This is a genomic window from Fusibacter fontis (genome assembly GCF_055378735.1).
The window spans coordinates 2998920-3229605 of the sequence record NZ_AP042445.1 but is presented as its reverse complement, the minus strand read 5'-3'; the positions used below and the strand labels follow the sequence as shown (position 1 = coordinate 3229605).

The window sequence follows — 230686 nt, the reverse complement described above, 5'->3', positions numbered from 1 at the left end:
AATCATGGTAAGACACATTAGAGGAGGTAAGACCATGACAGAGTTAATGAGAATTTACGAAGCTGCTCAAGTTCAAGAAATTAAAAACGAGCAACACACTCACAATACAATCGAAAAAATTACAGCTTAAGATCGAGTGACCCCCTTCACTTCAATCAAGTGTAATTAAAAAAAATCACAGTGTATCATCTGTGATTTCTAAACCAGTTTATTGACTTAAAATATATTCTTCACTAAACATTCCTCAGCATAGACCAGCTAGCAAATCATTTGTATCCCCCTACAAGTGATTTCCCAGCTGGTCTATTCATTTTAACAGCTTTAATATAAAAGATTTCAAGAACCATTTTTTCGGTCCTTAAAAATAATCTTTAATCAACGCATCGCAATACTGAATGCAGTTGTCCATGGACAGCGAACTCATTATTTCACCTGCAAAATAAACACCCCGTACCCCTTGCATTGCTCTTAGTTTCTGATAAAATCCGCTTTTAAGCACTTCAGAAGTCACATATGGGCACTGTTTCCAGCGTTTATAATAATGCAGTCTCGGATTTTTCATCCCAAGTTTTTCTAAATCTTCTCGTAAAATGGCTTGAGATTCTCTTCCAGTAAGCGAAGGATGATCATAAGCATATACGGTGACGAGGTCTTCATTTTCTGAAAGTTCCCATCTAGTATGCCAAATAACAAGGTGCCCCTTGTTTTCTGCTTTTAAATTTTCAAGTACGCAACCGCATACGCGCTTAACGTTTTCAAGAAGATACGCATACACACTATAGCTTTGATACTGAATTTGATTTAGGTAAGTTTGTACTTCTCGATCAAAATCATAAAACTTTGAAAACGGATTCAGAGGTGCAGCTAAAATCACTTTGTCGTAATGTTGTCGATCATTTACAGTTTCGATCCATACGCCAACACCATCCCAAGTCATTTGGGTCACTTTTTGATTTAATCGTATGTCTCGAATGTTTTTTTCCAAACACCGTATAATCTCTTCAACCCCATTTTTCCAAGTAGAAAATTCAGGAATTTCCATAAAGGACATTAAGTTTTCATATGTTATAATTTTCAGTACATAAATCGCAGGAACAGAGTCCACATCTCCCAAGCCATAGCTTGTAAAATAATGCGCATAAATGTTCTTAATATATTTAAAATCATGCCCCTGGCACCACTCATCAAAAGATACCGTCAAACTTTCCTCTACCTCTCCAATATAAGGAAGTTCCAATGAATGGTATTGTGCGAGCACATTGGGCAATCGATCTAATTCATCTAAAAACACGGGCAAAACCTCTTTTGGAAGTTCCATAATCCGATTGCCATATGCATCAAAATGCACGCGCGACATTTTAGGACCATCCGCTTTCAAACCGGCTTGTTTCATAAATTTCTTCAAATATTGCTGAGAGGGTAGGGAAAATAGAGCGCCCATTTCATAAGATTTCCCATGATAGAATATCGAATGCAACTTACCGCCCAAACGCGCTTCTTGTTCATAGATTGTCACATGTTTATAACCCTCTTTTATCAATTGATTCGCTAGATAAAGTCCGGATACACCACCGCCAATAATTGCAATTTTTTCATCTGTCTTGTCGTTTATCATTACGTTCACCTTCATCTTTAATAGGATGTATTAACGCTTGCATCCAAAGAGGCAACATGTCTAGATCCACTTTGTTTTTACGCGCTTCGTCAAGAACAATATATGCGGGTATTTTTCCAATCTGAGGTCCAGTTTCAATAGGTCTTACAAAATTGTAGTCGCGAACAAATTTTTGAAGCATGCGATCCATTTTAGCAAACGAATCCATATGTTCCAATGTTTCCAGTTTGCTATAAAACTCTTTTATACAATACACGACAAAATCATCTAACTCATCAAGCAAATACCTTTGATCATTCTGAATATACTTATGAGTAAAATGAAATTGTTGAATAATTTCCTTGTAGCGTTCCCCACCCATAAAATAAGGAATGAATTCTTTATTCTTAAAGGTCAATAAATGTTCAATATTGATATTAAATGTCTTCATCAAATATACGAGTTTTACCTCGAAGAAGTCCCAAACGTCAATTTCTCGCTTTTGATTAAAAACTTTTACCGCTGCCCATTTTGAATAGACATCAATGGCTGTATATTGATAAACTTTACCAATTCCATCATATCGACCGATATAATCTAATCGCTGCAAAACCAATTGTCCAGGTGATTGGACACGGTCAATTTGTAGTGAAATATTCGTCTCGATTTTGTTCATGTATTTTTTCAACCCTTGATTGCGTTTCGAATATTCGAGTCTTTTTGCTTGCGTCGTCAATTGATTTCGCTTTAATACATTATAAATTCCCGTCTCCCCCAAATAATAACCATCAGCTTTCAACTCATAGTAAATGCGTTTTGGTCCATCTTTGGGATATTTAACGACATAATCCAAAATCATATTTTCGAGAGTTTTACCGACTTTATTTGGCATATTGGGTTTTTTAGGCTCTTTCACTGCCAAACCATTCATCCCATTTTCTTCATACGCACGGAGCCATTTATAGTAAGTTGTACGTGAAATGCCAAACAATTCACACGTTTGTTTTATATTGTTGTGTTTAGCCGCATGTTTAATGACTCGATATTTGTTATGCGCATTAAATGCATCGTTTTTCATATTCACTCCACTCGTTGTTCGCTAAAATCAATTCTTACACTTATTATACCACGTTTCACCCATGAACTTTTTGACAAATAAAAAAGCGAATTTCCAATTGGAAATTCGCTTTAATCATACTACAAATAATTATCTAACGATTGTAATATTTTCAGCTTGAGGACCTTTAGGACCTTGAGCGATTTCAAAGCTTACTTGTTGTCCTTCTTCTAAAGTTTTGAAACCATCAACGTTGATTTGTGAGAAATGAGCAAATACATCTTTGCCATCTTCCCCTGTAATAAAACCAAATCCTTTTTCTGAGTTAAACCATTTTACTGTACCATTCATCTAATGTGTACCTCCTAAATAAATTTATCATTAAACATTATGAAACATAAAACTTTTGTTTAACCGTTAGGTCGATACCATTAAAAGGTTCAAACTAAAAATCAATTTCTGTTTCGTACTAAATTTAACAACAATATAAAGATATCATAAGTTGAGCAACAGTTCAAGTGCTATTTAAGATATTTAATATTAAGTTCACATTTCAATGCAAATTTAATGCATTTTTATTCATCGAAACACGCTTGCTCGGATGTTCCACGTTTGATGCACCTTGCAATCTCAAAAAAACCTTTAACAACAGGAGCGTCCATCTGTGTTTTAAGCGCCGTTAAGCACACATTTCGGTATAATTTCGGCTCAAACGAATATTTGTCGAGTTTAAAATCGGTTTTTAAAAGCGCTGATTCAGGAATCACGGATATTCCAAGCCCAACTTCAACCATCGCAAAAACAGTGGTTAGTAACTGAAATTTGTACTTGACCGATGGATATGCGCCATGCGCTTTCAACAGTTGTTTTAGGTAAAAGTCTTGATCATTGTCCGGCATGATAAATGGATATCGGCTTACTTCAGCTACAGGTATTGCGGCTGGCCGCTGATCAAAATAATCAAGGGGCGCAATCATCATCATTTCGTCAGATAGATACGAAAGTGTGTAATGATTCTCTTCTATATATGTCTCTTCCAAAACGGCGATGTCTATATGTCCATCGTTTAATTTTTGTTTGATTACATCATAGTCTGAATCGATTAATTCAACGGATATGTTGGGATAACGTCGATCAAATGCTTTGATGATTTCTGGCAAAATTCGCGTTGACGCACTCGCAAAACTTCCAACGCGTAGCGTCCCCTTTTCGATGGCATTTATTGCATGTATTTGATTATAAAGACGATTTTCATCCATCACCAGCCGTTCAAAATACGGCATTAATATTTTTCCTTCTTCCGTTAAAGTCAAGCCCGATTTCAATCTGTGAAATACAGGGAAGCCCATTTCTTTCTCAAATGTATTGACTGAATGACTCACTGCCGATTGTGTCAAATTGAGCTTTTCAGCTGCTTTCGTAAAACTTTTTTCTTCCCAACTGGTATATAAAATCCGGTATTTCATATGACACCCCTACCTATTTCGACTCAATTTCAACGTATTTCGACTCAATTTCAACGTATTTCGACTCACTCTCAACGTATATCTCGATCTCAAAGCCATGTAAACTGGCAATTCGATTTACCATGAAAATATTTCATACTTCATATGACAAATATTCGTTTTACTCCTGTTTATAGGTATATTATAATCACACTTGTATCAAATATCAAGCGACATGGAAGGTAAATATGAAAAACAAATACGAATGGATGACATCTATCCCTAAAGTAATCTGGGGGCTCTTTTTGGCTTCAGTAGGAACCGTCATGATGATTCACGCACAAATTGGTCTGTTTCCTTGGGGAACATTGCACGCAGGGCTAGCTAAAACAACTGGGATTTCATTTGGTGTATGGAGCCAAATCGTGGGCGTGGGGATTCTGGTTATGATGAGTTTCTTTAAATATTATCCAGGCATAGGTACTTTACTCGACGTCTTTTTCGTCGGTTATTTTATTGATTTACTAGAAAAAACATCACTTATTCCTGAACCAAACACAATCCTATTTCAAATTCTATTGAGTTTATTCGGACTAGTTGTATTATCACTTGGCATGTCTATCTATATGAAATGTGGATTAGGCGCTGGTCCACGAGATGGATTGATGCTCATGTTGCTACAGATCACAGGAAAATCGGTTACAGTCGTAAAAACAAGTATTGAAGTGATCGTCACAGTTTTAGGACTCCTACTCGGTGGACCATTTGGTTTTGGCACCATCTTATTGGCATTAATCGGAGGCCGTGTCTTACAATGGGTCTTCAATTGGACACATTATAACGCAGCTGAAGTAAAACAACGCAGTATCATCGATTTATTTAGGGAAAATAGCAGCATTCAGTCATGTGATTTATAGTGAGTTTGAATTTTACACTCTCACTCACAAACGTTACTTTCCGTTAACTTTTAAGATTTTCATGAAAATCATCTATCTTTTTCATCTAAAACAGATATAATTAACGATGTATTCTAAGCAAAATAATAGGTGGTTTCATGGATCATAGAAAATTTCTCTTACGAAAACTGATACGAATTGTTCTGGTTATTTCTTATATAGCGCTTATAGCCGTGCTGGTTTATTTTTTTACGCATCATTCACCAGAACAAGTCATCAATAAATTAAAACATTCGCCTCACATCGGCTTAGTTGTTCTCGCATTGGCCTATTGCCTCAAGTCGATTACATTTGTCATCCCAGTACTCTTATTATTCGTCATTGCAGGCGCTCTGTTACCCACTCCTATTGCAATTATTTTTACTTATGTTCTCATTGCACTTGAGTTCGCTTTAACCTTTCAGGTTGGAAAGCGTTTGGGAAGTGATAAAATTCGAGATCACCTCAAAAAAAGCAAGGCCATGCGCAAATTATTAGAAATGGATTCTAGTAAAGCTTTCATGCTTTCAATTTTATTGCGTTTTGTTCCGTTCTTATCTCTTGACTTGGTGAGTTTGCTATTGAGTACCACTCAACTTGGCTTAAAATCATTTTTGATTGGCTCTCTTATAGGCGTAACACCGAATATCATGACATTTATCTTTATGGGTGAGGCAATCTCAGATCCAACCTCCATTGAATTTTTAATTCCAGTTGCGATTAAAGTCATTTTCACTTGCATTATGTTTCTATATTATAAAAAAAGCAAACGATTTAATCAGCCTCAGCACTAGAAGAATCGCGTTAAGCATCAAAAACAAAAATCCCAGAGACATTGATCCAATGTTTCTGGGATTTTATGTTGTTTCAAGATTTCATTTACTGGGAGTATAAAGGAAATTTGTATCTCAAACGTTAATCACGTCTGTAGAAAATTAAACCAAATAACAGTACTGAAACCGAAATAATTAAGTTCAACCCGATGCTTGGATTTGAAATTCCACCATATACGATCACAAGCGAGCCAAACATGGCACACACAGGAACGACATATCTTTTTATAAAGCCTAAATCTTTGAAGTTTTTCATATACCAAACATAAAGGAAAATATACAAACCATAAATCATAACGATTGGAATTTCATCTAAACCAATATATTTTCCAAACACTTCATTTAAACTACAGTACCAAAGTATGATGTACACAACTGTCAAAACCAAAGAAAACAGAGTTGAATACACCGGCATACTTGTTCTCTTGCTCACAAGTTTGATTTGATTTGGGAAAGGACCTTGATTTCGAATGGCAAGCGAAAATGGAATTCGAATACTTGAAAGCACAAGTCCATTTAATGTTCCCAAACATGATATAATGACAAATACAGTCAATACAGTCGAAGCAAACGATCCAAAAAGTGTATTTGTAACAGTTGCAATTGCATTGTCACCTTGCGCAATAATGTCTTCAGTTGGCAATACACTGGCAACGCCTAAGAAATAAAGCACATAGACAGCGAATACAATCATAGCGCCTATGATCAGAGCACGTGGTAAATTCTTTTTAGAGTCTTTAATTTCGCTATTGATCGTCGTCGCACAAATCCAACCTTCATAGGCAAATGCCGTAGCAACAACCGCCGACGCAAGTGTGCCACCGGAACTTCCAACAGTCGACATTGCCGCTTTAAAATTCTCAACAGTAATGCCGTTTACAAGTCCACTAATGGTACCAACAATCGCTACAAGCGACAGCGGAATTAACTTAATCCCGGTTGAACTCACTTGAAATTTACCTGCAAGTACTGGAGATAAATAGTTCATAATATACGTTAACGCCATATAAACAAAAGCAATCAGCCATGTTAAACCTGAGTTGCCTGGATTATCAGAACCAAAGAGTATCAATGTGTATTTAGCTGCGATCCATGATAAAATTGCCGCAAGCGGAGAGTAATACAATACCGCTTTAAACCATCCTACTAGATAGCCAAATCTTTTTCCGTAAGCAACTTCAGAATAATCCACCAATCCATTTGATTTTTCAATTCTCTGTGCGAACTCTGCAAAAACCAATGATCCAAAAATCATCGAGAACGCACCAATGCCCCATGCAATAAGTGCAATGATCAAATTACCATTTGTCTTACTTAATACGTCATCTGCTTTAAAAAATACCCCCGAACCGATTACAACGCCAACAACCATGGCAATAGCTGTAACCAAGCCATACTTTTTATCAAGTTCCCTCTCATCCACCTTATTCGAATGACCATGTTCCAATTTCTTCTCCATAAACCTTCCCTCTTTCTCTATTTTTCATATTAACTAGCATCATCCTTTTAGTGCGACTTCAAAATTTTGTTTAACATTTACAATTATTCCATATTTTCTCAATTCAATGTAAATAAAAAGAGCCCTTTTGTGGACCCTTTAGTAAAATCAAATTCTGCGAACTTGGTACAACATAAGGATATTACAATACGTTAATTATTAAGGTGTAGTTTACGACAATTTAAAATGCTTGTCAACCCAAATTTGTCAGAATTTTATGTTTTTTTATTTGTACACTGAACACGTTAGCATTTCTAACGTACAGACTTTTTTATACGTTGAGATAATTATTATTTAGCTTTTCGAAACATTTCGGTCCATTTCAAATAATGATTGAACACTTCTATTCTATTCATTCATCCAACAATAACAATATTGACATAGATATCATTCAGTTAAACACAAAGCTCCTTCTAATAGGGCGACAATTTTTTCTGTCATTTCTTCCTGTTCCTTATGATTTTTAAACATCAAAAGTCCCACCGTCATAAAGGTAGGATCTACTTTGGACCAATCAAGTGGCACTTTAAGGACATTTTCGCAGATTTCACCCACATGAAAACCAAGTGCTTCTAAGGAAAATTTCATTTTTTTTGGATTCAAACAAGGTTGATTGTTTATTCGATTACAGGATGTGCAATAATGGCAATTTCCAGCAATGAGTACTTCACAGGAGTTTGTTTCAGCGAACTCTATCAGAGTTTTGCCAAAAGAACGCCTTGTCGCATCAAAAGTTTTGGTTTGAACCCCCATCACGACAAAGCACTCATAAGGCGTTAAGTAGTCTTTCGGATTAAATATCAAAGGAGGACAAGACCAGATTTTGTGATAATTCGGACATTTTTGACAGTATCCGTGAATCTCTGTGGGCATATAATAAGCAAACAACGCTTCTTTACTTAATGTTTGATAGATGAGTTTATTTTTCACTTCTTGAAACGGCATATTTACACTCCTATTCTTTGTGGAAATTGCATAATTACCTTTTTAGTACAATAATCATGTATGATTAAACTTAAAATGGCTCAATCACGCCATTTCAAAGATTGAGATTCTCATAAATTAGAATTATGCAATTTTCTAATTTAATTACAGGTACCTTAATCATCATAAACAATCATGTTTTTATTGACAAGCGAAATCGTTTTGACTATAATCATATTTCAGAGGGAGTAACTGCCTGCAAAGGAATCTAAATCGTCACTTCGGAGCAATCCCGGTTTAGGTGAAGTCAATTCGTGTGAGACTCTACAATTTTTGTGTGAATTGTAGAGTTTTTTGTTTTTTGTAGGGTATGAATTTCTCAATTCACAGAATCATCGCTGGACAGTGTTCATCTTACAGGGACGATTGTGGCCATTTTAACTGAGCATTGTAACACTATTAATTAAAGGAGCTTGTATGGATCAATTTATTGTAAACCTCATCACACCTTTCCCAACCATAGCGCTACTTGCAATCATTGCAGTATCACTATTTACGCTTGGAAAAGGCGCTGACATTCTCATTGAAGAAGCTGTTAGCATCTCAGCAAAACTCAAAATTCCTAAAGCCATTATCGGCGCAACTGTTGTTTCACTCGGTACAACTTTACCAGAAGTCTCAGTTTCTGTTATGGCTGCTATTAAAGGGAATGCCGATTTAGCCCTTGGTAACGCAGTCGGTTCAATTATTGTCGATACCGGACTCATTATGGGTATTGCAGCCTTAATTTCTCCAATTGTTGTGGACTACAAGTCCATCAAATTCCAAAGCTGGATACAGTTACTTTCAGCAGTACTTTTAACAGTTTTGGCATTGCCTATTTTAGGCGGTCGGATTGCACAATGGATGGGCTTCTTGTTGGTAACGTTATTAGCACTCTATCTCTTCTGGTCATTTAAAAATGGGAAAAACACTCTCACAAGCGCAGTAGATGAACAAGCGCAAGAACACGTTAACGATTCCGTAGTAAAACAATTCATCTTTATGTTTATTGGGGTAGCCATTGTTATTTTATCATCAAAGATTCTTATTCCATCGGTTGAATTGACAGCCGTACGAGTGGGTATTCCTCAAAGTATCATCGCTGCAACGCTCGTTGCTTTCGGCACAAGTTTACCAGAATTAACAACAAGTGTTAAATCCGTTCTCAAAGGACACGGTGATCTCGCAGTTGGTAACATCATTGGCGCTGATATCCTCAATGTATTGTTTGTAACAGGAATATCCGCGGCTGTTACACCAGCTGGTCTTCACGTACCAACAAACTTCTACTCGCTTCATTTTCCAGCGATGCTCATCATATTAACGGCCTTTAGATTCTTCACCATTAGTAAAGACCATAAAATCAGTCGATTAGAAGGTGGATTTCTTCTCACTGGCTATCTCATCTTCCTTGGATTTAACTATTTATAAAAGGCCTTCATTTTATAAGAGGCATTCTTTTTATAAGAGGCATTCTTTTTATAAGAGGCATTCTTTTTATAGAAGGCATTCATTGTAAAATCAAACTTCTTATTTAAAGTGGTAATGAACAGTTGGTCAAATTAATCGACCAACTGTTTTTTTGCAAATTCGTAACATTTTCATCTAGATTTCTTGTGTTTTACACAAAGTGGTGTATACTATTAAGTGATGTATACTGATAAATGAATAACTATTTTTTTGATTTTTATACATGCCTAGCATGATAAATACGCATTATATAAATATTTAAGGAGGTTCACATGCAATACGATCAACAACGTGCCATTCGTGCGAATGTATTACTGATTTGGATATTCACCATCATCCTTCCAATTACATCATACATCAACTCTGGCGCAGATTATGCGATTAAATCGCTCATCGCAACAGGTGCAACAGGCGCCCTTGCAACAATCCTATACTTCATTCCATTTCACAGGGGAATTAAATCTCAAATCATCGTGATGATTCCATTGTTCGCAGCCATTGGTTTGTCTGTGGTAAACGGAGGGATTTCTCGTATGTTTAATTTATACCTCGTGAGTTTTGCCATGGAAGCACTTTACTTTGATTCCAAGAAAATGGGGATTTTCGGAACATTGGCAATGTCATTTTTAACCATTCTCTACATCGTAAAACCAACGACTATTCTCGATCCGGGAATGGGACTTGGCGAATTCATCCCAAGAATGGGTGCTATGTTTAGCGTGTGGCTCGTTCTCGTCTTGTTGACAAAATGGGGTGGTGAAACCGTTAAAAATGTTGAAAATGAAAGCAAGAAAAACGAAGAAGCTCTGGCTCAATTAAACATTGTATTTGAAGAAATTAAGGCTTCTACAGATGAACTCAGCACAGCAACGGATAGTTGTTCAATAAAAATGACTGAAAACGCGAGAAGCAACAATATGATTTCTGGCGCGATTTCCGAACTTGCTCTCAGTGTAGAACAAGCAGCTGGAACTATTACAACGGTTAATGAAAGTACGCAAACTTCTGCACAGAAAGTCGATAGTACCTATCAAACCATGCACAATCTAACGGATGTCTTTAATGTGTTAAAAGATGACTTTAACCAAAGTGGTCAAGCTGTTAAAAACATGAACACATCCATCTCGACGATGAACGAAACAGTGGATGAAAGTTACTCTATTATGGCAGCACTTTCTAAACAAATGAATGACATTAAAAATTCAATTGATGGCATTAAAAACATCGCTGAACAAACAAATTTATTGGCACTTAACGCATCGATAGAAGCGGCTCGAGCAGGAGAACACGGTCGAGGATTTGCAGTAGTTGCAGACGAAATCAGAAAGCTTTCTGTCGAAAGCAATAAATTTGCCGAAGACATCAATCACGTTATTTCTACGTTTATTACATCTTCTGAAAAAGCCATTGTCGCATCAGAAGCGGGTAAACACGCTGCAGATGAAAGTTCTCAAGCTATGAAAATTCTCGATGAACGCTTTAGCTCAGTTGAAACCATTCTCAATGCTGTGAGCAAAGATTTAATCACTGAAAAAGATGCGCTCAAGCTTTTAAATGCGGAGTTTAGAGTAGTCGAAAGCGCTATTACGGATATCGCGGCAATCCTTCAAGAAAATTCTGCACAGTTTGAAGAAATTTCATCCAGAGTTCAAGTTCAAAATGAGATTACGGAACAAGTTACCAATGAAATGAATCACATTGACCGAATTGGAAAGAAACTGGTGGATGTACTCATCACAAAATAAGTTCAATAAAAGCCTGCACATCTGATATAGAGTGTGCAGGCTTTTGTAATTCGTTGGACAATCATTTCTAGAAATTGCATCATTACCTTTGTAGCGCGAAAATCGTGATGGACCTAAGTCAAGCTGTACACACATTTTCCATCGACGTACGTCGAAAGTACTTTTGTCTTTAAAAGCGTCTTTGAATCGACTTCTAACAAATCCTGATCTAAAATGATAAAATCAGCGCACTTACCGATTTCAAGTGTTCCTTTCTCCATTTCTTCAAAAGATGCATACGCACCGGTGTAGGTATACGCTCTCAAAACTTCATATCGCGAAAGCGATTCGTGTGGAAGATACCCTTCTTTAGGATAACCGTTCAAATCTTTACGTTCAACGGCACAATATATATTTTCAAAAGGGTTAAAATGAACAACTGGCGCATCTGTTCCCATGGTAACAGAAATGCTTTCATTCAACATACTTTTAAATGCATAGGCGACATCCGCCCTTGCACCCGTGCGTTTGTGCACAATGTGAATATCATAATCTAGAAAAATCGGCTGCACATAAGCCATCATATGCAGGTTTTTCATTCGCTGTATCAATGACGGATTGGTAATTTGAGCATGTACAATGCCATTGCGCAAATTTTTCACCTTGTCTGGATACTGTGATTTTTCAACTTCTGTTAAAAAAACATCCATTGCGCCATCACCGATTGCATGCGCTGCAACTTGAACATTATTGGCCATGGCAAATTCAAAAATATCCGCGATCTCTGCTTGTGAAAAACTTAAAACGCCATGAGTTTCAGGTGCATCGGAATATGGCTGACTGAGCAATGCAGTGCGAGCGCCTAGTGAACCATCTAATAACAGCTTCAATGGACCCATTCGGAAATTCTTGCATCCTTTCACGTCCTTCTTAATCAACTGTTCAAAGGATTTTCCATCGAAAAATAGACACTGTTCATAAACTTTTATTTTGAGCTGATCGCTCTCAGCTAATTCCATATAGGCATTTAAAACTTTTTGTTCGTCTTGATCTGGAAGTGCTCTTAAATCATCCGATTGAACGGAAGTTATGCCATACTGTAGCATCTCGTCAATGGTCGATAAAATCATCTCTTTGACACTTTCAGAATCCGGGGATGGAATCGCAGAAAAAAGAACATTAAGGGCTTCTTCATAAAAGAGTCCTTGCTCAATATCGATATTGGGATCATGTTGATTCTCTTGTAAATGTGCAATTTGATTAAGAGCAGCCGTATTGCATGCACTCATGTGTCCACAGACTCTCGTAAAAACAATGGGGATTTCCATTGAAATTCGATCTAAATCCGCTCGCGTCACAACGCGCTTTTCTTCTAACCGATCCTGATTCCAACCTCTTCCAAGAAACCATTGATCTTTTCGAGGATGCGATTCGCTGATTCGTAACTGTGAAGCCAGAATCATTGCTTCTATACTGTCATAGTGTGTCAAATCCATTTTGCGCTGTGAATATCCATAGTTTAACAAATGCAAATGACTATCATTGAATCCAGGCATGACGAACTGCCCTTTCAAATCGATCATTTCATCGTAGTGTTCTGTTATGGCATCCACTTGGCTCATATCTCCTAAAAAATCAATCTGATGCCCATTTATACCCATAACCTCATAAAGTGTATTGCTCGCGTCTAGCGATGCAATTTTCCCATTAAAAAACAGTAATTTTGCCATAATTCGCCTCCTCAATCAACATAACACTGTTGGGTCAATTTATCAACCCATCTAGTGATCACAGTCATTGAACGATTGATTTAATGCACGATCGATTCAGCAATTTGGCATTTGAGGTGCGATTATATGGGTATAAATTCACCGAGTCTACCAATGGTTTCATTTAATAAATAAACAAGGAGGATCTTATGAATATTCACACTCAATTACCCCATATCGATCTGTCTGACAATGAAACAGGTTGCTGTCCAAAATTTCACCCTGAAGATTGGGATGAAAAAGCGTTTAATTTTGAACAGTTAAAGTTCATCAAGACATTTACAAAGAGTTTTATGTTTATGCCTCTCAACATGGGCAAAGTCATGACCAAAACCATGGAAGATATCGTTGAGGCAAAAGCGGATATAAAAGATCAATATTTCATTCTTTCAAAAGACCTCACAAAATGGCAAGCGGAGCATTTGTTTATGGTAAAATCCGACGTTCCGGCGTATGAAAGCGTACAGTTACAAGGTACGTATTACTCAAAAGTATTTGATGGGCCATTTAAAGATATGCCGAAATGGATCAAAGAGATGGACGCATACATGCTTCGAATAGGTGGTCCGATGAATGATTGCTATGCCTTCTACACCACTTGTCCAAAATGTGCCAAACATTATGGTCATAACTATGTCGTATTATTTGCCAGCGGTATGTTTAGCAACTGATGACCCAATAGGTGATTTCATGGTATACTATTGTTTGAAATCCAATATCCGCAAGGAGCGACACCATGAACATCCCAAAGCGCATTCAGATTGTCTTACTATTAGCGATTCTTTCACTTGGCATCTCTTTTTTTGTTCGACACGTTGTTTTTTATTACCAAGTACCTATAGCAAAAATTACCTCCATCACTGAAGATCCCACGCACCCACTCTCTCCATATTCCGATCACCCTCAAGAGATTGAGGCGCGCATTCTTAATACGGAATTAAAAGGAACGCTCGTATATTTGCATAACACGTTTTCCGTTTCACAAGCATTTTCAGAGCGCTACATAGTTGGTCAAGAAGTTATTTTAAGAAAGATGAGTCATTCAAAGGATTCAGATTCTACACGCATAGAGAATGCCTTTAAGATCGCCACACTTAGGCGCGACTATCATATATTGGATATTCTATTGATTTTCGCCTGTTTGACGATTTTGATCGGCGGAAAAAAGGGCTTCTTTTCCATGGCAAGCGTCCTGATCAATCTCATCGTGGTGTTTATCATGATGCATCTTTATTTAAATGATGTCAGCATTTATTTGTTGACACCTATAGCCACGGCTATTTTTATTTTCACCTCACTTGTCCTCGTCACAGGACTCAATAAAAAAACACTTGCTGCCGCAATTGGAACAGTTCTAGGAACATTAACTGCAATTGTTATCGCATACATCGTGTTTTCAATCACGCGTTTTCGAGGTGTGAGTTTTGCCGAGATGGATATCGCCATAAAATCACCTGTGGAACTTTTCTTTATCCAACTGGTTATTGGTACACTAGGCGCAATCATGGACATCGCCGTGTCCATCGCCTCATCCATCGAAGAAATCCTCGTAACTTCTCCACAAATAACGGTGAAAGACCTCTTAAAATCCGGAAAAACCATTGGGAATGATACCATGGGAACCATGACGAACACCATCATGCTGACTTATTTGAGCGGGAGTGCGCCCCTCATCATCCTCATGCTAAAAAGTGGCGTTACTTTAGGATATATGCTCAACGTGTCCCTCTCTTTGGAAATTTTAAGAGCGGTGATCGGCAGTATCGGCATCGTCATTACAATCCCGATTACACTGATTGTCTCCATTTTCTTATTACATCCCAAAGCGGATGATTCATCTCAGTCTACAGCAACTCTTGAACGTACATTCAGCACAGACGATACCCCATCAGAGGAGGTACACTCATGAATACATCCATCCTCATATTAAGCGGCATTTTATTTTTACTCATGTGGGGAATCGGTGGAAAAAGAGGTGTTCGTTCATTTTTTTCCATGATTTACACCATAGTTCTATTTATCACGCTTTTAATTTTCATCTCATGGGGGTTTAATGCCCTCATCACAACACTCGTCGTCAGCGGCGTTATTAGCAGCATTTTATTATTTAATATCAATGGCATTAACAACAAGACCATCGTCTCAAATATCGCCGTTATACTCACCATCATCATGACACTTTTCATCACATATCCAGTGGTGTCTGCAGCTAAAATTCAAGGATTTAGTTTTGAACAATTTGAGCAAATGTCCTTTACGACACCTTATATCGACCTCGATTTGACGGTCATCGTCTTTCTTGAACTTTTGATAGGGCTTTTAGGCGCCGTCATTGATGTAGCCATCTCAATTTCAACTGCTCTTCACGAAATCAAAACACATGATCCGGATATCTCATTTAAGCAACTGTTTCAGTCGGGGATGAAAATCGGAGGCGACATCTTGGGAACTATGACGCATACCCTATTGTTTGCCTATATTGGTGGATTTTTCTCCATCCTGATCTGGTTCTCTTCACTCAATTACTCACTGGTGGAAATCTTGAATTCAAAACTTTTTTCAAGTGAGATATTCCATATCGTCTCTGGAGGGATCGGCATCATTATCGTGATTCCAATTGTGACCATTATTAAAGCAAAAAGTCGTTTTAGAGTATAAAACGACTTTTTTGATTGCACATTATTTTTTGCAATAACTTGCGATTGCATCCGACATAAATTGAGCAGTGCCTTCGCCGTACTGATCGATGTTTTCTTTAAAACGTTCATCATATACGTACATTAAACCAAGTCCCGCTAAAATATCATCTGTACACTGGTAAAAGTACTGTGTGATATAATCTTGCCACTTTTTAACCAGCTGATGTGCTGTTTCGCTCGTTGGGTCTGTTGTTTTCAGTTCATTAAATGCCTTAAAGATTTCACCGCTTTTTTCGTTAATTTCTTTCCAGTCTGCTTCTTGATAGTGCTTAGTTTTTTGAGCGCTTTCACGATAGGCATCCGTTTGTCCCCATCGCTCTTTGACTTCTTCAGAATAGGCTTCTTTTGCTTTTTCAATTTCGCTCATATCAAATGGTTTAAAATTCATCTTTTCTTCTCCTTCTAACGTGTCGTTGACAAGCTGAATCAGCCCATCCAGTCGCTTTTGCTTGATCAATAACAACTCTTTATGCTTTAACAATGCTTCTTTGCGATTGTACGAAGAGGAGGTTAAAAGTGCTTTGATCTCATTTAATGAGAATTCTAATTCTCGAAAAAACAAAATCTCCTGTAGCCGCTGAATTGCCTCATCATCATAAATCCGGTAACCCGTATCCGTTACTTCACTTGGTTTTAACAAATCAATTTCATCATAGTAATGTAACGTTCTCACTGTTATGCCTGTCAATTTCGACACTTCATTAATTTTTAGTTTCATGTTTCCGCCTTTCAATAGGATCCTATACTCTTACTATGCACTATAACGTAACGTGAGTGTCAAGCTTTTTTCTAAAAAAAAGCATTTACATCTCAAATAATCTCTCTAAGCATCACCGAGATAGATTTTTGATCATATAAATGCTTTTTATATTACACAATAAACATTAAACGAAGCTCTTTAAACCATACATGCGTTTACGACTTATACATTTATACGCTTGCCCCAATATACCCTACAAGGGACTCTAAATACTCACTCGAACTCACTTTAGACAGTTGTTCTTTCGCATATGCCAATCGCTCGTCATATTTGAAGTTTTTCACGATTGGCGCGTTCATGCTGTTGGCCATAAAGCGTTCAAGCATGTGGATTTTATTTTGAACCAACTCAATATCAATTGCTTGTTTGCGTTTCAACCGATTCGCATACCAGTCACTCGCTAAAATGGTTTCTTTTTCAAATTGCTGGCGAATCCATGGATCGTTGATGTCTTTACCTTCAAAATGTCCGTGTACCATGATGTGCAAAAGCGCTTTAAGTGGCGGAATGGCCACGTCGATGCTTCCATCTTCAAAATAATCAAGCGCTGCTTTTTTATGACCATTGGCAATATTCATGATGCCATCGACAAAGTCATCCATGCTTTGGCTTTCAGGTCTTAGTATGGCTTCGTCAAATACCATTTGTGGTTCATCAAAGATTTTTCCCAAATAGCGATAGCAAAAGACCGAGGTCATTCGATAACCCAATCGACTCGCCGGAACGCGTATGCCATGATACTCAAAATCTTCGATTTTCTCAAATGCGCCTTCTTTAATGAGGCGTTTTGGATCGCGTTCGGTTTCGTCAAGACGCGACCAAAGCTCCGGTATCAATATGGAGATATCATGATCCACTCTGACTTGTCTACCTATATGACCAGCAGGCGTGGTAAATACGTGATAATCGCCAAGTACATAGGATAAAAGTGCATTGTTTAGGTCATAAATTGGCAACATCATATTAAACGGCGCCTTTGTCAGTGCCCCTTCTGAGCCAGCACCAGTGGTAGAGGGCGATTTACCCGTTAAACTACTAATAAAGTCCATAAAGAGTTCTGGGAACTCTTGATAATGGAGGGGATTATAAACCGCAAGTGGCGGTACTTTTTTGCCATTTTCAAGGCCAGCAGGATTATTGCGTCTTCCTGCTAATATCGAATTGACTGGCGATAATACAGGCGTCGTCAATGGAATTTTTCGTGCAAATCGAACGCCAATATCGGCAATATAAGATTTTGAAGGATCGATAAAATCCGATCGATGCTCAAGGTATCTTGGATTTTTACTTGGTGCATCTCCTACGATTCTAGGTTCAGAAGAAACAACGCAGTAGCTGTCATCCCCTTTTAAGAAGTCTTCGATGTGTGCTTTTACAGGATCTGTATACTTAACGTACTCTAAAACATCTTCCTGTAGAGCCTGAACATCCGGTTTTGTTAGAGGTTGAAAGTTTGTCACAAATAAGTTTCCACTGGATAAATCCAGTTCAGCTTGACGATCATACCCTTTATGGATGGCATCGTCTGGTCTTTGAAAGAAACGATATTCACAGTTTGTCACAAATTTATAACTGGAATTGTGATACTCTGGACTGAGATAACTGAGTTGTCTCGCCGGAACAAGCAGCGACGCCGTCACGTCATCTTCCATCTGAATTTTTTCACTCGGCATGAAGTCCATGCGGAGTTTAAAGATTCTCCACGCCTTATCTTGACCAAATCCAACTCTTAAATAGCTCGGACGAATCTTTCTTCCGTCATAATTAATTTCATTTCCCGGTTTTCCATCGATGATGTCCACGGTGAAATGTTTTCTCCAATCGTCACCCCATGATGTCTGATAGAATCGTTTTACCATAAATACCAGCGCTTTGACGTGATTTGGAATGGCGTTGAGATACGTGTTAAACACCTCAGAATAGTCAGGTGATGGCGAAAGCAATTTGATCACAGAACCCAAACTTCTTTCGGGTGATAAAATAGGTCTGGATGCTCTGGTGCGGTCTGGATAGTCTTTCCAACGATAGCGATAGTCGTATTTCAAAATGGTTTCTACATAGTCCAAATCCGACTGGAGGTCGTTGACATAGTAGGTTCCATAGATGATGGAGTTGTTGATGGATTTCGAAATTTCCGATTTTCCGCCGCCTGATACGGTACATGGCTTATGGCAAAATGTCCCTTCAGCGTCAGTGCTGATGACTTTCCAAGTCGGTGCTTCAGGATGTTTTTCCATGTGAATTTTTTCGCCATTTGGAAGAATATACGTGTAGGACGGTTTCAATTTAATCGCGTGTGTTTTTTCGTGATACGTCCATCGTATCTGTGTTTGTTTAAGATCCACTTCTACGTTTTCAGGAAGGTACACAATCTGATGATTGTATTTGTCTACACCGTAGTTTTCTGGGTAAAGTGTCATGATATCGCTATAATTTTGTTTAATTTCATCAAATGTGTAACCGATTAAGCGCTTGTCTTCTAGGGCGTTGTAGAGTTCCCCAACATTTCTTTGAGGAAATGCAATGGTACCACCAGCATGTTCTTCTTCGACATTGCCAAATAAGTTAGCAGCATAGCTAATTTGCGTTTTGATTTCTTTTTTTGAATAGCCAAAATAGTTATCGGCGATCAGCGTTACGGTGACTCCGTTCGATCCTCGGCACGTCACTTTAAAGGCTTCACCATCATTATAGAGTTCTTCTTCATGCATATAGCACATGCCGTCACGACGTTGCCTTTCAGTTGCAACTTCATAACTCGGAAGACCTAAGTCGATTTTTTTAAGTTTGCTCAGATGTGGGGCTAATAATAAATACCCTGTATGGCCCGACCAACCGTCTACATCGAGTCCGGAATCATTGCCGTGATAACTTGGATCGCCGGCATTTCCAAAGACAGATTCAAGAAAATCCAGGTTGGAAACGAGGCTTCCCGGTGCAACACAGAGGATTTCCATTGTTTTTTGATTATGAACACCAGGGACTTCTGGAGAGACGATTGGCTTTACATGTAGCGCCACAAATGTCTTTGCTTTCGAAGTCTGCTTCGAAGTAAATGGAAGCTCCATCAGAGACTCAGGTGGATTAAATGCCGCTGCATAAAGCTTCATAAACGTTTCCATAGGGACTGCTTTTTTATCATATGGAATCGGCATACCACCTTCAACGATATGAAATGAGCCTTTTGTGGTTCGTCGATCATTTTTAGGATTGTTGAGAATGCCCTGCTTGATTCGATAGCTATTGATGTATTCGTTGGTAAATGTCGTTCCATCAGGCGGTAGTGAAAGTTCTCTCGCTAGGCCATAGTAATCGAGTGTAAAATACGTGTCGACAACTTTGGGTATTTGTGCGTACCCTTTGAAATAACCTTCAAAAAACTGATTAATTCTCTTGTGAATGCCGATTTCATTGACATCCACCATTCTGGATTTTTCTTTATAGTCTTTAATAATGTCATCAAATAAGTTAATGAAGTATTCGCCCGCTTCATTTTGTCGATTAACTGGATGATAGATGGGGAGTTCTAAAGATGCCAATTTGAAATTGATGTACTTAATTCTATCTTCACTCGTTGTGATAGGATTGATGTCGCCGTATTCAATTCCGAGTTTTTTTCGATTGCTCATAACGCCTCCTCGTTTCACTGTAATGACTGACATTTACCCAAGTTCAGTCGTTCTATTCACTGGACTGAGAAAATGCATATCACACTTAAAAATTTTATTTCATTATAGACAGTTTAACATAGGATGAATGTTTCGTTTATCTTTTTCGTATAGTTTTCTAAAATTTCTGATAATTTTGCGTGGCATAGAATCTGACAAAACAAAAGACTGATCTCGCACGTGTTTTAAAGGACCACACGTAGAAATCAGTCTTTATGACTTTTAAATTTTTATTTAGTTTGCCTTACTTTTAGACGGTTCAATGTTTACCAGAAAAATATACTTAATGTGTTTTTATACTTACTTTAATGGTCGCAATCTCGCTAAAAAGTGTCTTAACACTGCTGGTTCATAATCGAAGTCAAGTCCGGTTAATTGATCTTTGATCGCCATCACTTTAGCAAATCCGTCAACGATTTCATCCATATGACTTTGAGTATACACTCTTCTTGGAATCGTCAAACGCACGAGTTCAAGTGCTGACTCTTCTTGGATGCCCGTTTCAGGATTTCTGCCCAATAAGAATGAGCCAATCTCAACTGCGCGAACGCCTGATTCGAGATAAAGCGCATTACAAAGTGCTTGTGCTGGGAATTGTGCGCCTGGTATATGCGGTAAAATTTTACGTGCATCGACAAATACAGCGTGACCACCCGTTGGATATTGAATTGGAACGCCAATTTCCATTAATTTGTCTCCAAGGTATTTCACTTGGCCAAGGCGGTATTCGAGATAGTTTTCGTCAATCCCTTCATATAAGCCTCTTGCAAGTGCTTCCATGTCTCTTCCAGAAAGTCCACCATACGTTGCAAATCCTTCCATTGGAACACATCTACCTTGTGCCGCTTTAAAGATGTCCTCATTTGACTTAATTGCAATCATACCACCCATGTTGACGATGGCATCTTTTTTCGCGCTCATCGTCAGCATATCTGCATAAGAATACATTTCTCTCGTAATATCGATGATTGAAGCATTTTCATAGCCAGCTTCTCTTTGTTTAATGAACATCGCATTTTCTGCAAAACGCGCTGAGTCCATGACGATGATTTTGTTATACTTATCTGCAAGTGCCTTAAGTGCTTTCATGTTTGCCATTGACACTGGTTGGCCACCCACTGAATTATTCGTCACAGTCATGATGAAAAACGCAACATTGTCCGCGCCCACTTCTTGAATAAAAGCTTCTGCAGCTTCAATATTGAAGTTTCCTTTAAAGTCATAGTAAGTCGTCGTATCCGTTGCTTGTGGCAATAAGAAGTTTCTCGCTTTACCACCAGCAAGCTCCACGTGTCCTTTTGTCGTGTCAAAGTGGTGATTGCTTAATACGTATTGACCTGGTTTTAATAAAATTGGGAATAAGACTTGTTCTGCACCACGGCCTTGATGCGTTGGTACGACATAGTCATATTTGAAAATGTCCTTAACGGCATTGACGATATTGTAGTAGTTACGACTACCTGCATATGACTCGTCTCCGAGCATGATTCCCGCCCATTGATTGTCGCTCATAGCGCCTGTACCACTGTCAGTGAGCAAATCGATATACACGTCATCTGATTTTAATAAAAATGGATTAAAGCCCGCTTCTTCAAGTGCTTTCAATCGTCTTTCTTTTGTGGTTTTCTTTAAAGGTTCCACCATTTTAATTTTAAATGGTTCTGCCGGATGTTTAATTTGAGACATATGACCCTCCGTAATAATTTTTTATTATAGTGAGAATTTTTTATTATATTTTCACTATACACGATTGATTCTCGATTTACAACCGTTTATTACATGGTACAATAGAATAGAAAATGACTGACCCGAGGTGTTTGAATGATAGACTTTGATTTTACAGCATATCAGCATATGGTACAATTTTTAGGTGGTTGCTTAGATACTAGCAGTGAGGTGATTCTGTTTAGTTTGGACGATATCGATCACTCGGTTATCGCCATCCACAATGGAGGCATCAGTGGTCGAAAAATAGGCGATCCACTCTCAAACTTCATTATTTCAAAATTAAAAGACAAAGGCACCGACTTACCACCCTATTATCTCAATCACACGAGTTATGCGAAAGATGGCACAAAACTGCGTTCGAATAGCTATATTATCCTAGATAAAATGGGAAATCCAAGAGGCGTTCTCATGGTAAGCACAGATGTCACCCGTTATCAAAAAGCACTAGAAGTCCTTCAACAACTTGCTTTTATGCCAGATCAAACACCATCAGAATCCGAAACGCTGGACCTCGACATCTTGCAAGCAACGCCAAAAGAGATGATTCTCTCCATCATTACCAAGGTGACTGGGCAAACTTCTATCGAAACCACTCGTCTTACCACAGATGAAAAAATCAGCGTCGTTCGTCAACTCAATCAAGAGAATTTCTTTTTGATGAAAGGTGCGGTAAGTCAAGTTGCCGCTGTTTTAGATACATCCGAAGCGACTATTTATCGTTACCTCAGTAAGATCAATCGCGTGTAAAACACACTTTAGGAGTACATCATGATCATTCAAACCCATACGCCAAATGCAGCATTGCCTGACATCTCGATGACCTGTTATTTGCACGAATATCCTCAAGACGTTATGCGTCCTGCTGCGATTATTGTTCCAAGTCAATATTACCTTCATCACGATGCCGAAAAGGCAGATGACATCGCGATTCAACTACTCGCAAAAGGTTTTCAGGTTTTTATCCTGTTCCACGGCATTGGCACGCCGTTCGCAAGATTTCCCTTTCCGCAAAATCAGTTAACAGATGCCATCAAGTGGGTTCGCGATCAGTCTCAAGGACTTTCTGTCAATCCCTCTAAAATCGTTGTTTTGGGTACTGGCGTCGCAGCTCACTTAGTGCTTTCTCAAACACTTATGGCGCTTGAAAATGGTCAAACCACAGCCAACTACCTCGTTCTGGGCGATCCTATTTTGGATTTATCACCTCCAAAAGAAGTACATTTAGAATCGACGTACGAATGGATGTATGCGTCTATTTTTGGTACGTATGCTCCTACCATTGAACAAATCGACACTTGGTCTCCGGCAAATCACCTTTCAAAACTATCGGAACCGGCTTTATTTCCGTTTGTCTTTGCTTATGAAACGAAAAAATCCACTTTGAGCGCTGACTCTGACTGGAATCCATTTCGTACTTATTTGAAAGCGAACACTCTTCCATACTCTGAATATAGTTATATCGAGCAGCTTGGCACTGATCATCACTATAGTGAGCGCGAAAAAAAATATGCATCGCTTCGAGCGCATGCATATTTCTTAGATGACTTTATTCGATTTTTTGATACAACAAGTTGACTTCCTCTTCTGATAGTGGCTTAGACATCAAATACCCTTGATAAATATCACACCCCATCTGTTTCAGCAGTTCATATTGTTTCAGTGTCTCAACACCTTCTGCAATAATTTTCATATCCATCCGATGAGCCACATCGATAATCAATTTGGTTAGTGTCCTCATCTTCAAATCAGGTTCTAGTGCCCAAACAAAACTCTTGTCGATTTTCAACACTTGAATTGGCATTCTCCCCAGTTGATAAAGCGATGAATACCCAGTGCCAAAGTCATCCATGTGTATTTGAAAACCGAGTTCAATGAGTTTATTGAGATTTTCTAAAACGATATCGATATATTCAGAAATCGTCGTTTCTGTAATTTCAATATGCACTTGACTCACATCTACATGATGTTTCACAAGCTTTTCTGCTAAATACTGCACATAATCATTTTGCAACAGTTCTTTGTAAGATGAATTAATGGCAACCTTTACGTGACGACCATTCTTTTTTTGATTCTCGATAAATGCCACAGTATGATCGATGACATATCGCCCAATGACGTTGATATAATCCAGTGATTCGGCAAGTGGAATAAATTCATTCGGTGATACATACCCGAGCTCGTTGCTCTTCCACCTCAATAGTGCCTCAAATCCAAATATGGATCCTTGATCGATACTTTCAAATTGTGGCTGAAACACAATAGAAAATTCCCCACGCTCAATTGCTTTGAAAAGATGTTGTTCAATGCTGAGGACCCGATCTTTGTTGACTTTTAACGAGTCATCATACCACTGAATCTCCGTAAAATCACCTTTGCTAACAGCGACTTCAAATGCCGTTTCAGCTTCTGATATTGCTGAAGTGCCATCTTTAGAGCCTGTTTTCACCATGGTAGCGCCATATGCCAAATTAACAGGCATTTCAAAGTTCGAAAAAATCCCCACTTGATTTTTTAGTGCAACTTCCATTCGTTTGAGTTTCTCATCTTTACTTTCATAAAAACGTTCAGATGCCATCCAGATGGCAAATCGACCACTATGAAGCACTGAAATATATTTTGCATCATGAAAAATCGCGCTAATTTCTGCACTTAACTGAAACGTCGTTATGTCTGTTAAGTTTTTTCCATAGGCGTTGAGGATTCTATCGTATCCCACAATACCAATGACTAAAAGAACAAAATAATCATCGCTGTTTTCCACTTCTGCAAGTACCGAATTATGCACCATATCATTCAGAAAATCCATGTTATAAAGTCCCAATACAGGATCATGAAAAGCGTAAAATTCAATCCGTTCTTTATTGACCACTTCTTGATGGATATCTGATAGAGAGCCAAATAATGCATGTTCCTCTCGAATACCTAATAATTCAAACCAATTATAAATGCCTTCATTGAGATAAATCATCATGCGGAATTTCAAGTGAAAAATTGACTGTTCTGCTTCCAAAGTGCGATGATTATCAAAATACACTAAGATTGCATCCACATCATCTGGATGAACCCTCGTTAAGAATAAATCCATTGAATAAATCTCTGTTTGGAGACTTTTCAAAAAGTTCGTCACCGAAATTTCTTTTTTATCAAAATCATACTGCCAATACGTTTCATTGCTGGCGATCAGTATTTTTCGGTAATTATTTTTTTCCTCTTCAAGGGCCAAACGATACCGTTCAAGTTCATCATAGTTGTATCTAAGCATTTCTTCAGAAGCGAGCATTTCTTCATAAAGCGCTTGAATTTCTCGATTAGCCTCTTCAAGTTCAGAATTATGCTCAATTAGGGTTTCTTGCGTACCTTTCGTCGATAGCGCCATACGATTATAACCCGTAATCAACTCACCTAACTCGTCTGATCTTCCTTCTGAATCAATGGTTGCATAGATGCCATTTTCTGCAAACTGCATGCCTTCAAGTAGTTTATGAATCGGATACATCAAGTGATCCATAAATATCCGAATCACGATAAATGCCAAAACAATGATGATGACAAATCCTTTGATCATTTCAAACACGACGCTCATTGCATTATTTTGAGTAAAATCAATAAAAGCAGTCGAAGCAATGACCCAATCCCAAGGTTCAAAATACACTGAGTACATCACTTTATTTCCGATTTCATCACGATCAGGATACTGCCATTGATACTGGGTTAAACCACCCCCAACTTTTGCCTTTTCAATTGCTTCACGAATAAATGCCTTTTGCTCTTTACTCTCATCCGTTAATGAATAGGCATCTGTGCCCGAAAGCGTCGGATGCGAAATCATTTGACCTTTCGAATCCATAATCAAATAATAACCTAATTCACCTAAATGATCAGGTTCACTACTATTAACCAACTTGAGTACATTAAGTTTAGCACCTTCTAAAGAAGTCACGCCTTCAATAAAATTTTGATTTTCAACTTCTGCCATTTGATAGATGATATGAACTGAATTTGATAGCAAATCCACTTCTTTTTCTTGGAGGATTTCAGTGGTACGTGCGTAAGTGACAAATCCAAAAATAATCATAGAAAAAACAACTAAGCCCATTGCCCATAGCCACAGTTTGGTAGATAATTTTAAGTTTTTAGGTAATGACATTTGAGTGTTCTTAGGGCGTGTCATGATGTCCTCCTTCAAAAATTTACTTCAGATTAAGAAGGGTTTGCTCGTTCTTTTAGTCACTCTTTTTTTCAATTTTACCATCACTATATTTCGCAAATCTACCTGCATCTTGTTCATTCACTGGATCTGATCGTTTCCAAGGCCAACCACCAAAGTGCGTATGTTTATAATCGCTAAACGCATTGGCGATTTCTTGTTCTGTATTCATAACAAAAGGACCGTGACTTACAACAGTTTCTTGAATCGGCTCTCCTTCTAGAAGCAGTAAATAACTTCTTGATGGTCCATTTTGTATTTCAATCGATTCATTGCCATCGAGTTTAATACGATGCGATTTTGCAATTTTTTCAGATGCAATACCAATTTCTTCGCCTTCATAAAAATATAAATTGCGATTCAATGTAGCGGATACTTTAGGCAATGTCATGGACATATAAGGTGCCATTTCAATTAAAAATATATTGACATGATGCTCTGGATTAAGTGCATATGAATTTGCATTGGGTTCTAGTGCACTTATTCCACCAAATTGACCTGCAATGATGGTAACAGTTCCAACATTGCCCTTTACATCCTCAAAATGGACTTTGGGAATATCTTCACGCCACAACATTCTGTACTCAGGTTTACACATTTTTTTAATCGCTTTTAGATTCAACCAAATTTGAAAAATCTCAAGTGGATTTTCTGATTCCATTGAGACAAGAGGAAACATTTCTGAATGTTGACATCCTGAACCCGTGGTGAGCCACTGAACATCGCCGCTCATATATCGCCCATATGCACCACTCGAATCAAAATGATCGACAACACCTTTGGTTACAATCGTCACTGTTTCAAATCCCCTATGAGGATGCATCGGAAAACCCGGTATTTTTGTACCGTGATACATTCTAAAACCGTCTTTCACAGCAAAATCTTCACCAAGCTCTCGATCTGTTAAAGGAATAACAGGTTCTTGTCTATCATTTCCACGTGGATAGTGATCTTTATGGTGTGCACAAAATAGAAACGGATTTTCCATCTCCCAGTGTAAATCGATTTTTTGTATTCTCAAAATTCGATGTGACATAATATCCTCCTTCAAACAGGTGATTTTAACGTTACCTACTATATACCCAACTCATTATTCTTAAATCAAAGCTCACTTTGATTTTGCATACTAACAATGATATAATCTATTTGTGAATTCAATCACATTATTTGGAGGACACTATGACATCATCTGAACTGAAATTCAAGCAAATCTGTACAGACAAAAAACTCCTCAGCATAAAAGAAATTGAGGCTGTTCTATCAAAACCTCATCGCTATATTAATTTCATTCAGCGTGTCAACAACACGAGATTAGTAGCTGATATCTATCGTACAGACAAAATTTTCTCCTTAAAATCAACGGATATTATCATCCCTTACTTAGAAGATTCCACTTTGACTGCCTCGGATTTAGAACAGTTTTTATCATTAGAGGGCCTTGATGATCACAGGCATCCTGATGAACTTATATTTGGTGGCATTCCTCAAGATCAAGCGCTTTCCATCCTCAATCTACCTGCATATGAACTGGTTTGGCAAGAACCTTGTCATTTATATATATATGATGGCCCGCCTTATGCGGTGGACGCCAATGAGCCTTTTCAATCATTAACCATTGACACTTTAAAACTTTCAGATGTTGACACGGTATTTCATTATTATACGTTTCCTGATGATGGACCCAATTATATTCGCGATATCATCGAAAACGAATTGACTTTTTGCTTACGAGATAGTGATGTTCCTGTTTCTTGGGTCGTTCAAAGAGAAGATGGCTCCATGGGCATTATGTACACACTTGAAGCTTATAGGAGACGTGGACTAGGGCATCATCTGACAAAATTTCTCGTCAATGCAATTTTAGCAAAAGGTGAAACGCCATATTTACACATTCACCTCCATAATCAAGCGTCGGTGAAATTGGCTGAATCATTGGGCTTTAAAAAAGTAGATGTCATCAACTGGTTTGGTATAAAGAAAAAATAATCGCAAAAAAATAAAAGCAGGAGAAGTACTTGAAGTACTTTCTCTTGCTTTTTTATTGAAACATCATTTTCCAGCTGTAATAACCTGTTTCGGCATTTTTTTCATACTTTAAAGTCGCTGAAAACTTGACGCCTTTCTTATTGACGAATTGATTACTTGAAACTGCGCCGTTTTTTAATAACCTTTGCACCGTTCCTCGGCTAGGTTTTACTTGTAAACTCGCCAAAAATTTGTCGTTTTTCCACACGACAAATTTACAACCACCTTTCCAGTTGGTGCAGCCAAATCCCTTTTCGGTTTCGACGACATCGGAACCACAATCTGGACACTTTCCAAGTGAACCTTCGTGCACTGGTGTGTGAACTTCAGAACCAATGACGTGAAATGCATCTTTCTTGATTTTATCCACTGCATCACAAGTAAATTGTGTAATCGTTTCCATAAAACTCTGTTTTGCAACTTCGCCTTTGCTGATATCCGACAATGTTTTTTCAAGTCGACCCGTATACTCTAAGTCAAAAAGCGTCTTAACTGGAAAATTCTCAACGAGACTACGTCCCATCTCCGTGCAATACAGCGATTTCCCTTTTACGGCGATATATCCCACGCGTTTAAGTTTCGTTATCGTCTCAGCTCGAGTTGCCGGTGTTCCAATGCTAAAACCACTGAGAATCGCCTGTACCAAAGCCTCTTCTTCCTCAGACACAACTGCATCGACATCAATACCTAGGGTATCAACCGACTCCTCTTGCTCACTATCCGACTCTTCATCATCTTCTTCTGATGCATCCGTTTCAACTAAAGGACCTGTAGCCTCTTTTTTAGGGGATTTCAGTTTTTTCCCGCAAGTTTCCATGACGCGCAACAACGTTTTTTCAGTATGATGCTTAGGAGGTTGCGTCCCCTTTGTATCGATTTTATATTTTAACAGTCGAACGTCCTCCAAGATTTCAAGCATCGGCAACGTCTTTTCTTTAGACTGTATTTTTTCAACTTTTCTCCATCCTTCGACGAGCTGTGTCCGTCCTTTTGAGATAAATGCCCCTTGAAATTCACATTTAGGCATCGTCGTCACCGTTACTTCTTCATGTTCAGCAATCGGCATAAACTGCATCACAAAACGATTTTTCACTGCATCATAAACGGCTTTCTCATCTGCAGATAATCCTTTCGCCACCATATAGGTTGGAATAATCGCACTATGACTTTCAACTTTCGCATTATCAAATACACGCTTTTGCGTATGAAACTGAATTTCTGGTTCGTATGGCAATCCTTTTTTATGGACCATCAAAACCTTCTGAGCCTTGTCAATCAACGTTTCTTCAAGTGCCAAACTCGCCGTTCTCGGATACGTGATGAGTTTCTTTTCATAGAGTTCTTGAGCAACTTTTAGAACCTTATCTGACGTCCACCCCTTGTACTTACTCGTAATATAGCCTTGTAATCCCGATAAGTTGAATAAACTTGGTGGGTACTCCTTCTTGAGTTCAACCACTTTATCTGATATATGAAAAGACTGACCATTTAAAGCGTGTTTAATGGCCTCTAATGTTTCCTTTGATTCAAACCGATCCTTGCCTTCTTCAAAATAAGTCGCTTCATAAGACTCACCCCGAGATGTTTCAAATGTCGCCATCAGTTTATGAAACTCTTCTTTTATAAAATGCTCTATCTCCATATCGCGATCATAGATGATTTTAAGCGTAGGCAACAGTACACGACCTATATTCAGTGGTTTTGTAGATCCTCTTTGATATTTCAGTGAAGCAACCGATGTTAAGTTGATACCGATGATCCAGTCTGCCCATTGACGACTGATTCCGGCATCCTTTAAAGGCATCATTTCCTGATTATCCACGAGCTTCTTTAGACCATTTTTTACTTCATCAGAAGTCCATTCGTTCAAAAGCAATCGATAGATCGGCTTGTTCACTTCGAGATAATCCAATATGATATCGCCGATAATTTGACCTTCTCGGTCATAATCGCATGCGTGTATGACGCCATCTACCTCTTGTCGATTGATTAATGCACGAATTGTCTCGATTTGTTTTAAAGCCCCTTCATCGACAACTTTTCGATTACTGGAATCCAGCTTGACTTTATATTTAAATTGTTCAGGAATAAAAGGAAAATTTTCCAAACGCCAACTGGACATTTTATCATCGTAATCTTTCGAGTCAAATAACTCCAACAGATGACCAAATGCCCAAGTGACAATATAGTGTTCTCCCTCTAAATATCCATCTCGTCTTTGTTTTGCTTCAATTGCTTCTGCGATATTTCTTGCAACAGAAGGTTTTTCTGCAATGATTACTTTTGCCATATGGTTATTCACTCTTTCTGATTTTTATGCGTCCTGTCTATAAAGTCTTCAGGACGTTCATAAGGCTGTCTTTCAATGGTCATTTCAATGATGTCTTCAAGTTCTTTCACAAAAACTTCATCTTTTGACGTCATGAGTGAAATTGCCATCCCTTCTTTTCCCATTCTGCCCGTGCGACCAATTCTGTGAACATAGCCTTCAATCGTTTCAGGTAAATCAAAATTGTAAATATGACTAACACCTGAAATATCGAGTCCCCTTGCTGCGACGTCCGTCGTCACAAGATATTGAAATTTGCCCTCTCGAAATGCTTTCATCACGCGTTGTCTCACATTTTGAGAAAGCTCGCCGTGTAATTTTTCACAGCTATAGCCTCTCGAACCCAGTTCAAGTTCAAGTTTATCCACTCGGCGAATCGTTCTACAAAAAATAACCCCTAAAAACGGATTCGTATGCTCAAGGGTATGAATAAGCGCTTCAGTTTTCCAGCGATCCGTGGTCACAATCAATCGCTGCCGAATATGTTCTAGAATCACTGTTTCTGCATCCGCTTCACAGACTTCAGGCGCATTCATATAACGATAAGCGAGTTTTTTTACCGTTTTTTCCATAGTAGCCGAGAAGCAAAGGAGTTGTTGATCTTTACAAGAATTTTGTAAAATAAACTCCACTTCATTTCTAAAGCCAAGGTGCAACATTTGATCCGCTTCATCGAGGACCAACACTTTTAGCTTATTTAAACCAATTACCCCTTGCTTCATCAAATCAATTAATCGACCAGGAGTTGCAATGACGATATCGATTCCCTTTTGGATTTTCTTGATTTGTTGGTGGGTATCAACACCGCCATAAATAGCTAAAATTCCGAATTCTGGCGCATCTATTGTGAGTAGTTTTTTAAGTTCATCATGAATCTGAAGCGCGAGTTCACGCGTTGGAGATAAAATCAACATCTGAACAGCATCTCCTTTTTGAGGCGTTCTTTCTTCAAGTCGACTCAAACTCGGTAGTAAATACGCCAATGTCTTTCCAGTGCCCGTAGGTGCTTTAGCGATAATGTCTTTTCCCGTCATAATCAAGGGGATGACGGATCTTTGGATATCGGTTGGTTCTTTGATATGTTGCCTTTGAATTCCGTTTAGAACCCATTCTTTTAACGCCATTTCACTAAATAATCTCATATTTTCCTCATTGTTTTTCTTCTTTTAAATAGATCCATCCATACATCACTGAAATAAAACCTGCGCCACCCACTAAATTTCCAAGGGCAACTGGAATTGCATTTTTAAAAATAACCAATGACCAATCCAAACTTGCACCCGCTGCTGCACCCATTGGAATAAAAAACATATTGGCTACGACGTGCTCATACCCCGAAAGGACAAACAACATCACTGGGAACCAAAGTGCAAAGATCTTCCCGATGACATCATCACTGGCTACTTGAATATACACTGCAATTGCCACGAGAATATTACAAAGGATTCCTCTCATAAAGGCCTCGACAAATGTTAGTTGCGTTTTAGCCTGTGCGACTTCCATCGCTTTTTCTGCAAGTGTTCCAGTATAGACATCTGCATAATGTAAAATAAACACCAATACCAACGCACCCACTAAATTTCCCATAAAAACAATCATCAAATTTTTTACAAACTGTAAAATAGATGCACGTCGATTAAAACACGCTCCTGCAATCAAAGTATTTCCGGTATATAAATCCCCTCCTGCAAACACAACCAACATAATCCCAACTGGGAATACTGCTGCGCCGAGAAGTTTAGCTAATCCAACATCAATATGACCAATGGTCTGTGTCACCACTAGATAACCGTGCCCTCCTAAACCAATAAAAAGGCCTCCCATTGCGGCCAATAAAAATACTTTTAACCAAGATGTTTTAACTTTTTTAACCCCAATTTCAACCCATGACTGTGCAACTTCTTTTGGTGACAAAACGCTCATATCATACACCTCTAAATTCTAATCATTATAAGGCTCATTATAATTCATTTAGAGTCTTTTTTCAATCAATCGAGGACGAATCCAACCTTCTCTCCTAATTGAACTCAATTTCATCGTATCTTTTATACAAATTAAAATGGAGCAGTTATAAATACCGCTCCGGAATAAGACTTAAAATGGTTTTTATTTGCTCCATATAGTCAGCCGTCACATCGTCGATGAATGTAACCGATTTCATATGAGCATCAAAATCAATAAACACCTCATAAAGTTCTGTCATTTGATAGCTTCCCGTCAAGCCCTTGGCACTATGCACCATGAGTTTTAACGTGTCATAATCGCCAGTATCATATGCCGCTTCCATGGCATTGATACGCTCGAGTATGGATTTGAGCACGAGTAACAACAAATCGCTCATTTCAATATCTCGCATCTGCCATTTTCTCACCATATCCTGTTCAAGTAATTGATCTTCCGCGTGATATTCAAGCGGAAAAAGAGTATCACCATAGGTCGTATTGCTCTCAGTATTGATGATATTCACAAGCAAGTTAGGTGCCACATATGTAACAGTGACCTGAACAGTTCCATTGATGGATTCTTCAAAGGCTTGATGAATCCTTCGAATTAATATCGGCTTTAAATCACTTTCACTTGCTCTCACAATGTTGACTTCAGGCGTTAAATACTGAGTGACATACCTGAGTTTTTTTTGATCTGCAATTCCTTGAAAATACTCATTTAAATCTAGCAATAGTTGATGGATTGAAAACATACATTACTCCTCTTTCAAAAGTTCAATGAGCAAAGGAATCAGTTCTGATTTTACGTCTATAGGTTTTTTTAGCACCCCATCTAACTCTAGTTCAGTCTTCATCAAACTCATATCTTCATGTGTGTGGGCAGATACAACGACTCGTTTGATACGTGGATATATGACCTTTAGCCATCTTAATAAATCGTATCCATTTTCACCAATCATGTGCAAATCCGTTACGACAATTCTCGTATCCGGGTGACTTTCAATAAAAGCTCGCGCTTCTGGAACACTTGAACACGTGGCAAAATCAAGTCCACTTCCCGTTAATTTACGTACGACAAGGTCCAACGCAAATATTTCATCATCAACAATTAGTATCATACACTGCTCCTTCAATTTCATGTTTAGTCAATCAATCAACGTCTATGTATCGAAAACACGTCTTATGTTTCAATATTACCCGATTCAAAATATGATAATCACATAATTCTTTTGAATATTTCATGGTATAATAAAATCGACTAAAAATGGGAGGTATTTCAAATGAAAACCAATATCGATAAACTCGTCAAACAATCTGTCCAAGGGGCTATTCGACACCCTCAATTCACTGGCTTTCGCGTAGATAACGAAGGAAATTCATATGTGATTCCAGCAACAGGTGGTATTACTTATAATGTAAAAATAGGTGACCCTGCATTTGGATGGGCGGGTGATCATGTTGAGCCTGGTGTTTCTCTATTTCACACAGATGCAGGTTCGTCAAATGCTCTGAATATTTTTAGCTGCATTGGCAATACAGCAAAAGTTACGACAGGTGAAGCAAAGGGAAAAACAGGTTATGTAACTGGGACTCATGGCGGCGTAGAGCACGTTCTTGTCTATTTTGATCAAGAAACACTCGAACAATTGTCACTCGATGATAAAATAATGATTCACTGTCATGGACAAGGGCTTGAATTACTCGATTATCCAGAAATTAAAGTGATGAGCATTGACCCACATATGTTTTCAAACATGGGCATCGTTGAAAAAAATGGGAAGCTTCAAGTTCCTGTTGTAAAACGCATTCCTCAGAGATTTATGGGATCTGGTGTAGGTGCCCCTTATAGTCAAAAAGGCGATTATGATATTATCACCTCCGATACTCAAGCCATACAAGAGCTTGGATTAGACACTCTGAAGTTTGGCGATCTCGTATTACTTGAAGACAGTGACTGCACGTTTGGCCTTGGAGCCATGAAAAAAGACGCGGTATCCATCGGCGTCATCATCCACTCTGATTGTATCAAATCTGGGCATGGACCTGGTGTGACCATTATTATGACGTGTAAAAAGCCTCTTATCGAAGGGGTCATCGATCCTCATGCGAATATCCAAAATTATCGCTAATTCGGATGATTGTTAATTATTTAACTTATAATTTCATTTCAACAAGCTGTTAAATATTTAAACAACGTAATAATTATTACGAATGTGTTATAATTTATTAGCTGTACTTATTTCAGAACATGCGGTTTTTTCAAATCAAGTTCACATTGTAACATTACCTTAATATTTGGCACTCTTTGAGACTTTTTTATCTTATTTTTTCAAAGGGTGCCAAATTGTTTTTTGCCATAGTTTGTGATAATATTAACACATAGAGTTTAGGAGGTTCACTTATGGAAATTAAAGTATGCATCGGCAGCGCTTGTCATTTAAAAGGATCGTATGAGGTGATTAAAAAGTGTCAGTCGTATATTGATCATCATGAGTTGTCGCAACTTATTGAGTTAAAATCAGCATTTTGTTTGGGAAAATGCTCTGAAGCGGTCTCTGTTCAAGTCGATAATCTAGAGATTTATTCACTGTCTCCTGATACAGTCGATGATTTTATGGAAAAAATGCATAAGAAGGTCAGCCTATGAAATTTATCGATTTTGACCAAAACAAGTGCGACGAGTGCTTCAAATGTCTACGCATTTGCCCAACTAAAGCCATCGCTTTCACAAATCATAGCCGTCATATTATCGACGAACTCTGTATTAAATGTGGTTTATGCCAAATGCATTGCCCACCTGGCGCACTGAAAATCCATTTAGACCTAAATACTGTTCAGCGCGCACTAGCAGATAAAAAAATCGTTGCAGCATCTATTGCACCATCATTTGCAGGTGCATTTAAACTTAAATCCTCTGGTCAAATGGTCACTGCCTTGAAAAAACTCGGTTTTTCCATTGTTGAAGAAACGGCTAGAGGCGCTGAAATTGTTTCTTTAGAATACGAAAAACTCATCGCAAGTACAACGCGTGAAAATATCATTACAAGCTGTTGTCCGTCGAGCAATTATCTCATCGAACACAACTACAAAGGCGCGCTTGATTGCGTCATTCCCGTTGTCTCCCCCATGTTAGCACATGGTTATGATTTAAAAGAGCGCTATGGCTCAGATGTCGTCACAGTTTTTATTGGACCTTGTCTTGCAAAAAAAGCGGAAGCATTAGAGATGAAAAATAGTATCGATGCCGTCATTACATTTAATGAACTTTCCAAGTGGTTCAATGAGTCGAAAATCGATCCCTCAACACTGATAGAGGATCATTTCGATACGCCCGTCACAAAACGTGGACGTGCTTACCCACTAGGTGGCAGTCTATGGCGTAGCGACCTAAAGACGCGAATCAATCCAAACTATCGTTATGTTCACATAGATGGTATCGATGCCTGTACCACTTTTTTACAAGCAGTGGAAGCAGGTGAAATCAAAGGATATTGTGCAGAACTCAACATATGTTCAGGTAGTTGCTTAAATGGTCCAGACATGCCCTGCAATGCACCCAATTTATATAAACGCATGTCGATGGTAACAGAACATATGGAAAAAGGTGTTTCTTATTCAGATGAAGCCGATTTAGTCCCATGTACGGTTCCAGAAGTGACGTTGCTGAGAACATTTATCCCAAAAGCCTCCAGTTTTCCAGTAATCAATGATGATCAAATCTCAGAAATACTCATACAAATGGAAAAATATTCTGAGAGTGATCAATTGAATTGCGGTGCATGCGGTTATAGCACCTGTTATGATAAAGCAGTTGCCATTTCTCGTGGCCTTTCAGATATTAATATGTGCATGGATACTTTGCGGAAAAAAGCTGAAAGTTTACAAAGCATCATCTTTGAGCATAGTCCAAATGCGATTTGTATCTTAGACAATGAATTTCGAATTAGAGAAGTTAATCCGTCATTCAATAGAATTCTCAACGCCTCAAAAATTAAACTGACCTACTGGCCAATTGCCGCTTTAATAGAAGATACGATCTTTGATGAAATTAAGAGTTCAGAGCAAGAACATTTAAGTAAAAAACTCTATTTAACGTCACTTGAAAAGACGTTTTACGCGAATTTAGTCAAAATCAATAACGGAAAAATCTATGTGGGCATTTTTACCGATATTACAGATTATGAAAATAGCCGAGAGGAATTTGAACGCGTGAAGGCAGAAACTTTAGTGACTTGTCAACACGTCATCGACAAACAAATGCGGATTGCGCAAGAAATTGCCAGTTTATTGGGAGAAACCACTGCTGAAACAAAAGTAGGTCTCAACAAACTGAAAAAACTCGTGCTCACAAATGGAGGCGATTAAAGTGAATACAACTCATTATATGGATGTATCAACTTATTCGCTCAACAAATTTGGAGAAGAACTCTGTGGCGATAAAGTTGAAATTTTTAAAACAGATAAAAGGACCATCGTGGTGCTTGCGGATGGTTTAGGCAGTGGCGTAAAAGCTAATATTTTGGCCACTCTCACCACGAAAATCATGATAACCATGCTTGAAAACGGCTCTGATATCATCGAAACCATTGATACCATCACCAACACGCTTCCTATTTGCAACGTCCGAAAGATCGGTTATTCCACCTTTTCAATTATTGACATCGATGAACACCTCAACGCACGTATTATTGAATATGACAATCCCCCAGCTTTTATCATTCGCCATAATCAATTGATTTACCCGGAGAAAAAGCAGCTCTATTCGTCAGATAAGACGGTGTGGATTACTGAGATGAAACTTCATCTCGACGATCAAATCATCTTGTGCTCAGATGGCGTCATCCATGCAGGTGTTGGCGTTATGCTCAATCACGGTTGGGAATGGCAACATGTTGGCGCATTCTTAGAAGAACAGACCATTGTATCTGCCGACAAGCTCAATCGAAGACTCATTGAAACTTGTAACAAACTTTACGACGGTCGTCCCGGAGACGACGCGACCGTTGTCGCTTTGAAAATTAGAACACCTGAGATGACGCAAGTATTCACTGGGCCTCCCGATCAACCAACAAAAGACGCAAAAGTCATCAAATCTTTTATGGCTCAAAAAGGTTCAAAAGTCGTTTGTGGCGGAACTGCTGCCAATATTATCGCACGTGAACTCCACGAAGAAGTTGTGACAGATCTTGAGTATATTGATCCTTTTATTCCACCCACTGCAAAAATCAAGGGCATAGATCTCGTAACTGAAGGGGTCTTAACTCTAAAGATGGCGCTCAATCACTTACAAAAATTGAATGCGTGTTGTGAGGAACCCGTCTTCAACAAAAAAGATGGTGTCACAAAGCTCTTAAAAGCATTTTTAGACGAAGCCACTCATATTAATTTTTGGGTGGGTAGAGCCGTCAATCCCGCTCACCAAAATCCTGATTTTCCAATGGATTTGAGTATCAAAATCAACATTATTAGAGACATTCAAAAAGAACTCACTAAGCTCGGAAAATACGTGCAGATTATCTACACAGACTAATGGTGGTGACAAATATGCGAAAATATGAAAATCTCGTTCAATACATCAAGAGTAATGTTTTAACTGAAGTGGCTCGGTTTGCCTTTGAAGGGACATTGACAGAAAACTGTGCACGAATTCCTCAAATCGTCAACCCAGGTCCTGACGAAAAATACCGATGCTGTATTTACCATGAACGCGCAATAAGTGCTGATCGCGTGAAAATCGCAATGGGTGGTCAGAAGAACATCCCCGGAATCATCGAAGTACTAGAGTCTGCATGTGACCAGTGCCCTGTAGATCGATATGTCGTAACAGAAACATGTCGCGGGTGTCTTGCGCATCGTTGTCAAAATATTTGTCCTGTAGATGCCATTCAGATTACAGCTGGTAAAGCACATATTGATCACAACAAATGCATTGAATGTGGTAAATGCAAGGAAAGCTGTCCTTATAATGCCATTGCGGATGTTATGAGGCCTTGTAAACGCGAATGTCCAACTCAAGCGATTCAGATTGATTTTAGAAAAAAAGCTGTGATTGATTACGACAAGTGCATTTCATGTGGTGCATGTGTTTATCACTGTCCTTTTGGCGCTATTCAAGATAAATCCGAAATTTTACCGGTCATTGAAGCACTTAAATCAAAAAAACAACCTGTTTATGCTGTTTTAGCACCTGCTTTTGCCACTCAGTTTGACTATGTTGATCTAGGACAAGTCATCTCAGGTCTAAAAATACTGGGTTTTAGAGATATCATAGAAGCAGCACTCGGAGCAGACTTGGTCACTCAACATGAATCTGAAGAATTGCTTCACTGCGTAGGCGAGGGAAAGACGCTTACGAGCTCCTGCTGCCCAAGTTTTGTTCAATACGTTCACAAAACGTATCCAGAACTCACGAATCATATTTCAAAAACCGTTTCGCCTATGACCGCGACTTCGCGTCTCATTAAATCTATTGACCCACAGGCCATTGTGGTTTTTATTGGTCCTTGTATCGCTAAAAAGGTGGAAAAATCTTATACATTTGATACGGATTATGTTCTCACATTTGAAGAGCTATTTGCTCTCATTGAGGCAAAGGGAATCGATCTAACCACTTTAGAATCGCTCCCTTTAAATAACGCGTCTTATTATGGTCGAAAATTTGCAAGCACAGGTGGCCTCAGTCTTTCCGTACAACATTATTTGAGTCATAAGGGGATTGACACTGGAGAAAGCCAGACGATAACGGTTGAAATCTGCGATGGCATTACAGAATGTGACAAAGCACTCAAACTTTTAAAATATCATCGTTTAAAGGCGAATTTCATCGAAGGAATGGCTTGTAAAGGCGGTTGCATCAAAGGTCCCGTTACCATGCATCACGGTCCAAAAGATGCTAAGGCCATTGAAGCCTACGCAAAAATTGCCATTGAGGACACACCAGAAAATGCACTTAGAATATTTTCACCTCATCAAATTTGCCTAGAATAACTAATCATTTCAATATTTATTGTTATTTTGAATTAAAAATGGGTATGAACCAACCAAATCTATTTTGGGAGGTTTACAATGGAAAACAATCAACAAAACAATCAACAAAACAACCAACAAGACAATCGTCAAAAGGATATTGAAGACAATAAAATGATCGCTGCGCTTGCTTATCTCGTATTTTTCATCCCTCTATTAGCCGCGCCAAATTCAGCATATGGTAAATTTCATGCAAATCAAGGACTCATTTTACTGCTTCTATGGATTGCAGTCAGTATTGTCGGTACGATTATTCCTTTTATTGGTTGGTTTATTATCGCGCCATTGGGATGGGTAGGATGCCTTGTATTTTTAGTACTAGGAGTGATCAATGCCCTTAATGGTGAAGAAAAAGAATTGCCTTTCATCGGAACATTTAAATTGATTAAATAGTTGTGGAAATTGCATAATTACCTTTTAAGTGCCAAAATCATGTATTATTAAATTTTCTAAGTTCAATTTACCCTTTCTAATAAAAATATCGCTCATAGAAACGATAAAAAAAGTCTACGCTCGTGCGCAGACTTCATCTTTAACTATAAGACACTTTTTCAATATAAGTGTCTTTTCATTTTATATCCCTATTTAAATTACTATTTAGATTACTATTTATATCGCTCTTTAAATTACTATTTATATCACTATTTAATTTCCGATTTTGATTCACGATCTTTGAAAGTACCTCAGGAAGATGCTCTAAATCTGCATGAATATAATTAAGCGCTTCTTGTATTGCGGTCAAGTACTGTTCATTCGTCCAGTGACTCGAATCCTTCGCACCATACAAAAACATGGATAAACACCCCTCTGGAGTAGGTAACCAATAATCAAGTCCTAAGTCTGTTGCCCCTAGGCGCTCGTAATATCGAATGCGTCTCAATTGATTGTCATCTCTGCCTGTAGGTATTTCTATTTCAATAAAAATTTGTTCTATGGTAGGTTCATGCTCTAAAAGGGCCCGATAAAACTGAGAACCATACCCCTTACTTTGAAAAGACTTCTCAATCGCGATATAATCGAGCCAATAAAAAGTCTTATCTTTAGATTCATATAGAAAAGAAAATCCAATCGGTCCTATTCCATCTACTTCTGCCATCATGAATTTATAACGCCCCAAATCCAATAAATGGCGTAAATGATCCAGTGTTTTTCTCTCTTCTGGTGGGAATTCCTCACAAAATAGAGGATACATACTCTCCATTTCTTCTCTTGAACCCCTTCTAACAATTATCATGTTCCTCACCTTCATTTCTTTTTTTAATGATAAACCCAACCATGACATTCATGAGCAAGAAAGCAAACAATACCCAAAATAGCCAGCGTATGCCCCAAACGACCGAGACATATCCTCCAATTACAGGCGAAACCATCCATCCCAGGCTTCCTACAAGTCCTTGAATCCCAAATAGGGTACCGCGTTTTTCAGGTCGTGTCATCTCCGCAGTCGTCGAGGTAATCAAAGGTTCAACGCCACCAATAATCAAGAATAACAGCGTATAGAATACGACAAATCCCCACATACCCGATGTTAAATTTAACATAAGCACATCCAAAACACTGAGGATGAGCATCACCCGAATAAGCCACATTTTATCATAACGGTCACCCAATCGACTGATCATTATAGCGGATGCTGCCGTTACAAATCCAATGAGTCCATTGATCATCCCCGTAGTGGATGCGGCACCTTCAACGTGATGTGTTAACTCTTGCACATACAGTGGAATAAATGGCGTAAACAACGTTCGAATGATCCTTTGTAAAAACAACATTACAAGCAGTATCAAGATGCTTCCAGTTAAAAAATTCAACCCTTTTTCAGATGTCACTTTTGCCGCATTCACCTGTATAGTTGGTTTTTTCTCTCCTTTAAGGAAGAACGTCACAATGAAGAATCCAAGGAGCATCAACGCGCCTCCGACAAAAAAGCTCGCGCGATATCCAAAATTTTCAGCAACTAAACCGCCCAATAGAGGCCCTAACGAATAGCCAACAAAGGTAGAAGAAGATAAAATTCCAAGCGAGTATGACAACTTATCATTTGGCGTATTCACTGCCACAAATGCAGATGAAGCCGTAATGGTTCCTGTAAAAAAGCCTTGTAAAAATCTTAAAATAACGAGAAATAAAACTGTTTTCGCAAAACCCATTGCACCTATGATAAACACCGCAGCTAACATCGCTCGCTGGATCATGAGTTTTTGCCCAAATCGGTCTGACAATATCCCCCATACAGGAGACATCAACGCCATGGTAATAGCTGGAGCACCGCTTAATAGACTCGTGTAAATTTTTAGCTGTTCAGGATCTGTTACCCCTAACTCCTGTATAAAAAATGGAATAAACGGAATTCCAAATCCAAAGCTGGTCAATGAGATCACTTGTGAAATCCATAAAGTGGTTAAATTTTTTTTCCATTGTTCCATACGATTATGCCTTCTTTCGCAATGCTGTCAAATACTGCCTTTCAAAATCATGTTTAGAAAGCGGCTTGCTGAAATAATACCCCTGTATTGCATCGCAGCCAAGTGTTTGAAGAATTTCTTGCTGCTCTCTTGTCTCCACACCTTCTGCGATGGTTTTAAGCCCCATTCCGGACGCCATAAGGATAATGGCTTTAATAATGACTCGTTCTTCATGATTCTCTACAATGTGATCAATCAATTCTTTTGCAATTTTAAGTCGATCGAGATCAAAACGTTTAATATAACTAAGAGAAGAATATCCCGTGCCAAAGTCATCAATAGAAATACTCACACCTAGACTACTCAGCGCAGAGAATACGTCTTCCATAGCAGCGCCAGAATTCATCGCACTATTTTCCGTAATTTCAAAATCGATCCAGCTGGATTCAACTTGATATTCTTGTAATAATCTTTCAATTTCAAAGTAAAAATCCACGCTATCAAACTGAAGTGGCGATAGGTTAATCCCCATTACTAAAGGTGATTCTAACTGTTGATTCCAATCTGAGACTTGCTTAAATGCGGTTCTCATCACCCATCGTCCAATGGCAAGTATTGCACCAGTTTCTTCTGCTACCTGTATAAACTCTAGCGGCGAAACAAATCCCAACTCTACACTATTCCATCGAATCAATGCTTCAACACCTATCAAAACAGAGCCATCTACGGAAAACTGAGGTTGATACACTAGAGAAAATTCTTGATCATAATCGATGGTTTTGAGTAAAACGTCCATTTTATTTTTTCGGTTGATATAGTCACCTATGTCTCGAGAATAAAGCATACAGCGATTTTTAGAATGATTTTTCTTAGCTTGATACATCGCGAGATTCGCATACTTCACGATTTCTTCTCGAGTCGTTGCGTGAACCGGATAGATTGAGATCCCCATACTCACAGTCACATCAAAGGCATATTCATCCAAAACCATCTTTGGTTCAAAAATCAACTTAATTTGATGACACAAATCATAGATTTCAGACTCTTCAATTGGATTGTCTTTACAAAAAACAACTGCAAATTCATCCCCACTCAATCGTCCAACCAGGATATTCGTATTTTTTAACGATTCTAAGCGATGGGCCGTGCGAATGAGAATCTTATCGCCCATTTCATGACCGTGAATTTCGTTAGCAACTTTGAAATCATCGATGTCTAAATAAAACAAAGCAAAGTTTTTTTCGCCCTCTGCGATCATTTGATCAATCTTTTCCATAATATGTTTTCGATTGCTCAACTGGGTCAAACCATCCGTCACGAGTAATTTTGCTTGAACATCATACATTTTTTTCACTTCTGACGTCCTAACAGCGACTATCTCTTCTAATCGTTCATTGAGTATTTTTTCACTTTCTAGCAAGCCTTCATTTTTAATGGCGACTTGGATATAAGAACTCATAAAATAGTAAAAAAAAGTGAAAATAGCAACAACAATAAATCCCTCAAGGACAAGCGATCCTTGAATAAACATCACTAGCGGAATGCAAATAAAATACAATAATTTACGATTATCACCACGATTTTGAAATCCGATATAGTAATCTGGATTTTTTACAAGACTCGGATCAATCCATTCCGTATATGAAGCCATCGCCCAAACAGTAAAGGCTACGAGATACATACTATCAATCAAAGTATTTGGATAAAAGTCCGATACATAAACAGCATATAAATAACTGAAATCTGTCAACAGATAAGCTAGATAGCCAACAATAATAAACTTCATCGTTCGGCTTATGGAAGCTTGTCGTGCAGACGAAACTAACATGATCACAATCCCCAATGAAATAATATCCGTTATCATCGTCACAATATTGACAATATTCTCGTGAATTGTCAATTGGCTTAAATCCATGTGATTATAAATGCTATACCTCAGTGTCACCATAATCAATAAAAAAATAACAATACCATCCAATATCAATTGAAATGAATGCCATTTTTTCAAGTTGCTCATGAGGTAGTTAACCGCTGCTGCTAAAATAAAAAAGTTCGGAATTACATATACATAGGTGATTAAAACGGATTCTTCTGGATTTAACCCCATAAAATTATATTGTACTAACCAAATGGTATCTGCTATCCCCCATGAAATAATAGCTCCAGCGATTAAAATCCAACTCAACTTAAAAAAATTCTTATATTTAATTGTCATAACAATCAGGATTGTAGAAAAAAAACTAACAAAAGGCGCAATGAGATTACTTATTTCATGTGGCAAAAAATAAGTTGAATACATATAGGATGCAGTTAATATCATCACCAGCACCAATGATGCTTGAACGAGTACACGATTCGTACGATTCACGCGCTACCTCCAAAACTCTGTTAATCATTTATGAAAAAAAAGAACCATACCAACCAGACATAATCTGTGTATAGTTCTAATATACCACATTTAGATTCTATTCAAAACAACTGTAATCCTTATCTAATAAATATAATTCTTTATGTTCAAATATAAGTCTTATTGAATTTCTTTTTATGTGACTTGATTGTTTTGAACATATTGTTCTCTCGTCATACCATATAAAACACGGTCTTTCCACTGTCCATTTACCAGTTGATGCGCATTTAAAGTGCCCTCGTGATAAAATCCAGCTTTTCTCATTACTGCCTCAGATGCACCATTATCCTTCACACAACCCAGAGTGATTTTATGAATACCAAGTTCCTTAAACGCGTATGTGATGAGACATTTGACAGCTTCAGTGACATACCCTATATTCCAAAACTCTGGTTTAATAAAATACCCAAGTTCGACTAGCGAATTCCTTGCGTACGCATTGGCATTTTCAGAATTGGCTTTTTCAGCATTTTCAGCCTGACCGACAAACGCAGATGACACCACTGTAAATCCAATTTCACCTACATACTGTCCGGATATATTTTCAATAATAGCAAAGAAATATTTATCGCGATTGATCATTTTTTGAGCCTGCATCGCCACCGATAAATTTTCCAAAGCAGCGTTATGATCACATGCATAAAGATCCATAATATAGGACATCGTTTCACGGTTACCAATTAATGAGTATAAATCCTCTAAGTCTTCCTGAACATGATCGCGAATTTCAAGTCGATCAGTTTTTAATGAAATCATGCCTTACCTCTTGTAACTTTTTTGTATGCACTATTGGAAAGCAAACTAATGATGGTTAAAAAACCCATAAATAAAAACGATGTGACGATCAAAATCGTACCAATAAAACCTAAAACTGCTTTCACTTTATCTAATCCATATTTTGTTGCTTTCATTAGCGCCTCCTTAACTTTCAATTTTATCAAATCGCATAAACTGCCAAGAAACGGGTATCAATGTATTGATAAAATATTGATAAAATATTGCAAAATAGCTGAATTCATTATATCATGAAATGCATTACCATCCAGTCATAAACACATAAATTAATAGAATTCTAATGAAGTTTTAAGGAGTCTGTCATGTTTTATAAAAGCAAGGTCATCGTCGACATGGATGCCTTTAAAGAATACATTTCAATCATAGAAGATTTAATTCACCACGATGCCGTAAAGTCTATGAATGCGTATATTCAGCATGGAGATACCACATGCCTAGAGCATAGCCTCCATGTCTCCTACACGAGTTATAAACTGTGTAAATACTTTAAACGAGATTACCACTCTGCAGCAAGAGGTGCTCTTTTGCACGATTTTTTTCTTTACGACTGGCATATTAGTGGTCATTCAGAAGGCCTTCATGGATTTTCACATCCAAGAGTTGCCCTTCGAAATGCCAAATATCACTTTGAAATCAATACACTTGAGGAAGAAATCATCATTAAACATATGTGGCCGCTGACGCTTAAGCCGCCTTTAAAATCAGAAGCTTTTCTCGTTTCAATGGCAGATAAATACTGTACGATACGAGAAGTGTTTTCGAAAAAACATCATCGTTTTTTCGACATGATTACAGCTCAAATTTCATTTAAGGTGTAGCATCACATCTGCTTAAAATTAAGTTTCGTCTAATCAAAAATCGTCAAATGCTCAATACCTAGTTTGTTAAACGGAATCATGACAGACCAATAGTCATTCACCTCATTAATCGGTATATAGAAGACGATTCCCGTCGTGTAAAGCTCAAATTCCACAGTTCTAAGACACTGTCTTATGCTTTCTTTGGTCATTTTTGAAGCGATATCTCGTAGATGTGACGGATCATTTTCCGAATGGATGTCTTGATAAATCGCTTCAGTCATTAGAGTTTCATAAGCACTATTCGCTTTAAACAAATCCGCTAAAGTCAACTTGACTTCAGTGGATTTTTCATTTTTATAGAGTGCTATCTCTCGAATTACCCGTGAAGAGGTTCCCTCACTTTGATAAATTTCACTACAATAATTCGTATAATTGCCAATTTTTCTGGTACTTACCATACCATACATATCGTAGTCGCGGGTTTTTTCCGTAATCAATGACCGAAGAGTGTTTTTCGTCTGCTCGACAAACGCAGAGTAGACTTCACTTGGAGTTTCCGGTTTAAACACTTCAACAAAAGAGTACTTGACATTTTGATCGGTGAACTCCTGATAGTCTTCTGAGTAATTAGCAGTCTGATGATACGTTACAAACTCACGATTTGCATCTGTATTTTCAAAGAGTGAGGTTGTGTCTCGCATAAATCGTGAATCAAATGCCAAATGGTCTTCAAATACCGACCAAGGAATTTGGATCTGAATCGTACTAAAATCGGAAATAAATCGATCATCAGTTTCAGTAAAATAAAGATTTAAACCATTGATATCCATTGAAAATAGCTGATTTTCACGAATACCATCAAATGGTTTTACTAGATAATAAGCGCCCCAAAATCGCCCACTAGTTTCATCTTCCGCACCGTTTTCACTGAGCATATTTTGTATGTATTGATCGATCACTTTGGCATAATCATAGTCATCTGTAAAAATGGACGACAAAGGGATTTGTTGACCTGTATTGAGATCGAAGTTCAGAATACGTACGGTCGAGACATAAGCATCCGTCATTTCCTTCATGACCGCATCATAGGTTGCAGACGCATAAATGGCTACACTTAAGATATGATTGTGATTAAAACCTTCACTGACATAGATGTATCGACTGAGCATTGTGGTTTCTGGTTGTATGATCTTGCGAATTCCTCTGTAATTGAGGAGCGTCTTAGGATCCAAATCTGATTTGACCTCATCAATGGATGCATAAATGCTCTGATTGATCCCCTCTTCTACCGCCTTGTTAATTAATCCGCTATAAACAGGATAACTCAGATGATCATTTGCCGATGAATCCTCGTTCGATTTAGAAGGCGCATCATTCTCAGTTGTATCTAGCGTTCTTATTTCTTCGATATTTTTTTTATCCAGTGGATTGCAAATTAGCCACTCAATGTCTCGTGGATTGGGTTCAAGATTCATCTCAGATGGATTCACATAAATATACGAATCTGGTTCAGAGGTTGAAAATAGAACATCCGCTGTCTGTTCATCAGGCTTTTGAACCCTTTCACACCCAGCACCTATAAGAAGCATCAAGAAAATCAGTGATAGATGAATCCATGCCACTTGTATTCTGCGACCTCTTCTCAACTTATTGCGCCACCTTAACATAGCCATTTTCCTCCATCAGAGTTTGACCTGCCTTTGACAAAATAAAATCGACGACTTTTCTCACATTGCTATCTTGAGGCGAGTCCTTTCTAAATACAGCATAATAGGCCGTTGTAAATGGATACGTTCCTTCGCTGATGGATTCTTGATTCGGGTACACATCATCAATCTCTATTAACTTGACATTGTCATTGACCCACATATCAGTTACATAGTAATAATAAGAATATCCAATTGCAGCTGTACTTTGATCGAAATTGGCGACCGCATCTACAAGTGTTCCCATCTCAGCAATTACTTTTTCAGTTGGTGCTTCCATAGGGGTTTTCCCTTTCATCACAAGGTCTAGAAAACCCGTTTGGCTACCTGAATTCACAGGTCTTTGAAAGGCTACTATCGGCAAATCTTCTCCACCCACTTCTTTCCAGTTGGTGATTTTTCCCATATAAATATCTTGAACTTCACTCACGCTTAGACTTTCCACAGGATTATCTTTATGGGTTAGAAACACAAAACCTTCACTTACAATGGGAACTCTTTCTAATTCAACGTTTGCCTCTTTAGCGAGTTCAAGCTCCTCTTGAGAAGGACCTGTCACAAAGATTAAATCCGCTGTTTTTTCGATTAAATTGACATATGCCTGGTGGGTCTTATTGTGAAGAATATAAGGACGAATTGCTTCAACAGTCTGATTTGTTATAGATGCAGCGACCGCTTCAGATAGTGGAATCGTCACTGTAGATCCATCCACTTTAGGGTATTCATCCATCGTCATAGAAACTTTTGTCTGTTTTGATTGGCATCCCATTAGAAGTAGCCCCAACATAAAGATTCCCACTACCAGTTTGAGCCTTTTATTTATCATTCGAATCATCTCCCCCTTCTACCATCACGTTACTACTTTTTAGCGTTTAGCGCCAACTGAGTAAAATGTGCCTCGCTTACCATGGACATGTCTATCTGAGGCTGTGCCATTTTGCGGGTTGGTATAAACGCTCCATGATAATCCGATCCACTTGTTATCCATAGTCCCCTTTGAACACAATAATTTTGGTAGTACTGTGAATCCTCGCTCTGTTTGTAATACGGACTATAACATTCAATGCCACATATGCCAAGTGATACAAGCTCATCCAAAAATGTCTCAGACAGCAGACTCCCCTGTTGGTAGGCAGGTGGATGTGCTAGAACTAAGGTATAACCTAGTTTTGAAAGTTTGGGAATCACTTCATCATAGGCTATAAAAGTCAAAGGCTCTCCAAACTCCTGAATAAATCGAAAAAATGACGGTAAATCCGAAATCACTTGATGATCCATTAAAAAATTAACCGCTTTCCATCCACCTCTTGTGACATCTTCTTGGTATTGATCATACAGTTCAAGGGTCACCTGTGGATACTGCTCGCACGCATACTGAATAATCGCTTGATTGTGACGATCCCGTATCGCAATATTCTCTTTTAATATGTCTTTTAGCACCTCATTGCCTGTATCAATCCCATACGTCAATATATGCAGCTCAGTCCCTCTACAGTTCACAGATATTTCAACGCCTGGTACAAATAACAAATCTGTTTCCCGCGTAAGTGTCATCATTTCATCAATTATATCAACAGAATCATGATCCGTTACTGCAAATAGCTTCACAGATTTGCTTTTTACTTCCTCCACTATTTCAGATGCAAACATCGTCCCATCCGACGCAACTGTATGCATGTGTAAATCAACTAATTTCAATGAAATCTCCTCTCTCTTATGCTACACTTTATCCGCAAGCATCGATAAGTGCTCGCCTTCAACTCGATAGACCGTCCAATCACTCATAGGCTTCGCACCCATAGATTTATAAAACTCAATTGAACTCACATTCCAGTCCAGACACCACCAGTCCAATCGCCCACAATTTCTCTCTACAGCAATTTTCCCAAGAAATGCCAATAAAATTCTACCAAATCCATGACCTCTCATCTCAGGCTTAACAAACAAATCTTCTAAATACAAGTTTGCCTTCCCTAAGAAGGTCGAAAAGTTGTGAAAAAAGAGTGCAAATCCCACCGGCTCACCATGAAACTCACCTATGATGACCTCTGCTTGATGCTTTTCAAACAACGATTCCATTAAAATAGCTTCTGTTGCCACAACTTCATTTAGCATTTCTTCATATTCTGCTAAATCCTTGATAAATTGTAAAATAAGTGGTACATCCGACACTTCTGCAAATCGTATTGTAAAATGTTCAACAGATGTTTCATAGCGTTTCATAATAAGCCTCCTTTAAATTTATAATGAACTTAGTGTTTATCCACATTTCAATGAGGTATAACTTCTATATACGTGCAGTGCAGTTCTACAGGGAACATTTAAGCTATTCTAGCTTCTCTTACATTATGACATGTTCCAATCATTTTGTCTGTAGAATTGACCATAAAAGGAGGGGGCTATATGCGTAAAATGAGTCTCAAAATGCGAATGTTAACGACCATTATCGGGGTATTAATTCTCGTGCTGATTGTCCTAATCACAACAATTAGCATCATCTCTTACAATTCCATTCAGAACGTTTCTGAAACCAGTATTGAGGAGCAACTACAAAAGGAAGTCAGTTTAGTTAAAAACTATTTTGAAAAACATTTATACGTCGCTCAAACCATGGCATCCTCTATGGAAGTTGCGATTAAAGAAAAAACCTTGAACCGAGAAGATGTCAATAGCATGTTAAAAGACATCTTGTCAGATCAGCCAGAAGCCTATGATGTTTGGTTTGTATTTGAACCCAATGCTTTTGACGGCAAGGATAGTGAATTTAAAGGAAATTATGATTCAGATGAAGCAGGTCGATTTGTCCCTTTAGCCTATCGTGATGGCGATCAGTATGCGATTGATCGATGCTATGCGTATGATACAGATCCGTATTATTTAGATCCAATGTCCACACTCAAAACGGCTATTTCTGAACCGATTGTTTACGATATTGGAGGCGTTCCTATCAACATGGTGGACATTTCAGTTCCAATTATCGTCGATGGAAAATTCTATGGATGTGCAGGTATTGATATTGAAGTCGATAATATTTTATCCAACATAAACAATGTGAAGTTACTCGAAACGGGTTATGTTAACTTGATTAGTGGTACAGGGAACGTTATTTCTCATAAAAATCCAGAGTTAATCGGCAAACCGTTTTCACTTCTCGATAATAGCAAAGGTAAAGATATCTTAGACCAAGTCCTCAGTGGTAAAATGTACTCTACGGACGAATTGTCCGACAATGACGATTATACAGCATTTGTACCGCTCCTGTTAACAAAAGATGGCCCAACTTGGCTGATGTCCGCAACGATTGCACTATCTGAAATCAATAAAAGTGCTAACTTTCAGAGAAATATTGCCATATCAACCTCTGCAATAGCAATTGCCATTATGGCAACGATTACTTTTTTATACATTTCTCATATTACCAAAGCAATCGCCTCAATCTCTGGGGTTGCAAGTCACCTTTCTTCTGGTGATTTGAACATCCAAATAGATGAAGTCCTTTTAAATCGCCACGACGAACTCGGTGAATTGGCGAAATCATTTGACCATATGAAAACGGAACTTCACAAAGTTGCAGGAGAACTGCTTCATTCATCTCAGCAGATGACACTCGTTGCAGGCAATCTATCTGAAGGCGCTGAACAATCTGCTTTGACTTCAGAAGACATCGCTCGTACAATCGCAGAAATTGCCCGAGGTGCTGCTGAACAAGCCAATGAAACAGAAAAAGGCTCATTAAATGTGGCTGACCTTGGAAAATCCATTGAACTCAATCAGCTTTCATTAAGTGATCTCGAAAAAGAAACTGAAAAAGTGATGGACGTCGTTGTCGATGGCGCAAATTCTATAGAACGCCTCAATACTCAGGCTCATAAAACAGAACTAGAAGTAAGTGAAATTTCGCATAGTGTTGATTCAACGTACGAAAACGTCAACAAAATCAAAGAAGTTAGCCGTTTCATCGCTTCGATCTCCGACCAAACCAACTTGCTTGCTTTAAATGCTTCCATAGAAGCTGCTCGTGCGGGTGAATACGGTCGTGGATTTGCAGTAGTTGCCGATGAGATCAGAAAGCTTGCAGAAGAATCGAGAAAATCCACTGGTGAAATTGATTTAGCCATTGAGACCCTCTATAGCGATGCAGAGCAGCTCGTTCGTATCGCCGAAGATTTGAAGCAGGCGACACAAGAACAATTAATTGAAATGAATCAAACTCAAAATGGTTTTATTGCAATAAGAAGAGCCATTGAAACCATTGCACAACACGTTGAACAAATGAACCAATCCGGTCAAATCATGATGGATAAACGCAATTATATCATGGAAGTGATGACCAATTTATCTGCTATTGCCGAAGAAAATGCCGCTTCAACTGAAGAAACGTCTGCTTCAACTGAAGAACAATCTGCGGCAATTCAAGACATTTCTCGTCTAAGTGATCAACTTTTGGATTATGCACATGTTCTAAAAGAAACGGCGGATCATTTTAAGTTATAACATAAGGGATAGGTACCCGCTAAGGAAATTGAAATTGTTTAACAAAAGATAGAAAAAGATAGAATCTTCGGATTCTATCTTTTTTAACGTGCTCTTTACAGAGACCTTACGTTTGAATGTTATGATAAAAATACAAACAAATGATCGAAAGGAAACTGTATGGACGAATTGAGTTGCTTTGAAAAAATATTAGCAGAAGAGTTGATTACTACTGTATTTCAGCCGATTGTCTCTCTGGAAAACGGAAGTATCCTCGGATATGAAGCTCTAAGTCGTATCACCACGGCTGAGTGTCACTTAAACATTGAATCCTTATTCGATTTAGCGCATCGAACGCATCGAACATGGGAACTAGAAAAATTATGTCGTCAAATGGCACTGCAAAATGCAGCTGCAAAACCGGCGAATGCTTATATTTTTATCAATGTCGATGCCAATGTCCTGCACGATCCAGAATTTCAGTCGGGATTTACCAATGAAAAACTGCACGAATATGGCATTCCAGAAAACAATATTATCTTTGAAATCACAGAAAAAACAGCCATTGATAATCTAGATGTCTTTATGACTTCCGTCCAACACTATCAACAACAGCACTTCAAAATAGCAGTAGATGATTTTGGATCTGGATATTCAGGACTTAATCGAGTTTGCATCATTGCACCTGATTTTATCAAAATTGATATCGAACTGGTTCGAAACATCGATACCGATTCTGTAAAAAAATCTGCGGTAACGGCCATGGTTGACTTTTGCAAGAAAGCCAATATTCAATTGATTGCAGAAGGTATTGAAACAGAAGCAGAACTTAAAACACTTATTCGCCTTGGTGTTTCTTATGGTCAAGGTTATTACCTGTCGCGTCCACAATCTGAATTCGTGAAAATTTCAAGTGATACAAAACTGCTCATTAAAACCCTCTATAATAAGACAAAACTCGCTTATATGCCGATGTTTTTCTGTAAAATTGCCGACTTAGGAAAGCCATGTCAAACGGTTCACATCCACGATTCCTCTGTGGATATCTTTGTAAAAATGAAAAACAATCCAACTATTACTGAGTTTTTTGTCGTAGACGACCAAGAAGCCGTATGCGGCATCTTAACAAGGCGTCTTATCTTAGAGAAATTCGGTGGCCAGTATGGCTATCATTTATCAAGAAAAACAAAAGTTAGTCAAATTATCGAAAGAGAATGCCTTGTTGTAGATGAAAACTTATCTGTCGACAGAGTAGCTGAGATGGCTATGCTGAGAAAAATCGACTATGTATACGACTCCATCGCCATTACACGTGATGAAAAATATTTATGTACCGTCTCTGTAAAGGATCTCCTGCTTTCTTCTATACAAGTTCAAATCAAACGTGCCACGGATGCCAATCCTTTAACAGGGTTACCTGGCAACCATCAAATTCAGCAAGTGATTCACACAACACATTTAAAATCAACACCATGGAGCATTATTTACTTAGACCTAGATCATTTTAAAGCATACAATGATGCCTATGGCTTTAGCAACGGAGATTTGATGATCAAGGCTGTCTCTCAAGTGATTGACGCTTGCTGTAATGAAGGGGAATTTTTCGGACACATCGGAGGCGACGATTTTGTTATTGTAACTGATTATCACGAAGTGAGAGATCTTTGCTTCCAAATCACTCAAACCTTTCAAAAAGAAATTGAACCCCTCTATTCTCATTCTGATTGGACGAGAGGGTATATCGTTTCAAAGAACCGAAATGGTTTTACCGAAAACTTTCCTATTGCAACGCTTTCAATCTCTGTCGTAACCAATCAGTGGATACAACCAAAAAACATGGAAGAACTTTCAAAGTACATTGCAACAACTAAAAAAATGGCAAAACAGCAAGAGGGAAACGCTGTTGTCATTCAATAAACATAAAAATTTCAGTTAACGAAAGACTCTTGCAAACAAAAGACCTCAGTCTAAATGCCAACACGCGATTGGCACTCATAACTGAGGTCTTTTTTGAAACTTTGAAGCATTATGGGATTATTGAATGAATCAATTGTTATCCTTTTACACCACCGAGAGCTACCCCTTCGATAATATATTTTGATAGCAATAAATACGCGATAAAAATAGGTAGTACTGTTAAGGTTAGACCGAGATACACTGCGCCATATTCGGTTTTGTAAATATCTCCCCTGAGTAAACTTACCATGATTGGCATTGTATACTTTTCATTGTCCGTAAGCAGTACAAGCGGTAAGAATAAACTATTCCAGCTCGATACAAAGGAGAAGATCGCTTGAGTTGCCATGGCTGGTTTCATAATTGGGAGCACGATTTTATTAAATGTATAAAACTCACTTGCTCCGTCAATTCTAGATGCTTCGACTAACTCAAGTGGGAGTGAAGACAACATGAACTGCCGCATAAAGAACACCGCGGTAGGTGTGGCGATTGTCGGTAAAATCAGCGCCATGAAGTTATTCGTCATACCTATTTTATACATAAATTGATAGAATCCTATGACGGATACTTGTGCAGGAATCATCATAACTGCCATGATAAATGTGAAAAATGGACTTCTCATTTTCCAGTTATATGCCACTAACGCATATGCAGTAAGTGCTGAAAAGTACACCGTACAAAGTGTTGAAGCAACCGAAACGATCATCGAGTTGGTTAAACCTCTCATAGGATTAAAAGTCTTACCAAGCAATATTTTGATATTATCAAAAAAGTGTGATGATGGAATCAACGATAATGCTTCTTGTTGAATTTGATAGGTGTCGCGAGTCGCATTGACAAACATAATCCAAAATGGCAACACGCTGAGTATGGCTAACAATAGACAAACAGAATAGACAACTATTTTGAACATAGGACTTCTTTTTTGCTTCACTGTCTTCATGCATTTGCCTCCTGTTCTTTTAATAATCTAAGTCTTTCTTTTTTTGCTCGTTTTGCCTCTTTCTTAATGGCAATTTCATCTTTATCACGCATGATAAAGAACAATAGTGCTGAGAACACAGCAATAATAACAAACATGATCATACTTGCAGCAGCGGCTCTATTATAGAGATAACTACCGCTAAAGGCCTGATTGTATATGAAAACACTCGTAGTCAATGTAGAATTATCCGGTCCGCCTTGCATAAAGAGTTTCGGAATATCAAACATATTCAATCCACCAATCATACTTGTAATCAATACATAAAGTAAGATGGTTTTGATGTTTGGTAACGTTATATAGAAAAATGTCTGAATGCCATTTGTTCCATCGATCTCAGCTGCTTCGTAAATTTCCGGATTGATACCAAGTACACCTGATGTCAGAATCAACATGGTATATCCGTACCACATCCAAAATTGAATAAAGGCTACAATTCCGCGTGCGCTTGCTTTACTAATTAGAAAATAAATTGGTTCATCGATAATACCCCATTTTAACAAAACACTGTTCACAGGCCCTACGGGGTATCCAAAGAGTGAATAGAATAAAATGGCAATACTCGCTGCTGTAATAATATTCGGTAAATAAAATAATACTTTGAAAAAGCCTTTGCCCCTCATTTTATTACGTTTTGAAGTAAACCAAGCGGTAAGTAATAACGCCATCAATATCTGAGGAATAAAGTTTAAAGTCCAAATAATAAATGTGTTTTTAAGAGCTTGTATAAAGGAACCATTATTTAATACCATGATAAAATTTTGGAACGGGTTTTCTAAAAAATGCCATGAACTTACGCCAAGTCCTTTGTAATCCGTAAAACCAATAACACCTGTGTAAATAATTGGATACAGAGAAAAGATGGCGAATACGATTATAAAAGGTAAGCTGAAAATGTAACCGTACTTGGCATAGCTAACGTTTTTTCTTTGTTTCAAATTTCACTCACCTCCATATATACTTTGCAAAATGTTTGTTTTCAGGCGACTCATGCGCCATTCAGTAAGAAAGGGATAGAACAAGAAATGAAACGCTCAAGTTCTATCCCTCAACTCTTATCAATCTTATTCTACTGTTATATCGAGGTTATCTGCAACCATTTGTTTAAATGCTTTTATTGCATCTTCACGGCTTTTTTCACCAGCTGTGTAAGCTCTAACTTGATCTCTCCAATAGATGTTAATTGTTTCATCGTATTGAGTTAAGTTTTTACCATTTGCAAATTGGTTAGCTGGAATAAATACATCGAACATATTTTGTCCTGCTAAGAATTCTAATTCGCCATTAGATTTAGCCATTACAGTACCAGAAGCAACTGCATCTTTTGTACCGCCATCGCCATTTAAAGTACCGTTTGCCCACATATATTGTAAGCCTTGTTCTGAAGTATCAAGTGTAATCCACTCAAGAATTTCGCCAACAGCTTCTTTTTTCTCAGATGAAGCTGAACCAAGAACCCAAGTACCGCCCCAGAAGAAGCCTACTGGCGGTTCACATACTGCCCAGTCACCAAATGTGTCTTCACAGTTTTGTGCGATTACGTAGTTGATCATCCAAGCTGGACCAAAGAAACCAAAGATTTTTTTAGCGCCTGCATCTTTCATATCTGCAAACCAAGCATCTTGCCAGTCTTGAGTGTCGTTGTGATAGTTGTTGTCTTTTAATTGTTTTGAAAGATCTAAGAACGCTTCACGTTTTGGATCCACTACTAATTTACCATCTACTACCCATGGGCTATCTGAGCTGTTTTCAACTGCATGCCAGATGTCGCCATCGCCAGATACGATACCGTATCCTTTAGATTTTAAAGTTTCAGCTGCTGCATAGAATTTGTCCCAACCTGGTCCAATCACTTTTGCGATTTCAGCTGGATCATCTGTTCCAAATGCATCTTTAGCAATTGAACGTCTGTAGATAAACGCACCACCTGTTGCTTGGTAACCTAAACCAACAACATTACCATCTTTGTTTGTACCGATATCAACAGTATATTGAGCGATATCTGCTTCTTTAATTTTAGCATCTACATCAATGCCTAAATCTTTGTATGAAGCTGCATATTGTGATGCATCACCTTGCGTATATTTTAATACGAAAGCTGCTTCAGCTGTAAAGATATCTGGAGCATCTGCACCGCCTGATGCAAGTGCTTGGTCAAGTGCTGGTTGATAAGCACCATCAGTTGTTGCAATAACAGTTGTTTTAATTTCGTATTTAGCAGCAAAATCTGGATGTGTGTCTAAATACTTTTGAACCATTGAAGGAACTTCTTCAGTAAATGACCAAACATTTAATACTGTTTTGCCTTCTTCTGTTTTAGTGCTTGTTGAACCATTGTCTGCTGCTTTTTCTGTGGTATCTTTTTCAGCGCTACATGCCACTAAACTGAACACCAATAATACAGCCAATAATAAACTTAAAAGTTTTTTCATCGTGTGCCCCCTACTAATTTTTTAAACTTATTTATGTTAACCATTGAATACAAAAGACCTTTGCTTCACCATCTTCTCTGCAAACGTATTCGGGTACTGTTCACATATTCGACATTTTCACAAAATTTCCTTTATAGACAACAGTTTCCAACACCTTACTTCAATAAACAATCGTTTCCAACACCTTACTTCAATCAAGCTTTATTTTTTACACCAGTCATATTCAACGCACGGTTGATGCGTAAGTCTGCGGCTTAGTGCATCCGGTTGACTCGTTCCAACAAATAATTTAAAGTGCTTGCTATCAACGAATCTTTCACCTAAATCATTTACCACTTCAAGTGATTTTTCACTGAGCTGAATCGTAACACGTCGCTTTTCACCACTTGGAATAAACACGCGTTTAAATCCACAGAGTGAATAATTGCTCACTGCCCACTTAGAATCACAGTCCTTAATATAGATTTGAACCACTTCATCTGTATCTACTGTGCCAATATTTTCGATTTCAACAACAGCGCTCATCTGCTCTTCATTAAAATCCACGAGCTGACAAACCGTCTTGGTATAAGTCAATCCATAGCCAAATGGATAGAGAATGTTACCTGTTGCATATCGATACGTTCTATTGTTCATGCTATAGTCTTCAAAATCTGGTAACAACTCAGTTGATTCGTAAAACGTCACTGGTAATTTTCCAGATGGAGAAACTTTTCCAAAGAGGATATTTGCAAGAGCTCTTCCGCCCATTTGCCCCGGATACCATGCGTGTAAAATAGCGTCCGCTCGATCACCCTGTGGATGAATTGCACTTCCTGCTGCAACGACAATGATCGTTGGTTTATTCATTTCAAGTACTTTGTCCACTAAAATTCTCTGTGACATTGGTAAGTATAGATCCGTTTTATCTCCAGCTGCAAAGGCATTTCCAGTATCTCCTTCTTCACCTTCAATCGTTGCATCGAGTCCCACACATAAAACCACTACATCTGAATGTTCTGCAACCGTTAATGCTTCAGCAATTCCATCATTTGGTTCACCAAGAGGTTGAAGAGATGTTTTAAATAAATGCGCCCCTTCGGAATAATACACTCGACCATCAAACGCCTCTCTAATTCCTTGAAGGAAAGTAACCGATTCATCGCTACTGCCGTAATAATTGCCTCTCAAAGCATCAACGCTAGAAGCATTTGGGCCAATCACACCAATGGTCTTAATTTTTTTTGCATCCAGTGGTAAAAGTCCATTATTTTTTAAGAGTACAATGGATTTTTCTGCACATGTTTGAGATACCGCTTTATGCGCTTCACAACTTACGACATCATATGAAATTTCATCATATGGCGTTGAAGCATCGAACATACCAAGTTTCATACGGGTTGTCATCAGGCGCGTTACAGATTCAGTCACAGGCTCTTCAGTTACAAGCTCTTCATCAAGTGCATCCAACAAACAATAATACCCATCACCACAGTTACAGTCAACACCTGATTTAAGTGCAAGCGCTGCTGATTCTTCAGGAGAATTCGTCAATTGATGTTTCGTATGAAAATCACCAATTGCCCAACAGTCTGAAACAAAATGACCTTGAAAACCCCAGTTTTTAAGTTTACTTGCTAAAAATGTACTCGCACAAGCCGCTTCACCGTTTAATCGATTGTAAGCTCCCATAACACTCTCAACTTTAGCTTCTTTCACAAGCGTTTCAAATGCTGGAAGATAGGTTTCTTCTAAATCTTTCATTGAGACTTCTGCGTTGAACTCATGTCGAATGCCTTCTGGTCCACTATGTGCTGCAAAGTGTTTCGCACATGCAGCTGTTTTTAGTATGGATTCAGTTCCTTGAAGTCCCTCTACAAATGCAACGCCTAATCTTGCCGTTAGGAATGGACACTCACCATAGGTTTCTTGTCCACGTCCCCATCTTGGATCTCTAAAAATATTGATATTTGGCGACCACATGGTTAATCCTTTATAGATGCCCGTATCGCCATATTTGATGCTTGCATTATATTTTGCTCGCGCTTCAGTTGAACAAATGGATGCCACTTGATGCATTATTTCATCATCAAACATCGCTGCAAGGCCAATTGCTTGAGGAAACATCGTTGCCGTGCCTGCTCTTGCAACACCGTGTAAAGATTCGTTCCACCAATTATATGAAGGGATGCCCAATCGTTCAATTGCAGCTGCATTGTAACTGAGTTGGCTTACCTTTTCTTCTAAAGTCATTTTCGAAACTAAGTCTTTTGCTCTTTGCTTCGCTTCAGTATTTAACACTGTCGTATTTAACACTGACGTATTTAACACTAACGTATTTAACTGTTCATTTTGATATTTATCCACGAATTTATCCTTTCAAAGCTTTCGCACATTTATCGAAACCGGTTACGTATCGTTTCAAAAAAAAACAAAACCATACGCACATACGCGTTGTTGCTTCGTTATTTCGAATACCGAAATCGCTTTCGATAAATTGATTATACTTCCATTTTTTTAATAGGTCAACAGAAAAATTTGTCGTTTTGTTCAGATTTTTATGATGATGCGATTTTTTTTATAAACACTCCAAGAAATTCACTTGACAGAACATTTAATTCAAATTATGATTGCCTTATTATTTCAGCTTTTGGAGGTACATATGGAAAATATTGTGCAGATTAACCTTATAAGCGCGACAGGATTCAAAGTAACAGTGCTTAATTTAGGTGGAATCATCACACATATCATGTCTAAAAATCGCGAGGGACTTCGCGAAAATGTCGTACTCAATTACGATGATCTCAATGATTATCTCGCAAATCCACTCTATCTCGGATGTATTGTCGGCCCAATTGCAGGTAGAACCCGAAATGGATTGTTTCACGTTGAAAACACCCCTATGCAGTTAGATACAAGTTCAAATATCAGTGGACTTCACTCTGGTAACAAGGGACTCAATCAAGTTTTTTGGAAGATTCATCAGCAAAGTGCGGATTCTGTAGTCTTAACCTATCAAGATACACTCACGAAAGATTCTAAAGACTTCATCCAGTATCAACTCACTTATCGCGTGAACAATGAATCTCTCATTGTCGATCTTAAAGCGACATCTGAAAAAGCGAGCTATTTATCTTTGACCAACCACAGTTACTTTAATTTAAGTGCAGATAGCCATCAGACGATCCTAGGACATGAACTGTCTCTGAACTGTTCTCATTTTGCTGAACTCGATTCAGAGAGCTTACCGATTCGCCTTTGTGACTGCAAGGGAAGTATTTATGATTTTACTCAGCCTAAAGCACTTAGAGACGTGGTCCTCGCCGATCATCCGACTGTTAAAAGCGTTCAAGGCATTGATCATCCGTTTAAATGTGCATCAAAAGAATGGGTTGCTCAACTGCACGATACAACCTCTGGTCGTATTATGACCGTTCAGACGACACAACCGTATGTCGTTATTTATACGGGAAATTTCCTGCATACGGGAACTGTTCCTTCAGGCACAACATTTAACCCACACACTGGGATTTGCTTTGAAACACAAGACTTACCTGACGTCGTGAACCATCACTTAGATCAGGTTCAATTTGTGACACCAAAGGCGCCTTATACCCATCAAACTGTTTACTCATTTTCTATTGATTTATAATCCATGATTCATAATCCATAATACATCAATCATGAATCACGATCCATGATCCATGACCAGATGTTTGAGTAGATCATGTCGCTGAACACACATAAAAAAGCGAGTACGCACCTTCCAAGGGGGAGCGTACTCGCTTTTTTTAACACATTCTATCTCACAATTTATCAACAAACGACACATCTCAATTCATCGACAATCGTTCTCTCTTCATCCTATAATCGCTACTTAATCACAACAGGTTCATACGTTCTCGGTTTCTGACACGTACCACCTTCAACGAGCTCTACCCCTACAGTGGTAATCGTATGATTGTGCTCCTTTGCCTCAATCATCTGAATGCACCTCAAAGAAGCTTCTTTGCCTAAACTCGACGTATTTTGACGAATTGTCGTAAGTCGTGGATAGACCATTTCACCGATTTCGACACCATCAAATCCACCGATTGAAACCTCTTCAGGCACTTTAATACCATGAGCACGAAAAGCTTTCATCCCCCATATTGCCGAATAATCGTCGGGGAACAATACTGCTGTTGGTAGTTTGTCACGCTTGAGAATCTGTTCAACCGCTTCTTCATTCACCAGTCTTTCACTGTATTTTGAAGGGATGAGCATCTCCTCTCTAAAGGGAATTCCCGCCTCACTTAGAGCCATTTGGAACCCTCTTATACGTTCGCGAGTTACATGTACTTCGTGTCCATATACATAGACAAAATCGCGATGTCCTAAATCAATAAAGTGTTTCGTCAACTCATAAACACCCATGACATTGTCTGATAAAATGGACCCAATATGGTTGGATATATAATCAATTGCCACAACAGGGATATCACTTTCCATGAGCTCCGCCACTTGTGGATCTTCAAAATCAATACAGGCAATCACGACACCATCAATTTTTCTGCGAATACAATGTTCTAGATATGACGTCTCAACGCCTCCAAGATTTTTTGAAATAAAGGTGATATCATACCCCTTTTCTTCTGCTTGCTCTTTAACGCCTTGAAGCACTTGAGAGAAGAAGTAGTGAGTCAGTCCGCTTAAACTCTTATCTTCAAATAAAACGCCAATATTCCACGATCTGTTGGTACTGAGTGCACGCGCCTGCAAATTAGGCACAAAACCGAGTTCCTTTGCCTTTTTTAAAATGCGATCTTTTGTTTTGGCACTCACATCCGGATAATTGTTTAGTGCTTTTGAAACCGTTGCACTAGAACATCCACATGCATTTGCTATATCATAAATAGTGACCATACACACCAACCCTTTCAGTTATGAAATCTCACGTCAACGTTAACGAAACCGTTTTCGACATTCCTATCATAACACCCAGAAATATCATCGTCAATTGCTTTTATCACCTTTTTGTCGAATCAAATGATACACTGCGCCAATGAGATTGGCATCTGCACCACATGCGCAAATCGCAATATCTGGCTGTGACATGAGACCATCCATTTGGCTATAAAGTTTTGTCATTTTTTCATGTAACTGGTGTAAAAAATCCACTCGCGCACTCACCGCACCACCAATTAAAATAAGTTCCGGATCGTATACGTGCTGAATGTTGTGAATGCCTATGGCAAAGCGTTTAAAATACTGGTCAACGCACTGTTTCGCCAGTAAATCTCCTGCATCTGCACGGTCAAAGACGATTTTGCCATTGAGTGAGGATTCTTCGACATCCATTAAAGCTGCATATTGTTTAACCAATGCTTGTGTGGAGCCACATTCACTCCAAGTCATCGGACGTCCTTCTGCGCTATGTTCTGTTATAATCATGCCAAACTCACCTGAAAAAAGCTTGTGACCACTGATAATCTCTCGATTGATGACAACTGCACCTCCAATGCCTGTTCCACTGACGATTAGGGCGATATGATTGAGATCTTTTGCTCCGCCAATCCAAAGTTCAGCCAGTGCTGCACAATTTCCATCATTTTCTGCTGCAGTCGGAATCCCGTATCGATTCTCTAGATCTTTAGCGGGGTTTTGATTCTTAATATAGATCAATGCACCTTCGCTGATGGCTTCACCACTTTGAGCATCCGTTACACAAGGTTGACTCAACGCAATGCCCGCTAGTGTTGAAACACCAAGTCCCCACTGAACACATTCATCTAAGCACGTCATTAAATCCTCATAACTCGTTCTTGGAGTTGGGCAACGCATGCGATTTTGGACGATTCCTTCTGCATTTATGATAGCGACTTTTACATCCGTTCCGCCAATATCAATTGCTAAATAATTCATCTGTCACCTACAATTCTTCTCCATTGGTCTTAATGACATTTTTATACCAATAAAAAGATTCTTTTTTATATCGTTTTAACTGAGTATCTTCAAAGTCAATGTACACAAACCCGTATCTCTTTTTATAGCCATTTAACCAGCTTAGAAGATCTGTAAACGACCAAGTGCAGTAAGCTAAGAGAGACACACCGTTTTCTACGGCTTGTTTACACGCAGCAATATGTTGACTTAAAAAGTTGATTCTATAGGGATCGTTGATTTGACCTGAAGCTTCGAGTACATCGTAAGCTCCTAAGCCATTCTCACTGATGATCACAGGCAAATGATATCGATTGTGAAGCTCTTCTAAAGCATATCTCAACCCATCCGGATCAATCACCCAATCCCAATCTGTATACGTTAATTTTTCATTTCTCACTTGTTTGTATAACCCTGGCACGCCGCTTTCACCTTGCGTTCCTTTTTTTCCAGAAGTATTCATCCCTGAAAATCCAACGCCATCCACTGGATTATGCGCGATCGTCGCGGTTTGATAATAATTAATTCCAATAAAATCAACAAGTGCTGCAGCTTCTGCCATCATCGTTTTATCTGAGTCCAAAACTGCTGGCATGACACCAATCTCAGAATAATAAGTCACACCCAAACGCGGATAGGCACCTTTATAATAACTGTCCAAATACCATAACGGTACGGTTGCATCATACATTTGTTTTGCTTTGAGGTCTTCGGGACTATTTGACGCCGCATACGAAGGCGTATAGGCAATACTTGAACCGATCATGCCTTTATAACCTGCTTTTTTATACGCAATCACCGTCTTGGCATGAGCAAGCGCCGTATGATGAAACGCCTTAAGATAGGTTGCTTCATCCGATATTCCAGGTGGATGTGCACGATATACATATCCTAATGTCGTAAAAATATTGGGTTCATTCATGACAATCCAATATTTTACACGGTCTGCAAAATACTCAAAACAGATATTGGCATAGTTGACGAAATCATCGACAATTCGTCTTGATTCCCAACCTCTATAAGCATCTTGAAGCGTTTGAGGTAAATCCCAGTGGTAAAGAGTGATCATTGGTTCAATGTCATTTTCAATGAGGACGTCAATTAAAGATTGATAAAAATCAATGCCCTTTTGATTGACTTTCCCCGTCCCCTCTGGTAATATTCTCGTCCACGCAATGGAAAAACGATACGTTTTCAGACCCATCTCGCGCATGAGTGCGACATCTTCTCTAAATCTATGATAATGGTCACACGCTACATCGCCATTTGTGCCTTCATACGTTTTTCCAGGGATATGCGCCCATGTATCCCATATAGAGACACCTTTTCCATCCGCATTAAACGCACCTTCTATCTGATAGGCAGCTGATGCTGAGCCCCATAAAAAATTCGAATCAAAAGACATTTTTTGCCTCCTTTTGAAAATATTTCCAATCAAAGGATGAACTCATCCCTGAGTTCATCCTCGCTTAAGCTCTATTTAATTTTATCACCAAGATAACTCAGATAATAATGCATGGCATCATTAAACTTACGGATATCATACCCTGTCATATGTTCCAATTTATTGATTCGATAGATCAGCGTATTTCGGTGAATGAACAATTCATTGGCAGTATCTGTAATATTGAGATTGTTCTCTAAAAACACAAGCGCTGTATGTTCAAGTTCTTGATCGTCAACAGATTTAATCTGTTCACTCAAAAGGGACTGTAACAAACGCGTTTCATCGCTCATGTGTTTCCCTTCTGAATCTAGCCGCGTTAAGGTTTTCAGCCGCTTCATCAACATCGGAAAAAACATCGCATCATACTGAACGACAGAAGTGTTCATCTGAATGCTCATGGCGAGTTCAGAAAGCTCTTTCAAAAGTTGATAAGCTTCCGGAATCTGCATCACGTGATTTAATGTTTGACTGACTGTCAGTTTCACTTGAGTCAGCGCTTCGGTTTCAAGAAGTCCTACTAATTCAACTGGTGTAATGACAGCATCCGTCATATAGACAACAATTTCAACAGGACTGACTCTTGCGATACAATCTCCTGTAAAGGTGGATTTGATAATCTCATAGACGACATCTGCATTGTGTTTAAATTGAATTCGCCACAATTGCAGTGGGCATTTAAGCGTTTCCTGCATAAGGGGAATCGATCCCTTACCAAGTAACCAGTTCACTTCGTCCACGCCTTCCTCTTGAGATGATTGAGTCAGCCATTTTTCTACAAATTTTGTCTCAATTTCTGTCAAAACGCGTTCAATCAATAGCCATGAACCATTCTTAAGTTGCATTTGCGTTTGAACACCTTTTTTCTTGGTTGGCGACATCTTGACACGACAATCGAGTATTTCACTTAATTCTTTTATTATTGCCTGCATGTGAGTGCTCCTCAACTATGTCTTCTTTTAACTCATCTTATCATATTTTTAAAAAAATGTGATGTAAATGACTTTAACAAGCAATTATAACAAAAGGGATTTTTCTGTTTCTTTGTCAAATAAATGAATTTTTTGAGGATCAAAATTCACCGTAATTGATTGGTTAAATTCAATTTCATTGTTCGCGTCTGCTTTTAAAATGTATTGTTTGTCTGCAAATGTAAAGTATACATTTAAGTCACTTCCCAAAAGTTCAGTAACAACGACTTTTGATTGGATGCCTTCATGGTTTGAAGCAATTCTAATATCTTCAGGACGAACGCCTACGACGATATTTTTTCCAATCGCTGCAGAACCTTTGAGTTTCGCACGATATTCGTTATTCAGTGGAATTTCAAATCCTTGAACTACAACACATAATTGTTGATCCGATTCGACTAGTTTTCCTTCAAAGAAGTTCATTTGTGGTGCGCCGATAAAACTTGCAACGAACATATTGGCAGGATGGTTGTAAATAACTTTTGGTTCCGCAACTTGTTGAATCACGCCATCATTCATAACACAAATACGACTTCCCATTGTCATCGCTTCTGTTTGATCATGTGTTACATAGACAAATGTCGTTTGAAGCTCTTTATGAAGTTTGATAAGCTCCGCTCTCATCTGAATTCTTAATTTTGCATCTAAATTTGATAAAGGTTCATCCATTAAAAATACTTCAGGTTTTCTTACGATTGCACGTCCAAGAGCAACCCTTTGACGTTGACCCCCTGAAAGTTGTTTTGGTTTTCTTTTAAGAAGTTGCTCGATATCTAAAATTTTAGCCGTTTTTTCGATACGACTATTGATTTCGTCTTTTGGTGTTTTTTGCAATTTCAATCCAAACGCCATGTTTTCATACACCGTCATATGCGGGTAAAGCGCGTAGTTTTGAAATACCATTGCGATGTTTCGATCTTTTGGTGCTACGTGATTGACAAGTTGTTCCCCAATCTTCATTTCACCTTTGCTAATTTCTTCAAGTCCTGCAATCATACGAAGTGTCGTCGTTTTACCACAACCTGAAGGTCCAACTAAAATCATAAATTCTTTATCTGCAATCTCTAAGTCTATGCTCTTAACTGCTTGAAAACCATTGTCATATATTTTTGAAATGCTTTTTAACGATACGCCTGCCATAGTGCCTCCACTCAATTCATTATAATTTTAATCCGTTTAACATCTTAACTTTTCAGTCAGTGTCATTATAGCAAACTCCTCACAGTTTTGACTATTGGATGAATCGCCAATTATTTTTAGCTATTTTGCACATAAAAAAAGCAAGTGGATCAAATGATGGTTTCATTTAACCGACTTGCTTATGCAATCTATGCAGGTGTTTTCAATACGTACACCTTTATTAAACACATACCTTTATTGAACTCAACCGTTCAACATTTCTAGTTTCTCAACTTTTTCACGAGGCGTTCTGTCTTTTTATAACTCGCAAACACCACTGAAATGCCCATAATCACCAATGCTACGATGATGGTATAAAAAATGGACATGTACTCAAAATTAAATCCGCCTTTACTGATATGTTGAACAAGAATACCTAAATATGCCCAAATTACAACGCTTCCAAAGAAAATATCCTTTAATTTTACGACGACAAGGCTGGCTATAATCGTGGTCATCACAATGAATAATCCCGTTTTAAACACATCATCCAGTCCGCTACCACCCCAACTATACTTAACCAGTAGCGTCACAAGATTGGCAACAGTTGCCACTGAAATCCAACCAAAATAGATGCTAATTGGGATTTGAGTCCATTTGCGTTCTTTCATCGTCAGCTTCGCCGAATGTATATGCATGGTACAGGCGATAAGCGAAATGAGAATTCCCAGTATGAAGACAAATGAAAGTGCGATTAAATCATAATGCCATGCAATGACCCATAGCGCATTGGCAACACAAGATACTGCGAACCACGCACGAAGTTTCATCACCATTGCGCCTGTCTCTGGCGAATAAAAAACACTTCTAAACTGATAGATGGAAAATCCACCTAATAAAATGTAAATCACCGTCCAAATCATAAATGTATATCCAGCTGGCGCAAATAAATTGAGATATCGATAGGATATTTCTCCAGTGGTTACACCATTGAGTGGCAACACGTTTGCCAATACATTTATCAAAATCATCAACACATATGCTAATAAAATACCAATCTTAAGATTTAAATTTTTTGCCAATGCCCGTTTAGACATCACTACCTCCAAAATAACCTTTATACAAAATACCGTCATTATTATATCAGTTTTAAAGAAAAATTAAATGACTTCCTTTCATTTAATTATATATCTTTTTTGCAACATCCGTAAAAGGTTATTCTTGATTGGCGTGACCAAAATTTGCTTTGTATAACTCTTCGTATTGATTTTTTTCTTCTTGCATCAGTTTGCATTTACACCTTTTAAAATCAGAGAGTTTTCGATTGATTTTCGACATTTTTCGACTCATCAAAAAAACTTTGACTTTTTTTAACCCAGTTTCAATCATAAAATCCCCCCATCTGATTTTCTGATACGCATCCTTATCCATAAAAAGAATTTTTTATGGTGTTTGTATGTCCTATAATAACTTTTTTTTGCAAAAAAATAAACTGCTTTAATGGTTTTTTAAGGAGACTTTAAGTTTTGAAATGGTTACAAATAAGGGTACAAATAAAGATGGAGATACCCTCCATCTTTATTCGCCCATCCAAATTTTGAGTTGTTGTTCCATTTCCTCATTTAACTGATGTCTTCTATTGTATAGTTCATTGATATTCTCGTAATCTGCGACATTTTCACTCATGAGGTTTTCAATAGCTTCGAGTTCTGCCTCAATCTCCATCACGCGTTGTTCTGCGCGTTCTACTTGAAACTTCGATGGTCGTTTCGGTTCATTGTTTATAGAGTCAGTCTCTTTAGACTCATTATGATTTTTTATATTCTTTTTACCGCAACTAGATTTTTCCTCTTTGATGGAATTTTGAATCGCCATTTTTTCCGCTTCGATTTCCTTGATGCGCTTATACGCGTCATAATCTCCGTCATAGCTGATCAGCTGCTTTTCTTCTATCGCTACCACTCGCGTGGCAATCTTGTTGATAAAATACCGGTCATGGGAAATAAACAAGATCGTTCCCTTGAAATCTTCAAGGGCTTCTTCAAACGTCTCAATCGAATCGATATCTAGGTGATTGGTTGGCTCATCTAAGACTAAAAAGTTGATAGGGGCATTTAAAAGAATCGCAAGTTTCAAGCGAATTTTCTCTCCACCTGATAAATGACGTACCTTTTTATAAGGCGTGCTCCCATAAAACAAAAATTTGGAGAGATACTCCCGTGCTTTTCCTTCGGGAATGTCCAAGCCATCTCTAAAACACTCAATCACCGTCATTTCTTCATCTTCAAAGGTAATCTTCTGCGGTAAATAAGCCAACTGTACACTTGCACCTAATTTAAGCGTGCCTGAGTCAACAGCCTCTTGCTGCAAGAGCATTCTAAGAAAAGTCGTCTTTCCGCTCCCATTTTCTCCAATCAGTGCAAGTCGTTCTTGATATTGAAGGAGCATGTGAGCGTTTTCAAAAAGAACTTTATCGTCGTAGCTTTTTTGTAAATGAACACAGTTAACCACTTCATTTCCTGAGCGTTTGTGGCCACTTAAATCGAGTTTCATGTTGGGTCGTTCTGTAATCGGACGATTAATTTTGTCCATGCGTTCAAGTCGATTTTTAATGCTCGCAGCACGCTTAAAAAATTTATTATTGTCCGCTCGAATGGCCCAATCTCTTAGTTCCTTTATCTGTTTTTCCATGGACTGAATTTTCTTTTGTTGTTGTTTATACTGTTCTTCTTGTTGTCTGAGTTGCTCTTCTTTTTGGCAAACATAGGCAGAATAATTGCCTTTAAACGTCTGACACGTCTGATCCTCAATTTCGACGATTTTATCCACCACATTATCTAAAAAATACCGGTCATGTGAAACAATAATAACCATTCCAACATAAGCTTTAAGATAAGATTCAAGCCATTCTACTGCTTTCATATCCAAATGGTTTGTCGGTTCATCTAACAACAGGATATCAGGATTATCTAAAAGGATTTTCCCTAGAACAACTTTTGTTTTTTCTCCGCCACTGAGTAAATAAAAGGGTCTTAGAAGAAACGCAGCATCGAATCCCAATCCATTGATGATTCGGCTATATTGTTCTTGAACAGAATATCCCCCTTTTACCTCATAAAGATTGACGCAATCACTATATTTCTTGAGCATTCTCTCAAGTTCAACGCCCTGTAGCGTCTTCAGGTCTTCTTCCATCATACGCATCTTCTGTTCGAGCTCTCGAACCTCTTCGAAGGCGATGTTGAGAACATCTTCCACGGTATAAGACTCTGGATACTCCGGTATTTGATCGAGATATGAAACCGTGGCATCCTTTGGAATAGAAAGTGTACCTTCGTCATAGCCGAGACTTCTAGAACCCGGATAACAATTCAGCGTATAAATTCCCGCTATCAGTTTTAAAATGGTCGTTTTACCGCTACCATTTGCGCCAACAATGCCGACTTTCTCTCCTGAGTACACTTGAAAACTGATGGATTGCAACACAAGTGTTGCATCCATGTATTTTTTTATATGATTTAATGATAATTCAAACATAAATTCCCTCCTTATAATGAACAGGAGAATGTCTTTAAAATTAAGAAAGACCGCAAAAGTATGCGGTCTCGTTCGTACACTTATAACGATCGCCTACTCTTAACTCTCTTGATTTGTATTCTCCTGAGTTTTTTCATCAAGTTCTGGCGTGATATAAGTTATTGGAATTTTTACAGTGTCTGTATTCACTGGTGTGATTTGAATTTCATTATCTGAATGATGGTCCTGAACCGGTGCTTGATAAACAGGTGCAAACTCATCAATTACGAGCTCTTCTATGTAACTTCTTTTAAAAGCAGTCGTAATGGCTAACACATAAAAAACCAAATCGTACACTTGAAAAGTCTCAATAAGAATCTCTTTGGTAAGCTCAAAATCTAAAGCTGTGATTACCTCCGTAATTGTCATTCCATATTCAGACGATAAAACCAGTACAATCGTCAACACTTTTCCCACTAACATACTCACAATTGCAACTGCAGCAGCAACTACCCCCCAAATCATTTGGTGACCTCTTCCTGCAATTACAAACCCTTGTGAAACTAAAAAACCTACTAAAATCGCGATATAACCCACGTTATATCCCGTTGTTTTTGCGACTAAAGCCCAAATTCCAGCCCCGATTAAACCAAAGATGATTGCTAGAAGTAATCCCATCACAGGATTCGTCTTAACAACTTCTTTTGCTTTTAATGCTGAAAGATCGTATAACGGCTCTTTTTGATTTTGTGTTTCCATTTTTAACCCCTCCTTTCGTATATTTCTGTATCGCATATATCAATCGAAACCGATTTTATTCATCAGAATTTTCATTCAATACTTGACACAACCTTTTTACTTATAACATAGCCAAAAGATTTTGACAAGTAATTAACAAGAATTGTCATCATATTGATATAATTGAACTCATTTATATTGTCAATGACATTTTATAGTCCAAGTTTCGCCATTTTTTTATACAGTGCCGTCCTGTGAATTCCCAGTAAATTCGCCGCTTTTGTACGGCTTCCTTCGCAATTTTCAATTGCTTTAAGGATCAGCTCACGTTCAACGGCATCCATGATTTCATACAGATTGCCATCTAATGAATCCATCTGAATACTCTGTGGATTTTGCACAATAGACGCTTCTTGTTCGGGCACGAGATGCGCAATATACTCAGGTAAATCACTGACAATAATGCTCTTTGTCCCAGACAAACTACATGCACTTTCAATAACATTGCGTAGCTCTCTCACATTTCCCGGCCATGAATAATGTTCGAGGCAATGTTTGACTTCGTTGGAAAAACCCCGCGTATGCTCTTTGGAAAATTCTCCTACAAAATGCTTCGCGAGGAGCATAATATCGCGTTTTCGATCCTTTAGCGGCGGTAATTTAAGATGAACGACATTGAGTCGATAATACAAATCGCTCCTAAACTTACCTGCCTTCACAAGATCCATCAGATTTTCATTGCTTGCAGAAATAAAGCGCACGTCTATATGAATCCGCTGATTGCCTCCAACCCGTTCCATTTCACGCTCTTCTATGACCCTAAGAAGTTTTGCTTGCATCTCAAAAGGCATAGAACTTAACTCATCTAGGAAAATCGTGCCCCCATTAGCAATCTCAAATTTTCCGATTCTGCCGTGAGTAGACGCGCCTGTAAAAGCTCCCGGTTCATATCCAAATAGTTCCGACTCAAACAAATCCCTCGGAATACTTGCGCAATTGATTCTCACAAAAGGCCCGTATCGTCTCAAACTACCCTCGTGAATGGCATGAGCAAAATACTCTTTTCCCGTACCACTACTGCCTTCTATATAAACACTGGAATTGCTCTCAGCTGCTTTTTTAGCACTTTCAATAATCGCCATCATGCGTGGATCTGCTGTGAGAATTTGTTCAAATGAGTATTTGGCTAGATTAAGTCGCTTGAGTTCTTGTTTGTACTTTTTCACATGCTGCTTCATCTGTTCAAGGTGGTCAGCTAAATGTCGAACCTCTAAAATATCTTTAAACAAAATGGTTCCAACGACGCCTACAACAACGCCATTGCGAATAATCGGAATACGCGATGTAACGACGTCGTGCCCGTTAATTGTCTGCACATCCCCAATTTCAGGCGTTCCTGTTTTAAGGACAATGTGTAACCGAGTGTTTTCCATCACTTCTGTGACGTGTTTTCCGATGACGTCTTCTTCTTTAACATCGAGAAATTTCTCGTATTTAAACTTGATGATTTTGCCCTCTCGATCGATGATGACAAGTCCCTCATACGCCTTTTCAATAAACTCATCGATGATTTCCATCTCCCATTTTAATTGTTCATAAGATTTTTCCATACGACTACTCACACTTTAAAATAGAGAGAAGATCCATTGGATGCTGAATCACAAAATCTGGCTTAAGCGCGAGCAACGGTTCTTTTTTAATCCACGTCCAATCCACTAAGACAGATTTACAACCTGCATTTTTAGCCGTCTCTATGTCGTGTCCACTATCTCCAATAAAGATGGTTTCACTCATATGCGGCATGGCGATTTTTTCGTTCTCCGATAAATCTTCCTCTAAAGCACATTTGCCATCCTTGCCTCTGATGAGCGCTGCAATCGCCGAATAGATCCCTTCTGCATGAGGTTTCGGTTGAATCATGTCATCCAGTGAAACGGATACATCGATGAACTCAGCTAAATTGAACATCTCAATGCCGTGGTCAATGCCATTTCTTCCTTTATTGGAGACGATCCCAACTGGATACTGCTTCTCTTTCAGCGCAACTAATAAATCATGAACCCCCTCAAAGATCTTTGTCATGTCATCTTGTAGCGCGCGATATGTCACGCGATACTGCTCGACAAGTCTCTCGCAATCTTCAACGGACAACAAGGACATTTGCTCATCTATGGGCTTTCCCCAAATTTCATTCAGTTCTTCACTGGTAAATGGCGCATTGCGATATCCCATAGCCACGTCGTTTAATGCCACAAGTATCGCCTCATTGGAATCAATGAGCGTTCCATCAAAATCAAATAAAACATATTGAATCATATAACACCTCATATTATTCGTCATTAGAATTGCATCATTACCTTTTTACTATATCATATGCCTTGAAAAGGACATAGAATTTTGTATCAATTTTGCTACACATGAAAAAAGCTCCTAGTTTTTCAACTAGGAACTTAATCATCAAATGTCATTATCTAACGTCACTATCTAACATCATCGTTTAATTTGTTATTCATACATCCATTGTACGGTGTAGCCTTTGCTTCTTAAAATATCCACAACACTGCCTTTGTTGATGTAGTGACCTGATCCTACTACAACAAAATATGTGTGCTTACCTTCAGCTTTTAGCATTGCATCAATTTTATCTGCCATGCCGATGTCTCTTTTACCAAATAACATCTTAGAAAATTCATCATCACCTGATCCAGACTGACTTGAGAAACTTTCTTGGAAATCTTTTAAATTTCCTGTTCTCCAGTATTCAAGCCAAGTATTCAATATGTTGGCACTTGAAGTTGCATCTGTTTGAGTATCTTGTGTTGCTGTTGAAGTTGAAGCATCTCCTGAAGCTGCTTTGATAATAGAATCACAGAGCGCTTCTAAACTCGTTACTTGATACTCTGAAGATAAGTTGTCAAACATATCTGCTTGAAACTGTACGCCTTCCATTTCATCAACAGGTTTTGCTGTTAACATCGACTTTTCGATGAAATAGTTGTCAATACCAAGTCCAGCTTGATTGGTTGCAGCAGAGTCATCATTAGAAAGCGTCATTAAATATGCACTCACTTGATTCGAAATAAACCATGGCTTATAAATTTCTAATTGTGTGGCATCTAATTCGAGCAACTTACACATACTCACGAATTTTTCGTAAAGAGCAGGTGTCACGTGATTTTTCAAAGTCGTACCATCTGAATAAGTGGCTTTGTTCATAAAATACTGAATATCTTCTTCACTAGCAGAGATATTCGCCTCTACATAAAGAACATCCGACGCGTAAAAAGCATCCATCACTTCATCAGAAAGTGGATAAATAGTTGAATTTGCCATGTGAACAGAACCTAATAGATAAACAGTATTTCCATTACTTTCAACTTTCCAAAATACGCCTTTTCCGCCTGCATTGAGTTCATCATAAGCATGTTGAATCGTTTGAGTTGCAAAGATGACCGCTTGTTCGCTATTGCATGCTTTTTCAAGTTCTAATCCTTTATCCGTCCCCTTAACAATTCCAACAGATTTCATAAACTCAACCGCATCACCTTGAGTGGTTAAGTTGTATGATCCCAATACATTATAAAGTCTTGTTAATACATCTCTTCTATCGAGTTTTCCCATTTCTTTAACGGGTTTAAAAGTCGCTACTTTATCGGCAACAAAATCAATTTTATCATCCACTTTGTCAACCAAAGCGTCTAATTTTACTTCTGTAATTTGTTGATCAAATTGATTGTAGTACCATTCCATTGGATAAATCTCGTATTTTTCGCCCTCTGCCAATACCGGAATCGCCCATTTGCTTACTTTAGCAGCTGTTTCGTCTGCCCAAACTGGTATCATAGTGGATAGCACCAACATGAATACAAGCATAAGCGACACTAAACTTTTCGATTTGTTTTTTAAATGTCTCATTTTTTGCTCCTTTTTATTATGATCAAGAATCAACTCATTTTAACAAACATTCGACCTAGATACGATTAAAAAGTTCTTAGAAATGTATTAAAAAAACAGATGCTTTGAAAAAATCAAAACATCTGCTTCATTATTTATTCATCACTTGCCCTCTGAAACAAGTGTCGAACACTACATCATGGATTTCAATTGATCTGAAATGATAAGAGTTGCCTCTGTCACTTCTTGAATTTGTTCGATGGTATATTCTGGATTGTACTCCGTTAAAAGAAGTCCTTTATCCGTTACTTCGATCACTGCCATCTCAGTGATGATTTTGCTGACTTTTTTTGCACCGGTTAAAGGCAAATTACATCTTTTAAGAATTTTAATATCGCCTTTTGCCGTATGTGTCATGGCAACGATTACTTTCTTTGCGCCACCCACCAAATCCATTGCGCCGCCCATTCCCGGAACAAGCTTACCTGGAATCATCCAGTTTGCTAAATTGCCTTCTTCGTCGACTTGTAACGCGCCAAGAACGGTCGCATCCAAGTGCCCTCCACGAATAATCGCAAATGACATGGCACTGTCAAAGAAGCACGCGCCTGGAATCGTCGTCACCGGAAGACCACCCGCATTGACTAAATCCATATCCACTTGGCCTTCTTCTGGTGCTGGACCAATGCCAGTAAAACCATTTTCTGAGTGTAAAATAATCTCTACACCTTCTTCAATATAATTCGGTACCAATGTCGGTAGACCAATCCCTAAGTTTACCACATCGCCATCTTTAAATTCTTTTGCTACGCGTTTTGCAATAATATCCTTAGCTTCCATGTCAACCTCCTATGGCTTAACAATATATTTGACAAATAAACCGGGAGTCATTACCATATGCGGGTCAAGTTCGCCAGCTTTGACGATTTCCTGCGCCTCAACGATAACACAATCAGCTGCCATTGCCATAAGTGGGTTAAAGTTTCTTGTCGATTCATGGTAGTACACATTGCCTTTTTCATCGACAATCGAGCCAGCAATTAGTGCAACATCTGCTTTAATCGCTTTTTCTAGTAAAAATGTTTTGCCATCGATGATTAAATGGTCTTTTCCCTCAGCAACAGGCGTTCCCACGCCAATCGGAGTAAGTACCCCACCAAGTCCAGCACCACCTGCACGCACTTGTTCAGCTAGCGTACCTTGTGGAACCAATACCACATCGAGTTTACCTTCATTCATCAATCTGCCTGTTTCCTTATTCGTGCCAATGTGGGAAACGATGACTTTTTTCGCTTGTCCACTGACTACCAGTCTGCCGATCCCTCTATCGACAAAACCCGTATCATTGCCAATAATCGTTAAATCTTTGACGCCTTTTTCAATGATTGCGTCGATGATCTTGTGTGGACTGCCACATGCAAGAAATCCACCAATCATAATTGTCATACCATCTTGGATATGATCAATTGCTTCGTCCATTGTAATGAGCTTTTTCATTTCAGCCTCCAATGCTTGATCACTGCGTGATTCATTTGTCTAGATACTTTTGTTGTACAGCCTTCTGAAATTAAATGAATGCCTTTAAATGAATACATAAATTTTATGACTTAAATTTTATGACTTAAACTTTAAATCCCTATGTTTTATTATACGCAAATGTCGTGCCAACTTTTGATACTTCAATTAAAAAAACTGTACCCGTTGAAATTTAATGTGTTCAGTGCTTTGATATTTTCTTCTAAGCTACCATGTATGCAGATTTGTACATCATATCCATTTTGTGTATCCATTCCGCTACATTTGTTGTTTGTTTTCGAGTCGATTCATCTCATAAAATAAAAAAATGTAGCTATTTTGATACAACACATTAGAAGTATTGTATCCACATCGCTACATTTTATCATAAAACAGTTGGAAATCTGCCTTCAATCACATCCTCAAGTGTCATACTCTGAAAATATTGACGAATGACCTGATTGAAATGCGTCCACATCGGCAACGTCACACAGCCAGAAGAACGTTTACACGGTGTGTTATCACATTGAAGACAAGCCACCGGTGCAAGCGTTGACTCTGTCAGTTCTAAAATTTCTAATATCGTATACGCACTGGCTGTTTTCACCAGCTGATAACCGCCACCTTTTCCGTGAACCGCCTTGACGATCCCTGCCTTGGTAAAGATTGGCAGGATTGATTCCAAATACTTGATAGAAATTTCTTGCCTTTGTGCAATCTCTTTCAGCGGCATCCAACGATCCTCACTTACGCTCGCCAAATCTGCCAATGCCCTGAGTGCATAGCGTCCCTTTGTAGATATCATAATGCTTCAACCTCTTCAATGATACCACCGCCTAGAACCACTTCTCCGTCATACAAAACGACAGATTGGCCCTTTGTAATAGCCCTCTGAGGTGTGTCAAATGTAATACGAACGCGACGATCTGCGGTAACACTCACGGTACACGCTTGTTCATCGTGATGATAACGAATTTTCCCTTTTGCCCTAAAATCAGACGTTGGAATATCTCCAGAGATCCAATTAAATGAATTGGCAATTAATACACGTTTATATAAATCTGGATGTTCGCCTAAAACGACTTCATTGGTTTCACTATTAATGGAAATAACAAATAAAGGCGTTTTAGCCGAGATGCCTAACCCCTTTCGCTGCCCAATGGTATAGTGAATAATGCCTTTATGCCTCCCGAGTTTTCGTCCATCAACCGAGACAAAATCACCACTCTCACACGGCATTCCAGTGAAATCCTCAATGACTTTTGCATAATTTCCATCGGGAACAAAGCAGATGTCTTGACTATCTTTCTTTTGTGCGTTGACGAAGTCCATTTTTTCAGCAATTTCACGTGTTTCGTGTTTATGCATCGCCCCTAGCGGAAACAGAGTATGTTGAAGTTGCTCTTGAGTCATCATATAGAGAACGTAACTTTGATCCTTTGTTTGATCCACTGCTTTTTTTAGGACATATCGGTCTCCAATTTTTTCAACTCTCGCATAATGACCTGTAACGACCACATCGCAATCCAGCATTTTCGCCCTAATTGCAAGTTTTTCAAACTTCATTTTACGATTGCATTCAATACACGGGTTTGGTGTAAACCCCTTTTGATAGCTCTCAACAAATGGCGCAATGACCTTTTGCTCAAACTCATCTGTAAAATTAAACACATAATAGGGCATATCCAGACTAAATGCCACATGTCTTGCATCATCGACGTCTTCCAACGAGCAACACGTTTTACCAACGTTTGACTCTCCGTCATTGCCACTATATAGTTTCATGGTTACACCCATACACTCATACCCTAATTCTTTTGTCAGATAAGCTGCGACACTTGAATCTACGCCCCCGCTCATCGCAATCATTGCTTTTTTCATGGCCACTCCTTTTGTATCATTTTACCGGTTAACATAATCAATATACCGGCAATTACCTACCAAGTCAATAGGTAATTGCCACCTTCCGTATCCACTTGTAGTTATATAATTTTTTTAATATATTGACGCATTCTTGATAATTTGTTACAATTTGTTCAAATTTGCAAATCTCGTACTCAAACTACAGCACTAATAGCTTAAACTTTGCCCAAAGAGGCACTATGAATGGAGGAAAAATGAATTATTTAAAACTATCTGAAACACTGGATGGCTTCTTCTGGGGGCAAATCATGATTTATCTGTGCTTATTTGCAGGGGCATTCTTCTCACTAATCATGTTCTTTCCACAAATCCGACATTTTAAAGAGATGATCAAGCTTCTATTTTCAGGAAAAAGTTCCGAAAATGGCGTTTCATCCTTTCAAGGGTTTGCCATGGCATTAGGTGGTCGTGTTGGGACAGGAAACATCACTGGCGTCGCTACAGCAATCTTTTTTGGTGGTCCAGGAGCAGTTTTTTGGATGTGGGCTATCGCCTTTCTAGGAGCAGGATCAGCGTATATCGAGTCAGCGCTTGCACAAGTTTGGAAAGAAGAAATCAACGGCGAATATAGAGGTGGACCTGCTTACTACATGGAAAAAGGTCTCAAATTAAAACCTCTTGGCATTTTCTTCGCACTATTAACACTTGTATCTTGTGGCATCTTACTTCCAGGAATTCAGTCAAACTCATTTTCAGTGGCAGCGCAAGCCGTGTTTGGCGTCCCTTCATATGTTTGGGGGCTTCTCTATACTGCTGTTACCGCTTTTGTCATCTTCGGTGGTGGAAAAAGAATTGCAAAATCTGCTGAAATGATCGTTCCTTTTATGGCAATTGGTTATATCTTACTTGCCATCGTGATTCTATTCGTTAATTTTGCTAAAATACCAGAAGTATTTAGCATGATTTTCTCCTCTGCTTTTGGCAAACATGCTATCTACGGCGCAATCGTTGGAACAGCTATCCAATGGGGCGTTAAGAGAGGAATTTTCTCAAATGAAGCCGGACAAGGTACTGGCGCTCAAGCAGCAGGCGCAGCTGAAGTGTCTCATCCAGCAAAACAAGGTTTGGTTCAAGCATTTTCAGTATACGTCGATACATTGTTTGTATGTACAGCAACGGCGATTATGATTTTATCGACAGGTGCCTACAATGTTGTCAATGCTTCTGGTGGGTTCATCACAGAACTTCTTCCAGGCGTTGAAAAAGGTAACTTTACACAAGCAGCCGTGAACGATTTCATCCCGGGATTTGGCGGTGGATTCGTGGCAATTGCACTCCTTTTCTTTACATTTACAACGGTACTGGCTTATGCCTTTTATACCGATTCAAGTGTGGCATACCTCTTTAAAGGAAAATCAAAATCAAACGGCTACAAGGCGAGCATTTTCTCTACGCGAGTTGCACTCATCGTCATGACTGGTCTTGGAACCATGATGTCTGCCGATCTCGTGTGGAACTTTGGTTCTGCTGGCGTAGGTGCAATGGCATGGATCAATGTCATCGCAATTTTACTCCTCACAAGACCCGGTATCCGAACACTCAAAGACTACGAACGACAAAAGAAAATGGGCCTCGACCCGGTTTTCGTCCCATCTCGCGTCGGCATCAAAGGCGCAGAACTCTGGGATACCATCGCTCAGCGTAACTACAAACCACAATACGATGCGTTGATGGAAACTGAAAAACGCGCACAGTAGTGAAAGTAATAAAACCCGATAAAATCTAGTGAATTTCAAAGAAAAGCAGTCAAATATAAAGAAAAGCAGTAAAATACAAAGAAAAGCACCACGCCAAAAGTTGATGGCGTGGTGCTTTGTTATTGCATAGATAATACAATTGAGTTATGAGTGTTCTATGTTTGTAGATGTGTCGAGAGTAACTTTTATAGTAATTGGGGGATCAGTTTCATTAGACACCAGAACTCCCAACTTACACTAGCAACTTGCTAACAAATCTTCATATGTCGGAATTCTTTTAGACAAATTATTTTCCCACCATTCTCTTTGCTCTGACCCGCCTATACCAATTCCATAATAAAATGTTGGATCTAAAAATATTTTTTGTCCAGAAAATAGATTTATCTGAACTGCATCACATGTTAATGAAAGCTCTGAAGCACTGGATATATTGTACAACAGCATTTCCTTAACCCTATTATCTGCTAATGTATCCATAAGTAACGTTTCATCAACAGATGCTTTTGCAGGTATCATATCTTCATCAATTTCAAATCTATGCATTACTTCATCAGTAATCATAATTTTCAGTTTTGATGATTGCTCAACTGATTCAAATTCAATGAATTTTTTGCCAAACATAAAATAGATGTAGTGCATTTCTGGATAAAATTCTGCAATTCCATTTTCTATGTCAACAAATCCTGATAAAAAAATATCATCTAGTGGATTCAATAGAACAAGTTTTCTAATCATAGTTTTCATACTACAACAACCTCCTACTTTATTTGATTAGCTGAATACCTAAATCCATACCTTCACCTGATTTAATTAATGTAGCAAACTCGCCATTTATCTTTGTGACCACAGTCATTCCGTTACCCCTATATATATTCATTACTTCTTGGCCTTTTTTAAGGGGTGCTTAAGTATTGTTAACTATTATTTCTACAAAACTATGTTTGAATTGCTCTTGTGATCGTAAATTAACAAAAACAACTACACATATCACTTAGAACAAGCAGTGTTCAAAAAATAACGGTAGTGAAAAAACAAGCTCTTTCACTACCTCTGATGAAAGTCTCTATTTTAATTTCAACGCCACATATAAGCCAACGTCAATTTTGTATAGTCATCAAGACTTACATTGCCGTCTTCATCAGCCATAATTTCAATAATAAGACCGTCTTCCATTTCAATTATGTAAGCACTCTTATCTTCTAAATTATCTCCCACTTTTAACACTACGTTTCTTTCTAAACTATCCAAATGATTATCATTGCCATAGTAATTATTCCTCCATACATAAGGAACATCCATAAGCTTACTAAATTCTATATTCGTAAGTTCTTTTTTATTTGATTTGATTAACTTCTGAGTTGGAAAACATATCACTCTGCAAAGATGATCTTCCCAAATACTTAAATAGACGCCACTCGCTTGATGTTTATAATATCCGTAATTTAAATGGTCTTTATAAGTTCCTATATGCCACTCATCAAAATTGCCTTTGATGATCTCTGCTGCCGGGCGTGCTAAATAACCAAGTTCCGTACGTATTCCATTCCATTTACTTTGATTAATGATAGAACTCTCATTTGTAAGATAAGTAGTTTGTTTGCTCTCAATTTCTAATATTTCCTTGATATCTATCATCTGTTCATTGGTTGAAATGATAAATCTATACGAATCATCAATTATACGCTTATCATTTCCAAGGTTAATGGAAACATTAAAATTTTCAAATGAATAATTAATTGAAAATTGACCATACACAGGATTTTCATCTATCCAATATTTTTCTCCATACATATTTTCAACATCCTGAATAGAAAGATCATTTAAAGTATTCAAATCATTGAGATTCGGATTAAAAACTGTAGGTCGATAGAGTATTGTCGTACAAACCAATTGGTTATTCGCTTCTCCTAGTATAGCCGTAATGTAATGATTATCTACGGTGAAATTCATCCATTGAACGCTATTATTCACTCTGTAATAACTTACATCAATCCCAAACATCGCTATTTCAAAAGGGGTTTTACCTAGATACTGAGCCGTTTTGTTTACATTTTCCCAATTTTGATTTATCCTTTCTTCAGCAGTGATAAATTCACTAACTTGTTCTGACGAAGATTCTACTATTTGTTCGGATTTAGTTTCATTTGCGACACCGACGTCTACTGTCCTTTTCATAATAATGTTTTTCATAAACGTTATACCAAGAACAAATAAACACGCAAACATAATGATTAATGTAAGTTTAAGCCAAATAGTCCTATTTTTATTTAAGTATTTCATTGTCCACATCCTTTTGTTTAAGCATAGATGAATTGAGTCTAAACATAATTTCAAACAGCAATTTCATCTATTGCTCAAACTTCTTATTATTCAGAATTCAGTATTCTGGATTTATTTTCAGTACCCACCTCTTAACCATAAACCGTGTTCAGATCGTATGACATTCTCAGAATACCTATAGTAATTTCCTTTTGAATCTGGCAATAACCCGATATTATAGAATTCTTCATAAGCATATTCTTGCCTTTCATATACATATAATTTGTTGAACCATAAAAAGTCAATTTCACGTTCTCCAATTTTAAAGTGATGCTTAGTTTTTTTATAATCTAATGTTTCATTTATAGCACGATACGCATGTGCAAGTTCATGTGCAAAACATAAATAGGCAGGTGCGACTGTTTTTTCATTTATTCCATTTTGAGGATTAGTCGTCCATAATTTTGGTAATTTTTCTAATGTAGGATTAACTTGTACTGTCAAAGTACCATTTGTTGTCGTAAAGCCAAAATCTTGTAAATAATTAACTTTAATCTTGATAGTTGTATCACTATCGATTAATTCTTTAATTAATCCATTACTTGCTTCTGTTAATGTTTCATTCCCATTTAAAAGAGGTGTCCCATCTGTATTTTTTTTATATTCGATATAATTTCCTTCATAATAGAAACTCATGTTTGTCAATTCATTAAGCCAACCAACAATTGTTTCTTTTTCAATTTTATCAATAACAAACATTTTATGTCCACTAGGATCCACAAACTTTATCGGATTTCCACCACAGTATGCATAAAGATTCAACGTCATGGGTTCTTTCAAACTCCCCGCAAACGTATCTTGCGTGATAAACCTAGCAATCTCCGGACTATAATACCTCGCTCTCAAATAATAAAGCCCTGATTCTTCATCATAGTACTCGCCTGAGTAGCGGTATGGATTGTAGAGGGTGTTTGTTTGTGCGCCGGTTTTGATTTCATTGCCGTAGGCGTCATACTGATAGTTTGAGACCTCGGTGCCTGTTTCGTCAAGGATTTTATTGACGTCGCCGTGTCCATCTCGGATAAATGTATAGTAATGCCCGCCTGAGCTGCGTCCGATCAGTCCGAATCCGCGGACATTGCTTGCGTATAGTTGACCGCCAACCGCTTCGTCTATGATGTCTGCGCCTGCGTAGTAAAACTGTGTGGTTGCGCCATTTACGGTTTTTTGAGATCTGAGGCCGTCTGGGTAGTAGGCGTAGGTTGAGACTTTGCCTGCTGGGTCTTTGAATGCAGTCATGCGGTTTTTGTGGTCGTATTGGTAGGTTTTTGTCGTTTGCTGAGTGCCTACCGTGCGTGATTCGGTGGTGAGGTTGCCATTGTCGTCGTAGGTGAAGGTGGTGATTTCAGGTTGTGGATTAGTTACTTGATTTATAATTGGTTCAAATATGACAAAACCCGTAGGCATTCCAACTAATGATATTACCGGTAATGCCAATGCTGTTTTATGCTGATTCACCGATAACATATAACTTGGTGTAAATAGCATAATAACTACAGGTGGCTTTGGTAATCCCGGTAACGGAATGGTTCCACGTGGTGGTCGAGGTGTAGTTTGATTACCAATTGAGATTGATTTATAAACTGTCATACTTTCCCATTTAAACGCGAGTTGAATATTTGAAACCGGACTATTGTTTTTATGTTTCAGAAAGACTTTTCCATTAGTATACAACTGACTAATATCAATTGTGACATAACTTGAAGCCTCGGCAGGTGTAAGCTCGATAACCATAGTCGAAAACGCAGATGGAGCAATTAGTTCTCCATTTTGTTTCACCAATACGGACATCGAAATAGTGGTAATTCCATTTAATTTTGTTTCTCCATCGAAATTTACTTCCATAGATAAAACTTTTGATAATTTAACAGTCTTATTAACTGAAGCGCCGTTCCACGAAAAATTTACATTTAAGTTACCTTCACTCGGAATGTTAAGTCTTTTATTTACAGCGATAGCTTGAGCGAATTTCATGGTCACAGTCCCATCAACAAGCAACCTAGTTGTATCAAAAATGACATTTGAGGATGTTACATCGTTATAACTACTCGCTGTAATTTTTAGATTTTGTAATGAACTTGCTGGTACATTCGTTCCATTGACTTTTCCAATTACTTTAAAGGTTACACTTTCACCAACTTTAAGAGAGTAATTCGCAATATTTACATTTTCAGTCACTTCTAATGTTTTAGTTGTCAGCTTATACTTTTCAGAGTGATACAATTGGGAATGTGTTTTAATCAGCTTATTCGCCCCATCATAACTATACGTCGTCTGTTTTGATGTAAAGGGTTGATCAGATGGCACTTCTTCATATTTCGTGAGGATATTGCCATTTTTATCGAACGTATAAGTCGTCGTATTGCCATTATCATAATCGACTTTTGTGAGTCGGTTCAGTGTGTCATACGTGTAGGTCTTGGTGCCATTGGACCCGATCTCGTAGATGCGGTTGCCATTGACGTCGTAGTTATAGGTGTAACTGCTAACTTTTGCACCACCTGTTTTTGTCGTCTCTTTTGTGGCGAGTAAGCCATCTGTGGTATAGGTATTGGTTTCGATGATGCCACTTGGATAGCTGGTTTGTCTAAGTAGACCATCCGCATAATAGCTGTACTGCGTCACTTTGTCATCTCTCGTGACTGAGATCATGTGGTTGCGACTGTCATAGCCATAGCTGGTAAGTTTCCCAAAGTAATCCGTCATGCTCACCATTCGACTGTTTTGATCGTAGGTGTAGGTGATGGTTTTGCCATCAGGCATGGTTTTAGTGAGTAACAGTCCATCTGGCGAATAACTTTGTCTGATGGTGCCATTTTCATCTTTGATGGCTGTGATCATACCTTCTATGTCGTAGGTAGTTTCTGTGATTTTGCCGCCGTCGATTTCTTTGACTTTGCGTCCAAGGCGGTCGTACTGATACTGTACGATTTTTCCAGAATAGTCTTTGCTGTAGAGGACATTTCCCATTTTGTCGTAAACAAATTGTTCTGTTTTACCTACAGGGTTGGTGGTTTTGAGTAAGCGTCCTTGACTGTCATAGTCATATGTGGTGATACTGCCACCTGCTGTTACAACTTTTCTTGGCGAGCCAAATAAACTTGGCGTGATCGTCGTCACTTCACCAAGTGCATTGGTTACTTTTAAAAGATTTCCAAGCGAATCATAGGCATAGTTCGTTTGATTGCCTTTATAATCCGTTTCGGAGATGACGTTGCCATTTCCATCATATGCCATCGTGCGGTAGATCATAGAACCGTTTGATAGTTTTCCTACGCGGATGGTTTGACCGAGTCGATCGGTTTGTTCATACGTTTGAGCACCCGTTTCATCTGTGATGATCTTTGCAAATGAGTCATCGAGATATTTAACAGACTGGTTACTTCCATCTGGTGCTTCTGTTTTGATGACTCTTCCAAGGACATCGTAACTCATCTTTGTTTCAAATCCCATAGGATCAACAACTTTGATGACTTGACCTTGTTCATTATAGATGTTTTTTGTCGATTTTCCTGTATCGAGATTTGTCGTCGATAAAAGGCGTCCAAGTGCACTGTACTGATACTGTGTGCGAACGCCAGATGCAGACGTCACGGTGGTGCTGTTGTTCGCATCATCATAAGTCGCTTGTGACATAATAGTGCCATCAACGTTCGTTTGTATTACTCTTCCGAGGATGTCATAAGATACTTTTGTACTCACGCCTAATGGACTTATAATTTCAGTTAATCGACCGTTATTAAAGTCGTACTTATAGGACGTTTCCGATGTAACAAGTTGCTCGCTGATACCTTGAGTAAAAGCGTTGGTTTTAGTGGTTTGAGTCATTTTTGTGAGGTATGCGCCTTGATATTCTGAGCCATACTCATAAAATGTTTCTGTGGACTCGTCGAGTTTTTGTGTTTTTGCATGGGTGACGTTACCGTAGGTGTCGTAGTCAAAATATGTCATGACAGATTGGTCGACGCCATCGACGGTGTTGATTTGTCTGATAGATGTATAAGTTTTATCATTATTACCTAGTACAAAATAAGTTGAAGCGTAATTAGAATTCTTTAAATTCTTGACACTTGAAACTAGTAAATGATAATTACCATACTCATTTCGAGTTTCAACGCCTTCTGCATCACGATAATAAATTAAGTCGCCAACATTGTTGTACGTATAAATTTCATTTACTTCATTGAAATTATCGTTCTCTAAGTTATAGATATAACTCTTGATTCCCTTAATTTGCTTTCTTTCATCTCGATGATAAAATTTATTGAATAACAATTTACCACTTAAGGTCGTTGTAATTTCATTGTAGACCGCCCCGTAAGTTTCGTGAATATAGGTTTTTATGAAATTATTTGAAGTGACTCTCGTCGAATGACTGCTACCATTAATCGTCCACGGTTCATCATACTCATATTTTGTTTCTTGACTCATTTGATGACTGTCGATAATTCCATGTGTGATCACTCTCATCATGTCTTGTGTTCCAGATGAGCCTAAGTAGGTTTTTAGTTTTTTGTACCCAAACACCTGTTTTCCACCGGTTGGGTATTCAATTTGATTTAAATAAAAATAATCATTTTTAAGTTCTTCTTTATACGGATCAACAAATGAAAAAGCATTTTTATTTTGTAGGTAATCGTATTTTGTACTCTTCCCTGCCGGATCGATATATTCACTTAATAAGTACTCTGTCGTATAACCTGGTGCGAATAAGTGTTTAAATGTCATCACACGTTGGTCGGGAAAAGTGACAGTTACGTTTTTTCCAGTCTCTGTCATCGTTTCATTGAAAATGATTTCTCTTCCTACTGTATCTACGATTTTTTTTAAGATGCGTTGTTCACCTGATGTTTCATAAATCCACTCTACCTTGTTTCCAAATCGATCAATCATTGCCATCAAAGTACCATCTTCAGCAAAGTATTGAGTAGTTCCTATTCTCATATACAATGCGTATTCTGATGTTTTTCCAGTTTGGGATTGAACATAGGTTGAATCTTTCCATATTGAAATATCTTCTAATTCATAATTTTCTAATTTATATCGATTGTCTTCATAATTGATGATTTTGTAGACTTGTCCATTGCCAAGGTGCAAATAATTCGCTGTTTGTTTGACCCCCCTGAACTCTTTTTCAGTCTTTTCTATACTTGGGAATCCCCATGACCATCCCATTCCAACATTTTCTGATTTATCTTGATAACTCAAGTAATTCATTTTATCTACGATCTTTTCAGTATGACTATATCCATCCTCTTCATTCACAGTGGCTTCATATAATTCATATAAGTCATTTCCCAAATAATCTTTACCCACACTTATATATACTGGAAACTGCTCTGTCAACTCCTTCATTTGAAGGTAACTCTGATTTGTACGCGTTTCAATGCTTTTGTGATATAGATTTCCATAAGGCTCATAGTGTCCATTTCTGTAAATATATACACCTGATTTTGAAATATGAACATCATAATCAACACCTGTATAACTCTGTTCATCAACCTGTCCATAGTCTTCATCAGCTACTTTTGACTCTCTCGAGTTATATGAAAGACCAATTGAAACATCAAATCCATTTCTACCAGGTAGTGTCTCTGATGGAGTTTGAGTATATAAAGTACCATCAAAAGTGCTGATGCTCGTACCACTTTGACTCCAAGAAAACGGTGCGGTATATTCTTTATTATACGTAGGAATTTGAACATTCCCCGCATCTGAAGTTGCAAAATTCACGCCATTACTTTCAATATTTAATGAGCGCATCATTTTTAATTCACTTTTTGGCGTATAGCTGATAATGATTGATAAAATATCCATAATCGAATTTTGACTAAATTGATCGATTTGATGTATTTTCTCATAATCAATATGATATTGATCTAAGATGTATTTTTCATTACCTTCAAGTTGAATATTATCTTTCGGCATCTTTGAGATGTCATATGTATGCTCATTTTTTATAATTAACATGACATCTATATCTAAAACTTTCGCAGCATATACTGCTTTCGAGGCTGCAATTACATCATACCCTTGTAAAGTAAGCTGAATGACACGATCAATAGCAGATTCATCGTGCTGATAAACTTTTATTTGTTGATCTAAAATTCGAATCGTATCCATCAATGTTTTTGAGTCTGAATAATAATTGACTAGCGCGATTGATTGTTGAAGTGTAAACGTCATATTAAGGGTAAGGCTTGCAGCTTGAACAGCTTTTCTTAAATGAACACCTTGAAGTAGAGGGTCATTCATAATTTCATCGGTTAATAGTTCCGACTCACATAATATTTGCTTTTGTTCCGCTGACAACTCACTGTAAAAATTGTAGTTGTTTAACATGTCATCCACCAACGGCAATATCTGTATATTCGCCGGTGTCGTACTATTCGGACTGTTCGCATCCGCACCTAATAACTCTTCCATGCTTACTATAGGCTCTGTACTGCCTCCATCTGTCACTGTTTCGTCGGCGAAGTTTATTAACTGCATCCCTGAAAATGAGGGGATGATTAAACTTACAACTAGTAGCCACGAAACGACTTTTTTGCCTAGTTTCATTAAATCCTCCTAAAATGTTTATATTTGTTAACAACAATATGTCAACTATTTCATTATACAGACAATTTAGAATTTTACAATTATCAAACTGTTGTTTCTATAACATTATTTCCATACAGTTATTTTGTAAACTCCTACTTTTCTATCTCCTTCGTCTCGTCAGTCTCCACATTCCCCACAAGAATACTGCAAGGCCATAGATTTCAAAGTGAAAATTGTGACATAAAAATAATTATATCCATGCTAAATTATTATTGAAAGATTACTTAAAATTTGTTATAACAATCTCAGTGACTAAAATTAGCACATAATTTACAAAAAGGGAGAGCGATTATAGAATCGCAAACACAACTATGAAAAGACAGCTCTGTTTATTACTTTCATTGTTACTTGTATTATCATTAGCAATGCCAATGTCGAGTTATGCCGATATTATCAAACCAAAAGAACAAGTACCACAACCTTGGGCACAAAGCTCAATCGACGCACTTTACAATTACAAAGTTATCGGCGATTATTTTTTTAGTGATTTCCAAGAAAATATCAACCGTGAAGATTTTAGCTATCTTGCGGTTATTGCATATGAGTCTATTACCGGTAAAGAAATCAAAGTTAACGACTCTATTAAATTCTTAGATACTGATGATGACTATGTAAAAAAAGCTGCAACAATCGGGATTAGCTCTGGAATATCAAAAGGTCTATATGGACCAAACGTATTGGTTAATAGAGAACAAATTGCAACCATGATGGTAAAAACATTAGAATTAGCAGGCGTGAAATTAACTCCAGCCACTACTAAATTTAGTGATGATGCGTCCATCTCAAGTTATGCAAAGACAGCTATTTACAAAGCTTTTGGAGCAAAAATATTAAATGGTAGCAATAACAAAGTGAATCCAAAAGGAAATGCTACATACCAAGATGCTCTCTTAATTTTCAAAAATATTTATGACAACTATGTTTTAAAAGACAAACTAAATGCTCGTAAAGCTTTGCAAATGCCTGTATTTTCAACAATCGACCAGTTTAATGGAACTTCGTATGTATTACACTGGGATCAAACATATGCAGATTATTATGTTGTTTCCGGTACCTATGAAGACGGAACTCAACAGTTATATACTGATGTCTCTGGTGACATCAATAAAGTCTACTGGAGCGAAGGCGGAACTGAAGTCTTTGGATTTGTTCCGGGTGAAAAAGTTACCTTTGAAATAACAGCTGTTTACGGTAACAAAACATCTGCTACTTATAAAACCGATGCGCTTGTAACATATGAAGCGAAAATATCTGAAGATAATTTGGAAAAAGCTTTAGATGATCGTTTTAAAACCATCACCGTTGGTAATAGCAAAATCGATATTGATTGTTTTTCAGTTTGGGATTATGAGGATTCTGTCGCAAAAGTTTCGTGTCTCATTCCCTTAAAATCACTAGATACGTATTTAGAAATTGAACGTTTACATCCAGAAGAACTCTATCAGGCAATCATTGCAATGTCTCAAGAAATTGAAAAAATCACAGGTTGTAAGAACAGATTAAGAGTTGCCTGTATGGAAGAAGCTTCATCTTCTAATGTCATCGAAATGCCGTACAATAATATTGATGATGAAATTTACTTTGAATCTGAGGGCACAACATACTTCTACTATGCACTCATTGATGTTTATAGCAAAACGAAAATCTGTGTCACATGGAATGACGTTGTGTATATAGAAAGCAAGTAAATTATAAAGCGCCATTTCAATAATTGAAATTCTTATGTATTAGAATTATGCCGCTTTCTAAACAAATATAAAACCCTCAGATTTTTCAATTTGGCATGAACAACATACCAAAATGAAAAATCTGAGGGTTTATTTTTACTTATTTTGATTCTTTTTACTTATTTTGATTCTTTTTTACTCATTTTACTCTTTCTTCCACTTCGCTCCATCGGGTGTGTCGATGATGGTGATGCCTTTTGCTTTGAAGGCATCTCGGATGGCGTCGGCTTTCGCCCAGTCTTTAGATTTTTTCGCTTCTGCTCTTTCGATCAGTTGTGCTTCGATCCAAGCGACTTCATCCTCTGTAACATCTCCTGCGACCTCTTCTATTGGCATCAATAAATCTAGAGAAAGAACTTCGTCCATTTTCAAAACAAGTGCCGCTTTCAGTTCATCTGTCAAATCTGCTTTTAACACGTCATATAAAACGGTCACTGCATTGGCTGTATTGAGATCATCTGCTAAGCAATCATCAAACTGCTGCATCCACTCTGTGTAGGCTGTTTGGCCTTGAAGCGTCATAAATGCATCTGCGCTTGGACGCGCTAAACTAGATGTTTTTCGTCTAAGTTTGAGATACGCATTTTCTGCCATTTCCAAGTTTTCAAAGCTAAATTGAAGCTGCTTACGGTAATGTGAATTGAGGACGTAATAACGATAGCTCAGTGGATTTAACTGTTTCTTCTCAAGCAAAGACACCGTTAGAAACTCTCCAGATGATTTACTCATTTTACCGTTACTTTCAATTAAAAATTCTGCATGCCACCAATATTTTGTCCACGGTTTCCCCGTATAACTCTCCGTTTGTGCAATTTCATTGGTATGGTGTACCGGAATATGGTCCACGCCGCCACAGTGAATATCCAATTGTTCTCCTAAATTTGAAAGAGAGATGACCGAACATTCAATATGCCATCCTGGATAGCCCACGCCCCATGGAGATTCCCACTTCATGGCTTGATTTTCAAACTTGGATTTCGTGAACCAAAGAACAAAATCCTGTGGATTTTTCTTGTGTACATCTTCCTCGACATCTTCTCGATGCGCGGTTTTCAGTTCATCTAAGTTCATGCGAGATAGCTTCGTATATTCTGGAAATTTAGATATATCAAAATACACATTTCCATTTGCAAAATACGTATAGCCTTTTTCTTCAAGCGTCTTGATAAACTCGATATATCGATCGATATAGTCGGTTGCCTTTGCGACGATTTGAGGTTTTTTAATATTCAACTTTTGGCAATCGGTAAAAAATGCCTCCGTATAGTATTCAGCTACTTGCCACACCGTTTTATTTTCTCGAAGTGCGCCTTTCAGCATCTTATCTTCGCCGTCATCTGCATCCGATTCCAAATGTCCAACATCGGTAATGTTCATAACGCGCGTCACATCATACCCAAGGTGTGTCAGTGTTTTTTCCAAAAGATCCTCGTGAATATACGTTCTTAAATTTCCAATATGTGCATAGTTATACACAGTAGGTCCACACGTATAGAGTTTAACTTGCTTTTCTACATATGGAATAAATGGTTCAATGCTTCTTGAAAGTGAATTATACAGTTTCATCCCAAACCTCCCAAATTTGATCTCTATCAAAAAATAAAAACCTCGCCCTTTATACAAAGGCGAGGAAAATCGCGGTTCCACTTTGCTTACTGCTTTAAAATAGATAACGGTATCACCCGGCATGTCCTACACAGCGGTTGCTCATCAAAAGAAACGTTCACCGATTGTCTCAGCATGCACTCATGAGGGCATTCATCTCATTTATCTTAGACCTTTTCACCAAACAGGTCCTCTCTACAAAGAATCAATCAGACTACTCGTCTCAATCATTGCGTTATATTATTCATAACATACGACCGGGATTCTGTCAAGATTTAGAACCTAACTCTCGAGATTCAGCGCCTAAATCGTCGCCATGATCCAATCTGCGATCTCGTCAAATTGTGGTCTCAAGGCTGCATCCACTAAAGCTTCTTTCAGTGCCGTTGAGAGTTCATTTTTTTCAAGTCGTTTGCCATCAAAAATACCTTGCAGTGCCTCTACAAGTTCAGTATTCATGGCATCTGAGTAAATACCACACTCTTCTATCGTAGCGCCTTTAAGCCTAAAGCTAAGTACCAACTCACCCCATGTAAATTTCTCTTCAATGGTGACATCGAAGTTGGGCGTTTTGCCATAGAGCCAGTCCCAAGACGCATAATGTCTAAAGCGATCCAGTGCCTTTTCAGGTGCATTGGTCTCTGAAATATAATAGGTTTCTCCTGCTTTTCCATACTCGGATTCAAAGGATTCTCCAAGGGCGAAAACCATCTGCTGTATGGTCAACTCAGGATTGATTTCTCTGAGGTTGATGACGCGAGACTTCACGGATTCAACACCTTTTGCCTGAAGTTTTTTCATCGATACGTTGAGATATCTCCCAAGTTTTGTCATATCAACGTCTACGAGAACTGTTCCGTGGTGATAATAGTTCTCTTTTCCGTAATAAAAGGCATTGCCAGAAAACTTTCTATCTTCCGCTAAAATGTCATTACGTCCAGAAAATGTCGCTTCAATTCCCAACGACTGTACTGCATCGACGATGACTTTTAGTTGACGGTGTAAATCTTCGTGTTTTTTATTCATGACGAACGTAAAATTGAGATTTCCTAAGTCGTGAAACACGGCGCCACCGCCGGATAGACGTCTCGCGAGTTTTCCGCCATCTTTTTCTAGCTCATTGACCAAAACTTCACGCCATGGGTTTTGATGTTTCCCGATGACCACGGTGTTTTGATTTTGCCACAAATAAAAATAGATTTCGTCTTCGGCTACCTCATTCACTAAATGTTCTTCAAATGATAGGTTAAACCAAGGATTGGTTGATTCAGAAATAAACAAAGTTGTTTTCATGCATTAATCCTCCAGCTCACTTTTACAATTTCTAGTAAAATAAATGGTTTGATTGTATTGCGTTAAATCAGCAAACACTTCTATAATGCGATCTGCGTAGTCTCCAAGTGATTGACGCATTTTGTGCTCATGCATTAGGACGATCTCTAGCGGTTCTTTATTGCTAGATAGTTCTCCCCATAAAGCTTCTAAATTTTCATCGTATTCATCGGAAAGATTGAATATCTCTTTCAAATACTGATGACTTTCATGGATACTCTTAAATTGAATCCCATCCAACACAAGCTTTTTCATAAAATGCCCCCTACTACCATTATTTTGGACTTATGGAATTGGCAATGTCGCTAAATAAGTCTGATTCTAAAGTAATATAATATCCCGCTAAAATCGCTAAAATCATAAGACCAAAAATCAGCCAAGATTTGTAATTTTTTCTCATCATTCACCTCATAGTTGCTGACTTTTAGACGTTATAGTTTTATTATAGCATACTCGATTCTGAAAAAATATGGAATTCATTTATTCTGAAACCATTGAAAATACAGGTAATATATATCAAATCGTTTTTTTGTGAAGTTTTATTAATGTTGTTGACAGACTTTTTTTTGTTGTGTATAATCCAATTCATAGCAAGGCACACCGAACACGTATTTCGGTGTTACAGTTGAATATTAGAAAACTCATATCCAGAGTGGTGGAGGGAACGGCCCTATGAAACCCAGCAACCAGCTAGCAATAGCATTGGTGCTAAATCCGGCAGTATAACTGGAAGATGTGAGAGGGTTCATTGACTTTGTCTCCTTTTGCATGCTTCTGCGCACTGTAAAGGGAGTTTTTTATTGTTCAAATTTAGGAATAAGGAGTTTTCAAATGATTCAAGTTAAAGCACTCAGTAAAATTTATCTAAAAGGCGATCAAACGATCAAAGCCATTGACGGAATCGACCTTACAATTGAAAAAGGAGATATTTACGGCATCATCGGTCTCAGTGGTGCTGGCAAATCCTCTCTCGTTCGATGCATCAACCGCATCGAAGACCCTTCGTCTGGTGAAATCAGCATCGACGGGCTCGACATTTTATCCCTTCACGGCAAGTCATTGAGACAGGCGCGCCAAAAGATGGGAATGATTTTTCAAAATTTCAATTTGCTGAGCAGTCAAACAGTCTATGAAAACATCGCATTTCCGCTTAAACTCATGAACCTCAGTAAAAAAGAAATTCATACGCGCGTCATGGAACTCCTTGAAAAAGTGGAGTTAACGGATAAGGCACAGGCCTACCCCATCAATTTAAGTGGCGGTCAAAAACAACGAGTAGGAATTGCGCGTACACTGGCCAATGCACCGGAAATCCTTCTTTGCGACGAAGCGACGTCCGCACTCGATCCCAAAACAACCAAGCAGATCCTCGATTTGCTAAAAAAAATCAATATGGAAATGGGCGTAACTTTGGTGGTCATCACACATGAGATGGATGTCATCAAAGCCATTTGCAACAAAGTCGCTATTTTAGAATCTGGAAAAGTCGTGGCAGAAGGGGATACCATTGAGGTCTTTACCCGCGTCGTAGACGAAGAGACACGACATTTTATTGGCGAACTGGAAATTCCTGAAAATGTTCCTGTGAAAGGCAAACGTGTACAGTTGATCTTTTCAGATGGCAGTGCACAGTCTCCAATTTTATCCAAACTCGTCCGAACTTATAATGTTGATATCAACATTTTGTCTGGAACGATTGAAAATATTCAAAATCAATCTATTGGGCGTTTGCTCATAGAAATTATACCAGATGAAAACGAGTCGGTAGAACACTTTGAAGACAAGTTTCATCAAATGATTCAAGCGCTTCATGAGCATCATGTATTAACGGAGGTGGTAGCATGTTAGATCTTTTTCATCTACTTGATCTATTAAAAATTGCGACAATTGAAACACTCACAATGGTTCTATGGTCAACCGCATTTACCGTTATACTGGGTCTACCGCTTGGCATCGTATTGGTGGTGACGTCGAAAGGACATATTTTACAGCAAAGCATTTTGCATTCGGCCCTTTCCTACTTAGTGAATCTCACGCGCTCACTTCCATTTATCATCTTGATGATCTTCATCATTCCATTTACACGACTGATCGTCGGTACTTCCATCGGAACAAGTGCGGCGATCGTACCGCTAGTCGTCGCTGCGATTCCATTTTTCGCAAGAATCGTGGAAAGTGCTTTGCAAGAAGTCGACGGCGGCGTTATTGAAGCGGCTATTTCCATGGGGGCAAGTCCCTTACAAATTATCGTGAAAGTGCTTATCCCCGAAGCGCTCCCTTCACTCGTGCTTGGGACGACAATTACCGTCATCAACTTACTGGGATACTCTGCAATGGCAGGAGCTGTTGGCGGTGGTGGTATTGGCGATTTAGCGATTCGATATGGCTATCATCGCTTTCAAACCGACGTGATGTTTGCAACGATTATCGTTTTAGTTTTATTGGTTCAAGGCATTCAAACAAGCGGCAATTTAATTGCTGGTCAAATACTCAAATCTAGAAGAAGATAGGCAATCACACTCTATAAAAACATCTAGAGCATAGGTACTCAAAATCTAGATGCTCAAAGTCTAGATACTCAAAGTCTAGATACTCAAAGTCTGGATACCGATTGCTTGATCACTTCAATTAATCTTAGGAGGATTCAAATGAAAAAATTCCATCAAAACTCAATTTTTAAACTCATCACAGTTCTTGTGATTTTAACACTTGCACTCACTGGCTGCGGTTCAAAGTCAGATTCAAACGCAACAGCAACAACTGAAAAAAGCGATGCGACTGAAAAAGTGACGCTCAAAATCGGCGCAACACCTGTTCCTCATACTGAAATCTTAGAATTTATCAAACCTGAGCTTGAAGCACAGGGCATCGAACTTGAAATTGTTGAATTTACGGATTATGTCACACCGAATCTCGCATTAAACGACGGCGAACTCGATGCGAACTTCTTCCAACATGTGCCTTACATGGACTCGTTTGCAGCGGAACACAAAATCGAACTTGCAAGTGCCGGAACGGTACACGTTGAGCCACTTGGTCTTTATTCACACAGCGTGACGAGTATCGATGATCTTAAAAAAGGCGCAACCATCGCTATTCCAAATGATCCGACAAACGAAGGTCGCGCACTGCTTTTACTTCAGGCAAATGGCCTCATCAAACTAAAAGATGCTGCAAATCTCGAAGCGACTGAAGCAGACATCGTTGAAAACAAACTTGAACTCGTATTTAAGCCAATCGACGCTGCACAACTTCCTAGAACGCTTGACGATGTAGATGCTGCTGTAATCAACACGAACTATGCACTTGAAGCTGAACTCAATCCATCTGAAGATGCTCTTATCATCGAAGGTGCAGAATCTCCTTATGCAAACATCATCACTGTAAGACCTGCTGATCTTGAGAACAAATCGATTCAAGCACTTGTGAAAGCCCTTCAATCTGAAAGCGTTAAAAACTTTATCAATGAAAAATACAAAGGTGCAGTTGTACCTGCATTCTAAATCTACCACATAGAAAGAGGTTTCCCACCCAAAAATATACGCCCAATGCATTTGTAGATGCATTGGGCGTTTTTATTATGGATTAAGAAGATCTAACGAATTTTTTAGATGGAATAGATTTATCAGATGGAATAGATTTATCAGATGGAATGGATTTATCACCGGATTTCATCTTAACATACTCCGATAAAAACTCAGATAAAGTCCGATACTGCACGGCTTCAACATGATGTTGCTTAAAAAGCATTTGCAGCTTTGAATCATCTATATAATAGTAAAAATCATGCTGTTTTCGATCCTCAACAAACTGTATAGGTACCGAAGACTTTCCGTCCCGATCTATAACGTGACCACTCACCTCTGCTCTGATGAGATTCACCAGTTCAAGGTTGGTATAGGTCTGCTTTCCAGCGATATTATAAATCTCACAGAATGATTGACGTGGATCTTGGTCGTAAATGTGCACGAGGCGAACGAGGATCTCTGCGTAGGTTTTCACATTTAACCAACACCGCATCTGACTTCCCGTTCCGTAAACGGGTATCGGGATATTTTCTTCGATATGTGCTAACACTTTTGGAATTAATTTTTCTCGATGCTGCCCAATACCAAAATTGTTGCTACTTCGCAAAATTAAACATCTCAGCCTCTCTGAGTGGTTTTCAAGAACCCTTTTCTCTCCTTCTGCTTTGCTTTCTGCATAAGGATTTCCCGGATGAAATGGCCACGATTCCTCTGCAGGTTGTTCATCAGGACCGATTGAGCCGTACACTTCATCCGTAGAAATATGTACGAAAAGTCCAGCATCAATTTGCATGTCTTGAACATAACGGCGATACGCATTCAGAACTGCTTGTGTTCCCAAAATATTGGTGCGTTTAAATGGCGCTTCATCCGATAGACTTCGATCGACATGAGATTCCGCTGCACAGTGAATGACGTGGGTAATCTGGTAAGTCTTTAAAACATCATAAAAATGCGCCTCATCACAGACGTCCCCCACTTCAAGTGTGTAATTCACACCCTCTAAACGGTTCAAATCACTTGCATACGTCAGCAAATCATACACGACGATTGAATGATCTTGTTGCTTGGCTGAATCCATAACCGAATCCAACTCTGAATCAAGTGCACTAGCAAAATAACTGCCTATAAACCCAGCGCCACCTGTAATGCATATCCTTCTTTGCATTCTATCCATTTCTCCACCACCATAAGCTTCAACCTTCTGACCGATAAAAGTCCCTTAAACACTCTACCACATATTCTTGCTCATCCTCTGTAAGTTCGAAAAACATCGGCAATCTTAAAAGACCTTCTGAGACTTTTCTCGTTCCAGTCATTGCGCCTTTAAACGTGCCGTATCGTTTGCCCGCACCAGAAAGATGCAACGGTTCATAATGCGTATAGGCAGCCACTCCCCGATTCATCAAATACGTCTGAAGTTTTTCACGTTCTTGGGCGGTTTCAAGCCTCAAATAAAAGATATGACCATTTTCATCGGCGTCGTTTATTTTAAATGGAAGATGTATTCGGCCACTTGAAACTTCAACCGATAGGTGTGTTTTTATTAGAGCGTCGTATCGCTCTGCCAAAGCCTTTCTCTTCTGAGTAATCGTCGCAACGTGTGGCAGCGCCAAACTAAACATGGCACGATTATAAGGCTGCATAGCATATTCTCCACCAAGGCGATTCCAACGGTAATGGTCGACTTTGCCTTGATGAAAGGCCCACTGATCCGTCCCTTGGTATAATATTTCGTGCACGACATTTAGATGTGTTTCTGCCGCTTCACGGATATAAAGACAACCGCCAAACCCACCTGATGTGAGATTTTTTGTATGATGAAAACTTAGACATCCCATCGTTCCCAGAGTTCCAAGGGGCATGCCTGCGTAGCTTGCCCCGACGCCATGAGCGGCATCTTCGAGTAGGTGTATGCCAGTTCCTTTTATCAGTGCTTCAAACCCCTTCATATCCGCAGCATAGCCCCCGTAATGGATGGGGACAATGGCTTTAGTCTTCGGCGAAATTAAATCTGCCACTATTTCCGGGTGGATATTCACCGTGTCTGGGTGAACATCTGCAAAAACCAACTGAGCACCACATCTAGCAAAGGCATTTGCAGTGGCTGCATATGTATATGAAGGGAGGATCACTTCATCTCCCGGGCCAAGTCCAAGCGCCAATGCCATGATTTCCAGTGCATGTGTTGCAGACTGCGTCAACACCATACGTTGGTTGCTCGACAATTGGAGGTGTTCTATCATCAAATGACGCAGTTCAAGTTCGAATTGAGCGTTTTCATGATGATGTTGTTCTAATTTTTCCAGTGCAAATTGCTGCCAATGATCACCATAAAACGGTCGATTAAAACGAATTGTTCGCATGCTCATACCCTTTCTTTCATTCTCACTTAAAAAATAAGATGCCTTATCGTTAGTATAAGACATCTTATTAGTGAAGGAAATCATTTCTAATTAATTCTAATTAATTCTGATTAGTTCTAGTCACTCCGAAATCTAGTGATTATTCTGTGACAACTGGAAATCCATTATTTAACCAACCTTGTGGTGCATTGGCAGCTGTTCCCATACCACCGTTTAATGAAACTGCATCAAATCCCATTAATCTTAACGCAGCGGTTGCTTGACCTGCTGTTTGACCTGTATAGCAATATACCACGATTTTTTTGTCTGTTGGTAATGTGCCAAATGAATCTGCCATATCTTTACCAAATGGGATATTTAAAGCGCCTTGAATATGTCCTTTTGCATAATCTTCAGCTTTTCTTACAGATAAGATCACGATAGACTCGTCTTTTGCATCGACCATTGTTTTAAGATCCGCTTCAGAAATTTTGTAGTTTTTATATTGTGTATCTGCAACTGCTGCTAAACCTGTATAGTATGCAGTCATTGCCTCTTGAATTTGTGGATCTATTTCAGTTACGCCTGCTGTTAAAGTTGCTGCATCTGTTACTGTTACATCTGCAACGCCTTCTACTTTTGAAATCCCGAAATTCCAACCTAAATTGACACTTCTTGCATCAAAACCAGCAATATTCAACGTTGTAACTGCTTGACCAGCAGTTTGACCTGTGTAGCAGTAAATAAACACGGGCTTGTCTGCAGGAATACTTGATAAACCTTCGCTAATTGCAGGTCCCCAAGGCATGTTTACAGCGCCTTTGATATGACCTTTACCATAATCTTCAGCTGAACGAATATCCAAAATGGTCATATCCGTTGTGCCTGCTTTTACCATGTCTACAAAATCTTTTTCTGGAATTTTATAGATGTGCTCTGGCATGTTTTTAAAATAATCCGATACGAGCGCTGCCATATCAAGGGCTGCTTCTGTTGGTGCTTCAGTTGTTGCTTCTGTTACGGCTGCAGTAGTCGCTTCAGTTGTAGCAACATCCATCGTCGTACTTTCTTCTTTTTTACTACATGCTGATATTGAAAAAACTAATACGAGTGCTAGTACTAAACTTAACCACTTTTTATTCGTTTTCATATAATCCTCCATTGGAATTGAAATAGATCTTCATCACGATCCGTCTGATTCTCCTACTGGTGCTTCTTCAGTTGGTGCCGTTACACCTACTTTACTTGACCATTCAAGCCAAGCACCATCGTAAACTTTGAGATTGGTGTAGCCTGCTTCTTCTAAAAGTGCCACTGTTTGCGTTGCTCTAAATGAAGATTTACAATAGACGATGATTAAATCATCCTTTTGTATATCTGCATCTTTGTAAAACAATCCAAGATCTCGACTGGACATAAACGTGCCATCTTTGTATAAATTCTGAGTATGTGGATACAAAACAGCTCCTGGTATAAACCCTTCCGCATATTCTGCAGCAGAACGAACATCTAAAAGTACGGTTCCTTCTTTAGGTTCATTGGCAAGCGTTTGAACGTCTTCAAACGTCGCGACCATCTGTGTATTGAGAGCTTTAGCCACATATTGAGAAGGCGTCACTTGAGTTGCCTCAGCTGTTAACGGTGCTTTGGCTTTGACAAGTGCTGCTTCACCACCATTGATGACCATCACTTTTTCATGACCAAATACACGCATTGTCCACCAAATCCTCGATGCACTCACACCGCCGTTGTTATCATAAATAACCACTTTGCTATCCGGTGTAATGCCATTTTCCGACATGACTTTCTCAAACTGCGCTTGACTTGGCAACGTCATCGGTACTGGACTTTCAACGACAAGTGCTTCGGGGGAAATGCAAATTGCACCTTGTAGATGCCCTTTGTCATAGGCCTCTTTGCCCCTTGCGTCAATGACCACCCATTGATCGAGTGCGTCGACGATTGCCTCTGCTTCTACGACATTTTTCGTACCGGGGTATGTTGTATCAATGGCACATGACGTCAAAATTAACATCATGGTCAACATCAGAACAACAACCATGCTTTTCAAATGTCTGTTCGTCATTTTGACCTCCTAAACGAATTTGTGAGATTGCTCTGGAGTATCGTTAAAAATTAAACAAATTATAGCATAGCCTATAAATGTGTCCATCTACAGCTCCATTATAATTGAACCTTTCATGATTTTGCTATCGTATTTACTTATGTACTATTTCGTATTAGAATGACAGAATTTTAACACACTCTTTCTGCAGCGCTATACAAATTTCTTAATTTGATTTATGATGATAAAAAGTCGTGAGGTGTTTCAATCATGAAAACCGTCAAATTTCTCAATAAAATCAAAGACCATAACAAAAACCATGCAATAGATATCATGATAAATTGGCTATCATTTTCTCTTATACCCATTTATTTTGTCATTAACGGACTTTTCTTAATGGGATTTCCCGTAGTTCATTCAGACGAAATCTGGTTAAAAGGCATTGCTTGCGAAATGATTGGTCAAAAGAGCTTCGCCATCACAGAACCGTTTTTCGACCTTTATCCGAGAGTGATTCACCCGTTCAGATGGCTTTACAACCTCATCATCGGTTCTGGTCTCGTGATCTATGACCATGTTTTTATCGTGAGACTGGTGTCTCTTATCGCATCTGTTTTTGCACTCATCTTCTTTAAAAAAATTCTTGAAAAGTTGTTCAAATCTCCTTGGATGGTCCTAACCGGACTGCTTCTCATGGTGCTTGATATTCAGTTCATCTACGCCTCGCATCTAGGCAGACAAGAAATGCTCATTCTTCTCCTCATGCTGATCGGCAGTTACTATTTGATTTCACATGCCACTTCAGACGTGCGTTATCTGGCGCTCATCATCCTACTCTCCATGGGCATCCACCCCAATAGTTTTCTGATTGGACTGGGGTTTTCTGGTATTTTGTTTGGAAAATGGCTGTACGATCAAGAGTCTCTTGTACCACTGTTTAAACTGATTTTCTATACAAGTATTGGCGTTTTAGGATATTTACTCATCGGTTATCTCATGTCACCACATTTTCTGTCGGGCTACTTTCAATACGGTTCAGCTCTTGGTGTGGATGCACCGCTTGACGGACGGGTGACAGGATTCTTATGGTACTGGATCAAACTCTACCGTCAAATCGGTGGAACATATGATTTATTTGATATTCGTCACCAATTGATTTTACTCTTAGGATTGACAATTTACTGGTTTGTATTATACATCGTCTCCGTTTTCAACAAGATAAAAACGCGCGATTTTCGTGCATTTATACCGATGATTTGGGTCATATCCATTGCACTTGGTCTCTTTATCATCGGAAGATACAATCAAACCGCTGTGATTTTCATGATACCTTGGCTCATTTTAATGGCGCTGTTATGCCTTGAGATGATATTGGAACATCAAAAAAAGCCCTCTCGAATTACGAGGAGGACTTCAAAAATTATCTCAGTCAGCATAGGTGTCATGCTTGTAATCACGTGGGGCATCAACTCATATGGGAACTTTAAGTCGTACGAGCGACAACATTTTTATCAGAACACATACGCAGAGATGATCCATACGATTAACGAGTTCGTTCCAAATGACGCGGTGGTACTTGCCAATCTCAATACATTAGAGGCCTTTAACGCCCATCGTTTTTACGACTATCGCAATCTTGGGTATCTCGACTCACATGATGACTCATTTGAATCGTATATTGAAGACCGACACATTGAGTATATTTTGGTATCCGACGAAATGCACTACATCCATCGAACCTCACCAAAATGGGATTTTCTCTATGTGAACAATCGCTACTATGATGACATGATGGCATTTATTGAGCAACGGACCATCAAAGTTGCCGAGTTTGACAATCCAATTTACGCCATGAGAATCGCGCGATTTTCAGGCACCTACCCATGGAAGACGACCATCTATAAAGTACAATACTAACATTAAAAACCATAACGCATGACGCACTACATCACATCATAAGCTATCACACATCTAAAACGATATCTGATTACAAGCTATAGCGCATTACTAAATTCTCACCTGTTTCGCTTTTAAATACGAGCAGGTCATAGACCTTTTGAATATTTGCCTCTACTTCAGCAACGGTATCGCCAACGACGATAAAATACCCTGCGCGTTGTGAGGCATTTTCAATGGGTTCGATTGTATCGCCAATGTGGTAGTTATAACCTGCATCCAGCACAAATGGCAATGATTTCAACTTTTGTAGCGGTGTCATATTCACGATATTTCCAGAGCGGCAAAAGAATAACTGTGTATTAAAGGGTTTCAGAGAAGTCTGTGTTATTTTAGGGAATTTTACTTGTCGCTCATAACTCCCTAAGATATTTAACCTCAATACATCTACACCCGTAGCATATGGAATCGTCACATCTTCGTAAGCACCACCTAAACGACAGGCAATTTCATTGACCATAATGCCTTGATCGCCGATGAGAAATTGGAAATAAATCGGTCCATTTTCAATGCCAAAATGCACGCACAGCCGCTTAGTTAAATCCTCGATTTTTTCTCCATGTGTCGATTGATGCACAGAAGGATAGCGATGCGCTATACAAACACCTATTTTTTCATCGCTTGGAAATGTCACGCGATCTGTGACAGTTAAGACGTTCACGTGTCCACTTTCAACCCAACCACTCACCGTTATTTCGGTACTATCATAAAAATGTTCGACTAAGATTTCATCTGCACGCGAATGGCGAATGACGTCTCTAAACTTACTGCGAATCTCGTCTATAGTATCCACTTTAAAGATGCCCCTTTGACCTTGCGAATCAATGGGCTTAATCACATAAGGTGGCTTAATATGCATCAGCAAAGCGGAGTTAAACGTCTCCGATACAAATGCAAACGGCACGGTTGGTAGTTTAAATCGCGCCATTCTTTGTTTCATCTCTTTTTTATTGGTCACCCATAGAGCCGTTTCAGAATCTATAAATTTAGGCAAATTCAATTTTTCTGCAACTTGAGCAACAGTATACACAGGTTGATCCGTTCCAACTGTCATGATGCCGTCAATTTGAAGGTGTTTTGCTTGTTGATATACCTCCTCAGCACTAAAAGCATCTGCTAAAATACTTGCATCTGCCAATGATTTTCCCTCTGTCCATTCATTGTAATCAACGGCGATGACATAATGCCCTGCTTCTTTCATTTTCTTAATTGCATGTATTTGGCAACTTCCGGCCCCCACCATCATGATTCTTTTCATAAAAAGCCTCTCTTTTCGTACTCAGAACTGAATTAAGTCAAACTTCTATTTTTTTGTACATTATAGTTGTGCAAATTATAGTTTTATACATTATAGTTGTGCAAATTATAATTTAATACGTTATGGTTTTGTACTTGTATGTTTACTATCTTTTAGTCTATCTATTAGTCTTGCTTTTTGCGATTTAAAATTCCGTAATACCAAGTTAACTGAAGTCCAATCTTGACGCATTTTCTAAGCGTATAGCCTGACTTTCCATAAACACGCGCACGCCTTGTCACGGTAATATTCTCAATTTTTTGCGCAAACGGAATGAGTTCAGCACTTAAATAGACAAATTTCGGCATTTTCTTTGGAAGTCTTTCGTAAACCGACCTGTGGATAAAACGCATACTGCTCACCCGTTTTCCACCTAACTGTTGATAACGCCACTTGAAAAAAGCGCCTATAATCTTGGATCCCCACTCACGACTTGGACCATCACCATACGCTTCATAGATGCCAAAAGAGAGGTCAGCGCCTTCTTTTGCTTTTTGATAAAACGCCTCAATGGCTGAAAAATCATGCTGAAGATCATCGTCAATCGTCAGTGCATACTCTCCAGAACATTGGAGCAATCCCTGATATAGAGCCGCTTGTTGTCCAATATTTTCATTCATGGTAAACACTTTTACAAGCCTTGGAAATTCTAAAGCTAATTGATTTAAAGCTTCTTTTGTTCTGGGTGAAGGACTGCCGTCATCGACGAAAATCACTTCATAATCTTCATTTTCACTTAACTTATGCGTGACATGCTCGATTTCTTGAAGGATTAGCCTTAAAGAATCAGAACTATTGTAGACGGGAATGACGATGGATAATTTCATTTTATACCTCAATTTATGCCATTTCTAAATGATTGTGCTATACTTTAACTATCTAAGATTATCCTATTGAGATTTATATGATTCAAACTAATTAAGCTTATGCGATTACTTTAAGGAGGTTTACATGCGCCCATCCCAACCGTCTGACGATCACACCATCGATTGTTTTGGAGATATTTGTCCGATTCCCTTGATTAAACTCAAATCCGCTTTAGAGCATCTCGCTCCTGGAGAGTCTTTAAAAATGGTGGTCGATCATAGTTGTGTGATTGAATCCATCCACGAATACCTCGATCACACTTCTGTCAAATACGAAATCGAAGAAGTGATGAATGGCGTATGGGAAATTGTCGTTACGATTTAACAAAAATCCTTTTCACCATTTTCAACAAAATAGCGATAAACATCATCAACCGCTTTACTGCGGTTGTTTTTCTTTTGTGCAACGGTATAAATGGCATAGTCTAAACTAAAATTATTCACTTCAATGATTTTATATTTTTTCTCGTAAAGTTCTTTTTTTACTGCCATGTAAGGTAAAAAGCACACGCCCAAGCGGTTGTTAACGGATGATTTTGCTGCAGGTATCGAGTCGACTTTAAACATGATTTGCATCTGTTCTAAGGTCATCCCCACATGCTTAAGTTTGTGTTTAATAAAAGCTGAAATCGTCATGGATTCGTCATCCAGTAAGATCATCTCATAATTTTTAAGCTGCTGAACATCGATTACATTTGGGATATGAGATTCTCTATTGGCAACGAGTACGACGCGTTCTTTCCCGATATAAGAAAATTCCAATCGATCATCTGTTGGTTCTTCTGTGATAAAACAAAGATCCGTCAATCCGTTAATTAAATCGTTAATGGAATCGTTGGTCGATCGCGCATGCATCTCAAAATTATAATTGGGATGCTTTTTTTTGACCTTATAAAGAACACAAGGGAGCGAGTAATCCACAAGTGACAAATTTCCGTTAATCCGAACATTTTCAACGCTGTACTTGAGTGCCTCAAGCTCCTCTTTCATCTTGTCGTAGATGCGCGTCATCGTACCTGAGTACTTAAAAAGGATGCGTCCTGCTTCAGTAGGTTCGACGCCTTTATTGCTCCGATCGAGTAAAATAAACCCAAGTTCATCCTCTAACTTTTGAATATTTTGACTTAAAGCAGATTGGGAAATATGGCGATTATTGGCTACTTTTGAGATACTTTTCGTCTCGACAACTTCTCTAAAATACTCTAATGCAAGTAAATTCATAGTCCACCCCTATTGAAAATTTCTCTCATTCTTTTATTACTACTTTATCATGAAAATCAAATTTATTAAGTCTTTTTTTTCGTCATCGGTTTTTCTTATACTGCTTTTGAAACTGTTGTGAATAAGTTCACGAAAATAATGGTATCATTATGGTGTGAGATTGTTAAGAGTATAGCAAACTTTTAATTTAGGAGTGTGAAAAAATGGCTGAACAAAATACAACAGCAGCATCAAGACGCTCTTCAGTAAATCGAAAGCCTAAAAAAAATCAAATTCCGTTTGGATTTTTAACAGTTGCTTTTATCATTGTAGTTGCCATATTTCTCAATGTAAAAGCTTCTTCAACGGTATCTTTTTTCTGGATAACAGGTTCGATTTTCGGATTTATCCTACAAAAAGGCAGATTTTGCTTTACGGCTTCCATGCGAGATCCGTATTTAACCGGTAGTACGTCCATTACTCGGGCTGTCATCGTGGCATTTGCTGTGACAACGATTGGCTTTACTGCGATTAAGTATGGCTATGCAGTCGCTGATTTACCAGTTCCAGGCATGAGTTATGTAGTACCGATTAGCCCAGCTACTTTTATCGGGGCATTTATCTTCGGAATCGGGATGGTCATCGCTGGCGGTTGTGCCTCTGGAACATTGATGCGTGTTGGTGAAGGTTTTATCATGAATATGATTGCTTTCCTATTCTTTATCGTCGGCTCTTTATGGGGCGCACACGATTTTGGATGGTGGAAAGAAGTATTCATCTCAAAAGGACCAAGTGTATTTCTTCCAGATATTTTTGGATGGTTAGGTGCAGTTGTTCTTCAATTATTGGTTTTGTTAGCGCTCTATGTACTAGCTGAAAAATATGAAAAAAAACGTAGTGGTTCCCATTAATTAGTGGTTCACATTAAATGGATTGATGTGTATTTTAAAACTTTAAAAATTACTATTAAATAGACAATCAAAAGGTGAAAATCAAAAGAAACTGAAATGATCAAATAATTTAGGAGGATTTTATTATGAAAGAAGTTATGTTAGATTGCTATGGCGAAGCTTGTCCTGTTCCATTAGTAAAAACACAAAATAAAATGGCTGAACTTGAAGTAGGCGATGTATTAATCGTTCAAATCGATCACAGTTGTGCGATGAAAAATGTGCCTGAGTGGGCAAGAAAAGAAGGCTATAATGTTGAAGTAGAAGAAGTAGATGACGGAGAATGGGAAGTTATCATCGAAAAAAACAAATAGTCCTTTGAGTACAAACTTCACACCATAATTTGGAGGTGTAACACTTGGAAAAGAAAAAAGAAAAATTCTTTGACAAAATGAAGTCAAATGAATACTACATTAGATGGTTAAAAAATCCCTTTACCTACGTTACAGCCGCTGTTCTGTTAGCACTTTTTCAGATTGTCACGCTTGCAGTAACCAAAAATCCTTGGGGTGTTTCTGGCCCATTTGCAGTATGGGGTGCTTGGTTATTTGAAGCGGTTGGCGGTAGTGTTGATAAATGGTACTATTTTGCAAGCCCTGGTGCTCAAGCAACTTTAGATGGCGGATTGCTCAATCATCCAGACTCATGGAGAAACTTTGGTATCATCTTTGGCGCACTTGCAGCGACTCTACTGGCATCCGGTTTCAAACTCAAAAAAATCAAGTCTTATAAACAAGTGCTCGCAGCAGTCATTGGCGGCACTATGATGGGTTATGGCGCAAGACTTGCATTTGGTTGTAATATCGGCGCTTTATTCGGCGGAATTGCATCTTTATCACTTTCCGGTTGGGTTTTTGCAATTGGAATGTTTGCAGGTGCAGTTGTAGGGAGTAAGTTGTTAGTGAAATTCTTTATGTAAATGTGATGAGTTGATCATTTTAATAACAGATGATCAACTCTCCTCTTATTAAGGACATATTGAGAGAAATCAATCGATTCAACTGCTCATTTGATATGATTCAAATCGAGTTGATTCGCAGTTCCAATTTTATATTCTGATGGATGATAAGGAGTTTGTCATGTCGAGAGAAAAAATCATCGAAAACTACGATGTCGTGATTATTGGAGGAGGTCCAGCTGGTTTAAGTGCCGCTATTTACGCTGGTAGAGCGAGACTCAAAACACTCCTTTTAGAAAAGGCATTGGTGGGTGGTCTTGCCACATATACCAATGAAATAGCAAATTATCCAGGTTTCCCTGATGCACCAAAGGGTGAAGCCATTACGAATTTAATGAAAGAGCAAGCGAAAAACATGGGCGTTCAATTTAAACTTACAGCAGTTTCAAGTGTAACGCTTGAAGGCGAAGAAAAAGTTGTTGAAACCTTCAGAAATAAGTATCTTGCAAAAGTCGTGATCATTGCAACCGGTGGTCGACCAAGAACAACTGGCGCGGAACGCGAAGAGGAATTCTTATTTGATAAAGGCATTAGCTTCTGTGCAACTTGTGATGCTGCTTCAAATACAGATAAACACGTTGTTGTCATCGGTTCTGGCGATGCTGCCATTGAAGAAGGCATGTTCTTAACGAAATTTGCCCGACAAGTAACGGTATCGGTTATGCACGATGAAGGCATCATGGACTGTAACGAAATCGCAAAAGAAGCAGCGCTTGCAAATCCAAAGATGAAATTTATTTGGAACAGTGTCGTGAAGCGCTTTGAAGGCTCTGAACACCTTGAACGCGTGGTTCTACGAAACGTGAAAACTGATGAAGAAATCCCGGTAGACTGTGATAATTGTTTTGAGTTTATCGGCTATTTACCTAACACTGAACTCTTTGAAGAACAATTACCACTGACGCGTCACAAGTATATCACAGTCAACGAAAAGAAAGAGACATCCATTGAGGGCGTCTATGCAATTGGTGATGTAACCGATAAATGGCTCAAACAAATCGCAACAGCTGTTGGCGATGGCGCAATTGCCGGTACAGCTGCAGAAAGATTCATCGCTGAAAAGGAAATCTTTGACCATAAAATCATGCAAAGCGAAAAACCAGGTCTGATCTATGTTTACAATGCAATCGATGCTGCTTCAAGAGAATTTCTATCGACGATTGAATCGATTGAAACGGAAAAAGCAGGCACTATCGCAGTCAATCGCATTGATATCTATAAATCCAATGGACTTGCCGTTAAATTAGATGTCGCTCAAACACCTGCTATCGTCATCACACATGGTGGGAAAATTACAGATAAACTCTATGATTTAGATGCAGCGCTGATAAAAAGCAAGTTGTAAAAAACAAATGATAAAAAGTATGCTATAAAATCGAAAAGGTGTTATGCCCTATTTATCAAATACGGGGCATAACACCTTTTTATTTGTGGAATTTGCATCATGACTACTTTACGTGTGTAAGCTGAATTCAGTTTAGTTCACCTTTTCCTTGAACCAACCTTTTGTCGAATTTGCGATTTTTACTAGGATAAGTATCACTGGAACTTCCACTAATACACCCACAATAGTGGCAAGTGCAACAGGACTATTCGATCCAAAGAGTGAAATCGCAACAGCCACTGCTAATTCAAAGAAATTTGAAGCGCCAATCATTCCAGCGGGCGCGGCAATATCATGGGGCAGTTTCAGCAATCGACTTGCAATATAGGCAATGAAAAAAATCAAGAACGTCTGAAGTGTCAGTGGGATCGCAATCAGTAAGATATGAAGTGGATTCTCGATAATGACATTGCCTTGGAATGAAAATATAATGATCAACGTCAGTAATAATCCTGCGATCGTAATATGTTTAAATTTTGGTATAAACGTATTTTGAAAATAATCCAGTCCTCTATTTTTCGTGATGACATTTCGAGTGACGACACCTGCACTGAGTGGTACCACCACAAAGAGTACAACTGATAGTATCAGCGTATCCCAAGGAATAGATACCCCACCGACACCTAACAGGAATGCTACAATCGGTGTAAATGCCACTAAAATAATGAGATCATTGGTTGCTACTTGAACCACTGTATAGGCAGGATTGCCTTTTGTAAGATGACTCCAAACAAAAACCATCGCCGTACAAGGTGCAGCACCAAGCAATATAGCGCCTGCTAAATAATCTTTCGCCAAGTCAGCAGGAATCCACGCTTTAAATACCATATAAAAGAAGAAATAAGCAATTCCAAACATTGTAAACGGCTTAATGAGCCAGTTGGTGATCCACGTTACGTAGAGTCCTTTTGGATTCTTCCCTACGTTTTTGACACTATGAAAATCCACTTTAAGCATCATCGGATAGATCATCAGCCATATGAGAATCGCGATGGGAATTGACACTTTTGCATACTCAAATTTTCCTAAAAATTCTGGAACTTCTGGCAAATACTTGCCTATAAAAATTCCAATCGCCATACAAAGTACAACCCATACCGTCAGATATTTTTCGAAAAAACTAATGCCTTGCATTTTTTCTTTTGTCATCACTGTCCTCCACTTATTGAGATGCATCAGCAGCATCCTGAATTTAGACATGCACACTTAGCTGCTTTTTTCTTCTTACTAGAATAAAACATTTCTAGATTTTCAGGTAATACATATTGCTCATGAGTTTTACAAAGTTGTACAACTTCACGATTAAATATCACACTGAAGATTCCTTCCAGAATCATTGATATAGGGGGTTCTGTGAAAAATTTTCCATCATATTTAAAAACTCGGCAAGACGTTTCTTGACCGCTTATTGAACTGCAATCTGTACACAGATTCTCTTGTATTGCACCTAAAATGTCCATCCCGTTTACTCGAATTGTCGGTGAACTTTCAAATCGATAAAATTCCGCTAATTCTTTTGTGTCAACATTCACTTTATTAACGATAACTTTGTAATTCAAGCATTTAGAAACTGGTTCAAAAATATGGATGGCTTGATCTAAATGCGTCTCAGTTTCTTGACATCGATCACATGTATTTAAATCGAGATACAAGAAATCAATCGTAACAATTTTTTCCAGATTTGGTTCAATGGTTGCTATCATCACAGTCCTCCAATTTTCTTATTCACTTTTTTTGAGTTCTTCCTTTTTGGTTGCATCTATTGCATTTTCTTTGTTGTCTATCTTTGTACTTTTATAAAACTGATGTCCACCTGATAAGTTGTACACGGTTTTAAAGCCATGATGGATCAAAATATTTTGAGCTGCATTGCCCGTAACACCTTTATTACAATATGTCACAGTGGCTTTTTCAGGATCCAGATTTTTAAGTGCTTCTCTGATCTTTGCATGGGGAATATTCACAGCCCCTTCCACATGCCCTTTCTTGTCGTAATCCTCCTGGCTTCTAGCGTCAATGATTTGTAGTTCCTTCTCACTGTGTCTCACTTCGTTTGAAGTGATGATGGGACGACCATGGTTTAAAGCGTTATCTAAAATCATCCCAGTATAATGTACGGGATCTTTCGTTGTAGAAAATGGAGGTGCATACGCTAGATCCAAATGAAAGAGTTCATCCACCTTTGCTTTATACGTTATAAGCGTTGCAAATACGTCTATTCGCTTATCTACACCCGTTGTTCCTATAATTTGTACTCCTAATAACCTCTGTGTTTTGCGATCTGCAATGGCTTTAATCACCATCTCTTCGCCTTGAAAGTAACTTGGTTTATCTGGTTTAATATTGTGGGAAATTTCAATGTTAAAGCCTTCATCTAAAGCCTCTTTTTCTGACAGACCTGTTGAAGCTATTGTCAAATCAAACAGCTTAAAAATCCCCGTACTTAGATTTCCTTGATAGCGTAAAGGACCGCCAGTCAATGCATCACCTGCAATTCTACCTGTTTTATTCGCAGTTGAACCCAGCGGTCGATAGACTGGTTTACCTGTAATAGCTGAAAACGTCTCAATACAATCTCCACATGCGTAAACACCTTCAACACTGGTTTGCATCTGTGCATCCACTTTGATGGCGCCAGTTTTTCCAAGTTCAACTCCAATGCTACTTGCAAGTGTCGTATTGGGCCTCACACCAGTGGCTAAGATCACCATATCCGCCTTTAATCTGTCACCACTTGCAAGAATTACTTCATTTTCAGCAATTTGACTGATTCCTGTGTTTTTAATGAGATTAATACCTTTTTTGAGTAAGATATTTTCAAGTAAATCTGCCATGTCCTGATCTAAATTAGGGGTAATTTTGTTTGCCACCTCAACGATGGTTGTCTTAATGTTTTGATGCATCAAGTTTTCTAAAACTTCAAATCCAATAAACCCAGTTCCAGCGATGACAGCATGTTGGGGGTGTTTTTTATCGATGAAGGTCTTAATTGCAACGGCATTTTGAACATTTCTAAGGAAAAATACATGTTCTAAGTCAATACCTTCTATTTTAGGAATAAATGGCGTTGCACCTGTTGCAATGACCAATTTATCATAAGAATCTCGAATCATTTCGCCTGTAACGAGATTTTTAATCTCTAAAGTTTTAGAATCTGGCTGGATGTTGACAACTTCATGTTCAGTTTTTACGTCAATATCGTACTTTGATTTGAAAAATTTGGCATCTCGTGGTGTCAATTCTTCTAGATTTGGGATTTTGCCCCCTATATAGTACGGAAGCCCACAGCCTGAATAGGAAATGTCTCGATCTCTTTCATAGATGACGATCTCAGCATGATCATCATTTCTTCTTGCTTTTGCTGCTGCTGAAGTGCCTGCAGCCACCGCGCCAATCACAACAATTCTCATAAAACCTCCCGTTCACAAGCACATTGTACTTGATGTGTATATTTTTTTGTAAGAATCTCATTTAATATTTCTAGTGCGTCTTTTGAACCCGTTTCTGATAGTGAATAATAGGACCACTTCTTGTCTTTTCTCACCTGCACAACGCCACTTTCGATAAGTAATTTCATATGATGCGAAAGTGTTGACTGTCCAATGGGCAATTCATCCTGTAATGTACATGCACATTTTTCGCCACTTTGAAGCAATTCGAGGATTCTTAGCCTGTTTTCGTCACAAAAAGCTTTAAAGATTTTTGCGTTCTTTTCATATGTCGTTGACATCATTGTTCTCCTCACATCGACGTTTATCGATTTAAGTTTGTTGATTTAAGCTTATCAGTCATATCGATAAATGTCAATATGTGATTTTTATAGTTACAATCTGCAAAGTTTATACTACAAATCTGCAAATTTCATAATTGACATTATTCACTTACAAGCGTAAACTAATCATATTCCCATATGCGAATATGTGTATTTGATAATTTGTACGAGGAGACTCCATATGAATCAATTAACCAGTATAAATCAACTAACCAATATCTTTAAACTGCTATCTGATGAATCAAGACTTAGAATGATGGTTCTGCTATACCAACAAGATTTGTGCGTTTGCGAAATATGTGGCGTTTTAAATATGCCTCAATCTAGAGTATCGAAGAATCTTTCAAAATTAAGAGATTTAAATTTAGTCACGGATGAGCGAAGAGAAAAATTTGTCTTTTATTCCCTAAAAAAAGAACATGTTCTGTTGATTCAAGCGCTTCAGCCTATTATAGAACATCTTGACATATATCCTCAGCTTAAAATGGACTCAGAACGGCTTGTTCATAAAGACACCTATTCGAGTCTGTGCAATATTACTTTTGAAACTCAATAAAGGAGATGTAAATTATGTTTATTTTCACATGGCTCAATACGCAGTTACTTAAAATGCAGTGGTTATCTGACCTCGTAAATTATCTTGTTGAAGATATTTTAGGCCTTGATACAGGTGAACGACTTGGCGGTAGCATCCACTTTTTTATTTATGATGTCATCAAGATATTCATTTTACTTTCTGTACTTATTTTTACCATTTCCTACGTTCAAAGTTTTTTCCCACCTGAGCGAACAAGAAAAATTCTAGGAAGATTTAACGGCATCAGTGCCAATATTCTCGGGGCACTACTTGGTACCATTACCCCATTTTGCTCCTGTTCATCCATCCCACTTTTTATTGGATTTACAAGCGCGGGGCTGCCTATTGGTGTCACATTTTCATTTTTAATTTCTTCACCACTGGTTGATTTGGCCTCAGTGTTACTGTTAGCTAGTATTTTCAACTGGAAAATTGCTTTTGCATATGTTGTTGTGGGCCTCATCCTAGCTGTTATTGGGGGGTCGCTGATCAGCAAATTAAAACTTGAAAAATATGTTGAACCTTTTGTCTTTGGCAACAAACTCATGGAAATCGAACAAGATCAATTAACGGTCAAAGATCGCATGCAGTATTCTAAGGAACAAGTGCTTGAGATTATCAGAAAGGTTTGGCTCTATATTTTAATCGGTGTGGGGATTGGCGCAGCAATTCATAACTGGATCCCGGAGTCTGTGATATCGGCAGTCCTCGGACAAGATAAATGGTACTCTGTGCTTTTAGCGACACTTGTTGGCGTTCCCATGTATGCTGACATCTTTGGAACACTTCCAATTGCTGAAGCACTTGTACTAAAAGGCGTCGGAATCGGGACAGCACTCTCATTTATGATGGCTGTTACGGCACTCTCTCTTCCATCGATGATATTACTCAAAAAAGTCGTAAAAACTAGACTACTTGTGATATTCGCTGGGATTGTAACCATAGGAATTCTCATTATAGGTTATACGTTCAATGCGTTTGGATATTTGCTTTTGTAAGGTAGACATGTATTTCATATCTATATATAGACAAACATGTAAATCTATTTAATAAAGAAGGTGAAAACATGAACATTGGCTTATATGCTGTAACTCTTTTGCTACTTTTGATATCCTACTACAAAGATCAAAAGAAAACAAAAATGGCGTTAAAGAAAGCTTTTAAAGCATTTGAAAATATTCTCCCAGAATTTTTGGTGGTGATCCTATTCGTGGGAATATTAATCGCTGTCATCAATCCAGAGGTTATTTCTACAATCATTGGTTCAGATTCAGGTTGGTTCGGCGTTATTTTGGCATCTATCGTTGGCTCTATTACGCTTATTCCTGGATTTGTTGCCTTTCCTACAGCAGCGATGCTCCTTGATAGTGGTGCTGGCTATATGCAAATTGGCGCATTTATTTCAACACTTATGATGGTAGGGATTATTACCCTTCCAGTTGAGATTAAATATTTTGGCAAAAAAATTTCATACCTTCGAAATACTTTAGCTTTTATGTTTTCTTTCTTAGTTGCAGGGATTATTGGATGGGTGGTAACAGCGCTATGAAAAATACGATAAAAAAATACAAAACTTTTCTGATTGTACTTTGTGGGCTTTTTATCCTGACTTTGTTCAACTCTAAACTTGGATTGAAAGCAATGAACGTTACACTCTATTCGTTTAAAGAAATGATGATGGTCATTCCACCGATCTTCCTTTTACTGGGTTTACTGGATGTGTGGGTTCCAAAAGAAACCATGGTAAAATATATGGGAGAAAAATCGGGATTTAAAGGCATTTTGCTTTCAATCTTTATAGGATCTGCTGCAGCAGGTCCCTTGTACGGGGCATTTCCTGTGGCCGCTGTATTTATGAAAAAAGGAGTTTCATTTAAAAACATCCTGATTTTTATTGGTGCATGGTCGACGACCAAAATACCTATGTTTTTATTTGAACTGACTTCTTTAGGTGCTCCATTTGCCGTCACAAGACTGCTCATCGATATACCAGGAATTATCATCATTGCTTATGTGCTGTCAATGATCATCCCTTCAAGCGAAGTTAAGAAGATCTATGAAAAAGCTGAGGCAATTGAATAAATTAAAGAATGATTTTTTTTAGGAGGTTTTAACCATGATTATCAAAGTATTAGGCACTGGTTGTGCAAACTGTAAAAAACTTGAGGCGCATACACGTGAAGCGGTAAAAGAACTTGGTATTGATGCCACAGTTGAGAAAGTCGAAGATGTTCAAGGCATTATCGCATATGGCGTCATGAAGACGCCTGCGCTCGTTGTGGATGAAAAAGTGAAATCAATGGGCCGCGTGTTATCTGTAGAAGACGTGAAACAACTTCTTAAGTAAAAATGAAATGAAAAAAAGTGAGGCGCATCCCTTTGATTAAAAGGTTGTACCTCACTTTTTTATTGTCATGATTGTCACGATTTTCATGATTTATGTACAACTCAATGTAGATGGTCCATTATATCCGAATGATGCGATCTCCAACTTTTTGTGCTTCTTCTTCATCATGCGTTACGAATAAGATACTCAGTTGATGTTCTCGTTGTATTGTTTTTATGAGCAATTGGAGCTTTGTTCTTAAAGTACCGTCGAGACTGCCAAAAGGTTCGTCCATCAAGAGTATTTTCGAGCGACAAAGCAATGCCCTTGCAATTCCTACGCGCTGCTTCATGCCGCCTGAAAGTTCATGTGGATATTTGTCTTTGTGCTCAAAGAGCTCCACTTCCTTTAAAATGGCATGTACCTTTTGAAGGTCATGTTTTCGCTGAACCACCTTTAAATTGCCTTCAACTGTTTTCCAAGGCAAGAGACTCTCAAACTCTTGAAATACAAATGGAAATGGGATGTCAATTGCGTCAAAGACCTCATTTGAGTAAAGAATTTTACCCTTATAGTCATCATCAAGCTGTGCAATCAGATTGAGAAGCGTACTCTTTCCAGCGCCAGATCCCCCCATAATCACCACAATCTCATTTTCAAACACCTCAAGATTGAGCTGGTCAAAGATTCGCTTATCTCCAAATTGTTTGGAGACATTTTCAAGTTTAATTAGACTTTTCAAGTTTTGCCTCCCGCTTTAGTCTCTTAAATAACACCTCTTCTACCGCAATTCCACAGATTGCAATCGCAAACAGACCCGCAAACATTCCAGCAGTATCCATATACATCCTGCGTTCATAAATTAACCAGCCAAGTCCTGAATGTGTACCAATCATCCCAAAGATCATCTCAACACTTAAAAGTGCTCTCCATCCACGACTCCAAGCCACTTCAAGACCTGCGAGAATGTCTGGGCGCATTCCCTGTAAATAGATAGAGCCTATTTGCCGATACCACGGGATTTTAAAGCTTCGAATCATTCGATGATATCGACTGTGGATGCGTTCTTCAGATATAATGCAATGCGTCCAAAGTGGCCAAAGCATTGCATGAATCATAATAAAAAGCATGGCTTTGAAACTCAGTCCCAGCCAAAGAATCACCACTGGCAATAAGGCAATACCCGGAATCGGACTGAGTACAGTTGATAAAAATCGAATATTTATTTTTAGATAATTCGACCATTTGCCCATTAAAACAAACATCAATGCAACGACTAAACTCATCAGCATAGAGACGAACACAATCCCCATACTATAGAGTGCTTTTTCAATTAATTGTTCTTGTATCATCAATACATACAATTTCTGTACAATGGTCAACAAGCTCGGGAACAGTGCTTTTGGATAAAGTTCTAACCAATAGATACTTTGCCAAATACCTGCACATATCCCGATAAAACTCGTGATGATCCAAATACGAGATGCCTTACTTTTTCCAGAAAAGATCTTTTTCATCATAATTGGTTTTTAGGTCTCCAGTTTTTAGCATAAAATCGATAAAGGTTTGAACGCCATGTACTTCTGTAGAAAAGGCCATTTGACCTGATTCTAGATAACGTTCTAAGTCGTCTGATGGATATTCATATGCTTTAGCCAAAATCGCAAGCGTCTCATCGGGATGATCTTCCATAAACTGAACGGATAACTCCAGTGCCCGAACAACCGATTGATACACGAGGTCATTTTGTGTGAATCGCTCTGGGCAAATTGCGACAATAAATGTAAAGTCATCGCCAAAGGCTTCTTGACCGGTTAAAACTTCTCTTGCGCCATCGATCACGAGTTCACTTTGTATAAACGGCGGTGTGGTGAAATGCAAAATAGATTCATCGCCAGATACAAAAGATGTCACGCCATCAGGATGTGACAATGCCAGTAGTTGATTGTCAAAAGCCTTTGCATTGCCTAATTGTTTTTCTGCTGCCATCTGCAGCAATATATGCTGAATACTTCCCGGTTGTGGAAGGATGATGCGGTGTGATTGTGTAAGATCTGCAAGCGACTGTACTTTTGGGTCTTTTGTGATGAGTGACACACGACTCTCAGAGATGCCACACATAATTTTCCAGTCCATACCGTTTTCTGCTCCCAAAAGAAATGGGGGAATGCCAACAAATCCAATATCCAAATCACCTGACAGCATAGATTCTCTGATAGCAGCTGTGTTTCCAAGCTGTTTCCACTCAATTGAAACCTCTTTTAATCCACTGTCTTGAAGGGCACTTTCTAAAAAAGCTTTTTCCTTCATAATTTGAAGAGGTGCATATGCCAGTCCAAATTGTTCTGCTAAAATTATTTTTTCAGGCTGCTGGGTATCTTTTTGAACGTTCGAAACACTTTGTGATTGACAGCCATTCAAACTGACCATCAGTCCACAAAGTAACATGATCAAAATACGCTTCTTCATTTAACGGACTCCTATTCGTTATTTTCTTATTATATTATATCGCATATCCTTTTATTTGTCCTAGGTCGTCGCCGTTTAACTTGAATTGTCTTGATTGATCAGCATATATCCTTGTTGTTCGTCTTTCATCCTTGTTGATTGTCTTTCATCCTTGTTGATTGTCATTTGCTTTAGAATAAACGAAAAAAGTGTATCTTCGCCCCCTAATGAGCAAAAATACACTTTTTGATTTACATGATTTTCAGTTTAAAAAAGCCAAAGACAAAGGCCACATACACATATCCATACTATTGAAAAACCAACAATTGGAAGGATGATTCGCTTTACCGACTTCCAGATGAGTTGATGTTGATCGTCGAACAAATTGCCGTTATAGCGCTGTACAAAGATCGAGATAAATATCAATGTTGATATGACAATAATAGCTATCGCCAACTGATTGATCTGTATGCCACCATAGGCAAGACCTCCACATAAAAGAAGTAATCCGGCATTAAAATAGTAGCCTAACGCGGTAAATTTCGCCATGCTATGAACATCGACATAGCCTTTCATTTCAATCGTTAAAACGTGATAACCTGGTAATAAAAAATACCATTTGAATACCTGAACAGCTAAGCCCATGAATAGCATAAGACCACTTAACATTAACAATATGCTCATTTTGACCTCCCTGTGCTGTTTGAATTCTTTTGTGTCATAACCACGTTATACGCCTCAAGTATTAAAAAAGTATTAATTGTCGCTTAAAATTTTAAGAGTTCGACCTTCTGCCAATTGCGTTGCTTAATTATATCGACTCATTCATATCAGCTCTTTTATATCTACTCATTTTAGTCTTCTAATTTTTCTGAACACATTCTCAACTGAATGTTCAAATTACCATTGCGACATCTCAAGTCGTCAATAAATGCCTTGGTGCTTTTACTTGGCAATAGTTCCACTTCATAATAGAGCTGAAACAGACTTCCCAGCGAGGCTGTTTTAATGCGTTTAAGCTCATGTCGACTTGTATATTGCTCAAAGATATCTTCAAGTGCATGTTCATAATCTACATCCTCAGGAATGGTAATGGATAAAATTTTACAGTCGGTTTCTTTTGTACGAAATCTCGTTTGATAAAGGATGAACATCACAAGGCATAATATCAGTGTGAACACCACTGCATACGCATAGGCATTGGCACCTGCTGCAAGGCCTGCTGCCATTGCAAATAAAACATAAGCAATATCTTTTGGTTCGCCAGGTGCGCTTCTAAATCGAATGATGGAAAATGCGCCTGCTAAACTAAATGCCCTAGCAACATCGCTTCCAATCAACAAAATAATAATGGCAACAACTGCTGGAAGCATGATCATGGTTAGTCCAAAATTTTGAGAATAAGCGCCTTTTTCTGACGTTTTTCGATACGTAAAGCTGATAACACCTCCGCAAAGAAAGGCCATGGCCATTGTCATAATGACCTGAATTAAAGTAAGCGAACTACTCGTTGTGGTTGCAAATAATGATTCAAACATATACTTTTATCTCCTTTTTTATACAAGTTTCAAATTCTTTTCCATATTTCGAAAAACTTGTGGCATATATTTTTTGTTCAGAAAAGGCCTTTACTAGCCAAAGTGGAAAGGACTCCTGTGCTTTCACTTCCATGAGCCAACTGTCTTCTGGTAATAAAAGTTCTCCATTTTGTCCAAGCTCCAAATCAACGCCTATACGACGCGTGCGAATATTGTGATCAAATGTGATTCTCAACTGATCCGCGGATAGAGCCACTCGGTCATATGCGATGAATACCGCTGGTCGTAAATCATATTGTGTGAGAAAGTACTGAAGTTCTTTAAGCACTTGGAAATTATGATAAGGTTTAGGCGGTGGCATTTGCTTTGTTTCAATAAAGCGATACGCTTCTTCCAAAGTCAGAGCACATCTACGTTTGTTCCCTTGTCCCTTATACTTCTTTTTAATCTCCAAATACACTTTTGACTGAAGTGTCGGCTGCCCATATGCACGTAACCTTAATTTTTCTTTATAGACAGGTTTCTCAATGGATTTTGAAATCAATTGATGATCCACTGTATCATAGTAGATGTTGGAAATGGTATAGCATGCATTTTCCTGACTGTTCTGATCGGACGTCATATGCTGTTTGAGAACGGTCATGATGGCTTCATATTGTCTCTGTGTGAGCAGGTATTTTTTTTCAATACGATTAAATACTTCATTGCTTGTCTGTTTGATTGTATTCATGATTGTCACCTCCAAAATGTTTTGCGTCCTGTGTTAGTTTTAGTATAGAATTCATCCCTTTAACGAACCTTAAAAAGAAAAAAAACTTTTTTAAGGTTCATTAAAGCGTTCTTTGGTATACTTAGGATAACTATATAAGCGTTCATTTGATTATGAGGATTCAGGAGGTATTCATGCGCATCCTTTTAGTGGAAGACGAAATGCATTTGGCCGAAGCCATTGCTCAGATATTAAAGAAACAAAATTATACGGTAGACATGGTTCACGATGGAGAAAGTGGATTCGATTATGGATTAAGCGATATCTACGATCTCATTTTACTCGATATCATGCTTCCCAAAATGAATGGACTTGAAGTCCTTAAACAATGGCGAAATGAAGGACTTTCGACGCCTGTCCTTCTCTTAACTGCGAAAAGTGAAATCAGCGATCGCGTCAAAGGTCTCGACACAGGTGCAGATGATTATCTGCCGAAGCCCTTTGCAACAGAAGAGTTGCTGGCGCGTATTCGAGCACTGTCTCGTAGAAAGGGTGAAGTGATTTCCTCCGATGCGCTGATCTATGGAGATATTTCACTCTCCACTCCGACGCTTTTATTAAGTAAGGAAGACCGAGAGATTAAGCTCACTTTAAAAGAATGTGAACTCATCGAATTCTTAATTTTAAGAAAAGGCATGATTGCTTCAAAAGAGTTGATCATTGAAAAACTCTGGGGTTACGATTCAGAAGCTGAAGACAACAATGTCGAAGTCTATATCAGTTTTTTAAGGAAGAAACTCAATTATTTGAAATCAAATGTCAGTATCGCAACGACGCGAGGTGTCGGGTATGCATTGGAGGTCAATCATGTTTCGCAAACTTAGAAATCATTTTTTAATCCTCAATCTAAGCATTATTACCGTGCTCATGCTGATTGCTTTTGTCACGATCTATATTGTCACAGCAAATGACGTTCATCAGTCCATTACGCGGGAACTCTATCGTATAGCAGATTTCAGTAAACACGATAAGCCCATTTCACCACAGAATACTTCACTTTTAATTCCATCTGTGTCAGTTCCAAATGAATCTCAGCAAAATAAATACGGTGACAACGATGAGAATCACGAAGAGAATCAAGAGATTTTTGGTGAACGAATGTCTGCATTTCTCATAAGAACCGATCAAGACCTCACTCTCATTAACTGGGTGACCTTTTTTAAAACAGATGATGATTTTTTAGAAAAAGCACTTCAAACAGCCATTTCTCAAGATGATGAACGAGGAGCATTTTCGCTCGACGATAGCGAATGGGCTTTTATCAAACAGGCGGACTCTTTTGGTTATACCTTTGCATTTGTGGACATGACCACTCAAAAAGAAGTGCTCGATAGACTCATCCTGACTTTTATTGTGGTCTCCATCGTCATGATGGCCGTTATATTCTTTATCAGCCGATTCTTAACGGAAAAAGCCATTCAGCCGATTCAGGAAGCGTTTGAAAAACAAAAACAATTCATCTCAGATGCCTCTCATGAACTTAAGACACCACTTGCAGTTATTGGAACCAATGTAGATGTTCTGTTGGCTTCAGAAGATAATCATGAGAACAAGTGGCTGAAATACATCCAAACAGAAGTGGTTCGAATGGGGCAACTTACCAATGATCTGCTCTATCTGACGCAGCTCGAAAACGCCGAAGATCATCAACTGTTAAAATCAGAGTTTGATTTGAGTCAAATTGTTGAACAAATCCTGTTAGGCATCGAAGTCGTTGCCTTTGAAAAACATATTGAGCTGACCTACGATGTACTTCCAGAGGCGCGTGTTTATGGAAATCCAGAACAACTATCGCAAGTGATCATCATTTTACTCGATAACGCGCTGAAGTATACCCCTGAAAAAGGTCAAATTCAATTGCATCTCAGTCAGACTCAACACCATTATGCACTCTCGATTCGAAATACAGGGCCTGGCATTCAACCAGATGAAATTGACAAAATTTTTGATCGCTTCTATCGCGTCGATAAAGTGCGGTCTCGCGACCACGGCAGCTATGGATTGGGATTATCCATTGCAAAATCCATCATCGAAAAACACGGAGGTAAAATCTCCTGTACAAGTCAAGTCAATGAATGGACGACTTTTACATTTAAGCTTAAATCCCTGAACAAACAGTAAATACCCTCACACTCATTCACACAAAATAAAAGGAGTGACCTTCACATCGAAAAGTACAGCTCGTACTTTCTAAATGGGAAGTCACTCCTTATTTATTTTACTAATTTTACTTATTTACATAATTATTTGATGAATCTGCTGTTTTAGTTATTACTTACTATCTTTTTCGATACGACTAAAGGGCTTCAAATATTTCAGCAGCTACTGACATAGAGACATCTTCTGTTAATTCTATCGCACCTCTATCGCACGCTGCAGCATGCTTTGGATTAATCGGTAATTTTGCCAATACTTTGATGTTGTGTTCATTGGCAATCTCTTCTATATTACTCTTTCCAAAAATCGTATGTTCTTGATCGCAATCAGGGCATTTGAAATACGACATATTTTCGACCATTCCTAAAACAGGAACGTTGAGCATTCTCGCCATTTTTACCGCTTTTGCCACAATCATAGAAACCAAATCTTGAGGCGTTGTCACGATTACCAAACCATCAATCGGTAGGTTTTGACATACTGTCAACGCAACATCACCTGTTCCAGGCGGCATGTCCACAAACATATAATCCACATCGCCCCAAATAACATCTGTCCAGAACTGTTTAACCGCGCCACCGATCATCGGTCCACGCCAAACTACTGGATCAGTCTCATTGGCAAGCAATAAGTTAATCGACATCATTTTAATGCCCGTTTTAGTCGTTACTGGGAAAATTCCAAGTTCATTTGAAGTGGCTTTTTCTGTAAGTCCAAATGCTTTTGGCATCGATGGACCCGTGATATCTGCATCTAAAATCGCCGTTTCATGTCCTCTTCTATTCATTTCTACAGCAAGTAGTGACGTCACAAGCGATTTACCTACGCCGCCTTTGCCACTCACAACGCCGATGACTTTCTTAACACGGCTTAATTCATGTGGTTTTTCAGTCATTACTTGACTGCTTTTTCTGTCTCCACATGATGATGATCCACAAGAACTACAATTTGAATTACAAGACTCACTCATTGATATCCTCCTCAATTTCAATCAATCCTTTTTTTCTTTTGCATTTTGGACAAGCGCCAGCTTCAGAAAATGCACTACATAATCTAAAGTCTCCGCCTTCTATTTTAATATTTCTACCTAATACTAATGCCTGTGCTAACTTTTTACGTGCATCTCCATAAATTCTTTGAACCGTCGTACGAGCAATTCCCATCTGTTCTGCGCACGTTTCTTGCATCAGACCTTCAAAGTCAATCAAACGAATCGTTTCGTATTCCTCAACGGACATGATGATTTCTTCTCCTGTTTCTTCAGTCTGAGCGTCTCCTAGTGGCCCAAAACTACAGACATTGGGCATTTCACATACTCTTCTCCACTTTCTCGGTCGTGGCATAGTTTACCTCACTTCATTATAGGTTACAACACTACACCCATAAGTATAACGCATTTAGAACATATGTCAATTAACAAAAAGTTCATGAACCGTGTTCATTTTAATGAAAAAAACTGTTTATCCTCATTCTTTCGGTGTATAAATCATTATATAAATAAAAATAAATATTAAAGGAGTCTCGGCATCATGTCTATAGAAACGATTCATCAAAATTTTAAGAATGCTCTGATGCAACACGACCGAGGACTTGCAGTCCAAATTGCAATAGAAGCACTCCGCTCAGGTGCTCTGGACATACGCTCTCTTTATGAAGAGGTGCTAGCACCCAGCCTGAATCAAATTGCGAGTAATAACCACGAGCAAGAAGTTCCCATCTGGGAAGAACACGTACAAAGCAACATCGTTAGAACTGTTTTAGAAAATGCATTTCCTTATGTGCTAAAAGAAAGTGCCTCCACGTCTTCAATGAAAGCACTTATTTTTTGTGTAGAAGAAGAATATCACGAAATAGGCGCTCGTATGACCACTGATTTTCTCACCATTCTCGGATTCGATGCGACATTTATTGGTGCAAATACGCCAACGCAAGAAATTGTGCGCGCAATAAAATTTTATCAACCTGTACTCATCGGATGTAGCCTTACGAATTATTATCATTTAACCAAACTTCACAAGCTCATAGATCGCCTTAAAACGGAATTACCTGACCAACACTTTAAAGTCTTAGTGGGGGGCTATGCGGTATTCCACACTTCAAATGTCAAAGATTTGATTCAGGCAGACTACTATGCCCACACATTTGAAGATTTATTGCCTATAAAGGATGCACTATTGCCTATCAAGGATGATTTATCGCCTATAAAGGACGATTTAGCACCTATAAAGGATGCACTATCGCCTATCAAGGAGGATTTACTATGAGATTATCATTTAAAATCGCCTTGAGATTTCTCTCATCCAGTAAAGGTCAGACATTGCTTATTGCACTGGGGATCGCCATCGGGGTCTCAGTTCAGATCTTCATTGGGTCCTTAATTGAAGGACTACAAATTAGTTTGTTGGATACAACCATTGGAAATGCTTCTCATATCACAGTAAATGCCGCTGAGAAAAACACACCTGTTGATGATTATCAAACGATTGCCTCTAAAGTAGAAGCCTCGTATCCTGAAGTTACCTACCTCTCGCCAACAATCACACAAGGGGCTTTTATTCAAATAGACGACAAGACCAATTCCATCGTCTTTAGAGGATTTAACCTTTCACAGGCAGAAAACATCTACGAATTTTCTGAGGCTTTATTAGAAGGTGGGCGATTGCCAAATGTAACTCCAGAAGGCGAGATCAGTGAGGTTGCCATCGGATATAAAATTGCTGAAGATTTTGGACTCAGCATTGGCGATACCTTACAGATGATTACACCAAAAGGGCAAATTTCAGAAGCGGTCATTACCGGTTTATTAGATCTAAAAGTCGCTGCAATCAATCAATCTTGGGTTATCGGAACCTTAGAAAGTGCAGCAGCGCTCTTTGAGCTTCAAGATACACAAGTAACCAGTATCGAGATGCAAATCGAAGAGCCATTTGATGCGGACTTACTATCTGAAAAAATGAAGGCTGACATTTCAAACGATGCCATTGTTTTTGATAACTGGAAAGCACAAAACGAGCAACTTCTCAGTGGATTAAGTGGTCAAAGTACATCGAGTTTAATGATTCAAATATTTGTCATCATCTCAGTTGTGCTTGGAATCGCAAGCGTCCTTGCCATCACAGTGCTCCAAAAATCCCGTCAACTTGGTATTTTGAAGGCCATGGGGATTACCGATCGCCTTTCCAGTCAAATTTTCTTATTTGAAGGATTTTTACTGGGAATATTTGGCGCCATCTTAGGCATCGCCTTAGGATATGGCTTACTCTTTAGTTTCTCAAAATTTGCTTTAAAACCAGATGGTACCCCAGTGGTGCCAATTTACATCAATTATCAATTTATGTTACTCAGTGGTGCAATTGCCATTACAGCCTCTACTCTTGCAGCTATTATACCTGCTTTTAAATCGAAAAAACTCTCTCCAATTGAGGTGATCAAAAATGGATAAATCAATGATCAGACTTGAAAAAGTCAATAAAATATATGGCTCTCAAATCCAAACTCAAGTGCTATTTGATGTGGATTTGGATATTAAAGAAAAATCCTTTAACGGCATCATCGGAGCTTCAGGAAGTGGGAAAAGTACGCTATTAAACATCGTCGGTACGCTCGATAAACCCACAAACGGAAACGTGCTCATCAACGGAATTCGGACGGATCAAATGAAAAAGAACGAACTGGCTAAGCTTAGAAATGAAACCATCGGCTTTATTTTTCAGTTTCACTATCTGCTTCCAGAGTTTACAGCTCTTGAAAACGTACTCATGCCTTATTATATAAAAGGAAGAAAAATGGATAAACGTCTGGTGAGTCGTGCCAGCGAACTGCTTCAGCTCGTAGGACTTGAAAAGGTTCAAAATAATCTTGCAGGCAATATGTCCGGTGGACAACAACAGCGTACTGCCATTGCACGCGCCTTAATCAACTCACCAAAGATCATACTAGCTGATGAGCCTACGGGCAATCTCGATTCTGAAACAACTGAAGTGGTTTACGAGCTTCTCAGGGATATCAATAAGCAGTTCGATACCACCTTTGTCATCATCACGCACGACAGACGCATCGCTGAAAAGACGGATCGGATCATCGAAATTAAAGATGGGCGAATCTACAGCGACTTTGAAAAAACAAAGTGAATGATTGAATACAAGTATAAATGAATTAATTTATTCATTTAGGGATTGAAAATGGAATCCTTAATATGTTAAACTATAAACAAAGTGACAATCCCAAATGACTCACTTCCCATAAGTTAAAGTTATGAAACCAGACAACCCACTCCCAGGGGTTGTCTGGTTTTTTGTTTAAGGTACGAGTCTCTGTCCATCTCTTGGAAAAAGTGACGTTCGACGAACATTTGAAAATCCTAAAAGTTGAGCGGTTATGCGTTCAAGGCCAATTGCAAGTCCCCCATGTGGTGGTGCGCCATACTTAAAGGCTTCTAGATAAGAAGTATACAGTTCTGGTGTCAGCCCTTTTTTCTTCATGCTTTTAATCAGTTCATCATAACGGTGAATTCGTCGACCACCGGTTGTGATCTCAAGCCCTCTAAATAATAAGTCAAAACTGTGTGTTTCTGTTTCTCCACATGGTAGGGTGTACATTGGGCGTTTTTTCTGCGGGTAATGGGTCAAAAAGACAAACTCAGACCCCGTTGTTTCAAAGACATGCTTGTAAATCAATTTTTCCCCTTCAGGATCTAAATCGCCATCAAGCTCTGTTTTTCCATATTGTGTTTTCAATATGTCAATCGCCTCTGACAATTTCATCGTAGGAATAACATCCGGAACCGTTGGCAATACAGTTTCTAAGATTGCTAGTTCTTTGGCATTACGCTCTTGAAGCGCACGGATCATAAACTGAATGAGTCTGGTTTCAAGAGTCATGAGTTCGTACTCATCTTCAATAAATCCCATCTCAAAGTCTAAGCTGACATACTCGTTAAGGTGTCTGCTCGTGCTATGTGTTTCAGCTCGAAATACACTGCCTATTTCAAAGACTCTTTCAAATCCTGCAATGACCATCATTTGCTTATAAAACTGTGGGCTCTGTGCTAAAAATGCCGTTTCGCCAAAATAGTCGAGTTTAAAGACATTAGCGCCCCCTTCAGCACCTTCTTTTACAAGTTTCGGCGTGTGCATCTCCACAAATCCTTCACTTCTTAAAAATTCGGCAAAATACTGCCCAATTGCCGCTTGAACCTTAAAAATGGCATTCTCTTTTAAATGTCTAAGCCCCAATACGCGGTGCTCTAAAAGCGTATCCAGCTGCACTTCAATTTCAGGGCCATTGACTTGAATTGGCAAGTTAGGCTCTGCTCGGTTGAGTTCAGTGATGGACTCGATGAGAAGTTCGTGTTCTCCATAACTATTTTTCCCCGGTTGCATCGTCCCAACGATCTCCAATACAGATTCGTGATTCAATGACACTTTGCCTTCAAGCTCCGCTTCAAGTTCTGGCGTCAAAATACATTGTATAAGTCCCGTCCGATCTCTCATGATGAGAAATGAAATGCTTTTGAGCTTTCTATAGCGATATACCCAGCCTTTAATGAGTATTTTTTCAGACAGATAGTTCCCAGCCGATTCAATGAGGATCCTTTTGAGTTTATTTTCTGTGCTGAATTCTTTTTCTGTGCTGATTTCTTTTGTAATTCCGGTTTCTTCTCTCATACTTATTCTCCTCTCATTTTATTCAAGGCGCTAAAAAGCCCCCTGAATGAACTATTCAAGGGGCGTAAATTACGCGGTGCCACCCTATTTATGACAAATCATCTACGTCGATGGGTATAACCTCCACTAAATAAAAAAACCTTCACTCCATATGTAGGAGCGAAGGTTGTTCGCGGTACCATCCTAGTTTGACAAATTGTCCTCACTTTCCCTTTAACGGTGGATTCCGATGCGGTTTAGGCATATCTCACGAGTGTCTTTCCAGGTACTCATCGTATGAGGCTTTCACCAATCCCTCACTCGCTTTACGGTTTATATCTGTACTCTTTCGATCATCGACTATTTATGAAATCTTAGCATATTGTTTTTTTCCTGTCAACTTAAAAATGATCCTACTGTGACTTAAAAATAAATATGCCCGTCTCAAGAACGTTCTAGATGAAGTTGCATGGATTCAGCATGCCATAAATGAACCATTTCATCCAACGAAAGTGTTTTTTGAAGCCAAAGTGCATGTGCCTCAGGCGATAGAACAAGAGGCATTCTCGAATGAATCGGCGAAATGACTTCATTGGCTTCCTTTGTCAGCACTGAAAAACACCACTCTGTTTCACCCGAGGACTTTTGCGTTTTCTGATAAATTCCCGCTAAGCCAAACATCGCCTGATCGGAAGTGATGGTATGCTGAACCTTTTGCTCAGACCATTCAAAAAAACCACTCACAGGAATAATACATCGCCTTTTTTCAATGGCTTCTCGATAAAACGGTTTTTCTAGAACGCTTTCAATCCGACTATTTATGAGCGGAGATGATTTGCCATTTAAAGGCAGTCCCCACTTCATCATCCCCATGCGATAGTCTTCACCATGAAAGATGATGACTGGCGCTTGATCCGTTGGAAAAAACACTTTCTTTTCCAAATAAATTTGAGACTTAACCTTTGGATGGATATGAAAATAGTTCAGCAAAAAATCCGTATCTGCATCAATGAAAAATCTTCCGCACATAGTGGCTCCTTTCAGCGATTGTCGACATCACACTGCTTTCGTTAATCTATTGAACATTCGTTAATTTATTGATCGCTCGTAATTTCATTATACCCTAAAAAACGCCTTCCATGTCGGCAACTTGCGCCACATCCTTATCTCCACGTCCAGATAAATTGACGATGATACACGCCTCAGGTGACAATGTTTTAGCAAGTTTTAGTGCATAGGCAACGGCATGTGCACTTTCTAAAGCGGGGATAATCCCCTCTGTTCTACTGAGAAGTTTAAATGCATCGAGCGCTTCTTGGTCCGTTGCCGATACATACTCTCCACGTCCTAAATCTTTATAATGACAATGCTCTGGCCCGACCCCCGGATAGTCGAGGCCCGCTGCAATACTGTGTACTGGAAGTGGTTCCCCAAACTCATCTTGAAGTGTATAACAATCAAATCCATGAATCCGACCATAAGTTCCCTTTGTTAACGAAGCTGCATGCTCGTCTGTTTCAAGTCCCTTTCCAGCAGGTTCAACGCCAATAAGTCGAACTGACGCGTCTTCATAAAAAGCATGAAATATACCAATTGCATTACTTCCACCGCCCACGCATGCTACAATTGCTGCAGGTAATTGATTTTCTTTTTCGATTATCTGTCTTCGAGCCTCTTCACCTATAATGCTTTGGAACGTCCTTACCATAAGCGGATAAGGATGCGGCCCAACTGCTGACCCAAGCAGATAGAAAGTATCATCAGCATGCATCACATAGTCACTCAGCGCTTCATCTACGGCATCTTTAAGTGTCTGTCTGCCTCCAGTTGCAGCGATGACTTCTGCTCCAAGGAGCTGCATTCTAAAGACATTTAGTTTCTGACGCTCCATATCCATACGTCCCATGTAAATGACGCACTTCATATTGAACAGTGCGCAAACAGTAGCTGTCGCAACGCCGTGTTGACCCGCACCTGTCTCTGCTACAATTCTCGTCTTTCCCATCCTCTTGGCTAACAAGACCTGGCCGATACAATTGTTGATTTTATGTGCACCTGTGTGATTGAGATCTTCTCTCTTCAGATAAATTTTTGCCCCTCCATTGAGGTCACTTAAGTTCTTCGCAAAAGTCAACGGATTTTCTCGTCCAATATAATCCTTCTGAAGTGCCTTAAGTTCACTTAAAAATAGTGGATCGTCTTTATACTCATAAAATGCTTGTTCCAGAGCTTGCAAAGAGTCATTGAGCCTTTCCGGTACATGTCTCCCGCCGTGTTTTCCAAAATACCCAAGTGGATTTATCACTGATTGAATTTCTACTGATTGTCTTTCTACTGATTGTCTTTCTACTGATTTTAATGTTGTGTTCATGTCACAACCTCCTTTTCGTATTTGATGATTCTATGTGCATAGCGTGCGTCTGCATAGCATCTGTTTGTTTCATTTGACTAACCGTTCATTTGCGCCACATAAAATCACCTCCTACGAAATTTTGGCATATAAAAAGCCCCCTACACAAAATGTGTAGAGGGCGAATGCTCGCGGTGCCACCTCTTTCGCTGAAAAATCAGCCTCATCCAATACGGGAATCCCTTCCGATATCGTATCTCTGTAACGGGAGAAACCCGTGTCCCCTACAAAAGTCAGCGACTTTTTTCAGTTCCCGCTCAGGAGCCCATTCACTGTTTATCCAACTATTTGGCTTCCACCTTTGCCAAACTCTCTATAAGCTTTCTAAATAGCTACTCTTCTCCATCCATGCTTTGCTCATCGATTTTTAACATCATAGCACAGCAATTTTTTATATGCAAGCGTATTTTTTATGCAAGATTATTTTTTTATGTTAAACTACACATGATACGACATGCATGAAAGGAGTCTCACATGAAGACCATTTTACATAACGATTGGCAAAATTTTCTGAGCGAAGAATTTGAAAAGCCCTATTATCAATCGCTTCGGAATTTCTTACTTTCAGAATATCAAACACATCAAATTTTTCCTGACAAGAATGACATCTTTAACGCACTTCACTATACTGCACTAGCAGATGTCAAAGTGGTCCTGATTGGCCAAGACCCCTATCACGATGACAACCAAGCGCACGGTCTCGCTTTTTCAGTGAAACCCACTCAAAAAATACCGCCATCGCTTGTAAATATCTACAAAGAACTTCACGACGATATCGGTTGTCCGGTTCCCTCGCATGGATATTTAAAAAAATGGGCAGATCAAGGTGTTTTACTCTTAAACACGGTCCTAACAGTTCGTGCACATGAAGCCAACTCCCATCAGGGAAAAGGGTGGGAACAGTTTACAGATGCCATCATTCGCATTTTAAACGCGCAAGACAGACCCATAGTTTACTTTCTCTGGGGAAAACCTGCACAAAAGAAAAAGAGTATGTTGACTCATCCAAAACATCTCATCTTGGAGGCACCACACCCTAGTCCACTTTCTTGTTATCGCGGTTTTTACGGCAGTAAACCCTTTAGCCGTGCCAATGTATTTTTAACTTCCCATGGCATCCCTGAAATTGACTGGTCCATTGACCCTATCGAATCTCTCTAAACTTATCCCCAAAGGATAATTTAACAAAATCCACGACGCCTTTCTCGATTGCTTCTTTGTAAATGCAACCGATATAGGCGTTTTTTGACGTCATAATCTCAATTTCATCATTCATTAAAGGATTGAATGTAATCTTTTGTATGTCCGAAAAATGAATCAAATCAAAGCTTGCTGAAGTCTGGCTTTTTCGCCCAAAATTCTTTTCGATCCGTATGTATTTGTTGTGACTATCAATCGCCACTTCCGACATTTCAGTCTCAAAAAAACCGGTTTTCAGCTCCAGATTAAAAGAAATTGTCATCAAATTCACCTCACTAGAGCATGTATAACCAATTTTTTTCATTTCTAACACCTTTTTTTTAAGTGTCATTGACTCTTAGTGTGCTATAATCAATGTAACAAAAGTCAAATGACTGAAACGGGGGTAGGTCAGATGAAATTTTATGAAAAACTCAATTTATTGTTAAGTATACAAAAAATACCGAATAACAAACTCGCACGTGTGCTTTCAGTGGACCCATCTCTTGTCAGTAGATGGCGCAATGGAACACGTGAAATCGCACACAATAGCGACTATTTACAACGCATTGCAGAATATCTCGCATCACATGTCCACGATCCTGAACTTCTGTATGAAATTTTGGATTTGTCAACCACCTCAAAAATTCAGCCCAGTCTTTTATCTGATCGCATATTACTGTGGTTTCAAGATGGATTTTCAACAGACTTATCTCTTGTGAATGCCATTATTTCAAAACTCAACACACAACCCAAAAAAATGCCCACAATGCCAATGATTGAAAATTTTGAACTGCAGCTTGAGAAACCTGACTTTCCACAATTACCCGTTGATGTGTATCTGGGAACTGAAGGTAAAAAGCAGTCTGTTCTTCGTTTTCTAAACAGTGTCCTTCAAAGCCCGTCTCCATTGACTTTGCTCTTATATAGCGATGAGCCTATGGAATGGCTTGCTGGAAGCAACGAATTTTCTGAAGTTTGGGCAAAACTCTTGTTATCACTTTTTCAAAAAGGACATAAAATAAAGATCATTCATACCATTAACCGTTCTCTTGAAGAACTTTTATTTGCTATAGATCGTTGGCTGCCTGTCTATATGAGTGGTGCAGTTGAACCTTATTACTTACCAACTGCACAAGAGAGTTGTTTTAAACGTACGCTCTTTGTCGCACCCGGTCTTTGTGCAGTTAGTTCAAGCGCCATAGTAGGGGCTTCAACATACGAACAACTCTATTATGACGCGCCACAAATGGTGGATATTTTAGAAAATGAATTTATGATTTTCCTAAAAAGTTGTCGTCCACTGATGAAATTGTTTTCAAAAAATCAATTGACGGATTTTACCAAACTTCTCTATGAACTTGAAAATGAAACAGGGGATTTATCCATCATCTCTCAATCGCCTTCATTTGCAACCTTACCGGTTGAAATTCTTTACAAAATTAGAAATTCAGAAGATGTCATTCGGCATCATCAACAACGCTATGAGCATCTATTAAAAACGTTGGAGAATCATCATTTTTTCGAATGGTTATGTTTACCTTCATTGGATGAGTCATTTTCACCCCAGTCATTTGAGTATAAACGATGCGACTGTTTTCTTGACGTCGACTTCTGTCCCACTTTCAAAGACTACGTGGCGCATATTGAACAAGTCCTTCACTTACTGAAGACACAACACCACTATCAGGTGATTCTCATTCAGAAGAGCATTATTCCTGAGAACATCTTGATTATCGTCAAAAAATCTAAAGGCGTCATCGTTTGTAAAATGAACGCGCCTGAAGTTTATATTGCCTTTAATCATCCGATTATGGTCAGTGCTTTTCAAAAGTTTATCGAGGAGTCATCGAGTGGCTATCTCAAAGACAACCACTCAAGAGCACTCACTCAAAAAACATTAGAAACTTGGGTTGATCAAGCTAAAAATCATCCCCTCTACGAAATTTAGCATTGACATTTTCACGCTTATTTGCATTTTTAGAGGATTGTTGAATAAATTGTTTTTCAATGATCCTCTCTTTTCTGCGTATTTTCGCATCTACCATTCTTATTTCTTTCTGCAATTTTTGCCAACTTTCCCATCGTTCTGTGGTCAAACTGCCTCTATAGATGGCTTGTTTTACTGCGCATCCCGGTTCGTTTTGATGCTTACAGTCTTTAAATCGACACTGTTTAACCAATGATTCAATATCCCCATAGACATGCTGCATCCCTTCTTCGGCTTCCCATAAACAAAGTGTTCTCATTCCAGGCGTGTCGATGATCATGCCACCATTTTCAAGAAGGACGAGTTCTCGATGGGTTGTCGTATGACGCCCTTTTGAATCCTTTTCACGAATTTCACTGGTTTTTGCAACATATTCTCCCATGATGGAGTTGGTTAATGCGGATTTCCCTACACCTGAAGATCCGAGTAACGCCACAGTCTTTCCGGGTTTAAAATAACTCTTAATGTCATCAATGCCTTCTCCTGTGACATTGCTTACTGCAAAAACATCTACACCGGGCGCAAAATCACGCGTTTTTTCGATATAAGATTCCGCATCAGCGCATAAATCTTTTTTAGTCAAGATGACCACTGGAATCGCGCCACTTTCCCATGCGGTAATAAGGTATCGCTCCAAACGCTTTAGGTTAAAATTGTGATTGAGTGACTGAACCAAGAACACCACATCGATATTGGATGCCACGATTTGTTCTTTCATCTCAATACCTGCAGCAGCTCTTGAAAACTTGCTTTTTCTCGTTAAGACCGAATGGATAGTGGTTTCAAGTTGTTGATTTGGCGTATGAATCGTGATCCAATCTCCTACTGCAAAAGCTTGCTCCAGTTTCTGGTCTTGTCTAGGTCTAAGAGCATAACACTCTCCTAGCTCTGTGATGACTTTAAGCTTTTGTCCAAAGTCCGCAATGATTCTGGCTGGTAATAAGTCTTGTTCTTTGCTCTCATTTTGTTGCGTTTCCCACTGTATTTTAAAATACGGATCAAATCCGTAAGCTTCTAATTGTGTAAAATTCATTTGATCAGCCCCCTTTGTTGAAACTGTTTCTATCTTTTCCATTTGAATGTGTTGGTTAACTGGTTGATTATTGAAATTGATCACCTCATTTACAAGTATGTGTGTTGGATTCAATTGATTTTGTGTATCTGGCATAGGTCTCCTTTTTCGCGACGCATCGCGCAATGTTAGTTAAAGTATTTTTTAGTTTGTTTTCTATTTCGATAAAATTTCCATTTTTTTCCTTCTCAGCACATAAAAAATCCGCAGAATCGACCATCTGCGGATTTTGACAACAAAAAACACGCCATCAGGCGTGTTAAATTTAACCACTATTTGATTGCTCGAAGGATTGCACAAGCTTGCCTTGTGCTGCTATTCAGTTAGTTGTTGAACACCTCATTTAATTTTCCTAACATGATAACATCTCTCCTTTCTTGCATTTATGTCATTAACATCTTGATTATAGATGAGTCTGAAATCATCTGTCAACCTTTTTTTTAAAACTCATTTTCTTCATCTCGAAAAAAGGAAAATTGAAAATCCTCTCCAAATTCACTGTCTTCAAGGGCTCGAATGGTTTTTTTAAGTCGATACATGCGCTCATCTAAACTTGAAATTAAGTCCGCACACCCCTTTAATTCTGTTTTAACTTCTTTAGGTGCACGTTCACGGTATTTGTAGTAAATCTTATGCTCAATACTCGCCCAAAAATCCATGGCAATGGTTCTAAACTGAATCTCCACTCGTGTAGGTACAATGCCTGTACTGAGTAATACTGGATATTCAATGTGAACATGTAGACTCTTATAGCCATTTTCTTTGGGTTGTTTGATATAATCCTTAATCTGCACGACTTTAAAATCACTATGACGCGTTAAAAGTTCTAGCACTTTGTAAATATCTGCTGAAAACGCGCATATTATGCGGATGCCAGCAATATCATAAATATGATTTCGCGCATTTTCAATCGTCGGTTCAAAACCCTGTCGAATCAATTTTTCCTTGATGCTATTGGTTTTTTTCACGCGATAGCGAATATGCTCAATCGGGTTATAATCGTAATTATTCTTAAATTCTTCGTCTAAAATCGTCAATTTTGTCCGAATTTCCTCTAAGGCAAATTGATGCACCATGAGCAAATCTCGCCATGGTTTTACTTCTTCTGTTAATAATGCCTCGTACACGATATTTCCCCGCTTTCGTCATCAATCTAATTCGTAATGTTCGTTGAATCGGTCTATTCATACCCGAATTTCTCAGGATTATGCGTTTGTCTTTTTTTCCTTTTCAACTAAATCCATTAAATACGCTAAAAACGGTTCTCTTAAATCAGGACGTCTCAATGCCGTTTCCACAGTCGCCTCTAAAAATCCCTGTTTATTTCCCACATCATATCGTTTTCCATCAAAATGATATGCCATCATTTTTTCATCTTTAGCAAGGACTTTCAACGCATCTGTCAGTTGGATTTCGCCATTTTTACCAGGTTCTGTCTTCTCTAGAATATCAAAAACCGCTGGTGAAATAATATATCGTCCAAGTATGGCGACTCTTGAAGGCGCTTCGTCAACTTGTGGCTTTTCAATTAAGTCATTGACCGAATATACGCGCTCTTTTAGCGCTTGTCCATCGACGATTCCATACTTGTTCACATCTTCAAGGGGGACTTCTTGAACCCCCAGTATAGATGCCTGATACTCATCATATGCGCGCATCATTTGTGCTAAGCATGGATCTTCATCGTTGTAAACAACGTCATCCCCTAGCAGTACAGCGAATGGTTCATTACCAACAAATGTTCTTGCACAATAAATAGCATGCCCCAAACCCTTCGGATCTTTTTGTCTAATATAGTGAATATCCACCATCTCAGATACATGCTTTACGAGTTCTAAAAGTTCTGTATTTTGTTTTTTCTCAAGTTCTTGTTCCAGTTCACATGAACGGTCAAAATGGTCTTCAATGGCGCGTTTGCTCTTACCTGTAATAATGAGAATTTCCTCTATTCCAGAAGCAATCGCTTCTTCGATAATATATTGAATGGTGGGTTTATCCACGATTGGTAACATTTCTTTCGGCATAGCTTTAGTCGCTGGTAAAAACCTCGTTCCTAATCCTGCTGCTGGTATAACTGCCTTACGAACTTTCATAAGAATCCTCCCCTAATATGTATTGCAGTTATTATTATACCTTATCTTCTCTTTGAAATGAATTAAATTCCGATTAAAATCTGACCTAAAAACTGGTATACTACAGTTATTCAACTGTGGAAATTGCATAATTACCTTTTCAGTGCGAAAATCATGTGTTGATAAATTTAAAATAGCTCAATCACGGCATTTTAAAAATTGAGATTCTCACAAATAAGAATTATGCAATTTTCTAAACTATCATTTATCATAAAAAAAGGAGATCCATCTTATGAAATCGCAAAAAATGATGTCAAAACATCAAATTCAATGGCTCTGTCTACTTTGTACCGTTATACTTTTATTGTCTGGTTGTCAATCCAAAATCACGACACAGACAACTGAAGTAACGGACGTAACTGTTACGACAGAAGCTTCTGAGAGCACATCTGAAAGCACCACTGAACCTGTCACTTATGATGATCCTGCAATGAATTATCTTATTCAGCTCGATCGCATGGGTGCGCGTATTGCCGGAACTGTGAAAGAAAGAAAAGCAGCAGATTACATAACCACAGAACTTGAAAACATGGGCTATACCGTGAAACGTGATGATTTCACTTACCAAGGTGGCGTTCATTCTGAGAACATTATCGCCGAGAAAAAAGGAACCGGAGAAGGCACCGTTCTTCTAGGCGCGCACTACGATTCCGTGGATGCTTCAAATGGTACAGATGACAATGCTTCTGGCGTTTCTGTTGTTCTACGAGTAGCTCAAACACTTGCCGAAAAAGACACAATTCACACAGTGAAATTCGTTCTATTTGGAGCAGAAGAAGTAGGTCTTGAAGGCTCATATCACTATACAAGTCAAATGTCCGAAGAGGATGTGAACAATCTGATTCTCATGGTCAACTTAGATAGCCTCATTGCAGGCGATATTGCGTATGTTTACGGCAATCCCAATGAGCAAGGCAAATACCGTGATTATATCCTAGAACTGGCAGAGTCAAATCAAATGACTTTGACCACTCAACCGGGTAAAAATCCAGATTTCCCAGCAGGTACAACAGGACCATTTAGCGATCATGCACCATTTGAAGAACTTGGCGTTTCCTTTATATACTTCGAATCGACTAACTGGGATATGGGCGAAAAAGATGGCTACATTCAGTCCTCACCCGAAAATGGCTTAGAGGGCGATTTTTGGCATACTCAGTATGACAATTTCGAAGATATCAATGGCACATTTCCAGGCAGACCAGCTGAAAGACTTAACCTCGTCGCAACACTTCTTGAACAACTACTTGTGATGGATTTGTCTACAATCAAGTAAAAATTAACCTTCACTATAATCCAATAGTTAATCCAGCGTTTTAACTGCAACATCGACTATTTTTTCGCTAAACTGCGAACTGGAATGTTTTCTTAATTCCTCAAAAGCCTGTTCTTTGCTGAGGGGAATTTTTCTATAAGATCGTGCCGATGTCATGGCGTCATACGCATCTGCAACGCTGAGTATCAGCGCAGACATCGGTATATCTTCTAGAGACTTTCCATAAGGATACCCTGAACCATCTGGACATTCATGATGGCATAGAATGATTTTGGATACAGGTTCAAGGAATTTTACCCCTTCAATAATATTATGTCCTACCTCTGGATGTCGCCAAATAACCTCTCGTTCTTCCGGTGTCAACATCCCCTCTTTATTTAAGATATGATATGGAATCGCAACCTTTCCGATGTCATGAAGAAGTGCAGCGAACTCAATTTGTTCAAGGGATGCATGATCCATTTCCATGGCTTTTGCAATTGCAAGCGCATATTCTTTTACGCGATCACAATGGCCTTTGGTATACTCATCATTGGCTTCTATTGCATTTGAAAGCGCGCGAATGGTTTGTTTCCAACTATCATGTAAGCTGTCTACCATCTCGCCGAGCGAGTCATTCATAGCCGTTGTTTCTTCATAAAGTGCTTCTATTTCCATATACTGATGTGCTATTTCTGCTTTTCTTATTGCCAAATCATTATGCTGTTCGTAGAGTCTTTGACTCATCTCATTAAATACCACTCTCAATTTTTCAACTTCTGAACTCTCGCCTCTTTCACCAGCAATATCCCTTGGTTCAGAATCCAGGTGTTCAAAATTGAAAACTTCCATACTTTTCACTACGCGATCTAGCGGAGAAAACAACTTGTGATCCAATCGCTTGACATAAAAAGATCCCAACGTTTCAAAGATAACAATAAGTAGCATTGAAAGACCGATAATTGTCCACTGAGTTTCACGTAACATTTGATTAGACGCATAAAGAACAACCCACCAACCCGTTGCTTCATCTTGATTTGCGTACACTTCAATATTTCTCACAAAATACGGCTTAAATAGCTCCTTCTCAAGCAAAATTTGCTTTTTATGCTTATTGAGTTCTGAAAGAATTTCTGTCTCATCCTCAAGCTTACGGTTGCCATTTGAAGCTAAGAGATTGCCCTTTGAATCGACTAATAATACCGCAGTGTTTTCATTTAACTTTAAATGATTACCGAGTTCTAAAATTTCATTCATATCCACATCTAGCCCAGCTACACCAATAAAGACGCCAGACATATTTATGACTTTTTGTGATAAAGTAATGCTCTTACGCTGAGGGTCGAGGGCATCTACATATGGATCAGAAATATCAAACACTTGACTCGATTGAGAAATACTTTCGTACCACGGTCTGACTCTGGGATCGTATCCAACAGGTAGATCAGCGGCATTTTTGCTAAACATCATGCCATTTTCAAGTCCAAGCGCCATACTGCCTAGTACGCTATATCGTTCATCGTATCGACTGATAACAGCATCGATCGATGCTTTGACTTCATCCTGATTTTCTGGCATATTCGTTAGAGTATCCAGTGAATTTTTAATAATCGGATCATCTGAAAATAGCATCAACATATTTTGATGATACTCGATAAACGAACTGACATGGCTCATGATAATCCCCATGGTATTTTCCAAATAGTGTTCTTTTTCTCGTTGATAAGTAATTGTCTGCGTCAGATAAAAGAAACTTGCCAATACCACAATGGGAATCGTAATGGTTATGTAAAAATGTTTTCGAATCATATAGTGTAGTGAACTATTTTTATTCGTTCGTCTCATAAGCGATATCCTCTCATACATATTCATATACAACTATTACCCCTATTTAGCATCGCTTAACGAAAATAACCTAAGGAGATAAAATTATCTGCTTAGGTTATTGAATATATGACTAAAGGTCGCGTTTTGATGTTTATGGTTTGATCGTTTCTACATGCTGATTAATCATGCTTCCCAATCTAACTCTAAAGATGCACGATGCATCAACTCCACCATGAGTATATAGGAAACAAGCGACAATAGGGCAACGAGGATAAATATAAGTGGAATGGGAAATAGAATGACAACATACATGAGGATCGTTGCAATCAAATATAACTGCCATCTCTTACTCGTAACAATTGCAAGCTCTGAGAGCCCAGATTTGTCAAATTCTTCAGACAAACCCGAACAAATACAGTAAACCATCGATAACATCGCCACAGTAGATGCTAAACCAAATAGCAACACGCCCCAAGTCCAAGTTGAGTTAAATGTTGTAATTTCAACGCTAAACAAGTCAAAAAATGATACAAAAATCATCACAAAGGCAATTTTTTTAGCTTTTGGATAGAATTCGTTTCGATCTTCCACTAGCGCTAATCCACTGAAAATCGAAAGAAATCCAATAAAATCAGGCAGAATATCAAACCCGCCTATGCGAATGTCAATAAAGAACAAGAATCCCCATAATAATTTTTTATAAGCCAAGATCGCCTCCTACTTCTTTTTCTTCCAAACAGTCGATACCGCATAAGGCCTCATGCCAATACTATAATAAAATTGTTGTGAGGAACCTACATAGACGTATTTAGCGCCAAGCTCTTTAACGCGCTTGATGCCTTCTAGTACCACTGCTTTTCCAAGTCCCATTTTTCGATAGTCCGGATCTGTCGCAACAGGTTCAATGACTGCAAATCCTGCAGATGAATCATACCACATACCGCAATAGCTTGCAAAATGTCCATCTGGTGCTACTACTGCCACTTTTAAGTTTAAATCGACATTGGGACGAATCATCTCCGCATCTACTGCGTGTTTTTTTTCCTCTGTGTAAACAAACGGTCCTTCTCCATTTAATTCATGATTAAACCCTTTCCAAAGGACTCTTAAGTACTCATCTTGACGATAAGCCTCTTTAAGAGATGCTATTTTAAACCCTTCTGGCAAAGAATAGACGGTCGATGTTTGAGCTGTATAAAAGATTGCATCCGCTTCTCCATCTTTGCTTGGTACAAATCCCATTTGTTCTGCAATATCTTGAAACACTCGATCATTTGCTGCAATAATCACTTCATATGTATCGCCGTCACATAAATTCTCCATAGCATATGTTAACATATCTTTTTTAATATGCGCATACTCAGGATATGTTAAACAGTACATACATCCTAATCTCGTATCAAACGTTGCAACGCCTACAAGACGATCGTTATCTTCCCAAAGACCAATTTTACCGATTGCCTCACAATCGAGATAGCTGTGAGTCGTCATCCAATCCCACCTTGCATACGTAAACTCACAATAGCCGAGTTCAATAAAAAATTGTCTCACTTTGTGATAATCTTCCGTAATTCCTGGTTGATTCGTATAATGTCTAAATTGTATCATGCGAGTTATCTCCTTTAATTGATTTTACAAAACACACAATTCGATTGGCTTCTTTAAATCCAGCCCCTGTGTGAAATGCAATACTGTCTTCATTGATGAGTTCACAATCTGATGCAAGTTCGCTATATCCTTTTGCTTCCGCCCATCTTTCAACAGCTTCTATTAGCGCAAGGGAATAGCCCTTTCTTCTGCACCATTGCTGTACATAAATGCCTTCAATATAAGCAACTGGTGAACTCTTTGTTCCTTCAACATAGTCATTTCGCGTAGATGCCTGTACAAAACCTACGGGCATTCCAGTATCGTAGCAAATAAAACATTGCTGCGTCTTGTCATGATGGATCTCCATAAACTCTTGAAGTCTCCGATTAAAATTACCATGAGGCCAAAGTTTATTTGCTAAAAAAGCCGCTTGAAAAACCGATTTTTCAGACATGGGTACAATGATCATTTGATCCTGATAATGATCTAAATCATACTCGAGTTGAAGATCATAAGGTTCTTTTTCCGCCATTTTTGCATGAATTTCAAGAGCTGGAACGCACCCCATTGAGCGATAAAAGTTCTGGGTATTCTCGCTAGATGAGGCCGATATATAGAGCTTTGATGCTTTTTTTTGATTTGACGCCTGTTTTTGCTTTGCTTCTATTATCACAGCCTTAAAAAGATCGCGCCCAAGGCCGTGTTTTCGGTACTCTGAAGAAATATGAAACTGTGATAAAATCCTATACTCAGATTGAGCACCAAATGTTTCTCCTTCTAGCGCTGCAAATCCCACAATTCGATCATCCATCAACACGGTAATCACAGTCCCACCAGAATGCATCACTTGATTGAGTTCACACTCTGTTAATTCAAGTTCTTCTTCATCCCATGCTTCCCGATAAGACACATCACTCAGTTCGTAGTTATCACCTTTTCTTCGCCAAGCTTTTGTAACCATTTCATCTCGACTGAAGGATTTTAGGCTATGTTTTTCCAATGGTGCACTCATAATTTGAATCATTTAATCCCCCCCTTGTCAAAGTATCACAACATCATTATTCTAGCACACTTTTATATTTGATATCATTTCTTCAGCATTAAAATCACATTAAGATTTCAAGTCAAAAAAACACAGCTAGCGCCTAAACTAACTGTGTTTAACAAGTACTTTTTTTAAAAAATACGTTTCGAAAATTTCGACTACCTGCGGATCAAACTGTGATGCGGAACACCGTTTGAGTTCAAGGAGTGCTTTTTCAGGAGATAATGCTTTCCTATAAGGTCGATTTGCAGTCATCGCTTCATATGCGTCAGCAACTGCGAGAATTCTTGATGTAATAGGTATTTCGGCTCCTGAAATTCCCCTTGGGTAGCCAAGACCATCCCACCGTTCATGATGTGACAACACACCATCTGCAATTTTAGAATACGTATCTGCAGCCTTCAAAATATGATAACTAATTTCTGGGTGTTTCTTAATTTCTTCATACTCAAACTGTGTCAACTGCCCAGGTTTATTTAAGATGTCGCTATTAATGGCGATTTTACCTATGTCGTGCATCAGTCCTAAAACTTCCAGTTCTTTAATCTGATCTTCCGGGAACCCCATGAGTCTACCGATTTCAACGGCGATTTCGCTCACTCTTTCTGAGTGAATTTTTTCTGTTTCATTGGTTCCGTAAAGTGTTTCAATCAGCATGCGAATCGTTCGATTTTTCATACTTTGACTTTCGGTGAGTTTATGCCGATACATATTGTCTTCAGCCGCCGAAAATACTTCTTCAATACTTTGATCCAGTGTGGTTCTCGTCTCAAGACCAATCGACACAGAGATCACCACTGTTTCAAATGTTTCTTGATCGACTGCTTTTATTATGCGCTCAGAGATTAATCGAGCTTCAACTTCTGAAGTTTTAGGGAGTAGGATTACAAATTCATCGCCGCCGATTCGCGCAATGACTTCCCCACTTCGACATTCACGTTTTAATAATTCAGCAACTTTTTTAAGCAGAAGATCTCCCATTTCATGGTCAAATGCATCATTGGTTAATTTAAGGCCATTGACATCTAGCATCGCCAGTGACAAAGGCAAGTTGCGTTCCGTATTGAGGCGTTTGAGCTCTTCTTCAAAAAAGTGTCGATTGTATAGGCCGGTTAACCGATCGTGATAGCTTAAGTACTTGATTTTTTCTTGCTTTTCTTTTTTTTCGGTACAATCGCTAAATACAATCACCATTCCATTCACGTGATTGATTTCATCTTTAATGGGCGACATGCTCATTTCAATTGGTATCACATCACCTGTCTTGCGTGTTAACTGCACTTGATCGTCCATCATCACATGTAAATCGTGATCTCTAACCTCATTAATAATCGTCTTAACCGACATATGAGAAAACTCATCTACCACTTGAAATACACTCTCAAGCGGCTTCCCATGTGATTCTTGATTGGTCCATCCCGTCAAATACTCTGCGACATGATTCATAATGACAATATTACCAAATTTGTCAGTGGATATCACGCCATCACCGATAGAGTGAAGTGTCGTTTTAAAAAGGGTACGCTCGCTATTTACCATGCGTTCGAGTTGCTTTCTTTGTGTTATGTCAATATGACAACCTACCATTCTGACGGCTTGATCTCCCTCCCATTCGACGACACGTCCAGAACAAATCACCCAGAGAGTAGCGCCGTTTCGATGATGGTATCTTAACTCACTATAAAACGGAATTTTTCCATGGCTATCAATATGAGATTGATACAGTGTGTTCAACTTAGTTTGATCTTCTTTATATAATAAATGCTGCCAGACTTGTTCTAAACTTAGAGATTCATCTACGTTATACCCAAACATCGATTTAAAAGAAGGGCTGAAGTAGAAGATTTTATTTTTAAAATCAAAATCCCAATACCCAGATAGTGTATCTTCCAAAATCATCTCTAAGAGTTGTCTCTCGTGTTCAATCTTCTCTTGCGCTTCTACTGAAAAAGTGATGTCTGTAAATAAAGTAACAAACTGCCCGGGAAACGGACAATAAACGTTGACGCTAAAATGTTTTTCCAGTTCACTCGAATAATTTGAAAGGGTCACTGGCTTTCCTGTTAGAGCAACTGCACCATAAGCCTGTATCCAGTAATCTTCTAATCCCGGAAGCATGGTTTTAGCCGTTTGATTTTTAATTTGACTCAGTTTTAGCCCTGTAATATCTTCAAATGCCTTATTCACCTCTAAAAAACGATAATCCACTGGATTGCCAGCATCATCTAATATGATTTCATGAAAAGCAAATCCCTCATTCATATTGTCAAAGAGCGCCTTAAATTTTTCTTTTTCATTGCGTTCATTGACTTTTGTTTTATTGACAAAATAACTGACACTTAACAGAACCAATATGAGTAAAGTCAACGTTCCAATAATAAAAAGACGATTCGTTTCCACTGCTTTCTCAGCCAATTTTTTCTCAGTAATATCGTGAATGACAGAAAACAATAGCTTGTTATTACTTTCTCCATCTACAGGTGAAGAGTACACTTCAACATCTCTAACGGTACCATCTTTCAGTCGATGTTTAAACTCAAAGTAGTTACGTTTCTCCGTTAGAGCATCTTGCATTTCAGCTTTTATTTCAGTAGAATTTAGAGTATTAATTTCATTGATATTCATTTGTATTAATTCAGCTCTTGAATAACCATAAAAATCTTCTGCCGCAGCGTTTGCATCGATTATTTGTCCCGTTTCTGAATCGATGACCATCATTATCGATTGATGATTTTCAAAAATCATTTCATGACTCAACTCGTGATCATCTGCATAAGACATCAAGGGCATTTGAATTATCATCATCATACTAAATAAAATCATCCAAATATATCGGCTCGTGGTCTGTTTCATTCAAATGCTCCTTTCTATAATTGATATAAATTCTCATTCAGTTTCACAAATATGCTATACCCATTTTCATAAGTATGTATCATAAAAACAGTCAAAAAAAATCTACTCACTTGGACCGGCTCCCTTAATCATAAGGCTCTCTTCCAAACGAATAGATTAGAAAATTGCATAATTCTTATTTGTGAGAATCTCAATTTTAAAATGGCGTGATTGAGCCATTTTAATTTTATCAACACATGATTTTCACACAGAAAAGGTAATTATGCAATTTCCACAGATATTAATTTTCTAATATTTCAATGTTTATTTTTCTTCAAATGAATATGCTCTTGCACTTCACTTTCTATATAACTAAAAATTTGATGAATCATGGATTCGTACGAATGCTCTGCAATGAAATATGGCATATTTTCTTGTTCACATGCATATTTCAGTTCGTGATGCGCACAGATAAAATACTCGAGTGGCCTGTCTTCCTCGTAGAGTCGACTCTCAATGATATTGCGGCATTTCAGTATTTTATCCGTAAAATTTTGTTGTAAATAGGACTCGGTAAAACACATGAAGATCGGTACAATTTCATTTCGATAAATCGGTTCAAATTCTTTTAAAAAACTCGGTTTCACATACACACCTTCAATAATTAAGTGTTGCTGATTTTCAATTGCCGTCATGACGATGCCTTTGATAACTGGCCATATTTTTATCGTCATCTCTTCATCCGTAATATCTAATCGAAACTCTTCGGTATCCAACCCCCTGATGAGTCCCATTTTGATATGATCCATCGAGTAATACGTCATGTGATATTTTTTCATGAGTTGTTGCGCCAACAACGTTTTCCCTGAACAACTTGGGGCGCTTATTAGAATCACCATTATCATTACTCCTATAGATATAATTTGTTTAGTTTGTTTACTTCCGTTAATTTGAATCCTTTTTTTCTGCTCTGACAAATTCTCCGATTTTTTTATCTTCCACCAAAATATGATGGATCAACCAATCTTTAATGAGAAAATTGATCTCTAGAAGCTCTTTATTGCTAATCTGATTGCGCTTATTTTTAGCTTCTAGTGCATTTATTTTCTTGCGAAATGCATCATGTAGCGCAACTTGATCCTTTAAATAAGGGTACTGGATATCTCTCATATAGATTTCTTCGTTATTAAAATGTTTTATCACATATTCTTTCAGAAAATTTAACAAAGACTCATAAAGCTCATGTCCCTTTCCTAATTGCATAATTTGATAAAGATGTTCAAATTCCTCAATTATTTGCTTATGTTCTCGATCAATACTCTCAATTCCAGTCTGATAATCTTCAATCCATTTTAACACCGAAGCCACCTCCATACCGCCGCTGTTCAACCAATGTTTTGTCATTATTTTAAATGTCTTTCATATCTCAGCAATGAATAAACCTTGTGAAATTCCAATATAAATAATGCAATTAAAATCGTTAAATATCGCTTTGTTATCACCATAAGTCCAATACATAAAATTAAAATCAATACGGACAAAATCTTATTATTGGGATGATTGATTACATACCTTCCACCGATAGTTTGTCTTGGTTTTTTCGCCACCTGTATATAACACTTCTCATGATATGCCCTCGGAATGACACCAGCTCCAACGACAACAAGATCTTTCTGAGTCTTAATCTCACCGCTACATTTTTCGCAATAAACCGCTTTATGTTTCATTCGGTTCCCTCCATCTAAATAAATACCTAAATTACTCAATTGAAAACAAATTCATAACTCATCCTATTCCAAATGGTATTTCAGATTTCATATTATACATCAGATTCCATATTATACATCAATTTGATTATCTTCTATCTGTTTTTAAAATAGAATACCAAGCGGCATCGCATATGCCTTGATTGTTCTTATCGGAAGACCGCATGGTTCCTTCATATTGGAGTCCGCATTTTTCCATAACTTTACCCGACCCAATATTTCTTGGATCAAAACGCGCATCAATTCGATTGAGTTCAACTTCATCGAACAAAAATCGAATCACTTCTTGAAACGCTTCTGACATGATTCCTTGATGCCACCATTTTTTCCCGAGGCAATAACCGATGTGCGCACTTTCAACCTCTGGTGTCAACTTAACGACCCCGATGGTTCCAATCAATTTCCCAATAGATTTAAGTTCGATTCCCCAATCAAAAACATCGGGTTGATCATATCGACCTACGACAAATTCCACATATCCTTTTGTCGCTTCTACATCTTTGTGTGCAGGCCATGTTAAAAACTTCGTTATTTCAGAATCGCTCGCCCAGTGATGAAACATGTCATCCGCATCATCTCGAGTGATTTTTCTTAATATAAGTCTCTCTGTTTCAAGCGTTTTTGTTCCTAAAGCATTCATGTGTTCCCTCCAAAGTCATTATGTGAATAGGAATTGTTTTTTCTCATTTAGATAAATAAGCACCATCTCACTCCGAATCGGTCGATAAAATCTGCCATGAGTGCGCTGTAATCACATGGGCCTAACTCATTATAGATCATTGCTTCTATTTTTAACACATCATAGGCTCTTTTGACCTTCTCAACTTCGGACGGTTCATACTGTAAACAAAATTGCATCACATTTCCAGATTCCGTTTTATCTTCACTATATGACACATCTGAAATTGCCAATACCGTACCATCGATGTTGATTTCAGCATGATAGTATCCACCATTATCTGATACTACATAAAATCCTAACTGCGCATCAAATGCTTTCAAATATGTATCGACTGCGTTTTGACTCTCTTTTACATATGCTTGCATCATGGATCGTTTCATAACAACTCTCACTCCTTCTTTGTATTTTACTGTAACCAATCGTCCTACTATTTTTGAAACAGTTTCAATATGTAAATGACATACGTGCCATTTATTATTTTATCATATTTATCTGAAGCAATTCCAAAATTATCAACACCTATTCAAAAAAAAATCCAGTTTTCTCAAATAAAAAAACTGGAACTCACTTTAAGGTTAGAAAATTGCATATGACATCTTTCCATGGTCATTACAACTTAATCGTCATGACGACTGCTAAAATCATTAACACACTTCCCCATGTATAACTAACCTTATTAAAAACGCTGATGCGCTTTTCTATTTTTAAATACGGTATCATGAGCAATGTGTTGATCAAACTTTCAAATATAAGAAAAGTCATAGCAGGATAAAATCCACTTGTAACGAGAGCCGCAGGAAGTCCCCATAGCGAAATCACCATTAAGTGCAACATAAAAATGCTTCTCCAACAAAGGCTCATCGCTCCAAAAGATGTCCATTTAACGTTTAAATTGCGCGTTTTCAGAAATGATAGAATCACTCCAACTGCGAGTCCTTCATATAAAATACAAATTGCTGGATTGATGATTCGTATCGGTATATTGGATGGTACTAGAAAATCCGAACATTTGATAAGAGCTGCAATCACTGAAATCCAGTAGACTGATTTCACATGATTTGTCGCTTTATACACTTGATGCATGCAAGCAAACGCAACAGGAAACATTACAAACCCAGGCAGACCAGGTATTGCAATTGCTGCAAGGTGCACATAATATCCGATAACCGCTTCACATAGCCCCCATACAGCGCCCCAAAACAAGACCATCTTCAAAGCCCTTCCCCCTCTCTGTCACCTTTTATGAGCGACTTCATAAACTGATTAAATAAATTGACCATGACCTCACTCCTGTATTCGGCTACAGACCTTAAATCATCTACCGGATGAATGGTTTCTCGAATCAAACTCTCGAATAACTGTTCATCATATGAATTGGGATTTTCATAGATCAATCTTTCCAGTTGACGCGCTCGTACAACCGATGGCGATACAGCACCGAAAGCAATGCGAATATCCTTTATGCAATGAAACTCTGTAAAAGCCAAGACCAGAATTGAACACTTACTAATTGCATTGCTCTTACGTTGACCCAGTTTTCGATAGTAAAAAGAATTAAACGCCTCTCCGTTACAAGCCTTAATCGGTATTCGTATTTGAGTCAATAGTTCATTGGGCTGAAGAATTGTTTTTTTAGGCCCGACAATAAAATCCTGAATCGCTACCACGCGCTTGCTTTCATAGGTCATCAGCTCGAGTTCCGCATTCAGTGCATATAGAACGGGTAAAAAATCCCCAGCAGGCGATGCGTTACAGATATTGCCACCCATCGTCGCTAGATTTCGGATCGCCTCAGATGCAATTTCTCGACACACGGACTTGATAAAGTCAGGAACGACATCGGAATGAATCATTTCATTAACCGTCGTACCCGCCTGTATCAACAATGTCCCCTCTGATAATTCAATTCCCTTTAAAGTATTTAATCGTGAGATATACACGATATTTTGATCGAAGTTTATCGGACAACCCGACGGTGATTTGTACCGAACCATTAAGTCGCTTCCCCCTGCAAAAACAATGGCTGAATGCGTTTGAAGATACTTAAGGGCATCCGTTAATGAGGTAGGTACATACGTTTCTACCATAATCCATCACCTTCTTCTGACGCTTTTAAAATGGCGCGCGTAATCATGTCGTACCCCGTACATCTACAGAGGTTTCCACTCATAAACCTCTGAATTTCATCCTTTGTAGGATGCGGGTTCTGAATTAGCAATGCATGTGCTGCCATGATCATCCCCGGAGTACAAAATCCACACTGAACACTACCTTCTAATTCAAATGCAAATTTCAACACATCAAACTGCTTGGTTTCTCTGAATCCTTCAATGGTCATCACATGTCGATTTTCTACTGCCTCAACTGGAAGTAGGCAAGAATTATACAATAGTTCTTCCATTAAAATAACGCAAGCGCCACATTCACCCTCAGCGCAACCTTCTTTAGTTCCTGTGAGTTTCAATGTATCTCGCAGGACATCGATCAAACGCATCAGTGGATCGACTAAAACACTTGTCTCAACTCCATTTAAATTAAACGTTATGTTTTTTTGAGTATCCATGATGCACCAACCCCCTTATTTTTTCTGGTGTGATCGGCAATTTTGAAATCGATACATCCAGTGCATCTTCCACGGCTGCAGCATAAGCAGGCGCAACGCCTAAAATCGTTAACTCGCCCAGTCCCTTTGCTCCAAAAGGCCCATAATCATATGGATTTTGAATGCATTTGCTTTGGACAACTGGACAGTCTAAAAATGACGGAATCATATATTTTGAAAATGTATTGTGCACAACACGTCCATTTTGAAGTTCCATAACTTCCATCTGAGCATACCCTAACCCTTGAATGACGCCACCGTCAATTTGGCCTTTAACAATTTTTTCATCGATGGGATTTCCGATGTCATATACCGCCCAAACGCCCTTTACATCCACTTCATAAGTGCATGGATCAACCTCAACCTCCACAACATTTACTCCCCAAGAATACTCAGGATACGCATTTCCTTTGAAGTGTTCGTTGTCCCATGTTAGCTCCGGTGGGTAAACATACCGTCCAGATACCTCAAACGTGCTTTCCTGCCATCTCGCTTTCATTTGTTTTGCCAAATCATATAAGATTTTTCCAACAATCATCATCGTCCGAGAGGCGACAGTTGGACCTGAGTTTGGACAAGTATCTGTATCAGGATACGTATGTTTTACTTGTTTGACAGGAATATTCAACGCATCTGCAACAATTCTTGCAAGTGTCGTCATAGAGCCTTGTCCAATTTCTGTACTCGATGCAAAAATTTCCACCGTATTGTCTGGATATTTTACCAAACGCACTTCCGATTTTAGCAGTTCTTTTTCTCCACTTCCGGTAAAACCACACCCGTGGAAAAACACGCTATATCCGATACCACGATGTTTTCTTGAACGGTTTGAAGCTGGGTTATATAAAACGGAGTTGAGTTTTTCCCTAAAAGAAGACATTTGAATGATTTCATCCGTCATTTCCTCTAACTTAATGGGACTCAATAACACCCCTTCAGTTGAAGACGTATCTCCTTGATGAGAAAAATAGCGCGATTTAAAATCAATTGGATTTAAGTTGAGCTTCCTTGCAAGATGATTCATGTGCATCTCTATTGCAAAAAATGCTTGAGGGCCTCCAAATCCCCTAAAAGCACCACTCACTACATGATTGGTCTTATAGGCCTTCGCACGAAGTCTCAAGTTAGGAACTTGATATACGCCAAAAACGGAAAAACTCAACCGCTGTAGCACCACACTGGACAAACCAAAATAGGCACCCATATCCATGGAAATATCTGCGTCTTGTGCAAGAATTTCATACCGCTCATCTAAGTAACTGGTGAGCTTTATCCTACAAGGATGCCGCTTCGTGGTACATTCCATGTCTTCTTCTCGATCATAAATCAACTTAACTGGATGATGTATCACCTTGGCGGCTAGAGCTGCATGTACGGCTGGAATTGATGGAAATTCTTCTTTACCGCCAAAACCACCACCTGTGGGCGACTGTATAACTCGAACCTGATCTGGGGGAATCTGTAATGCTTGCTCAATCGCTTCTTTGATGTAATAGGGACATTGCATAGACCCCTTAATGATCATTTGGTTCATTTGTTCATCATAACGCGCGATAATGGATTGCGTTTCTAGATATGCTTGCTCTTGTAATCCCGTTTCAAAAGTGTCTTCAAATATATGTACGGCTTTTTCTTTTGCACTGAAAAAATCTCCTTTTTGATAGGCATAATCTAAATCTGGTTTATCTAGCATAGATCGGTTTTGAAATACTTCCTCGAGTGACGTCACTGCGGGAAGATCTTCATACTCGATTTTAATTGCATTCAAAATCGTTTGAATCGTCAATCTCTCTGGGCCAACTACCAATAAAATCGGCTCGCCAATGTAATTTACCTCTGTATCCGCCAAAATCGGCCAGTCATTGTACACAACAGGTACATAGTTTTCTCCAATGATTGATTTTGCTGTGATAATGGCATAATCCCGTTCAAGTTCGGGAAACTCGGCTAAGTTTGGTAAGTGGATACTCAAAATCTTTGCCTTTACGCGACTCGAACGCAACGTTTTCACATAATAAAGACCTTCTTCATATAAATCACCCGTATATAGCGCTCTACCCGTTATTTTGTCATCAAAATCAAAACGCTTATTTTCATGTTGAGCAAGCACTCGATAATAGGCCTCAAACGTATCGATATCGACGAGAACATTTGAATCGGACACCTTTTGAACAAAAGGGGATTCGCTGTATATAAATTCTCGAAACGTGCGAATGGCATGCGGATGAAGTTCTAGCATCAAAAGTAATTTATCAATACTGGACTTCGCAATAAGCACAGGGTGACCCGTTTGATGCTCATACTTTGGAACGACGATGCGATGATTGCCTTGAAATGCTGATTCTAACATACGTTGGTAAGTTTCTACTGAAACAAACGGACAGTCCGCTGGAATCATAAACGCATACTCGCAAGACACCTGAGAAAGTCCCTTTATCACAGACGAAAACATCCCTTTGAGATAGTCTTCATTTTGTAACAGCTGAATTTCCTTTTGCTCAGACTTCCAGGTTTCACCTGTGGAACTGATCGTATATTGATTGATTAATTCACTTAGAACTTCTGAATCATTTCCTAAAATTACAGTGACTTTATCGCAGACTTTGAGCATGGTTTCTAACGTGTGAATGATCAACGGTTTCTTCTCGACTACTAATGTCAATTTGTTGATCTCAGCAGTTCGAGAAGATAATCCCGCAGCTAAAATAACGCCTTCAACTGATTTCATAAAGAACTCCTTAATTCATAGGGATGAAACTAAATGACGGTACATATTTACCCAATAAAAAAAACAACTCACATCTGTGAATTGTTTCATCGTCATACAGTATTCAATGTTTATATTCGCATTATAAAAACATACAAACGACGCCAAGAAACGTGATGAACGTTCCAATGACTTCTTTAAGCTGAATCGACTCTTTCTTAATCCAAAAGGCATATGGGATCAATAAGATGGGTGTTATAGACGTCAAAGTCGATGCAACACCTGGATTGATCCTCTGAACGGCAAATAATGATAAAGATATCCCGAGAAATGGTCCAAAGAACGATCCAATCGTCAAACTCATCAAGGCTTCTTTCACTTTAAATGACTGTGCATAAGTTTTCCAATGATTTTTTATCGTAAACAACAGTGCAAATCCAATAATTCCAGCAATTAAGCGAATTTGAGTTGAAGCAAATGCATCATAATCACTCATGCCAAACTTTCCGATGATATAACCTGCCGCTTGACCAAATGCGCCTAAAAATGCAAATGCAATCCCCTTTACAGGATGAGAAAATACGATTTTCTTATCTGAACCTTCCCCTTTTGAGACGAGGATAACAAGTGCAATCCCAATTAAGGTGATAAACATGCCCACAATCTGTAAAAATCTCATGGATTCCCCAAGAAAGACATAGGCAAGAAGTGCACTCAGTGGCGGTACGCTTGCATAAATCAGCATCGCGATTCTCGATCCAATCAAAACAAAAGACTCAAATAAGAATAAATCACCCAATACAATCCCGACAAATCCAGACATAAGGAGCCAAAACCAAGCTGAACTACTTGCGTCTATTGGCAAAAATTGACCACGTGTAATGCCGGTAAAAATAGATAAAAACAAAAGTCCAATAAGTAATCTCGATAAATTTAAATTTAACGATCCAATTTTTTTCGCACTACTCTCAAAAGCAGTCGCTGTAACTGCCCAACACAAAGCCGTAGCAAGTGCTGCGATTTCACCAATATACAAACTCAAATTCATACAACCATCCTTATACACGCATAGTCAAACACATAATATGTCCTTATTATACCAAAAACATTTCGTATTGCTAATTAATTTTTTGTTCATTTTCAATATTGTTTAAAATTCCTATAATCGGGCATATACATAGCTGTTACTATGATTTATTAGGAGGCGATATCATGCTAAAATTTGATGAAAAATATCTCTATGGCGTTGTTGAAATGGATCGCGAGCACCAAGAATTGATACAGAGAGCAGACGATCTGATGGAAGCCTATCAAAATAATGACCCTGAATCAGAAATATTAAAGCTCCTTGCATTTTTAAATGAATATGTTAACATCCATTTTAAAAACGAAGAAGCTCTTCAAACTCAATTTAATTATCCAGATTATGAAAATCACAAAAGCATTCACGATGATTTCAAAGTGAAAGTAGCTGAATTATACCAAGATGTCCAAGAAAATGGGTTACAAGTGCGAACGCGATTTAACATTAATTACTTATGCTTTGAATGGATCATTCACCATATTGGTGAAGAAGATCGAAAACTCGCTGAACATATCATAGCGCATTCAAAATAACGGAATCTTACTGAGTCACATTTAATATTGATCGCTTTATCAGTTGAAAAATCTGTGCTTCAACTGATTCAAGATCAGATAAAACCGCTTCACCTAAGTACATTTTCATTCTTTCTTTATAATAATCTGATGAAAATGAAAACTGATAGATCATAAAAATGTTATCCATGCAAAATGCAGCAACTCGCGCATCCACAAGTGGACTCACACTTCCTTGTGCCTGCGCTTTTTGTATTTTTTCACTCAAAATAACTGGCGTTACTTGTTCAATTTCATTGGACAACCTTTGAGAAAGTGGCGCTAAAGCTTGTGTCGTTAAATCCAAATAAATTTGGTTCAATTGAGGATGCTGAATGGCAAAATGTCGAGATGTCTCAATCATCTTAGCAATACAGTCGAACACGTCATTACTGGTTTGATCAATTTGTGTCAAAATATCCACCATGAGAAAATGGCCTTCATTGACAATGGCTAAAAACAAATCCTCTTTTGATGAAAAATAACTATACATCGCTCCGATACTTACACCCGCATTTCTCGCGATATCATTGATACTCGTTGCACTATAACCTTTTGAAGCAAATTCGTCTAGCGCAATTTCAAGTACCTTTTTACGTCTTTCTTCAGATGTCTTATCAAATGCTTCTTTATGAAATTTATGATCTCTCGTTTGAATTTTTAATTCTGCCATGGTCACCTCAACTGTTGCTGGTTGCCTTCACTTTCAATATCACGGGGAGTTCAATCACCGTTGCAAGTATAAATAATAGCATCGGTAGAGTCACATCGCCGGTTACATGCTGAAGCACCTCAAATAAATACACGAAAACAATACCAGAAATTTGTCCCATTAGCAAGATAATTCCTAAAGAGGTTCCTTCTTGAATTGGATATGCGATTTCAGATCCATGTTGAAATAAAATAGGGGCAACACCCATAATAGAGAATCCTGCAATTCCCGCAATAATAGTGAGAGTCATGTAATTAGATACAAATGTAAAACCCACATAGACTGGAATTAAGATGAGAATGGAACCGATGAAAAATGGTTTTCTCGTCCCTTTCATATCTGAAATAATCGGCAATAGAACTGCTCCAATGACGCCCGCCACTACAAACACACTTCCCACAACACCTGCTTGTGCCGAACTGACGCCCCTTGGAATCAAAATTGTTTCAAGTAGGGTTAACACGGCATTAAAGATTCCAATTGAAATAAAACACACCACTAAAATCGTAATATAGCTCCGATTTGAAAGCAATTTTTTAATGGTGCGAACACTTAAATCTTCACTTGACGGTTGTGGACCCGGTGGTGGCACTATAGGTTTTTCTTTTGTAAAGAGGATACTTACTACCGCCGAGATCACCGCTATCCCCGCGAATACTTGAAGCACAAAGGGAATCCCTTCCTTATCAGCGAGCAAAGGGGCTATAAGCATGGGAATTGCAAATCCAACATACTGTGCCATGGTGAGGATGCCTGCAGCGGTTGATCGTTCATTGGCAGGAAACCAATTGGCTGGAACTTTTGTTGAAATATTGAGCAAAAAGGGTTGTCCAATGGCAATCAAGAATTGTGAGACGAGCATGATGGTGAAGTCTCCAGAAAAGCTCGCTCGTACAACTCCAAACACAGCTGTCAAGAGTGCGCCAATAATCAAAGACACTCTATAGCCATAACGATCCACGACCCAAGAGGCCGGGATAGAAAAAATAATGAACATCACCATATAACTCATTGAAAACAAGTCAACACTTAAACTGCTGACTTGATAAGTTTCTCTAACCATGCTGCTAATCGGTGCAAGTGTCAACCACATCATTTCTGTCGAAATGATCATCGGAAAAATAGCTGCTAGTATCACCCACCTGTATGCTGAAATTTCATGTTTTGTCTCAATTATTTTCCTAGAGTTGTCTTTAATTGCTGTGTCCTTTTGTATCATGCGTCTCCTCCTTCATTTATGAAGTGCGTCTTTTGATAACTTTTGGAACATCATTAAGCTTGATTCAATAATCTAAATGTCTTTTTATTGTTTCTATATAACTTTTTAAAGGCGATGAAATTACGATCATGAATGCGTTTATTTTCATTATTTGGCGCATATGTCTTTAGAACTTGCATCATTTGACTCGCTTCAGATAAATCTTTGATTGCGCCAAGTCCGATTCCCACGATGATGGCAGCGCCTTTAGCGCCAACATTTTGAGGATTCTCGATGGTTTCAATAGTTCTTCCTAACACATCTGCGAGAATTTGACATGTAAGTTCTGAAAGCGCGCCTCCCCCTACAAATCGTATATGACTCGCCGTCTGAATTTTACGTTCTTGTGCTTCAAGCTGCCATCTCAAATGGTAACAAATTCCCTCTAAAACCGCATGAATCATATCGCGTTTTCCCGTTTCTAAGCTTAGGTTAAAAAACATCCCCCTTGCATTGGAATCTTCAAACGGGCATCGATTCCCGTGTAACCAAGGTGTGAAGATAACCCCGTCACTTCCAGCGGGTACGGATTGAATTTCACTCATCATAAAGTCGAACAAGTTTTGATAAAGGCTATCTGCTGCATCTGACACACTGACTTTGTCTAAGTATATATTGATTTCATCTAGTGCCAAGTGATCTTTTACCCATTCCAAACACTTACTGGCTGTCTCGAGTTCCGAAAAATAATGATACGTCGCATCATTTGCGCCCACGATGGACGCAATCATCGACTGTAAATCCACGATTCTTTTGTCAACTACCGTCGAGACCCAACCTGACGTTCCAGAATAAATATGCGTACTCCCGATCTCTACAGCACCAGCTCCAACACCAATCAATGATGCATCACCACCGCCCCCAAATACCTTTGTTCCTTTTAAAAGTCCAAGTTCTATCGCAGCAGACTCTGTTAATCCGCCCACATATTCGACGGCACTGACTAGCTCCGGTAAATGGGATGGATTGACATCCAATAGTTTGCACATGCGTTGACTAAAAGATGCCTTTCTAGCACGGCTGTCATAAAGCAAAGTCCCAAAAGCGCTGTCTTTTGTCATGATACACCGATCGGTGCATTTTAATATCAGATAATCCTTCACATCGAGCCACTTATGTAGACGTCTAAATGTGTCCGGTTCATGATTTTTTACCCAGTGATATTTCCAAACTGGATCCTTCACACTTGCAGCGACTGCACCTGTAATTCTAAGGGACTGAAGTAAAATCTTGGCATTTAAACCTGAAATTTTGAGCCCTTTTCCAATCCCATTTTTCATTTCTTCATGCGCTCTTTGATCCATATAACTCATGATTCTACGAATCGGTATGCCTTCTCGATCAACTAACACCAATCCTTGCATCTGAGAGCAAAATGAGATGCCTTCAATCGCCTCTTTGGAAATGCCACTCATCTCAAGGACACGGTGAGTCGTGATACACATGGCCTTCCAAATTTCATCCGGATCTTGTTCCGCACCGCCATGCGCATCAATATAAAGTTTATATCCTGCAACATCTGAGGCGATGAGTTTGACGAATTGCGCGAGGTCGAATAGGCAGGTTTTAACACCAGTCGTTCCAACATCATATGTGATGACATAAGTACTCATGACTGACCTCCACGCTTGGATGTCATCTGTTTTGCATATTTTTTAAGATAAACAAATCGCATGAGATGCGTGTCCATCCAGCTTAACGGGCGATTGCCTTGCATCGATTGACCGCAAATATAAGCTTTTGCATTTTTTTCAAGAATCATTTGAACCGCTGAGGTATCGCGCTCATTTTCACCTATACAGATAGCGCCAATCCCTTTAATAAAAACAGCGGATGACTTTTTTAAAGCACGAGCAATGAATCTCGGAACCGGCGAAACAACCCTCACGTTGGTTCCCACGATTTGTGCAAAGTCATCTAAGTACGGCTTAAGCTCAACATTCAGGTTTGAGAACGCTCGAGTAAAAGGTGCATTTGAAAACTGGATGGCTTGCATACTTGATTGGCTTTCAAGTACAGCTTTTTGGATGCGCTTCCATTCTAGGTCATCTAAACGATTTTCATGGGATTCTATCTGAACCAGCAGTGGCTGCTTTTCAAGTTCTGATTCTAAAAACTTTCCGCTCACGTTTTCAAGTTCTTGAGCCGTCTGAAATGCAAATGCATCGCTCTCTCCAAAGCACACCGCACCATGATTCTTCATGATAATCGCATGTCCATCAGACGCTTTTAATGCATCCGCAACTGCTAATCTAAGTTTTTTCGTACCAGGTAACCCATACTCCGCACAGATAACCTGCGAACCTAGGTAAGGACTTTTAAATTTTAAATCAAGGGATTTGAGCCCTAAAGTTCCCACAATGGACGCATTTTCTTGATGTGTGTGAATCACAAACTGTACATCAGGTCGTGCCTTATAAATCTCGGCATGTACCGCCTTTTCACCAGAGGGTTTAATTTCCCCTTCATAACTGAGATCGCTGATTTTAACAATAACGATTTCCTCTGGAGTCATCGTGAGATAATCTCGTCCACTTGCTGTAATGGCAAAGGTTTCCTCATCAATTCGACAACTGACATTTCCCCAAGTTCTCGCAATCAATCCAGATTCAACTAACCGAATCCCCGCTAGAACCACTTTTTCTTTCAGCTGATACACAGTTGTATTGTGATACACATGTGTATTATGATTCATTGTATTTGAAATCGCTGTATCTGAATTGTCTGTATCTGAATTGTCTGTATTTGAATGGTCTATATTTGAATTAACTAAAGCGCTATCTTGCTTACGACCTTTGGTTTCCATCTGCATCTCCTTCGCGCAAACATTAGCCTATCTGAGCCACGTTTTTAAAAACACGTTCAAATCTCAAGAGCACATCGTCGATCATCTCTTCAGTGTAAGCAGCACTTGTATAAAGTCTACTTCCTGCAAGTGTCACAATCCCTTCTGCCATATAAGCAGCGCCCATATGTTCCATTTCTTTTTTTCGAATTGAGGTGAGTTTAATCACTTCAGGGATCGTCCATGGACGCATCCAGTTCAATGAATAATGTGTCGTTCCCACTGTTTCGAGGTGACATATAGAGCCTTGATTAAACGCAACAAACGGTAAGTTGTATTTCTCAATGAGTTTTTGAAGCCCTTCTGTCAATCGATCTCCCATTTTACCAGCATGTTCAATAGCGCCTGTGCGCTCTATTTCGCACAAAGTATGATAGCCTGCCACACAGCTTAGTGGATTTGCTGCCATAGTTCCACCTACAAGCGCCTTTTTCTGCTTCGGACCTCCTGCTATTCCCGCAGACAAATACTTCATGTATTCTTTTTTACCTCCGAGACCACCTGCTCCCGGATAGCCCCCTGCTACAACTTTTCCGAAAATGGTCAAGTCTGGAGATACGCCAAAATACCCTTGAGCGCCAGACATCCCCACTCTAAAACCCGTTACCACTTCATCAAAGATAAGAAGTGCACCGTATTTTCGACACAATGCTTCTACGCCTTTGTTAAAATCTTGAGAGACAGGCGTCGTGCCACTTTCAGGTCCAAGTGGTTCTATGAGAACCGCTGCTGTTCCACCATGTCGAATATTTCGCTTTAATTTTCGTTCGAGGTCTTTTAAGTCGTTTGGAAAAAACTCTTGAGTATGTTTGAAGATGTACTTTGGAACGCCATGCGCTTGCGTCCACTTTGATCCTGGAATCCGGATGCCATAAGCAAGCTGATCACTCCAACCGTGATAAGCGCCACCCATTTTGAGGATATTCTTTCTTCCAGTTGCCAATCGCGCCACCCGAATAGACGCCATACACGCTTCTGTACCAGAACCTAACATCCGGAACATTTCAACCGTCTTAATACTCTCCGATATTTTTTTTGCAAGTTTGTACTCGTATTCATGGAACAAACCCGTACTTGGACCACAATCATTGAGTAGCTCAATGACTTTTTCTCTCACAAATTCCGGATTGCTTCCTAAAACAGTGGGGCCGCCTGCCTGTAAAAAATCATAGTATTGGTTGCCGTCGATGTCGTATAGATGTGCGCCTTCTGCTTTTGTAAATACGAGCGGAAATGGGTAATTAAATGCTAAATTATGTTGAATTCCGCCGGGAATCACTTCTTGTGCTTTTTCGATCATCACTTTAGATTGGGCACACTTATGACTATAATAGTCGGTTTCATACGCCTTTAATGCCTCTGCGCTGATAGAATAGATGGGTTTTGAGATGAGTTGATCGAGTGCTTTGTCAATTTTGCGTGCATCTGGGTAATGTGAAAGTGCGTATTTTTCTTCCATTTTAACGCCTCCTAAGATTGAGTTATTTAAATGATTATGTATCATGTATCATTCTGTATTTAGAATCGAGCGAGCGCTCGCTCGCTACACAAACATCATAGCACTGTCGAAATTTTCTGTCAATTTATTTTCTCATCTACTCATCAGCCCTCCTCCCCATTGCATCAGATAGAATCAAATGCTAGAATTAAAGTAATCCTAGATTCACCAAAATGGAGGGATTTCCTATGAACAAAAAAAATCTCAAGATGAAAACAGTCACCATTGAGCATTTAGATCAATACAATAAATTATTGAGATATGTTTTCCAAGTCACTGAAAACGACTTACATCAAGTGGGTTGGGAAGATAAAGAGATCAAGAAAATGAAATATCCAACACTGAAAAAAGCCCATGTGCTTGGTTGGTTTGACGGTGATAATCTCATCTCACAAGTGGCGACTTATCCGATGAAAGTGCGCATATTCGACCAAACATTTGATATGGGCGGCATCACAGGGGTCGGTACTTATCCCGAATACTCGAATCAAGGACTCATGCACAAGCTTTTATTTCAAGCGCTCAAAGACATGAAAGAACGAAAACAATACATCTCCTATTTGTATCCTTATTCGATTCCTTACTACCGCAATAAAGGTTGGGAACTCATATCAGATAAAATTGTCTACGAAATCAATGATTATCAACTTCCAAAGCGAAAGCCTGTGGAAGGTGACGTACGGCGTGTAGAAATCTCAAGTAGTATCCTCAAACAAACTTATCATAAATACGCCATGCAGACACATGGTGCGCTCTTAAGAGATGATCTTGCATGGAATGAGTACTGGCTTTGGGATACGGATGATGTCATCGCCGCGATTTATTACAATGAAAACGATGAACCCGATGGATATGTGATTTACTGGATTTCAGAGGAAGTCTTCTATGTAAAAGATATGATTTATATGAATGAAGAAGCTCGAATCGGTCTTTGGAACTTTATTGGAGCACATTTTTCCATGATTTCAAAAGTTATTGGCAATACGTATACAGATGAACCATTGGCATTTTTACTTGAAGATGCCGATATCAAAGAAACCATTTCCCCATACTATATGGCGAGAATCGTCGATGTGCAGCATTTTATTAAGGAATATCCATTTAAGCCAGATACCACAGAAAGAAGATGGCATTTTGCCTTATCCGATCCACTTCTCCCTTGGAATGAAGGCTATTTTATCCTTGAAATATCACCGGATGGCAAAGGAAAGCTCACAAAGACGCTTGAAAAAGCGACGGATTCCATCGGCATTCAAGCGTTGACTACCATGCTTTTAAGCTATAAGAGTCCAGATTATCTCAAAAAAATAGGTCGCATCCACTGTAGTGATGCAACCATTGATATGCTTGAAGATTCAATTGAGCAGAAGACGCCATACTTCTCGGATTATTTTTAATCCATTAAGGCGTTTAACAATCCCTTTACTTTAAAGGTCTTTTTCCGTCATCATCGGCAATTTTTCTCAGTTCATTGACTTGCATATCGTTGCCGAGTACGAGGATGACGTCCCCACTATTAAGCACTAAGTCGGATTTTGGATTAAGAATCATGTTAATCTGTCCGACTTTTTTTGTCGCTATAACCACTAATCCAAATCGATCGGGTATTTTTAATTCGCGAAGTTCTTTTCCCATCATCTCTGAATGCTCTCCGATCACCACATCTTGAAGATCTAACTGAACATCGTTGATACTCGTGACGATTTCTAAAAAAGAAACTACGGATGGCTTGAGCATCTGTGCCGCCATACGTCGACCGCCTATTTCATTGGCAGATATCGTTTTATTAGCGCCTGCTTTCTTGAGTTTGTCTGGAGCATGTTTATCAATAGAACGAGATATGATATAAAGTTCACGATTCATGGTGCGTGCTGTCAGCACGACGAACACATTGTCAACATCCGATGAAAGCGTGGTAATGAGTCCTTTTGCAGACTGAATATTGGCCTTTTGTAGAGTTTCTTCTTCAGTTGCATCGCCGTTTAGGATCATGAGTCCCTGTTCTAAAAACAGTTCACATCTATGAGGATCTTTTTCAATAATCACAAACTGTATGTTATTTTTCTTAAACTCGTTGATAATCACTTCGCCTGTCTCACCAGCACCACATAGAATATAATGTCCATTCATTTTAGCCAATTTTGATTCCATTTTTCGTTTCCTCCAAAAATAATTTTTGTCCCCTTCGACAATTAAAAGTAACAGATTGGTCAGAGTATAACCTACTGTACCCACTCCGAATAATATCAGTACTATGGAAAAGATCTTTGCCAGATCGGTCATAGGTGCAACTTCTTTATATCCAACAGACGAAATCGTAATAATCGTCATATAAAGTCCATCTAGTAAGCTCACATCTAACAAAAATGCGTAGCCAAACGTTCCCGTGAGTATTAATAAAAATAAAATCAATAAAATGGTCCTTAGTTTTTTCTTTTCAGTCATAATCAGCCTCTTTTGTGGTATAGAATTGATAAGTGATTCTATTATTCTTTGGTACATATCCATGATTCGATGATCAGATTTTATCCATATTTAATGGCTTTAGTCCTTTTACATATTGTGTTTTCAATATATACTTGAATTATATACTTGAATTATACCCTTTTATATCATTCTAATGAAGAATTTTCCATTATTTAAACACAATAGATGAATCGAACTTATATATTTAGGAGGTATTTATGCATCTTAAGAAGTCCGTAATCGTAACAATTCTCATCTGTATCAGCTTGGTTTTAATGAGTTGTCAAAAATCCAATCAGGAAAGTCCGCTTGATCCTGACAAACCCATCACAGTAACACTTTGGCATTATTACAATGGGAATATCAAAGATCAATTCGATCAACTGGTATCCGAATTCAATGAAACTGTAGGGGTCGAAAAAGGGGTTGTCATTGATTCTCAAAGTCAAGGTGATGTCAATCAATTGGCACAAGCCGTATTTGATTCTGCCAATCAATCCATTGGTGCACCAGCCATGCCTGATATTTTTGCCTCTTATCCAGATAATGCTTATCGTGTGAATCTCATCAGTCCGCTGGTAAGTTTAGATACCTACTTTTCAAAAGATGAATTTGGAAAATTTAGGGCTGAGTTTTTAGATGAAGGGAAATTTTTAGCGAACGATAAAATCTTTATTGTCCCAATCGCTAAATCAAGTGAAAATTTGTTCGTCAACAAGACGATTTGGGATCCATTTTCTAAAGAACATAACCTCACAACAGATGCGCTTAAAACTTGGGAAGGGCTATATGCCACTTCAAAATTGTATTATGAAACAACTGGTAAAGCCTTCTTCAGTATTGATGCCAATGCCAATTTCATGCTAGAAGCATCTATGCAGCTAGGCACTGAGCTCTATCGCTATCAAGAAGATGGCACTGTAAAACTCAATCTTACACCCGAAATTGCTCAAAAAATTTGGTCCTATTATTATGTGCCTTATATTAGTGGCTATTATATTAAATCTGGACGATTCAGTTCGGATGATGCCAAAACAGGCAACATCGTCGCTTATACTGGTTCATCTGCTGGTGCCGCTTATTTTCCAACAGAAATCACCATTGATACAGACGTCATCGCCATTGAACCACTGGTACTTCCATATCCTTACTTTGAAGAAGGAACACCTTATGCTGTTCAACAAGGCGCTGGGATGTGTATCACGAAGAGCGATCCAGCCCACGAGTATGCTGCAGCACTCTTTTTAAAATGGTTTACTTCTCAGGAACAAAATGTTGATTTTGCAGTGTCTACTGGATATTTTCCAGTTGAGTCCGCAGCTTTAGAAGAAGATATTTTGCTAAGTGCACTTGAGGATGCCGAACTCACCAATCCAACCATTCGTCATTCCATTATCACTACTAATCAAATGTTTAAGACTTTCAAACTTTACAACAACAAACCATTTTCAGGAAGTTACGAAATGCGCGTTCTTTTAGAGACACATTTATTTGATAAAATCAGTCGCGACGTAGAACTGATTGCACAAAGAACTGCAAAAGGAGAAGATCAGGCTGCGATTATCAGCGAATTCTCTGCAGCATCTGAATTTGAAAAGTGGTATCAGGACATTTTACACGAAGCAGAACTTATACTCAATCCATCAAAATAAATCAACTGAACTCTTATAATAAAATCGAAGGAAATCACGATGATAAAATCCATTTGGCGACCAAAATCTATTGTTTCACGACTCACAATCCTTGTATTTATAATGATCATTTTGCAAACCGTGTTTTTAGCAGGCACACTGATCGTCGGTGGCGTTTTCAAAGAAGCACAACAAAAAGCCTATCAATCTTTCTATGATACTGTTCATAATCGCAACGAGTTTGTTCAACGTGAGATGAAAAATAAGTGGACCAATCTCGAACCTTATGTCAATACAATTGAAAAAAGTATTTCTGGTGATTCACAAGATTATGACCTAGTTTTAAGAGGTACAATGGATCACCTAATTGACATGCTGAGAACCACGCAAGTGACAGGTGCTTACATTATACTCAACAACGATTCATCGATTCAGACGCAACGCTATCCGTCTCTTTATATTCGAGACTATGATCCGCTCTCCAATATTTATAGTGATGATGATATCTATATGGTTGCCGGATCATCGGATTTAGCAAAAGAATATAAAATTCCGCTGGATCAGACCTGGCAATATCAACTCAAATTAAACGAAGACAATCAAGCGTTCTTTTTGAATCCCTTTACCTCAGCTTCACTTTCAAGTAAGTCTGAACTCCTTGGATATTGGAGTCGCCCATTTCGATTAACCGAAAATGATTTGCCCATCATTACTTACTCAATGCCACTATTTGACGCTTCAAATCAATTAAAAGGCATCATTGGAATAGAGGTCACGCTCAATTATTTCACAGACTTTTTCCCTGCGAGTGACTTGCAACCAAAAGATTCTCTTGGCTATTTAATCGCCTTTAGAGACTCTGAATCGGATGCATTAACGCCTATTGTCACAGAAGGGGCACTCCAAAAGAGGATGATTCAAGACTCAAGTGCATTAGAACTCAGGCCTGTGGATGTCAATCGCATGATTTATGAGCTAGAAAATCATTTGGGGAAAGAGACCATTTATGCGTGTGTTGAAAAAGTGGGGCTTTATCAGCTCAATACCCCTTTTGAAAATGAAGAATGGTATCTCGTCGGACTCATGCGAGAAGATTATCTTTTAAATTATGTCACACGCATACAGCAAATCTTAATGCTCTCTTTACTTGTATCCATTATACTAGGCGCGATAGGCGGTATTATTATCAGTTTTCAAATGTCAAAACCAATTACACATTTAGCAAAAGTGGTAAAAGCATCAGATAAAAATAGTATTCTTCATCTTGGTAGAACAGGATTAAATGAACTCGATGCGCTTTCTCAAGCAATTGAAACCGCCAATAAAGCCATGCTGGATTCTGCTTCGCGGTTGTCGCGAATCATCGAGATTGTAGCACTTCCAATTGGCGCATTTGAATTGAATCAGCAAACTGGAACGGTTTTTGTAACTGATCAGTTTTATGCGATATTAGGGGTAAGTGATTTTGAACCTGAAGCCTATACCGAAAAAAAGGCTTTTCAGAATTTGCTTGAAACAACTTTTATCGAACCTGAACCCGAAGAAGAACATGTTTACCGCATCCCAACGACACCTGAAAGATGGGTACGTCTTAATGTCACCATCTCTGAGGATTTGATTATTGGCGTCGTCATGGATGTCACAGATGAAATTTTAGATAAACTTGCCATTAGACGGGATCGAGATCTCGACCCACTTACGAAACTCCTCAATAGAAAAGGCTTTCAGTGGCAATTTGATCTACAAAATAATCAAAATGATGAAACGGCTGCCCTTTTAATGTTTGATTTGGATAACTTAAAATTGATCAATGACACTTATGGTCATAAATGGGGAGACTCCTATATTCTCAAGGCAGTAGAACGTTTAGACAGTATCGCAGATCAAGAACACAAAGTCTTAGGACGACGATCAGGAGATGAATTTGTTTTACTGCTACATCATTACGATTCGAAAGAATCACTCATCAAAACTGTAGATGCCTTTTTTGACACTCTCAATAGTCACCTATTAGAATTCCCAGATGGCACACGAAAGCCCGTTACCATCTCTGCAGGTCTTATGTGGATTGAAAATTCAGAACTCACATATGATGAATTATTGCATTATGCAGATGAAGCACTCTACGAAGCTAAAAGACATAATAAGGGTTCATATATTGTAAGTGAATACTTTTAATAAAATGACTCTATCTCTTCCGTTTCAATTGGAAGTGATAGAGTCATTGTTTTATAATATGCTGTATCTTAGAAAAATCATAGGTTTAAATATCTTTTACAATTTAGCAGAAAATCCATCTTAAATAACATATGGTATACTAGAAATCCATAGGTTAAAATATCTTTTACAATTTGGTCAAAAAAAAGTCCATTTCAAGTGGTATATTGTATACAAGAAATGGAGGACACCTATGTTTTTTGATGAAGCTGTAGATGAAAAGTACTTACGTGTCTACGACATGATTTATGATAGTTTGAAAACTCAGTACTCTGGAGATATCCAGCAAGGCATACTCAACCTTGAAAAACAACTTGAAGATCTTTATGTCCTCGAGGGAAACGACTGGCTTGGAAGAGATGATTTTAAATCGGCCTCAATTGCTGCGACGATTGCAGCCGTTGAAACGTTACTCATTGAATTTAAAAGTCTTAGTGACTCTTTCAATCTGCCGTCGCTGATGGCTTCTAAGGAATCCATTCCCCAATCGGGAAATTCTGGTCGTTCATAGGCAAATATTAAGTTCACCAAAATGGATAGACAATCATCTATCCATTTTTCTATTTCATCATAAGCGCCATATTCAGCTAAAAAAACTTCAGCTGCTTCTATCGATAAAGATGCACATACATTTCGAATGTCATTGTACCGAAAACCCTTTCCTAGCAAGTTATAGTCGAACATGAGCGCTTCGGATTCATCTTTTTTAACGCTAAAATTGGTCCAATAAAAATCATTATAGGTTATCGTCTGCCCGCATTGATTGACTTGCTCCATGATTCTAGGAAGCGCCTCAATGAGTTCTGCCCAAACCTCATTTTCTTCCGTTTTAGAAAGGATCATGATTTCTCGGATGCGCTCTTCTGTAATGACTTCAAGTTCACTGTACAGATCACCGCCGCATCGTTTGACATAATTCTCTCCTGCCTGGTGCAGCGTCTTATACCAACTTGCCAAGGCTTTAGCCACTTGTGGATTTGACAAATCCTCTTTTACGCCCAATCGATGGGACTTACTTACCTCTACATCTTCCATTAAAATGGATTGATCCGTCATTTCAATCACTTGAAGTGTCGGCACACCAAGTTCTATAAGCATTTGGTAGTTGCGAATCTCTCTTTTATAGGCATCATTGAGAAATGTTTTATGAACGTAGGATTGATTGCCATTGGCGATTCGATATAAATAAATCCCATCCTTATCCCTGATTTTAAAAACATCATAGGTCTCTGGGGAATCTACCCCAAGCAAACGAAGTTCATTATAGATGAAGTCATTTGTCATGCTTTCAGTTATTGTGCGGTCTGTTGTGCGGTCTGTTGTGCCGTTTGTTGTGCCGTTTGTTATCATGCTTGTAAAAGCTCCTTCTAATTTAATAAATGTTCAATCCTCAAAACAAAGCCTATCAACGAGTTTTAGACGTATTTTCAATGCATAAAATCGAGAGATTTTTAACGCCTAGTACCGTTGCAACAGGTTCGCACTTTGCCATAAATAGGTGAAATACATGACTTCGATCAATTTCGCTCAAACTTTCAAAATTTCCTTGTCCTTTCGCAATCACGACATCTGATTGATAAAAAATTTCTTTGAAAGTGTCACTCACACGACTCATGACCGTTCCTAACGAACCATCTCCATTATCAATCACCGTTGCAACTTCGTCCATCCCGACATTTGTTGCATCTTCAATTGTCACGTCATTAATAATAGTCTTGCCCCTCACACCATAGTAGAGTTTTAAGTGTGGAAATTCTATGCGAATAACCCTCATCAGCAGTTTATCTAAACAAATCTCACCACAATTATCACCAAGGTACAAAAGCGACTGTGCATTTCTCAGCTTATCATAGAGCTTGTGACTATCATCCACTGCTAAGGTCATCTGTTCGGCTTGTTTAATCTGACTTTCTAAAAGCTGAAGGTCAAAAGTGTGACTTGCAGAAAAATCGATGAGATTCCCTACAATAGCGATTTTAAGCGCGGTGTAAAACGGTTGTTCACTGTTCGTGATAAGCGTTTCAATCCAGTTCGACATTTTTAATACTTCTGTATTATAATGATTTTTTATTTCAAAGTAAGGGTTGGGGTTTTGTAGATGTCTCGTGATAATCTCCCAAGTCCCTGCCATAATCTCGGGATTGCACTTATCATAATCTGCATGACTAAGATAATCCAACACCTCTCGCATCATCATTTCCCTTTTTTCTCTGCTGACCTCAAATAAATCCGTCATTTTAATCAGCTGCTTAATATTGCAGTTGATACAGTTTAAATCTAATTTCAACGATCAACCTCCATGTTTATTTTCCCAGTACAATCAACCCATCTAGCTCTTTAAAACCATTTTTCACATAAAAGTCATAAGATGGCATCGTTTTTTCCGTATTGAGGATGATTCCATTTAATCCAGATTGCTTAATATCTTCCTCAATTCCCTTTAAAAAAATACTTCCAAGGCCTTTTCCTTGATGAGCATAGTGAATACAGTACTCGTCAATATAATATTCCAAACCGTGTATCCAAGGTTTTTTCATTCCCAAACATATGCCACACATGTTTTCTTCATGCATCAGAACATATCCCATAAAATAATTATTTTTGAAATGGTTTTCAAAAAAACGTTTTACTTGATCCTTTGACTCATAAACATCATTCCATGGCTCTTTTGAAAAAGTTTCCATGAAAAGATCCACAGCATCCTCAATCATAGATAAATCCATGGGAATCACACGCGTTATAGCTTCCATCCTATTCACCTCTATTTATTTAGACTACTACCTAATTTTTATGCCTTTAACAGCTCACAATACTGTTCAAAATCATCAGGAAAATAATGACTGATCTCCTTCATCACAACGAGTTCTGACCGCCCACCTAGTGCCAATATCTTCTGATGCAGTTCCGTTACACGCGGATAAAATGCATCTTGATCGCCTATGATAAATTGATAACGAATGTTTAAATTCAGCTCCATCTCCGTTGTTTGAATCGCAGGCATAATTCCTAAATAGTCAACGGAATGCTCAATGGCATAACGAAGCGCGATCCGTCCCCCCTGCGATGTACCACACACCTTTGTAATTTTCCCAGAAAACTGACTGAGTTCATTTTGTATATCGGCAAGTGCGTGTTCATAGGTCGTCCAAGAAAACCCTTTGCTACTTTCAGCTTTAGAGGATTGAACAAAGATGGCATTTAAATGATGTTTTTCATAAAAGGATTTGAAGTATTGATGGTATCTCTCTACCGAATCGTTGCGCCAATGTAAATTTAAAATAGCTTCCTTTGATTCAGAATTCTGTATGATTTTGTGCATGCTCTTGGTCTTATTCATCTTTTCAACTGCAACGGTTTTCATCGCTTCAAATGCACGAATAAAATATGGATTTTCTTTTACAAGATCAAAATCCTGTTCATTTTCAATGAGTTCAGGATCCCACCAAATGTCTTCTGAAAGCGCGGTAGCTATCATATCTCCCGCTTTAACACCATAGCCAATAAGCGCATAGATACTTGCACCCCAAAACAACGTATCTGCTCGTTCTGAAGGATAGTCTTGAATCATCTCTTCAACGATATCCACTGCTCGTATGCCATGACCTGATGTGAGTGTTGAAATGAGTTCATCAAATCGCACCTCTATTCTCTTCTTTTCCATTTGCTCCTCCAATAAACTCCGTCTTTTATATGTATGCTTACTCTGTTATTATACTATCATTTATAGTGTACTGAATGATACATTTTCATTAAGGTTTCATTAAAAAACCGACTACTCCTTATGGAGCAATCGGTTATCGAATCTAACTTCTCGAATCTAACTTCTCAAATCTCTCTTTTTAAAGAAATAGAATGTCAATGTAATGGTAATCGCCACAATGCCAACAGTTAAAAAGGCATATTCCCATGCGATATGTTGTTTGAACATCAAATCATTAGACTGAAAATATCGAAACGGAGTCAAAATATCTAGCCAATCTAAGTCCTTTTTCAAATCAATGATGACTTTGAGGATAAACGTTCCAAGTATAATTGCTGAACCGATGGCAGTGCCTTCTTTTGAACGTCTAGCCACTGCACCCAAAAGCAAGCCCGTTCCAAGAAAGAACAGCTGAATCAGATAAAGTCCAATCATCACATAGAAAATCGGCTTTGCAAGTGAACTTCCATCGTTATATGGCGCAGTTGAGACTAACGAAAAGACAAATGTCACGATATTGAGAATCGTCACTTGAATCATCGCCGCAATGACTTTTATAAGTATGGCATGATGACGTGTGATTGGTTTTACAAATAAAAAGTCTGCGGTTTTATCGCGTTCTTCTTTTGAGATGATCAGTGCCCCTAACATGGTGGCATGTACAGCAGCAAGAAGAGAAAAATACAAGAAAAAAATACTATAAAACACGGCGACCGTGGTTAAATCTGTTCCTGGAACAATGCCAAGTACGGTTAAAAGCGGTGCAGGCATTTGATCAAAAAATGAGTTCACTGCACCACCTGTTTTTTCAAAAGCAGAGTACTTGATCATTCCCATGTAAATCAGTGCCGCCATTACAGCTGACCAAATGATCAGTGATTTTAAGTTTGCACGTAATTCTCGACGTAATATATTCATACACACCTCCTAGACCGAATGAACGTCTTTTTTGTGATACACCACGTATGAACAAGCAGTGAGCACAAAAAAAACGAGGAGATTGACGACAACATATTTCAGCGGATACGCGTGATTTGCAATGATATAACTCCCTTTATAATAGGCAAACGGGGTTAAATAAGCAATTTTTGCATCCATTAACGACTGATTCACCAGTTCAATGATAAAAAACACAAAGACCACACCCAGTGTAATCGGCATGACATTTTTGAGTTTTCTCAGAACCACGGATAAAAGCAGTCCTACGCCTATAAAAAATAACTGCACTAAAAACATGGAGCCACTCATCAAAAAGAATACTACTGCGCTAAACTCTTCTTGAATAAAACTTGATGATAGAATCCACATAACCAGTATGGACACGATATTTTGAAGAACGATGAGGATCATCACACTGGCAAATTTTGCATTGACGATTTGATACCGTTTAACTGGTTTTGAGATTAGAAAATCCGAAGTTTTTACACGTTCTTCTTCAGATAGCACAGAAACGCCTAGTTTCATCGCATATACTGCACCGATTAAAACCACATAGCTAAACAAAAAACTCATATAGCCATTAAATTCTGATAAGTTCACATCGGAAAAGCCAAATGCAGCTTTAAACTCTGGTGGAAAGTTTTTTAAAAGCGTATCCATCAATTCAGCCCCTTCTTTAAAGGAATCAAAGAAGAATAAAAAAATGGAAAAAACCGCAATGATGCTAATGGTATAACTGATCAATGAACGCATTGCCATTTTAATTTCAAGCTTCACTATATTCATATCATTGCTCCTTACTGTAATAATGCATGAAGATCTCCTCTAAATCTGGTTCTTCAATCGTTGCGTTCAGTAAAGGTTCTTTATACAAGGTCTCAATCACTTGATTGATGTTGCCTTTAAATAAAAATGTCGCCGTATTGTGCTGCACCATTAAATTGTTAATGCCCTCAAGACTATTGATTTTCTCAGGTACCGTGTTTTCAAATTCCAGTTTAATTTTTTTATAAGTCGTTTGTCGCATGGATGCGATTTCTTCCATTCGAATGATACGACCCTCTTTGATGATTGCAACACGACTACAAAGCTTTTGCACCTCTGGTAAAATATGTGACGACATAAGAACCGTCGCACCTTTTTTATTTTCCTCTAAAATGAGATCAAAAAACTTTTGCTGCATAAGTGGGTCCAGTCCACTGGTTGGTTCATCGAGGATAATAAGCTTAGGACTATGAAGTAAGCCTTGTACGATACCCACTTTCTTTTTATTCCCATAACTCAAATCTTCAATTTTTCGCGTTAAGTCAAGATCCATGACATCTGCAAGATACTGAAGTCTTTTTTTATCTGTTTTTCCGTAAAATGACGCTGAATAATTGAGCAAGTCGAGAACTTTCATGTTGTCATAATAGAACACCTCTGAAGGTAAATATCCGATATCTTTTCGAATAATGTGACCTTCTTTTATGCAATCCTTGCCAAAAATCGTCGCACTTCCACTGGTTGGATAAATAAGGGATAAAAGTGTCCGGATGGTCGTAGACTTGCCTGCGCCATTTGGTCCAATGAAACCGAAAATTTCCCCTTCTTTAACGTCAAAACTCACGTCGATGATGCCTCGGGCTTTTCCATAATACTTGGTCAACTGTTTAATTTCGATGATATTGTTCATAATACCTCCTCAAAATCTTCAATTCTGTTAGCATTCATACCCTAAAAAACAGATTCGTCGTCATTTTTCCAGTAGATGTTCATTTCATGTGTTTATGTTAACGTTTGTGTTGGTGTCGATGTTTATAATTATAGTGATATATGTTTATTCAGCGATGCGATTGACAAAGTCCATCTGATATCTTTCGCGTCCATGATCTTTAATGACCGTAGCCGATGTGATCTTAATACTCAAAATACAGCAGTTTTCATCTTGTTCATTGTTGGCTTCATCATACCATGCTTCAAATGTTTTTCTGAGTTTGAGGCGAATCTCGGCATTTTGAGGTGCCAATACCCAGCCGAGATTTTCAGCAACGCCTTGGCCAGAAAACCACTGAGAACAAACAGAAAATGCAACCTCAGAATTGTCGGCAATTTGCTTCATTTTCGGTGAGCTTCCCCATGTGGTTATGTAAAATACACCGTCTTCATAATAAGCATCTAAATCTCTCACACAAGGACGCGGCTTCCCATCAGCACCTCTTTCTAAATCAATGGTCGCAAGTGAAATCAAATTGTCTTTATAATTTCCACATCTTTCTTCGATAATTTTTAAACCTTCTTCAAATCGATTCATAGTTGCCTCCTTCTGTTCACACCATTTGTAATTTGTAATTTGAAATTTGTAATTTGCTATTTTTCTTTCTGTGATGGACTATTTTGTTTGGTTATTTGCTGAGATTTTTTTTCATCAACACCAGGTCATACTCATCTGTTTTCTTTTCTTCAAACACCTCAAACCCAACGTTTGTCCAGAACTTAAGCGCTGCTTGATTGTCTCTAATCACGCCCAGCTGTAAATCCGTTTGTCCCCTTTGTATACAAACCCACTCAATCGCATGTGTAAGTTTTCGTCCGATTCCCGTTTGATGTCTACTTTGATCCACTTCAAGCAAGCCAATCCAAGAGGTTTTTTCTTTATTGAGGCCTTGATAACTAAAACATTCGATGACATCGATTACAGCGATGAGTTGTTCGCTCTGATCATATATACTGAGATAGTGCTTCTGACTGCGATCCGTTGCCGGTGGACGTTCCTCAATATCGCGGATCACGTGCTCCATTGTGACTGGATAATGATTCGACACCTTTGCATAACTTTCATTTGTCTGGTAAAGTTTCAATATGTCATTTGGCTCATTGTCACCAACGGTTAGGTGCTGCACCTTTAAGTACTCTGTAAGTAGTGCTTTAAATGACGGTTTCAACTTGTTATGATCCGTCGTCTCAGGCGCACTTCGGGACACTTCATCAATTGGTTCTCTATTATCCTTATTCATAATGCCTCCAAAATATTCCTCTTTATGAACATAATTTCAACTAAATATAATTTTAACTAAGTATAATTAAATCTAAATATAATTATATCAAATGTGATCGCTCCTGAAAAATCGAGTTATTCTATTACAGAAACTACATCTTCAATCACTAGAACCGCTTGATTGTCTGTCAAATGGATTTCTGTGAACATTTCATCTTCCATCTTGATGAAAGCTTCTTTCGAATGCACTTTTAATGGACAACCAAGATAGTTTAAATGTGCCTCCGAATTGCCTGCTAAAGCAATGCTTCCAGCACTTACACCGATATAGACTCCACCAGCGTCTAAAAATACATCCAGTTGACTTTTAAATCCTGCTTTGTGCATCTGCTTGAGTAAATACTGAGTGCTCCCTCCACAGACATAAATTGCATGAACCGCCAAAAGCTGCTCTGCCTTTAGAAAGGTATCTATTTCTACAGTTTCGATGTTTGAATCGAGAATTCCCGCATTTAACAAATCGTTTTTACATAGTGGTATAATGGATTTTTGCTCGTCTGTGATAGCAGCTGTCGGTATAAACACGACCTTAATTTCATGTACGGGAAGTCCTACCATTTCTATAAATTTGTGTTCAATAGCTTTGTTGTCAAATCCGGCTGATGTTAATATGAGCTGTTTCATGGTGAGTCTCCTATATAGTCGCTAATAAGTTTCCTAGTTTGATATCAAATCCAAGGGATTGATACATCTGTAAATCTTCATCACAACACCCGACCCAAATGGACTTAATGCCGCTCTCTCGAGCGGTATGGAGTGAATATTGTACTAAATTTCTTGCGACGCCTTTTCCTCTAAATTTTTTATCTACAAAAAAATCTTCAAAGATTGCCATTTCACTACAGTTATATGTCGAAAAACACTTGGATAACGAACAACAGGCTATCATTTGATCATCTTCTGTTGCTAAAAAAAATTCAATTTGTTGTGCTTCTATGGCAACTTTAAGTCGTTCAATTTCTGCTTCACTAAAATGGCTTTCACCAATTTCAATTTTATATTGATTCAGTAAGTGTACTAATAATTCAAACTGATTTTGTGTATATGTGGTATATTTCATCGTTTATCCTTTCGTCTACATTCAATTCTATCATCATATCGTATTTTTTATATCCTTTAGAATCGACTCGAATACCTCGTTCCGACGATATAAAGTGTCATAGTAAGGCAAGTCATGCTCTTGACATTTGACTTTAAAGAGTCTGCTGTCTTCCACCAATTCTTCGCAAAGTGCGCGTTTTTTTTCTTCTGATTTATGAAAGGTATACTCTTTTTCTGTATCAAATGCCTTTAATATTTCAAGTCGTTCTTCCCCAGTTTCACAATCAGAAATTAAGTAGTAAATTGACGTTAATTCTTGATCGATACACGCGAGATAATCCTCTGGCATAAGCTGACAGACATCAATCACTAGACCGTAATCAAACTTATCGTATTCTCCACTTTTAATCATCGAGTTGATAAATGGTGCGATTTTTCGACTAATATGCTCTAAACCATGCTTGTGCGTATCGATATTCATTTCGGGAAATAAATCTTCAAATCCTTCAATCAAGGCGTCCATCGCAAGATGTTGATAACCATATGTTTTTGAAATCATGGATGCAAGTGTACTTTTTCCAGCTCTTGCAGTTCCTGCAATAATAATATTTTTCTTCATTTTCCCCTCATTTGGCTCATAAAAGCACTTGTTTAAAAAAGTACTGAATGCCCTCTTTTATGCCTTCATCTTCTTGTTCAGTTTCTTCTATGTCATAATAATATTTTCCACTTTTGATGTGTACAGAAAGTGAATCCAGTGGAAACCCTTCAATCACCTTAGAATGCGCTTGATTGACTAGATAAAAAGGTTCAGACTCTAGTCGTTCACCGTCATAACTCACGATCGTGTTTTCATCAAGGATTAAACAGATTGCATTTTTATAGAACGCAGTCAATTTCCCCTCGTACTTTTCTGCTAACTTCATGTAATGCTGCATCATCTCTTGGTCATTTAACCTTTGTTCTCCCACGCGCCGAATTTTCACACCGGGTTGTTCATACGCTTCAACTTCTTTAAAATAAAGACCCGAATCACACGAAAAAACAGGTTGTTTGAGCTGACGGTAGTAGTTTAATGCCTTTTCCTGAGCATTGCTCAGCGGATCAGCTCCGTTTTCTTCTGATTCAATTAACACACCCTTTATTTCATTTAACGAGGTCAGTTCAATGCCTAAGCCTTCAGTCATTTGAACCATACTATTAAATTTTGCAGGATTGAAAGTTCCATATATGAGCTTCATAAATATTCCTTTAGTAGAAAGTTGTTTTTATCCTCTAAGTTTTGCGATGATTTCATCACAGGTTTGTTCAGGTGTTTTGCCTTCAGTGTACACGGTGCATTTCGCCAACTTATAATTGGATTCATTGAGAACAAATAAATCGTTGAATGGGAATTCATTTCGCTTTTTCAGTATTTCTAGGGACTCATTTCTATCTTCTGTTGGCATCAATAAAACGACGTGCGGATAGGGTTCTAACAAATCACTAACCTGTTGAAAAAGTTGTTCATCTTCATAGACGGATTGCCCCGCACCAAAATCGTGGATATGATGAGGATATTTTTCTAATACCTTCTTAACAGAATACGCTTCAAACGGTTTCCAATAGCGATAAATGCCTAAAAACCCTTCATTTTCCATCAGTTGATCTGCCACTTCAAAATCGTAACCAATTTCAGAATATATCTGCCATCTTTCGTCATCTAAACTCGCTTGTGGAATTCCCAACTTATCGGATAAAAGTTGTCCTACTGTAGATTTTCCAACGCCTACTGGTCCTATTAAAATAATTGTCTTGTCCATTATGTCCTCCAAATTTGATTGTATTTCTTCTCACAGCTTGATTTTCCATATTTTATGCAAGCAATAGTCAGCTCCTTGCAAAATCGTCTGTGGAATCTCTAAAGCTATTTTCTCGTTAAATCCCTTAACAAAAGCTTGATCTAATCCGCAGTGATGGGGATATAGCAACGCCTCTTTTGAATGTCTATATGCAATTCTTCCAGCATAACATTCGTCGGTTATTATCATGACATATTCGTCCGTTTCTTCAACCACTCGAGTCGAATCTCCACCTGTAAAATGTTCGACGAGACTTCGAAATTCATGATTCCACTTTGCTGCGCATGCACGTCCACTTTCTTCTTCTTTTTCCATTTGCTTCGCTACAATCTGATCGATGATTTCTTGACCATAGTGTGATTTTAAATTTTCAAGGAACTCGACATATCTTAGGGTATGCCATTCATAGAGACCATATCGATCGATTTTCTGTTGACTTGCAACATCGAGGATGGCGTCTCCAAATTTATGACACAAATCCTCTAGAATTGACTGTGTTCTTTCTTTATGAAACTCATGCAAATAATCAAATTGATTCGATTGAAGCTGTGTAATTGACATATAAATGCATCCTTTCCTTAAAAAATCGAATGACTTGCTTATTTATCTTATCTTATACATTTACGTACCATGCATTATGATCATTGACAATCGCTTGTCCGCTCATAATTCTAACTTTGCTCTGTTCGTAGTAATTCGATTGCCATGAACCGAGTTGTGTAAAATCCCAAGAATGATAGAGACCAATCTGAACAATCAATTCTCTTAGCTTCAGAAATAACGGAATACACTTGAGCCACTTTAAATCCAAAGCATGTTCTTGCAAATAGCCCTTCATAAAGGCATGCATAAACGTATTGGCCATGCGCATTCGATCGGGAATATTGTCGTCTAACATCACATATACAGTATAGTATAACTGAATGGCGATGTCTTCAACGTACCAACTATAATGACATTCATCGAAATCAAAAAGTGTGATGCCATATTGATGACGATGAAAATTCCCAATATTGATGTCACCATGAATTAATCCAAACCCATCGCGCTCTTTATCCAGTTGCTCGATTTCATAGACGAGCTTGTCTAAAGCTTCTTTTAGATACGGTTGATTGGATGGAATCTTTTTATTCAAGCCCTCTAAGTATCGTTGGTCCAAATGTTCGAATCGCTTTCCTAACTGTGGTTGAAATGACTGCGTTACTTTGTGCATTTTTCCCGTGATCTTGCCAAGTGCCTCAAACACCGCTTCATTTCCCAAGTACTCTGGGTAAGTCATCTTCTCACCGAGCGCCATGGCAAACACCACAGCAGTATATGGCTTCTGATTCCAAATAAACGTTTCCACATCATTTCCATTAACCGATTGAACGGGCATGGATAAGTTCACTCCATGATTATGTAAATATCGAATCCATTCTACTTCCTGCTCAATCTCCAAATGATATCGGTGTTCGGGAGGGGTTAGCCTCAAAATATATGCGCCTCCCGAACCTATAAATGAATAGACATGATTTTTAAATCCACCAACATATTTAAATGCTTCAACTTCATCGAAGTAATGGGTTAAAAACTCAAGTATTTCGTCTTCTGTCATAGTGATCCTCTTTTCCATGCATGACAATAATTAACCGTGTTAAATGCCATTATCGGCTCGGTTGAATGTATGTCATTATAATGTTTAAATAGCGTGTCCATAATCCTATCGGGTGTCAATTGTTCGACTACTTCAAAACCACTCGCATGAAGTAAGTGTTCCATTTCTGAAAGCGAATAGCATGAGAGCATCTTTTCACCTGCGGCACTTGTCATGAGTAATTGTTTTTTTGTGCGCTCATCGGCATTCTCAGAATAGGTATTTTCATCTGGATAGTCGAAAATCAGTCTCATTTCACCTTTAACGGAAGTTGCAATCGTCTGTAATAATCGCACAAAGTCTTCTTCTTTCAAATAATATGAAACCCCTAAAAGACTCAATACGCTGTCCGCTTTCAAATTGAAATGCGGATGATGGATCAATTTATCCATCCAGTCATCTGCTTCAAAATCTACAGGTACAAAGTGTGCAGATGACGAAATACCTGCGTTTAAGAGTCTTTGCTCTTTGTCTTTCAAAAGATCTTCTCGATCAAGCTCAAAAATCGTAAGTGGTGACATCCAGTCATACTGATTGCAGGCAAATGTATCATATCCTGATCCAAGCAGAATGTACTGCGTACTTCCTGAGCTTACTGCTTGCTTTAAGATTTCTTCAGTATACTTCGCACGTCCTAATGGACTTGGCGATAATTGATGATTAACAATCCACTTCAGAGCTTCCTTTTCAGTTCCATTAAACTGCGGATTGAAAAATCCAATGCCCTGCGACATATGAAACGAAATTTGTGCATATTCTTCTGCGGTTAAAAGTTTTTCAGCATAGTGATCTTGGTAAATCGTCTCTTTATTTTCTTTTGTGTGATATGCCCGTGAAAAAGCACTGATTAGTGCGGTCATATTTTTGTTTGTTTTTTGATTCATTCTCATCACCTCTCTATATTAATTATCACGCCCTGAAAACGTCTACAAGACTTGATTTTTTTGGTATTTTATGGTAATATAAGGAGGTAAAAGTGAAAAAAAAAATCAGTTGCACATGAATGTGCAACTTTTTTTATGTCTATTGATCATTTCAAGACTGAAATTTTCGTATGATCTCAACATACTGCTCTGGATTTTTTAGACTGAGCTCACCATGTTTATAGCCATTAAAAATTTCGAGATGGCTATTGGGGATGGACTGATTTAAAAGATTAGCGGATTTTATCATCACTTTAGGTTCTTTTCCTCCAACGCAGATCCATACATTCTTTGATGTACTAAGAGAATTCTGTTTCAGAGCATAACTTCCATTACTCATGGTAATTGCTTTTAAGGAATTCAAAGACATTTTACTGCTGTCTTCATAATATTGTTCGAAATCCTCATCCGCTATACATAATGTTTTTGCTTGTAGCTTGGCATACCATCTTTTTTTAACTAATGGGTACACCATAGGTAACATCCACATCATCCAATCATTCATTTTACCAAAAGGAATCACAAGAGCACTTTCAATTAACCAATTCTCCGAAAGTTCTGGACTTAAGGTTAAGAGTTCTACAACAATTTGAGCGCCAATTGAAAGGCCACAAATTCCGTGAATGGAAGTGATTTGATTCGATTTTATGTAATCTAAAATTTGATTCGCTGTGTCTTCAATACTGCTAAATTCTTGTTGATAAGCTTCACCATGACCGTCAATCACAACAGCTTTAATACAATACTCTTTTTCAAGTAAGGCAATTTGCTTTTTTAACGACCACCAACCCAATCCACCGCCGTGAATCAACAATAAAACAGGGCCTTCTTTTTTTCCAAATTCCTTAATGATCATGTCATTTCTCCTCGGTCTGTGTCTTTGTCTGTGTATTTAAATCAATTAAAATTCTCCTTACAAAGGCTGCACCATAAACAAACAGGGATTGTCTTTTCCCCAGATTTCTTCGAGCTCAACCAATGAGTAAAATCCCTCATTTTTATAAAATGCTCTCGTTCGTTTGTAAAACTCATAATCATCCGATTCACCAAGTGTTTTTACCATGAGTAATTTCAGATTCATCTCCTTAAGTCTTGGTTTAACAGCGTCAAGAAGTTCGCTTCCAATTCGCTGTCTATGATACTCTTTTAAAATCCCCATTACATAGACTTCAGCGGTATCCGCATTGAGTATTTCGATACTCATCATTCCTACTGATACACCATCAACCCTTGCTTCAAAGACGAGCGTGTCGCTAACACCTTTTATATAAGATTGTCGTCCTGTCTCATCTCCAAACCATTCTGGCAAATCCATTAGAATTCTCGCAGTGAGGTCAGATTTTTTATTTTCATCTTTTACTTCAATAATTTGTGTCATTTATGCTCCCTTAATGTGATTTACATTTCCGTTTCAACGATTATTCCTATCAATCATTCGAGCTGTCTGGCATATATCGATTTTGATAAACGTCTTTTGCTAAACTTGAATACGTCTTAACAAATTCCGTTTTTTGCTGAGTATATTCATCTCTGTCATTCTTATACATTTTAGCGAGTTCAAGTTTTAAAGCTTCATACTCCTTAGAGACCGACTCATGTTCCATTAGATAATCTCTAAAATAAAGTTCTGACCAATCCCCTTTGATTCTCATATGAAGATGATAAACTCTTTCAGCATAACCTTGTTCTGTGTACCCTTTGTTTAAAGAAATCTGCGGGTGGTCGCCTTGACTCTTTGACATAATCGTCCATCCAAGTGGAACTAATCGATCCGCTATTTCCTGTAGATATTGACTCTCGTGAACTTCAAGCAATATGTCTACAATTTTTTTTGACATAAGACCTTTAACTGCACTACTTCTAGTCAATCGCGCTTCATACCGCTACTACATCCTACTTATTGCGCTTCTTTTATCCAAATATGCGCTGGAACCACTTCTTTTAACTCATATCCCAATGAAACTGCCAGCTTTTCCGATTCCGTTCGATAGGGCCACGTACACCAGTCTGGTTCTATCCCTCTATCCAATAATTCTTTTATGAGCCGCATAGCAGTCATTTTAGCATACCCTTTTCCACGTTCATTTTCATCTGTAAATATATCTATTTCTGCATGGCCTTTTCCAATCATACACGCAGCACACCAACTTACACGATGTTCCTTCTTTACAATCTGACACACAGGATACTCAATTTGTGACTCATTGGCGCTTTCGCTGATGAGCTCAGATATAACAACTTCTTGCTTTAATGGTTCCAAATCTCCTGTTCGCTGGTAAATAGCATGAAATTTTTCTTTATTTAGACTAAAACATTTCCGGCCATCCACAATTTTGCTGTGTTTAGAGAAAACCCTGTCTAAAACATGGTTCCACGCCTCTGTCGGACAAAAGACAATTGCTTCATTCTCCCCTGATTGAACTAAATACTGTTTGAAAATACAAGTTTCTATCTTCTCAACCACCTGATTTGCATCTACATTTCCAGCTACAAAATGAAAGCCAAATGGCGTAAATAAAATCGCAACCTCTGGATGTGCTTCATCATCCACATATAATAACCCTTTATATTGACCTTCCAATGACGAATATATAACCGGAATATTATGTGTGTAGATCTGAAACATAGAAGCATATTGGTTGATATTATCAACTTTTTTCAGCATGTTTCCGTCATTTTTCATCACGTTTCCCAATTCCTTCAATGCATTATTTTTTTGCTAGATTTTCCTGTACGCGATACCGTACGATTTCCTTAATCAACTCATATGGAATGTCTTCAGTGTATGCAAATTGAACGGCTCCCTTTGAACTTTTATATGGTTTAAGCTGTTCTGAAAATGCGTCAATTCCACTTGGTGAAGGATAAAATCCAATATGATGTTTCATCGCAGCGAAATGCACTAAGTTTCCATTGAGATAAAATGTCGGCATTTGGTAACTTATCTTTTCGCTTGCTTCTGGTGCAGCTTCTCGAATCGCTGCCCTCACAGCATGTAATCTAGCCTGTATATCTGTTGGAAATGATGATATATAAGCATCAATTCCACTGGATTGATTTGATGATTGATTTGATGATTGCTTCAATGATTTCTCGTCATTCTCATGGTCTTTCGAACTTTTCATAGGACACCTCCGATAAGATGTTTAAACGTTACATTCCACCTATTCATACCAACTCAAACTCAAAATTTTCAGTTGACCATCCAAGTTTGCAATTTGAAGTACATTGGTTCCTTCCGAAGTACGCTGGGTATTCTGAAACGTAAAAGTCTTTGAATACCGGCTGATGACACAAGCAATTGGACCGCTCGCATATATTTCATTGTTGATTTCATACTCATAAAAACCAGCTGCTTTTATTTCGGGATACACTTCAAATGTATGCATCATTTCTTGAACGTGTTCATGAATGTTTTTTTTGGTATATGACCGCTGATTGGCGTCTAAATATTCTACTAAAACCGCCTCTTCATGAAAGAGCTCTTTTAGCCGTTTAAATTGCGGTTCACTCCCCGATTCAAATGAGATTCGATTATATAAAGTTTCCATAAACAATTGAATCGACTGCTTTTCCATTACATCTCCCCCGCTAAATGTTTTGAACGAATATCATCCAGAACCGTTCTAAGTTCTGTTTCTGCAGGAATTCTTTTTTCAATATGTGCACATGGATAACTTTCGCATACGCCACAGTTACTCACATTTTTTTCAAGCGCACAATTTCTCATTTCACATGTTTTACAGTAACTCGGTAAAATTCCCTCTGTACTGGTACAATACGTATTGCAATACAGATCTTTTCCTTCAATGATAGTGTCAGGCGTGCTCCATTCTTTAGCCAGTCTCTCAAGACCTGCATCTCCTTCATTTGCAATGGTTACTTTGACGATACAAGTTTCACAGTTTAGTCCACAAAATGCAATTTTAGCGTCCATCATTTCCTCCTTAGGTATATAACCATCTTCAGATGTATTTATTGTAATGTTACATATATATTATAAAATGATACGAATTGGAAAGAAAATAGATCTTTTTATTTTCCAAAGAATATCCAATAACTCTTTCAGCATTTAAACCAATATCCTTGACTTGGTTTGTCTCATAATTATAAAGATAAATTTTTGGATCCAATTCATAGCTTGTTTCACTTTGATACCGTTTTATAAAAATATGCTCACTATCAACAATATTACACAGACGTACATTATTCAGTTTTTGAGTACTATTATTATAATTAAATGAAACTTTTCTTCCATATCGCTGATGAATCAAATCCTGAGTAAACATGACACCTTGCTCCGTTTGAATGAGGTGCCCAGACTGAATACGCGTTTCAGTTTCTCCTGATAATACATTGGTTGCAACGATTGAAGTATTCCCCTCTTCATCACCTAAATCATATAGTAGTATTTCCGAATCATACCAGTCTAAATTTATATTGAATGTAAGTCCACCCATCAAATAAATATGGTCTTCATTTAATAATTTTCCTGTTTCATAGACTAAAAGCCCATCCAAAGTGTACACTTTTATTTCTAAATCTGGCTTTTCGCTATAAACGGCTTTTTCGTCAGAAATAGCAACTGCAATATATTCACCATTTGGTGAAACACTATAGTAATGTATGGTGCGTTCAACTTGAAAACATGTCTTTACTAAGTCGGTGTCAAAATCATAAGTACTAAAAGTTTTTCGATCAGGTTCATAATAAAGAATTGTACTCTCATTTAACCATACAATTTCAGCTTCAAAATCACTCATTCCTAAATATGATTGTACGTGAACATAAGGTGGTATTGGCTTTATGTTTTTTGTTTCCAAGTTTAGCACGTAAGAATGATCTTCATCCGTTGCCAACAAATACTTCCCATAGTAGTCGTTTCTCAATACATCACAAATCTCATTACCAAATTCATACTCTTTGTTAATTGCACCCGTTATCATATCATAACTATAAATCGTTGTAGGTGGTGTGAAAATCAAATTGATTTCGCTTTCAAATTTTTGATCATCTTTATCCAAAAAGTCATTTATATTAATATGTAGTTTGTCGCATATAATCTTATCAAAATCTAAGAATAAACTATTATTATTCCAACGTGTTTTATATAATGCCAAATCGGAAGAAATACATCTTTTTATCGCATTTTCAACTTTTATGCGATTCACTGAACTTGAGAATTTAAGTTCAAGTTCATCTGGAGTAACCATGGTATACTCATAACCCATACCAAGGAAAGCAGGATCAAAATAATCAGTACATCCATTGTCATAATGTGGAATATAGTCAACTTTGATAATATCTTCTACATTAAAAATAATACTTATTGGATTTTTTACGGAATGTCCCAAGGTACTTATAAGAGATGCGTCTAAGTTAATTGAATACTCATCTCCAGCTTCTACACTTTGAACATAAACACTAATTGAATCCTCTCTAAAGACAATTCGAAAATTTTCAGTAGAATACTTGTCCATATATTGTTTACAGGTTTCTTCAGAAATTTTTTCACTCAACTTAATTTCAACTGAAAATTCATTATCACAAAATACATCGAACTGGGTTCCTTCGTTATAAGTTCTATATTCTGTGCCAGATATTGTGATTTCTTTTATCTCTAAACTTGTAACTTCATCATTCGAATTTATTTCTGTTGTCATAGTTATCTGATCTTTTTCGGTAGGAGACTCTTGAGTTGAAGATGATGTCTGTTTTGCACATCCAGACATAAAAAAGATACTTATTAATGTGAATAGAATCAAACATAATATGAAGACTTTTTTGTTCATAAAAACAACCTCTCAACTTTTGATTTTTACTCCATTTTTGCCCGCTCAGAATCTTTTAATTTCATAGAAATATAACTGTACGCAGTAAAATCACACCAAAGCTTTTCATAATATCTAAAGCTAATCACAGATAGTGCCATTGTGACCAGATAAAAAACCAATAGTCCAACGCTAAAATTTTTAACAACCATGCTAACCACAGCTAACGAAATTAATCCATAGATACAACCACCAAAGATTCTCGATGTAAAATTCATATTATAAATGTTTTGGAGCGGATACTCTAGAAGTTGTTCATTTCCTTCCATTTTTACCTTTGTCCATATTACATAAAAATCATCTGGTGTAATCGTTAATTCACCTTTTGTAAAATGGTTAATTTTTTGAATGGCCTTTTCACGATTCAAGTCTTTTAGTATTTTATTTACAATTCTTCTTAGTGCATAAAACCACCAAATGCTTAATACACCTACCATAAGCGAAATAGTTATGAGGAGTAATGCTGTATATAAACCATTTAACATCGTTAAGACCTGAATGATATTTTCATATGCACCATCAGCTAACACGACATAGGGTAACAAAATGAACAGGATGATCACAGCACCTGGAAAAATATACTCAAATAAAGATCTGATAGAAAAATTAACTCCATTCATTCAAATTCCCTCCGCTTCGATACCGAGCGACTCGATCGCCACTTTGGTATACTTTATTGTCACCAAGGATGTCACGTGTATAAGGACTGTTATTTTTTCTTAGCCAACGTTCACAGGAACATAGGAAAATTCCCAAATCAATGGTATTATAAAAGCTGATTTTGTCTTTTGGTATCAACATTTTTTCTTTCGCATTCATCGTGATTGTAAATTCATCAAGGTTCCCTTCAATCAGCCAAGGCTGTGAATTACAAGCGCTTGGCGAGTATCGAACATACTCGATAAACGCTACTTCCATACTTCCTGTTGTAATTTCATCATAACCTTTTCTCTTCGTTTTGTGAATGTTTTTTCTAAATTCAGAATCCGTTGCTTTTCCAATCGCCATCATAATTGTATATGGAAGGTCATTATACCTCGCTACATTCACTGGATGTCCCATTCCATACCAACAAGTGCCTATGTTTATAGAACTTAAAAATAAATCAAGCTGCGAAAATACAAAGCCAACATTTAAAAGACTCATTGGGTCGTGCTGACTGTAAATCAAGATACAGTACTCTCCGCGTTTACAGGTTGTTTCTTCACGAGGTACAATTTGAACTTCAAATTTACTTGCTTTATCTAAGGGTTCACTATTGTTTTGAAGATAATCTGAAACTTGTTTGAGCTCATCCTCGGTCAAAGGTTCAGTGCATTTAAATTGCCTAAATGACTTTCGCTTAAACATCATCTCGTAGTAAATCGTCAGATCCATAGATGAAGCATTATCCATTGATATTGTTTCCTCAACCAAATGAGAAATTTTTACAGAATCATTCTCGTCTTTCAAATAATCTTTCATGCGCATCTCCTTAACGGTTATTTCACTCATCAAGGATACGATAACACGCTTTAAAATGATAATCAAACACACTTATAAAATCTCAGATCACCCTAGTTGTAGCCAATTTTTTATCACAGCAAGGATGACTATGATGCCAAAACAATAATAAAAATAATCTTTTGAATACTTACTATTTGGAACAAGTTTTCTCAGATATAGCCATAATGCGAGGCCGATGAGTAACATTCCAATCGATGGATAGTAAATCCCTGTCGTTCCATTTGAGAAAAAGGACGTTATACCCAGAGGATTCATTGCTTTTTCGAATAATGTTGCGCCGTTCATTAGTGGCGTATTGAGTATCATTAAAGCAATTGTCACGATATAAACGACGATGACTTTTTTATTTTTTGTCATAGTAATTTCGCCCTCCTTAATTCTGTGTAAAACTCTCTTAAATCCGTTTGATTACCACTGTTCTTTCATCACTTCGTCACGTTTTGCTTGGTATTCTACGCTTGAAATCAAACCTTCGCTGTATAGTCGTTCTATTTTTCTGAGCTTTTCTTCAAAATCCGAATCATGGCTTTCCGATGAACTTTTCTGAATTGAGTTTACATGACTTGAGTTTACATGACTTGAAGACCCTTTCACTGGCATGTAATCTTCAGTCTCAATGTCATAATAGGCCATTCCATTATTCTTAAATCCAGCTTGATATGCATTAAATGTCATAAACGCAGCAATTGCAGTCCAAATAAACGGGAAAATCTTAAATATCATAGAAAAAATTGAAAACGGGTTAAACATTGGAGTTGAAATGCCAGTTATTTGAGAGCTTCGAGACTGGATTTCGTTAAACGCTGAAAACATTCCAAAGCCAGATGAAGTGGATGGCGAAAACGACATGACGATCATCCCAATCCCTAAGATGACAAATACAATGCCTACGAAAAATTGAATTCTTGATGCTTCTTTACTCACTTTAATCCTTGTTCTTCTCATACTACATCTCCTTTTTTTTATTTTCTAACATTACTTTGTTTTGTTTGACATTATTTGCATTCTCTTGAATATAAGCAAGAATTTCATCAAAATCAAGACGCATTAAGTCCGTTGAATCCACCGTTAGATAGGGATCATTTTTGGGCTTCACAGATTTTTTATAATCTCGATAATAAAGCTCCTCAGACACATGTGTAATTTGTGTCGCAAGATGTTCACGACTTTTCAGTCTGCTGATGAGCTGATCATATGACTCAACGACACATTCAATATATTTATACTGCGCGTTATTTCTATTTGAAATATCTATACCTTTCATGACGATCTCATCATAGTAACAAGGTGTATCAATGATGACATTTAGTTCCTGTTTTAAATAGAAATCTGCCAAATCGTAAACGACCTGATACGATCCTTGATTCAACGGATCTTGTGTAATCCCTACTTGCATCATAGCATTCTTAATAATATCGCGATCAATGACAATTGCAGGAAGTTTCTTGGACAATATCTTTGCTAATGTTGACTTCCCAGAACCTGGGAAACCTGCCATTTGAATTAAGTAATTCATTTCGACACCTCAAGTTGAATTTTTTTCTTACTCTATTTTGTACATTCACAATCAAGCAGATGAACAAGCTATAACGGAAGTTTTTTTGCAAGCTCTTTGGCAACTTTTTCCGCGTACTCGGCAATAAGTTGTTTCGACGATGGACTTTTAAAGTGTTCTTTTCCCTCAATATCTTGAATGGCTAATTTTCCCATGTACGTCAATCTCGAATGCTTGGAATAGCGTCTAAGTCCCTCTTCATAGACACCTGCACCACCTTCAATGTCATATCCGCAAGTTGTGATGAGTCCTAATGGCTTCCGTTCCCAAAGACAGGGACCTTCCGTCTCTCCGTAATACTTGTTCATGCCATAGACCAAACGATCCATCACTGATTTCATCGGTGGTGTACAATACCAAGAATAGATAGGGCTGGCAAAAATGATTCCATCCGCTGCCAATACACTTGAATATATAATCTCCATATCATCTTGCTTTGGGCAACCAGGTCGATCAAAGATATCTTGACACGTCCAGCAAGCGCTGCAATGCTTAATGTCTAAGTCTTTGATGACGATTTTATCTGTCTCGATTCCGAACTTGTGAATCTCCTCGATAAATTGATCCACCACGAGCTCTGTATTGCTATGATTTCGAACATTTCCTAAAAGTATCGATAATTTCATATGTCCCTCTTGTATTATTTTCTATTGTGTTATTTTTATTTTCTTTTTTTATTGCCTTTTTTTATACACATACCAAATGCGATCACCTTGAAACCCGCACGCTCTATAGAGCTTCTCTGGATTGCTTTTGTTGTCCACTTCGCCAGAGACCGTAGTAAATTTAACCGTTTGAGACAATCGGTGCAACAACTCATTTACGAGAATTTTGCCTAAGCCTTTCCCTCTAAAGTTCGAGTCAACTTGAATCCACTCTAATGCGCCTTCGCTTATCGCTAGATCCCGTTCCGCTATCCCTAACGCTGCTTTCTTCTGTGTATTTTTTTCAACAATCCAAACCCACAATGCCTTATCATACACATCATGCGTTGTCCACGAACGAACTTGTGCTTCGCTGACGCGAATATGTTCATAATTATCATTTATAAATTGCGCGACTTCACCCTCTTGGCTTTTATTTACAAGCTGAAACTCAAATGGATCTGGTAATTTTGCATGCTGTACCTGTTCGTGAGTATGATAAAGCTTAAAATACTGAGTTTCATGCCAATGCACCGGGAGTGATTGCTTATGTGAAAATATCAATTCTGAAAGTGATTCGTCGCAGGCTTGATCATATCCATGATAATATGGATAGCGACAAATCATCGTACTCCCTAGGACAAATGAGCTAATGCCTTCATTTTGGGTCCAATTCAAATTGGGGAGATTGACCCAATTATAAAATTTCCAAAATGCAGTGGGTTGAGTCGTTGGATCGTTTACATAAATTGTTTTCATTTCTTCAATGATATCTTTTAGGGACATCTCGTCCTCCTTTTTGTCCGTAATGTTCAACTTTGTCGATACGCAAATTTGTTGAATGTTTTTCCATGAATCTTCTTTATTCAAGGCGTGAACAAGAATATCCTAGTGTTTTACATGCTTCGATAAAATCGTCGTAGTCATTTGCATCAATTAAAAAGATTTCAAAAGAATCGTTGCCTCGGCCAAGTTCGCATAATACAATGCCTTGTTCATTTAATACTTTTCCAATCTCTAACAATAAATCATAAGTCTCTTTGTATTGATCAGATTGACTATCAATCCAATCATAAGGAATCGAAAATTCTGAGGATGAATTATTCTTTGCTTCTATGTTTGCATATCCTTTTTTTGTTAAGAGAACATTCACGATATCCACGACTTGATCTCCAAAGGTTTTCCAATCAAGTCCCCAAATTAAATCCTCCTTAAATCCATAATCTAGTAATGCAATTAAAGAGATATCAATAAAATCCAATTTGTCCGACTCAGATAAAACATAATCTTGATAAATTTCATTATTTTCATCAACAAATTCTTTGGGTTTTCCAAATGCTGATTCAATGGAATTATAAACACCAGGATCTTCAATACCGATAGCATCAATCATTCTTTTAAAACACTCTTTTGTAGAGTACGTACCTGACGGTCTTTCTGTTGAAGCAATTTTTTCTATGGGTTCAGTTGTTCCTGTATTTTCAGTTGTTTCAGTATTTTCAGTTGTTTCAGTATTTTGTGTTACCTCAGTACTTTTTGTTATTTTGATAAATTTTGTTGTTCCTGTGGAATCTGATTTTTCTTCGATTGCAGAATTTGCTTTTATATCTTGAACAAAATCTTTTTCGTTTTTTTGATTTGACTCATTCGTTCCAACGTTGATTTTTACTATAAAAAATAGACTCAATCCAACTAAAATTGCGATTACTGGTACGATCATTATTCTTTTCATTTAATCTACTCCAAAAAATTTATTGATTAAAACTTTAGTTCATATAATTTGACTTCATGTACTTTCGAGTATTTCTTGAGAACTTCTTCTTTACGATGTATTGGTGCTTCAAAGTTCAAAACCCTAACGCCAAAGGATTCCCCCATGTTCTCGCTATTGATTAACTGATTTTCTTTGCACTCTTTCCACGTAGCATATACATTTAAATAGGATTCTATAAAATAAAACCCTTTTTTCTCATACCACAGATTAGAGGCAATATCGTCTTGAGTCCATGCCTCAAATCGACTGATTTTTTTCAGTTTTGCCCTCTCAATTGCCTCTTTAAGCAAGTTCGTCGCGACATCACTTCTTTGATATTCGGGTAAAACACCGATATTCCAAATAACACCACCGAGTTCTCCTTCTAAATAACAGACCTCTCGAACGTTCTTTTCAATTTCAATCTCTATAAAACCTACGATGTGGTCCTCATTTTCTGCAACGAGATCAATCATTTCACTATTATAAATCGGCTTTTGATGGACAATATCCTCACAATATGAACTATCATAAAAAGATAAGAGTCGACATTTTAACCATTCTTTTTCATCCGTTTCTCTATACGTTCTAACAATCATCTTTTCTCTTAACCTCACCTTTATATCTATTACCTCAACGATCTATCGCTTCAATATTTATCTGTGAGTCTTATACTCAAGATAATCCTTCAAGGTTTGAACGTGCATCGGATAAAATGCAGAAGCATCTTTTTCAAGTAAATTGCCAAGAGTGGTTAAATCCACCCACTGCAAATTCTTACTTTCGTTGCTTTCGTTAACCACCTCACCTGCTGCTGTACAGATAAAAACTTGCACCATGATCGGATAGTTTCCCACTAGGTTTTGGCAACATGAAAAAGGTTTATAATGCAGCACCTTGTACCCATTGGCTTCATACATCTGACTACTTGCTTCACCTTCAATCTGTTCGACCAAAAGGCCCGTTTCTTCCCAAATTTCACGTCTTAAGCAATCGTAGATATTTTCAAACTCTCTAATTTTACCTGCAGGAATTTCAATTAATCCATATTCCGTCTCAGCATCCGCTTTACATCGATGCTGTATTAAAATACAGTCTTGATCATTGATTTTGCGTTCAATAATGCCACCTACACCAGGAATTGAAAATTTTTCCATAAAGCCTCCTTCGTTCCATCCACAATGAATCCGTTTAACCCTTAAAATATAAACTTATAAATCAATAGATTACTTTTTTCAAGGTGTCGGATACAACTCTTTATGAATCAAATTATTTTTTTTCAGTTCATAATACTCTGAATCCTCTAACTCCAACTTGTACTTATTACAGACTGGACACGTAATGGAATAGACTTCGTCACACTTACCAAGTGGTATGAAGGCCATTAACTTAGATTTTTTATGGAAATAATTCAACTCATAATGGTCGTTGTTATCACAATTCTCACATTTAATGGGGATCCGTCTAATGTTCCAATTATGGTCATATGGGATTAGCTCACTGCCTCGTATATAACCCACTTTTTCTATTGGTTGTGGGAACTTTTGCCAAACAATATAAATTACTCTCATCCTGTCTCTCCTGATATTTTTTCAGTCTATTCTCATTGCAGTTTTACATCTTAAAAAAGTATGCTTTACTGTTTATTCATTTCAAAAGAATTCAATCTCTCAGTATCCTCAGCCAGAAGTTCTCTAGCCGCCAAACGCGCCTCATTCAATCGATTTATAAACTGATTGACATCGTTTTTAAAATGCGTCCTGAATAGTTTGCTCGACAAATCCGCAATAATTCTGTGACTTGCAATGGTATGTGCATTTTTATCATCTGTACCTTCTGCTTCTAAATGCAGCATTTTGATGATTTTATCATCTTCCCAGTACATCAACTCAACTAATTTTGCACGGTACTCTAATTCAGAACTGCTTATATTCTTAAAAACTCTTTTATCATAACTATGCTGTGCCTCGTGTTTTAAAAAAGAAATCTTGAAGTTATCACTGTTACTATCATACAAAGAGCGAATACAGCAGATTGTACCGTTATTTTCAGCCCAACCACCAGTTCCAACCTTCCCGAATGATAGAAAATCTAACCAACTTCTCGAGACAAAACCATCCATCATCATCACTGAGTATTGCTCAATTCCACTAGGTAGTTCAACATCATACGTTTCTTTTATTGAAGTTTCCCAGATGTAGGGTCCAAAGTAGCCCGATGTTTGACCACCTAGATACATATAGCCTTCGCTATTGACGATTATTTTGATAGCTTCTTCAATCCACTCGATTTGGTCTTCAATTTTATCTGTTTTTTCTACTCTATCTAATTTTTCATTCTCATAGTATGTATCACAGAATTTACATAAACTACGAAAGAGCGTCTCGTTCGCTTTTTCTAAGCACTCAGCACGCCAAAAGACCGCTTTGTAATACTCTTGGTAAATTTGATCTAAGTCCATAATGACTGTATTCGTCCCACGCACGAATGGTTCGTTATGTTCAAAAACGCGCTGATATTCCATTACGAGGTCTTCTTGATCTGAAAACTTCTTGAGATAGGTAACTGCATCCTGCAAATTTCCTTTCACTAAATAAGAGGCGTATATCTGTTTATCGTAGACTGCCATGTCATTCTCCCCTTATTTGAACTTGTTATTAATAAGAAAAAACATGCGATTATATTGTTCATGTTCTGGAAAATAAATGTCCTCATAATGCTCAATGCGAAATCGCTTCTCAAAAAATTCGCGCCAATCTTCAGTGGTATTATTCCAAAGCACAAAACCATCATCCAGTAAATTATCTTCTATAATGGTAATATTCCATTCTTCAATTTGCGCCTGACTTAAGTGTGGATTTAACTTTACAAATATTTTTCCATTTTCGCGAACAATTTTTTCTAGTAACATCATAAGTTTTTCTGCGTCTTCAGGATATAGGTTATCCACAATATTTGAGAGGATTACCGCATCAAATGCGTTTTCATCTAATGCTTCTAGTTTCTCGATGCTCCCATGTATGAACTCAAAATCCGAAAGTGAATTTTGCTCCGCTCTTCTTTTAGCATTTTGAATGCCTTCTTCTGATAAATCTATGCCCATGTGTTTTTTTGTTCCATATTGAATACACATAAATAAAAGACTTCCTTTTCCACATCCAAAATCCAAGATGCGCTCAGTGCCTTCACAGACCCACATGATTCCTTTGTCAAACGCTTCATTTCCTGTCGTTTTAGGGATTGATGAGATGCTTGTTTCTTTTGAAAAAATCTGATTCCACTGAGAGATGGATTGATCATATTTGCTGTCATTATTTAAAGTCATATGTAACGTCCTTTCCTCATCTTAGTATTTAAGTGATGTCCATTCATCTTTCTTAATTCTATAACTTTCATACTCTTTACCATAAAGAATCACGGTTCCTACATGTTTGTAGCCACTTTTGAGAATCACTCTATTGGATCCAACATTGGTTTTTTGTGCAACTGCAATCAATTCTGCTGTGTCTGTCTCATTAAATAAAAAGTTCATCAGCGCGATACACGCCAAACTTGCATAGCCATTTCCCGTATGCTGATTTGAAATAGCATATCCAATTTCACGATTAGGCGCTTCAATTTCATCCTTAAAACCGGTGGCAATCCAACCAATCATTTCTTGAGTTTCCTTTAAAATAATTGCCAATCTAAACGGTGGTGTATTGGCATCACTTATCGCTGGTAATAATCGTAGAAATTCCTGATTTTCAGGAATATCGTCCTGTATCATCCATTTTGTGCGGTCTTCAAGTGTCGAAACCCAATCAGGTAAAAAATGCGTGATTTCAGGCTCTTGAGCTATTTTATAAATCTTTTCAGCGTGACATTCTTGAAATTCTCTTAGTACTATAGTGCCACAATCGATTTCAAATGGCTTATTTAAATTCATTTTCATATTCGTTTTTTGATTCATTTTGACCTCTCCTTTGTTTTTCACCCTTTATAACGATACTTAGAATATTGATTAGACCCAGTGCTAAGTAAATCCCCAGTAAGGTTTTATAAAAATTAGCGCCACTTGGAATATAATACACAGGTGAAAGTGCTATATTGGATATGCAATAAACAAATACAACACTTACATAAGCTCACACTGAGGGTAATAATCGTTAAACGCATCATCATATGAATATAAGCAAAAATGCCTTGTTTCGGTTTATCGAACCCCGTGATCATCATTGTACTATTTACCAGTGTAATCAGTGTAAAACACAGTGCAATCCAAAGTATTGGCGAATCCCATTTGGGATTTTTCTGACCCTTTTCGTCTATGTATTCAGTCTTTTGAAAAATAATTATTTTGTTTGTAACATCTCATGCATTGCCTGACACCTTTGTATCCAGTTCTCCTGAAATTCATCTTCTTCTAAAATACGATTATGTAAATCCTTTACCGTATTCACACCTTCAATTTCACACCACTTCACACATTCAAGATACGCCTCTAAGTCTAATTCATCTGGATCTTCATATACGTTGACTTCCGAAATGCCTTGATTTAACATTTCAAACAGTCTCGTATGCCCGTCTGTAACGACCCATTTATCTGCTAGCCAAATCACTGGAATTTGAACTTCATCCGCAGCTAAAGGATTCAGCCAATCACGAACTCGATTAAGTTTATTTTGGGAAATATACAGTTGACTGGGTTGCAAGTGCTGTATGTTCATTTTCTGTTTTTGAGATAGTTTCATCGTTTCCTCCTGTCAGTTTCTTTAAAATGCTCCCATTCATATAATATTATATGCAGTTCATTGATTGCCTTTCATCTCCCACTCTGCCTTTCATAATTCCTAAAGATCATCCCTTGACTTTTCATCATGCCAAACGTTTCGTAATAGGCTTGTAGTTCCGGATCACACAATAAATCTATCATGTAAAATTCACTCAATGTTTCAAGCATATTCTCCATTAATTTTTTACCAATGCCGCGCCCTTGATACTCCGGTAACACTTCTAGTAACGGAATATATGCGGATAACACAAGATCTGATGTCGCCGTAATAAAACCAACGACTGCCTCACTTTCGCTGTCCACTGCCAACCAAATATATGCGCTCTTTTCAAGCAGTTCGTAATGCTTAGCTTTTGAAGGTGGATTGGGCCAGTCGACAAAAAAACCACTTAATTGCTCTGGTGTTATCCCGTCTAATCTATCTGTATACTTGATCATCACTTACCTCCTGTATTTTGAAATTAAATTAAACGATGCAATTTTCTAACTCAACTTCTCGCTTATAGATATGGGACAATGTCTTCCCATATCACTCTTAACACTTCTTTTTCATAGGCTTCGTAGTGCCCAGTTATGGTCACGACCGCATGGTAGTCATTTAGAATCACGCAATACTGACCATACATGCCGTCCGCTCTATAGGTATTCGGCAGTGTCGAATTCCAAACCTGATACCCGTATCCTTGTTGAGATTCTGGATCTAACTTAAAAGAGGTATCCATCCAGTTCGTATGCATGCGATCAACAAAATTGGCTGACAAAAGTTGTTTATCCGCATATCGCCCTCGATTCAGAAGTAAAACACCCAGACGCGAAAACTCTTCTGTTGTTAAATAGAGACCTCCCGAACACGATGTATATCCCAAATGACAGCGATGCCACTGTGAATTCACAATCTTTAATGGATCAAATAGTCGTGGCTTTAGGTACTCTAATAAATGTTCATTTGTCAATCTGTGAATAATACGTCCTAACATATAACTGCACAAATCTTCATAAAAAAATCGTTTTCCAGGTGCCTCTTTTACTTCTGTTAAAAAAAACAATTGCGCGCGATCCATCTCATTCCACTTAGATTCATCTTGATTTACATGTCCAGAAGACATTGTCAAAAGATGTTTTATCTGAATGCGCTCTGATCCTACGCTTGCAATTTCCTCGTATTCTGGGAAAAAGCTCAGCACATAATCATCCACCGATAGCAGACCTTCAAATTCAGCAATCCCAATAGCCACCGCAACGAAAGTCTTTGATGCTGAATATAAATTTTCTCGGTCATCACTTCTAAATCGATGTTCTGCAATGGTTTTACCATTTTGATGAACATGGACACCATAAACGCCTAGATTTTTCTCATAAACACTTAACCTAAAATCCGTTAAAATTCCCATAGGGTCACCTCATTTTTTGTCCCAAATAAACAACTGTGGAAAATGCATACTCTCCTTAACTACAACTTATATTCCCAGTAGCCTACATTAATCCACTGATCATGCTTAAATCCTACTTCATTAAATTCTGCAACTTTTTGAAATCCGAGTTTCTCATGTAGTCTGACACTCGCAATATTAGGTAATGCGATTCCACCCATTGCTCGATGTATACCCGCTGATTTTAATTCCGTCAAAAGAGCTTCATATAGTTTTGTACCGATACCACCAACAGCCTTATGGTGTAAATAGACTGTGGTTTCAACCGAAAATTTGTATGCACTTCTTTCTTTCCATTTTGTTGCGTATGCATATCCAACGATTGTGCCATTATCTTCATATACAAAATAAGGTAAAATAGAACATATGTTGATTATTCTATTTTTCATATCCTCTACTGATACTGGCAATTCTTCAAATGAAACCGTCGTATTTTTCACATAATAATTATATATTTCACATATTTCCTCTGCGTCCTTTAATTCAACTTTTCTTAGCATAACGCCTTCCTTTCATGTTACATTGTATTCAAGATTCCACTTACATAGACGATACCGTTCTGATAACTCACCCAACAATATAAGATTCAAATAGATTCTTCACCGAACTTGCAAATTCATCTCCGGCACCCCAGTCAAAGTTAAAAAAGACGCCTTGAGAAGATCCCGCGGAAATTGATTCAATTTCAGTGACGCCATTGAAATTATGTATCGTAACGACCAGTGATGCTCTGCTGTTATTTCTCATAAAATACTTTTCATAGATGACAATAATCGAATACATACCATCCGTAATAGGATGCACTCTTTCATGTACCAACTCATATTTCATATTTCTTTTCAGATATTCAAATGCTTCCAGTGGTGTCATAGCGACTGCAAAATTATAGCTACTCATCTTAATTCCTCCAAATGATGACTTCTTTATATGGATTTGATCCGTTAATATTGGATTCTCACCTCATGTGAACTACACGGCTCTCGAGAGCGGTTAGCAAATACTGATAATGTGTTTCGTAAGGGACGAGTGATGAATCTCTGGTTTGAACCATCTTCTTAAAGGCGTCGATTGATACATATCTCACTTCTTTTACCTCTTGATCGCAAAATTGGTAGGCATCAATCGGAAGGTCTTCCCTGTAAAGAAACACATCATCGATTTCATTTTCATAATAACCCTCTATGCCGCCATATTCTCGACAGGTAAACAAATACATGAGTTGATCCATTTTTAAATCGATTCCAAGTTCTTCTTTCCCTTCACGTATCGCCGCTTGAACCGATGTTTCCCCTGAGCGAATATGACCGGAAAAAGAAATGTCGAGCTTACTTGGAAGCATCACATGTTCACTTCGGGTTTGAAGCAGCAGCTCATTTTGAGCATTTAAAATCCAGACGCAGACGCCTTTGTGAATCACCCCTTGCTCATGTGCTTGATTTTTGCACATGGCTTTACCCGTGTGTTGTCCAAGCTGATCATAAATATCTATTGATTCTATTTCATATGATACTACTTCGTTTAATTCTATATCATTTGTTTCCATAGCGGTTTCCCTCCAAAACATATCGTGCAATCAATAAATGCCTCACAATATTCAGTATAACAAGCAATTATAATTAAGTAATTAAAATCTGATAAAAATTCTATATAAAGAGGATAAATAAAAAAGACCAAACAGAGATTATTTAATCGTATTAAATAATTTCAATTTGGTCTTGCCTGATTTGTCTGTCACAATCCAACACGTATGAACTTGTGAATTTATTGTAACTTACTGAAAAAAACGTCAATTATTTTAATAATCATTCGTTAGACGGCTTAAGATGTACTGAAAATCAGTCCATTTGTGTCGCATTTCGATATGACATCCAAACGACAATATCTAAAATTAGTTGAATCATCGAAAAAATAATCAGATAACTGATGCCGATTCTGAAAGAAATCCACGCAACAAATGCATGTAGCAGCGTTAATATGATCATCCCTTTGTTTAACTTGCCTTTTCCTAACTGCAACAAAGCATAAGCGATCAAAGAAGTATTGATCAGTTTGCCTATGATAATGGGTAAATCAATTATTTTGTCAGAATCAAAATTATTCCCAACCACAATTAACTGAATAAAAATTAAGACAAACAAACCAATTCTATTGACACCATAAGGATTGTTCCATTTTTTCGTTCCATCTATTAGCACTCGGCCGACAATTTGTTCGCCATATGATAACCATTTAATTTTAGATCCAAAACTCAAGTAGTATGCAATGCAAAATACAACGATTCCAAATACTAAAATAATGTACGGAACAAAAGCATATTGACCTGTACTTAAAATATGTTCACCCATGAGAGACGAATATAATGCCATACAAGCAGATAAAATAGTTGCATAGATAAAAAAATCTATGACTCCAGCCATGATAGGATGCGGTTTCTCTTTGCTTTCATTTTTCTTATTTTCTACGATTTTTTGTTCTAACTCTATTTGACTTTCCATGTTATCCGACTCCTTAGATTAGTTTTATGGATGTACTCGTATACATTTTACGGAGTCGGTATTAATTCATCATGTATCAGATTATGCTTCAACAACTCGCTATACTCTGAATCCTCTAAGTACAACTTATACTTATTGCATTTGGGACAAGTTATAAAATAAGTCTGATCGCATTTTCCCAGTGGTATAACGAACATGAACTTTATTTTTCGGTAATACAAGTTTAATTCATAATGCTCATTGTCATCGCAATGTTCGCATCTAATCGGAATGCGTCTTATATTCCAATTATTATCATATGGAATTAATTCACTACCCCTTATAAATCCTACTTTTTCTATAGGTTGCTCAATTTTTTCCCAGATTAATGTAAATCCACTCATCTTACTACTCCCATATTAATTTTATTAAAACTCACTTTTCCCATTATAACAGTTTTAATTTATTTGTACACTTCTATATATAGAAATCGCTATGAACAATCCTCATTTACAGATTTTATAAACAAACAAATCCGATTCAGTTCCTTCAAAATCGTTTGTGTTGAATAGCTGACCGTGTGTTCCCCCCGTCTGGTAGAGATTTCCCTGATCATCCATTGCAATTTCTCTTCCACAGGTACTGAATTTAGGCATCAATGTCAAATTCCACTCAACCTGACCCTCTGCATCATAATTGATTATGAACGCTTGACATTGGTCATAATTTGAACATCCACCAACAATAACATGTGTTGGGTTTGTTTTGTCTATGATAACGCTATGAATCCCGTCCCATAAAGATGTTCCAAACTGTTTTTCCCACACTATTTCACCAGTGTCATTCACTTTAATTAATACAGCATCGCCATTGCCTTGTTTTGGTGCTACTAATTCACCATTCGTCCAACCAGTTAAATACACATTTTTATCTTCATCAACAGCAATTTTCGAAGCATTTTCATCAAATGCTGTTCCAAACTGATAACTTTTAATCACATCGCCATTGGCATTTAGTTGTGTATAGAAAAGATCTCTTTTCCCCAAGCCTTCAGATCCCAATATGCCACCTGTATTTCCGATTACATAAAAATTTCCCTCATCGTCCATACTAAATCCCGTCGCTGCATCGTATTGATCTGTTCCCCATTGACTGGTCCAAAGAATATTGCCCTGAGCATCTAATTTCATCAAATAGGCATCTGCTTGTCCCAAATTAGTTCCACCTAATTCTCCCTGAGTTGAACCACATATATAAAGATTATCATCTATATCCTGATAGATTTGTGAACTTGTTGCTTGGGTGAGTCCACCGTATTGTTTGGTCCATTCCACCTTACCGCTCACACTTATTTTTTGAATAAAAATATTTCCTACACCTAGATCTTCACTAAAACTTCCCGCTGTAGTTCCTGTCACATAAACATCTCCATAATTGTCGAAAATAATACCATTTGCACTGTCAGAAGATGCGGTTCCTGTTTGTAATGTCCACATGTTTTTACCCATTTCATCATATAATGAGATGAGAACATCTTTGCCACCAGACTGATTACCACCTAAGGTATAACCTGCAACACAACTTTTTCCAGTTGAATCTACTGCGATTGTCAAGCCTATGTCCTCTTTATCTGTTCCAATCTGCTGACCCCAAATAATTTTATCCACGCTACTGACTGGTTCAAACTCCGTTGCTTCCGAAGCGAGCTCTGACGTAGATTGAGTAGGACTCTCTGGTGTAGATATTGTCTCAGAAGTTTTTAACTTCTCGTTTGAGCTTTGACACCCCGCAAGTAAAGCCATCGTAATTAAACCAACTCCAATCACTCTTCCTAAAACACCTAATCTTCTCATCTAAATATCCCCCTTTTTTACGTAACGGTTAATTTGACTATTACTAGTTACGCGTGTTATGATAGAACTATATCAGAACGTTTCGTAACAGTCAATATTAATTTAGGAGGTTACCTTAAAATGGATTTTTTTTGGGCAATAAAATTTTTTGATACTTATTGGTTTATGGAACACGAGAATAAAGATCCTCTCGAGGACCTAGAATTCATTCGATTTTTCACTCAAAAATTGACAGGAAAAATTTTGGAAGAGGGCGCTGAGTCGCTTAGTAAAAGCTTATCCATCTTCAGAGATTCGCTCTATACAGTGATTCAAAACTTGCAAAAAGGCATTTTTGATGAAGAAACAACTCTACAGTTATTGAGTCCATATATCAGTGGGGCAAAAGGCACAAGAAAAATTCTATCTGAAAGCGATCATCAACCTGCGACAAGAAAACTTGTTTTTGAACCTGAAAAAGTTGACGAAGCCTACGTTTTATCAGAATTTGCAACACTTTGGTACATCTTACTATTTGAAAAAGATCGAACTCGTATTCGAATTTGTGAACACCCTGAATGTTCATGCTTATTCATTGACGAGAGTAAAAACCACTCAAAACGCCATTGTACAGACAAATGTAGCAATGTCATGAAAATGCGCCGTCATCGAGAAAAAAAGGAATAAAAAGTTTAACGTTCCCAATTTATATCCGTTAACGCAATGAGTTGCTTTCCGTTAACCCTTCCAAAAATTCTCGAATCGCACAGCTATATTCCTGAGCTCTAATCACGGGGGTTAATGCGTGTTCAGCGCCATCTATACACGTAATCATTGTTTTTTGCCCTTTAACGAGCATTCTAAAATGCTCTATGGATTTTTGCACGCTCGCATCTGAAGCCTCCCGTGTATCTGGTAAAAATAAGATCGGGCACACTAATCGCTTATACATTTCAGCAAAATCCGTTAAATAGAAATCTTCACAGTACTGAGCAAGAAGTTGAGGTTTAAATGCAACCGTCACCCGCCCATCACTCTCTTTTTTGAACCGATTGATATGAATCGCTTCCAACTGTGTTTTCCAATGCTCATGATGATTTTCAGCGATGATCTGATGATAATAACTGATCATTTCATCCACTGATTCATAAGACTCAACTGGTCTTTGCTGCACTTTAGCCACTCGCAAGCGACAATCTTCATGAATTTCAGATGCTGGTAGGTGTATCTCGCCATTTTCACCATAAAAATTTTGAAATCCACCTTCACATGTAATTGACAATACTTTCTCTGGATAAGTGGCGGCAAAGAGTAATGCAATTTCAGCACCCATTGAACTTCCAACAATATGAACGCGTTCTACTTGAAACTTACAAAGTAATTCCTCTAAATCCACCACAAAATCATTGAGTCGATACCCTTCTTCCGGACAATCCGAACGCCCATGTCCTCGTAAATCAGGTACAATTACGTGATAATCTTTAGAAAGATTCTCAATACAGCTATTCCATTGTTCACTATTCCAAGAACTGCAGTGCAAAAGGAGCAGTGTCTCTCCGATGCGCTTTGTTTCTTTTGTGTAAATGCCGATTCCGTTCACTTGTATAATTTGTTCTGAAACAATCAATTGTTCTGTCATTTTCACCTCCGTCGAGTACGTCAACAACGACTTGTTGCGCGCCCCTTACGAATTACTCTATTATGATTTTTTTTACTTTACACGTCAATCGACTCTCGTTTGGGCTACATGCATAAATGCCTGCCCACACAGTTTCAGCGTTTTTATGCAAATGCAGCACTCTCATCTGCTTCCAGTCTATGCCGTTCATTGAATGTTCAATGATAAAATCTTGATGACTCCGTTTTATGCGATACCACATGGCCGTGATATCCGTTGATATATCCGTTGTTGCCCAATCGGAATACCCCAAATTTGTGGCCACTGACCCCAATCGACTGATTTGTTCATCCTCATATTCAATTGATGCCTTAATCCAATTTTCACTATCAATTCGTACAATAATTCCACACTGATCGTACTGCTTATAGGACTTGAATTCCAACAATGCTTGTAAGGAAAAATCCTCTTTGATCTCCGTTAACAAGCAATGTCCATCGTCTCGTTTAAAGCCATAATGCGTGCGTTGCCAAAAATCCGTATTCGGTCTTGTGTTAAATACAAGTCCATCCTCAAAATGAATGTCATCGGGTTCATTCAACCACGTAAATTCAGTTGCTGTTCCTTCAATGATTTTTTTTAAGTCCATGCTAATCCTCCATCGCCAGTTTAATCTGTTTACTTGATATCGTCTTAGTTTCAGGTTTGTTTGGCAGTTTTTTCCAAAGATAAACTGCATATGCGATAATAATCACTGATTGAATCGTAATCACCACAAGCTCTGTTGTTCCACTTGCGATGGCCGTCCAATTGATGAAGTCATATAGACAATGCCATAAAACGATAGGCATCAAACTTCCACTGAATACCATAAGTTCTGCTGCTACAATTCCGAAAATCCATGCATTCATGACGGTTAAAGTGACCATAAGCAGATTCGAACCAGAAAAGGCCTGTGCAACATGAGCTAAAGCAAAAAATATCGCTGAAATCTGCACTGCTTGTTTGATTGTAAAGGCTGCCTGCAGCTTTGTAAAAATGACGCCTCTAAAATAAATTTCCTCTGAGAATCCTATTGTAAGAGTAAAGAATATAAGTGCTATAATTCGATGAACATCACTTTCCATACCACTCAATACAAATGGGATTTTTGCAAGTATGAGTGGAATAAAAAACAGTACGTTTTGGAAACTTTCTGGATTCACTCTTCTAAATCCAACTTGCTTAAAACTCATTTTTGCCATTTTGATATAAACAAACGGAACGATTGCAGACAGAGCCATAAAACATCCTTGAATATAATAACCTTTTATCCCATCTAACTTACCCACTACCACAATCACACCTGAAACGACAGGAAAAATCATCATCGCCAGCGTAAGTACAAAGGATAAAATTAGAGTCTGTTTTTTTGAATATGTCTTATTCAGATTCGCACACTCGGTAGACATTTTCGATCGCTCCTTCAGCATCTTGAATTTGGTTGATTAATTGACCCTTATTTTTTTCGATTACGCGTTTAGACCCAATATTGGAATCGCGACAAACGATGTAAACATCCTCTATTTGAAACTCTTTGGCCTTTTCCAGTGCTTTATTTAACAATAAAGTACCATATCCTTGATTCCATTTTGAATATCGAATCGCATATGCAATATGTCCCCATATTTGGGCTTGTGCTTCCGTGATAAATGGTCGTATCTGAATTTCACCAATAAACACCTGATCTTCAACACACCAGTACGTGTAGGTTCTGGGCATCCCCTCTGGAATGTCGACACCCTCCTCATAATTTTTATACACATCGAGTATACAAGCTTTCCACTGTTCATAATACTCTGGTTCAAAGGGTTTCCATTCATCGATATTGTTTTCATACGATTCCTTGCATGCCCTTAAATACTCGTCAAAATAGCGTTCATTGGGTCTGATGACTTCCATTTGGTGATCCTCCATAATCTCGTATTGGCTCTTCTTAATATATATATACGTTATCATTACATTCTTTTTACTAACCGCCTCATCTCGTTGGTCTTAAACCATCCACTGTTTGATTTACCTGCCATGCGATGATAGTGGCATTATCTCTACCGTTACTGTTTTTCACAACTTCAAGCATTCTGAACACTCCAGATTCTACTGAATTCTCGTCAAAGACGCACTTGATTGCCTCGTGGTTCTCAAAAGGTCTATTTTCAATCTCAAGAACACCATCTGTCAATAAAACGACAATCGATTTTCCTGCCCTAAGCTGAAGGGTACCTTTTGTATAACATGGAACCTCTAAATCTAATGAATTTTTTTGACCAATCCACTGATAAAAAATTCGCTGATTCAATCTAAATTGACCTAACTCGTTAAACTCATGATGTAATACATAAATCGAATTATCGCCAACTGAAAGCCACCAAAGGTATTCATTTTTTTGTAAACAGACTAAAAATGCAGTTTCACCGTTCACTTGACGTGATTGTTCTTTAACTTTGGGGGCATTTAAAATCTCTTCTATTAAGTTTTCAGTATTTTTTATCGCATCTTTTGTATTCAGTTTTAAATTGTATTCGATTTCATTTTTTCTTGCAGACAATATATTTGTGTACAAAAGCACACTCTCATTGGTTGTATGCGCATCAAAGAGCACCGTGAATATGGCATCCTCATTTTCTGTGATTATAAATACACCATCTTCATTGAATTTTGCACCATTTGATGAAGCGCCACCAAAAATGCCAATCGATACAGTGTTAGATTTCATCATTTTTATTTCATCAATATAAGAATGTGTGCTGCCGTTCCAAATTAAATGTTCTGTCATTCTCGAATGCTCCTTAAACTCCCGAATTTACTTCATTTCATGTAAGTTGATTAAATTTTTAACCAGTTCATCGATACCAAGCATCATTTCATATAAACTCTGTGTTCCTATAAAGGCAGGCGTGGATACAACTTTATGTGGATAGTCAATACAACATTCTGAAGCTTTGGTATTTACAAGTATTGCACCGGTTTCTTCTAGTACCTTCATAAATGAATCCCGACTTGTACTTAACATTACTTGACCATCTTTATGACTAAGCGCTTTTGCAACTACCACGATTGCGCCACATATAGCGCCAATGGGTTTTTTTGCATTGTGAAATGTTTGAATAGCCTGTTCCACTTCCTCATCTACTTTAAACGATTCTTTAGATACGATAAAATCGGATAAATTTTTGAAAACACCCTGACCACCCGGTATGATCAACGCATCAATCTCATCAAAGTTCATCTCGTTTATAGGGAATATTTTCCCTCGTCCAATTCTAGCAGACTCAATTAAGACATTTCTGACGTCTTCGTTTTCAACTGTCTCTGTATAATGGTTAAAGGTATGGTATTGATTTTTATTGGGTGCAACGCTTATATAATCCGCCTTATATTTATCCAACGCAAGATATGTCAACATAACTTCTTCAATTTGACTTCCATCACCGATTCCACAACCGGAAAGTAATACTGCAAACTTCATTTTATTCTCCCCTTTCTGATACATGATCAATATAAGAATTGATTTTAATTCATTTTACAATTTGTTTCTTAAAAAATCTCATAGCCCCCCAATTAAATACGATAAAACATGAAATCGAATCAGGATGACTGCTACTACTAGCGTTACAGGGATGATTTTTATAGCCTGACGGATATTTTTTGATAATACTGCCAACAATAGGATCGCAATGATGAAGTTGAGTCCTGAATAGATAGATAATACACCATAACTTTGTTCCAAGAGCAAACTAATAGGTAGTGCCGCACAAACGGCGGAAATCCATCCATCACCCCTACCGTACCAAGCAATATATGCTGCGAACGGTGAACAAACTGCAATTGCACCCCATCTGAAAAAATAGTAACTCGGAAAGAAGCCAAATAACTCCATGGAATACAGATAATACGCTAGTATGAGTCCAGCAAAGAAAAGGAACACATGGATTCCAGCCGCCAGCGGACTTCTACTGGTTGCCGCTATTATCGTGGCTAAAAATGCCCATATTCCAATGCCAGTAAAAATATTTCCCGTGATACTCAATATATTTCCGAGTTGGCCCTCATGCGGAATACTTTCTATATACTTAGAAACAAATCCCAGAAACGCCCCTGCTATGAAAAATAGGATCCCCTGAAGAAACTGTTTTTTTAAGCTTAACTGAACCGTTTCTGAGCGTCTTATGCTATTCAAAAATGTGATGCTCATTTATGTCCTCCATAGACGTCGTCATTGACTTAAACAATAAATAAGAATTGCTTGTTGAACTTCCATTAAATTTTTCTTGAAATCATATCCCACAAAGTAAGGGCTATCAATGACGTCCTCTGAGACCTCTTCGCCTCTAAAAAATGGAGGGCACGGATTCAGGATAGCATCAGTATTTGCTTTTTTCATCACATCTAGCGTCACTTGATTGTCTTTAAAATCTTCTAAAAATTCTTTTGGAATGCCATCTGTACAAACGACATCCTTTCCAATAATAGCAGTATCAATCTTTTCATACCAATTGACATCCGCCATCTTATATGGCGCTGGGCAACATTGACTGAATTTTAACCCCAGTACAGTTGCGGCTTCTTTCCATGCGAGACCAATGTTTCCCTGTTCGCCAACAAAAAGAATCTCATCTTCTAAAAAATTAGGTCTTCTTTTAGATAAAGCATATAAGTCAGAAAGTATTTCGCAAGGATGATTGATACTGGTCATAGCATTAATGATTGAGCACGATGAATATCTACTAAAAGTTTCAAGAACTTCCATATCCTTATGCCGAATAACCATAGCATCCGCCCAATTATTTAAATATCCTACGACATCTTCATGCGCCTCTTTCTTGTCTAAAGCCGTAGGTGGGAACAAGATTGTCTGACCGCCTAACAAATAAATCCCTTTTTCAAACGTGACACGTGTTCGAATACTCGACTCGGGAAAAAACATAACAACTGTTTTTCCAGAAAGCGCTAGACGATGCTGTCCTTCTTGAATTTCATCCGCAATTCGAAAAATATCCAATATGGCTTCTTTCGTTAAATCCGTCAATCGTAATAGGTTCTTCATCACACGCTCCTTATATTTATTTCTCCATCAATACATGTGTCTCTGTTTCGCCTGTTTGATGAAGTCCAAGCTGTTCGTAGAGTTTAATCGCACCGTGATTCTTCTTGAAAGCGCCAAGTTTAACCGTCTTATTCATTTCACGAGCCTGTTCTATTACAGTCTTTAGTATGGATGACCCGATGCCTTTGCCTTGATACGCAGGTTCTATGTGAATTTCGGAGATATTGACTACAAACTCGCTTTCGTATCTTTCAAGGACGCCAATATCATGTCCACCGTATGTGACAATCTTATTGAGTTCTGGTTGAAAATTTTCAAGAAAATCCTTTGTTTGAAAGGTCTCATCCCATCCCCAAATGGCTTCCACATAAGGTTTGATTGTTTTACGTCTTAAATTTAGAATAAATTCAATATCATTTTCATTTGAATCTCTTAGTACATAGTTCATCGAGTCGCTCCAGTCTTTTAATTTTATCTATTTATCTGTTTTATCTATTTATCTGTTTATCTTTTTTATCAGTCTAATCGAACTAATGGATCTGATAAATCACTATAGTTTTTTCACTCACTATTTGCTATTTGCACGTTTCATCGCCTCGATACTTTTCATAAAGTTCAGTGTATAACGTCACCCATTTATTCGGTTGTCCTACCGGTCCAACATCAAAATAAGGTTTGTCAAATGAATGACTCAGCATGTATTTTCCTTCAGAGTCTTTATAACTTTGAAGGATTTCATCCGCACGTTGACAATGATCACCCGTTCCCGCACCTAGAATGGACAATCCATATAGGATCATTTGAATCCCCAAATTGACGTGGTCAATTGGAAAAAAAGCCTGCGTTATATCTTTAACGATCCATTTTTCAGCGACGCCTTTGTGAAAAATCACATGGTGATCCTTATAAAATGTCGTGATGGCATCGAATTGTGGCAGTATAATCCCCTTCTTTTTGAGTTCCGCTGCGAGTAAAAGATAGGTTGTCGTCTGTCGATAGCACCCCATATCCGGAAGTTTTGAATCATTTGTTTTCTTCCCTGTATCTAAGCAGCGAATGGTTCCATCTTCACGTAAATTTAAAAATGATAAATGAACTTGCTCATTTACCCATGGATGCTCATAATACCCAAGTGCAACTAAATTTCTTAATAGCAGCGTCTTGGAACACTTCATGCTCTTATTCAAATCTTTGATGATTCTTTCAACAGCATCATCGAGTGAGAGATCCTGCCGCGTCAGACCAAATTCATACAGACAAAGGAAAGCGTTGATATGTTCCCATTTGTTTTTATCTTGAAATTTATCCATTACCAATCTGAGCATTTCAGAATTCATCAAGTGGTCATAAGCTTTTTGAACCTCAAAATCGTTTTTTGTTCGCCCTTGTAGTTCAATCATTGTGCGGTATTTTACGTGTGGCATATCATCTTCAAGAAGCCACTGTATTATGTGATTCATTGAAAGCCTCCATTTAGTTTTGCTTACATTGGTATCATTTTAGCGAAACATACTCGCTCAACCATAAAATAAAATAGTTGCAATAAAACATCGACATATCTATGAACCACGTGCATGCCAGAGATACTAAAAATACAGCATTTATCCGAATTAACCTCTTCTTCCATTTTGATTGATCCATAATTCTCTCTTCAATCACAATAAATGGAACCATGACAATGAGTAGTTTTGCGAACATCACAACTGAGAATGTCATGGATTTTTCTAACAATTGATCCGTTGGAAATTTATTGATTAGCAAATTATTGATTACAACTAATGCGGCGATATACGCTATTAACACCCATATTCGCCTTTTTTCTTTCATCATATTTTGTATCACTTAGTTCTCCTTGCAATGGGATGATCTTCATTAAATTGCAGCAAGTCCCAAAGGTTACCATATAGATCTTTGAACACTGCAACCGTTCCATAATCCGCTTCTTTCGGTTCGCGTACAAACTCAATCCCTTTTTGAACCATCTGATGGTAGTCTCTCCAAAAATCATCTGTATTCAAAAATAAAAAGACTCTTCCACCTGATTGATTGCCTATAAACTCTTCTTGAACTAAGTTAGATGCTTTGGCTAACAAAATCGTCGTTCCCAATGAACCCGGCGGCGAAACAACCACCCATCTCTTATCTTGCTCCGGTTGATAGGTATCTTCAAGTAACTCAAAGTTGAGTTTTTTCGTATAAAACTCGATCGCCTCATCATAGTCTTTCACGACCAATGCGATATGTACAATAGACTGAATCATGATGCCTCCTCTAGTAATAACCTGTATTTCCTTATACAGTATATTGATTTCTATCATTAAAACGCGATGAAAATTTACAGCGCTTTCATCATGAACATTTCCATCGGCTGTTCATGACCTGGAATATCGAGCATCAAGCAACCGCAATCTTTATAGCCAAGTTTACGATAAAAATGTTGCGCATTCTCATCCACTTGTGTAGATGTCATCACAAAGTCATAACCAAGTGATTTCATTTCGCGTTCCCAATAGGACATGGCATGATGTCCAAGTCCCTCTTTTTGATAGGTTTCCTCTATAAATATCAATGTTAAAAACGGCGTGTTGTCCCAGAATAGATTGTACCGCATGATGCCTACGGGCACCCCATCTTTTAGAATCATGTATCCCATTTGATCTCGAACCTTTTTCTCAAACTCTCGCTTAGGCAAGTGTTTATCCAGAGAATACCAGAATTCTTGGTCCTTCTTTTCAACATATCGGATCGCAAACTTAATCTTTTTTGTCACCAAATGTAACTTACAATAGTTTGCCTCGGTACGAATAACGCCACAGTCAACAAATCCATTCTTTAAAAACCACTCTAAATTTCCATTGGGAAATGTCCCAAATTCATCTGTAATCGCGACTATTTCGTCATATTGATCTTTCAGTTTATCTTCCAATGCCTTTAAAGGTTTGCTCTTATAGTCATACCTCGTGGATGAATGATAGACACATGTTATAAAGGCAATTTTCTCCCCTTTTGGAATGGCGTAAGGTACTTTTAGCGACGGAACAAATTCAACGCCCCCCACAACCTTCGACTGATCTACATTTAAAATGCCGTAAAAGCTTTCTCCCATTTCGGATAAAAATACTCTCTTTTTCTGGCAGCTTTCAGCACAATTTGATACGGTACAGCCTTCTCTGATCCTATCAAAATTCTGGTCATTTAGCGCCATTAACTCCCCTGTGAAAAGTTCTGTTCCTTGCTCAATTACATAAGGTTGTTCTTGAATTTTCTCTCCATTTATGTAAGCTTCAATGACCCGTGCGTTTAATGGACTGAACCACCTTTGTTCTGCACCAAACACCGTTAAAAATGGAAAATATATCTCTTGAGCAATAGCAATATCACTCGATTCAGAAAAATCAATGGTTTCGATCTGTATTATGTTTTCATATTTTTTTAGTAACTGGATTGTCTCATCGATTACCGGGCACTGAGTTCCCCAGTAATAAAATGTAATCTTCATTCTCGTTCTCCTAAATTCTCGTTCTCCTAATTTCTTGTTTCTCTATTATCATTGTTGATTTAATTTACTATTTATTTCGCATTGCTCGCGCCATTTCATCAACCACATAAGTTGACGATCAATAAATGCATCATCCACACAATCATGACCATATATCTCAATAATGGTCGCCTGAAGTTGATAGTGATAAATAGCAATTAAATCATAAAAAGCTTCATGTTCCTGTTCTGTGAGCGTGCAGTGTTTTTCATATCCCGTTAGAAAAGTTTCGTACATTTTTTTCGATTGCTCATAACCACTATCCTCAAAATCAAAATAATTGGTTACATTACACATCATCATGACATCATAACTCGGGAATGCATGACACGCCGTATCAAAATCAAATACATACAATTCACCTGAAGCATTCACAAGAAGGTTGCCACTATGCATATCCCCATGACAAAAACCACGAGGAAGGTTTTCGACTCTTTTCCATAGCCAATCGCCATATTCACGAAACTTCTCAATCTTGCTTGAATCGTATTGCTTTAATTCCAGTATCTTCAAATACCGATTGATAAAAAACTCTTTCTCTCGGATAACGAGTGGCTCATGATACGCTGACATTGTCTTGTGTAGTTGACCAACTAACGCTCCAATACGCTCCATATGCTCTGCTTCATTTGGTTCTTGTCCCTCAACATACTCAAATAACACTGCGAATTTCACACATTCCTCATCCATCAATTCAGTAAATGGAAGCCCATCAATTGCTCTGATGACTCGTGGCGACCGGAACTGTTTGTCTTCAAGATACATTAAAATATCGAGTGAGTGTTTAGCAGTTTCCATAAAAGCTGAAGGGATTATTTTCATAAAATATTGTTTCTCTCCCTCAAAAACGCAATAAGCAACACACCCACCTTCACGTAATAACTCTATATGATCAAATTTTATAGAATAAGAATCACAAAGTGTTTTGAGTATGATTTGCTCATTCATAATGGATCTCCTCGTCTATGCGAATTCTTTGTAAAGCGTATCTACAATATCGTTGATCGTCACATCGACAAAACGATTCATTTCCTCTTCCGTTAAATATTGATAATCTCGATCTAAATTTTCCGATGGATTCGAGTAGTACTTGGTAATATAATCCACCTGCCCCTGTACCGCTCCAGCGGGATAGTAATCCAAGTAGTCTGGAAAATTCTTTACATGCTGAAAAACACGCTGAAAGATGTTGTCAGGATGATCCCTAAAATATTTATGATCTAAATCATACCAATCTTTCTTAATCGTCCAAATAAAGGCTGGATCTGATTTCAACGGTTCATAGTCCGGGCTTTTTTCTTTTTTCTCGCTTAAAAAATTAGAGAACGCAATATCCGTCAACAAATGCACATAATATCCCATCATAAAGGATTTTTTCTTATGGTCCATTGATGGATCCTTCAAATGCGTCTCCATAAATCGATCCGCTTGAATGTCGCTTTTCCCGCCATTACTCCAATGGGATATTTTAGTGGGCGGCGTAAATTGACTCCAATCTTCATTTGGAACACCGCAGTCTGGCCCAATATTCCCAACTAAAAAATAGGCTTCGTCTAAATCAAAGTTGTTTTTCAGTACGCTTTCTGCAATTCTCATATGTAATCCCCATGTTGCCATCTGTTTTCTCCTTTTCTTATCTCTAGATGAGCTACTTTCTCGCTTTCCAAATATACCGCCACTGCGGATACGTCAGTCGGTTATTCACGGTATTTTCTCGTATGATCTCTCGTATGATTTTTGAGTATTCAGGCAATGAATAATCTGGATTGCCTGGAAATGCCGATAAAAATTTAATAAATTCTTGTTCATTTGGAAAGACTGCCGTCGCTTGATCAAACACTTCGAACTCAATATCAAAAAAGTTATTTTCCCGCAACCGCTCTTCTACGCGACTTTTTTCTGCTGAGTGAATGCCTATGATGATGCCATTGGTTTTAAGAAGTCTAGAATGGTTAAGAATGGACGTTGGACCTCTTCGGCAGAAAATCAAATCAAATTCTTCGTCCTCAAACGGCAACTGATTTTCATCTTTTGTCCAGCCATACACAAATTCTAAATTCCCTATTTTCGACTCTGTAAGATGCGCGTTCGCTATTTTTAAAAGTTCCTGCGAGTTATCAAATCCAACCATTTGATTTGCATATGGACTCATTTTGATGGTAAACTCACCATCACCACATCCAGCATCCAGTGCTTTTGAGCTTTTTTTTAGCAGCTCAATAACTTGGTTTTCAAAAACAGTTTCTCCAGAAAGGCCTTCAACAGTGTAAATTGCGTTGCTTCGATACCCTTTGTTTTTCAATGCAATCATGTCATACCATTCTTTTGACATCTCATTCCTCCGTTGAATTATCAAGAACTTTACATCTACAATCCTGTGATTGAACTTTCTTAAAATGATTTAAATAATAGAGTTTTAGTGCTTTTTCATTTTGAGAAATAACATTTAAGAATACATTCCCATCCCCTTGCTTCTTGCCTCTTGCGATAGCATCCTTAAGAATCTGATTTCCATACCCTTTTCCTTGCAATGCCTTTACTGTAAATATGAGTTCAATCTCTCGATCTTTAACTTGTGATACACCTACAATGCCATATTCATTTTTATATATTTTAATATATTCACTATTATTTCGTGTGATTTCCTTGAGTCTCGATAATGCTTTCTCACTTGCTCCTTCATACCAATTATATGGGGTTATATTATTTGCCTTTCTAACGGGTTCAAAGGCTTCGCTTTCAAGCCGAATCTTTTCATCGAAATACTCATCCGAATATTCATGAATCGTAAGATCAATTGACGAATTTACTTCGGTGTTATGCATCAGTCGATGTACGGAATACTTGTAATTAAATTCTAACAAATCAAATAATTGCTTCCATCTTTCATCTTCCTGAATATGAAAGGTGGTGATATTCTTGATGTTACTTTCTGCCATTTTGATTCCTAATTTTTCCCATAAACAGCTTCCAATTTTCACAATGTTGCATTTTGCATCGACTCCAATTTCCAAATAACAATCCGTTCCATTAAAGATGTAATGCGCAAATCCTAACACTTCGTTCTCTTCATATACCAAAATAGATTTTGAATTTCTTAGAGTTTCGATTTCCTCTGGCATGGCTTTGTAAGTTTGTGTATAAATCTCAATAATCCTTTCAATATCTCCAACATGATGTTCTCTAACCATAAGTCCCTCCGCAGTTTGAATATTGACTGTTTTTTTCTATTCATCAAATACTTTTGATTTTGTGTCACAGTTATTTTACACCTATAAATATTATACGCTATAAAAATGAAGAGGCAAATTAAAAGCCTATTACAAAACAACGGCATTCTGCTCGTTATACGACGGCATTCTGCTCGTTATACGACGGCATTCTGCTCGTTATACAAGGTGTACCTATTGACTTCTCGCTTATTTCGGTCTATATTTCAATTAACGGTGGTAACTAGTAGCGATCCGAGATTGACGATCTGTTATTCGCTATCCACTGAAATCTAAATAGGAGGTGAGTAATTGAATACTCAAACATACCATAAGGAGGCAATTGCACGTGGGCTACAAAAACGCTACGGAAATTTTGCCAACTCACCTACTCGAGGAACTACAAAAGTATGCTGAAGGTACAGTGATTTATGTACCAAAATCCTCCTGTAGAACAGGTTGGGGAAATCAGTCTGGTTTGAGAAAAGAACTGGATGCTCGTAACACGGCCATCAAGAAAGCGCATTCATCTTTGCGCCCAATTCATGAGCTTGCAAAAGAACATCATTTGAGCGAGGCAGCCATCAAAAAAATCGTCTATACAACTCCCAAATGACAACTGGCATTTAAGAGTATAAAAAACGATTTAAAAAAGTCTTTCTCTCGACCAAAACGCTCTCACATGAGACAATGAACTTGACCGGTTAAACTTTCAATGAAAGGAGTGTGATTATATTGAACGATAAGAGGTGGTTTAGACGTTAACGCGTCTAACGCTTAATTAAAGGTACATTTGCTCATTTTGGTGGGCATTTGTACCTTTATTTTTATGCAATCACTTCCACAGATTCAGTTTATAAATGAGTGAAACATACTCGATTTTGCTTGTTGGTTGTATGAAACTACTTTTGTGCGACAACTTCATCCCACACTTTTCTAAAACACGTGCAGATGCGCCATTCTCTTCAGCACAATCTGTAATAAAATTGCGAATGCCCATATTTTTTCCCGAGTTGATAATGATTTGAACCATTTCAGTTGCAAATCCCTTTCCCCAATACGCTTTATGTATAGAATAGCCAAATCCCCACTCATCTTGTTTGTCTGTTTCACCAAAGCAACATGTTCCAATAATGGCATCATCATTTTTATGCACCACTACTTTTAAATAACTTGGACTTTCTGGAAGATCTCTACATATCTCGATAACTTCCTCTACCGACCCTACAGGATCTCCCATATACTTATCATTCTCCGGATTGCTCCAAATTTCATACACCGTTTGCGCATCCGCTTCGGTCATATCTCTCATGACAATTCGTTCGCTTTCAATTTGATTTGAATTCATATTCATGCTCCTCACATATATAAAATTCGTACACGCTATTTATTATACTTAACTATAAACTTTCTAAAAACGCTGTAAGGACTTCCCAATAATGCTCATTCCCTTTAATGGTGTGCCAAAGACTTCTAATACCATGTACACCTGCTACTGGCGGGAAATCAAACACTTTGTTTTCACTTTCAATTCCCTCGGCGATACGCTGCCAATCATCCGTTTCATTTTTTGCAGATGTAATAAAGACTGGTTTTTTGAGCCCTACTACATTATCCGCGACGCTTTTTCCGTTGATGAATGCATACTCTGCTGGTGAAAAGGCCACAATTGCATCTATCGCATCGTGTTCCGCACCCACGATCAACGACATGGCTGCAGAATATGAACTTCCCATAACAATCATGGTTTCAGGTTGATATGTATCTTCTGCATAATTAATTGCTGAAAGAACATCTTGATAATCATTATCTCTTTTACCTGTCAGTCCCAATGCTTTTGCACTGACATTTGTTTCATTGACGACATTTATAACCTCTTTACCACTTCTCAAATCCACTGCCAACACATTGTACCCTAGCTCTACCAATTTTGGAGCGATATCGCGATATTCTCCACGACTACTACCCGATTGATGAAATCCTACAATCCAGTTATTTGAATCCTCGCAAGGATATACATCTGCGGTAATCACGAGCTCCTCTTCGGATGGAAATGTTATGGTTTGAAATGAATCCGTGGTATTTGTTGATTCTGATGTTTCTGCGACTTCTGATGTTTCTGAGACTTCTGATGTTTCTGTGGCTTCTGTCGCCTCGGTGTTTTCAGCTGTTTCTTTAGTTGAATCACAAGCCGTCACCATAAAGAGCATGGCCAAAAATAAAATGATTACTATAAATTTTCTCATACGTCCTCCTTAATATGTCTCATAAAAAATCTTGTTTATCTCTTTACGCCGAATTCATCTGAACTTTGTTCACTCTGATTTCTGCATACAGACAATTTGAATGTGTTTTTCTCTTAAAACACACTGTTTTTCAAATCCAAACGCTTCAAAATTACGGACGATTTCTGTTGGCGAATAAAATTTGACATCGCCTTCTTTTGATAAAGGCACAAATGGATTGCAAATAACCCTCAATATGGATGGCAAATAAACTTCCGCTATATACAGATAACCACCACGCTTTATGACCCTTGCCGCTTCTTTAGCGAATGTCTTAACATCGGGAAAATGATGATATGCAGCACTCACTGTCATGACATCAAACCCATCTGAATCAAATGGAATATTGTCACAACCAGCAACTTTAAAGGTCATATCAGGACAGTTTCTAACGGCATTCTCAACCATCTTATCCGATAGATCAATTCCATAACCTTCGATTGGCTTTTTCTCAGACAACATCTTTAATAACGTCCCATTGCCACAGGCAATATCTAAAACTTTGTCATTCTCTTTCAAAATAATATTGCTGAGCAACAACTCTTTAAACGGTTTTGTGAACTTACCATCAAAAGTTGTGTCATAATGATCTGCTTTGCTATCGTAAGCAGCTTTCGAATAGTCATTATAATTCTTCACCAGTTCCTCCTTGTATTCACTCATTCGTCAAGACTATGCTCCCTGTAAAATTCAATGGCCATGTGATAAATACAACGGCACATAAAAATTATATCAGTAAACAAAATCCAGTTCAAATTTAATAATACATGATTTTGTCACCAAAAAGGTCATTTTGCAATTTTCACAGGTATTTAAACACTTTCAGCGTATTTTCAGAATCACGAGCTATAGTTTGAATATAAACTAAATATTCAACGGAGGTATGATGATGAAACACCTTATAAAAGCAACTTATTTTTTTAGCCCCTTCGTCCTTTTGGTGATGATTTTTATGAACCAACCGACAAAATATACAAATTTGACTTACTTGCTCCCCATGATTTTTGGCGTTTTTAGCTATACTTGGCTATTGTGGCAATTTGTACTAAGCGCTAGACCTAAACTAATTGAGCGATACTTTGGCCTCGATCAACTCTACCGTTTCCATGGCACAGTTGCATTAGTTTCAGTCGGAATGGTCTTTATTCACAAAAGTTTAATTGAAATGATCTTCTCAGAATCCACCATGACACAGCTCGGTAGTTTCGCATTCTTTCTTTTCATAAGTGTAAGCGCGCTATCACTTTTATTTATGTCTACAAAACTATTAAAAAGATTGCCAATCCTTCACAAAATTGTCGAACCATTAAAAGCTATCAAAACTTTTTCATATGAACGCATCAAACTTCTCCACAACTTGACCTTGATCGGGCTTATTCTTATGCAAATTCACGTACTATTAACAAGTTCTTCAAGGCAGAGTCCACTTATTTTTACTACGTATATGTTGTATTTCTTCATCGCCGTCGGATTCTACCTCTATCACAAAGTTCTTAAACCATGGCTTCTCGAAGACCGAAAGTATTGGGTTTCATCGATTATTCAAGAGACTCCAGATACATGGACGATCATTTTAACACCTGAAAAAGGAGAATCATTACATTACGCTCCGGGACAGTTTGGTTTTTTTAGAATTTCAAGCGAAGGCGTCCAAGGTGAGGAACATCCTTTTACCATTTCTTCTTCACCAATCGATCGAACACATCTATCTATAACAGTAAAAGCACTTGGGGACTACACAAAGAAAATCCATCTTCTTAAAATTGGAGACACGGTTACAGTTGATGGCCCTTACGGAAAATTTACTTATATGGATGATCATCGAGAATCTTCGACTGTGCTCATTGCCGGAGGCGTTGGTATCACGCCGTTTTTAAGTATGCTTCAACACATGAAACACGCAGATTCACAAAGACGAGTGCTCCTCATCTGGGCGGTTAGAAAAAAGGAAGATTTGATTCAATATCACATATTCCAAGACATTCAAAATCAGATGCCAAACTTCACATTTATCCCGATTGTGTCAAATGATGAGACATGGTCTGGTGAAAAAGGTATGCTTGACCCATCTCGCATCAAAATGCTCACTGAAAATTTTCATTCTCAAAATCAACAGACTGGTTATTTTATATGTGGTCCACTTGGATTCATGCAAATGACCATTGAGAGTCTACAAAAACTTGGAATTTCAAAAAAACAGATTCATTATGAGCAGTTTACGGTATAAATAAAACGATTGCATTTTTATACTCACTTTCATTTTATTTTCAGATTGACCGTATAAACTGAACTCATAGAAACAGTTGACTGTGATCGTTAACTGCAAACAAAGGAGGAAAGTTTATGAAAAACAAACACGGATTGAAAGTCGCTCTAAGCATCATCAGCTTAGGAATATTATTTATAGGTATTTATCAAATTGCCTTTGCATCCACTTTTGGTGGTGCATTCTTCAAGCCAGCTAAAACGAGCGTTGCATCTACTAGCGTTCAGGCAATTTCTAACTCAGCTCAAGTAACAGAAGTATCCAATAAAGGTACGACATTTACAGCTGAAGAACTTGCAAAATATAACGGTATGAATGGCAATCCTGCATATGTAGCCGTAGATGGCATCGTTTATGACATGACTCAAATGGGATCATGGAAAAATGGAAAACACCAAGGATTATCAGCGGGTCAAGATCTTACTGCTGAATTTGCAAATTCACCTCATAGCAAAGATATATTAAATCAATCACCGGTTGTTGGAACGTTGGTGGCTCAAAAATCTGAGGCTACTGTAGCTACGAGCAAAAATAACGTTGCTAGCAGTTCAAAAAATAAGACAGTTTCTAAAGCAGTCTCACCAACATCAACTTCATCCGCAGCATCGTCCTCAACATCAAATGCCTCAGCATCTCAAGTATGGACTTTAGACATCCTTTCTCAATACAATGGGATGAATGGCAAGCCTGCCTATATAGCTGTTAATGGAACAATTTATGATGTAACCAGTCTAGGAGCATGGTCAGGTGGTGTGCATCGTGGCATACAAGCTGGTCAAGATATTACTGCACTCTTTGCAAAATCACCACATTCTAGCTCCATACTCAAACAAGCATTGGTAATCGGACAATTGGGTGATGTGATGAACTCTAACAGTATCATTACAAAATCAAATACGAAAAATCATAACAATGGAAATAACCCTCAATTCAACGATCTTAATGATCATAATGACGATGATGACGATCACGACAACGATCATGACGATGAAGACGATGATCACGACGACGACGATCACGATGAAGACGACGATGACCATGAAGATGGCGACGATTGATTTAAAAATTAAATTTTCAGGAGACAAAACATGTTGATATTACTGGCGGAAGACGACCCTAAAATTGCAGAACTTCTCATTCATCTATTTAAAAAAGATGGTTATCAAATTGACCATGCAAAAGATGGTTCCGAAGCGCTTCTGTACACAGAAAATACGTATTACGATATTCTAATTTTAGACTGGATGATGCCAGAAAAATCTGGACTAGAAGTTTGTGAAATACTCAGAAACCGCCATTACCATGGCGGTATTCTGATGTTGACCGCAAAAGATACATTGGATGATAAAATTATTGGTCTAGAAAGTGGTGCAGATGATTATCTGATAAAACCATTTGAATACAAAGAACTCCTTGCGCGCGTCAAAGCACTCTCTCGAAGAAGCACCCAAAAGTTAAATGACGATTTACTCGTCCTTGGCGAGTATACACTTGATCGAGTTCACAAAATCGTTCTTTATAAAGACATTGATTTATCCCTTTCTAGTAGAGAATTCCAGCTACTAAGCCTTTTACTTGAGAACAACAGGCAAGTTGTTCCTCGAGACGTTATCATCGATCGCGTATGGGGGCTCGACCAAGATATTACACAAAATAATTTAGATGTATTCATTAAACTTTTGAGAAATAAAATCAAACAGGTTACCAATGGTAATATTATTCTCAATGTACGCGGGATTGGCTATAAAACGGAGGTTTAGATGTTCAAAAGACTACAGTTTAAAATGACACTTTATTATTCATTTATTCTAATTGCCATTTTGCTTGTCACGAATTTGAGCATTTATTTTGTCATGGACAAATATACCAATTATCAAATGTCTTCCGAAATCAGCAGAATGCTCTCCAGCATTCAAGGCTCTGAATGGCTCTATGAGACTACTGAAGAAAGTAAAAATGAGGATGATGACTCGAATCAAGATGCTCCGTCGGATGAAAGTGAAAACATCAAAGTAAGTGAAGAGCATCAAGACGATGATAATCATCAAGACGATGAAGAAGATCGAGATGATGATGATAATGCTACTAAAAACGAAAATGTCGATGAAACTGAAAAGTCTACAACTGAAAAAGAAGACAGTTCAGAATCTCACCTTGAACTGTCACTCCCTGAAGCAAAAGATTTGATCATCCCACAGACGTTAAAAACATTTCCGTATTATATGATTTATGATGCATCTGGTCAAATGATCACTTGGAAATCTGACAATACTTCCATTTTTGATGCCCTCCTTTCAAAGAGTGCCGATCTTAGTCTGTCTGACGCACCTAGCGTGATGACACTTGACTCACCGTCTAAGCTCAATTTTCTTATGGCGAAAATGCCCATTACCATTCAGCAACAAACGTTAGGTTATTATGTCGTTGCAAGCGATGTAACGATGGCTTATCAAACATTGTCCAATTTATCAAAAATACTCCTCTTGAGTTTAATGGGTGGTATTTTTACTTCTGTCATTCTTGGCTATCTCATCGCTGGTAGAAGTCTTAGACCCGTTAAAGAAGCTTATACATCCAAGCAAGAATTTTTAGCAAACGCCTCTCATGAACTCAAAACGCCTCTCAGCGTCATCCTTTTGTCTACTGAGACATTGGAAGGCGAAATCGATCCAAACCTATCATTCCAAAGACAAGTTGTATCGGGGATTGAAGACGAAGCTCAAAAAATGAACCATCTCGTCTCTCAACTTCTCTTTTTATCAAGGGCTGACAGTCAAACTGCTTTGGTTAAATATGAGTCTTTTAATCTTTCAGATGCACTGACAAAAGAATTAGCATCATTTGAGAAAATAGCCCAAACCAAGGGAATTCAAGTTTCTCACGCCATCACTCCAGGACTAAAAATACATGGCGACCGCAAACAACTGCTTTCTGTTTTTTCCATACTGATGGACAATGCCATCAAATATACACTAAATCAGGGTCATGTCTATGTTTCACTTGAAAAAAATAATCCCCCTAAAAAGCAAGGGGTAAAATTAACTGTTAAGGATACAGGCATTGGTATTCCGGATTCTGAACTAAAACGCATCTTCGAAAGGTTCTATCGACTCGAATCGTCTCGTTCCAAAGAAACAGGCGGTTACGGTTTAGGACTTTCCATCGCAAAAGAAATTATCGACCAACACAATGGAGCCATTCAAGTTAAAAGCATTGAAAAAGTAGGAACGACTTTTGTTGTTGAGCTTTTAAATTAATGGATAAAACTCTTAAATAATTTCTACATTTTGTTGTAAAGCCAAATTATATCTATTACAAAGATAATTGAAACGCATAATCCGATTAAAGAACTCACTTTTATTTGTTTTCGAACAGCTTGAATTCTAATCTCTTGATCAGAATGTAATTGAATTATTTTCTCGACTTTATTGTGAATAAAATGATAATACAACTTATTTCCCCATAAAAATAATGTAATGTTAAAAACATAACCTAAAAGCATGACCTTTGAGCTTCGGAAAAAATATAAGAAACAACTCATTACCAACGTCATTGCTATTCCATATAAGTTCATACCTTTCAATAGTAGCCAAAATGGGCCGAGTATATATGCTCCCAAATTTATACTAAATTTTCCTGATCTACTTTTTTCTAAATGCTCAAGATGATACTCGTTATTTCCTAAGTATGTCTTTATTAAGTCTTCTTTTTCTTTTTCAAAACATTGGCATTTCAAACGCTCTGATTCAATTAACTTTTCCATGTTAGTTCTCCTAGAATATAAATTTATGTTTTGTAAACACGACAAGTTCGCTGATGAATAGAAATTATATGGTTATTTCAAATTGATTTTCTTCAAATCCAATGATGCAACTTTCATAATATCCATCACCGGTTGTTCTAGGACCACTGATGACATTGAAGCCTTCAACTTTGAGTCTTTCAGTTAACTCATCTACTTTTTCCTTACTTCCAACATTAAAGGCTAAATGAATAAATCCTGTCCGAACGATACTTTTTTCACTGTCAATCATGCCTTGTTTATTCATTATTTCAAGCCTGCTACCATCGTCAAAAGTTAAAAAATACGATTTAAAAGATGTTTGATGATTCGTGTACCCTTCATTTGATTGAGCATTGAAGAATTTCATAAAGAATTGTCTTGCGCCCTCAAGATCATTTACATACATGGCTATGTGATCAATTTTCATATTCTATCCTCTTATTCCTTCCTTCCACCAAACCATCCAACACCTTATATTCGGTCGTCTTTATCCGCGCTTGATCATTCTCGACTTAAATTTTCTGATGCGCGTCATATATCCACTTGTATATATAACCCCTAAAAGGAGCATTCCAAATGAAATACCGAGTGAAAAACTTGCAATTGCTTCTGTCACGCCATGATCTGCCAGTTCTAAATATTCTAAAATGGCAAAAATAATAAATGCCACGACACCCACCAAAAATAAAATATGCATTTTCTTAGTCAAACGTTGTCGTTCTTCATTGCTATAATCCGCTACTTTCAATACCGTTTCTTCCAATTCTTTGTTCATCTTCTCACTTTTCCTTTCTCCATCTAAAATTTCCCGAATATCGACCTCATAATAATCTGCAATTTGAATCAACAGATCTAAATCAGGCATATTGGAACCCGTCTCCCATCTAGAAACAGTTCGACTTGATACACCTATTAACTCGGCAAATTTTTCCTGTGTAATATTCTTGTCTTTTCGCAATTCTTTTAAAAAAATGCCAACCTTCTTTTGATCCATTGGGCGTGCCTCCTTTCAAACTCAGATTAATTTATTGGGTACTAAAAATACAGGACACAAAGTGAGAAATGCCCGTATTTTCACGACTCGTCATGGTGTGTCTAGTCGTTTTAATTTGGAGTAGGTATAAAGCAGCAGTTCATTAAGTTTCTCTTCAACCTGTGCCGGAAGAGGTTGCTTCATTGCCCTTTCAATTAAATCTGAATGATAGATGCCCTTTGTTATAAAATAATTCCAAATGAGATTCACCTTATAATCGCGATTTATCATCAGCATATATGCGATCAGCCAATCCTCTAAACTTGCATATGGTATCCTAACACCATCTACAATATCAAAATCAGTTACTGACTTCTCATCAAATATCATTTCATATCGTCCTAAAAGATGCTTAATTTTAAATCTCGCAATTACATCTATACTAATTCCGTTAACGTTATATTGAAAAAAATACTCAGTTTCGTATTCTTCTTTAATTTGAGGTTTTACACGATTCCCTAAGCGATCAAGAACCTCTACGGCTCTGTCAATATCATTAGCTGAAATAACGATATCAATATCATTCGTTAATTCTACTAAAGAATATTTTTTTAGCAGTAGCGATCCACCAACGCCCCATACGATTTCGTTACGTTCAAATTCATGTGCAATTTGTTTTAATACCGATTTCACTTTCCGTTCTTCCTTATACAGTTTCAAGCAGATTTGAGGGTGCTCCTCAAAATGTCTGCACGGCTCACATTCGTGGAAATGATATTTTTTTAAAAGTCTAATTGAAGCCGTGTTTTCAGGATGAACAAGTGCGTAAATTAGGTCGATATCGAGTTCATTGAAACAATCTTCCAAGAGCATTTCCATAGCTTCACTTGCATAGCCTTTGCCCCAAAATGATTTCCATACATCATATCCAATTTCAACTTGCTTCTTTTTCAAATCTAGATAGTGATATCCAATTGTCCCAACGAACGCTCCTGAGCTTTTATCAAACATGGACACTCTGAAATAAGAGTTCGAGTCCGCATGTGAATAGTGTTCAATGATCTCTTTTGCTTCGTCCACCGAACATGGTGGATCACTGAAATACCGACACATATCTCCATCAGAAAACTGGCGGTAAATGTTTTCAAGCTGTTCTAAATTCAATGGTCGAAATTCTAGTCGGTTACTTTCTCTGTGCATCATAAACATCAAACCTCCGATATTATGTCAGTCGTTATTCAGACTTCAAGGACTTTGTAAAATAATGCCGAACAAATCCTTCTTGATACTTGAGTTCTCCATATTGCACAAATCCAAGTTTCTTGTAAAATTCAGGTGCCTGATAATTAAATGTATCAAGCTGCATCATGGTACATTCGTGCGCTCTAGCTGTTTCTTCAGCTTGTTGCATGAGCAGAGTACCATAGCCACTTTTACGATATTTTTCGTCAATCCATAGCGTTTCGACATACATAGAATAGCGATAAATCGTCGTAATCACGCCACCAACCACTTCTCCATTACTGTCCTTCATGACGAGGTTGAATTTCACAGGTTCTTTAGACTGCGTACTTGGCGCTTCAAGTCTGTTTTGTTGCCTTAGCGCATTCTCAATAAAGTTTGCATCCTCTTCATTTTGAGTAACTTCTATCGTTAATTTGAAGTCGTTTTTTTGCGGACTTTCACCTTTTAGGTCTGTCATGTTTAAGTTCCTTTCATTGGTTATGCGTATTATTAACCATCATTTCTTTGAGTTTTGATACCTTCTGAATCTAGATAAATAAAATTTTTCTATTCAAATGAATAATCAGTATCCGGAAAAAACACTTGATATGAACCACTCGTTGTTATAAAATCACCCACTTTAATTAGGTCAGATTTTGATTTGTTTTCAATTTCAAGTACCAAACCACAGTCAACAAGAACACTACCATCGGAAAGAATAGCAATAACTTCTCCATAAAAATCACCACTAGTCGTTTTTGTACTAATAGGAAAACTTTTCTTACGCTCATTAATTACAATGCAATCTCCGTATATGACACGTAGATCAACCTTTATCTCAGTGCTGACTGTGTATTCTAAAATGGTATTGTGATGAATAATCGTTCCGTTTGACGTTAGATAATCTAAAATCCAATCATCAGGTGTTTGATAATACACCATTAAGTGATTTTGATGAAGATTAATTATTAGAAACCCTTCATGATAACACCCGCATAATATTAATTTCTCTACATTCACTTGATAGATCATCATTTATCTCCAAATAGATTAGATTTTACCATTTTTATTCCGTTTAAGCACTGTTAGAATTTCTAGTATCTTCATCAGAAAATTAGTCAACTTTTCTTCGCCTCTGACCGCCTTTTGATAGTCTTGTTGCGAAAAATACTCCTTTGAATTCATTGAACACTCTTTGTAGTGAGCTTCAGATTCAATTTGATTGGATTGAACAATACCCATTTCCTTCCTTAGCTGCTGAAATCTTATCATGGGCGATGCTATGCCTTCTCTCTCTTCAAGCGTTTTTAACGTAGTTAGTGCCTTCATCGTAACAAAGAGTGTCCCCTCACGCTCTGAAAGATAATCAGTTGAAACAAGCCTATTGATTCCTATGTTTATTTCCTCATATTCAAATATGGCATGCTCAATAATCTCCCCAATTTTAATGACTTGCTTCAATTCAAAAGTTCCATTTTCTTTCTTAGAATACATTATCGATAATAATAACCAAGCATCTACCCTTGTAAGTATCATAGTATGTTCCACTGTCCCCTCGATTTGGCAATAAATAAATATTTATTCTACGTACGCAAATTATTTATATACCGTATTCTGATCATGGATTAAAAGCCATTTTTCATTTTGTTTACGAAAAATTAAATTTAAATAGTAGTTCATCTCAATCTTATTGCCGTCTGCGTCACAATCTTTATAGTTGATATTTAGGAGTGCGTAGGCTATGTCAACACTCTCTTCCGTACTCAGCAATTCATACTCTATAGCCCAATCTTGATCTTCAAACCAATCTTTATGTAATTCGACGAATTCTTCTTTCTCCGTGATAAGCGTTCCGTTCGGCATAATCAAAGTCACATCATCCACTTTAACGGTTGACATAAACTGGTCGAAATTTTTAGTTTTCATAGCGTCTAAGTGCAATTTTAGTGTGTCTTTAAAATTCATTTTGATTCCCTCGCTTTATTTGTTTTACATTTTACGCTTCAATTTTTCTTTCTTTTACCATCAGTATCTCTGTGATATTTTCCGAATAAAATCCGTCCAGTTCACATAACTTCACAAATCCAATTTGCTCATACAATTTCTCAGCCCTTGAATTCCATTTCCCCACTAACAATAGAATTTTCCTATAATTTGGGACAATGACTTCTTCAAGATAACTCAATAACTGTTTTCCATACCCTTTTCCCCTACTGGCAGAATCCACAGCAATAATGTGTATATACGGATGAATCCCAAAAGCACCTTCTTCTTTATAAATGAGAACCGCCACACATTTATGGTTTTGATCTTCGCCAATCACAATATTATCTTGACCAAGTTCACTCCGAACCATTCGCTCGATTTTCTCTTTATCATGCTTGAAATAAATCGATCCCAAATCAGAATCATCAATGATTCCAACCATTGAATCAATATCTTTATTCATTGCTTTTCTTATCTTCATACTTCCTCCAGATGATGGTTACTACTTTTTAAAGGCGATGATGTTAATCACATTCCAGTGCTTATCCATTGTTGAACCATCAAAACTCATGCACTTTCCTTCATACTCTACATTTTCATAATGTTTGATTTCAAATGACTCCAATAGTCGTTTAACTTCTTCATCACTATGAAAGGCCAAATAGTCGTTATGACCATACCATGCATCTTTTTGACCAAAAAGGACAATTCCGATCACAGTTTTGGGT

Annotated in this window: 230 protein-coding genes, 1 riboswitch and 3 other annotated features (1 of these 234 running past the window's edge); of the genes, 54 read left to right on the top strand and 176 right to left on the bottom strand. The window is 38.0% G+C overall.

The genetic code is table 11. The features are described from left to right. Positions 1-358: 358 nt before the first annotated feature. From ACZ41W_RS14650 to ACZ41W_RS14635, 4 genes are all read right to left on the bottom strand, one after another. Positions 359-1615: a protoporphyrinogen/coproporphyrinogen oxidase gene (locus ACZ41W_RS14650; protein ID WP_464312737.1), complete on the bottom strand. Its 1257-nt coding sequence runs from the start codon at positions 1613-1615 to the stop codon at positions 359-361. Beyond that, positions 1593-2672, bottom strand: coding sequence for a helix-turn-helix domain-containing protein (locus ACZ41W_RS14645; RefSeq protein WP_464312736.1), 1080 nt, complete (start codon positions 2670-2672; stop codon positions 1593-1595). The genes ACZ41W_RS14650 and ACZ41W_RS14645 overlap by 23 nt, the downstream gene beginning before the upstream one ends. A gap of 129 nt (positions 2673-2801) precedes the next feature. Continuing rightward, positions 2802-3002 (bottom strand): cold-shock protein, encoded by a 201-nt coding sequence (locus tag ACZ41W_RS14640; RefSeq protein WP_464312735.1) that lies wholly within the window; start codon positions 3000-3002, stop codon positions 2802-2804. Between the two features lie 224 nt (positions 3003-3226). Beyond that, positions 3227-4117 carry a LysR family transcriptional regulator gene (locus tag ACZ41W_RS14635; RefSeq protein ID WP_464312734.1) on the bottom strand — a complete coding sequence of 297 codons (891 nt, stop codon included), beginning with the start codon at positions 4115-4117 and terminating at the stop codon, positions 3227-3229. 227 nt (positions 4118-4344) lie between these two features. On the opposite strand from ACZ41W_RS14635, the gene ACZ41W_RS14630 reads away from it, so the two are divergent. Continuing rightward, positions 4345-5013: a YczE/YyaS/YitT family protein gene (locus ACZ41W_RS14630; protein ID WP_464312733.1), complete on the top strand. Its 669-nt coding sequence runs from the start codon at positions 4345-4347 to the stop codon at positions 5011-5013. A gap of 137 nt (positions 5014-5150) precedes the next feature. Further along, a complete protein-coding gene (locus ACZ41W_RS14625; protein ID WP_464312732.1) occupies positions 5151-5825 on the top strand; it encodes a TVP38/TMEM64 family protein in 675 nt (224 codons plus the stop codon). Positions 5826-5946: 121 nt separating this feature from the next. Here the strand turns inward: ACZ41W_RS14625 and ACZ41W_RS14620 are convergent, their stop codons facing one another. Together ACZ41W_RS14620 and ACZ41W_RS14615 are read right to left on the bottom strand one after the other, a co-directional pair. Continuing rightward, entirely contained in the window at positions 5947-7323 is a 1377-nt protein-coding gene (locus ACZ41W_RS14620; RefSeq protein ID WP_464312731.1) for an APC family permease, read from the bottom strand. A 426-nt stretch (positions 7324-7749) separates the two neighbouring features. Continuing rightward, the gene (locus tag ACZ41W_RS14615) at positions 7750-8307 is read right to left on the bottom strand and encodes a DUF2284 domain-containing protein (protein ID WP_464312730.1); all 558 of its coding nucleotides are present in this window, start codon (positions 8305-8307) and stop codon (positions 7750-7752) included. Positions 8308-8763: 456 nt separating this feature from the next. Between ACZ41W_RS14615 and ACZ41W_RS14610 the strand changes: the two genes are divergently transcribed. Both ACZ41W_RS14610 and ACZ41W_RS14605 read left to right on the top strand, forming a co-directional pair. Then, the gene (locus ACZ41W_RS14610; RefSeq protein ID WP_464312729.1) at positions 8764-9759 is read left to right on the top strand and encodes a calcium/sodium antiporter; all 996 of its coding nucleotides are present in this window, start codon (positions 8764-8766) and stop codon (positions 9757-9759) included. A gap of 311 nt (positions 9760-10070) precedes the next feature. Beyond that, entirely contained in the window at positions 10071-11543 is a 1473-nt protein-coding gene (locus ACZ41W_RS14605; RefSeq protein WP_464312728.1) for a methyl-accepting chemotaxis protein, read from the top strand. 113 nt (positions 11544-11656) lie between these two features. Here the strand turns inward: ACZ41W_RS14605 and ACZ41W_RS14600 are convergent, their stop codons facing one another. Beyond that, positions 11657-13252: an amidohydrolase gene (locus tag ACZ41W_RS14600; RefSeq protein ID WP_464312727.1), complete on the bottom strand. Its 1596-nt coding sequence runs from the start codon at positions 13250-13252 to the stop codon at positions 11657-11659. Positions 13253-13440: 188 nt separating this feature from the next. On the opposite strand from ACZ41W_RS14600, the gene ACZ41W_RS14595 reads away from it, so the two are divergent. The 3 genes from ACZ41W_RS14595 to ACZ41W_RS14585 all read left to right on the top strand — a co-directional run bounded on the left by ACZ41W_RS14595 (position 13441) and on the right by ACZ41W_RS14585 (position 15949). Next, positions 13441-13962, top strand: coding sequence for a hydrolase (locus ACZ41W_RS14595; RefSeq protein WP_464312726.1), 522 nt, complete (start codon positions 13441-13443; stop codon positions 13960-13962). Between the two features lie 65 nt (positions 13963-14027). Continuing rightward, on the top strand, positions 14028-15200 hold the full coding sequence (locus ACZ41W_RS14590; protein WP_464312725.1) for a YibE/F family protein: 1173 nt from the start codon (positions 14028-14030) through the stop codon (positions 15198-15200). Beyond that, positions 15197-15949: a YibE/F family protein gene (locus ACZ41W_RS14585; RefSeq protein WP_464312724.1), complete on the top strand. Its 753-nt coding sequence runs from the start codon at positions 15197-15199 to the stop codon at positions 15947-15949. The genes ACZ41W_RS14590 and ACZ41W_RS14585 overlap by 4 nt, the downstream gene beginning before the upstream one ends. Before the next feature lie 21 nt (positions 15950-15970). Here the strand turns inward: ACZ41W_RS14585 and ACZ41W_RS14580 are convergent, their stop codons facing one another. The 3 genes from ACZ41W_RS14580 to ACZ41W_RS14570 form a co-directional block, all read right to left on the bottom strand. Next, positions 15971-16708, bottom strand: a complete 738-nt coding sequence (locus tag ACZ41W_RS14580; RefSeq protein ID WP_464312723.1) for a MerR family transcriptional regulator — start codon at positions 16706-16708, stop codon at positions 15971-15973. A gap of 212 nt (positions 16709-16920) precedes the next feature. Further along, a complete protein-coding gene (locus ACZ41W_RS14575) occupies positions 16921-20379 on the bottom strand; it encodes a hypothetical protein (protein ID WP_464312722.1) in 3459 nt (1152 codons plus the stop codon). 339 nt (positions 20380-20718) lie between these two features. Beyond that, entirely contained in the window at positions 20719-22095 is a 1377-nt protein-coding gene (locus ACZ41W_RS14570; protein WP_464314293.1) for a tryptophanase, read from the bottom strand. Positions 22096-22239: 144 nt separating this feature from the next. Here ACZ41W_RS14570 and ACZ41W_RS14565 point away from each other — a divergent pair, with 144 nt between their 5' ends. After that, the gene (locus ACZ41W_RS14565; RefSeq protein WP_464312721.1) at positions 22240-22893 is read left to right on the top strand and encodes a helix-turn-helix transcriptional regulator; all 654 of its coding nucleotides are present in this window, start codon (positions 22240-22242) and stop codon (positions 22891-22893) included. 21 nt (positions 22894-22914) lie between these two features. After that, a complete protein-coding gene (locus ACZ41W_RS14560) occupies positions 22915-23721 on the top strand; it encodes an alpha/beta hydrolase (protein ID WP_464312720.1) in 807 nt (268 codons plus the stop codon). Here the strand turns inward: ACZ41W_RS14560 and ACZ41W_RS14555 are convergent. Beyond that, entirely contained in the window at positions 23693-26317 is a 2625-nt protein-coding gene (locus tag ACZ41W_RS14555) for an EAL domain-containing protein (RefSeq protein ID WP_464312719.1), read from the bottom strand. The two genes, ACZ41W_RS14560 and ACZ41W_RS14555, sit on opposite strands and share 29 nt — an antisense overlap. A 52-nt stretch (positions 26318-26369) precedes the next feature. After that, positions 26370-27389 (bottom strand): pirin family protein, encoded by a 1020-nt coding sequence (locus tag ACZ41W_RS14550; RefSeq protein ID WP_464312718.1) that lies wholly within the window; start codon positions 27387-27389, stop codon positions 26370-26372. 143 nt (positions 27390-27532) lie between these two features. Between ACZ41W_RS14550 and ACZ41W_RS14545 the strand changes: the two genes are divergently transcribed. Continuing rightward, positions 27533-28339, top strand: a complete 807-nt coding sequence (locus ACZ41W_RS14545; RefSeq protein WP_464312717.1) for a GNAT family N-acetyltransferase — start codon at positions 27533-27535, stop codon at positions 28337-28339. 52 nt (positions 28340-28391) lie between these two features. Here the strand turns inward: ACZ41W_RS14545 and ACZ41W_RS14540 are convergent, their stop codons facing one another. The 5 genes from ACZ41W_RS14540 to ACZ41W_RS14520 all read right to left on the bottom strand — a co-directional run bounded on the left by ACZ41W_RS14540 (position 28392) and on the right by ACZ41W_RS14520 (position 33771). After that, positions 28392-30668, bottom strand: coding sequence for a DNA topoisomerase (locus tag ACZ41W_RS14540; RefSeq protein ID WP_464312716.1), 2277 nt, complete (start codon positions 30666-30668; stop codon positions 28392-28394). Positions 30669-30676: 8 nt separating this feature from the next. Continuing rightward, positions 30677-31849 carry a DEAD/DEAH box helicase gene (locus tag ACZ41W_RS14535; RefSeq protein ID WP_464312715.1) on the bottom strand — a complete coding sequence of 391 codons (1173 nt, stop codon included), beginning with the start codon at positions 31847-31849 and terminating at the stop codon, positions 30677-30679. Between the two features lie 7 nt (positions 31850-31856). Further along, positions 31857-32630 carry a formate/nitrite transporter family protein gene (locus tag ACZ41W_RS14530; RefSeq protein ID WP_464312714.1) on the bottom strand — a complete coding sequence of 258 codons (774 nt, stop codon included), beginning with the start codon at positions 32628-32630 and terminating at the stop codon, positions 31857-31859. Between the two features lie 145 nt (positions 32631-32775). After that, positions 32776-33405 (bottom strand): hypothetical protein, encoded by a 630-nt coding sequence (locus ACZ41W_RS14525; RefSeq protein WP_464312713.1) that lies wholly within the window; start codon positions 33403-33405, stop codon positions 32776-32778. 3 nt (positions 33406-33408) lie between these two features. Beyond that, positions 33409-33771: a response regulator gene (locus ACZ41W_RS14520; RefSeq protein ID WP_464312712.1), complete on the bottom strand. Its 363-nt coding sequence runs from the start codon at positions 33769-33771 to the stop codon at positions 33409-33411. Positions 33772-33933: 162 nt separating this feature from the next. Between ACZ41W_RS14520 and ACZ41W_RS14515 the strand changes: the two genes are divergently transcribed. From ACZ41W_RS14515 to ACZ41W_RS14490, 6 genes are all read left to right on the top strand, one after another. After that, entirely contained in the window at positions 33934-34782 is an 849-nt protein-coding gene (locus ACZ41W_RS14515; RefSeq protein ID WP_464312711.1) for a DUF4438 domain-containing protein, read from the top strand. A gap of 272 nt (positions 34783-35054) precedes the next feature. Beyond that, on the top strand, positions 35055-35300 hold the full coding sequence (locus tag ACZ41W_RS14510) for an NAD(P)H-dependent oxidoreductase subunit E (protein WP_464312710.1): 246 nt from the start codon (positions 35055-35057) through the stop codon (positions 35298-35300). After that, positions 35297-37018, top strand: coding sequence for a [Fe-Fe] hydrogenase large subunit C-terminal domain-containing protein (locus ACZ41W_RS14505; protein WP_464312709.1), 1722 nt, complete (start codon positions 35297-35299; stop codon positions 37016-37018). The genes ACZ41W_RS14510 and ACZ41W_RS14505 overlap by 4 nt, the downstream gene beginning before the upstream one ends. A 1-nt stretch (position 37019) precedes the next feature. Further along, the gene (locus tag ACZ41W_RS14500; protein ID WP_464312708.1) at positions 37020-38183 is read left to right on the top strand and encodes a SpoIIE family protein phosphatase; all 1164 of its coding nucleotides are present in this window, start codon (positions 37020-37022) and stop codon (positions 38181-38183) included. 14 nt (positions 38184-38197) lie between these two features. Continuing rightward, entirely contained in the window at positions 38198-39640 is a 1443-nt protein-coding gene (locus ACZ41W_RS14495) for a 4Fe-4S dicluster domain-containing protein (protein ID WP_464312707.1), read from the top strand. Between the two features lie 78 nt (positions 39641-39718). Then, positions 39719-40072 (top strand): magnetosome magnetite crystal formation protein family, encoded by a 354-nt coding sequence (locus ACZ41W_RS14490; RefSeq protein ID WP_464312706.1) that lies wholly within the window; start codon positions 39719-39721, stop codon positions 40070-40072. A 175-nt stretch (positions 40073-40247) separates the two neighbouring features. Here the strand turns inward: ACZ41W_RS14490 and ACZ41W_RS14485 are convergent, their stop codons facing one another. The 5 genes from ACZ41W_RS14485 to ACZ41W_RS14465 form a co-directional block, all read right to left on the bottom strand. After that, positions 40248-40913 (bottom strand): GNAT family N-acetyltransferase, encoded by a 666-nt coding sequence (locus ACZ41W_RS14485; RefSeq protein WP_464312705.1) that lies wholly within the window; start codon positions 40911-40913, stop codon positions 40248-40250. Beyond that, a complete protein-coding gene (locus ACZ41W_RS14480; protein ID WP_464312704.1) occupies positions 40900-42105 on the bottom strand; it encodes an MFS transporter in 1206 nt (401 codons plus the stop codon). Before ACZ41W_RS14480 ends, ACZ41W_RS14485 begins: the two co-directional genes overlap by 14 nt. A 4-nt stretch (positions 42106-42109) precedes the next feature. After that, on the bottom strand, positions 42110-44452 hold the full coding sequence (locus tag ACZ41W_RS14475; RefSeq protein ID WP_464312703.1) for a putative bifunctional diguanylate cyclase/phosphodiesterase: 2343 nt from the start codon (positions 44450-44452) through the stop codon (positions 42110-42112). Between the two features lie 174 nt (positions 44453-44626). Then, on the bottom strand, positions 44627-45247 hold the full coding sequence (locus tag ACZ41W_RS14470; RefSeq protein WP_464312702.1) for a GNAT family N-acetyltransferase: 621 nt from the start codon (positions 45245-45247) through the stop codon (positions 44627-44629). Further along, positions 45244-45402, bottom strand: coding sequence for a hypothetical protein (locus ACZ41W_RS14465; RefSeq protein WP_464312701.1), 159 nt, complete (start codon positions 45400-45402; stop codon positions 45244-45246). Before ACZ41W_RS14465 ends, ACZ41W_RS14470 begins: the two co-directional genes overlap by 4 nt. A gap of 186 nt (positions 45403-45588) precedes the next feature. On the opposite strand from ACZ41W_RS14465, the gene ACZ41W_RS14460 reads away from it, so the two are divergent. Then, positions 45589-46104 carry an HD domain-containing protein gene (locus ACZ41W_RS14460; protein WP_464312700.1) on the top strand — a complete coding sequence of 172 codons (516 nt, stop codon included), beginning with the start codon at positions 45589-45591 and terminating at the stop codon, positions 46102-46104. Between the two features lie 29 nt (positions 46105-46133). Here ACZ41W_RS14460 and ACZ41W_RS14455 read toward each other — a convergent pair whose 3' ends face one another. Genes ACZ41W_RS14455 through ACZ41W_RS14440 form a run of 4 tightly spaced genes read right to left on the bottom strand, consistent with a single transcriptional unit; the run spans position 46134 to position 50015 of the window. Next, on the bottom strand, positions 46134-47753 hold the full coding sequence (locus ACZ41W_RS14455; protein WP_464312699.1) for an RsiV family protein: 1620 nt from the start codon (positions 47751-47753) through the stop codon (positions 46134-46136). Next, entirely contained in the window at positions 47734-48627 is an 894-nt protein-coding gene (locus ACZ41W_RS14450) for a PstS family phosphate ABC transporter substrate-binding protein (protein WP_464312698.1), read from the bottom strand. The genes ACZ41W_RS14455 and ACZ41W_RS14450 overlap by 20 nt, the downstream gene beginning before the upstream one ends. A gap of 23 nt (positions 48628-48650) precedes the next feature. Continuing rightward, entirely contained in the window at positions 48651-49490 is an 840-nt protein-coding gene (locus ACZ41W_RS14445) for a PHP domain-containing protein (protein ID WP_464312697.1), read from the bottom strand. 21 nt (positions 49491-49511) lie between these two features. Further along, entirely contained in the window at positions 49512-50015 is a 504-nt protein-coding gene (locus tag ACZ41W_RS14440; RefSeq protein ID WP_464312696.1) for an N-acetyltransferase family protein, read from the bottom strand. Between the two features lie 180 nt (positions 50016-50195). Between ACZ41W_RS14440 and ACZ41W_RS14435 the strand changes: the two genes are divergently transcribed. Beyond that, positions 50196-52286, top strand: a complete 2091-nt coding sequence (locus ACZ41W_RS14435) for a methyl-accepting chemotaxis protein (RefSeq protein WP_464312695.1) — start codon at positions 50196-50198, stop codon at positions 52284-52286. Positions 52287-52445: 159 nt separating this feature from the next. Then, positions 52446-54182, top strand: coding sequence for an EAL domain-containing protein (locus tag ACZ41W_RS14430; RefSeq protein ID WP_464312694.1), 1737 nt, complete (start codon positions 52446-52448; stop codon positions 54180-54182). 136 nt (positions 54183-54318) lie between these two features. Here ACZ41W_RS14430 and ACZ41W_RS14425 read toward each other — a convergent pair whose 3' ends face one another. The 4 genes from ACZ41W_RS14425 to ACZ41W_RS14410 form a co-directional block, all read right to left on the bottom strand. Then, complete coding sequence (locus ACZ41W_RS14425) at positions 54319-55167, bottom strand: carbohydrate ABC transporter permease (protein WP_464312693.1); 849 nt, start codon at positions 55165-55167, stop codon at positions 54319-54321. Next, on the bottom strand, positions 55164-56144 hold the full coding sequence (locus ACZ41W_RS14420) for a carbohydrate ABC transporter permease (RefSeq protein WP_464312692.1): 981 nt from the start codon (positions 56142-56144) through the stop codon (positions 55164-55166). The genes ACZ41W_RS14425 and ACZ41W_RS14420 overlap by 4 nt, the downstream gene beginning before the upstream one ends. Before the next feature lie 126 nt (positions 56145-56270). After that, positions 56271-57638 (bottom strand): carbohydrate ABC transporter substrate-binding protein, encoded by a 1368-nt coding sequence (locus ACZ41W_RS14415; RefSeq protein ID WP_464312691.1) that lies wholly within the window; start codon positions 57636-57638, stop codon positions 56271-56273. Between the two features lie 201 nt (positions 57639-57839). Beyond that, positions 57840-59933, bottom strand: a complete 2094-nt coding sequence (locus ACZ41W_RS14410) for a glycoside hydrolase family 3 C-terminal domain-containing protein (protein WP_464314292.1) — start codon at positions 59931-59933, stop codon at positions 57840-57842. Positions 59934-60279: 346 nt separating this feature from the next. On the opposite strand from ACZ41W_RS14410, the gene ACZ41W_RS14405 reads away from it, so the two are divergent. Beyond that, on the top strand, positions 60280-61269 hold the full coding sequence (locus ACZ41W_RS14405; RefSeq protein WP_464312690.1) for an aldose epimerase family protein: 990 nt from the start codon (positions 60280-60282) through the stop codon (positions 61267-61269). Positions 61270-61490: 221 nt separating this feature from the next. Here the strand turns inward: ACZ41W_RS14405 and ACZ41W_RS14400 are convergent, their stop codons facing one another. From ACZ41W_RS14400 to mnmA, 16 genes are all read right to left on the bottom strand, one after another. Continuing rightward, positions 61491-62522: a LacI family DNA-binding transcriptional regulator gene (locus tag ACZ41W_RS14400; RefSeq protein ID WP_464312689.1), complete on the bottom strand. Its 1032-nt coding sequence runs from the start codon at positions 62520-62522 to the stop codon at positions 61491-61493. A 90-nt stretch (positions 62523-62612) separates the two neighbouring features. Next, entirely contained in the window at positions 62613-63521 is a 909-nt protein-coding gene (locus tag ACZ41W_RS14395) for an ROK family protein (RefSeq protein ID WP_464312688.1), read from the bottom strand. A 7-nt stretch (positions 63522-63528) separates the two neighbouring features. After that, positions 63529-64944 carry a glycoside hydrolase family 1 protein gene (locus ACZ41W_RS14390; RefSeq protein ID WP_464312687.1) on the bottom strand — a complete coding sequence of 472 codons (1416 nt, stop codon included), beginning with the start codon at positions 64942-64944 and terminating at the stop codon, positions 63529-63531. Positions 64945-65015: 71 nt separating this feature from the next. Further along, complete coding sequence (locus ACZ41W_RS14385) at positions 65016-65915, bottom strand: PucR family transcriptional regulator (RefSeq protein ID WP_464312686.1); 900 nt, start codon at positions 65913-65915, stop codon at positions 65016-65018. A gap of 84 nt (positions 65916-65999) precedes the next feature. Further along, entirely contained in the window at positions 66000-67094 is a 1095-nt protein-coding gene (locus ACZ41W_RS14380; protein ID WP_464312685.1) for an ABC transporter ATP-binding protein, read from the bottom strand. A 260-nt stretch (positions 67095-67354) separates the two neighbouring features. Beyond that, positions 67355-68170 (bottom strand): TspO/MBR family protein, encoded by an 816-nt coding sequence (locus tag ACZ41W_RS14375; protein WP_464312684.1) that lies wholly within the window; start codon positions 68168-68170, stop codon positions 67355-67357. A 118-nt stretch (positions 68171-68288) separates the two neighbouring features. Further along, positions 68289-68462: a hypothetical protein gene (locus tag ACZ41W_RS14370; RefSeq protein ID WP_464312683.1), complete on the bottom strand. Its 174-nt coding sequence runs from the start codon at positions 68460-68462 to the stop codon at positions 68289-68291. 189 nt (positions 68463-68651) lie between these two features. Then, entirely contained in the window at positions 68652-70610 is a 1959-nt protein-coding gene (gene abc-f / locus ACZ41W_RS14365; protein ID WP_464312682.1) for a ribosomal protection-like ABC-F family protein, read from the bottom strand. A gap of 99 nt (positions 70611-70709) precedes the next feature. After that, a complete protein-coding gene (locus ACZ41W_RS14360; protein WP_464312681.1) occupies positions 70710-71348 on the bottom strand; it encodes a hypothetical protein in 639 nt (212 codons plus the stop codon). Between the two features lie 191 nt (positions 71349-71539). Then, entirely contained in the window at positions 71540-72937 is a 1398-nt protein-coding gene (locus ACZ41W_RS14355) for a sigma-54 interaction domain-containing protein (protein ID WP_464312680.1), read from the bottom strand. A 4-nt stretch (positions 72938-72941) separates the two neighbouring features. Beyond that, positions 72942-73643 carry an HAD family hydrolase gene (locus ACZ41W_RS14350; protein ID WP_464312679.1) on the bottom strand — a complete coding sequence of 234 codons (702 nt, stop codon included), beginning with the start codon at positions 73641-73643 and terminating at the stop codon, positions 72942-72944. A gap of 189 nt (positions 73644-73832) precedes the next feature. Then, on the bottom strand, positions 73833-75242 hold the full coding sequence (locus ACZ41W_RS14345; protein WP_464312678.1) for a TraB/GumN family protein: 1410 nt from the start codon (positions 75240-75242) through the stop codon (positions 73833-73835). Between the two features lie 171 nt (positions 75243-75413). Next, a complete protein-coding gene (locus ACZ41W_RS14340) occupies positions 75414-76061 on the bottom strand; it encodes a 3-oxoacid CoA-transferase subunit B (RefSeq protein ID WP_464312677.1) in 648 nt (215 codons plus the stop codon). Between the two features lie 9 nt (positions 76062-76070). Further along, complete coding sequence (locus tag ACZ41W_RS14335; RefSeq protein WP_464312676.1) at positions 76071-76718, bottom strand: CoA transferase subunit A; 648 nt, start codon at positions 76716-76718, stop codon at positions 76071-76073. A 403-nt stretch (positions 76719-77121) separates the two neighbouring features. Then, entirely contained in the window at positions 77122-77541 is a 420-nt protein-coding gene (locus ACZ41W_RS14330; protein WP_464312675.1) for an RrF2 family transcriptional regulator, read from the bottom strand. Further along, a complete protein-coding gene (mnmA, locus tag ACZ41W_RS14325; RefSeq protein WP_464312674.1) occupies positions 77538-78617 on the bottom strand; it encodes a tRNA 2-thiouridine(34) synthase MnmA in 1080 nt (359 codons plus the stop codon). Before mnmA ends, ACZ41W_RS14330 begins: the two co-directional genes overlap by 4 nt. Positions 78618-78853: 236 nt before the next feature. Between mnmA and ACZ41W_RS14320 the strand changes: the two genes are divergently transcribed. Continuing rightward, a complete protein-coding gene (locus ACZ41W_RS14320) occupies positions 78854-80356 on the top strand; it encodes an alanine/glycine:cation symporter family protein (RefSeq protein WP_464312673.1) in 1503 nt (500 codons plus the stop codon). Between the two features lie 237 nt (positions 80357-80593). Here ACZ41W_RS14320 and ACZ41W_RS14315 read toward each other — a convergent pair whose 3' ends face one another. The 3 genes from ACZ41W_RS14315 to ACZ41W_RS14305 all read right to left on the bottom strand — a co-directional run bounded on the left by ACZ41W_RS14315 (position 80594) and on the right by ACZ41W_RS14305 (position 89236). Then, complete coding sequence (locus tag ACZ41W_RS14315) at positions 80594-81100, bottom strand: hypothetical protein (RefSeq protein ID WP_464312672.1); 507 nt, start codon at positions 81098-81100, stop codon at positions 80594-80596. Between the two features lie 330 nt (positions 81101-81430). Beyond that, a complete protein-coding gene (locus ACZ41W_RS14310; protein WP_464312671.1) occupies positions 81431-82636 on the bottom strand; it encodes a hypothetical protein in 1206 nt (401 codons plus the stop codon). A 117-nt stretch (positions 82637-82753) separates the two neighbouring features. Then, positions 82754-89236, bottom strand: a complete 6483-nt coding sequence (locus ACZ41W_RS14305) for an RHS repeat-associated core domain-containing protein (RefSeq protein ID WP_464312670.1) — start codon at positions 89234-89236, stop codon at positions 82754-82756. A gap of 353 nt (positions 89237-89589) precedes the next feature. Here ACZ41W_RS14305 and ACZ41W_RS14300 point away from each other — a divergent pair, with 353 nt between their 5' ends. Continuing rightward, the gene (locus ACZ41W_RS14300; RefSeq protein ID WP_464312669.1) at positions 89590-90966 is read left to right on the top strand and encodes an S-layer homology domain-containing protein; all 1377 of its coding nucleotides are present in this window, start codon (positions 89590-89592) and stop codon (positions 90964-90966) included. 183 nt (positions 90967-91149) lie between these two features. Here ACZ41W_RS14300 and cysS read toward each other — a convergent pair whose 3' ends face one another. The 3 genes from cysS to ACZ41W_RS14285 all read right to left on the bottom strand — a co-directional run bounded on the left by cysS (position 91150) and on the right by ACZ41W_RS14285 (position 94197). Next, on the bottom strand, positions 91150-92571 hold the full coding sequence (cysS, locus tag ACZ41W_RS14295) for a cysteine--tRNA ligase (protein ID WP_464312668.1): 1422 nt from the start codon (positions 92569-92571) through the stop codon (positions 91150-91152). Positions 92572-92623: 52 nt separating this feature from the next. Further along, positions 92624-92850: a binding site (T-box leader), on the bottom strand. A gap of 63 nt (positions 92851-92913) precedes the next feature. Continuing rightward, positions 92914-93903 carry a lipoate--protein ligase gene (locus ACZ41W_RS14290; protein ID WP_464312667.1) on the bottom strand — a complete coding sequence of 330 codons (990 nt, stop codon included), beginning with the start codon at positions 93901-93903 and terminating at the stop codon, positions 92914-92916. A 3-nt stretch (positions 93904-93906) separates the two neighbouring features. Next, the gene (locus ACZ41W_RS14285; RefSeq protein WP_464312666.1) at positions 93907-94197 is read right to left on the bottom strand and encodes a barstar family protein; all 291 of its coding nucleotides are present in this window, start codon (positions 94195-94197) and stop codon (positions 93907-93909) included. Positions 94198-94582: 385 nt separating this feature from the next. Next, a riboswitch (SAM riboswitch) is annotated at positions 94583-94682 on the top strand. Between the two features lie 91 nt (positions 94683-94773). On the opposite strand from ACZ41W_RS14285, the gene ACZ41W_RS14280 reads away from it, so the two are divergent. The 3 genes from ACZ41W_RS14280 (at position 94774) to ACZ41W_RS14270 (ending at position 97445) form a co-directional block, all read left to right on the top strand. Beyond that, complete coding sequence (locus ACZ41W_RS14280) at positions 94774-95790, top strand: methionine ABC transporter ATP-binding protein (RefSeq protein WP_464312665.1); 1017 nt, start codon at positions 94774-94776, stop codon at positions 95788-95790. Then, positions 95784-96452, top strand: a complete 669-nt coding sequence (locus tag ACZ41W_RS14275; RefSeq protein ID WP_464312664.1) for a methionine ABC transporter permease — start codon at positions 95784-95786, stop codon at positions 96450-96452. The genes ACZ41W_RS14280 and ACZ41W_RS14275 overlap by 7 nt, the downstream gene beginning before the upstream one ends. Before the next feature lie 138 nt (positions 96453-96590). Next, positions 96591-97445 (top strand): MetQ/NlpA family ABC transporter substrate-binding protein, encoded by an 855-nt coding sequence (locus ACZ41W_RS14270; RefSeq protein ID WP_464312663.1) that lies wholly within the window; start codon positions 96591-96593, stop codon positions 97443-97445. Between the two features lie 82 nt (positions 97446-97527). Here ACZ41W_RS14270 and ACZ41W_RS14265 read toward each other — a convergent pair whose 3' ends face one another. The 4 genes from ACZ41W_RS14265 to ACZ41W_RS14250 form a co-directional block, all read right to left on the bottom strand. Then, complete coding sequence (locus ACZ41W_RS14265; RefSeq protein ID WP_464312662.1) at positions 97528-98646, bottom strand: dTDP-glucose 4,6-dehydratase; 1119 nt, start codon at positions 98644-98646, stop codon at positions 97528-97530. A gap of 19 nt (positions 98647-98665) precedes the next feature. Then, positions 98666-99835 carry an aminotransferase class I/II-fold pyridoxal phosphate-dependent enzyme gene (locus ACZ41W_RS14260; RefSeq protein WP_464312661.1) on the bottom strand — a complete coding sequence of 390 codons (1170 nt, stop codon included), beginning with the start codon at positions 99833-99835 and terminating at the stop codon, positions 98666-98668. A gap of 139 nt (positions 99836-99974) precedes the next feature. Then, positions 99975-100964, bottom strand: coding sequence for a rhodanese-like domain-containing protein (locus tag ACZ41W_RS14255; RefSeq protein WP_464312660.1), 990 nt, complete (start codon positions 100962-100964; stop codon positions 99975-99977). 33 nt (positions 100965-100997) lie between these two features. Next, a complete protein-coding gene (locus ACZ41W_RS14250; protein WP_464312659.1) occupies positions 100998-101900 on the bottom strand; it encodes a sulfurtransferase in 903 nt (300 codons plus the stop codon). A gap of 249 nt (positions 101901-102149) precedes the next feature. Here ACZ41W_RS14250 and ACZ41W_RS14245 point away from each other — a divergent pair, with 249 nt between their 5' ends. Continuing rightward, on the top strand, positions 102150-103796 hold the full coding sequence (locus ACZ41W_RS14245; protein WP_464312658.1) for a hypothetical protein: 1647 nt from the start codon (positions 102150-102152) through the stop codon (positions 103794-103796). 70 nt (positions 103797-103866) lie between these two features. Here the strand turns inward: ACZ41W_RS14245 and ACZ41W_RS14240 are convergent, their stop codons facing one another. Further along, positions 103867-105093 (bottom strand): ATP-grasp domain-containing protein, encoded by a 1227-nt coding sequence (locus ACZ41W_RS14240; RefSeq protein ID WP_464312657.1) that lies wholly within the window; start codon positions 105091-105093, stop codon positions 103867-103869. Between the two features lie 164 nt (positions 105094-105257). Then, a complete protein-coding gene (locus ACZ41W_RS14235) occupies positions 105258-105959 on the bottom strand; it encodes a glycosyltransferase (protein WP_464312656.1) in 702 nt (233 codons plus the stop codon). Between the two features lie 124 nt (positions 105960-106083). Between ACZ41W_RS14235 and ACZ41W_RS14230 the strand changes: the two genes are divergently transcribed. Beyond that, complete coding sequence (locus ACZ41W_RS14230; protein WP_464312655.1) at positions 106084-106323, top strand: sulfurtransferase TusA family protein; 240 nt, start codon at positions 106084-106086, stop codon at positions 106321-106323. Here ACZ41W_RS14230 and ACZ41W_RS14225 read toward each other — a convergent pair. Next, positions 106320-107219, bottom strand: coding sequence for a LysR family transcriptional regulator (locus ACZ41W_RS14225; protein ID WP_464312654.1), 900 nt, complete (start codon positions 107217-107219; stop codon positions 106320-106322). The genes ACZ41W_RS14230 and ACZ41W_RS14225 overlap by 4 nt on opposite strands. A 203-nt stretch (positions 107220-107422) precedes the next feature. Here ACZ41W_RS14225 and ACZ41W_RS14220 point away from each other — a divergent pair, with 203 nt between their 5' ends. The 4 genes from ACZ41W_RS14220 (at position 107423) to ACZ41W_RS14205 (ending at position 110451) form a co-directional block, all read left to right on the top strand. After that, entirely contained in the window at positions 107423-108109 is a 687-nt protein-coding gene (locus tag ACZ41W_RS14220) for a YeeE/YedE thiosulfate transporter family protein (RefSeq protein WP_464312653.1), read from the top strand. Positions 108110-108234: 125 nt separating this feature from the next. After that, positions 108235-108462, top strand: coding sequence for a sulfurtransferase TusA family protein (locus ACZ41W_RS14215; RefSeq protein WP_464312652.1), 228 nt, complete (start codon positions 108235-108237; stop codon positions 108460-108462). Positions 108463-108506: 44 nt separating this feature from the next. Next, positions 108507-109067 (top strand): YeeE/YedE thiosulfate transporter family protein, encoded by a 561-nt coding sequence (locus tag ACZ41W_RS14210; RefSeq protein ID WP_464312651.1) that lies wholly within the window; start codon positions 108507-108509, stop codon positions 109065-109067. A gap of 160 nt (positions 109068-109227) precedes the next feature. Further along, entirely contained in the window at positions 109228-110451 is a 1224-nt protein-coding gene (locus ACZ41W_RS14205; protein WP_464312650.1) for an NAD(P)/FAD-dependent oxidoreductase, read from the top strand. A gap of 132 nt (positions 110452-110583) precedes the next feature. On the opposite strand, the gene arsB is transcribed toward ACZ41W_RS14205, so the two are convergent. From arsB to ACZ41W_RS14185, 4 genes are read right to left on the bottom strand one after another with little or no spacing between them, the layout of a single operon-like run. Continuing rightward, positions 110584-111639, bottom strand: coding sequence for an ACR3 family arsenite efflux transporter (gene arsB, locus ACZ41W_RS14200; protein ID WP_464312649.1), 1056 nt, complete (start codon positions 111637-111639; stop codon positions 110584-110586). Positions 111640-111665: 26 nt separating this feature from the next. Continuing rightward, on the bottom strand, positions 111666-112193 hold the full coding sequence (locus ACZ41W_RS14195; RefSeq protein WP_464312648.1) for a DUF2703 domain-containing protein: 528 nt from the start codon (positions 112191-112193) through the stop codon (positions 111666-111668). 18 nt (positions 112194-112211) lie between these two features. Continuing rightward, entirely contained in the window at positions 112212-113900 is a 1689-nt protein-coding gene (locus ACZ41W_RS14190) for an FAD-dependent oxidoreductase (protein ID WP_464312647.1), read from the bottom strand. After that, positions 113897-114220, bottom strand: a complete 324-nt coding sequence (locus tag ACZ41W_RS14185; protein WP_464312646.1) for an ArsR/SmtB family transcription factor — start codon at positions 114218-114220, stop codon at positions 113897-113899. Before ACZ41W_RS14185 ends, ACZ41W_RS14190 begins: the two co-directional genes overlap by 4 nt. Positions 114221-114443: 223 nt before the next feature. Between ACZ41W_RS14185 and ACZ41W_RS14180 the strand changes: the two genes are divergently transcribed. From ACZ41W_RS14180 to ACZ41W_RS14160, 5 genes are all read left to right on the top strand, one after another. Then, entirely contained in the window at positions 114444-114818 is a 375-nt protein-coding gene (locus tag ACZ41W_RS14180) for an ArsR/SmtB family transcription factor (RefSeq protein ID WP_464312645.1), read from the top strand. 14 nt (positions 114819-114832) lie between these two features. After that, on the top strand, positions 114833-115837 hold the full coding sequence (locus ACZ41W_RS14175; RefSeq protein ID WP_464312644.1) for a permease: 1005 nt from the start codon (positions 114833-114835) through the stop codon (positions 115835-115837). A gap of 68 nt (positions 115838-115905) precedes the next feature. Beyond that, entirely contained in the window at positions 115906-116388 is a 483-nt protein-coding gene (locus tag ACZ41W_RS14170) for a permease (RefSeq protein WP_464312643.1), read from the top strand. Beyond that, entirely contained in the window at positions 116385-116921 is a 537-nt protein-coding gene (locus ACZ41W_RS14165; RefSeq protein ID WP_464312642.1) for a permease, read from the top strand. Before ACZ41W_RS14170 ends, ACZ41W_RS14165 begins: the two co-directional genes overlap by 4 nt. 34 nt (positions 116922-116955) lie before the next feature. Then, a complete protein-coding gene (locus ACZ41W_RS14160) occupies positions 116956-117186 on the top strand; it encodes a thioredoxin family protein (protein ID WP_464312641.1) in 231 nt (76 codons plus the stop codon). A gap of 118 nt (positions 117187-117304) precedes the next feature. Here the strand turns inward: ACZ41W_RS14160 and ACZ41W_RS14155 are convergent, their stop codons facing one another. The 6 genes from ACZ41W_RS14155 to ACZ41W_RS14130 all read right to left on the bottom strand — a co-directional run bounded on the left by ACZ41W_RS14155 (position 117305) and on the right by ACZ41W_RS14130 (position 121881). Next, the gene (locus tag ACZ41W_RS14155; RefSeq protein ID WP_464312640.1) at positions 117305-117907 is read right to left on the bottom strand and encodes an ABC transporter ATP-binding protein; all 603 of its coding nucleotides are present in this window, start codon (positions 117905-117907) and stop codon (positions 117305-117307) included. Further along, entirely contained in the window at positions 117891-118685 is a 795-nt protein-coding gene (locus ACZ41W_RS14150) for an ABC transporter permease (protein ID WP_464312639.1), read from the bottom strand. The genes ACZ41W_RS14155 and ACZ41W_RS14150 overlap by 17 nt, the downstream gene beginning before the upstream one ends. After that, positions 118654-119634, bottom strand: coding sequence for an ABC transporter substrate-binding protein (locus ACZ41W_RS14145; protein ID WP_464312638.1), 981 nt, complete (start codon positions 119632-119634; stop codon positions 118654-118656). Before ACZ41W_RS14145 ends, ACZ41W_RS14150 begins: the two co-directional genes overlap by 32 nt. 246 nt (positions 119635-119880) lie before the next feature. After that, a complete protein-coding gene (locus tag ACZ41W_RS14140) occupies positions 119881-120297 on the bottom strand; it encodes a DUF3784 domain-containing protein (RefSeq protein ID WP_464312637.1) in 417 nt (138 codons plus the stop codon). A 170-nt stretch (positions 120298-120467) separates the two neighbouring features. Next, positions 120468-121151: a DUF4956 domain-containing protein gene (locus tag ACZ41W_RS14135; RefSeq protein ID WP_464312636.1), complete on the bottom strand. Its 684-nt coding sequence runs from the start codon at positions 121149-121151 to the stop codon at positions 120468-120470. Then, complete coding sequence (locus ACZ41W_RS14130; RefSeq protein WP_464312635.1) at positions 121144-121881, bottom strand: VTC domain-containing protein; 738 nt, start codon at positions 121879-121881, stop codon at positions 121144-121146. Before ACZ41W_RS14130 ends, ACZ41W_RS14135 begins: the two co-directional genes overlap by 8 nt. 173 nt (positions 121882-122054) lie before the next feature. On the opposite strand from ACZ41W_RS14130, the gene ACZ41W_RS14125 reads away from it, so the two are divergent. Both ACZ41W_RS14125 and ACZ41W_RS14120 read left to right on the top strand, forming a co-directional pair. Continuing rightward, positions 122055-122744 carry a response regulator transcription factor gene (locus tag ACZ41W_RS14125; RefSeq protein ID WP_464312634.1) on the top strand — a complete coding sequence of 230 codons (690 nt, stop codon included), beginning with the start codon at positions 122055-122057 and terminating at the stop codon, positions 122742-122744. Further along, entirely contained in the window at positions 122728-124041 is a 1314-nt protein-coding gene (locus ACZ41W_RS14120; protein ID WP_464312633.1) for a sensor histidine kinase, read from the top strand. The genes ACZ41W_RS14125 and ACZ41W_RS14120 overlap by 17 nt, the downstream gene beginning before the upstream one ends. 175 nt (positions 124042-124216) lie before the next feature. Here ACZ41W_RS14120 and ACZ41W_RS14115 read toward each other — a convergent pair whose 3' ends face one another. Both ACZ41W_RS14115 and ACZ41W_RS14110 read right to left on the bottom strand, forming a co-directional pair. Continuing rightward, positions 124217-125047, bottom strand: a complete 831-nt coding sequence (locus ACZ41W_RS14115) for a P-loop NTPase (protein WP_464312632.1) — start codon at positions 125045-125047, stop codon at positions 124217-124219. Then, a complete protein-coding gene (locus ACZ41W_RS14110) occupies positions 125040-125420 on the bottom strand; it encodes a DUF134 domain-containing protein (RefSeq protein ID WP_464312631.1) in 381 nt (126 codons plus the stop codon). The genes ACZ41W_RS14115 and ACZ41W_RS14110 overlap by 8 nt, the downstream gene beginning before the upstream one ends. A 186-nt stretch (positions 125421-125606) precedes the next feature. On the opposite strand from ACZ41W_RS14110, the gene ACZ41W_RS14105 reads away from it, so the two are divergent. Genes ACZ41W_RS14105 through ACZ41W_RS14095 form a run of 3 tightly spaced genes read left to right on the top strand, consistent with a single transcriptional unit; the run spans position 125607 to position 128207 of the window. Next, positions 125607-126341 (top strand): cobalamin B12-binding domain-containing protein, encoded by a 735-nt coding sequence (locus ACZ41W_RS14105; protein WP_464312630.1) that lies wholly within the window; start codon positions 125607-125609, stop codon positions 126339-126341. Continuing rightward, on the top strand, positions 126338-127519 hold the full coding sequence (locus ACZ41W_RS14100) for an ABC transporter permease (RefSeq protein WP_464312629.1): 1182 nt from the start codon (positions 126338-126340) through the stop codon (positions 127517-127519). Before ACZ41W_RS14105 ends, ACZ41W_RS14100 begins: the two co-directional genes overlap by 4 nt. Further along, positions 127512-128207: an ABC transporter ATP-binding protein gene (locus ACZ41W_RS14095; RefSeq protein ID WP_464312628.1), complete on the top strand. Its 696-nt coding sequence runs from the start codon at positions 127512-127514 to the stop codon at positions 128205-128207. Before ACZ41W_RS14100 ends, ACZ41W_RS14095 begins: the two co-directional genes overlap by 8 nt. A 168-nt stretch (positions 128208-128375) precedes the next feature. On the opposite strand, the gene aspS is transcribed toward ACZ41W_RS14095, so the two are convergent. From aspS to trpB, 3 genes are all read right to left on the bottom strand, one after another. Beyond that, on the bottom strand, positions 128376-129743 hold the full coding sequence (aspS, locus tag ACZ41W_RS14090; RefSeq protein WP_464312627.1) for an aspartate--tRNA(Asn) ligase: 1368 nt from the start codon (positions 129741-129743) through the stop codon (positions 128376-128378). A 152-nt stretch (positions 129744-129895) separates the two neighbouring features. Further along, positions 129896-130088 (bottom strand) — a binding site (T-box leader). A 78-nt stretch (positions 130089-130166) separates the two neighbouring features. Beyond that, a complete protein-coding gene (locus tag ACZ41W_RS14085; protein ID WP_464312626.1) occupies positions 130167-130751 on the bottom strand; it encodes an SOS response-associated peptidase in 585 nt (194 codons plus the stop codon). Between the two features lie 94 nt (positions 130752-130845). Further along, entirely contained in the window at positions 130846-132093 is a 1248-nt protein-coding gene (gene trpB / locus ACZ41W_RS14080; RefSeq protein WP_464312625.1) for a tryptophan synthase subunit beta, read from the bottom strand. A 153-nt stretch (positions 132094-132246) separates the two neighbouring features. Continuing rightward, positions 132247-132490, bottom strand: a binding site (T-box leader). A gap of 116 nt (positions 132491-132606) precedes the next feature. Here trpB and ACZ41W_RS14075 point away from each other — a divergent pair. After that, positions 132607-133293 (top strand): uracil-DNA glycosylase, encoded by a 687-nt coding sequence (locus ACZ41W_RS14075; RefSeq protein ID WP_464312624.1) that lies wholly within the window; start codon positions 132607-132609, stop codon positions 133291-133293. Here ACZ41W_RS14075 and ACZ41W_RS14070 read toward each other — a convergent pair. Next, positions 133277-133636 (bottom strand): hypothetical protein, encoded by a 360-nt coding sequence (locus ACZ41W_RS14070; RefSeq protein WP_464312623.1) that lies wholly within the window; start codon positions 133634-133636, stop codon positions 133277-133279. The genes ACZ41W_RS14075 and ACZ41W_RS14070 overlap by 17 nt on opposite strands. A 90-nt stretch (positions 133637-133726) precedes the next feature. Between ACZ41W_RS14070 and ACZ41W_RS14065 the strand changes: the two genes are divergently transcribed. After that, entirely contained in the window at positions 133727-135262 is a 1536-nt protein-coding gene (locus ACZ41W_RS14065) for a hypothetical protein (protein ID WP_464312622.1), read from the top strand. Here the strand turns inward: ACZ41W_RS14065 and rsgA are convergent. The 3 genes from rsgA to galU form a co-directional block, all read right to left on the bottom strand. Next, positions 135234-136469: a ribosome small subunit-dependent GTPase A gene (rsgA, locus tag ACZ41W_RS14060; protein WP_464312621.1), complete on the bottom strand. Its 1236-nt coding sequence runs from the start codon at positions 136467-136469 to the stop codon at positions 135234-135236. The genes ACZ41W_RS14065 and rsgA overlap by 29 nt on opposite strands. Before the next feature lie 344 nt (positions 136470-136813). Beyond that, positions 136814-137500 carry a GTP pyrophosphokinase gene (locus ACZ41W_RS14055; protein WP_464312620.1) on the bottom strand — a complete coding sequence of 229 codons (687 nt, stop codon included), beginning with the start codon at positions 137498-137500 and terminating at the stop codon, positions 136814-136816. 78 nt (positions 137501-137578) lie between these two features. After that, positions 137579-138466: a UTP--glucose-1-phosphate uridylyltransferase GalU gene (gene galU / locus ACZ41W_RS14050; RefSeq protein WP_464312619.1), complete on the bottom strand. Its 888-nt coding sequence runs from the start codon at positions 138464-138466 to the stop codon at positions 137579-137581. A 271-nt stretch (positions 138467-138737) separates the two neighbouring features. On the opposite strand from galU, the gene ACZ41W_RS14045 reads away from it, so the two are divergent. Next, on the top strand, positions 138738-139781 hold the full coding sequence (locus ACZ41W_RS14045) for a M28 family metallopeptidase (protein ID WP_464312618.1): 1044 nt from the start codon (positions 138738-138740) through the stop codon (positions 139779-139781). Between the two features lie 27 nt (positions 139782-139808). Here ACZ41W_RS14045 and ACZ41W_RS14040 read toward each other — a convergent pair whose 3' ends face one another. The 15 genes from ACZ41W_RS14040 to ACZ41W_RS13970 all read right to left on the bottom strand — a co-directional run bounded on the left by ACZ41W_RS14040 (position 139809) and on the right by ACZ41W_RS13970 (position 155859). After that, positions 139809-141605, bottom strand: a complete 1797-nt coding sequence (locus ACZ41W_RS14040) for an HD domain-containing phosphohydrolase (RefSeq protein WP_464312617.1) — start codon at positions 141603-141605, stop codon at positions 139809-139811. A gap of 165 nt (positions 141606-141770) precedes the next feature. Then, on the bottom strand, positions 141771-142295 hold the full coding sequence (locus tag ACZ41W_RS14035) for a hypothetical protein (protein ID WP_464312616.1): 525 nt from the start codon (positions 142293-142295) through the stop codon (positions 141771-141773). A 9-nt stretch (positions 142296-142304) separates the two neighbouring features. After that, positions 142305-143195, bottom strand: coding sequence for a GNAT family N-acetyltransferase (locus ACZ41W_RS14030; RefSeq protein WP_464312615.1), 891 nt, complete (start codon positions 143193-143195; stop codon positions 142305-142307). Continuing rightward, the gene (gene aac(6'), locus ACZ41W_RS14025) at positions 143182-144201 is read right to left on the bottom strand and encodes an aminoglycoside 6'-N-acetyltransferase (RefSeq protein WP_464312614.1); all 1020 of its coding nucleotides are present in this window, start codon (positions 144199-144201) and stop codon (positions 143182-143184) included. Before aac(6') ends, ACZ41W_RS14030 begins: the two co-directional genes overlap by 14 nt. Before the next feature lie 126 nt (positions 144202-144327). After that, positions 144328-147075: a PAS domain S-box protein gene (locus ACZ41W_RS14020; protein ID WP_464312613.1), complete on the bottom strand. Its 2748-nt coding sequence runs from the start codon at positions 147073-147075 to the stop codon at positions 144328-144330. 296 nt (positions 147076-147371) lie between these two features. Continuing rightward, the gene (locus ACZ41W_RS14015; protein ID WP_464312612.1) at positions 147372-147953 is read right to left on the bottom strand and encodes a 2-phosphoglycerate kinase; all 582 of its coding nucleotides are present in this window, start codon (positions 147951-147953) and stop codon (positions 147372-147374) included. Positions 147954-147999: 46 nt separating this feature from the next. Then, positions 148000-148413 (bottom strand): bacteriohemerythrin, encoded by a 414-nt coding sequence (locus ACZ41W_RS14010; RefSeq protein ID WP_464312611.1) that lies wholly within the window; start codon positions 148411-148413, stop codon positions 148000-148002. A gap of 44 nt (positions 148414-148457) precedes the next feature. Further along, a complete protein-coding gene (locus ACZ41W_RS14005; protein ID WP_464312610.1) occupies positions 148458-148781 on the bottom strand; it encodes a hypothetical protein in 324 nt (107 codons plus the stop codon). A gap of 127 nt (positions 148782-148908) precedes the next feature. Continuing rightward, a complete protein-coding gene (locus ACZ41W_RS14000; protein ID WP_464312609.1) occupies positions 148909-149460 on the bottom strand; it encodes a GNAT family N-acetyltransferase in 552 nt (183 codons plus the stop codon). Between the two features lie 47 nt (positions 149461-149507). Next, positions 149508-149882 carry a VOC family protein gene (locus ACZ41W_RS13995; protein ID WP_464312608.1) on the bottom strand — a complete coding sequence of 125 codons (375 nt, stop codon included), beginning with the start codon at positions 149880-149882 and terminating at the stop codon, positions 149508-149510. Positions 149883-150111: 229 nt separating this feature from the next. Further along, entirely contained in the window at positions 150112-150717 is a 606-nt protein-coding gene (locus tag ACZ41W_RS13990) for a hypothetical protein (protein WP_464312607.1), read from the bottom strand. Further along, complete coding sequence (locus ACZ41W_RS13985; protein WP_464312606.1) at positions 150714-151589, bottom strand: FAD binding domain-containing protein; 876 nt, start codon at positions 151587-151589, stop codon at positions 150714-150716. The genes ACZ41W_RS13990 and ACZ41W_RS13985 overlap by 4 nt, the downstream gene beginning before the upstream one ends. Then, positions 151583-152065, bottom strand: a complete 483-nt coding sequence (locus ACZ41W_RS13980) for a (2Fe-2S)-binding protein (protein ID WP_464312605.1) — start codon at positions 152063-152065, stop codon at positions 151583-151585. Before ACZ41W_RS13980 ends, ACZ41W_RS13985 begins: the two co-directional genes overlap by 7 nt. Then, positions 152037-154832 (bottom strand): molybdopterin cofactor-binding domain-containing protein, encoded by a 2796-nt coding sequence (locus ACZ41W_RS13975; RefSeq protein WP_464312604.1) that lies wholly within the window; start codon positions 154830-154832, stop codon positions 152037-152039. Before ACZ41W_RS13975 ends, ACZ41W_RS13980 begins: the two co-directional genes overlap by 29 nt. Before the next feature lie 121 nt (positions 154833-154953). Continuing rightward, on the bottom strand, positions 154954-155859 hold the full coding sequence (locus ACZ41W_RS13970; protein ID WP_464312603.1) for a DMT family transporter: 906 nt from the start codon (positions 155857-155859) through the stop codon (positions 154954-154956). 164 nt (positions 155860-156023) lie between these two features. Between ACZ41W_RS13970 and ACZ41W_RS13965 the strand changes: the two genes are divergently transcribed. Then, positions 156024-156428: a bacteriohemerythrin gene (locus tag ACZ41W_RS13965; RefSeq protein WP_464312602.1), complete on the top strand. Its 405-nt coding sequence runs from the start codon at positions 156024-156026 to the stop codon at positions 156426-156428. Positions 156429-156435: 7 nt separating this feature from the next. Here ACZ41W_RS13965 and ACZ41W_RS13960 read toward each other — a convergent pair whose 3' ends face one another. The 5 genes from ACZ41W_RS13960 to ACZ41W_RS13940 are packed head-to-tail and all read right to left on the bottom strand — an operon-like array spanning position 156436 to position 162720. Further along, the gene (locus tag ACZ41W_RS13960) at positions 156436-157119 is read right to left on the bottom strand and encodes a TetR/AcrR family transcriptional regulator (protein ID WP_464312601.1); all 684 of its coding nucleotides are present in this window, start codon (positions 157117-157119) and stop codon (positions 156436-156438) included. Between the two features lie 7 nt (positions 157120-157126). Next, a complete protein-coding gene (locus tag ACZ41W_RS13955) occupies positions 157127-158377 on the bottom strand; it encodes an MFS transporter (RefSeq protein ID WP_464312600.1) in 1251 nt (416 codons plus the stop codon). Positions 158378-158430: 53 nt separating this feature from the next. Then, on the bottom strand, positions 158431-160029 hold the full coding sequence (locus ACZ41W_RS13950) for a xylulokinase (RefSeq protein WP_464312599.1): 1599 nt from the start codon (positions 160027-160029) through the stop codon (positions 158431-158433). Next, positions 160026-161222 carry a class II aldolase/adducin family protein gene (locus ACZ41W_RS13945; RefSeq protein WP_464312598.1) on the bottom strand — a complete coding sequence of 399 codons (1197 nt, stop codon included), beginning with the start codon at positions 161220-161222 and terminating at the stop codon, positions 160026-160028. The genes ACZ41W_RS13950 and ACZ41W_RS13945 overlap by 4 nt, the downstream gene beginning before the upstream one ends. A 22-nt stretch (positions 161223-161244) precedes the next feature. Then, positions 161245-162720 (bottom strand): aspartate aminotransferase family protein, encoded by a 1476-nt coding sequence (locus tag ACZ41W_RS13940; RefSeq protein WP_464312597.1) that lies wholly within the window; start codon positions 162718-162720, stop codon positions 161245-161247. A gap of 227 nt (positions 162721-162947) precedes the next feature. Between ACZ41W_RS13940 and ACZ41W_RS13935 the strand changes: the two genes are divergently transcribed. After that, the gene (locus ACZ41W_RS13935) at positions 162948-164156 is read left to right on the top strand and encodes a GNAT family N-acetyltransferase (RefSeq protein WP_464312596.1); all 1209 of its coding nucleotides are present in this window, start codon (positions 162948-162950) and stop codon (positions 164154-164156) included. A 25-nt stretch (positions 164157-164181) separates the two neighbouring features. On the opposite strand, the gene ACZ41W_RS13930 is transcribed toward ACZ41W_RS13935, so the two are convergent. Then, positions 164182-165204: a potassium channel family protein gene (locus tag ACZ41W_RS13930; RefSeq protein WP_464312595.1), complete on the bottom strand. Its 1023-nt coding sequence runs from the start codon at positions 165202-165204 to the stop codon at positions 164182-164184. 239 nt (positions 165205-165443) lie between these two features. On the opposite strand from ACZ41W_RS13930, the gene ACZ41W_RS13925 reads away from it, so the two are divergent. Together ACZ41W_RS13925 and ACZ41W_RS13920 are read left to right on the top strand one after the other, a co-directional pair. Continuing rightward, complete coding sequence (locus tag ACZ41W_RS13925) at positions 165444-166877, top strand: extracellular solute-binding protein (protein ID WP_464312594.1); 1434 nt, start codon at positions 165444-165446, stop codon at positions 166875-166877. Between the two features lie 39 nt (positions 166878-166916). Then, positions 166917-169034 (top strand): diguanylate cyclase domain-containing protein, encoded by a 2118-nt coding sequence (locus tag ACZ41W_RS13920; RefSeq protein WP_464312593.1) that lies wholly within the window; start codon positions 166917-166919, stop codon positions 169032-169034. Positions 169035-169397: 363 nt separating this feature from the next. Here the strand turns inward: ACZ41W_RS13920 and ACZ41W_RS13915 are convergent, their stop codons facing one another. From ACZ41W_RS13915 to ACZ41W_RS13685, 47 genes are all read right to left on the bottom strand, one after another. Further along, complete coding sequence (locus tag ACZ41W_RS13915; RefSeq protein WP_464312592.1) at positions 169398-170423, bottom strand: hypothetical protein; 1026 nt, start codon at positions 170421-170423, stop codon at positions 169398-169400. A gap of 55 nt (positions 170424-170478) precedes the next feature. Next, complete coding sequence (locus ACZ41W_RS13910) at positions 170479-171360, bottom strand: damage-control phosphatase ARMT1 family protein (protein ID WP_464312591.1); 882 nt, start codon at positions 171358-171360, stop codon at positions 170479-170481. 16 nt (positions 171361-171376) lie between these two features. Beyond that, on the bottom strand, positions 171377-171823 hold the full coding sequence (locus ACZ41W_RS13905; protein WP_464312590.1) for a GNAT family N-acetyltransferase: 447 nt from the start codon (positions 171821-171823) through the stop codon (positions 171377-171379). A 38-nt stretch (positions 171824-171861) separates the two neighbouring features. Further along, positions 171862-172734: a hypothetical protein gene (locus ACZ41W_RS13900; RefSeq protein ID WP_464312589.1), complete on the bottom strand. Its 873-nt coding sequence runs from the start codon at positions 172732-172734 to the stop codon at positions 171862-171864. A 156-nt stretch (positions 172735-172890) separates the two neighbouring features. After that, positions 172891-173691 carry an ABC transporter permease subunit gene (locus tag ACZ41W_RS13895; protein WP_464312588.1) on the bottom strand — a complete coding sequence of 267 codons (801 nt, stop codon included), beginning with the start codon at positions 173689-173691 and terminating at the stop codon, positions 172891-172893. A 9-nt stretch (positions 173692-173700) separates the two neighbouring features. Then, complete coding sequence (locus tag ACZ41W_RS13890) at positions 173701-174498, bottom strand: ABC transporter permease subunit (RefSeq protein WP_464312587.1); 798 nt, start codon at positions 174496-174498, stop codon at positions 173701-173703. A 1-nt stretch (position 174499) separates the two neighbouring features. Beyond that, on the bottom strand, positions 174500-175387 hold the full coding sequence (locus ACZ41W_RS13885) for an ABC transporter ATP-binding protein (protein ID WP_464312586.1): 888 nt from the start codon (positions 175385-175387) through the stop codon (positions 174500-174502). 144 nt (positions 175388-175531) lie between these two features. Continuing rightward, on the bottom strand, positions 175532-176005 hold the full coding sequence (locus ACZ41W_RS13880) for a pyridoxamine 5'-phosphate oxidase family protein (protein WP_464312585.1): 474 nt from the start codon (positions 176003-176005) through the stop codon (positions 175532-175534). 91 nt (positions 176006-176096) lie between these two features. Next, the gene (locus ACZ41W_RS13875; protein ID WP_464312584.1) at positions 176097-176708 is read right to left on the bottom strand and encodes a GNAT family N-acetyltransferase; all 612 of its coding nucleotides are present in this window, start codon (positions 176706-176708) and stop codon (positions 176097-176099) included. 116 nt (positions 176709-176824) lie between these two features. Then, positions 176825-177373 carry a Type 1 glutamine amidotransferase-like domain-containing protein gene (locus ACZ41W_RS13870; protein ID WP_464312583.1) on the bottom strand — a complete coding sequence of 183 codons (549 nt, stop codon included), beginning with the start codon at positions 177371-177373 and terminating at the stop codon, positions 176825-176827. Positions 177374-177383: 10 nt separating this feature from the next. Next, on the bottom strand, positions 177384-177809 hold the full coding sequence (locus ACZ41W_RS13865; protein ID WP_464312582.1) for a GNAT family N-acetyltransferase: 426 nt from the start codon (positions 177807-177809) through the stop codon (positions 177384-177386). A gap of 33 nt (positions 177810-177842) precedes the next feature. Then, positions 177843-178409, bottom strand: coding sequence for a hypothetical protein (locus ACZ41W_RS13860; protein ID WP_464312581.1), 567 nt, complete (start codon positions 178407-178409; stop codon positions 177843-177845). A 16-nt stretch (positions 178410-178425) separates the two neighbouring features. Beyond that, a complete protein-coding gene (locus ACZ41W_RS13855) occupies positions 178426-179031 on the bottom strand; it encodes a non-canonical purine NTP pyrophosphatase (protein ID WP_464312580.1) in 606 nt (201 codons plus the stop codon). Between the two features lie 27 nt (positions 179032-179058). Further along, entirely contained in the window at positions 179059-179592 is a 534-nt protein-coding gene (locus ACZ41W_RS13850) for a shikimate kinase (RefSeq protein ID WP_464312579.1), read from the bottom strand. A gap of 30 nt (positions 179593-179622) precedes the next feature. After that, positions 179623-180192, bottom strand: coding sequence for an L-2-amino-thiazoline-4-carboxylic acid hydrolase (locus ACZ41W_RS13845; protein ID WP_464312578.1), 570 nt, complete (start codon positions 180190-180192; stop codon positions 179623-179625). A gap of 52 nt (positions 180193-180244) precedes the next feature. After that, a complete protein-coding gene (locus ACZ41W_RS13840) occupies positions 180245-181228 on the bottom strand; it encodes a phosphotransferase enzyme family protein (RefSeq protein ID WP_464312577.1) in 984 nt (327 codons plus the stop codon). After that, complete coding sequence (locus tag ACZ41W_RS13835; protein WP_464312576.1) at positions 181225-182151, bottom strand: class I SAM-dependent methyltransferase; 927 nt, start codon at positions 182149-182151, stop codon at positions 181225-181227. Before ACZ41W_RS13835 ends, ACZ41W_RS13840 begins: the two co-directional genes overlap by 4 nt. 151 nt (positions 182152-182302) lie before the next feature. Continuing rightward, positions 182303-183046, bottom strand: coding sequence for a serine aminopeptidase domain-containing protein (locus tag ACZ41W_RS13830; protein WP_464312575.1), 744 nt, complete (start codon positions 183044-183046; stop codon positions 182303-182305). Positions 183047-183103: 57 nt separating this feature from the next. Then, positions 183104-183568, bottom strand: a complete 465-nt coding sequence (locus tag ACZ41W_RS13825) for a GNAT family N-acetyltransferase (protein ID WP_464312574.1) — start codon at positions 183566-183568, stop codon at positions 183104-183106. A 49-nt stretch (positions 183569-183617) separates the two neighbouring features. Next, entirely contained in the window at positions 183618-184028 is a 411-nt protein-coding gene (locus ACZ41W_RS13820; RefSeq protein WP_464312573.1) for a GrpB family protein, read from the bottom strand. Positions 184029-184087: 59 nt separating this feature from the next. Beyond that, positions 184088-184873, bottom strand: a complete 786-nt coding sequence (locus ACZ41W_RS13815; protein ID WP_464312572.1) for a GNAT family N-acetyltransferase — start codon at positions 184871-184873, stop codon at positions 184088-184090. A 25-nt stretch (positions 184874-184898) separates the two neighbouring features. Beyond that, positions 184899-185315: an iron chaperone gene (locus ACZ41W_RS13810; protein ID WP_464312571.1), complete on the bottom strand. Its 417-nt coding sequence runs from the start codon at positions 185313-185315 to the stop codon at positions 184899-184901. Positions 185316-185354: 39 nt separating this feature from the next. Then, positions 185355-185768: a hypothetical protein gene (locus tag ACZ41W_RS13805; RefSeq protein ID WP_464312570.1), complete on the bottom strand. Its 414-nt coding sequence runs from the start codon at positions 185766-185768 to the stop codon at positions 185355-185357. Next, positions 185768-186127, bottom strand: a complete 360-nt coding sequence (locus tag ACZ41W_RS13800; RefSeq protein ID WP_464312569.1) for a DUF3795 domain-containing protein — start codon at positions 186125-186127, stop codon at positions 185768-185770. The genes ACZ41W_RS13805 and ACZ41W_RS13800 overlap by 1 nt, the downstream gene beginning before the upstream one ends. Positions 186128-186176: 49 nt before the next feature. After that, positions 186177-187982 (bottom strand): hypothetical protein, encoded by a 1806-nt coding sequence (locus ACZ41W_RS13795; protein WP_464312568.1) that lies wholly within the window; start codon positions 187980-187982, stop codon positions 186177-186179. Positions 187983-188008: 26 nt separating this feature from the next. Then, positions 188009-188641 (bottom strand): hypothetical protein, encoded by a 633-nt coding sequence (locus ACZ41W_RS13790; protein ID WP_464312567.1) that lies wholly within the window; start codon positions 188639-188641, stop codon positions 188009-188011. After that, positions 188628-189485 (bottom strand): nitroreductase family protein, encoded by an 858-nt coding sequence (locus ACZ41W_RS13785; RefSeq protein ID WP_464312566.1) that lies wholly within the window; start codon positions 189483-189485, stop codon positions 188628-188630. The genes ACZ41W_RS13790 and ACZ41W_RS13785 overlap by 14 nt, the downstream gene beginning before the upstream one ends. 87 nt (positions 189486-189572) lie before the next feature. Continuing rightward, a complete protein-coding gene (locus ACZ41W_RS13780; protein WP_464312565.1) occupies positions 189573-189884 on the bottom strand; it encodes a hypothetical protein in 312 nt (103 codons plus the stop codon). A gap of 51 nt (positions 189885-189935) precedes the next feature. Beyond that, positions 189936-190472 (bottom strand): SHOCT domain-containing protein, encoded by a 537-nt coding sequence (locus ACZ41W_RS13775; RefSeq protein WP_464312564.1) that lies wholly within the window; start codon positions 190470-190472, stop codon positions 189936-189938. Position 190473: 1 nt separating this feature from the next. After that, the gene (locus tag ACZ41W_RS13770; protein ID WP_464312563.1) at positions 190474-191043 is read right to left on the bottom strand and encodes a P-loop nucleotide/nucleoside kinase family protein; all 570 of its coding nucleotides are present in this window, start codon (positions 191041-191043) and stop codon (positions 190474-190476) included. 68 nt (positions 191044-191111) lie between these two features. Then, positions 191112-191708 (bottom strand): flavodoxin family protein, encoded by a 597-nt coding sequence (locus tag ACZ41W_RS13765; protein WP_464312562.1) that lies wholly within the window; start codon positions 191706-191708, stop codon positions 191112-191114. Between the two features lie 48 nt (positions 191709-191756). Then, positions 191757-192512 (bottom strand): GNAT family N-acetyltransferase, encoded by a 756-nt coding sequence (locus ACZ41W_RS13760; protein WP_464312561.1) that lies wholly within the window; start codon positions 192510-192512, stop codon positions 191757-191759. Between the two features lie 76 nt (positions 192513-192588). Beyond that, positions 192589-193458, bottom strand: coding sequence for a DUF6630 family protein (locus ACZ41W_RS13755; protein WP_464312560.1), 870 nt, complete (start codon positions 193456-193458; stop codon positions 192589-192591). 26 nt (positions 193459-193484) lie between these two features. Next, positions 193485-194078: a GNAT family N-acetyltransferase gene (locus tag ACZ41W_RS13750; RefSeq protein ID WP_464312559.1), complete on the bottom strand. Its 594-nt coding sequence runs from the start codon at positions 194076-194078 to the stop codon at positions 193485-193487. 57 nt (positions 194079-194135) lie between these two features. After that, a complete protein-coding gene (locus ACZ41W_RS13745) occupies positions 194136-194636 on the bottom strand; it encodes an NUDIX hydrolase (protein WP_464312558.1) in 501 nt (166 codons plus the stop codon). Between the two features lie 78 nt (positions 194637-194714). Next, the gene (locus tag ACZ41W_RS13740; protein WP_464312557.1) at positions 194715-195050 is read right to left on the bottom strand and encodes a hypothetical protein; all 336 of its coding nucleotides are present in this window, start codon (positions 195048-195050) and stop codon (positions 194715-194717) included. A gap of 65 nt (positions 195051-195115) precedes the next feature. Then, the gene (locus ACZ41W_RS13735) at positions 195116-196108 is read right to left on the bottom strand and encodes a hypothetical protein (protein WP_464312556.1); all 993 of its coding nucleotides are present in this window, start codon (positions 196106-196108) and stop codon (positions 195116-195118) included. Positions 196109-196120: 12 nt separating this feature from the next. After that, the gene (locus ACZ41W_RS13730) at positions 196121-196804 is read right to left on the bottom strand and encodes a class I SAM-dependent methyltransferase (protein WP_464312555.1); all 684 of its coding nucleotides are present in this window, start codon (positions 196802-196804) and stop codon (positions 196121-196123) included. 21 nt (positions 196805-196825) lie between these two features. Beyond that, positions 196826-197431 carry a GNAT family N-acetyltransferase gene (locus tag ACZ41W_RS13725; protein WP_464312554.1) on the bottom strand — a complete coding sequence of 202 codons (606 nt, stop codon included), beginning with the start codon at positions 197429-197431 and terminating at the stop codon, positions 196826-196828. Between the two features lie 382 nt (positions 197432-197813). Next, positions 197814-198212, bottom strand: a complete 399-nt coding sequence (locus ACZ41W_RS13720) for a hypothetical protein (RefSeq protein ID WP_464312553.1) — start codon at positions 198210-198212, stop codon at positions 197814-197816. Between the two features lie 71 nt (positions 198213-198283). Further along, complete coding sequence (locus tag ACZ41W_RS13715; protein WP_464312552.1) at positions 198284-198691, bottom strand: GNAT family N-acetyltransferase; 408 nt, start codon at positions 198689-198691, stop codon at positions 198284-198286. Positions 198692-198753: 62 nt separating this feature from the next. After that, on the bottom strand, positions 198754-199644 hold the full coding sequence (locus ACZ41W_RS13710) for a serine hydrolase domain-containing protein (RefSeq protein WP_464312551.1): 891 nt from the start codon (positions 199642-199644) through the stop codon (positions 198754-198756). Between the two features lie 59 nt (positions 199645-199703). After that, complete coding sequence (locus ACZ41W_RS13705) at positions 199704-200183, bottom strand: arsinothricin resistance N-acetyltransferase ArsN1 family B (protein WP_464312550.1); 480 nt, start codon at positions 200181-200183, stop codon at positions 199704-199706. Between the two features lie 67 nt (positions 200184-200250). Continuing rightward, the gene (locus ACZ41W_RS13700; RefSeq protein ID WP_464312549.1) at positions 200251-200580 is read right to left on the bottom strand and encodes a DUF6054 family protein; all 330 of its coding nucleotides are present in this window, start codon (positions 200578-200580) and stop codon (positions 200251-200253) included. A 58-nt stretch (positions 200581-200638) separates the two neighbouring features. Next, positions 200639-201226, bottom strand: a complete 588-nt coding sequence (locus tag ACZ41W_RS13695) for an NUDIX hydrolase (protein ID WP_464312548.1) — start codon at positions 201224-201226, stop codon at positions 200639-200641. A 292-nt stretch (positions 201227-201518) separates the two neighbouring features. After that, positions 201519-202178, bottom strand: a complete 660-nt coding sequence (locus tag ACZ41W_RS13690; RefSeq protein ID WP_464312547.1) for a hypothetical protein — start codon at positions 202176-202178, stop codon at positions 201519-201521. Positions 202179-202663: 485 nt separating this feature from the next. Further along, entirely contained in the window at positions 202664-204010 is a 1347-nt protein-coding gene (locus ACZ41W_RS13685; protein WP_464312546.1) for an SBBP repeat-containing protein, read from the bottom strand. Between the two features lie 120 nt (positions 204011-204130). On the opposite strand from ACZ41W_RS13685, the gene ACZ41W_RS13680 reads away from it, so the two are divergent. Then, positions 204131-204676 (top strand): CGNR zinc finger domain-containing protein, encoded by a 546-nt coding sequence (locus ACZ41W_RS13680; RefSeq protein WP_464312545.1) that lies wholly within the window; start codon positions 204131-204133, stop codon positions 204674-204676. 28 nt (positions 204677-204704) lie between these two features. On the opposite strand, the gene ACZ41W_RS13675 is transcribed toward ACZ41W_RS13680, so the two are convergent. The 17 genes from ACZ41W_RS13675 to ACZ41W_RS13595 all read right to left on the bottom strand — a co-directional run bounded on the left by ACZ41W_RS13675 (position 204705) and on the right by ACZ41W_RS13595 (position 217422). Next, the gene (locus tag ACZ41W_RS13675) at positions 204705-205628 is read right to left on the bottom strand and encodes an alpha/beta fold hydrolase (RefSeq protein ID WP_464312544.1); all 924 of its coding nucleotides are present in this window, start codon (positions 205626-205628) and stop codon (positions 204705-204707) included. A 52-nt stretch (positions 205629-205680) separates the two neighbouring features. Next, complete coding sequence (locus tag ACZ41W_RS13670) at positions 205681-206256, bottom strand: DUF1349 domain-containing protein (protein ID WP_464312543.1); 576 nt, start codon at positions 206254-206256, stop codon at positions 205681-205683. 1 nt (position 206257) lies between these two features. Next, positions 206258-207058, bottom strand: a complete 801-nt coding sequence (locus ACZ41W_RS13665; protein ID WP_464312542.1) for a CPBP family intramembrane glutamic endopeptidase — start codon at positions 207056-207058, stop codon at positions 206258-206260. Further along, positions 207030-207548 carry a GNAT family N-acetyltransferase gene (locus ACZ41W_RS13660; protein ID WP_464312541.1) on the bottom strand — a complete coding sequence of 173 codons (519 nt, stop codon included), beginning with the start codon at positions 207546-207548 and terminating at the stop codon, positions 207030-207032. The genes ACZ41W_RS13665 and ACZ41W_RS13660 overlap by 29 nt, the downstream gene beginning before the upstream one ends. A gap of 79 nt (positions 207549-207627) precedes the next feature. After that, positions 207628-208422, bottom strand: a complete 795-nt coding sequence (locus ACZ41W_RS13655; protein WP_464312540.1) for a PP2C family serine/threonine-protein phosphatase — start codon at positions 208420-208422, stop codon at positions 207628-207630. Positions 208423-208449: 27 nt separating this feature from the next. Beyond that, positions 208450-209115, bottom strand: a complete 666-nt coding sequence (gene elbB, locus ACZ41W_RS13650; protein ID WP_464312539.1) for an isoprenoid biosynthesis glyoxalase ElbB — start codon at positions 209113-209115, stop codon at positions 208450-208452. A gap of 78 nt (positions 209116-209193) precedes the next feature. Next, the gene (locus tag ACZ41W_RS13645) at positions 209194-209841 is read right to left on the bottom strand and encodes a hypothetical protein (protein WP_464312538.1); all 648 of its coding nucleotides are present in this window, start codon (positions 209839-209841) and stop codon (positions 209194-209196) included. Positions 209842-209862: 21 nt separating this feature from the next. Continuing rightward, positions 209863-210693 carry an ornithine carbamoyltransferase gene (locus ACZ41W_RS13640; RefSeq protein WP_464312537.1) on the bottom strand — a complete coding sequence of 277 codons (831 nt, stop codon included), beginning with the start codon at positions 210691-210693 and terminating at the stop codon, positions 209863-209865. Between the two features lie 16 nt (positions 210694-210709). Next, complete coding sequence (locus ACZ41W_RS13635) at positions 210710-211141, bottom strand: GNAT family N-acetyltransferase (protein WP_464312536.1); 432 nt, start codon at positions 211139-211141, stop codon at positions 210710-210712. Positions 211142-211268: 127 nt separating this feature from the next. Further along, the gene (locus ACZ41W_RS13630) at positions 211269-212153 is read right to left on the bottom strand and encodes a hypothetical protein (RefSeq protein WP_464312535.1); all 885 of its coding nucleotides are present in this window, start codon (positions 212151-212153) and stop codon (positions 211269-211271) included. Positions 212154-212187: 34 nt separating this feature from the next. After that, positions 212188-212535, bottom strand: coding sequence for a hypothetical protein (locus ACZ41W_RS13625; RefSeq protein WP_464312534.1), 348 nt, complete (start codon positions 212533-212535; stop codon positions 212188-212190). Continuing rightward, complete coding sequence (locus tag ACZ41W_RS13620; protein WP_464312533.1) at positions 212532-212954, bottom strand: VOC family protein; 423 nt, start codon at positions 212952-212954, stop codon at positions 212532-212534. Before ACZ41W_RS13620 ends, ACZ41W_RS13625 begins: the two co-directional genes overlap by 4 nt. A gap of 74 nt (positions 212955-213028) precedes the next feature. Next, a complete protein-coding gene (locus ACZ41W_RS13615) occupies positions 213029-214192 on the bottom strand; it encodes a GNAT family N-acetyltransferase (RefSeq protein ID WP_464312532.1) in 1164 nt (387 codons plus the stop codon). A 48-nt stretch (positions 214193-214240) separates the two neighbouring features. Next, complete coding sequence (locus tag ACZ41W_RS13610) at positions 214241-215179, bottom strand: phosphotransferase enzyme family protein (RefSeq protein WP_464312531.1); 939 nt, start codon at positions 215177-215179, stop codon at positions 214241-214243. A 15-nt stretch (positions 215180-215194) separates the two neighbouring features. After that, positions 215195-215848 (bottom strand): zinc dependent phospholipase C family protein, encoded by a 654-nt coding sequence (locus tag ACZ41W_RS13605; RefSeq protein WP_464312530.1) that lies wholly within the window; start codon positions 215846-215848, stop codon positions 215195-215197. A gap of 31 nt (positions 215849-215879) precedes the next feature. Continuing rightward, positions 215880-216563, bottom strand: a complete 684-nt coding sequence (locus tag ACZ41W_RS13600; protein ID WP_464312529.1) for a class I SAM-dependent methyltransferase — start codon at positions 216561-216563, stop codon at positions 215880-215882. 1 nt (position 216564) lies between these two features. Beyond that, positions 216565-217422: a GNAT family N-acetyltransferase gene (locus tag ACZ41W_RS13595; RefSeq protein WP_464312528.1), complete on the bottom strand. Its 858-nt coding sequence runs from the start codon at positions 217420-217422 to the stop codon at positions 216565-216567. A gap of 367 nt (positions 217423-217789) precedes the next feature. Between ACZ41W_RS13595 and ACZ41W_RS13590 the strand changes: the two genes are divergently transcribed. After that, positions 217790-218056 (top strand): CD3324 family protein, encoded by a 267-nt coding sequence (locus ACZ41W_RS13590; protein WP_464312527.1) that lies wholly within the window; start codon positions 217790-217792, stop codon positions 218054-218056. Positions 218057-218275: 219 nt separating this feature from the next. Here the strand turns inward: ACZ41W_RS13590 and ACZ41W_RS13585 are convergent, their stop codons facing one another. The 3 genes from ACZ41W_RS13585 to ACZ41W_RS13575 all read right to left on the bottom strand — a co-directional run bounded on the left by ACZ41W_RS13585 (position 218276) and on the right by ACZ41W_RS13575 (position 220364). Further along, positions 218276-218788, bottom strand: coding sequence for a GNAT family N-acetyltransferase (locus ACZ41W_RS13585; RefSeq protein WP_464312526.1), 513 nt, complete (start codon positions 218786-218788; stop codon positions 218276-218278). A 52-nt stretch (positions 218789-218840) separates the two neighbouring features. Further along, positions 218841-219686 carry an alpha/beta hydrolase gene (locus tag ACZ41W_RS13580; RefSeq protein ID WP_464312525.1) on the bottom strand — a complete coding sequence of 282 codons (846 nt, stop codon included), beginning with the start codon at positions 219684-219686 and terminating at the stop codon, positions 218841-218843. Positions 219687-219755: 69 nt separating this feature from the next. Next, entirely contained in the window at positions 219756-220364 is a 609-nt protein-coding gene (locus ACZ41W_RS13575; protein WP_464312524.1) for a class I SAM-dependent methyltransferase, read from the bottom strand. Positions 220365-220614: 250 nt separating this feature from the next. On the opposite strand from ACZ41W_RS13575, the gene ACZ41W_RS13570 reads away from it, so the two are divergent. The 4 genes from ACZ41W_RS13570 (at position 220615) to ACZ41W_RS13555 (ending at position 225248) form a co-directional block, all read left to right on the top strand. Then, a complete protein-coding gene (locus ACZ41W_RS13570) occupies positions 220615-221952 on the top strand; it encodes a ferredoxin reductase family protein (RefSeq protein ID WP_464312523.1) in 1338 nt (445 codons plus the stop codon). Between the two features lie 116 nt (positions 221953-222068). Continuing rightward, positions 222069-223049, top strand: a complete 981-nt coding sequence (locus ACZ41W_RS13565) for a cytochrome b5 domain-containing protein (protein WP_464312522.1) — start codon at positions 222069-222071, stop codon at positions 223047-223049. Between the two features lie 30 nt (positions 223050-223079). Continuing rightward, complete coding sequence (locus tag ACZ41W_RS13560; RefSeq protein WP_464312521.1) at positions 223080-223751, top strand: response regulator transcription factor; 672 nt, start codon at positions 223080-223082, stop codon at positions 223749-223751. Beyond that, positions 223752-225248, top strand: a complete 1497-nt coding sequence (locus tag ACZ41W_RS13555) for a sensor histidine kinase (protein ID WP_464312520.1) — start codon at positions 223752-223754, stop codon at positions 225246-225248. A gap of 23 nt (positions 225249-225271) precedes the next feature. On the opposite strand, the gene ACZ41W_RS13550 is transcribed toward ACZ41W_RS13555, so the two are convergent. From ACZ41W_RS13550 to ACZ41W_RS13505, 10 genes are all read right to left on the bottom strand, one after another. Beyond that, positions 225272-225754: a DUF2628 domain-containing protein gene (locus ACZ41W_RS13550; protein WP_464312519.1), complete on the bottom strand. Its 483-nt coding sequence runs from the start codon at positions 225752-225754 to the stop codon at positions 225272-225274. 64 nt (positions 225755-225818) lie between these two features. Next, complete coding sequence (locus tag ACZ41W_RS13545; RefSeq protein ID WP_464312518.1) at positions 225819-226202, bottom strand: VOC family protein; 384 nt, start codon at positions 226200-226202, stop codon at positions 225819-225821. A 60-nt stretch (positions 226203-226262) separates the two neighbouring features. Next, the gene (locus tag ACZ41W_RS13540) at positions 226263-226769 is read right to left on the bottom strand and encodes a helix-turn-helix domain-containing protein (RefSeq protein ID WP_464312517.1); all 507 of its coding nucleotides are present in this window, start codon (positions 226767-226769) and stop codon (positions 226263-226265) included. A 90-nt stretch (positions 226770-226859) separates the two neighbouring features. Continuing rightward, on the bottom strand, positions 226860-227957 hold the full coding sequence (locus tag ACZ41W_RS13535) for a GNAT family N-acetyltransferase (RefSeq protein ID WP_464312516.1): 1098 nt from the start codon (positions 227955-227957) through the stop codon (positions 226860-226862). A 25-nt stretch (positions 227958-227982) separates the two neighbouring features. Then, entirely contained in the window at positions 227983-228450 is a 468-nt protein-coding gene (locus ACZ41W_RS13530; RefSeq protein WP_464312515.1) for a GNAT family N-acetyltransferase, read from the bottom strand. Between the two features lie 89 nt (positions 228451-228539). After that, on the bottom strand, positions 228540-229004 hold the full coding sequence (locus ACZ41W_RS13525; protein ID WP_464312514.1) for a hypothetical protein: 465 nt from the start codon (positions 229002-229004) through the stop codon (positions 228540-228542). A gap of 18 nt (positions 229005-229022) precedes the next feature. Next, a complete protein-coding gene (locus ACZ41W_RS13520) occupies positions 229023-229520 on the bottom strand; it encodes a hypothetical protein (protein ID WP_464312513.1) in 498 nt (165 codons plus the stop codon). Between the two features lie 48 nt (positions 229521-229568). Next, positions 229569-229937 carry a YybH family protein gene (locus ACZ41W_RS13515; RefSeq protein WP_464312512.1) on the bottom strand — a complete coding sequence of 123 codons (369 nt, stop codon included), beginning with the start codon at positions 229935-229937 and terminating at the stop codon, positions 229569-229571. A gap of 31 nt (positions 229938-229968) precedes the next feature. After that, on the bottom strand, positions 229969-230439 hold the full coding sequence (locus ACZ41W_RS13510; protein ID WP_464312511.1) for a GNAT family N-acetyltransferase: 471 nt from the start codon (positions 230437-230439) through the stop codon (positions 229969-229971). Positions 230440-230460: 21 nt separating this feature from the next. Next, positions 230461-230686, bottom strand: partial view of a methyltransferase domain-containing protein gene (locus ACZ41W_RS13505; RefSeq protein ID WP_464312510.1) — the final stretch only. 374 nt of this gene lie beyond the right edge of the window; the window shows 226 of its 600 coding nt (coding positions 375-600); the start codon falls outside the window, past its right edge; the stop codon is at positions 230461-230463.

Bases quoted from the DNA above. Each gene is read 5' to 3' on its own strand.
- ACZ41W_RS14045 (WP_464312618.1), top strand. From the start codon at position 138,738: ATGAAATCGCAAAAAATGATGTCAAAACATCAAATTCAATGGCTCTGT.
- ACZ41W_RS13515 (WP_464312512.1), bottom strand. From the start codon at position 229,937: ATGAATTTTAAAGACACACTAAAATTGCACTTAGACGCTATGAAAACT.
- ACZ41W_RS14315 (WP_464312672.1), bottom strand. From the start codon at position 81,100: ATGAAAACTATGATTAGAAAACTTGTTCTATTGAATCCACTAGATGAT.
- ACZ41W_RS14395 (WP_464312688.1), bottom strand. From the start codon at position 63,521: ATGAATTATTTAGCAATTGATATTGGCGGAACGGATGTAAAAGTCGCT.
- ACZ41W_RS13785 (WP_464312566.1), bottom strand. From the start codon at position 189,485: ATGAAAGATTATTTGAAAGACGAGAATGATTCTGTAAAAATTTCTCAT.
- ACZ41W_RS13705 (WP_464312550.1), bottom strand. From the start codon at position 200,183: ATGCTAAGAAAAGTTGAATTAAAGGACGCAGAGGAAATATGTGAAATA.
- ACZ41W_RS14530 (WP_464312714.1), bottom strand. From the start codon at position 32,630: ATGAGCGTTTTGTCACCAAAAGAAGTTGCACAGTCATGGGTTGAAATT.
- aspS (WP_464312627.1), bottom strand. From the start codon at position 129,743: ATGAGAGAAGAAACCGGAATTACAAAAGAAATCAGCACAGAAAAAGAA.
- ACZ41W_RS13745 (WP_464312558.1), bottom strand. From the start codon at position 194,636: ATGGAAAAATTTTCAATTCCTGGTGTAGGTGGCATTATTGAACGCAAA.
- ACZ41W_RS14455 (WP_464312699.1), bottom strand. From the start codon at position 47,753: ATGTTAAGGTGGCGCAATAAGTTGAGAAGAGGTCGCAGAATACAAGTG.
- ACZ41W_RS14000 (WP_464312609.1), bottom strand. From the start codon at position 149,460: ATGAATGCTTTAGGAACAAAAACGCTTGAAACAGAGAGACTTATATTA.
- ACZ41W_RS14540 (WP_464312716.1), bottom strand. From the start codon at position 30,668: ATGGCAAAAGTAATCATTGCAGAAAAACCTTCTGTTGCAAGAAATATC.
- galU (WP_464312619.1), bottom strand. From the start codon at position 138,466: ATGAAAGTTCGTAAGGCAGTTATACCAGCAGCAGGATTAGGAACGAGG.
- ACZ41W_RS14330 (WP_464312675.1), bottom strand. From the start codon at position 77,541: ATGATATCTACAAAGGGACGCTATGCACTCAGGGCATTGGCAGATTTG.
- ACZ41W_RS14040 (WP_464312617.1), bottom strand. From the start codon at position 141,605: ATGAGACGAACGAATAAAAATAGTTCACTACACTATATGATTCGAAAA.
- ACZ41W_RS14490 (WP_464312706.1), top strand. From the start codon at position 39,719: ATGGAAAACAATCAACAAAACAATCAACAAAACAACCAACAAGACAAT.
- ACZ41W_RS13675 (WP_464312544.1), bottom strand. From the start codon at position 205,628: ATGACAGAACAATTGATTGTTTCAGAACAAATTATACAAGTGAACGGA.
- ACZ41W_RS14065 (WP_464312622.1), top strand. From the start codon at position 133,727: ATGAAATTTTATGAAAAACTCAATTTATTGTTAAGTATACAAAAAATA.
- ACZ41W_RS13930 (WP_464312595.1), bottom strand. From the start codon at position 165,204: ATGACTGAAAAGAAAAAACTAAGGACCATTTTATTGATTTTATTTTTA.
- ACZ41W_RS13670 (WP_464312543.1), bottom strand. From the start codon at position 206,256: ATGGACTTAAAAAAAATCATTGAAGGAACAGCAACTGAATTTACGTGG.
- ACZ41W_RS13995 (WP_464312608.1), bottom strand. From the start codon at position 149,882: ATGAAACGATCCATGATGCAAGCATATGTAAAAGAGAGTCAAAACGCA.
- ACZ41W_RS13530 (WP_464312515.1), bottom strand. From the start codon at position 228,450: ATGACAGACCTAAAAGGTGAAAGTCCGCAAAAAAACGACTTCAAATTA.
- ACZ41W_RS14285 (WP_464312666.1), bottom strand. From the start codon at position 94,197: ATGAAAAAGCTTGTGTTGGATGGGATTCAATTTAAGAGTATCCATGAA.
- ACZ41W_RS14270 (WP_464312663.1), top strand. From the start codon at position 96,591: ATGAAAAAATTCCATCAAAACTCAATTTTTAAACTCATCACAGTTCTT.
- ACZ41W_RS13850 (WP_464312579.1), bottom strand. From the start codon at position 179,592: ATGGACAAGACAATTATTTTAATAGGACCAGTAGGCGTTGGAAAATCT.
- ACZ41W_RS13760 (WP_464312561.1), bottom strand. From the start codon at position 192,512: ATGTCCCTAAAAGATATCATTGAAGAAATGAAAACAATTTATGTAAAC.
- ACZ41W_RS13510 (WP_464312511.1), bottom strand. From the start codon at position 230,439: ATGAAGATAAGAAAAGCAATGAATAAAGATATTGATTCAATGGTTGGA.
- ACZ41W_RS14440 (WP_464312696.1), bottom strand. From the start codon at position 50,015: ATGAAACGCTATGAAACATCTGTTGAACATTTTACAATACGATTTGCA.
- ACZ41W_RS13795 (WP_464312568.1), bottom strand. From the start codon at position 187,982: ATGAACAAAAAAGTCTTCATATTATGTTTGATTCTATTCACATTAATA.
- ACZ41W_RS14630 (WP_464312733.1), top strand. From the start codon at position 4,345: ATGAAAAACAAATACGAATGGATGACATCTATCCCTAAAGTAATCTGG.
- ACZ41W_RS14375 (WP_464312684.1), bottom strand. From the start codon at position 68,170: ATGTCTAAACGGGCATTGGCAAAAAATTTAAATCTTAAGATTGGTATT.
- ACZ41W_RS14470 (WP_464312702.1), bottom strand. From the start codon at position 45,247: ATGATTTCATTAAAAACTGATCGACTTGAAATTCGCGATCATGTTCAG.
- ACZ41W_RS13610 (WP_464312531.1), bottom strand. From the start codon at position 215,179: ATGAATGAGCAAATCATACTCAAAACACTTTGTGATTCTTATTCTATA.
- ACZ41W_RS14250 (WP_464312659.1), bottom strand. From the start codon at position 101,900: ATGACGAACAGACATTTGAAAAGCATGGTTGTTGTTCTGATGTTGACC.
- abc-f (WP_464312682.1), bottom strand. From the start codon at position 70,610: ATGTTTGAATTATCATTAAATCATATAAAAAAATACATGGATGCAACA.
- ACZ41W_RS14575 (WP_464312722.1), bottom strand. From the start codon at position 20,379: ATGAGCAATCGAAAAAAACTCGGAATTGAATACGGCGACATCAATCCT.
- ACZ41W_RS14235 (WP_464312656.1), bottom strand. From the start codon at position 105,959: ATGAAATTATCCATCGTCATTCCCGTCTACAATAGTTCTGATTCTTTA.
- ACZ41W_RS14535 (WP_464312715.1), bottom strand. From the start codon at position 31,849: ATGAGATTATTTAGTGAAATGGCGTTAAAAGAATGGGTTCTAAACGGA.
- ACZ41W_RS13855 (WP_464312580.1), bottom strand. From the start codon at position 179,031: ATGAAGCTCATATATGGAACTTTCAATCCTGCAAAATTTAATAGTATG.
- trpB (WP_464312625.1), bottom strand. From the start codon at position 132,093: ATGAACACAACATTAAAATCAGTAGAAAGACAATCAGTAGAAAGACAA.
- ACZ41W_RS14115 (WP_464312632.1), bottom strand. From the start codon at position 125,047: ATGAGTGAGTCTTGTAATTCAAATTGTAGTTCTTGTGGATCATCATCA.
- ACZ41W_RS14345 (WP_464312678.1), bottom strand. From the start codon at position 75,242: ATGAGACATTTAAAAAACAAATCGAAAAGTTTAGTGTCGCTTATGCTT.
- ACZ41W_RS14645 (WP_464312736.1), bottom strand. From the start codon at position 2,672: ATGAAAAACGATGCATTTAATGCGCATAACAAATATCGAGTCATTAAA.
- ACZ41W_RS13740 (WP_464312557.1), bottom strand. From the start codon at position 195,050: ATGAGAGTAATTTATATTGTTTGGCAAAAGTTCCCACAACCAATAGAA.
- ACZ41W_RS14380 (WP_464312685.1), bottom strand. From the start codon at position 67,094: ATGGCAGGCGTATCGTTAAAAAGCATTTCAAAAATATATGACAATGGT.
- ACZ41W_RS13545 (WP_464312518.1), bottom strand. From the start codon at position 226,202: ATGAAAATTGATCACATAGCCATGTATGTAAATGATCTTGAGGGCGCA.
- cysS (WP_464312668.1), bottom strand. From the start codon at position 92,571: ATGAAACTGTATAATTCACTTTCAAGAAGCATTGAACCATTTATTCCA.
- ACZ41W_RS14130 (WP_464312635.1), bottom strand. From the start codon at position 121,881: ATGAATACAATCAAACAGACAAGCAATGAAGTATTTAATCGTATTGAA.
- ACZ41W_RS13900 (WP_464312589.1), bottom strand. From the start codon at position 172,734: ATGGAAAAGAAGAGAATAGAGGTGCGATTTGATGAACTCATTTCAACA.
- elbB (WP_464312539.1), bottom strand. From the start codon at position 209,115: ATGAAGTTTGCAGTATTACTTTCCGGTTGTGGAATCGGTGATGGAAGT.
- ACZ41W_RS14105 (WP_464312630.1), top strand. From the start codon at position 125,607: ATGTCTATAGAAACGATTCATCAAAATTTTAAGAATGCTCTGATGCAA.
- ACZ41W_RS13720 (WP_464312553.1), bottom strand. From the start codon at position 198,212: ATGAAACTATCTCAAAAACAGAAAATGAACATACAGCACTTGCAACCC.
- ACZ41W_RS14335 (WP_464312676.1), bottom strand. From the start codon at position 76,718: ATGAAAAAGCTCATTACAATGGACGAAGCAATTGATCATATCCAAGAT.
- ACZ41W_RS13525 (WP_464312514.1), bottom strand. From the start codon at position 229,004: ATGATCTATCAAGTGAATGTAGAGAAATTAATATTATGCGGGTGTTAT.
- ACZ41W_RS13880 (WP_464312585.1), bottom strand. From the start codon at position 176,005: ATGAATCGATTTGAAGAAGGTTTAAAAATTATCGAAGAAAGATGTGGA.
- ACZ41W_RS13865 (WP_464312582.1), bottom strand. From the start codon at position 177,809: ATGAAATATACCACATATACACAAAATCAGTTTGAATTATTAGTACAC.
- ACZ41W_RS14550 (WP_464312718.1), bottom strand. From the start codon at position 27,389: ATGTCACATCGAATTTTGAGAATACAAAAAATCGATTTACACTGGGAG.
- ACZ41W_RS13560 (WP_464312521.1), top strand. From the start codon at position 223,080: ATGTTGATATTACTGGCGGAAGACGACCCTAAAATTGCAGAACTTCTC.
- ACZ41W_RS13985 (WP_464312606.1), bottom strand. From the start codon at position 151,589: ATGGTAGAAACGTATGTACCTACCTCATTAACGGATGCCCTTAAGTAT.
- ACZ41W_RS13640 (WP_464312537.1), bottom strand. From the start codon at position 210,693: ATGAAGAACCTATTACGATTGACGGATTTAACGAAAGAAGCCATATTG.
- ACZ41W_RS14595 (WP_464312726.1), top strand. From the start codon at position 13,441: ATGAATATTCACACTCAATTACCCCATATCGATCTGTCTGACAATGAA.
- ACZ41W_RS14265 (WP_464312662.1), bottom strand. From the start codon at position 98,646: ATGGATAGAATGCAAAGAAGGATATGCATTACAGGTGGCGCTGGGTTT.
- ACZ41W_RS13835 (WP_464312576.1), bottom strand. From the start codon at position 182,151: ATGAATCAAAAAACAAACAAAAATATGACCGCACTAATCAGTGCTTTT.
- ACZ41W_RS13945 (WP_464312598.1), bottom strand. From the start codon at position 161,222: ATGGAAACCAAAGGTCGTAAGCAAGATAGCGCTTTAGTTAATTCAAAT.
- ACZ41W_RS13655 (WP_464312540.1), bottom strand. From the start codon at position 208,422: ATGACAGAACATTTAATTTGGAACGGCAGCACACATTCTTATATTGAT.
- ACZ41W_RS13630 (WP_464312535.1), bottom strand. From the start codon at position 212,153: ATGAATCACATAATACAGTGGCTTCTTGAAGATGATATGCCACACGTA.
- ACZ41W_RS14085 (WP_464312626.1), bottom strand. From the start codon at position 130,751: ATGTGCGGAAGATTTTTCATTGATGCAGATACGGATTTTTTGCTGAAC.
- ACZ41W_RS13885 (WP_464312586.1), bottom strand. From the start codon at position 175,387: ATGAACAATATCATCGAAATTAAACAGTTGACCAAGTATTATGGAAAA.
- ACZ41W_RS14640 (WP_464312735.1), bottom strand. From the start codon at position 3,002: ATGAATGGTACAGTAAAATGGTTTAACTCAGAAAAAGGATTTGGTTTT.
- ACZ41W_RS14125 (WP_464312634.1), top strand. From the start codon at position 122,055: ATGCGCATCCTTTTAGTGGAAGACGAAATGCATTTGGCCGAAGCCATT.
- ACZ41W_RS14070 (WP_464312623.1), bottom strand. From the start codon at position 133,636: ATGAAAAAAATTGGTTATACATGCTCTAGTGAGGTGAATTTGATGACA.
- ACZ41W_RS13770 (WP_464312563.1), bottom strand. From the start codon at position 191,043: ATGAATTACTTAATTCAAATGGCAGGTTTCCCAGGTTCTGGGAAGTCA.
- ACZ41W_RS13975 (WP_464312604.1), bottom strand. From the start codon at position 154,832: ATGAAATCAGTTGAAGGCGTTATTTTAGCTGCGGGATTATCTTCTCGA.
- ACZ41W_RS14165 (WP_464312642.1), top strand. From the start codon at position 116,385: ATGAAAAATACGATAAAAAAATACAAAACTTTTCTGATTGTACTTTGT.
- ACZ41W_RS14180 (WP_464312645.1), top strand. From the start codon at position 114,444: ATGAATCAATTAACCAGTATAAATCAACTAACCAATATCTTTAAACTG.
- ACZ41W_RS13565 (WP_464312522.1), top strand. From the start codon at position 222,069: ATGAAAAACAAACACGGATTGAAAGTCGCTCTAAGCATCATCAGCTTA.
- ACZ41W_RS13660 (WP_464312541.1), bottom strand. From the start codon at position 207,548: ATGGAAGTCATCAGACCCAATGAACGCTATTTTGACGAGTATTTAAGG.
- ACZ41W_RS14280 (WP_464312665.1), top strand. From the start codon at position 94,774: ATGATTCAAGTTAAAGCACTCAGTAAAATTTATCTAAAAGGCGATCAA.
- ACZ41W_RS14435 (WP_464312695.1), top strand. From the start codon at position 50,196: ATGCGTAAAATGAGTCTCAAAATGCGAATGTTAACGACCATTATCGGG.
- ACZ41W_RS14390 (WP_464312687.1), bottom strand. From the start codon at position 64,944: ATGTCTTTTGATTCGAATTTTTTATGGGGCTCAGCATCAGCTGCCTAT.
- ACZ41W_RS14100 (WP_464312629.1), top strand. From the start codon at position 126,338: ATGAGATTATCATTTAAAATCGCCTTGAGATTTCTCTCATCCAGTAAA.
- ACZ41W_RS13605 (WP_464312530.1), bottom strand. From the start codon at position 215,848: ATGGCAACATGGGGATTACATATGAGAATTGCAGAAAGCGTACTGAAA.
- ACZ41W_RS13810 (WP_464312571.1), bottom strand. From the start codon at position 185,315: ATGAAAAGTTCGAAAGACCATGAGAATGACGAGAAATCATTGAAGCAA.
- ACZ41W_RS14305 (WP_464312670.1), bottom strand. From the start codon at position 89,236: ATGAAACTAGGCAAAAAAGTCGTTTCGTGGCTACTAGTTGTAAGTTTA.
- ACZ41W_RS14385 (WP_464312686.1), bottom strand. From the start codon at position 65,915: ATGCAGGCAATAATAAAAGAATTAAGTGAAATACTCGATTGTCGTGTC.
- ACZ41W_RS14505 (WP_464312709.1), top strand. From the start codon at position 35,297: ATGAAATTTATCGATTTTGACCAAAACAAGTGCGACGAGTGCTTCAAA.
- ACZ41W_RS14495 (WP_464312707.1), top strand. From the start codon at position 38,198: ATGCGAAAATATGAAAATCTCGTTCAATACATCAAGAGTAATGTTTTA.
- ACZ41W_RS13730 (WP_464312555.1), bottom strand. From the start codon at position 196,804: ATGACTTTAAATAATGACAGCAAATATGATCAATCCATCTCTCAGTGG.
- ACZ41W_RS13735 (WP_464312556.1), bottom strand. From the start codon at position 196,108: ATGGCAGTCTACGATAAACAGATATACGCCTCTTATTTAGTGAAAGGA.
- ACZ41W_RS14195 (WP_464312648.1), bottom strand. From the start codon at position 112,193: ATGATAGCAACCATTGAACCAAATCTGGAAAAAATTGTTACGATTGAT.
- ACZ41W_RS14350 (WP_464312679.1), bottom strand. From the start codon at position 73,643: ATGATTCAATATGTTTTATTTGATTTTGATGGAACGCTCATTGATTCC.
- ACZ41W_RS13980 (WP_464312605.1), bottom strand. From the start codon at position 152,065: ATGGATACTCAAAAAAACATAACGTTTAATTTAAATGGAGTTGAGACA.
- ACZ41W_RS14480 (WP_464312704.1), bottom strand. From the start codon at position 42,105: ATGGAACAATGGAAAAAAAATTTAACCACTTTATGGATTTCACAAGTG.
- ACZ41W_RS13790 (WP_464312567.1), bottom strand. From the start codon at position 188,641: ATGAATGGAGTTAATTTTTCTATCAGATCTTTATTTGAGTATATTTTT.
- ACZ41W_RS13585 (WP_464312526.1), bottom strand. From the start codon at position 218,788: ATGAATTCAAATCAAATTGAAAGCGAACGAATTGTCATGAGAGATATG.
- ACZ41W_RS14175 (WP_464312644.1), top strand. From the start codon at position 114,833: ATGTTTATTTTCACATGGCTCAATACGCAGTTACTTAAAATGCAGTGG.
- ACZ41W_RS14450 (WP_464312698.1), bottom strand. From the start codon at position 48,627: ATGATTCGAATGATAAATAAAAGGCTCAAACTGGTAGTGGGAATCTTT.
- ACZ41W_RS14160 (WP_464312641.1), top strand. From the start codon at position 116,956: ATGATTATCAAAGTATTAGGCACTGGTTGTGCAAACTGTAAAAAACTT.
- ACZ41W_RS13665 (WP_464312542.1), bottom strand. From the start codon at position 207,058: ATGTCTACCGAGTGTGCGAATCTGAATAAGACATATTCAAAAAAACAG.
- ACZ41W_RS14610 (WP_464312729.1), top strand. From the start codon at position 8,764: ATGGATCAATTTATTGTAAACCTCATCACACCTTTCCCAACCATAGCG.
- ACZ41W_RS14620 (WP_464312731.1), bottom strand. From the start codon at position 7,323: ATGGAGAAGAAATTGGAACATGGTCATTCGAATAAGGTGGATGAGAGG.
- ACZ41W_RS13940 (WP_464312597.1), bottom strand. From the start codon at position 162,720: ATGGAAGAAAAATACGCACTTTCACATTACCCAGATGCACGCAAAATT.
- ACZ41W_RS14225 (WP_464312654.1), bottom strand. From the start codon at position 107,219: ATGAATTTACTTGCATTAGAGTATTTTAGAGAAGTTGTCGAGACGAAA.
- ACZ41W_RS14150 (WP_464312639.1), bottom strand. From the start codon at position 118,685: ATGATGAAAAAGATCTTTTCTGGAAAAAGTAAGGCATCTCGTATTTGG.
- ACZ41W_RS14075 (WP_464312624.1), top strand. From the start codon at position 132,607: ATGAAGACCATTTTACATAACGATTGGCAAAATTTTCTGAGCGAAGAA.
- ACZ41W_RS13925 (WP_464312594.1), top strand. From the start codon at position 165,444: ATGCATCTTAAGAAGTCCGTAATCGTAACAATTCTCATCTGTATCAGC.
- ACZ41W_RS13870 (WP_464312583.1), bottom strand. From the start codon at position 177,373: ATGAAACAGCTCATATTAACATCAGCCGGATTTGACAACAAAGCTATT.
- ACZ41W_RS14405 (WP_464312690.1), top strand. From the start codon at position 60,280: ATGGAAAATATTGTGCAGATTAACCTTATAAGCGCGACAGGATTCAAA.
- ACZ41W_RS13620 (WP_464312533.1), bottom strand. From the start codon at position 212,954: ATGATTCAGTCTATTGTACATATCGCATTGGTCGTGAAAGACTATGAT.
- ACZ41W_RS13915 (WP_464312592.1), bottom strand. From the start codon at position 170,423: ATGATAACAAACGGCACAACAAACGGCACAACAGACCGCACAACAGAC.
- ACZ41W_RS14190 (WP_464312647.1), bottom strand. From the start codon at position 113,900: ATGAGAATTGTTGTGATTGGCGCGGTGGCTGCAGGCACTTCAGCAGCA.
- ACZ41W_RS13955 (WP_464312600.1), bottom strand. From the start codon at position 158,377: ATGATACAAAAGGACACAGCAATTAAAGACAACTCTAGGAAAATAATT.
- ACZ41W_RS14320 (WP_464312673.1), top strand. From the start codon at position 78,854: ATGAATTATTTAAAACTATCTGAAACACTGGATGGCTTCTTCTGGGGG.
- ACZ41W_RS13765 (WP_464312562.1), bottom strand. From the start codon at position 191,708: ATGAAATTATCGATACTTTTAGGAAATGTTCGAAATCATAGCAATACA.
- ACZ41W_RS14600 (WP_464312727.1), bottom strand. From the start codon at position 13,252: ATGGCAAAATTACTGTTTTTTAATGGGAAAATTGCATCGCTAGACGCG.
- ACZ41W_RS14465 (WP_464312701.1), bottom strand. From the start codon at position 45,402: ATGAAAGCAACAAAATATGGATTAGATAAAGTGAAAGCAGTTTTAGGT.
- ACZ41W_RS14360 (WP_464312681.1), bottom strand. From the start codon at position 71,348: ATGGAAACACAAAATCAAAAAGAGCCGTTATACGATCTTTCAGCATTA.
- ACZ41W_RS14615 (WP_464312730.1), bottom strand. From the start codon at position 8,307: ATGCCGTTTCAAGAAGTGAAAAATAAACTCATCTATCAAACATTAAGT.
- ACZ41W_RS14220 (WP_464312653.1), top strand. From the start codon at position 107,423: ATGGCTGAACAAAATACAACAGCAGCATCAAGACGCTCTTCAGTAAAT.
- ACZ41W_RS14555 (WP_464312719.1), bottom strand. From the start codon at position 26,317: ATGACACGCCCTAAGAACACTCAAATGTCATTACCTAAAAACTTAAAA.
- ACZ41W_RS14185 (WP_464312646.1), bottom strand. From the start codon at position 114,220: ATGTCAACGACATATGAAAAGAACGCAAAAATCTTTAAAGCTTTTTGT.
- ACZ41W_RS13595 (WP_464312528.1), bottom strand. From the start codon at position 217,422: ATGGTTAGAGAACATCATGTTGGAGATATTGAAAGGATTATTGAGATT.
- ACZ41W_RS14580 (WP_464312723.1), bottom strand. From the start codon at position 16,708: ATGAAACTAAAAATTAATGAAGTGTCGAAATTGACAGGCATAACAGTG.
- ACZ41W_RS13890 (WP_464312587.1), bottom strand. From the start codon at position 174,498: ATGAATATAGTGAAGCTTGAAATTAAAATGGCAATGCGTTCATTGATC.
- ACZ41W_RS14140 (WP_464312637.1), bottom strand. From the start codon at position 120,297: ATGAGCATATTGTTAATGTTAAGTGGTCTTATGCTATTCATGGGCTTA.
- ACZ41W_RS13725 (WP_464312554.1), bottom strand. From the start codon at position 197,431: ATGAATCAAAAAACGAATATGAAAATGAATTTAAATAAGCCATTTGAA.
- ACZ41W_RS14430 (WP_464312694.1), top strand. From the start codon at position 52,446: ATGGACGAATTGAGTTGCTTTGAAAAAATATTAGCAGAAGAGTTGATT.
- ACZ41W_RS14605 (WP_464312728.1), top strand. From the start codon at position 10,071: ATGCAATACGATCAACAACGTGCCATTCGTGCGAATGTATTACTGATT.
- ACZ41W_RS14510 (WP_464312710.1), top strand. From the start codon at position 35,055: ATGGAAATTAAAGTATGCATCGGCAGCGCTTGTCATTTAAAAGGATCG.
- ACZ41W_RS13715 (WP_464312552.1), bottom strand. From the start codon at position 198,691: ATGATCAAGTATACAGATAGATTAGACGGGATAACACCAGAGCAATTA.
- ACZ41W_RS14460 (WP_464312700.1), top strand. From the start codon at position 45,589: ATGTTTTATAAAAGCAAGGTCATCGTCGACATGGATGCCTTTAAAGAA.
- ACZ41W_RS14020 (WP_464312613.1), bottom strand. From the start codon at position 147,075: ATGAAACAGACCACGAGCCGATATATTTGGATGATTTTATTTAGTATG.
- ACZ41W_RS13935 (WP_464312596.1), top strand. From the start codon at position 162,948: ATGAACAAAAAAAATCTCAAGATGAAAACAGTCACCATTGAGCATTTA.
- ACZ41W_RS13895 (WP_464312588.1), bottom strand. From the start codon at position 173,691: ATGAATATATTACGTCGAGAATTACGTGCAAACTTAAAATCACTGATC.
- ACZ41W_RS13635 (WP_464312536.1), bottom strand. From the start codon at position 211,141: ATGAACTATGTACTAAGAGATTCAAATGAAAATGATATTGAATTTATT.
- ACZ41W_RS14275 (WP_464312664.1), top strand. From the start codon at position 95,784: ATGTTAGATCTTTTTCATCTACTTGATCTATTAAAAATTGCGACAATT.
- ACZ41W_RS14560 (WP_464312720.1), top strand. From the start codon at position 22,915: ATGATCATTCAAACCCATACGCCAAATGCAGCATTGCCTGACATCTCG.
- ACZ41W_RS13615 (WP_464312532.1), bottom strand. From the start codon at position 214,192: ATGAAGATTACATTTTATTACTGGGGAACTCAGTGCCCGGTAATCGAT.
- ACZ41W_RS14170 (WP_464312643.1), top strand. From the start codon at position 115,906: ATGAACATTGGCTTATATGCTGTAACTCTTTTGCTACTTTTGATATCC.
- ACZ41W_RS13965 (WP_464312602.1), top strand. From the start codon at position 156,024: ATGCTAAAATTTGATGAAAAATATCTCTATGGCGTTGTTGAAATGGAT.
- ACZ41W_RS14310 (WP_464312671.1), bottom strand. From the start codon at position 82,636: ATGAAATACTTAAATAAAAATAGGACTATTTGGCTTAAACTTACATTA.
- ACZ41W_RS14565 (WP_464312721.1), top strand. From the start codon at position 22,240: ATGATAGACTTTGATTTTACAGCATATCAGCATATGGTACAATTTTTA.
- ACZ41W_RS14240 (WP_464312657.1), bottom strand. From the start codon at position 105,093: ATGAAAAGAATCATGATGGTGGGGGCCGGAAGTTGCCAAATACATGCA.
- ACZ41W_RS14255 (WP_464312660.1), bottom strand. From the start codon at position 100,964: ATGAAAACGAATAAAAAGTGGTTAAGTTTAGTACTAGCACTCGTATTA.
- rsgA (WP_464312621.1), bottom strand. From the start codon at position 136,469: ATGCCAGATACACAAAATCAATTGAATCCAACACACATACTTGTAAAT.
- ACZ41W_RS14095 (WP_464312628.1), top strand. From the start codon at position 127,512: ATGGATAAATCAATGATCAGACTTGAAAAAGTCAATAAAATATATGGC.
- ACZ41W_RS13875 (WP_464312584.1), bottom strand. From the start codon at position 176,708: ATGAATAAGGATAATAGAGAACCAATTGATGAAGTGTCCCGAAGTGCG.
- ACZ41W_RS14635 (WP_464312734.1), bottom strand. From the start codon at position 4,117: ATGAAATACCGGATTTTATATACCAGTTGGGAAGAAAAAAGTTTTACG.
- ACZ41W_RS14245 (WP_464312658.1), top strand. From the start codon at position 102,150: ATGAAAACCGTCAAATTTCTCAATAAAATCAAAGACCATAACAAAAAC.
- ACZ41W_RS13555 (WP_464312520.1), top strand. From the start codon at position 223,752: ATGTTCAAAAGACTACAGTTTAAAATGACACTTTATTATTCATTTATT.
- ACZ41W_RS13540 (WP_464312517.1), bottom strand. From the start codon at position 226,769: ATGGATCAAAAGAAGGTTGGCATTTTTTTAAAAGAATTGCGAAAAGAC.
- ACZ41W_RS13860 (WP_464312581.1), bottom strand. From the start codon at position 178,409: ATGAAGAAAAATATTATTATTGCAGGAACTGCAAGAGCTGGAAAAAGT.
- ACZ41W_RS13960 (WP_464312601.1), bottom strand. From the start codon at position 157,119: ATGGCAGAATTAAAAATTCAAACGAGAGATCATAAATTTCATAAAGAA.
- ACZ41W_RS14030 (WP_464312615.1), bottom strand. From the start codon at position 143,195: ATGATACAATTTAGACATTATACGAATCAACCAGGAATTACGGAAGAT.
- ACZ41W_RS14525 (WP_464312713.1), bottom strand. From the start codon at position 33,405: ATGTTTTCAATCCATCAACTATTGCTAGATTTAAATGAGTATTTTCAA.
- ACZ41W_RS14120 (WP_464312633.1), top strand. From the start codon at position 122,728: ATGTTTCGCAAACTTAGAAATCATTTTTTAATCCTCAATCTAAGCATT.
- ACZ41W_RS13970 (WP_464312603.1), bottom strand. From the start codon at position 155,859: ATGAATTTGAGTTTGTATATTGGTGAAATCGCAGCACTTGCTACGGCT.
- ACZ41W_RS14650 (WP_464312737.1), bottom strand. From the start codon at position 1,615: ATGATAAACGACAAGACAGATGAAAAAATTGCAATTATTGGCGGTGGT.
- ACZ41W_RS14300 (WP_464312669.1), top strand. From the start codon at position 89,590: ATGAAAAGACAGCTCTGTTTATTACTTTCATTGTTACTTGTATTATCA.
- ACZ41W_RS14545 (WP_464312717.1), top strand. From the start codon at position 27,533: ATGACATCATCTGAACTGAAATTCAAGCAAATCTGTACAGACAAAAAA.
- ACZ41W_RS14290 (WP_464312667.1), bottom strand. From the start codon at position 93,903: ATGAAAACAACTTTGTTTATTTCTGAATCAACCAATCCTTGGTTTAAC.
- ACZ41W_RS14585 (WP_464312724.1), top strand. From the start codon at position 15,197: ATGAATACATCCATCCTCATATTAAGCGGCATTTTATTTTTACTCATG.
- ACZ41W_RS14400 (WP_464312689.1), bottom strand. From the start codon at position 62,522: ATGGTCACTATTTATGATATAGCAAATGCATGTGGATGTTCTAGTGCA.
- ACZ41W_RS13780 (WP_464312565.1), bottom strand. From the start codon at position 189,884: ATGACAAAAAATAAAAAAGTCATCGTCGTTTATATCGTGACAATTGCT.
- ACZ41W_RS14515 (WP_464312711.1), top strand. From the start codon at position 33,934: ATGAAAACCAATATCGATAAACTCGTCAAACAATCTGTCCAAGGGGCT.
- ACZ41W_RS14145 (WP_464312638.1), bottom strand. From the start codon at position 119,634: ATGAAGAAGCGTATTTTGATCATGTTACTTTGTGGACTGATGGTCAGT.
- ACZ41W_RS13845 (WP_464312578.1), bottom strand. From the start codon at position 180,192: ATGTCAATTACACAGCTTCAATCGAATCAATTTGATTATTTGCATGAG.
- ACZ41W_RS13825 (WP_464312574.1), bottom strand. From the start codon at position 183,568: ATGACACAAATTATTGAAGTAAAAGATGAAAATAAAAAATCTGACCTC.
- ACZ41W_RS13840 (WP_464312577.1), bottom strand. From the start codon at position 181,228: ATGACAGAAGACGAAATACTTGAGTTTTTAACCCATTACTTCGATGAA.
- ACZ41W_RS14340 (WP_464312677.1), bottom strand. From the start codon at position 76,061: ATGGAAGCTAAGGATATTATTGCAAAACGCGTAGCAAAAGAATTTAAA.
- ACZ41W_RS13645 (WP_464312538.1), bottom strand. From the start codon at position 209,841: ATGAGCATCACATTTTTGAATAGCATAAGACGCTCAGAAACGGTTCAG.
- ACZ41W_RS13750 (WP_464312559.1), bottom strand. From the start codon at position 194,078: ATGATTGTTAGAACGTATAGAGAAACGGATGAAAAAGAATGGTTAAAA.
- ACZ41W_RS13920 (WP_464312593.1), top strand. From the start codon at position 166,917: ATGATAAAATCCATTTGGCGACCAAAATCTATTGTTTCACGACTCACA.
- ACZ41W_RS13820 (WP_464312573.1), bottom strand. From the start codon at position 184,028: ATGTCAAAAAAAATTGTAGACATATTGCTTGAAGTTCACGAGAGTCAA.
- ACZ41W_RS13690 (WP_464312547.1), bottom strand. From the start codon at position 202,178: ATGGAAAGTCAAATAGAGTTAGAACAAAAAATCGTAGAAAATAAGAAA.
- ACZ41W_RS14355 (WP_464312680.1), bottom strand. From the start codon at position 72,937: ATGGAAAAATCTTATGAACAATTAAAATGGGAGATGGAAATCATCGAT.
- ACZ41W_RS13905 (WP_464312590.1), bottom strand. From the start codon at position 171,823: ATGGAAGCTATAACGCGTGTGATTCCCATGGATTTATCTATGATTGAG.
- ACZ41W_RS13535 (WP_464312516.1), bottom strand. From the start codon at position 227,957: ATGTTTATGATGCACAGAGAAAGTAACCGACTAGAATTTCGACCATTG.
- ACZ41W_RS14110 (WP_464312631.1), bottom strand. From the start codon at position 125,420: ATGCCACGACCGAGAAAGTGGAGAAGAGTATGTGAAATGCCCAATGTC.
- ACZ41W_RS13830 (WP_464312575.1), bottom strand. From the start codon at position 183,046: ATGATCATTAAGGAATTTGGAAAAAAAGAAGGCCCTGTTTTATTGTTG.
- ACZ41W_RS14015 (WP_464312612.1), bottom strand. From the start codon at position 147,953: ATGGTGATTCTAATAAGCGCCCCAAGTTGTTCAGGGAAAACGTTGTTG.
- ACZ41W_RS14230 (WP_464312655.1), top strand. From the start codon at position 106,084: ATGCGCCCATCCCAACCGTCTGACGATCACACCATCGATTGTTTTGGA.
- arsB (WP_464312649.1), bottom strand. From the start codon at position 111,639: ATGACAAAAGAAAAAATGCAAGGCATTAGTTTTTTCGAAAAATATCTG.
- ACZ41W_RS13680 (WP_464312545.1), top strand. From the start codon at position 204,131: ATGGATTTTTTTTGGGCAATAAAATTTTTTGATACTTATTGGTTTATG.
- mnmA (WP_464312674.1), bottom strand. From the start codon at position 78,617: ATGAAAAAAGCAATGATTGCGATGAGCGGGGGCGTAGATTCAAGTGTC.
- ACZ41W_RS14625 (WP_464312732.1), top strand. From the start codon at position 5,151: ATGGATCATAGAAAATTTCTCTTACGAAAACTGATACGAATTGTTCTG.
- ACZ41W_RS14520 (WP_464312712.1), bottom strand. From the start codon at position 33,771: ATGATACTAATTGTTGATGATGAAATATTTGCGTTGGACCTTGTCGTA.
- ACZ41W_RS14415 (WP_464312691.1), bottom strand. From the start codon at position 57,638: ATGAAAAAACTTTTAAGTTTATTATTGGCTGTATTATTGGTGTTCAGT.
- ACZ41W_RS13800 (WP_464312569.1), bottom strand. From the start codon at position 186,127: ATGGACGCTAAAATTGCATTTTGTGGACTAAACTGTGAAACTTGTATC.
- ACZ41W_RS13695 (WP_464312548.1), bottom strand. From the start codon at position 201,226: ATGGAAACAAATGATATAGAATTAAACGAAGTAGTATCATATGAAATA.
- ACZ41W_RS14260 (WP_464312661.1), bottom strand. From the start codon at position 99,835: ATGCGAACAATTCGTTTTAATCGACCGTTTTATGGTGATCATTGGCAG.
- ACZ41W_RS14370 (WP_464312683.1), bottom strand. From the start codon at position 68,462: ATGATTGAAACTGGGTTAAAAAAAGTCAAAGTTTTTTTGATGAGTCGA.
- ACZ41W_RS13600 (WP_464312529.1), bottom strand. From the start codon at position 216,563: ATGTCAAAAGAATGGTATGACATGATTGCATTGAAAAACAAAGGGTAT.
- ACZ41W_RS13815 (WP_464312572.1), bottom strand. From the start codon at position 184,873: ATGAAAAATGACGGAAACATGCTGAAAAAAGTTGATAATATCAACCAA.
- ACZ41W_RS13550 (WP_464312519.1), bottom strand. From the start codon at position 225,754: ATGGAAAAGTTAATTGAATCAGAGCGTTTGAAATGCCAATGTTTTGAA.
- ACZ41W_RS14005 (WP_464312610.1), bottom strand. From the start codon at position 148,781: ATGAAACATAAAGCGGTTTATTGCGAAAAATGTAGCGGTGAGATTAAG.
- ACZ41W_RS13710 (WP_464312551.1), bottom strand. From the start codon at position 199,644: ATGGGAATTTTAACGGATTTTAGGTTAAGTGTTTATGAGAAAAATCTA.
- ACZ41W_RS14485 (WP_464312705.1), bottom strand. From the start codon at position 40,913: ATGATAATTGTTAGAAGGGGTTCAAGAGAAGAAATGGAGAGTATGTAT.
- ACZ41W_RS13805 (WP_464312570.1), bottom strand. From the start codon at position 185,768: ATGGAAAAGCAGTCGATTCAATTGTTTATGGAAACTTTATATAATCGA.
- ACZ41W_RS13775 (WP_464312564.1), bottom strand. From the start codon at position 190,472: ATGAGAAGAACAAGGATTAAAGTGAGTAAAGAAGCATCAAGAATTCAA.
- ACZ41W_RS13685 (WP_464312546.1), bottom strand. From the start codon at position 204,010: ATGAGAAGATTAGGTGTTTTAGGAAGAGTGATTGGAGTTGGTTTAATT.
- ACZ41W_RS13570 (WP_464312523.1), top strand. From the start codon at position 220,615: ATGAAACACCTTATAAAAGCAACTTATTTTTTTAGCCCCTTCGTCCTT.
- ACZ41W_RS13950 (WP_464312599.1), bottom strand. From the start codon at position 160,029: ATGAGTACTTATGTCATCACATATGATGTTGGAACGACTGGTGTTAAA.
- ACZ41W_RS14205 (WP_464312650.1), top strand. From the start codon at position 109,228: ATGTCGAGAGAAAAAATCATCGAAAACTACGATGTCGTGATTATTGGA.
- ACZ41W_RS14215 (WP_464312652.1), top strand. From the start codon at position 108,235: ATGAAAGAAGTTATGTTAGATTGCTATGGCGAAGCTTGTCCTGTTCCA.
- ACZ41W_RS14590 (WP_464312725.1), top strand. From the start codon at position 14,028: ATGAACATCCCAAAGCGCATTCAGATTGTCTTACTATTAGCGATTCTT.
- ACZ41W_RS14135 (WP_464312636.1), bottom strand. From the start codon at position 121,151: ATGTTTGAATCATTATTTGCAACCACAACGAGTAGTTCGCTTACTTTA.
- ACZ41W_RS13580 (WP_464312525.1), bottom strand. From the start codon at position 219,686: ATGAGAAAATTTATAGTAATCATTTTATTTTTGGCCATGCTCTTTATG.
- ACZ41W_RS13755 (WP_464312560.1), bottom strand. From the start codon at position 193,458: ATGAAAAGAATAATGATCGTACCAGTAATCGCAATTTTAGTTGGATTG.
- ACZ41W_RS13700 (WP_464312549.1), bottom strand. From the start codon at position 200,580: ATGAGTAGCTATAATTTTGCAGTCGCTATGACACCACTGGAAGCATTT.
- ACZ41W_RS14425 (WP_464312693.1), bottom strand. From the start codon at position 55,167: ATGAAGACAGTGAAGCAAAAAAGAAGTCCTATGTTCAAAATAGTTGTC.